Source organism: Flavobacterium ginsenosidimutans, assembly GCF_003254625.1.
Lineage (GTDB): Bacteria > Bacteroidota > Bacteroidia > Flavobacteriales > Flavobacteriaceae > Flavobacterium > Flavobacterium ginsenosidimutans.
Window position 1 is genome coordinate 1 of sequence record NZ_QJRJ01000081.1, and the last position, 230,686, is coordinate 230,686.

178 protein-coding genes, 1 tRNA gene and 3 pseudogenes (1 of these 182 cut by a window edge) are annotated in these 230,686 nt (G+C 34.0%); 90 read left to right on the forward strand and 92 right to left on the reverse strand.

What is annotated here, in order from left to right:
* The 5 genes and pseudogenes from DM444_RS18295 to DM444_RS18315 form a co-directional block, all read left to right on the forward strand.
* Window positions 1-585: pseudogene (locus DM444_RS18295) on the forward strand (hypothetical protein); the annotation flags it as partial.
* A gap of 89 nt (window positions 586-674) precedes the next feature.
* Entirely contained in the window at window positions 675-1,919 is a 1,245-nt protein-coding gene (locus DM444_RS18300) for a tail fiber domain-containing protein (RefSeq protein ID WP_111289287.1), read from the forward strand.
* A 325-nt stretch (window positions 1,920-2,244) separates the two neighbouring features.
* Entirely contained in the window at window positions 2,245-3,534 is a 1,290-nt protein-coding gene (locus DM444_RS18305) for a gliding motility-associated C-terminal domain-containing protein (RefSeq protein WP_111289289.1), read from the forward strand.
* 19 nt (window positions 3,535-3,553) lie between these two features.
* Window positions 3,554-4,471: a PorP/SprF family type IX secretion system membrane protein gene (locus DM444_RS18310; RefSeq protein ID WP_111289291.1), complete on the forward strand. Its 918-nt coding sequence runs from the start codon at window positions 3,554-3,556 to the stop codon at window positions 4,469-4,471.
* Window positions 4,472-4,494: 23 nt separating this feature from the next.
* A complete protein-coding gene (locus tag DM444_RS18315; RefSeq protein WP_111289293.1) occupies window positions 4,495-6,474 on the forward strand; it encodes an OmpA family protein in 1,980 nt (659 codons plus the stop codon).
* Window positions 6,475-6,619: 145 nt separating this feature from the next.
* Here the strand turns inward: DM444_RS18315 and DM444_RS18320 are convergent, their stop codons facing one another.
* Window positions 6,620-7,312, reverse strand: coding sequence for a peroxiredoxin family protein (locus tag DM444_RS18320; RefSeq protein ID WP_111289295.1), 693 nt, complete (start codon window positions 7,310-7,312; stop codon window positions 6,620-6,622).
* Window positions 7,313-7,455: 143 nt separating this feature from the next.
* Between DM444_RS18320 and DM444_RS18325 the strand changes: the two genes are divergently transcribed.
* Together DM444_RS18325 and DM444_RS18330 are read left to right on the forward strand one after the other, a co-directional pair.
* The gene (locus DM444_RS18325; protein ID WP_111289297.1) at window positions 7,456-8,811 is read left to right on the forward strand and encodes a sensor histidine kinase; all 1,356 of its coding nucleotides are present in this window, start codon (window positions 7,456-7,458) and stop codon (window positions 8,809-8,811) included.
* On the forward strand, window positions 8,808-9,509 hold the full coding sequence (locus DM444_RS18330) for a response regulator transcription factor (RefSeq protein WP_111289299.1): 702 nt from the start codon (window positions 8,808-8,810) through the stop codon (window positions 9,507-9,509). Before DM444_RS18325 ends, DM444_RS18330 begins: the two co-directional genes overlap by 4 nt.
* Before the next feature lie 768 nt (window positions 9,510-10,277).
* Here DM444_RS18330 and DM444_RS18335 read toward each other — a convergent pair.
* The 14 genes and pseudogenes from DM444_RS18335 to DM444_RS18400 all read right to left on the reverse strand — a co-directional run bounded on the left by DM444_RS18335 (window position 10,278) and on the right by DM444_RS18400 (window position 24,227).
* Complete coding sequence (locus DM444_RS18335; protein WP_111289301.1) at window positions 10,278-11,093, reverse strand: alpha/beta fold hydrolase; 816 nt, start codon at window positions 11,091-11,093, stop codon at window positions 10,278-10,280.
* 233 nt (window positions 11,094-11,326) lie between these two features.
* Window positions 11,327-13,693, reverse strand: coding sequence for an FdhF/YdeP family oxidoreductase (locus DM444_RS18340; RefSeq protein ID WP_111289303.1), 2,367 nt, complete (start codon window positions 13,691-13,693; stop codon window positions 11,327-11,329).
* A gap of 18 nt (window positions 13,694-13,711) precedes the next feature.
* Complete coding sequence (gene fdhD, locus DM444_RS18345) at window positions 13,712-14,584, reverse strand: formate dehydrogenase accessory sulfurtransferase FdhD (RefSeq protein WP_111289305.1); 873 nt, start codon at window positions 14,582-14,584, stop codon at window positions 13,712-13,714.
* A 115-nt stretch (window positions 14,585-14,699) separates the two neighbouring features.
* Entirely contained in the window at window positions 14,700-15,215 is a 516-nt protein-coding gene (locus DM444_RS18350; RefSeq protein ID WP_111289307.1) for a DsbA family protein, read from the reverse strand.
* 13 nt (window positions 15,216-15,228) lie between these two features.
* Window positions 15,229-15,681, reverse strand: coding sequence for a redoxin domain-containing protein (locus DM444_RS18355; RefSeq protein ID WP_111289309.1), 453 nt, complete (start codon window positions 15,679-15,681; stop codon window positions 15,229-15,231).
* Entirely contained in the window at window positions 15,665-16,384 is a 720-nt protein-coding gene (locus DM444_RS18360; RefSeq protein ID WP_162615000.1) for a YoaK family protein, read from the reverse strand. The genes DM444_RS18355 and DM444_RS18360 overlap by 17 nt, the downstream gene beginning before the upstream one ends.
* An 11-nt stretch (window positions 16,385-16,395) precedes the next feature.
* A pseudogene (locus DM444_RS18365) lies at window positions 16,396-17,437 on the reverse strand (cupin domain-containing protein).
* 244 nt (window positions 17,438-17,681) lie between these two features.
* Window positions 17,682-18,233 carry an antibiotic biosynthesis monooxygenase gene (locus tag DM444_RS18370; RefSeq protein WP_111289313.1) on the reverse strand — a complete coding sequence of 184 codons (552 nt, stop codon included), beginning with the start codon at window positions 18,231-18,233 and terminating at the stop codon, window positions 17,682-17,684.
* A 45-nt stretch (window positions 18,234-18,278) separates the two neighbouring features.
* On the reverse strand, window positions 18,279-19,247 hold the full coding sequence (locus DM444_RS18375; RefSeq protein WP_111289315.1) for an NAD(P)H-quinone oxidoreductase: 969 nt from the start codon (window positions 19,245-19,247) through the stop codon (window positions 18,279-18,281).
* Window positions 19,248-19,258: 11 nt separating this feature from the next.
* Complete coding sequence (locus DM444_RS18380; RefSeq protein ID WP_162615001.1) at window positions 19,259-19,690, reverse strand: lipocalin-like domain-containing protein; 432 nt, start codon at window positions 19,688-19,690, stop codon at window positions 19,259-19,261.
* Between the two features lie 50 nt (window positions 19,691-19,740).
* Window positions 19,741-20,298 (reverse strand): hypothetical protein, encoded by a 558-nt coding sequence (locus tag DM444_RS18385; RefSeq protein ID WP_111289319.1) that lies wholly within the window; start codon window positions 20,296-20,298, stop codon window positions 19,741-19,743.
* 421 nt (window positions 20,299-20,719) lie between these two features.
* Complete coding sequence (locus DM444_RS18390) at window positions 20,720-22,927, reverse strand: hybrid sensor histidine kinase/response regulator (protein ID WP_111289321.1); 2,208 nt, start codon at window positions 22,925-22,927, stop codon at window positions 20,720-20,722.
* Between the two features lie 84 nt (window positions 22,928-23,011).
* Entirely contained in the window at window positions 23,012-23,707 is a 696-nt protein-coding gene (locus tag DM444_RS18395; RefSeq protein WP_111289323.1) for a LytR/AlgR family response regulator transcription factor, read from the reverse strand.
* A 46-nt stretch (window positions 23,708-23,753) separates the two neighbouring features.
* Window positions 23,754-24,227, reverse strand: a complete 474-nt coding sequence (locus DM444_RS18400) for a Dps family protein (RefSeq protein ID WP_111289325.1) — start codon at window positions 24,225-24,227, stop codon at window positions 23,754-23,756.
* Window positions 24,228-24,520: 293 nt separating this feature from the next.
* Here DM444_RS18400 and rpiA point away from each other — a divergent pair, with 293 nt between their 5' ends.
* Window positions 24,521-25,192, forward strand: coding sequence for a ribose-5-phosphate isomerase RpiA (rpiA, locus tag DM444_RS18405; RefSeq protein ID WP_111289327.1), 672 nt, complete (start codon window positions 24,521-24,523; stop codon window positions 25,190-25,192).
* Between the two features lie 99 nt (window positions 25,193-25,291).
* Here rpiA and DM444_RS18410 read toward each other — a convergent pair whose 3' ends face one another.
* From DM444_RS18410 to DM444_RS18445, 8 genes are all read right to left on the reverse strand, one after another.
* Complete coding sequence (locus tag DM444_RS18410; protein WP_111289329.1) at window positions 25,292-26,293, reverse strand: NADP-dependent oxidoreductase; 1,002 nt, start codon at window positions 26,291-26,293, stop codon at window positions 25,292-25,294.
* A gap of 148 nt (window positions 26,294-26,441) precedes the next feature.
* Window positions 26,442-27,245, reverse strand: coding sequence for an enoyl-CoA hydratase/isomerase family protein (locus DM444_RS18415; RefSeq protein ID WP_111289331.1), 804 nt, complete (start codon window positions 27,243-27,245; stop codon window positions 26,442-26,444).
* A gap of 33 nt (window positions 27,246-27,278) precedes the next feature.
* Window positions 27,279-27,968 (reverse strand): alpha/beta fold hydrolase, encoded by a 690-nt coding sequence (locus DM444_RS18420; RefSeq protein ID WP_239455714.1) that lies wholly within the window; start codon window positions 27,966-27,968, stop codon window positions 27,279-27,281.
* Window positions 27,969-28,183: 215 nt separating this feature from the next.
* Complete coding sequence (locus DM444_RS18425) at window positions 28,184-29,083, reverse strand: AraC family transcriptional regulator (RefSeq protein WP_111289333.1); 900 nt, start codon at window positions 29,081-29,083, stop codon at window positions 28,184-28,186.
* A gap of 144 nt (window positions 29,084-29,227) precedes the next feature.
* Entirely contained in the window at window positions 29,228-30,115 is an 888-nt protein-coding gene (locus tag DM444_RS18430) for a helix-turn-helix domain-containing protein (protein ID WP_111289335.1), read from the reverse strand.
* 111 nt (window positions 30,116-30,226) lie between these two features.
* Window positions 30,227-31,066 (reverse strand): alpha/beta fold hydrolase, encoded by an 840-nt coding sequence (locus DM444_RS18435; protein ID WP_111289337.1) that lies wholly within the window; start codon window positions 31,064-31,066, stop codon window positions 30,227-30,229.
* A gap of 38 nt (window positions 31,067-31,104) precedes the next feature.
* Complete coding sequence (locus DM444_RS18440) at window positions 31,105-31,839, reverse strand: hypothetical protein (RefSeq protein WP_111289338.1); 735 nt, start codon at window positions 31,837-31,839, stop codon at window positions 31,105-31,107.
* 118 nt (window positions 31,840-31,957) lie between these two features.
* Entirely contained in the window at window positions 31,958-32,782 is an 825-nt protein-coding gene (locus DM444_RS18445) for an SDR family NAD(P)-dependent oxidoreductase (RefSeq protein WP_111289340.1), read from the reverse strand.
* A 238-nt stretch (window positions 32,783-33,020) separates the two neighbouring features.
* On the opposite strand from DM444_RS18445, the gene DM444_RS18450 reads away from it, so the two are divergent.
* Window positions 33,021-33,824, forward strand: a complete 804-nt coding sequence (locus tag DM444_RS18450; RefSeq protein ID WP_111289343.1) for an SDR family oxidoreductase — start codon at window positions 33,021-33,023, stop codon at window positions 33,822-33,824.
* Between the two features lie 38 nt (window positions 33,825-33,862).
* Entirely contained in the window at window positions 33,863-34,768 is a 906-nt protein-coding gene (locus DM444_RS18455; RefSeq protein WP_111289345.1) for a helix-turn-helix domain-containing protein, read from the forward strand.
* Between the two features lie 54 nt (window positions 34,769-34,822).
* On the opposite strand, the gene DM444_RS18460 is transcribed toward DM444_RS18455, so the two are convergent.
* Together DM444_RS18460 and DM444_RS18465 are read right to left on the reverse strand one after the other, a co-directional pair.
* Window positions 34,823-35,362 (reverse strand): carboxymuconolactone decarboxylase family protein, encoded by a 540-nt coding sequence (locus tag DM444_RS18460; RefSeq protein WP_111289347.1) that lies wholly within the window; start codon window positions 35,360-35,362, stop codon window positions 34,823-34,825.
* Window positions 35,363-35,409: 47 nt separating this feature from the next.
* Window positions 35,410-36,231: an SDR family NAD(P)-dependent oxidoreductase gene (locus DM444_RS18465; RefSeq protein WP_111289349.1), complete on the reverse strand. Its 822-nt coding sequence runs from the start codon at window positions 36,229-36,231 to the stop codon at window positions 35,410-35,412.
* Between the two features lie 177 nt (window positions 36,232-36,408).
* Here DM444_RS18465 and DM444_RS18470 point away from each other — a divergent pair, with 177 nt between their 5' ends.
* Window positions 36,409-37,311 carry a helix-turn-helix domain-containing protein gene (locus DM444_RS18470; protein ID WP_111289351.1) on the forward strand — a complete coding sequence of 301 codons (903 nt, stop codon included), beginning with the start codon at window positions 36,409-36,411 and terminating at the stop codon, window positions 37,309-37,311.
* Window positions 37,312-37,354: 43 nt separating this feature from the next.
* Here DM444_RS18470 and DM444_RS18475 read toward each other — a convergent pair whose 3' ends face one another.
* The 3 genes from DM444_RS18475 to DM444_RS18485 are packed head-to-tail and all read right to left on the reverse strand — an operon-like array spanning window position 37,355 to window position 40,932.
* Window positions 37,355-38,842 carry an L-dopachrome tautomerase-related protein gene (locus DM444_RS18475; protein ID WP_111289353.1) on the reverse strand — a complete coding sequence of 496 codons (1,488 nt, stop codon included), beginning with the start codon at window positions 38,840-38,842 and terminating at the stop codon, window positions 37,355-37,357.
* A 2-nt stretch (window positions 38,843-38,844) separates the two neighbouring features.
* The gene (locus tag DM444_RS18480; protein WP_111289355.1) at window positions 38,845-39,978 is read right to left on the reverse strand and encodes an L-dopachrome tautomerase-related protein; all 1,134 of its coding nucleotides are present in this window, start codon (window positions 39,976-39,978) and stop codon (window positions 38,845-38,847) included.
* Window positions 39,979-39,990: 12 nt separating this feature from the next.
* On the reverse strand, window positions 39,991-40,932 hold the full coding sequence (locus DM444_RS18485) for an NADP-dependent oxidoreductase (RefSeq protein ID WP_111289357.1): 942 nt from the start codon (window positions 40,930-40,932) through the stop codon (window positions 39,991-39,993).
* A gap of 115 nt (window positions 40,933-41,047) precedes the next feature.
* Between DM444_RS18485 and DM444_RS18490 the strand changes: the two genes are divergently transcribed.
* Complete coding sequence (locus tag DM444_RS18490; protein WP_111289359.1) at window positions 41,048-41,899, forward strand: helix-turn-helix domain-containing protein; 852 nt, start codon at window positions 41,048-41,050, stop codon at window positions 41,897-41,899.
* A 165-nt stretch (window positions 41,900-42,064) separates the two neighbouring features.
* Complete coding sequence (locus tag DM444_RS23670; protein WP_162615002.1) at window positions 42,065-42,214, forward strand: hypothetical protein; 150 nt, start codon at window positions 42,065-42,067, stop codon at window positions 42,212-42,214.
* 182 nt (window positions 42,215-42,396) lie between these two features.
* Here the strand turns inward: DM444_RS23670 and DM444_RS18495 are convergent.
* The 5 genes and pseudogenes from DM444_RS18495 to DM444_RS18515 form a co-directional block, all read right to left on the reverse strand.
* Window positions 42,397-42,477, reverse strand: a tRNA-Tyr gene (locus DM444_RS18495).
* A 437-nt stretch (window positions 42,478-42,914) separates the two neighbouring features.
* Window positions 42,915-43,301: pseudogene (locus DM444_RS23675) on the reverse strand (TlpA family protein disulfide reductase); the annotation flags it as partial.
* A gap of 18 nt (window positions 43,302-43,319) precedes the next feature.
* Window positions 43,320-44,081 (reverse strand): DUF4369 domain-containing protein, encoded by a 762-nt coding sequence (locus DM444_RS18505; RefSeq protein WP_111289363.1) that lies wholly within the window; start codon window positions 44,079-44,081, stop codon window positions 43,320-43,322.
* 262 nt (window positions 44,082-44,343) lie between these two features.
* A complete protein-coding gene (locus DM444_RS18510) occupies window positions 44,344-44,784 on the reverse strand; it encodes a KTSC domain-containing protein (protein WP_095931645.1) in 441 nt (146 codons plus the stop codon).
* Between the two features lie 237 nt (window positions 44,785-45,021).
* The gene (locus DM444_RS18515; RefSeq protein ID WP_111289365.1) at window positions 45,022-45,270 is read right to left on the reverse strand and encodes a hypothetical protein; all 249 of its coding nucleotides are present in this window, start codon (window positions 45,268-45,270) and stop codon (window positions 45,022-45,024) included.
* Between the two features lie 85 nt (window positions 45,271-45,355).
* Between DM444_RS18515 and DM444_RS18520 the strand changes: the two genes are divergently transcribed.
* The 9 genes from DM444_RS18520 to DM444_RS18555 all read left to right on the forward strand — a co-directional run bounded on the left by DM444_RS18520 (window position 45,356) and on the right by DM444_RS18555 (window position 53,651).
* Window positions 45,356-45,898: a hypothetical protein gene (locus DM444_RS18520; RefSeq protein WP_111289366.1), complete on the forward strand. Its 543-nt coding sequence runs from the start codon at window positions 45,356-45,358 to the stop codon at window positions 45,896-45,898.
* The gene (locus DM444_RS23790) at window positions 45,898-46,044 is read left to right on the forward strand and encodes a hypothetical protein (RefSeq protein ID WP_204251695.1); all 147 of its coding nucleotides are present in this window, start codon (window positions 45,898-45,900) and stop codon (window positions 46,042-46,044) included. The genes DM444_RS18520 and DM444_RS23790 overlap by 1 nt, the downstream gene beginning before the upstream one ends.
* Window positions 46,045-46,144: 100 nt before the next feature.
* Window positions 46,145-46,378 carry a hypothetical protein gene (locus DM444_RS18525; RefSeq protein ID WP_111289368.1) on the forward strand — a complete coding sequence of 78 codons (234 nt, stop codon included), beginning with the start codon at window positions 46,145-46,147 and terminating at the stop codon, window positions 46,376-46,378.
* On the forward strand, window positions 46,350-46,748 hold the full coding sequence (locus tag DM444_RS18530; RefSeq protein WP_239455716.1) for a YchJ family protein: 399 nt from the start codon (window positions 46,350-46,352) through the stop codon (window positions 46,746-46,748). The genes DM444_RS18525 and DM444_RS18530 overlap by 29 nt, the downstream gene beginning before the upstream one ends.
* A 106-nt stretch (window positions 46,749-46,854) precedes the next feature.
* Window positions 46,855-47,973, forward strand: coding sequence for a vWA domain-containing protein (locus tag DM444_RS18535; protein ID WP_111289372.1), 1,119 nt, complete (start codon window positions 46,855-46,857; stop codon window positions 47,971-47,973).
* Window positions 47,974-48,128: 155 nt separating this feature from the next.
* Window positions 48,129-49,592, forward strand: a complete 1,464-nt coding sequence (locus DM444_RS18540; protein WP_111289374.1) for a MoxR family ATPase — start codon at window positions 48,129-48,131, stop codon at window positions 49,590-49,592.
* 102 nt (window positions 49,593-49,694) lie between these two features.
* Complete coding sequence (locus DM444_RS18545) at window positions 49,695-50,549, forward strand: EamA family transporter (RefSeq protein WP_111289376.1); 855 nt, start codon at window positions 49,695-49,697, stop codon at window positions 50,547-50,549.
* A gap of 455 nt (window positions 50,550-51,004) precedes the next feature.
* Window positions 51,005-52,291 (forward strand): Glu/Leu/Phe/Val family dehydrogenase, encoded by a 1,287-nt coding sequence (locus DM444_RS18550; RefSeq protein WP_204251696.1) that lies wholly within the window; start codon window positions 51,005-51,007, stop codon window positions 52,289-52,291.
* A 136-nt stretch (window positions 52,292-52,427) separates the two neighbouring features.
* Window positions 52,428-53,651: a sterol desaturase family protein gene (locus tag DM444_RS18555; protein ID WP_111289380.1), complete on the forward strand. Its 1,224-nt coding sequence runs from the start codon at window positions 52,428-52,430 to the stop codon at window positions 53,649-53,651.
* A 126-nt stretch (window positions 53,652-53,777) separates the two neighbouring features.
* On the opposite strand, the gene DM444_RS18560 is transcribed toward DM444_RS18555, so the two are convergent.
* Entirely contained in the window at window positions 53,778-55,376 is a 1,599-nt protein-coding gene (locus tag DM444_RS18560) for a DUF6377 domain-containing protein (RefSeq protein WP_111289382.1), read from the reverse strand.
* Window positions 55,377-55,849: 473 nt separating this feature from the next.
* Between DM444_RS18560 and DM444_RS18565 the strand changes: the two genes are divergently transcribed.
* From DM444_RS18565 to DM444_RS18590, 6 genes are all read left to right on the forward strand, one after another.
* Window positions 55,850-56,371, forward strand: a complete 522-nt coding sequence (locus tag DM444_RS18565; RefSeq protein ID WP_111289384.1) for a DUF5004 domain-containing protein — start codon at window positions 55,850-55,852, stop codon at window positions 56,369-56,371.
* Between the two features lie 8 nt (window positions 56,372-56,379).
* Entirely contained in the window at window positions 56,380-57,462 is a 1,083-nt protein-coding gene (locus DM444_RS18570) for a hypothetical protein (RefSeq protein WP_111289386.1), read from the forward strand.
* A gap of 25 nt (window positions 57,463-57,487) precedes the next feature.
* Window positions 57,488-60,502 (forward strand): SusC/RagA family TonB-linked outer membrane protein, encoded by a 3,015-nt coding sequence (locus DM444_RS18575; RefSeq protein WP_239455718.1) that lies wholly within the window; start codon window positions 57,488-57,490, stop codon window positions 60,500-60,502.
* A 28-nt stretch (window positions 60,503-60,530) separates the two neighbouring features.
* Window positions 60,531-62,033, forward strand: coding sequence for a RagB/SusD family nutrient uptake outer membrane protein (locus tag DM444_RS18580; RefSeq protein ID WP_111289390.1), 1,503 nt, complete (start codon window positions 60,531-60,533; stop codon window positions 62,031-62,033).
* A gap of 291 nt (window positions 62,034-62,324) precedes the next feature.
* The gene (locus DM444_RS18585) at window positions 62,325-63,569 is read left to right on the forward strand and encodes a glycoside hydrolase family 71/99-like protein (RefSeq protein ID WP_111290118.1); all 1,245 of its coding nucleotides are present in this window, start codon (window positions 62,325-62,327) and stop codon (window positions 63,567-63,569) included.
* Window positions 63,570-63,594: 25 nt separating this feature from the next.
* Window positions 63,595-65,613, forward strand: coding sequence for a glycoside hydrolase family 97 protein (locus DM444_RS18590; RefSeq protein ID WP_111289392.1), 2,019 nt, complete (start codon window positions 63,595-63,597; stop codon window positions 65,611-65,613).
* 346 nt (window positions 65,614-65,959) lie between these two features.
* Here the strand turns inward: DM444_RS18590 and DM444_RS18595 are convergent, their stop codons facing one another.
* Window positions 65,960-66,871, reverse strand: coding sequence for a hypothetical protein (locus DM444_RS18595; RefSeq protein WP_111289394.1), 912 nt, complete (start codon window positions 66,869-66,871; stop codon window positions 65,960-65,962).
* A gap of 175 nt (window positions 66,872-67,046) precedes the next feature.
* Between DM444_RS18595 and DM444_RS18600 the strand changes: the two genes are divergently transcribed.
* The 3 genes from DM444_RS18600 to DM444_RS18610 all read left to right on the forward strand — a co-directional run bounded on the left by DM444_RS18600 (window position 67,047) and on the right by DM444_RS18610 (window position 70,449).
* Window positions 67,047-67,523, forward strand: coding sequence for a MarR family winged helix-turn-helix transcriptional regulator (locus DM444_RS18600; RefSeq protein WP_111289396.1), 477 nt, complete (start codon window positions 67,047-67,049; stop codon window positions 67,521-67,523).
* 59 nt (window positions 67,524-67,582) lie between these two features.
* On the forward strand, window positions 67,583-69,004 hold the full coding sequence (locus DM444_RS18605; RefSeq protein ID WP_111289398.1) for an MATE family efflux transporter: 1,422 nt from the start codon (window positions 67,583-67,585) through the stop codon (window positions 69,002-69,004).
* A 275-nt stretch (window positions 69,005-69,279) separates the two neighbouring features.
* A complete protein-coding gene (locus tag DM444_RS18610; protein ID WP_111289400.1) occupies window positions 69,280-70,449 on the forward strand; it encodes a hypothetical protein in 1,170 nt (389 codons plus the stop codon).
* Here the strand turns inward: DM444_RS18610 and DM444_RS18615 are convergent.
* Both DM444_RS18615 and DM444_RS18620 read right to left on the reverse strand, forming a co-directional pair.
* Window positions 70,446-70,880 carry a DUF6526 family protein gene (locus tag DM444_RS18615; RefSeq protein WP_111289402.1) on the reverse strand — a complete coding sequence of 145 codons (435 nt, stop codon included), beginning with the start codon at window positions 70,878-70,880 and terminating at the stop codon, window positions 70,446-70,448. The genes DM444_RS18610 and DM444_RS18615 overlap by 4 nt on opposite strands.
* Before the next feature lie 291 nt (window positions 70,881-71,171).
* On the reverse strand, window positions 71,172-71,666 hold the full coding sequence (locus DM444_RS18620) for a DNA-deoxyinosine glycosylase (RefSeq protein WP_111289404.1): 495 nt from the start codon (window positions 71,664-71,666) through the stop codon (window positions 71,172-71,174).
* Window positions 71,667-71,858: 192 nt separating this feature from the next.
* Between DM444_RS18620 and DM444_RS18625 the strand changes: the two genes are divergently transcribed.
* Complete coding sequence (locus DM444_RS18625) at window positions 71,859-72,884, forward strand: helix-turn-helix domain-containing protein (RefSeq protein ID WP_111289406.1); 1,026 nt, start codon at window positions 71,859-71,861, stop codon at window positions 72,882-72,884.
* A 165-nt stretch (window positions 72,885-73,049) separates the two neighbouring features.
* On the opposite strand, the gene DM444_RS18630 is transcribed toward DM444_RS18625, so the two are convergent.
* The 8 genes from DM444_RS18630 to DM444_RS18665 all read right to left on the reverse strand — a co-directional run bounded on the left by DM444_RS18630 (window position 73,050) and on the right by DM444_RS18665 (window position 83,767).
* Window positions 73,050-74,249, reverse strand: a complete 1,200-nt coding sequence (locus DM444_RS18630) for an NAD(P)/FAD-dependent oxidoreductase (RefSeq protein WP_111289408.1) — start codon at window positions 74,247-74,249, stop codon at window positions 73,050-73,052.
* 6 nt (window positions 74,250-74,255) lie between these two features.
* A complete protein-coding gene (locus DM444_RS18635) occupies window positions 74,256-74,756 on the reverse strand; it encodes a low affinity iron permease family protein (RefSeq protein WP_111289410.1) in 501 nt (166 codons plus the stop codon).
* Window positions 74,757-74,758: 2 nt separating this feature from the next.
* The gene (locus tag DM444_RS18640; protein WP_111289412.1) at window positions 74,759-77,581 is read right to left on the reverse strand and encodes an AsmA family protein; all 2,823 of its coding nucleotides are present in this window, start codon (window positions 77,579-77,581) and stop codon (window positions 74,759-74,761) included.
* A gap of 218 nt (window positions 77,582-77,799) precedes the next feature.
* Complete coding sequence (locus DM444_RS18645; RefSeq protein ID WP_111289414.1) at window positions 77,800-78,627, reverse strand: MlaD family protein; 828 nt, start codon at window positions 78,625-78,627, stop codon at window positions 77,800-77,802.
* Window positions 78,628-78,649: 22 nt separating this feature from the next.
* Window positions 78,650-79,426: an ABC transporter ATP-binding protein gene (locus DM444_RS18650; protein WP_394364529.1), complete on the reverse strand. Its 777-nt coding sequence runs from the start codon at window positions 79,424-79,426 to the stop codon at window positions 78,650-78,652.
* A gap of 4 nt (window positions 79,427-79,430) precedes the next feature.
* On the reverse strand, window positions 79,431-80,189 hold the full coding sequence (locus tag DM444_RS18655) for an MlaE family ABC transporter permease (RefSeq protein WP_111289418.1): 759 nt from the start codon (window positions 80,187-80,189) through the stop codon (window positions 79,431-79,433).
* 268 nt (window positions 80,190-80,457) lie between these two features.
* Entirely contained in the window at window positions 80,458-82,728 is a 2,271-nt protein-coding gene (locus DM444_RS18660; RefSeq protein WP_111289420.1) for a glycosyltransferase, read from the reverse strand.
* Complete coding sequence (locus tag DM444_RS18665) at window positions 82,709-83,767, reverse strand: glycoside hydrolase family 130 protein (protein WP_111289422.1); 1,059 nt, start codon at window positions 83,765-83,767, stop codon at window positions 82,709-82,711. Before DM444_RS18665 ends, DM444_RS18660 begins: the two co-directional genes overlap by 20 nt.
* Before the next feature lie 269 nt (window positions 83,768-84,036).
* Here DM444_RS18665 and DM444_RS18670 point away from each other — a divergent pair, with 269 nt between their 5' ends.
* Window positions 84,037-84,198: a DUF1328 family protein gene (locus tag DM444_RS18670; protein WP_111289424.1), complete on the forward strand. Its 162-nt coding sequence runs from the start codon at window positions 84,037-84,039 to the stop codon at window positions 84,196-84,198.
* 99 nt (window positions 84,199-84,297) lie between these two features.
* Here the strand turns inward: DM444_RS18670 and DM444_RS18675 are convergent, their stop codons facing one another.
* The 6 genes from DM444_RS18675 to DM444_RS18700 form a co-directional block, all read right to left on the reverse strand.
* On the reverse strand, window positions 84,298-84,765 hold the full coding sequence (locus tag DM444_RS18675) for a DUF1440 domain-containing protein (RefSeq protein WP_111289426.1): 468 nt from the start codon (window positions 84,763-84,765) through the stop codon (window positions 84,298-84,300).
* Between the two features lie 28 nt (window positions 84,766-84,793).
* The gene (locus tag DM444_RS18680) at window positions 84,794-85,300 is read right to left on the reverse strand and encodes a DinB family protein (RefSeq protein WP_111290120.1); all 507 of its coding nucleotides are present in this window, start codon (window positions 85,298-85,300) and stop codon (window positions 84,794-84,796) included.
* A gap of 179 nt (window positions 85,301-85,479) precedes the next feature.
* Window positions 85,480-85,689 carry a hypothetical protein gene (locus DM444_RS18685; RefSeq protein WP_111289428.1) on the reverse strand — a complete coding sequence of 70 codons (210 nt, stop codon included), beginning with the start codon at window positions 85,687-85,689 and terminating at the stop codon, window positions 85,480-85,482.
* 13 nt (window positions 85,690-85,702) lie between these two features.
* Window positions 85,703-86,083 (reverse strand): DoxX family protein, encoded by a 381-nt coding sequence (locus DM444_RS18690; RefSeq protein ID WP_111289430.1) that lies wholly within the window; start codon window positions 86,081-86,083, stop codon window positions 85,703-85,705.
* A 429-nt stretch (window positions 86,084-86,512) separates the two neighbouring features.
* A complete protein-coding gene (locus DM444_RS18695; RefSeq protein WP_111289432.1) occupies window positions 86,513-87,244 on the reverse strand; it encodes a GNAT family N-acetyltransferase in 732 nt (243 codons plus the stop codon).
* Between the two features lie 71 nt (window positions 87,245-87,315).
* Complete coding sequence (locus tag DM444_RS18700) at window positions 87,316-87,921, reverse strand: Crp/Fnr family transcriptional regulator (RefSeq protein ID WP_111289434.1); 606 nt, start codon at window positions 87,919-87,921, stop codon at window positions 87,316-87,318.
* 270 nt (window positions 87,922-88,191) lie between these two features.
* Between DM444_RS18700 and DM444_RS18710 the strand changes: the two genes are divergently transcribed.
* Window positions 88,192-90,450, forward strand: coding sequence for a hypothetical protein (locus DM444_RS18710; protein ID WP_111289438.1), 2,259 nt, complete (start codon window positions 88,192-88,194; stop codon window positions 90,448-90,450).
* Window positions 90,451-90,857: 407 nt separating this feature from the next.
* Here the strand turns inward: DM444_RS18710 and DM444_RS18715 are convergent, their stop codons facing one another.
* The 4 genes from DM444_RS18715 to DM444_RS18730 form a co-directional block, all read right to left on the reverse strand.
* Window positions 90,858-92,276, reverse strand: a complete 1,419-nt coding sequence (locus DM444_RS18715) for a TolC family protein (protein ID WP_111289440.1) — start codon at window positions 92,274-92,276, stop codon at window positions 90,858-90,860.
* A gap of 327 nt (window positions 92,277-92,603) precedes the next feature.
* Window positions 92,604-95,768, reverse strand: a complete 3,165-nt coding sequence (locus DM444_RS18720) for an efflux RND transporter permease subunit (RefSeq protein ID WP_111289442.1) — start codon at window positions 95,766-95,768, stop codon at window positions 92,604-92,606.
* Window positions 95,769-95,780: 12 nt separating this feature from the next.
* On the reverse strand, window positions 95,781-96,998 hold the full coding sequence (locus tag DM444_RS18725; protein ID WP_111289444.1) for an efflux RND transporter periplasmic adaptor subunit: 1,218 nt from the start codon (window positions 96,996-96,998) through the stop codon (window positions 95,781-95,783).
* Window positions 96,999-97,246: 248 nt separating this feature from the next.
* Window positions 97,247-97,840, reverse strand: a complete 594-nt coding sequence (locus DM444_RS18730; RefSeq protein WP_111289446.1) for a TetR/AcrR family transcriptional regulator — start codon at window positions 97,838-97,840, stop codon at window positions 97,247-97,249.
* Between the two features lie 1,323 nt (window positions 97,841-99,163).
* On the opposite strand from DM444_RS18730, the gene DM444_RS18735 reads away from it, so the two are divergent.
* On the forward strand, window positions 99,164-99,598 hold the full coding sequence (locus DM444_RS18735; RefSeq protein ID WP_111290122.1) for a cupin domain-containing protein: 435 nt from the start codon (window positions 99,164-99,166) through the stop codon (window positions 99,596-99,598).
* Between the two features lie 67 nt (window positions 99,599-99,665).
* Here the strand turns inward: DM444_RS18735 and DM444_RS18740 are convergent, their stop codons facing one another.
* Together DM444_RS18740 and DM444_RS18745 are read right to left on the reverse strand one after the other, a co-directional pair.
* Window positions 99,666-100,001, reverse strand: a complete 336-nt coding sequence (locus DM444_RS18740) for a hypothetical protein (protein WP_111289448.1) — start codon at window positions 99,999-100,001, stop codon at window positions 99,666-99,668.
* Between the two features lie 234 nt (window positions 100,002-100,235).
* Window positions 100,236-100,853, reverse strand: coding sequence for a hypothetical protein (locus DM444_RS18745; protein WP_111289450.1), 618 nt, complete (start codon window positions 100,851-100,853; stop codon window positions 100,236-100,238).
* 865 nt (window positions 100,854-101,718) lie between these two features.
* On the opposite strand from DM444_RS18745, the gene DM444_RS18750 reads away from it, so the two are divergent.
* Window positions 101,719-101,952 carry a hypothetical protein gene (locus DM444_RS18750; protein ID WP_111290124.1) on the forward strand — a complete coding sequence of 78 codons (234 nt, stop codon included), beginning with the start codon at window positions 101,719-101,721 and terminating at the stop codon, window positions 101,950-101,952.
* Window positions 101,953-102,036: 84 nt separating this feature from the next.
* On the opposite strand, the gene DM444_RS18755 is transcribed toward DM444_RS18750, so the two are convergent.
* The 5 genes from DM444_RS18755 to DM444_RS18775 all read right to left on the reverse strand — a co-directional run bounded on the left by DM444_RS18755 (window position 102,037) and on the right by DM444_RS18775 (window position 110,688).
* On the reverse strand, window positions 102,037-103,056 hold the full coding sequence (locus DM444_RS18755; RefSeq protein WP_111289452.1) for a DUF4365 domain-containing protein: 1,020 nt from the start codon (window positions 103,054-103,056) through the stop codon (window positions 102,037-102,039).
* A gap of 84 nt (window positions 103,057-103,140) precedes the next feature.
* A complete protein-coding gene (locus DM444_RS18760; protein WP_111289454.1) occupies window positions 103,141-104,394 on the reverse strand; it encodes a putative phage abortive infection protein in 1,254 nt (417 codons plus the stop codon).
* A gap of 298 nt (window positions 104,395-104,692) precedes the next feature.
* Window positions 104,693-105,778 (reverse strand): efflux RND transporter periplasmic adaptor subunit, encoded by a 1,086-nt coding sequence (locus DM444_RS18765; RefSeq protein ID WP_111289456.1) that lies wholly within the window; start codon window positions 105,776-105,778, stop codon window positions 104,693-104,695.
* A 221-nt stretch (window positions 105,779-105,999) separates the two neighbouring features.
* On the reverse strand, window positions 106,000-109,290 hold the full coding sequence (locus DM444_RS18770; RefSeq protein WP_111289458.1) for an efflux RND transporter permease subunit: 3,291 nt from the start codon (window positions 109,288-109,290) through the stop codon (window positions 106,000-106,002).
* Between the two features lie 12 nt (window positions 109,291-109,302).
* Window positions 109,303-110,688, reverse strand: coding sequence for a TolC family protein (locus DM444_RS18775; protein WP_111289460.1), 1,386 nt, complete (start codon window positions 110,686-110,688; stop codon window positions 109,303-109,305).
* Between the two features lie 174 nt (window positions 110,689-110,862).
* On the opposite strand from DM444_RS18775, the gene DM444_RS18780 reads away from it, so the two are divergent.
* The 4 genes from DM444_RS18780 to DM444_RS18795 all read left to right on the forward strand — a co-directional run bounded on the left by DM444_RS18780 (window position 110,863) and on the right by DM444_RS18795 (window position 113,703).
* Window positions 110,863-111,900, forward strand: coding sequence for a sensor histidine kinase (locus tag DM444_RS18780; protein WP_111289462.1), 1,038 nt, complete (start codon window positions 110,863-110,865; stop codon window positions 111,898-111,900).
* On the forward strand, window positions 111,897-112,601 hold the full coding sequence (locus DM444_RS18785; RefSeq protein WP_111289464.1) for a LytR/AlgR family response regulator transcription factor: 705 nt from the start codon (window positions 111,897-111,899) through the stop codon (window positions 112,599-112,601). The genes DM444_RS18780 and DM444_RS18785 overlap by 4 nt, the downstream gene beginning before the upstream one ends.
* Before the next feature lie 114 nt (window positions 112,602-112,715).
* The gene (locus DM444_RS18790) at window positions 112,716-113,189 is read left to right on the forward strand and encodes a hypothetical protein (protein ID WP_111289466.1); all 474 of its coding nucleotides are present in this window, start codon (window positions 112,716-112,718) and stop codon (window positions 113,187-113,189) included.
* 58 nt (window positions 113,190-113,247) lie between these two features.
* Entirely contained in the window at window positions 113,248-113,703 is a 456-nt protein-coding gene (locus tag DM444_RS18795; RefSeq protein WP_162615003.1) for a hypothetical protein, read from the forward strand.
* 141 nt (window positions 113,704-113,844) lie between these two features.
* Here the strand turns inward: DM444_RS18795 and DM444_RS18800 are convergent, their stop codons facing one another.
* The 7 genes from DM444_RS18800 to DM444_RS18830 all read right to left on the reverse strand — a co-directional run bounded on the left by DM444_RS18800 (window position 113,845) and on the right by DM444_RS18830 (window position 121,862).
* Window positions 113,845-114,609: an SDR family oxidoreductase gene (locus DM444_RS18800; protein ID WP_111289470.1), complete on the reverse strand. Its 765-nt coding sequence runs from the start codon at window positions 114,607-114,609 to the stop codon at window positions 113,845-113,847.
* Window positions 114,610-114,900: 291 nt separating this feature from the next.
* Window positions 114,901-115,623, reverse strand: coding sequence for an SDR family oxidoreductase (locus DM444_RS18805; protein WP_111289472.1), 723 nt, complete (start codon window positions 115,621-115,623; stop codon window positions 114,901-114,903).
* 274 nt (window positions 115,624-115,897) lie between these two features.
* Window positions 115,898-116,821: a helix-turn-helix domain-containing protein gene (locus DM444_RS18810; RefSeq protein WP_111289474.1), complete on the reverse strand. Its 924-nt coding sequence runs from the start codon at window positions 116,819-116,821 to the stop codon at window positions 115,898-115,900.
* Window positions 116,822-117,015: 194 nt separating this feature from the next.
* The gene (locus tag DM444_RS18815) at window positions 117,016-117,576 is read right to left on the reverse strand and encodes a 2'-5' RNA ligase family protein (RefSeq protein ID WP_111289476.1); all 561 of its coding nucleotides are present in this window, start codon (window positions 117,574-117,576) and stop codon (window positions 117,016-117,018) included.
* 14 nt (window positions 117,577-117,590) lie between these two features.
* On the reverse strand, window positions 117,591-119,852 hold the full coding sequence (locus DM444_RS18820) for a CocE/NonD family hydrolase (RefSeq protein WP_111289478.1): 2,262 nt from the start codon (window positions 119,850-119,852) through the stop codon (window positions 117,591-117,593).
* A 117-nt stretch (window positions 119,853-119,969) separates the two neighbouring features.
* A complete protein-coding gene (locus DM444_RS18825) occupies window positions 119,970-120,284 on the reverse strand; it encodes a hypothetical protein (protein WP_111289480.1) in 315 nt (104 codons plus the stop codon).
* Between the two features lie 546 nt (window positions 120,285-120,830).
* Entirely contained in the window at window positions 120,831-121,862 is a 1,032-nt protein-coding gene (locus DM444_RS18830; RefSeq protein WP_111289482.1) for a helix-turn-helix domain-containing protein, read from the reverse strand.
* Between the two features lie 188 nt (window positions 121,863-122,050).
* Here DM444_RS18830 and DM444_RS18835 point away from each other — a divergent pair, with 188 nt between their 5' ends.
* From DM444_RS18835 to DM444_RS18845, 3 genes are all read left to right on the forward strand, one after another.
* Complete coding sequence (locus tag DM444_RS18835; RefSeq protein ID WP_239455721.1) at window positions 122,051-124,363, forward strand: TonB-dependent receptor; 2,313 nt, start codon at window positions 122,051-122,053, stop codon at window positions 124,361-124,363.
* Window positions 124,364-124,387: 24 nt separating this feature from the next.
* Entirely contained in the window at window positions 124,388-125,620 is a 1,233-nt protein-coding gene (locus DM444_RS18840) for a DUF4374 domain-containing protein (RefSeq protein ID WP_111289486.1), read from the forward strand.
* 73 nt (window positions 125,621-125,693) lie between these two features.
* On the forward strand, window positions 125,694-127,106 hold the full coding sequence (locus tag DM444_RS18845) for a PepSY-associated TM helix domain-containing protein (protein ID WP_111289488.1): 1,413 nt from the start codon (window positions 125,694-125,696) through the stop codon (window positions 127,104-127,106).
* A gap of 81 nt (window positions 127,107-127,187) precedes the next feature.
* Here DM444_RS18845 and DM444_RS18850 read toward each other — a convergent pair whose 3' ends face one another.
* Window positions 127,188-128,126: an alpha/beta hydrolase gene (locus tag DM444_RS18850; RefSeq protein WP_111289490.1), complete on the reverse strand. Its 939-nt coding sequence runs from the start codon at window positions 128,124-128,126 to the stop codon at window positions 127,188-127,190.
* 407 nt (window positions 128,127-128,533) lie between these two features.
* Here DM444_RS18850 and DM444_RS18855 point away from each other — a divergent pair, with 407 nt between their 5' ends.
* The 8 genes from DM444_RS18855 (at window position 128,534) to DM444_RS18890 (ending at window position 138,574) form a co-directional block, all read left to right on the forward strand.
* Entirely contained in the window at window positions 128,534-130,000 is a 1,467-nt protein-coding gene (locus DM444_RS18855) for an MFS transporter (RefSeq protein ID WP_111289492.1), read from the forward strand.
* 98 nt (window positions 130,001-130,098) lie between these two features.
* Complete coding sequence (kduI, locus tag DM444_RS18860; protein ID WP_111289494.1) at window positions 130,099-130,938, forward strand: 5-dehydro-4-deoxy-D-glucuronate isomerase; 840 nt, start codon at window positions 130,099-130,101, stop codon at window positions 130,936-130,938.
* A gap of 1 nt (window position 130,939) precedes the next feature.
* A complete protein-coding gene (locus DM444_RS18865; RefSeq protein ID WP_111289496.1) occupies window positions 130,940-131,731 on the forward strand; it encodes a gluconate 5-dehydrogenase in 792 nt (263 codons plus the stop codon).
* A gap of 24 nt (window positions 131,732-131,755) precedes the next feature.
* The gene (gene uxaC / locus DM444_RS18870; RefSeq protein WP_111289498.1) at window positions 131,756-133,156 is read left to right on the forward strand and encodes a glucuronate isomerase; all 1,401 of its coding nucleotides are present in this window, start codon (window positions 131,756-131,758) and stop codon (window positions 133,154-133,156) included.
* A 171-nt stretch (window positions 133,157-133,327) separates the two neighbouring features.
* On the forward strand, window positions 133,328-134,350 hold the full coding sequence (locus DM444_RS18875) for a sugar kinase (protein ID WP_111289500.1): 1,023 nt from the start codon (window positions 133,328-133,330) through the stop codon (window positions 134,348-134,350).
* Window positions 134,351-134,362: 12 nt separating this feature from the next.
* Window positions 134,363-135,031 (forward strand): bifunctional 4-hydroxy-2-oxoglutarate aldolase/2-dehydro-3-deoxy-phosphogluconate aldolase, encoded by a 669-nt coding sequence (locus DM444_RS18880; protein WP_111289502.1) that lies wholly within the window; start codon window positions 134,363-134,365, stop codon window positions 135,029-135,031.
* 221 nt (window positions 135,032-135,252) lie between these two features.
* Window positions 135,253-136,701 (forward strand): tagaturonate reductase, encoded by a 1,449-nt coding sequence (locus tag DM444_RS18885; protein WP_111290126.1) that lies wholly within the window; start codon window positions 135,253-135,255, stop codon window positions 136,699-136,701.
* A 250-nt stretch (window positions 136,702-136,951) separates the two neighbouring features.
* Window positions 136,952-138,574 carry a UxaA family hydrolase gene (locus tag DM444_RS18890; RefSeq protein ID WP_111289504.1) on the forward strand — a complete coding sequence of 541 codons (1,623 nt, stop codon included), beginning with the start codon at window positions 136,952-136,954 and terminating at the stop codon, window positions 138,572-138,574.
* A gap of 307 nt (window positions 138,575-138,881) precedes the next feature.
* Here the strand turns inward: DM444_RS18890 and DM444_RS18895 are convergent, their stop codons facing one another.
* Window positions 138,882-139,910: a LacI family DNA-binding transcriptional regulator gene (locus DM444_RS18895; protein WP_111289506.1), complete on the reverse strand. Its 1,029-nt coding sequence runs from the start codon at window positions 139,908-139,910 to the stop codon at window positions 138,882-138,884.
* Between the two features lie 289 nt (window positions 139,911-140,199).
* Here DM444_RS18895 and DM444_RS18900 point away from each other — a divergent pair, with 289 nt between their 5' ends.
* From DM444_RS18900 to DM444_RS18950, 11 genes are all read left to right on the forward strand, one after another.
* Window positions 140,200-141,639, forward strand: a complete 1,440-nt coding sequence (locus DM444_RS18900; RefSeq protein ID WP_111289508.1) for a glycoside hydrolase family 28 protein — start codon at window positions 140,200-140,202, stop codon at window positions 141,637-141,639.
* Window positions 141,640-141,669: 30 nt separating this feature from the next.
* A complete protein-coding gene (locus DM444_RS18905; RefSeq protein ID WP_111289510.1) occupies window positions 141,670-144,798 on the forward strand; it encodes a SusC/RagA family TonB-linked outer membrane protein in 3,129 nt (1,042 codons plus the stop codon).
* A 13-nt stretch (window positions 144,799-144,811) separates the two neighbouring features.
* A complete protein-coding gene (locus DM444_RS18910; protein WP_111290128.1) occupies window positions 144,812-146,485 on the forward strand; it encodes a RagB/SusD family nutrient uptake outer membrane protein in 1,674 nt (557 codons plus the stop codon).
* Window positions 146,486-146,584: 99 nt separating this feature from the next.
* Window positions 146,585-147,520 carry an alpha/beta hydrolase gene (locus DM444_RS18915; RefSeq protein ID WP_111289512.1) on the forward strand — a complete coding sequence of 312 codons (936 nt, stop codon included), beginning with the start codon at window positions 146,585-146,587 and terminating at the stop codon, window positions 147,518-147,520.
* Between the two features lie 12 nt (window positions 147,521-147,532).
* Window positions 147,533-148,498 (forward strand): DUF4861 family protein, encoded by a 966-nt coding sequence (locus DM444_RS18920; protein WP_111289516.1) that lies wholly within the window; start codon window positions 147,533-147,535, stop codon window positions 148,496-148,498.
* Between the two features lie 12 nt (window positions 148,499-148,510).
* The gene (locus tag DM444_RS18925) at window positions 148,511-149,734 is read left to right on the forward strand and encodes a glycoside hydrolase family 88/105 protein (protein WP_111289519.1); all 1,224 of its coding nucleotides are present in this window, start codon (window positions 148,511-148,513) and stop codon (window positions 149,732-149,734) included.
* A gap of 21 nt (window positions 149,735-149,755) precedes the next feature.
* A complete protein-coding gene (locus DM444_RS18930; RefSeq protein ID WP_111289522.1) occupies window positions 149,756-150,982 on the forward strand; it encodes a glycoside hydrolase family 88/105 protein in 1,227 nt (408 codons plus the stop codon).
* A gap of 235 nt (window positions 150,983-151,217) precedes the next feature.
* On the forward strand, window positions 151,218-152,807 hold the full coding sequence (locus DM444_RS18935; RefSeq protein ID WP_111290130.1) for a glycoside hydrolase family 43 protein: 1,590 nt from the start codon (window positions 151,218-151,220) through the stop codon (window positions 152,805-152,807).
* Window positions 152,808-152,814: 7 nt separating this feature from the next.
* Entirely contained in the window at window positions 152,815-154,827 is a 2,013-nt protein-coding gene (pelA, locus tag DM444_RS18940; protein WP_111289525.1) for a pectate lyase, read from the forward strand.
* A 77-nt stretch (window positions 154,828-154,904) separates the two neighbouring features.
* A complete protein-coding gene (locus DM444_RS18945) occupies window positions 154,905-156,260 on the forward strand; it encodes a glycoside hydrolase family 28 protein (protein ID WP_111289528.1) in 1,356 nt (451 codons plus the stop codon).
* Window positions 156,261-156,477: 217 nt separating this feature from the next.
* Window positions 156,478-157,221 carry a rhamnogalacturonan acetylesterase gene (locus DM444_RS18950; RefSeq protein WP_111289531.1) on the forward strand — a complete coding sequence of 248 codons (744 nt, stop codon included), beginning with the start codon at window positions 156,478-156,480 and terminating at the stop codon, window positions 157,219-157,221.
* Window positions 157,222-157,483: 262 nt separating this feature from the next.
* Here DM444_RS18950 and DM444_RS18955 read toward each other — a convergent pair whose 3' ends face one another.
* The 4 genes from DM444_RS18955 to DM444_RS18970 all read right to left on the reverse strand — a co-directional run bounded on the left by DM444_RS18955 (window position 157,484) and on the right by DM444_RS18970 (window position 162,321).
* Window positions 157,484-158,497, reverse strand: a complete 1,014-nt coding sequence (locus DM444_RS18955) for a helix-turn-helix domain-containing protein (RefSeq protein ID WP_111289534.1) — start codon at window positions 158,495-158,497, stop codon at window positions 157,484-157,486.
* Window positions 158,498-158,530: 33 nt separating this feature from the next.
* A complete protein-coding gene (locus tag DM444_RS18960) occupies window positions 158,531-159,511 on the reverse strand; it encodes a helix-turn-helix domain-containing protein (protein ID WP_111289537.1) in 981 nt (326 codons plus the stop codon).
* A gap of 394 nt (window positions 159,512-159,905) precedes the next feature.
* Entirely contained in the window at window positions 159,906-161,222 is a 1,317-nt protein-coding gene (locus DM444_RS18965; protein WP_111289540.1) for a sigma-54-dependent transcriptional regulator, read from the reverse strand.
* 7 nt (window positions 161,223-161,229) lie between these two features.
* Window positions 161,230-162,321: a sensor histidine kinase gene (locus tag DM444_RS18970; protein WP_111289543.1), complete on the reverse strand. Its 1,092-nt coding sequence runs from the start codon at window positions 162,319-162,321 to the stop codon at window positions 161,230-161,232.
* Window positions 162,322-162,631: 310 nt separating this feature from the next.
* Between DM444_RS18970 and DM444_RS18975 the strand changes: the two genes are divergently transcribed.
* The 4 genes from DM444_RS18975 (at window position 162,632) to DM444_RS18990 (ending at window position 165,777) form a co-directional block, all read left to right on the forward strand.
* Complete coding sequence (locus tag DM444_RS18975) at window positions 162,632-163,174, forward strand: hypothetical protein (protein ID WP_111289546.1); 543 nt, start codon at window positions 162,632-162,634, stop codon at window positions 163,172-163,174.
* 100 nt (window positions 163,175-163,274) lie between these two features.
* Window positions 163,275-163,712 (forward strand): hypothetical protein, encoded by a 438-nt coding sequence (locus tag DM444_RS18980; protein WP_111289549.1) that lies wholly within the window; start codon window positions 163,275-163,277, stop codon window positions 163,710-163,712.
* Window positions 163,713-163,897: 185 nt separating this feature from the next.
* Window positions 163,898-165,181, forward strand: coding sequence for a DUF4861 domain-containing protein (locus DM444_RS18985; protein ID WP_111289552.1), 1,284 nt, complete (start codon window positions 163,898-163,900; stop codon window positions 165,179-165,181).
* A gap of 419 nt (window positions 165,182-165,600) precedes the next feature.
* Complete coding sequence (locus DM444_RS18990) at window positions 165,601-165,777, forward strand: histone H1 (RefSeq protein ID WP_008467640.1); 177 nt, start codon at window positions 165,601-165,603, stop codon at window positions 165,775-165,777.
* Window positions 165,778-165,859: 82 nt separating this feature from the next.
* Here DM444_RS18990 and DM444_RS18995 read toward each other — a convergent pair whose 3' ends face one another.
* From DM444_RS18995 to DM444_RS19005, 3 genes are all read right to left on the reverse strand, one after another.
* Window positions 165,860-166,723, reverse strand: a complete 864-nt coding sequence (locus DM444_RS18995) for a hypothetical protein (RefSeq protein ID WP_111289555.1) — start codon at window positions 166,721-166,723, stop codon at window positions 165,860-165,862.
* Between the two features lie 43 nt (window positions 166,724-166,766).
* Window positions 166,767-168,086, reverse strand: a complete 1,320-nt coding sequence (locus DM444_RS19000; protein ID WP_111289558.1) for a hypothetical protein — start codon at window positions 168,084-168,086, stop codon at window positions 166,767-166,769.
* 159 nt (window positions 168,087-168,245) lie between these two features.
* A complete protein-coding gene (locus tag DM444_RS19005; RefSeq protein WP_111290131.1) occupies window positions 168,246-169,286 on the reverse strand; it encodes a GntR family transcriptional regulator in 1,041 nt (346 codons plus the stop codon).
* A 387-nt stretch (window positions 169,287-169,673) separates the two neighbouring features.
* On the opposite strand from DM444_RS19005, the gene rhaT reads away from it, so the two are divergent.
* From rhaT to DM444_RS19090, 17 genes are all read left to right on the forward strand, one after another.
* The gene (rhaT, locus tag DM444_RS19010; RefSeq protein ID WP_111289561.1) at window positions 169,674-170,723 is read left to right on the forward strand and encodes an L-rhamnose/proton symporter RhaT; all 1,050 of its coding nucleotides are present in this window, start codon (window positions 169,674-169,676) and stop codon (window positions 170,721-170,723) included.
* Window positions 170,724-170,749: 26 nt separating this feature from the next.
* Entirely contained in the window at window positions 170,750-172,894 is a 2,145-nt protein-coding gene (locus DM444_RS19015; protein ID WP_111289564.1) for a bifunctional aldolase/short-chain dehydrogenase, read from the forward strand.
* A 540-nt stretch (window positions 172,895-173,434) separates the two neighbouring features.
* Window positions 173,435-174,709, forward strand: coding sequence for a TIM barrel protein (locus DM444_RS19020; protein ID WP_111289567.1), 1,275 nt, complete (start codon window positions 173,435-173,437; stop codon window positions 174,707-174,709).
* Window positions 174,710-174,786: 77 nt separating this feature from the next.
* The gene (locus DM444_RS19025; RefSeq protein ID WP_111289570.1) at window positions 174,787-176,148 is read left to right on the forward strand and encodes an FGGY-family carbohydrate kinase; all 1,362 of its coding nucleotides are present in this window, start codon (window positions 174,787-174,789) and stop codon (window positions 176,146-176,148) included.
* A gap of 96 nt (window positions 176,149-176,244) precedes the next feature.
* Entirely contained in the window at window positions 176,245-176,985 is a 741-nt protein-coding gene (locus DM444_RS19030) for a (Fe-S)-binding protein (RefSeq protein ID WP_111289572.1), read from the forward strand.
* A 155-nt stretch (window positions 176,986-177,140) separates the two neighbouring features.
* Entirely contained in the window at window positions 177,141-178,541 is a 1,401-nt protein-coding gene (locus DM444_RS19035; RefSeq protein WP_111289574.1) for a lactate utilization protein B, read from the forward strand.
* Entirely contained in the window at window positions 178,534-179,121 is a 588-nt protein-coding gene (locus DM444_RS19040) for a LutC/YkgG family protein (protein ID WP_111289576.1), read from the forward strand. Before DM444_RS19035 ends, DM444_RS19040 begins: the two co-directional genes overlap by 8 nt.
* Before the next feature lie 98 nt (window positions 179,122-179,219).
* The gene (locus DM444_RS19045; RefSeq protein WP_111289578.1) at window positions 179,220-179,618 is read left to right on the forward strand and encodes a hypothetical protein; all 399 of its coding nucleotides are present in this window, start codon (window positions 179,220-179,222) and stop codon (window positions 179,616-179,618) included.
* 235 nt (window positions 179,619-179,853) lie between these two features.
* Window positions 179,854-183,885, forward strand: coding sequence for a two-component regulator propeller domain-containing protein (locus tag DM444_RS19050; protein ID WP_111289580.1), 4,032 nt, complete (start codon window positions 179,854-179,856; stop codon window positions 183,883-183,885).
* A gap of 633 nt (window positions 183,886-184,518) precedes the next feature.
* A complete protein-coding gene (locus tag DM444_RS19055; RefSeq protein ID WP_111289582.1) occupies window positions 184,519-185,916 on the forward strand; it encodes a hypothetical protein in 1,398 nt (465 codons plus the stop codon).
* A 46-nt stretch (window positions 185,917-185,962) separates the two neighbouring features.
* The gene (locus DM444_RS19060) at window positions 185,963-188,974 is read left to right on the forward strand and encodes a SusC/RagA family TonB-linked outer membrane protein (RefSeq protein WP_111289584.1); all 3,012 of its coding nucleotides are present in this window, start codon (window positions 185,963-185,965) and stop codon (window positions 188,972-188,974) included.
* A 12-nt stretch (window positions 188,975-188,986) separates the two neighbouring features.
* Window positions 188,987-190,588, forward strand: a complete 1,602-nt coding sequence (locus DM444_RS19065; RefSeq protein WP_111289586.1) for a RagB/SusD family nutrient uptake outer membrane protein — start codon at window positions 188,987-188,989, stop codon at window positions 190,586-190,588.
* A gap of 1 nt (window position 190,589) precedes the next feature.
* A complete protein-coding gene (locus tag DM444_RS19070; protein ID WP_111289588.1) occupies window positions 190,590-192,227 on the forward strand; it encodes a glycoside hydrolase in 1,638 nt (545 codons plus the stop codon).
* 253 nt (window positions 192,228-192,480) lie between these two features.
* Window positions 192,481-194,064 carry a glycoside hydrolase gene (locus DM444_RS19075; RefSeq protein WP_111289590.1) on the forward strand — a complete coding sequence of 528 codons (1,584 nt, stop codon included), beginning with the start codon at window positions 192,481-192,483 and terminating at the stop codon, window positions 194,062-194,064.
* Window positions 194,065-194,199: 135 nt separating this feature from the next.
* Window positions 194,200-196,623: a sugar-binding domain-containing protein gene (locus tag DM444_RS19080; RefSeq protein WP_111289592.1), complete on the forward strand. Its 2,424-nt coding sequence runs from the start codon at window positions 194,200-194,202 to the stop codon at window positions 196,621-196,623.
* A 113-nt stretch (window positions 196,624-196,736) separates the two neighbouring features.
* On the forward strand, window positions 196,737-198,107 hold the full coding sequence (locus tag DM444_RS19085; protein WP_111289594.1) for a glycoside hydrolase family 27 protein: 1,371 nt from the start codon (window positions 196,737-196,739) through the stop codon (window positions 198,105-198,107).
* Window positions 198,108-200,045 (forward strand): family 43 glycosylhydrolase, encoded by a 1,938-nt coding sequence (locus DM444_RS19090; protein WP_111289596.1) that lies wholly within the window; start codon window positions 198,108-198,110, stop codon window positions 200,043-200,045. It begins immediately after the preceding gene.
* Window positions 200,046-200,125: 80 nt separating this feature from the next.
* Here the strand turns inward: DM444_RS19090 and DM444_RS19095 are convergent, their stop codons facing one another.
* Window positions 200,126-200,458, reverse strand: coding sequence for a YegP family protein (locus DM444_RS19095; protein WP_111289598.1), 333 nt, complete (start codon window positions 200,456-200,458; stop codon window positions 200,126-200,128).
* A 160-nt stretch (window positions 200,459-200,618) separates the two neighbouring features.
* A complete protein-coding gene (locus DM444_RS19100; RefSeq protein WP_111289600.1) occupies window positions 200,619-201,362 on the reverse strand; it encodes a DUF1349 domain-containing protein in 744 nt (247 codons plus the stop codon).
* Window positions 201,363-201,463: 101 nt separating this feature from the next.
* On the opposite strand from DM444_RS19100, the gene DM444_RS19105 reads away from it, so the two are divergent.
* From DM444_RS19105 to DM444_RS19120, 4 genes are all read left to right on the forward strand, one after another.
* Complete coding sequence (locus tag DM444_RS19105) at window positions 201,464-202,240, forward strand: response regulator transcription factor (RefSeq protein ID WP_111289602.1); 777 nt, start codon at window positions 201,464-201,466, stop codon at window positions 202,238-202,240.
* A gap of 60 nt (window positions 202,241-202,300) precedes the next feature.
* Window positions 202,301-202,771, forward strand: a complete 471-nt coding sequence (locus tag DM444_RS19110; RefSeq protein ID WP_111289604.1) for a copper resistance protein NlpE — start codon at window positions 202,301-202,303, stop codon at window positions 202,769-202,771.
* A 130-nt stretch (window positions 202,772-202,901) separates the two neighbouring features.
* On the forward strand, window positions 202,902-204,026 hold the full coding sequence (locus tag DM444_RS19115) for an XdhC family protein (protein WP_111289606.1): 1,125 nt from the start codon (window positions 202,902-202,904) through the stop codon (window positions 204,024-204,026).
* Window positions 204,001-204,618, forward strand: coding sequence for a nucleotidyltransferase family protein (locus DM444_RS19120; protein ID WP_239455722.1), 618 nt, complete (start codon window positions 204,001-204,003; stop codon window positions 204,616-204,618). Before DM444_RS19115 ends, DM444_RS19120 begins: the two co-directional genes overlap by 26 nt.
* Window positions 204,619-205,015: 397 nt before the next feature.
* Here the strand turns inward: DM444_RS19120 and DM444_RS19125 are convergent, their stop codons facing one another.
* Window positions 205,016-206,167 carry a cysteine desulfurase family protein gene (locus DM444_RS19125; RefSeq protein ID WP_111289610.1) on the reverse strand — a complete coding sequence of 384 codons (1,152 nt, stop codon included), beginning with the start codon at window positions 206,165-206,167 and terminating at the stop codon, window positions 205,016-205,018.
* 400 nt (window positions 206,168-206,567) lie between these two features.
* Between DM444_RS19125 and DM444_RS19130 the strand changes: the two genes are divergently transcribed.
* Genes DM444_RS19130 through DM444_RS19140 form a run of 3 tightly spaced genes read left to right on the forward strand, consistent with a single transcriptional unit; the run spans window position 206,568 to window position 210,395 of the window.
* Window positions 206,568-207,206, forward strand: coding sequence for a 2Fe-2S iron-sulfur cluster-binding protein (locus DM444_RS19130; RefSeq protein ID WP_111289612.1), 639 nt, complete (start codon window positions 206,568-206,570; stop codon window positions 207,204-207,206).
* Window positions 207,203-208,183 carry an FAD binding domain-containing protein gene (locus tag DM444_RS19135; protein WP_111289614.1) on the forward strand — a complete coding sequence of 327 codons (981 nt, stop codon included), beginning with the start codon at window positions 207,203-207,205 and terminating at the stop codon, window positions 208,181-208,183. The genes DM444_RS19130 and DM444_RS19135 overlap by 4 nt, the downstream gene beginning before the upstream one ends.
* Before the next feature lie 7 nt (window positions 208,184-208,190).
* Entirely contained in the window at window positions 208,191-210,395 is a 2,205-nt protein-coding gene (locus tag DM444_RS19140) for a xanthine dehydrogenase family protein molybdopterin-binding subunit (protein WP_111289616.1), read from the forward strand.
* A gap of 232 nt (window positions 210,396-210,627) precedes the next feature.
* On the opposite strand, the gene DM444_RS19145 is transcribed toward DM444_RS19140, so the two are convergent.
* The 11 genes from DM444_RS19145 to DM444_RS19195 form a co-directional block, all read right to left on the reverse strand.
* Window positions 210,628-211,191, reverse strand: coding sequence for a DUF2911 domain-containing protein (locus DM444_RS19145; RefSeq protein WP_111289618.1), 564 nt, complete (start codon window positions 211,189-211,191; stop codon window positions 210,628-210,630).
* A gap of 187 nt (window positions 211,192-211,378) precedes the next feature.
* Window positions 211,379-213,178 carry a glycoside hydrolase family 2 protein gene (locus tag DM444_RS19150; RefSeq protein ID WP_111289620.1) on the reverse strand — a complete coding sequence of 600 codons (1,800 nt, stop codon included), beginning with the start codon at window positions 213,176-213,178 and terminating at the stop codon, window positions 211,379-211,381.
* A 215-nt stretch (window positions 213,179-213,393) separates the two neighbouring features.
* Window positions 213,394-215,805 (reverse strand): glycoside hydrolase family 2 protein, encoded by a 2,412-nt coding sequence (locus tag DM444_RS19155; RefSeq protein ID WP_111289622.1) that lies wholly within the window; start codon window positions 215,803-215,805, stop codon window positions 213,394-213,396.
* A 75-nt stretch (window positions 215,806-215,880) separates the two neighbouring features.
* Entirely contained in the window at window positions 215,881-217,071 is a 1,191-nt protein-coding gene (locus DM444_RS19160; protein ID WP_111289624.1) for a glycoside hydrolase family 88 protein, read from the reverse strand.
* Window positions 217,072-217,333: 262 nt separating this feature from the next.
* The gene (locus DM444_RS19165) at window positions 217,334-218,854 is read right to left on the reverse strand and encodes a RagB/SusD family nutrient uptake outer membrane protein (protein ID WP_111289626.1); all 1,521 of its coding nucleotides are present in this window, start codon (window positions 218,852-218,854) and stop codon (window positions 217,334-217,336) included.
* A 12-nt stretch (window positions 218,855-218,866) separates the two neighbouring features.
* Window positions 218,867-221,869 (reverse strand): SusC/RagA family TonB-linked outer membrane protein, encoded by a 3,003-nt coding sequence (locus tag DM444_RS19170; RefSeq protein ID WP_111289628.1) that lies wholly within the window; start codon window positions 221,867-221,869, stop codon window positions 218,867-218,869.
* A 345-nt stretch (window positions 221,870-222,214) separates the two neighbouring features.
* Window positions 222,215-226,309 (reverse strand): two-component regulator propeller domain-containing protein, encoded by a 4,095-nt coding sequence (locus tag DM444_RS19175; protein ID WP_111289630.1) that lies wholly within the window; start codon window positions 226,307-226,309, stop codon window positions 222,215-222,217.
* A 180-nt stretch (window positions 226,310-226,489) separates the two neighbouring features.
* Window positions 226,490-228,118, reverse strand: a complete 1,629-nt coding sequence (locus DM444_RS19180) for a right-handed parallel beta-helix repeat-containing protein (RefSeq protein WP_111290133.1) — start codon at window positions 228,116-228,118, stop codon at window positions 226,490-226,492.
* Window positions 228,119-228,353: 235 nt separating this feature from the next.
* On the reverse strand, window positions 228,354-229,538 hold the full coding sequence (uxuA, locus tag DM444_RS19185) for a mannonate dehydratase (protein WP_111289632.1): 1,185 nt from the start codon (window positions 229,536-229,538) through the stop codon (window positions 228,354-228,356).
* Between the two features lie 22 nt (window positions 229,539-229,560).
* Window positions 229,561-230,373: an SDR family oxidoreductase gene (locus tag DM444_RS19190; protein ID WP_111290135.1), complete on the reverse strand. Its 813-nt coding sequence runs from the start codon at window positions 230,371-230,373 to the stop codon at window positions 229,561-229,563.
* A gap of 22 nt (window positions 230,374-230,395) precedes the next feature.
* Window positions 230,396-230,686, reverse strand: partial view of a beta/alpha barrel domain-containing protein gene (locus tag DM444_RS19195; RefSeq protein WP_111289634.1) — the end only. It continues 372 nt past the right edge of the window; only the last 291 of its 663 coding nucleotides appear in the window; its start codon lies beyond the right edge, outside the window — the gene reads right to left on this strand; its stop codon occupies window positions 230,396-230,398.

Consider the following 230,686-nt stretch of genomic DNA (forward strand, 5'->3'; position numbering starts at 1 on the left):
AAAACCACTAATAAGCTTACGTTTACAGACGAGGATAAACAGGATACGGTAATCGATTTGAAAGATTTAGTTAAAGGAGCAGAAACCCTAACTACGCTTGAAGATAAAGGTAATGGATTGTATACTTATACAAGCGAAAACGGTAGAACTACTGATATCAATGTGGTTAAAGATGTTATAGACAATTCAAAAACAATTTTTGTAGACGAGTCAGTAAAAAAAGAAATACAAAAACTGATTGAATCTGGAGAGACTTTGACATCATTATCTTATAATCCAACGACTAATAGATTAACGTATAAAGCAGAAAATGGACCAGACACAGTAATAGATTTAAGTACTGTAGCTCCTAAACAGGTTGTAAACGAAATAGTTCCTACAGATGGTCAAACTGTTTTTACTTTAGATTACACTCCATCTTCATTATCAGAGGTGGTAATGTATATCAATGGTGTGCGTATCAATAAAAATGCATTCTCAGTAGATGGTAATAAAGTAACTTATGATCCTACAAAAAATGGAAATAACATTTTAGGTTTAGACCAAGCTGACAATGACAATGTAATGTTCGATTATTCAAAATAATATTTTAAAATAGGGAAGGCTGTAAAAAGCAAACAGCCTTCCTAATTTATTATTATTTCATAAAAATATATTTTTAAAATAATTTGAGAATGAAAAAAATAATATACATGTTATTATTACTTCAAGGAGGAGTAATGATGGCACAAACAGAAACCGTTGTCACGGTAAATGGAAAAAAAGTACAAGTTGCACCAAATGCAGGAACTGCAGATAATGGTTTAACAGCAGATAATGGTAAAATTCAATTAGGAGGGAAATTAAATAAACCAACAACTTTGACCACGTCTTCTGTAAATACTTTAAAAATTGCAGGATTGCAAACAGGAACAGTTGCTGACTCATTATTGACGAAAGATGCGAATGGTGTACTAAGACAAATAGCCAATACAAGCTGGAGCACAAAAGGTAATGCCGGGACAGATGTTAGAAAACACTTTATAGGTACAACAGACGATGTAGATTTAATATTTCGAAGAAATTATTGGTTTAGTGGAAGAATTGGTACTGAAAATACTTCATTAGGTCAGGGTGCATTAGAAGAACTTACTGATGGTATTAATAATGTAGCAATGGGGGATTTTAGTTTAACATCTAACAAATCAGGTAGTAATAATACGGCTATTGGTTCTCAGGCTCTTACTGATAATCAAACTGGTGAAGAAAATACGGCAATAGGCTCAGGTGCATTATATCATAATATTGATGGTAAACAAAATACTGCAATTGGTGTTTCTGGTTTACATTATTTGATTAAAGGGGATAATAATATTGCTTTAGGTTATAATGCTGGTGTGAATTACGGTTATAATAGCGAATTGACACAAACATCTAATTCTATTTTTGTCGGAAACAATGTAAAAGCTAAGGCAAATAATAGTATTAATGAAATTGTAATTGGTTATAATGCTACTGGTAGAGGTTCAAATACTGTACAAATAGGAAACTCAAGTATTACAAGTATTGGCGGTGCCGTAAATTGGTCAATTGGTTCAGATTCTCGTTTGAAGAAAGATGTGGTGACCAGTACCTATGGTTTAAATTTCATAAATAAATTACGTCCTGTAATTTACAGAATGAAAACAGGAACTACAGATTTGCAATCAGGATTTATTGCCCAGGAAGTAGAAACTGCTGCTAAGAGTATTGGTTACGAATTTAACGGTATTGTAAAACCTCAAAGCGAAAACGATTTTTACAGCTTACGTTATTCAGAGTTTGTGGTGCCTTTAGTAAAAGCGGTTCAAGAGCAACAGCAAATGATAGAAAGCCAGAAAGCAGATATTGCAGAATTGAAAGCTCAGGTACAGGCGCTTTTGCAGGCAGCTAAAAAATAAAAATAAGCTGAGAGGTAAATCTGAAGTACAATTGTTTTCAGTTGCATAAATAAAAATCTAGAAAACAATATAATTACCTTGATTGTAAAAAATATGATCGAGGTTTTTTTAAACTTCAAATCAAGAGAGACAAAGCCTTTTGTATAATTGGCAAACATCTAATGAAAGCAACTTCATTCATTAGAACCAACTGTTTCATCCCACAAACAGATTAACCCTATTCTAATACAACAATAACTTTTTCGGGGCATACAGGTTTTGCACCTGAATTAATTTTGCATAGAAATTAAAATATAAAAAATACCGAATTAAATAAAGACAAGAAATGAATAATGATTACTTGGATATTATAGAAAAAAACTCAGTTTCTGAAAAAACTGCAGTTTGTTTAATTGGTTTTGCGGCAAGTTTGTTTGCTTGTCAAAATGCAAATGCACAAATGGTAAATGCTGGCGATGTAAAAATTGACCCAAATACCATAATGGCCGTTTACATGGATTATGAAAATACACCATCAGGAAATTTTATAAATGACGGTAAACTGTACATTTTTCAAAATTGGAAAAATGATGGTGTAGTTTCATATACAGAAAACCAAAATGGTTCTACCTACTTTAACGGAACAGAAGATCAATTTATTGAAGGAACTCAAGTTTCTAATTTAAAAAATGCATTTTTTGAAAATTCATCTTCTCCAGTACCTTTTCATTTATCAGGTAAGATAGCCGTAGGAGGTAACTCGGAATTTAAACAAGGAGTTGTTCTGGCTGGCGATTATGGAGGAAAAGTAATTTTCAGAGAAAAAGCAGGTCATACACTTACGAGCGACTTAAGTTTTGTGGATGGTCAGGTAGAAAAAGATGGTAACGCCGCTTTTGAATTCCCAGTTGGGGCTGGTAATTATTTTAGACCTTCTTATCATGCAGCAGGCACTAATAACGGAGATATTTACACTACACAGTATTTTAATAAAAACTCACACTACATTCATTCACATGACAGTAGAGATGTAAAAATTATCACAATCAATAATAATGAGTATTGGGAAGTAACACAAGATAGAGGCGCTGAAAAAATAATCTTGAGCTTAACAATGGATAGCCGTACAACACCTTCAGAATTTTTTAATCCTGGAGACGATTATCAGGTTGTTATAACACGATGGGACGCTGTTTCTGGCCAATGGATAAATGAAAAAGGAGAGGTAAGTGATCCTTTGCCTGGAAAGCCTTATGAAAAATTATTAACAGCACAGGTAAGCGGCTACGGGCTTTTTACAATGGCTTTGGTTAAGAAAACAGACGATGTAAAAGATCTTATTATTTATAATGCGGTTTCACCAAATGATGACGGTTTAAATGACAGCTTTGTTATTAAAGGAATTGATCAATTCCCAGATAACCAAGTCGAGATTTACAATAGATGGGGAGTTAAGGTTTATGACGCTAAGTCTTACAATGAAAGCGATAACATGTTCAGAGGATACTCAGACGGACGTGCAACAATTAAGAGAGGCGATAAACTTCCAACAGGAACATATTTCTACATAGTGAAATATAATACTGGTACAGAGGTAAAAGAGAGAACAGGTTATTTGTATATCAATAATCAATAATTAAAAGAAATTAGAACTAATGAAAAAGATTTCATATTTATTAATCTTGTTGTTCGTGGGAATTTTGGAAGTCTCCGCACAGCAGCAGTCACAGTATACACAGTATATGTACAATACTCTGACAATAAATCCAGGATACACGGGAACACGTGGTATACCAAGTATTTTTGGAATGTATAGAACGCAGTGGGTAGGATTGGATGGAGCACCAAAAACAGCAAACTTTTCTATAGAAGCGCCTATTACAGAGAATGGACAAGGTTTAGGATTATCTGTAGTAAATGATAAAATCGGACCATCACAAGAAACTACTTTGACAGCAAGTTATGCTTATCCAATTCAGCTTTCTGCAGATACATTTTTGTCTTTAGGTATTAGTGCATCAGGTAACTTTATGCAGATTGACTATAATAAGCTAAATGTTTTGAATCCAGAAGATCCATTCCTTTCAGGAAATCTTACTAAGACTTCTCCAAATTTTGGGGCAGGAGCCTATTTTCACTCTTCAAAATGGTATGCAGGTTTATCTGTGCCAATGATTTTGGAAACGAAGTTTTATGATGATGTAAAAACATCTGTAGCTTCTCAAAAAATGCACGTCTATGCAATGGGAGGCTATGTATTTGATCTAAACGATAATCTTAAGTTCAAGCCAGCTGCTATGATAAAAATGGTTAGCGGTGCGCCTTTAGCTGTTGATTTATCTGCAAACTTCCTGTTTAATGAAAAATTAACTTTAGGAGCAGCTTACAGATGGGATGCAGCTGTAAGTGCTATGGCTGGATTCCAGGTTACATCAGGAATGAATATTGGTTACGCTTATGACTATGATACACAGAAAATAGGGAATTATAATTCAGGATCTCATGAAATTTTCCTTCGTTTTGACTTATTCTCTGGAACCAAATACAGACTTGTTACTCCAAGATTCTTTTAATAACCATAAACTAGGATAAAAAAATGATATCTAAAAAGATAAGAACTGTACTAACTATTCTTTGTATTTGTTTATTACAAATAGGAGTTGTTAATGCGCAGGATAAAAAGATTGAAAAAGCAAATGAAACTTATAATAAGTTTGCTTTTATTGAGGCGGCTAAGTTGTATAAAAATCTGGTCGATAAAGGTAATACTTCTTTAGAAGTTTATACAAAATTGGGTAATAGCTATTATTTTAATGGTCAATACCCTGAAGCTGCAGAAGCTTATTCAAAGGTTTTTAATTCAGGGCAATCTGTAGATTCTGAGTTTTATTTCAGATATGCACAGGCTCTAAACAATACAAAAAAATACGATGAAGCTAGTGCTGTCATAAAAAAATATTATGCAGTAACGGGTAAAAAAGATCTTAGCGCAAATTGGAAAGAGCAAAAATTACTGTCTGACATTCAAAAAGAGTCAGGACGTTACAGTTTTAAACCAGTTAGCATCAATACACCAGTTTCAGATTTCGGAACTGCATTTGATGGAAAAGATAAAGTGATATTTGCTTCAGCAAGAGATACAGGAGTAATTATTAAACGTAAACACAGCTGGAATGAAAAATCATTCATGAAATTGTATTCGGCTAAACTTACTACAGATGGAGGATTGGAAGATGCTACATTAATTAAAGGAGATGTAAATACTAAATACCATCAGAGTAGTGCAGCAGTAACAAAAGATGGTAAGTATATGTATTTTACCAGAAATAACATTAAAGATGGTAAGTTAGGAGCCGACAAAAACGGGACTACTTTCTTGAAAATTTACGTTGCAGAAAATATTAAAGGAGAGTGGAAAAACATAAAAGAACTTCCTTATCCAATAAATAGTGATGGTTTTTCTTCAGCGCATCCAGCGATTAGCCCAGATGAATCACAGTTATATTTTGCATCGGATCGTAATAATAGTTTTGGTAACTCAGATTTGTATGTTGTAAGTTTGAAAAAAGGAGTTCTAGTAAACAATGACGTTACAAAATTAAGTGACGAAATAAATACACCAGGACGTGAAACTTATCCTTATGTTGATAACAATGGTATTTTGTACTTTGCTTCAGATGGTCACCCAGGACTTGGTGGTTTAGATGTATTTGCTGCAATGAAAGACAATGAAGGAAAATACCATGTGGTAAATGTTGGTGATGGAGTTAACACGGCTTCGGACGACTTTGCTTATGTGATCAATACAGAAAACAAAAAAGGTTATTTCTCTTCAAACAGAGATGGTAACGATGATATTTATAGTTTTACCGAAAATTCACCAGTAATTTTTGATTTTGACTACAGATCAATAGTATTTGGAACTATTACAGAAAATGGTAAACCAATTGCCAACTACAATGTTCAGTTATTCAATTCAAATAATGAAAATGTTGGCACTACAAAAACTGATGACGCAGGAAACTACAAAATTGCTGTAGATCCATATATAAATTATAGAGTGTTATACACTAAATTATCTTATGCAGATAAAACGGTAAACACAGAGTTATTGAAACCTTTGGAGAAGAAGGAAATCAGTTTTGAAATAGTGAGAGAGTTAGAAGTTGTTGTTGATGGTGAGAAAGTCAAAATTCAGGATGGAGATGATTTAACAGACAAATTAAAACTAAGTCCTATTTATTTTGATTTGAATGGTTATAAAATTAGACAATCTTCTAAGAAAGAATTAGATAAGGTAGTTGCTTTACTAAAAGACCGTCCAAATTTATCTTTAAAAGTGAATTCTTATACAGATAGTAGAGGTAGAGACGAGTTTAACATGAAGCTTTCTGAAAACAGAGCGAAAGCAACTGTTGAATACATCGTAAATTCTGGTATTGCACAAGAAAGAGTTAGTGGGGAAGGATTTGGTGAAACACATTTATTAAATCATTGTTCAAATGGTGTAACATGTTCAGAAAAAGAACATGAACAAAACAGACGTTCAGAGTTCATTATAAATTTTAGTAAATAGTTCTTTTTTTATTTAGCTGCTGTTCAATTGAAATAATTATTGTCAGCAGCTTTTTTTATAAAATTTGAAAGGCAAGATCAATTTTTTTGATTTTGCCTTTTTTGTTTTTCTCAAAACGACCTTAGCTTGTTTTGGTAAAAAAGGATCAATTCAAATCAATGATCGTTTTTAAATCATGATATATATTGTCACTTTTGTCCATAATGCCTTTAATAATAGCGTTTTTATCAATTACAAAACTTGTAGGGAAATAGAAAATATTATACTTAGTGCTTATTTCGCCCGCATTTGGCAATTGTGTGTAGTTAAAAGCACGTTTTTTCAGAAAAGCTTCAACATGTTGAGAAGTGTTATATGTAAGTCCAAGAAAAACAACATCTTTATTTTTGTATTCGTCTACTAATTTATTGAGTTCTGGAATTTCCTTAATACACGGAGCGCAAGACGTAAACCAGAAATTTAGCACTACAGTTCTACCGCGAAGTTCCTTTAGAGACCATGTTTTACCTTCAAGATCTTTGAGTTCAAATTCTGGAGCCGGATTATTAAGCATTTCTGCTAAAGCTTTTTTGCTTTTGCTTTCTTTGTCTGTATAATCTGAAGATTTTTTTACAAGATGCATTACGCCGTTTTTATCATCTTCTTCATTATGTCTAAATAGGACCTGACCTTTTCCCCAGGCATTTTCAAGACTGTCAAGATTTTTAAGAATCTTACCATCTGGTAAAAGAAATTGAATCGATTTTTTTGGAGTATCATCTCCAAATGAAGTCTGACCTTTCATATTTGCAAAAAATAAACAAACAGTCGTGCACATTAAAAGTTTTCCAGTATTCATGATTTCAAGTGTTTAAGTTATACAAGTCAAATGTAGTCGTAAACTTTTCCCTGTAGGTTAAAGCGCTCTTAACCAATGTTAACTAGTGTTAACTGAGTTATTCAAATGCCAAAATGAGATATATTTGTATATTATAATTTGCTATGAAAAATCAGTTTAAAATTATTCTAATCACTTCTATTACGGCTTGCAGTATTTTGCTTTTTCAATTTTTTTGGGTTTATAGGACTTATGAGGAAAGTCAGGAAAATTTTCAAGTCAAGGTAAAAAATGCATTACAGCGAAGTGTCGATTTATTCTTTCTCGAAAAGGTAAGAACCCCAACGAGTTTATCTAACAGCGATCCTTATTTGTCAATTATAAGTGAAGTTACAGATGAAAAGAAAGAAAATTTAAACTTAAAAAAAGATTTTCCAAAATCTGCTGGATCTCTTAAAATAGGAATGCAGCCTTTAAAAATAGATAGTGCAAACCTTGAAAGTGTTCGTCTATTTTTAGTAAAATTAATTGCTTCATCAAATAAGCAAAGTGTTGATTTGTTATTGGTTAATGAAAATTTTAGAAAAGAACTCGACAAAGAGAAAATTTTTATTGACTATAAATTGTCATTGAAAAAAAAGGCAGTTTTAGATTCTGAAGAAGTTGTAAGCATTCCATTAGGTACAAATGAAAAAAACTGGATAATTGAAGCCAGACTTTTTAAAACGGGAAAGTACCTGCTCTTAAAAAATAGTATTCCACTGGCAATTTCTATAATTCTTGTAATTCTAACGGGCGGAAGTCTTTGGTATTTGGGTTTAATAATCTACAGACAGAAACAGTTGGATTCTAAAAAGAATAATTTCATAAGCAATATTACGCACGAATTGAGAACACCAATTTCTATTCTTAAATCGACTAATGAAGCATTATTACAATTTGGCGAAGCTGCTAATCCAGAGAAGACAATTCGCTATTTAAAAATTAATGCAGATGTTTTAAATAAACTGGATTACAATATAGATCGTCTTTTGGACATAACGAGATACGAATTAGGAGTAAAATATGTAAATTTAAATCATGTAAATATTGTTGAATTAGTAAGAAGCATAGTAAATAAGTTTCAGGTAAATGATACTAATCAGATAACAATTAGTACTGAATTGGAAAATGAAACCATTCGTACCGATAAAGATATGATTGACGGAATATTGACTAATCTTATAGATAATGCTTTGAAATATAGTGCTAATTCTGCTGAAATTGTGGTGAAAGTTTTGAGCACATCAAAATACTGGCAATTAGAAATTCAGGATAGCGGTATTGGAATAAGCGAAGAAAATCTTCCTTTAATTTTTGATAAATTTTACAGAATTACATCTGGCAACTTGCACGATGTAAAAGGTTATGGAATAGGATTAAGTTATGTAAAAGAACTAGTTAGTTTACTTTCGGGTGAAATAATTGTAAAAAGTGATTTAGGATCGGGTACAACCTTTATTATTAAATTTCCGTTATGAGTGAGATAATTCATGTTTTGCTGGTAGAAGATGAAGAGGTGTTGTCAACTATTATAAAAGAAACTCTTGAATTGCGAGGGTTTAGTTTTACAATTGCCAAAAATGGAGTAGAAGGCTGGGAACTATTTCAGAGCAAGAAACCAGATATTTGTGTAGTCGATATTATGCTGCCTAGAAAAGATGGATATTCGCTTGTAGAAGATATTCGAATAGTAGATCAGCTGACTCCGATAATTTTTCTTACTGCAAAAAATGAAATCACAGATGTTTTGAAAGGACTAAAAATTGGTGCCGATGATTATATGAAAAAGCCTTTTAGCATGGAAGAGCTTATTCTGCGAATTCAAAAACTAGTAAGACGAAAGTATATCCATTCGGGTGAAGAAATTTCCACAACTTACGATAAAAACATAAAAGTTGGAAATTTTCAATTTAATCTTCATAGACTTGAATTAACAATTGATGGCAAATCGGTCAATCTTTCACAGCGTGAATCGGAATTATTGGATTTACTTATCCGAAATAAAAATCAGTTACTAGATCGCAATAAAGCTTTGTTACTGCTTTGGGGCGATAATAATCCTTTTACGGCCAGAAGTATGGACGTTTACATTACACGTCTCCGAAAATACTTAAGCGCCGATCCGACTGTAGAAATTCTTAGTATCAGAAATAAGGGATTTAAGTTGATTGATTAAATGTCTCGGGTCTAAACTTCTTAGAGCCTGATTTTGATGGGTTTTTATTTTTCTAAAATGTATTGTGGTACGATTCTACTACAAAATTTAGACAGACGCAACATCTGTAAAATTCATCTTAGTTATTATTGGCAAAAATGGAGGTAACTCCAGATTGAAAGTACCACGATTTTGCCACAGAAATTTTGTTCGGTTTGAAAAAAAACGAAAAGTATCATAAAAGAAAAAGCCTGCGAATCTTACGATTTGCAGGCTTTACCACGTTTTTTTGTGGGGAGAGCAGGATTCGAACCTTAAGCCCAGAACCCGCATATTTCCTGCGTTTCTTTTTTTTTAAACCGGTGTTGTCACGATGTTGCCCAGTGGGTAAAGTTTAATTGTGTAAACAATGTTTGAGAATGCAACCTGATTATAATGAGCATTATAATTCTGCTTATGCATTCAACAAAAGTACTTTTTTTTTGCTGATAAGATTCATAAAAAATCAGTGAGATTTTTTTTTATAACTGTTTTATCCCGAATTAGCAGACTATAAAACGGTTGACAGTATTTTCTATCAATCCACTTTTAAATTAAGGTTTGAAGTTGGATTTTAAACAAGCAGATAGCAACGCAAATATAAACTCAGCCATTAATATCAAATAATTTTGAGGACTATCTTAACTTTTTTTAGCGAAAACGAAGGTAATTTCAATATAGATTTATACAGCCAAAAGTCCCTTAAAAACTTTAAGGGACTTAATTTTATATTCTAAATAACTTTAGTAATTATTTTATAAAAGCTAAAATATCTTTATTTATAGTTTCTGCTTCTGTCGTAGGCATACCATGAGGAAATCCAGGATAAGAAATTAGTTTTCCATTTTTCAAAAGTGCAGCTGCTTTTGGAGCCTGATTGTAAGGAACGATCTGATCATCTTCTCCATGAAGTACCAAAACAGGAATATCTAAACTTTTAAGATCTTCTGTAAAATCAGATTCAGAGAAAGCTTTAATGCCTTCATAATGAGCCAGTACAGATCCCACCATTCCCTGACGCCACCAATTGTGTTTAATTCCTTCCTGAACTGTTTTTCCTTCACGGTTCCATCCATAAAATGGAATAGGGAAATCATAGAAGTATTGTGATCTGCAAGATCCAGTTCCTTCTCTAATTTCATCAAAAACTGATAATGGCACACCATCTGGATTGGCTTCATTTTGTATCATAATTGGCGTTACGGCACTAATGATAACTGCTTTTGCAACGCGGCCTTTTCCATATTTTGCTGCGTAGCGAATTACTTCCCCTCCGCCGGTTGAGTGGCCAATATGAATCGCATCTTTTAAGTCAAGTGCAGTGGTTAATTCTGCTACGTCTGCAGCATAGGTTTCCATATTGTTGCCTTCAGAACTTTGACCAGAACGACCGTGTCCGCGTCTGTCGTGAGCAATAACTCTATATCCTTGTTTTAAGAAAAACATCATTTGCGCATCCCAGTCGTCTGCTGATAAAGGCCATCCGTGGTGAAAAACGATAGGTTGTCCTGTTCCCCAATCTTTATAATAAATTTCTGTTCCGTCTTTTACTGTAATTGTGCTCATTTTTTTGGTTTTAAGATTAATAAAATTAAGAGTATCCTAATTTTGGTATTGTCGTTAAATTCTAAGTTTTTATCATTTTTTATTTGACTTAGATTTCTTTGACAAATTTATATAGCAAGAGTAGAGCAGTCGATTAACCTAGATTAAGTAATGAATTGTAACAGCGCTATTACTATTTTAATCTAGATAAATGCCTCAAAAGTCTTCGCTAACTTATTTTTATTTGAAAAGAATTACATGTGTTTTATCTTTTCGTAGATGGCAGGATCGTGTTTTTTTACTTTTATTTTTACGTATTTAGAAGCTGGCATATTGCTTTCTTTCACCACATTATTTACAGAAACCAAAACATTGGTTTCAGGAAAATAAGTGACCGTATTTCGCTCTGGAATTTGATAAGAGACGATAAGGAATAAAGGCGCAATTCTTTCAATGCCATCATTATAATTAAAGAGATCTACTATGTCTCCCGCTTTAAATCCTGCTTTATCAATATCATTTTGATTCATGAAAATAACACGGCGTTCATTTTTTATTCCCCTATAGCGGTCATCCATACCATAAATAGTAGTATTAAACTGGTCATGCGTACGAGTTGTGGCCATCATATATTCATCTGGTTCCAATTCATTATCCGGAATTTCTGTTAAAGTAAATGCCGCACGATCAGCTGATTCTTTAGCAGTAAATTGACCATGACGAGGAGCATTAGGCAGATAAAAACCGCCTTTTTCGCGAACTCTACTATTGTAATTTTCAAAACCTGGAATGCAATTTTCAATAGCTTCTCTCACATCATCATAACTGTCGTGGTATTGCTTCCAGTCGATAACTGATTTTTCTCCAAGAACCTCCATCGCCATTCGGCAGACAATTTGAGTTTCGTTTATCAACTGATCCGAGATAGGTTTAAGCACGCCTTTTGAAGACTGCACCACGCCCATAGAATTTTCTGTACTGATAATCTGCACTTCGCCGTTAACGATATCCATATCACTTCGGGAAAGCGTAGGAAGTATAAGGGATTCTTTCCCGTGTATCAAATGACCTCTGTTGAGTTTTGTCGATACACAGACCAGCAGTTTCAGTTTTCGAAATGCTTCTGCGGTATAAGTCGTATCTGGTGCCGCCGATAGAAAATTACCGCCCATGCAGAACATAAATTTTACTTTCTCGTCATGAATCGCTTTTATCGTTCCAACCACATCATAACCATGATTTCTCGGCGGATTAAATCCAAAGTAAGTTTGAAGACGATCTAATTGTTCATTTGTAGGTTTTTCATCAATAAGCATGGTTCTGTTTCCTTGAACATTACTGTGTCCGCGAACGGGACAGACTCCTGCGCCGGGTTTACCAATACTTCCTTTAATCAATAAAATATTAACAATCTCTCGGATCATATCGACACCATTTGGCTGCTGGGTAAGTCCCATTCCCCAGCAAACAATAATTCTTTTTTTGAAAGCCAGTATTTCTGCCGCTTCTATAATTAAATCTTTTGGAACTCCAGATAGAAAGGCAAGATGATCCAAGTCTAAATTTTCAAACTGTTTCTCAAAATTTTCAAAACCAGTTGTTTTGTCTTTAATAAATTCATGATCAAAAACTTCACCTGGGTTTTTCTTTTCCAATTCAATTAGCAAAAGCTCAATAGCTTTTAAAAGTGCCATATCACCATTTATTTTTATCGGAAGAAAAAGATCGGTAAGTTTTCCGCCTGATCCAATTATCCCTTTTATAGCCTGAGGATTATGGAATCCCATTAATCCAGCTTCGGGTAACGGATTAACCGCAATAATTTTTGCACCATTTTTTTTGCCTTTTTCTAGAGCACTCAGCATTCTTGGAGCATTCGTTCCTGGATTTTGTCCGATTATCACAATCACATCGGTATCATAAAAATCTTCTAAAGTAACCGTTCCTTTTCCAATTCCGATTGTAGTTTTCAAAGCCGTTCCAGAGGTTTCGTGGCACATATTGGAACAATCTGGCATATTGTTGGTTCCAAACTCTTTTGCAAATAGCTGATAAAGAAAGGAAGCTTCATTACTGGTTCTTCCCGAAGTATAAAAGGCCGCTTCATTTGGAGATTCAAGCGCATTTAAATGTGAGGCAATTTTTTTAAAAGCTTCATTCCAACTTATGGGCTCATAATGTGTACCGCCAATAGGTAAATACATCGGTTCGGTCAATCTTCCCATTTTTCCAATTTGGTAATCGTCTAATTTTGAAAGACTGTAAACAGAGTTTTCTTTAAAGAAAGCAGCATCAACTTTTTTGGTTGTAGCTTCTTCAGCTAAGGCTTTTGCTCCGTTTTCACAATATTCGCCCAAAGGAGATCGATCATCATCAGGATCTGGCCATGCGCAGCTGGAACAGTCAAAACCGCCCATTTGATTCATTTTAAACAAAGCTTTTCCACCTCTTATAATGGTTTTATCTTCTATAAGATCGCTTACCGCAGCCATCACCGCAGGAACGCCGGCAGCCCATTTTTCTACTTTTGTTAATTTAAGTTTCGAAAGCTGGTACGGATTTTCTGCTTCAGGTAATTTATGGGTTAAATCATCTGTATTTTGTTGTGGATCTTTCTTCATTGTATTATGGTTTAATGGCTATTGTGTGACGATTACGGTTTGTTCCGATGAGTTGTAGATATTCAATCGGTTTTCTTTTAGAAATCCTAAAAGTGTAATATTAAACTCTGCGGCAAGTTCGACGGCCAAACTGGATGGAGCGCCAATAGAAGCAATAATAGAAATTCCCGCCATTGCCGCTTTTTGGATTAGCTCAAAACTTGCTCTTCCGCTTAGAAGCAAAATATGTTCATTTAGTGGCAGTGATTGATTAGCAAGAGATCTTCCAATTAATTTGTCTAATGCATTATGTCTTCCAACATCTTCAGTTAAAAGAATCAAATCGCCTTGAATATTAAAAAGCCCTGACGCATGAAGACCGCCAGTGGATTCAAAATCGCTTTGAGCAATTCTTAATTTTTCGGGTAATTGATAAAAAACAGATGCATGAATCTGGATCTGCGGTCTCATCAAATTTCCAAATGGGCTTACCGTTTTTATAGATTGAATCGAACTTTTTCCGCATACGCCACAACTTGAAGTCGTATAGAAATTTCGATCTGTCTGCATCAAATTTGGAGTAAAACCTTCTTTAAGATCGACCTGAACAATGTTTTGTTTTTGTGATAAGCAATTCATTTTTATTGCAAAAGCATCTTGAATATCTTCAAAAGAAGTAATAATTCCTTCTGTAAACAGAAAACCAATCGCAAGATCAATATCATTGCCCGGAGTTCGCATGGTAACCGAAATATTCTTTTGAATTCTCTCTGAATTAGAACCGTAAGAAAGCCTGATTTCAAGAGGTTCTTCAACAGAAAGCGTATCTAAAAAAGAAGAGGTTCTGTTATTTTCTATTCTTTGGACACTTACGTGTTTGATGGAAACTAATTCCGTATAATTTATTTCCATGATATTGTAATTGAAGTTGTTACGTAAATTTAATTAAAAATTGGTTCAAAAAATATACTTTCATTCATTAATTGAGAGCATACTATTCGATTTTTATATTTAATTCTCAACCTATTTATTTCACGATTTCACTCATCAGTTGCAAGAGATCTTCTGCACCTGCGTTAAATTTTCTACCATTGACAAAAAAAGAAGGTGTGCCATTTACACCGCTTAAAATACCGCTTTCAAAATCGGAATCTACTTTTGTGGCAAGTTCAGATTTTTTAATATCGACATTGAACTGATGTGGGTCTAGCTCCAATTTCTCTACTAATTCTAATAAAAAAGGTTCGTTTAGAAGCCTTTGGTTTTCGTAGATAGCATCATGCATTTCCCAGAACTTTCCCTGCAATGCTGCGGCTTCTGCCACAATTGCTGCAGGACGGGCGTATTGATGCATTTCTGATAACGGAAAATTTCTAAAAATAAATTTTATCTGTTTGCCGTATTTCGTCATCATTTCTTTAAGAACTGGATAGGCAGCACCGCAATAGGGACATTGATAATCTCCGTATTCTACGATTACTATACTAGCATCTTTTTTTCCTTGTATATGATCAGTTTTACTGACCGCTGGTTTTAGTGACATAATTGATTGGTTTTTATAGTTTTTCTAAAGCTTCAAGAATTCCATCTGCTCCTGGGTTTATAGCCATTGGCGAGAGATAACTCCATTGTATAATTCCTTCTTTGTCAATTATAAAAAGGGCACGATTGCATTCGCCTTCTTTCTCATTGTATACGCCATATTTTTTTGAAGTGTCTCCTTTTGGTTCGAAATCAGCCAATAAAGGAAAATGCAGATTTCTTGATTGAGAAAAGGCCATGTGACACCATTTACTATCTACAGAAATACCGAAAATTGTAGCATCATATTTCTTGAAGTATTTCTGCATTTCGTTGTAAAGTGCCATTTGGTCGCTGCAAACTGGACTCCAGTCGGCAGGATAAAAAGCTAAAATCACGTTTTTTCCTTTAAATTCTGATAAAGTGATTTTTTGATCGGGTGTTGCAAATAAGGTAAAATCTGGCGCAACGTCATTTTTCTTCAGCATAAGATTTATTTTTAAGGTTAAAGTCCGTAATCGGCAGTAACAATGCACAAGCAAGTAGTAATGCAGCAGGCAAAATAAGCGTCCAATTTTTCAATAACGGAAGTATAATTGGTACGACAGATGCACCTAGCAAAAAGCCAATCCATAATAGTAAAAGTCGTATAGCATTGAGTTTATAAAACTTCCGACTGTTTTTATTTCGGGAAAGACTTAACATGGCTGTATTTCTAGCCAGACTATTCAATGTTCCCGTCACGAAATCGGTATTTATTTTTTGACTTCCAACAGATGTTACAATAGTGTTCATAACACCAGTTGAAAAAAGAATGATAGGTATCGACAATCCGTTGTTTATCGTATAATAATTGGATGCCATTGTATAGACAATCAATATTCCTGAAACGATATAAAATGGCAGGGTCTGAATTTTGGATTCTCTCCACAACGAAATGCAGGTTCCAGCATATATTCCGAAGACAAAACAGCCAATTACCGTTAAAGACGAAAGAAGTACGTTGAGTTTGCCACTGGATAATGCGATTCCCAATTGTGTGCTGTTTCCGCTTATAAAAGAGACATATACTTTCCATTTTAGGAAACCAGCAGCATCAAGAAAGCCTGCAATAAAGGCTAAAAATATGGCAAGTTTCTCCTGCGATCTAGTTTGTTCAGACGAATCTATGAACTGTGTTTGGACATCCACAATACTTATGATTACGGTTGAATAAACAGTTTGCTTTTAGGAAATTTTTCTATTTCGCCTTCTTCCAAACCAAAATTGGTTACCACCACATCTTTTGGATTTCCTGCAAGCCATTCGCTTAAATCAATAGATTGATAAGTACCACTGTTAAAACCAATTAAGATTTTGCAAACGGTATTTCCAGTGTTTTTAATATAATGTCCTGCACCCATTGGCACATAACCGACATCTCCAGCGTTGAATTGTTCGGTAACAACTGTGCTTTCTGCTAAAGAAAACAGACATTTCGGCTTGACCAGAAATATAATACTGCCATTCATCAGCATTGGGATGCCAATGCATTTCTCTTAAAGCGCCTGGCTGTAATTCTATAATAGATCCCGCCATTGTGGTACTGATAGGGAATTCTTTGCTTGTTACCAATCTTTGCAAACCGGCACCTGGAATTATTCTAGGTTGTTGAGAATGCAAAGGATAACGGTGTAAATTGGTTAATTCGATATCTGATTCTTCAGGTCGTGAAGCGGCAGTAAATGATAATTCGTCAGGAACAATCCCGGCTGCGAAATAGGCTTCTTTTTGAGGTAATGCGGCTACTTCTTTCAAAGTAATTCCCAAGTTTTGAGCAACAATTTCTGGTGGCATGCAGGATACAAAATCGGTAACGCTGAAAGTGTGATCTTCGGAAAAATTTCCATTATCAAAGATTAAAATAAAATGACACTCTTCTGTTCCTGTTGCTTGGATTGAATGCCCGTATCCTTTTGGAAAATACCAAACATCGCCTGGTTCAAAATTATCTGTGTAGCTTTTACCATTCGGATGAATAATCGTGGTGCGAACCGTTCCTGAAATAACATAAGCCCATTCTGCTGCATTTGCGTGCCAGTGTAATTCGCGCATACTTCCCGGCTGTAGTCGCATGGAAACTCCTGCGATGCCAATAGAAGCTGGAAAATCTTTTACGGAAGCTCCTCTTGTTGTACCGCCGTCATTAGTGCGTGGTTCTTTTTTTTCTAGTTCGTATTTGAAACTTAATAATTCGGTAGTCATAATAATAGCTTTTTGATGATTAATTGTATTGGTTTTTAATTCTATTGTAAAGCTATTGAAGATATATGCTGAGTATATTTTGAATTCGTTAAATGGGCAAAATGAGTCGTTGAATTTAGTAAGAGAAACTTTAGGAATAATTTGAAGCTTTCTGATTGTAGAGGATTTGTTTTTTTAGAGTTTAACCAAAAAAAATCACTGCAAACTACAGTGATTTTTGATTTTATAATGAGGGAAGTTTTAATTATTTATAAAGCCATTTTTTGATCAGTTTGGTATAATTGGGCATTACAACAAATACCATTAAAAAGACTATGATGCCCGAAATTATTAATCCATCAAAATAATGATTTGACGGTACTTTCAAAAATCTCAAAAAGGGGAGTGCCAATAAAGGAATTAAAAGAGACAATGGATAAATAGCAGACCATGTTACAAGAAATTGTTTCCAGCGAACAGGAACTTTGTTTCCTTCGTTTTCTGCATTAAAAAGAAAATCCAAACCTGATTTTATCTGGTAGTTGTCATTTTTTCTGAATAATGGATTTGCTTTTTTAATGAGCATTTTGCGGTCTTCCGATTCCATCCAGTATTTAAGGTTTTCAATAGTGTCAAATCGGATAATAACTGTGTAAACAAACGTCAAATGCGGAATTGGCCGTACGATCTGCAAATCGATAAAACCATTGGAGTGTTTGGTAATGGGAACAATTTCATCCAGCCATTTTTCATATTCCTGTTCTTTTCCATCCAAAATATGGTGCGTAATAACAACAGATGCGCCTTGATTTTCCATATTACTATTTATTTTTGGTTGAGGTTTAAGGTTTATTCGGACTAATTATCGAACTAAAATAATTTTGCCCGTATGAGTGCCATCTTCTAACAATCGATGTGCATCAGGAGCTTCGGTGAAAGGAAAGGTTTTAAAAATAATCGGTTTGAATTGTTTTGACTCGATTAATGGCCAAACGTTTTTCTGCACTTCTTTGGCTAGCTGTTTTTTAAAATCATAGTCTCGGCTTCTTAAGGTACTTCCAGTAATTGTTAAACGTTTTATCATTACTTTCCAAATGTCAAGATCTACATGGCTGCCGCTTACCGCATTAATATGAACTAATCTGCCTTCGGGTTTTAGGATATTTACATTTTTACTCAAGTAATTACCGCCAATCATATCTAAGATGACATCGACTCCTTCTTCCTGCAAAACGGTTTCGAAATCTTGGGTTTTGTAATTGATATAAGATGCAGCGCCAAGATCGAGACATTTTTGGCCTTTTTCATCAGATCCTACTGTTACAATTACGCGAATGCCTAGAGAATGAGCAATTTGAATTCCTGTAATGCCAATGCCACTGTTACCGCCGTGAATCAAAAGAGTTTCTTCAGGTTTTAAGTTTCCTCTCTGAAAAACATTTGACCACACTGTAAAAACTGTCTCAGGCAAACTTGCTGCTTCAGCAAAAGTCAGTCCAGCTGGAATTGGCAGACATTGACCTTCCCGAACGCTTACATATTCTGCATAACCACTGCCAGCGAGAATAGCACAGACTTGATCACCGATTTTTAAATCGGTAACATCTGGTCCGCATTCGACTACAATTCCAGAAACTTCCAAACCTGGAATTTCAGATGAAACTCCAGCTGGTGCAGGATAATTGCCTTCACGCTGGAAGATGTCAGAGCGGTTTAAACCTGCTGCTTTAACTTCTATTAACACTTTGTCTCCACTTACTTCTGGAGTTGGATATTCCTGCAGTTTCAGTACATCTGGAGCTCCAAATTGAGTTATAACTATTGCTTTCATGTAGTTTTTAATTAGTGGTTTTTATTGGTTTGTTCCATTCTTTTCCAAGTAAGTTTATGAATGACCCAACGTGAATTGCTTATAAATGGTTTCTCTGTTTCTAAATGAAGCAATCCATCTTTAAAAAGAACTTTTCTGTTTTGTGTCTCATTTCTCCAATTTTCAAAAAGTGAAACAGACATGGTATGGCTGACTATTTGTTTTTCATCATCAGTTTTGAAGGGACCAGAATAGGCAAGATAAGGAGGACTGTCTTTTGTATCAGAATGTTCAAAATCAGTATTCATTATTTGTGCCGACATATAGCCGTCGCTGTTATAAATAATAATGCCTTTTGGTTTGGTTCCCATCGGATTTGTAATTTTTCCGTCCCCTAAAGGTACTTCAATCAATTCAACTAATGTCCAAGAACCGATTAGTATTTCAAACAAATTATTTTTCATAATACTCAAAATAATAAGAGCGCACATTGGTGCGCTCGATTTCTATACTATTAAAAAGGCTGATTGTATTTGCCAGTTAATGCTTTGTTTTCTATGCTTTTAGCAAAGTTAGGAGTTTCTTCATGATTGTGTGCATCAGAAGCAGCTTGTCTTGAAGCAGCAGCGCCAGCTAGATCTACTCCATGTTCTTTTAAGTATTCAAACATTTCTGGTGTTGCAGTTGCATGAATCTCGTTGGTGTAAAGGCAAGTATTTTCATCAATTTTGGTTACTTTAAGTTCCCATAAAACCTGAACTTTAGTGCGTCCGTTTTTAGTAATAGAATCTGAGATAGACAACATACGGCAATAATCTGGACGATGAACCGTTGCCACATAATGCTGCACCATTAAAGCATCGCCAATTGTTTCTACATTAATAGACATGGGTTCGCCCTCGTATGTGCTGGTAATTCCTGCACCAATATGCTGAGTTGAGCAACGTTGGTATTCTGCATCCGGAAGGTTTAAAAGCCAGTCTGCAATATTTACTTTTTCAATAGGAGCATTAATAACTGCAGTTACTGCTGAATGTGATAATGCGTTTTCTTTGGTTTGGATGATTTCCATGATTTCTTGGTTTTAAATGTTTAACTGAAGTAAATTTACTGCCTTACATTTGTGTAGCATTCCACTATTCATCGAATGGGCAAAAACACTCGTTTAAATAGCGAAATCAATCGTTTGTTGTTATCATAGATCTGTATTTAATACGTTTCCCGAGGTTGAAACCACTGGCTATGTTTTAAAATTGGAACGAAAAATCATCTCAATATGGGTAAACATAGCCAGTGGTTTCAACCACTGGGACACAACGATAATTACGCCTGCAATCATTAATGTATGATTATTTAAATGGGCATTTTATACAGCTATATTTTAAAATGAAAAAAAACAAAAAAGACCGCCTTTTACAGACAGTCTTTCAATTGAATAATATATAGTAAGATGGTTTTTCTTGAATTTAAAACGAGCTGTTGTCTTATTTATTTTATAGTGATTCTAAAAATGTTTTAGCTTCTAAGAGCGAAAAGTTCAGAATCTTTTCGATATCATTTAAAATTTGCTGTAAAGTTGCATTTTGTTCTGTAGCCAATTCAAGAATATCAAGTTTTTCTTCTAAAAGAGGCAATAGTCCCATTATAGCAGCACTTGATTGTAAGTCATGTGCTCTAAGTTTCACCATTTTAAAATCTTGATTTTGATAAGCCGTCATAAGCTGTTCCAAATGTAGTGGCACATTGTCAATAAACTGTTTGGTGACAGTTTGTTCAAACGCTTTATTGCCAGCGCTTACAGATTGCATATACGAAAGATCAATATGTTGAAAAACAGGATTAGATTGTATAACGTTTGTTTCTTCGGAATTTGATTCTTTCAGTCCAAAAGCAGCAATCAGTTTAAAAAGTTCTTCCTCTTTTATAGGTTTTGAAATGTATTCGTTCATTCCTCGGCTCAAACATCTTTCTCTTTCGCCAGGCAGGGCATGTGCTGTCATGGCAATTATGGGAATATCCAGTTTTAAGATTTCTCTAATTTGCTGCACAGCAGTATATCCATCCATTTGAGGCATCTGTAAATCCATTAATACAAGATCACAATCTTTTTTGCTTAAATATTCTACTGCTTCCAAACCGTTAGAAGCCATTTCAAAATCAACATTCCATTGAGAAAGCAAATGTTTCATTAAACTTTGATTGATCGCGTTGTCATCTACAACTAAAACTCTCAAAGCGGTATTTGAGATATCTTTAAAGTGGTTAATATTGGCAATAGGTTTAGAATTGAGCTGTTCTTTAGCAATATCATACGGAATATAAAAGCTAAAGGTTGTTCCTTTTCCTTGTTCACTTTTTACTTCAATATCACCGTTTTGCAATAAAATCAGTTTTTTTACTATTGATAATCCTAGGCCAGTCCCACCGTAATTTCGAGTGGTAGAGTCTTCACCTTGATTGAATCTTTCAAAGACTTCATTTAGTTTTTCTTTATCAATTCCAATTCCCGTGTCCGTAATTTTAAAGCCTACAATGACCTTGTCTTCATGTTGTAGTTTGTTATAGACCTCAATGCTTACAGATCCCTGATGGGTAAATTTTATGGCATTTCCAATGAGGTTTACCAATATTTGAGTTAATCTCGTGGCATCACCAATTAAAGTATCAGGGATCGAAGTATCGACTTTACTGGAGATGGTTAATTTTTTTTCTTTTACACGTTCTGAAAAAAGTGTTTCAACTGAATCCAATAGTCCGTTAATGCTGAATATTCCTGGCGTAATACGCATCATTCCAGCCTCAATTTTAGATAAATCGAGTATATCATTAATAATGGTCATTAAATTTTCGCCCGAACGCTGAATAGAATTTACAAATTCTGCGGAAGTTTCATCCAAAGGCCTTTTTTGTAATAAATTGGTGAAACCTAAAATACCACTAAGCGGCGTTCTGATTTCATGACTCATATTAGCCAGAAAATTTTCTTTGGTCTGAGCGGCGATCGATGCTTTTTTTTCTGCAATATCCAATTCTTTAATCAGAAAATGTTGTCTTCTAAATTGGCGCATAATATGATACCCTATAACGGCACCACTCAAAACTAGTAAAACTAATAAGGAGATGTCGTAAAGTTTTGCTCTTTGACCCATTTCCACACTTAGATTTCGCAACTCTACCATGCGCAATTGACGCTTATGGTAAATCTTTGCTGTAATATCGGTAATCTCATTAGAAATTATTCTGGCTCTAGGATTAGCAATCGAGCTATCATCATCCATATTTCCTAAAGAATCAAAACGATGCAGGAGTTTTCCTTTTGTGACCATTTTATCCTGAGCCAAAACTCCGAGTCTTTGTATTAACTTTTCCTCTTCAGGATCGGCATTATCCACAGAAAGGGAATCGAGAAAATTTCTAATCTGCCTGATCTTTTGATCGATTCCTTCTAAATGTGTAGTGTCATTAGTAGCGATCGAAGCTCGAATTCTGCTTTCGACACCCAAAATATCGCGGTCAATTTCTCTTAAATGATTGCTGGAACGCAATTCGTTTAAAAGGGTATTATTATTTCGTATGAGTTCTTTAGTATTTTGAGCCGAATTAATTTGTACAGCAATCAATAATATACTGCATAAAATAAAACTGCTAATTATAAAATAACTAAAGCGTTTGTTACCCATTACGGTAGACGTATTTATCATATAAATAAGTGTAAATGAAATTGTATGATCTTAATTCAATAAGATAGCATTCTAGTTTACGCAGCAGAAAAAATAAAATGACATTTAGAAAACATTCATCCTAGTGTTAAGTGCTTTTCTGTAAGCATCTGCAACAGGAATAAATTTTTTGTTAATCATAATACCTCCGTCTTGTAAAGTGTCAATTTTACCAATAGAAACAATATAAGAACGATGTACTCTAATGAAATCATCTTTTGGCAGACGTTCTTCGGCAGTTTTCATTTTGCCGTGAATGGCAAACATTTTTTCTTTGGTGTAAAACTTTACATAATCTCCCATTGCTTCAGCATAAAAAATATCATCTAGTTTTAGTCGTCTGGTAATATTAGAATCTCTAACGAATAAAAATTCTTCTTTACCAAATTGTATATTCTCTTTTCTGCTTTCAATGATAGATTGTGCTTTACTCACTGCCTGTAAAAATCGAGCAGGAGTAACTGGTTTTAGAATATAATCTGCGATATTCAATTCAAATGCCTCCAGCGCATATTCTTTTTTAGAAGAAGTGAAAATGATGATGATATCTTTGCCTGAAAGGTTTTTAGTCAATTCAATTCCCGTCATCTCAGGCATTTCGATATCCAAAAAAATCAAATCTACCTGATTTTCCTGTAAATGATGATAGGCTTCAATAGCATTCGAATATTCATTTACAACAGTAAGATTCGGAATTTGTTTTGCCAAATGAGATAAAGTAGTTCTTGCAATATCATTGTCATCAACAATTAACGCTTTCATGGTATTTGGTTTTTGGTTTAGACAAATATACTTATTCCTTGTTATTTTATCTAAAGTAAGAGCGTATCATCCATGCCATTTCTTCATGAATTTCTATTAAACCAGTAATAAAATCGCTTGAACCATAATCTTTGTAATCATCGGCAAAAGGAGTAATGTTGCCACGAATAAATTCAATGATGCTTTCATGGTCTTGCAAAAGATCTTTCATAAATCCTAAACCATCGTTTGTTCTTTCACTGTATTCTGTAAGATGCGTCAATTCAAGATAGGACTTTAAGGTTGCTGGTGCATAGTGGCCAATTTTACGCATACGTTCTGCAACGCTGTCAATGATTTCATCCAACTGTTTGTATTGATTTTCGAAGAAAATGTGATTGGCATGAAAATTATCGCCTGTAACATTCCAGTGTGCATTTCTGGTTTTAGTATAAAGTACAAATTCGTCTGCGAGCAGTTTTGCTAATTCATTAGAAACAGCGTCAGTATTTTTTTCTGTAAGGCCAATGGTTGCTTTCATAATTTCAAGTTTTTAAGTTATAAGCAGTAATGCTTTGTTTTCTTATGTAAAGGTCTTTAGAAAACTTCTTTAAAAGGTATGATTTTAGGTAAACAGGCAAAATGAATCGTTGAAATGGAGAAGGTGTCCTTTTAAGTAGTTTTTAGCTTAAAAAACTACAGTGTTTTTTAATGACAAATAAAAAACATAAATTAATATTAGTGTATTGGATAAGAACAGCATTTATTAAAAAAATAAATTTGTAATAGAATTTACTACTACTTTTAATTGAAGATTCACAAATTTAATAAACCATGAATTTAGAACAAGAAAAAGAGCTAGCGGCAAAAGAAGCGGTTAAATTACTAAGAGATAATATGATTGTGGGATTAGGTACAGGTTCAAGCTCTGTTTATGCAATAAGAGAAATTGCAAAACTTGTCAGCAATGGCCTAAAAATAAAAGCGGTACCAACTTCTAATAAAACTAAAGAACTTGCTGAGGCTTTAAATATTCCTTTGATTGATATTAATTTGATAAATTCAATAGATATCACAATTGATGGAGCAGATGAATTTACCTCTGACTTAATTTTAATCAAAGGCGGTGGGGGTGCATTGCTTAGAGAAAAAATTGTAGCCTCATTAACAAAACAAGAAATTATAATTGCGGATTCATCAAAAGAAGTAAAACAAATAGGGAAATTCAAAGTCCCAATTGAAGTAATTCCATTTGCTTCAAATTATATTTTAAGTCAAATTAAAATATTAAATGGTATTGGAAAAATTAGAATGACAGGAGATAAATCATTTAAAACAGATCAGGACAACTATATTATAGATGCTGATTTTGGCCTCATTTCCAATCCTGTTTCTTTATCTAAAAAGTTAAATGATATTAATGGAATTGTTGGACATGGAATATTTATCGGTCTGACAAGTAAAGTTATAATGGGAAAAGGAGATTCAACCGTAATTTTTGATTAAAGCTGCATTAATTCAATTTAATAGTTTTTATGTGAGCTTCTTTTTTACAAAACCGCCTTAACGTTTCGTGGCAAAATTGAAGACAACTCCATAACACAATTATTTTACTTTTACCACAACCTTTCCTTTTGCATGTCCGCTTTCCAGATAATCAAAAGCATCATTGGTCAGCTCAAAAGGGAAAGTTTTATCTACAATTGGTTTAATTTCTTTTAATTCTAGTAAATTACCAATCAGTTCCAGTTGTTTACCGTTGGCCTTCATAAATAAAAATGAATAATTAATATTTAATTTTTTAGCTTTATTACGGATTTTCAGACTGGTTAACCAAAGGATAAAACTTATTATTGATGATGCACCGATTGATTTTGCAAACTCTGGAGTTGGAGGTCCCGAAATTGAAATAATACTGCCTCCTGGTTTTAAAATTGTCAATGATTTTTCAAGTGTCTTAATATCCTGACTGTTAAGTACCACGTCATAATCTTTAAGAATAGTTTCAAAGTTATCCTTTTTATAATCTATTATAATATCTGCTCCAAGTCTTTTCAGCATTTCAAAATTCTTTTCGCTGGCAGTTGTGGCTACAAATGCTCCAAAATATTTGGCCAGCTGAATCGCTATTGTGCCAACTCCTCCAGAACCGGCCTGAATGAAAACTTTTTGTCCCTTAGTTATATTTGCTCTTTCCACAAATGCCTGCCAGACTGTTAAGGAGACAAGTGGAATAGACGCAGCTTCTTCCATTGAAATAGTATTGGGCTTTAGAGCAGCATCATTTTCATCGACTGCTATATATTCTGCAAGAGTGCCAATCCTCATATCTGAGACCCGTGCAAATATTTCATCTCCTGCTTTAAAACGAGTTACTTTTGCTCCTGTTTTTATTACAATTCCAGCCAGATCGTGCCCCAGAATAAAAGGTGTTTTGTATGGCAAAATTAATTTAAACTCACCGCTTTTCAATTTAGAATCGAGCTGATTAAGTCCTGCGGCATATACTTCAACTAAAATATCATTTTCTTTTACAGAGGGCAAAGCTTCTTCAATTAGTTTCAGTTTCTCATTTTTTCCGTATTTATTTACTATAAAAGCTTTCATGAGGTACGTATTTATTATAATATAAATTTAAGTTTTTTTTGCTTCTAATTACTTTAAGCAGTTTATGCCTGTATAAATCAATTTGCACAAAACTGCAAAGCTTTGTACAAATTGGATTTAGTTATGAAAATTATGAAGGAGGCGGCTATTAAAGATGTTTTCCCAAGTTTAATTCAACATCACCAGAAGTCTGCAGGCCATTATCTAAAAGTCTTTTTATACGTTGTCTGCTTTCCGGTGATTCTAAAGATTGAAAGAAACGGGTCTGTGTTTCCATAATATGGTCATTTTTTGGCAGCACTGCTCTTTCATTCATTATCGATTTTATAGAAGCAATGGCAAACTTGTCAAATGAGGCAATTCTCTCGGCAAAATTCGTAACAAAAGCGTCCAGTTCAGCGTCTGGAACTGCACGGTTAACCCACCCGTAAAGAGCAGCAGTTTCAGCATCATAATCGTTTCCGCTTAAAATGATTTCTAAAGCTCTTGCTTTTCCGGTTAGAAGGTGTAAACGTTCTAGTCCTCCTCCGCCTGGAAATGAACCTATTCCGATTTCTGGCTGGCCGAAAAAAGCTTTTTCTTTACTGGCAAAACGAATATCAAAAGCCTGTACAAACTCGCTTCCCAGACCTCTTGCCCTTCCTCTTATCGATGCAATACTTACGAATGAGGCCTGCTCGAGACGTTTTGCAATGTCTGGCCATGAAATTGAAAGTCCTGTTTTCCCTGTACCTTTTGGAAAATCAGTAATATTTAGAAGTTCAACATGTGCCACAAAAAAGTCAGGGTTTGCACTTTCAAAAACAACAACTTTTAGATTTTCTTCTGCTTCCATTTCATCCATTAAAACAATCAGCTGTTTTGAAAAAGCAGCATCAAAAACGTTAACAGGTGGATTTTCTATCCTTACTTTCCAGTAAGATTCACTTATTTTTTGTGTTGTAAAAATCATGATTAAGAATTTTAATTATTAGTGTAGAATTTATTAACTGAGAAACAAACTGATGTAGCCCGCAATAAGAACAGGCTCCTGATGCTGAAGTCCGTGTCCGGCATCGTTGATAATAATGTGCTGCATTGAAGGTGCATGTCTCAAAAGAGGGAACCAGTTTTCTACAGCAAAACTAATATCATGATCAGCTGATATGACTAAAACCGGATTTTTCAGCGTTTTATATTGGCCGCGATAATCATGAATGTCTTTTTTCATCATTGCGGAACCTTCAAAATATTTTTGAAATTGCTCTGGAGTGGAAGGAATTTTAGTGCGGTCAAGTTTTACCGCTATCCGATCAAAAGAAGCTTTAGAGGCAGCCCTGCTTTTTTCAGATGAAGGCTCAAAAAAAGCAACCGTTTCGTCTTCAAGATCATTTACAGGTTTAAGCGCTCTTTCAAAGAAAGTTTTGTCAAAAGGAACTTCATTAATGCCGGGAGGATTTGTACCAATAAGAACTACTTTAGCTACTTTGTCTCTATTCATGAAAAGAGCAGTCTGCGCGACAAGTCCGCCGTAAGACCATCCTGCAGCATGAAATTTATTAATGCCTAAATTTTCCATTAATTTTACTCCAACAGCAGCTACTTCGGCGATGTCAGACGACAGTTCTCCTTCCGATTCTCCAATTCCAGGGTAATCAAATAATACAATAGTGTGTTTTTCTGCGAGTGTATCCAAAAATAGCGGATCCCATGTATCGAGTATTCCACGGAAACGATTATAAAATAATATAGGATCTCCCTTCCGAAATGGCGGAACGCCATTTTGAGGGAATTGATGATGCTGAACTGGGTTTGGGAATTTGAAAAATTCGAATTCATCGTAAAGGCTTTTAAATTTGCATACTCAAAATTATGTAAAGCCGTTACCTTCTTATTTCACAAAACACGAAATTACCTGTACTTTTCCCTGATTTCGCCCGGTGTGTAGGTTTTGTTTTTTTTAAAGAGTCTGGAGAAATAAGAAGCATTGTCAAATCCCAGCTGATAGGCAATATCGCTGACATTCATATCGGTTTGAAGCAATAATATTTCCGCCTGTTCGGTTACATATTCATGTATGAGGTTAATGGTAGTTTTCCCAGTTTCCAATCTTATCAGGTCGGTTAGATAATTGGGAGATAAATTCAATTCATCCGCAATGGAGGCTACTGTTGGGACACTTTTTACAGGCACTGATAAATCATTATAATACTGCTGTAAAAGTGTTTTTACTTTTGATGAAACAGAAGCAGAAGCAGTATTTGATCCATTTTCTTTAAACTGTCTTTCGTAGTAGAGCTCTGAATAAGTTAGGATTACATTCAGTAGTGAGAGGATTACATCTTCACTGGCATTGTTTGTATTATTTAGAAGTTCAAGATGGATTTTGGTAAACAGCCATGTTATAGTTTCTTCTTCCTCGGGAGTCATAAACAGAGCATCGCTGATTTCATAGCTGAAATATTTATACTGGCTGATCTTCTGTGCAATGGGATGCTTTTTAATCAGGTCAGGATGAAATACAAAAGCATACCCGTCCCAGAAAGTAAGTGATTCCCATGATACGACCTGGCCGGGGCTGCTGAAAAGCAGTAAGCCATTATCTGTTTTATATTTATTTGCGCCGTATTTGATATCACCGGTAAAGTTCTTTTTTAATGAAACCTTAAACATGTTAACCTGAATTTCTTTGCTTGACTGTGGGAAATTAGGAATAGCCTGCTTGCAAACCCTGCTGTCCATCAAGGGATGAAAAGGTTCTGAAAGATTTAAGTATTTATTATAGGCCGATAGGTTCTCAAAAACTTTCATGTATTCTTTATATTTAGTGGTACACAAATATATGGACATAGTAAGAAAAAAAAACTGGAATGCGTGTTTACTTTTTATGTAATTCGAGTGTCGTCGGTGTTTTCTGCATTGTCATTATTTATTTTCATTGGATGAAACTAATTATTAGTTCAAAGAATGCTTAAAATCGAGTGGACGTAATCCTGTCTGCTTTTTAAAAAGCCTGCTAAAGTAGGATGCATTTTCAAATCCCAATTGAAAAGCAATTTCGGCAACACCTTTATCTCCTGAACGGAGTAAATTTTTGGCTTCGCTTATCAAATAGATATGTATTAACTCAATAGCGGTTTTACCGGTTTCCTGTTTCAATAAATCGCTTAAATATCTTGGCGATAAAAGTAATTGTGAGGCTAATAAAGCAACACTTGGCAGACCATCTTCTTTCAATTTTCCATTGTTTAAGTGCTGCTTTAGAGCGGTAGTAAACTTAGAAACTATCCTGCCCGATAATTGTTTTCTGTCGATAAATTGTCTTTTATAGAAACGCTGTACATATTTTAAAATAGATGCTACATGACTTAATATGATTTCTCTAGTAAATTCATCAGGATTTGCCAGATATTCTATGTTTATCTTATTGTGCAGTTCCCAGATAATCAGCTCTTCAGCAGGAGACAGATGGATGGCTTCGTTAGTTTCATAATCAAAAAAAGCGTATTGCTGTATGATCGAATATAATTCGTTACGGTACAAATAATCTTCATGTATAAATAACATAAAACCTTGTTCCTCAAGTTTTAAATTTTTCATTTCAATAATCTGGCGTGGTTTGGTAAAAAACATAGATCCATTGTCGTGATCGTAAGGAGTTTTACCATACATAATTGTCCCGGATTTAATTTTTTTAAATGCAATCATATAAGAATCAGTGGTGTATTCCCGGTTGCCCAGCGGACAGCTTGACTGGCAGCCCACAATACTAAATAGAGGATTTTGAGGCGCGGGCCAGCCGTTATCTTTATGTAATTCGCTTAATGTTTTATAATGTTTCATCGTTAGAACATTGAAGAAATTGCATTTGCTGTGAATGCAGCAAATGCAATGTTATTATTCAGTCTATAATCAAAACTATCAATTGTTTAAAAATTGATGATTACAGACTATTTAATTATTCAAAAAATAATTTGCCTGGTTGACAAACATTTCAGGATACTGATAAAAAGAACCGTGTGCTGCATCTGGATAATAAGTCAGTACTGCATTTGGTAATTCTTTAAACAGGGTGTATGAACTGTCAGAATCCATCATTTCATCATTGCTTCCTTGTATAAGCAAAACCGGATGCGGTATTTTTTTCAGGTTAACTGAAGGTTTTTCGGTACCCCAGTGCGTAATAGCTTTCATTTGTGCCATTACTGCTTGTTCTGTGGCAGCTTTTGTTCTGTCTTCTGTTCTGGAATATAAACGTTGTAATGCTGCCTTTCCTTTGTTTCTGCTCTCTTGTGATGAAGTAAAGAAAATATACAGAAAGATTTCCATTGGTTCTTTCTCCTGTGCTTTGCCAATTAGCTGAGGGAAATTATGCAGTGCTTTTGTACCCTGCGGAGCTGCGCCTACAATAATTATTTTGTTAATTAAATCAGGATGCTGTTCTCCTAAATACTGCGCAATAAAACCCCCTAACGAAAATCCCAGTACATCAATCTTGGCTATTCCTAACGCCTTAATAAAATTTACTGCGTCATTGGTCATAGCAAGAACATTGTCAGGAGTTTCTCCAGAGGAGTTTCCAACACCGGCATTGTCAAAAATGATTATTTCTCTTTCTGCGGCCAATCCATCTAAAATAATAGGATCCCAGTTGTCTAATGTCCCAGTAAAGTGCTGAAATCCTACTAATGGAATTGCAGATGGTTTTCCGAATCTGCGGTAAGCAAAACTAACTCCGTTTGCCTCTATGTATTGTGTGGGTGCTGTTAGAGCATTTATTTCTAAAGTTTTCATGATTTTTTAATTTTGAGAATGAAAAAAAGTACTCATTATTATTCAAATGAGACATTTAGGATATCAATAGAAACCAATACAAGATCTGTTGAATAACTGTTATCTCCGTCATTCAGCACATAAATATTTCTTTTAGTCCCTGTTACAATGCCATCGAAATTTTTGTGGTTTTCTATGATCTGCACTGCAGATGAACCGCCTAAAACCTCAGGCCAGTAGTCGTGACGTTTTAATAAGCCGTCAGCATCAAAATAAAATATTTGTCTTTTACTGTGCGTGGCAAATCCGTCAGGGTAAATGACTTCTAGTCTTTGGAGGATTGCTCCTTTTTCGTTCCAATCTTCCAATTGATTGATTTCAGCTCCAGGCACTAAAAAATTGAATGGGGCAGTAGCGTAGTTCCAAGTGGCATAACTCGAAAAATAAACTAATTGTGCTTTGGTCCACGGTGTTTCTACAGTATGTCCTTTAAAGGATTCTTTCGGATTTTCTAATTCTTCAATTAATGCGCCTTTATCATCGAAAAGAGCCACTTTTCCAGCTTCAAAACTTGATGTATAACCAGACTGAAAAAGATTTTTCCATGAAGCTTTTTGTTCAGTTAATGATCCGGTAAATTCTACGTCAGCAAGCGCATTTTCATGTCCCTTTACTGCCCATACAGCACCGCCGATATTGGCATGCAGTTTTAAAGTCTGAAATTTACCTGCATTTTGTATGCCTCCGTGGGCATCAAGCGCTTTGTTTACTAATTGTTGTGTTGATGTGTTCATTTTTAGTTTTTAATGGTTGTTTTTTTATACATATTGACAAAAGTATGGTTTGGGCTGCCGGCAGGATAGTTCAAATCCACGAAAAAGCAGCACATAAACACGATTGCTGCCAGATGTCTTAATGTCCGTGAGCTGCAATGCTTACTTCTTTCCACTCGTCAATTTCCGCAAGACGTTTTGTGTACACTTCTTTAACAGTATGGTAGGCAATTTTCCCAAGCAGTAAACGCTGAGGCGGATTGGCACTATTTGCCACTTTTAATATCGCATCTACAGTAGCTTCTGGTTTCCCCCATGTTTCGGGATTTTCTCCAGATGATGCAAAGGCTTCTCTTACCGGATTATAATCTGCAATTTCAGCTGTTGTCTGTACGGCGGAGTTTCCAGCCCATTCTGTTGCAAAACCGTTTGGTTCGATTAAAGTAAATTTGATTCCCAGATGGGCAACTTCACTGGCAATAGTTTCGCTAAGCCCTTCTACCGCAAATTTAGAGGCATTGTATAAGCCTAATAAAGGCAGGGTAGTAATGCCTAAAAAACTTGAAACCTGTATGATATGTCCACTTTTTTGAGCTCTCATTACAGGAAGAACAGCTTGCGTTACCCATAATAATCCAAAGAAATTGGTTTCCATTTGTGCTCTCGCCTGTTCTTCGCTTGTTTCTTCCACTGTTCCAAAAAGGCCAAAACCTGCATTGTTAATTAAAATATCGATAGCGCCAAAATGCTCTTTAACTTTTGCTACGGCTTGAGTTACTTCGTTTTTTTTATTAACGTCTAATGAAATAGGGAGAATGTTACTGCCATATTTTTCGACCAGATCATCCAGTGCCGTAATGTTTCTTGCAGATGCTGCGACTTTATCGCCTGCTTTTAAAAAAGCTTCAGCCCATAGTTTTCCAAACCCTCTTGATGCTCCTGTGATAAAAATTATTCTTGCCATGATATCTAAATTTTAGTATTTCTTATTGTTTTAAATTGATAGTACAAAGATATTTCTGCACTCTCAGAAGCAGTAAGACATATCAGCGGAAGAATAGCACAGAAATACGAATGATGGTAAATTAAACAGTCTTAAATCTTTTAAAACAGAGAAATGTATATGTAATGCCAAGAAATGCATACATGCATCAGAGACTTTCGTTAGAACTTTGCCTTATAAATTTTAACTTATTTTAATTATGAAAAAGACAGTATTTATAACAGGAGCTTCTTCCGGATTTGGAAAAGCCAGTGCTTTATTGTTTAATAGCAAGGGATGGAATGTTATTGCTGCAATGCGCACGCCGCAAAAGGAATCAGAACTTTCTCAATTAGAGAATGTATTAGTGGTGAAATTAGATGTAACTGACAGTTTAAGTATTGACGAGGCAGTCAGAAAAGGAGTGGAGGTTTTCGGGAATATTGATGTCTTAGTCAATAGTGCCGGCTATGGGTTGATGGGAGTTTTTGAAGTTTCTGATCAGATACAGATAAAAAGACAATTTGATGTCAATGTCTTTGGTTTGATGGAAGTCACCAAGACGGTACTTCCATTTATGAGGAAAAATAAAAGCGGTTCAATTATCAATATTTCTTCTTTTGGTGGAGTAAATGCAGGAGCATTTTCCAGCTTATACAGCAGTTCAAAATTTGCAGTTGAGGGATTTTCGGAAGCCTTATCTCATGAATTGGCTTTTTTAAATATTGCTGTAAAAATAATTGAGCCTGGAAGTGTTCCTACGAACTTTAGAAATGGCATAGAAATGATTCAAAACACTATCGAGGATTATAATTCTGAATTGGCTTCCTTCATTCCAAAATTTATTAAAAGAACAGAACACCTATCTAAGGCCGCAGCAGAAGACGTCGCACAGACCATATGGACTGCAGCAACGGATGAAGCTGTAAAACTGCGTTATGTAACGGGTGACGATTCCCAGTATTATATTGATCTGAAAACTAAAAATGCAGAAGCTGAATATTTAAGATTGATGAGAAATTGAAATTAGCTTATATTTGAGTTATTAATGAGATAAAAGCAATGCTGGAAAAATTTGTAAATATAGATACGATCGCTGACCTTCATCATTATTACAACTACGGGAGTCCTAAGCATCCGCTCATCACAATAATTGATTTGAAGGCAGTAAAGACGAGAAACAGGGGAGTTGAAGATGCCTTTTACAGGCTCGGACTTTATACTGTTGTTTTTAAAAAGTTTAAAGGAGAGTTGAGATATGGCCGGTCAACTTATGATTTTCAGGACGGATCATTAATGTTTGCAGCACCAAATCAAGTTTTGAGTCCAAGTGAAAATACAATAATCGAAGAGGGGTGGTTTCTTGCCTTTCATCCGGATTTACTTTATGGATCTTTACTGGGGAAAAATATCGGTTCTTATTCTTTTTTCAGATATAATGTGAATGAAGCCCTGCATATTTCAGATGTGGAAAGAAAAACTTTAGAAGAAAGCATTCAAAAAATTGCAGTGGAATATTCCCAGAACATGGACAAGCATACGCAGGGTTTGATTGTCAGCAATCTTGAGCTTATGCTGCAATATTGTGACCGTTTTTATAATCGTCAGTTCTTAACCAGATCCAAAGTAAATAATGATTTCATACAGCAGTTTGAAGATCTGCTGCAAAATTATTTTGAAGCTGACGATCTGGCCGATAAGGGGCTTCCTGAAGTTAAATATTTTGCCGAACAGTTAAATTTGTCCGCCAATTATCTATCCGATCTGCTAAATAAATACACAGGCAAAACCACTATTGAGCATATTCATCTTCAATTGGTGGAAAAAGCTAAATCAATTTTATGGGGATCCAATAAAAGTGTCAGTGAGATTGCATATAGTTTAGGATTCGATCATCCCTCTCATTTTAGTAAAATATTTAAAATGAAAACCGGAAAGTCTCCAAAGAACTTTAGACTTGCGCAGTAAATCTGCTTTATAAAAAAAAGAGAAAGACCAGCTTAAAAAGCTGGTCTTTCTCTTTTAGATAGCTGCTGCTGCAGTGAAATCTACAGGAATCCTGGTATTGGCAAAAACATAATTAGTAAAGCTTCTTAAGGCAATCAGCGCTGTTAATTCTATCAGTGCTTTTTCATCATATCCAGCTTCAAAAAAGTTTTTCAAATCATCCTCTTTAGCAGTGCCTTTGTTATCGGCAATAGATTTTGCCAATTGAATGACAGCATTTAATTTTGAATCTGAGTATTCGCCTTTACGAATTTTAATTGTTTCTTCTTCACTGAATCCTTTCAATTTAGCAAGCATAGTGTGCGCAGCCAGACAGTAATCACAATTATTGACTTGTGACACAATAAGATTGATAGCTTCTCTTTCTTTTGCGGTATAGGAAGAATCCTGTGATAATGCACTTTCTGTATCCAGCATGGCTTTTAAAGCTGCGGATGAATAGCCAATTGTGGCATAAAGATTAGGGATTTTTCCCATTTTAGATTGTACAGCTTCGAGAATAGATTGTGAAGCTGCATTTAACTGTTCTTTTGCAGGAACTGAAATTGTTTTCATGATTGTATTTTTATTAGAGTATTCTTGTGCTGTTTAATTGTATTGAATTAACCATGTGCTTCTTCAGACACTTCTTTCCAGTCGTTCCAGGTTTTTAGTTTTTCGGCATAGACACGTTCTGTTTTTTTCAGTCCGACTTTTCCTAAAAATAAGCGCAGAGGAGGATTTTTACTGTCTATCAGTTTTAAGATGGCAGGAACTGTAGCTTCTGGTTTTCCATAATCTTCAGGCAATAAACCTTCTGCTGCTCCCAATGCTTCTTTTACTTTATCGTAAGCCGAAATCGATTCGCTGACAACAGCTGAACTTCCTCCAAAATCTGTCGCATATCCGTTTGGTTCTACCAGGGTAACATTGATTCCAAAGTCTTTCACTTCATCTGCTAATGCTTCAGTAAATCCTTCTACAGCAAATTTTGTAGCGTTGTAAATACCTAAAGTAGGCAGAGACCATACGCCTAAAACACTTGACAGCTGAATGATATGCCCATGTCCCTGTTCGCGGAAAATTGGCAGTGCAGCCTGTGTTACCCATAATGTACCATAAACATTTGCTTCAAAAACATCTTTAACTGCTTTCTCGCTAACTTCCTCCACAGCACCAAACACTCCGTAACCTGCATTGTTGATTACTACATCCAATGTTCCAAAATACTCTTTTGCAGATTGTACTGCTGTCGCTGCTGCTGCTTTATCTGTAATATCCAGTTTAATAGCCAGAAATTGAGATCCGTATTGTGCAGACAAATCCTTGTAGGCGTCGATTGTTCTTGATGTTGCTGCTACATTATCTCCTCTTTTTAATAATGCTTCGATCCATAATTTTCCAAATCCTCTTGAAGCTCCTGTTATAAAAATTGTTTTTTTCATGATTTTAAATTTTAATTAATTGTTTCATTTTGATAGGACAAAGTTAGATCTAAGCTGTTTAGGGAAATATCTCATTTCAGCGGAAGAATAGCACAGAAATACGATGAAGGTATTTTTGGATATAATTTTGTTAATTTGTGATAGTTATTAATCGCCGCAGTCATTAAAATTATAAGGATGGAAAAAATAAGCCATTATAAAAGTATTTCAGAACTTCATGAAAAGAGCGGCTTTGAAAAGCCACAGCATCCTTTGATTAGTATGATGACCTGTAAGGAACTTATGACGTACTCTGTAGGAGAGGATAGATTTACGGGAGATTTTTACATGATTGCACTGAAAAAAATAAAATCAGGACATGTTTTGTATGGCAAAACACAGTATGATCACAGCAGTGGCTCAATGGTGTTTATGAAACCCAGACAGACCATAGAAGTAAGCAATGTCCAGTTTGCCGAAAAAGGTTTTGTAATGTTCTTTCATGAGGAATATCTCATGGGGCATGCCCTTCACGAGCTGATAAAAAAATATGGATACTTTGAATATGAAATAAACGAAGCGCTGCACACTTCTCCGACAGAAGATAAAATACTATGGGAACTTTATTATAAAATAAGAAGTGAATATGACATGAGCCAGGATGAATTCAGCCGTGAAATTATTTTATCGCATCTGGATTCTATTTTAAAATATTCCGACCGTTTTTATAAAAGACAGTTTATTGACAGAAGCATCAATGTATCGGGAAATACCGTGAATAAATTTCAGAAGATATTGAGCAGTTATTTCGATAAAGGTCTGCATCAGTCAGTCGGGCTTCCGTCTGTTAATTATCTGGCAAACGAACTGCTTTTATCCACTCGTTATTTAAGTGATGTCCTGAAACAGGAAACAGGTAAAACAGCATTAGACCACATTCATATTTACCTGATAAAGGAGGCTAAAAACCTGCTGGTCGGTTCTGATAAAAATGTGGCGCAGATTGCCTATGAGCTTGGTTTTGAAAGCCCGTCTTATTTTACAAGATTATTTAAGAAACAGACAGGTTTTACTCCTTTAGGATATAGAGCAGTGTTATAAAAAAAGCTGACAGGAAACTGTCAGCTTTTTTTAAGAGTAAGGATTATCTGTTGGAAACACCCTTTGATAAAGGCAGAAACCTGAATATGTAAAATGGAGCTCGGGCTTCATTTTTTCCATTATTAAATGCAGCGCCCAAATGCACCTGTGCTGCAGAGACATACATAAATCCATCTGTCGAATTATAACTTACGCCGTCGGGCCAAAGCATTTTTTCATCAGAAGCCAGTGTATGAACGCTTCTGTCCGCGGCCAAAACTATGGAGACACTATGGCTTTCAACAGCTGTGAGGTACAGATTGCCAGCAATATCGATACTTAAACCTCCGTTATTTGGTTTTGCGGAATAGGTTTCAATTTTGGAATTCAGGTCAGTATCTGTATATTGTTCATTAATTAAATCCTGAATTTTGATCCTGTAAATCTTAGTTCCGTTCAACGGCGAATAATACAGCCACTCAAAATCTTTATCTGCTGTTATGCCGTCACAGCCAACTAATAAGTTATTTTTACCTGTGGTTAATATTTTGCCGTCAACTTTGATCGGAATATTTTCAGGAAGAGTAGTTCTGTGCCCTTCCAGAATTCTTTTGGTTATTCCGGTATTCATATCAACAGTTAACAGAGAAGCCGTGCTTCCATCACCGCCGTTTCCAATGCCTTCGTCTGCAATAATAAAAAAGCCGTGCTTGGTGTCAACTACAAAATCATTAGATTGCGTATGCTTTTTGCTGATGATTTGGGGAAGATAGTAAATGCGTTCCAATCGGTTGAAACGAGTATTCCATCCTACAATTTTGGGTGTTACTGCATTTCTCTGTCCCATATCCAGCATCCAGATAATACCATTTTCATCACTTCTGATACCTAACACATTACTTAAAAAATGATCGTCTGCCGCTCTGGGCGTATTCCACTCCAGATTAGGAAACGGCACGCTTTTTTTTGTTTTTGCGTCATATTTTTTTACGCGGATTTCCGGATTGAAAAATGGGTGTAGACTATAAATTAGATCTCCCTGAGGCGTAAATGCAATGTTTCCTGCAGCTTCATCTAAAGACGCAAATATTTCAGGGGTCAAAACTTCACCAGTCCATTTAACAGGTTCTTTTTGGTTGGAATCTTTATAATAATTATCAGAACCTGTAATCCAATCCATTCTTGACGGAGAAAAGAAATCAATGTCTATAGTATTGTCTTCCAGAGAAACAAAGCTATGAGGTACATTAGGAGGAATTATAATGCCTTCGCCCGCTTTAACTATAACTTCCCTGCCTTCAGTAAATACCTTTACGCTTCCTTGCGTTATCAGGGAATACTGCTCATTGCTGTGCTGATGCATTGGAACTACGGCTCCTTTTTTATAAGTGAAATAACCAATAGTTCCTTTTTCTCCCGAAATCATTCCCCGGGTCAAAAGCTCGTTAACCGATTTTGACGGCAGTTCCTTTAACGTAAAGTGCTGTATTTTTTGGGAATTGCTGTTTAATGCAAATGCCAAAAATAAAATGCTGAGAATATTTTTTACCATTTTTAATTGATTTTAATTTTTACAACTTTAAATGGTTTTTTAAACAGCTCTTTTTCCTGATGAAACCAGGGCGAGTTTTGTATTTGTGAAACCGATACATACAGATATCCATCTTCGGAAATACTGTAGCTGTCGGGCCATATCAGTTCATTGTCATTCTGCACTATTGTTTGCATTTTTAAGTCTGGCGTAATCTTTATGATGCTGTTTTTTTCCAGGTCGCCAAAATAGAGATTGCCTTTTTTATCGAATATCATGCCGTCGGTAGTTGTAAATTTTCCTAAATTCTCAACATTTTTGTTCAGGATTTCATCAGATGTATCAAATTGTTGAAGCAGTTCTGTTTTGATTCTGTATAATCTATCATCGGTCAGCGCTTTAAAATACAGCCATTTTTTATCTGGAGTTAAAGCAATTCCATCTGAATTCACTTTTAATGGTGTTCCGTCTCCTTTCAGCAGTTCTTTTCCTAAAGGAGAAAAATGATAATCAGGATCTGATTTTACTGCTGGCGAGTCTCCCAAAACAAATCTCGAACTTCCTGTCTTTGTATTTAAAATAATAATGCCGCCAGTATTGGAATTGGTGATGTAAGCAAAGCCATTAACAGTATCAACGCGGATATCATTAAGATAAACATTCTCGCCGGCGACATTTTCAGGAAAACGGTAAATGTGTTCTATCTGGTTGGTTTTCAGATTTATTTTGACAATTTTGTTGCTTTTATTATACACCTTACCAAGTCCGATGCCTGCAGCGTCAACAACCCATAAAAAACCTTTGTCATCTGTTACTACCGCCTGCACACACACAAACTTGTTTTGTCCGTCTTCTCCTTTCTTAAAACTGTTCCATTCTGCGTCAGGGTAGGGAGTAGGTCTGCCTTTTATAACTTCGACTACTGAATACTTATGTTTATCTAGCCAGTAGGGATAATTTACAAACAGCCTGCTGTTTTTTGCAACTGCAACACCCGTTAATTGATAAGTTGAATCAGCGAAGACTTGTTCTATTTTTACTTCTTTGGCAGCATCATCTGAAGAAACGGCATTTATCTGTTTTTTTGAAGAGGTATTGTTACAGCTTACCATAAATGCTGTAATTAGTACTATTCCTATTTCAATATAAGTTTTCATTTTATTTCTTTTTTATAACGTGATAATTATTTTTCCTTTTGTTCTGCCTGTTTCCTGCTGCAGATGTGCTTCTTTCATTTTATCAAAAGGAAATGTCTCACTTACAAATGGCTTGATGATTCCCTTTTCTAACAGATCTGCAATTGCTTTCATATCTTGGCCGTTTGACTGCACTAAAATGAAATAGCCTTCTATACCTTTCAATTTGGCTTTCTCAGTCACCTTTTCATTAAGACCTGTCGGTATGCTGATTAAGGTTCCCCCTTTTTTGGTCACTTCTATCGATTTGTCAATATTATCCCCTCCAATTGTATCAAGAATAAAATCGAAGCTGTCCTGATGAGAATTCCAGTCATAAGTATTGTAATCAATGTGTTTGTCGGCTCCAAGTCCAAGTACGAATTCTTTGTTTTTTAACGATGAGGTTCCAGTTACTGCTGCGCCCAGATATTTAGCAATCTGTATCGCGACATGCCCGACACCCCCAGAAGCGGCATGAACTAAGATGTTCTGTCCGGCTTGTACTTTTGCATGATGGACCAGTGCCTGATAAGCCGTCAAGGCAACTAGTGTAGCAGCTGCAGCTTCCTCAAAGCTTACGTTTGCAGGCTTTAATGCCAAGTGTGTTTCAGGTGCAGCTACATATTCTGCATATGCTTTGCCATGCCCGGGAAAATTAACCATTCCAAAAACGGCGTCCCCTTTTTTAAACTGGGTTACTTTACTGCCAGTTTTCTCCACAACTCCAGAAATGTCCCAGCCGATTATTAACGGACTTTCCTCTTTTAATCTGCCGTAAACTCCTTTTCCTGCCCGTGTCTTAACATCTACGGGATTAATGGAAATTGCTTTCACTTTGATTAAAACCTCATTTTCCAGAGGTTCAGGCTGTGGGATTTCTGTATAATGTAATTGATTGACATCACCAGGCTCATTTAAAATTATTGCTCTCATTTTTAATTAGTTTAAATTTACAAAGCAAAATTATACCAGTTAAATGTTTTAAAATGGTACAAATTATCCTTTTTATAGTACATTTGTACTATTATTAAAAGTAATACAGGTAAAAATGAGTAAAGAGCAATTGTACAAGCCTTATGAAATAGTATATACAACATTAGATGAATGTCCTAAGTTAGAACACCAGCATACTTTCTTTGAATTGATCTATATTTTGGATGGAAAAGGAATTCAGGTTATTAATGATAATCAGTTTCGATATCATCCTAATCATATGTTTTTAATTACACCTTCTGATATCCATCGTTTTGATATTGAAGAGAAAACCACATTTTTTTTCTTACGATTTACTGATATATATATTAAAAATGGCGGTCTGTCTGCTAAAAACATTGAACAGCTGGAGTTTATTTTACAAAATGCAAATCATCAGCCGGGATGTATCCTGAAAAATCAAATTGATAAAAGCCTAGTAAGGCCTATTGTTGAAGGCATTATTCGGGAAGAGCAGAATCAGGACGTTTATAACACAGATTTAATTACCCATCTGGTAAACACCTTAATTGTTATAGTTGCGCGAAATATTGCCAAATACCTGCCCGAAAATGTTAACGAGTATTCTGAGGAAAGAATATTGCAGATACTGCAGTTTATCCAGTCAAATATATTTAATCCGGAAGAATTGAGAGCTGAAAAGATCGGCGCCTATTTTGGACTTTCAACCCGTTATTTAGGCAAATATTTTAAGAAACATACAGAAGTAACACTTCAGGAATATATTGCACGCTATAAAACGCAGCTCATAGTGCATCGGTTAAAACACAGCGACCTTCGTATAAATGAAATTGCAGCTCTATTGGGGTTTACAGATGAAAGCCATTTAAATAAATTTTTTAAAAAGAATAAAGGCACAAGTCCTGTAGGGTTTAGAAAAGCTTTAAGAGCTGGATTAGTAAAATAGTCTCCCTTTTATACAATGCGTAATTAGTAAAGGTTAAGAGTTATTATACTAAATAAAATTGAAATCCTTCTTCAATTAGAAGCTAAATCGAAGAAAGTTTGATTATACTGCAGATAGACTTGTAGAAAATGTTTGACCCGTCTCGATTCTGACGCAAAAGTAGGAATGATGAAGAGACTGGTCTTCCAGCTGAATCAGCAATCTTTTTCAAGCTATACAAGTAACGATAAATTCAGAAAATATAAAGTGGTCATGAAGCATTTTACAAATGGTACTGAATTTAGCTGTATTGAGATTAAAACAGACAAAAAATAATGTAAGGGCATTGAAAGTGCCACGATTTTGCCATAGAGATTTTGGGAGGTTTTAAAAAATATGAAAAGCAGGATGAAATAAAAAAAGCCTGCGAATCATTAAATTTGCAGGCTTTACCACGTTTTTTTCGAGTTTTTGAAAAGATTGAAAAACTTTCTTTTCGGCTTCTTTTACCCTTTTTGTGGGGAGAGCAGGATTCGAACCTGCGAAGTTCACACAGCAGATTTACAGTCTGCCCTCGTTGGCCGCTTGAGTATCTCCCCGATCTCAGCTTGTTGCGCTTTGTTGTTCTAAGCGGTGGCAAAGATAGGAACTCTTTCTACATTTCCAAACAAAAAAATGACTTAATTTTAAGTTATTTTAAAGTTATTTTTTAATTCGTTGGAATTGAATAAAATAAAAAACCTTCAAAATAGATTTTTTTTAATTTATTTTTAAAAGTAAGATTATTTTTATGTAAACTCTATGTTTTTTGCTTTGAATTTATTCTTTAATAAAGTCGTTAGATATTGCATTTATTGACAAAATGAATAAATATTGACTAAAAAACATCTATTTACTATTGTTTTGAAATTGGCTTAATAATCTTTTCTAAAGTCGAGTTTTTAATTCTTTTTGATGCAATTCTATTTTTGAGTTTTTAGTAGGAAAAAAAAAATCTCCACGAGGGAGATTTTTTGATATTTATAAAAGTATAGAATTATTTGGCTAACAATTCTAAGATTTTTGCTTTTAATTCAGCGCCTCTTAAATCTTGCGCTACCACTTTTCCAGATGCATCAAGAATAAAAGTAGCAGGAATTGCTTCAACATTATATTGTTGTGCAATTGGCTCTTCCCAAAATTTTAAGTTTGAAACTTGAGTCCAAGTTAATCCATCTTTTGCAATAGCTTCTTTCCATTTTGCAGCATCTTTATCCAAAGATACTCCAATAATATTTAAACCTTTTGCATGTAACTCTTTATAAAGCGCTACAATATGTGGATTTTCTTGTCTGCAAGGTCCGCACCATGAAGCCCAGAAATCTACAATAGTTACTTTTCCTAAACTTTCTTTAAGAGAAACTACTTTCCCTTCTGGATTAGGAGCAGAAAAATCGGCTCTTCATTTTGCGCTACCTACCGCTGGAGCTGTTGCACCAACAGATGGCATTTTCGCTTGACCAAATCTAGTTTTGATTTCTTTTCCTGTAGCTGAATTTTTTAAAGACTCATCAAAAGAATTGAAGATTCCTTCTAATTTTTTAGTATCAGCTGCTGGGTCATTCAATAAATTTTGAACAATAATAGCTGAGATAAAAGATTTTGGGTGGCTTTCAGCATAAGTGAAATATTTCTTTTTGCTAGTTTCACCAACTTCTTTTTGGATTTCCATGTATTGCTTCATTAAGCTGTTGATCACTGCTGTATCTTGAGCTTGTTGAGCTTGTTTCATTTTATCGTTGTTCTTTTTCTGGAAATCGATTAAACTTTTTTGAGTTTTTGTCATTTCTTCAATGAAAGTTGAGTACTCATCATTGTTGTAAGTTCCAGAAATTTTAGATTTATGAATACTATCTTTGTCAATTGCAATTTTAATTTCTCCAGTTTCTAGGATAAATGGAATTGGACCATTAGCGCCTTGTAAAATTAAAGAGTGGAAAGCTGGTTCAGTTACTTTACCTTTTATTTCAAATTTTCCGTTTTCAACTTTTACTGTGTCAAGAGAAATTGGCATTCTTGTAGCAGGGTCAGCACCTTGTAAGATGATCGTTTTTCCATTTTCAATCCCTGTGGCAGTACCTGTAATAAGGTATTCTCCATCTTTAACTTTGCTGCAAGAAATAATAGCTGCAGAAGCTGTAAGTACAAAAAGTATTTTTTTCATTATAAAAAATTAATTAGTTAATTGATTTGTGCAACAAAAGTATCTAAAATTATATAACATACAGAATTTTGCTACCTAAAATTTTGTTATAGTTTTTTTTGGTTTAAAACCCATGAAATCAGCATGTTTGTTGGTCTGATTTGATTTAAAACTCTTAATTAAAACCTTATTTTAATTCTTTATAATTAATTTTTAAATTTTTAGGCATAAAAAAAGCACTCGTTTGATAGAGTGCTTTTTGGTAAAATATAGCGTTTGTAAACTATTCTTGATTTGTTTTCTTTCTCCAAGTAAAAGAGTTTAAAATATGTCTTTTAGCGAATCTTGCTGGAGAATCTGCATTTACCATTTTCACGTAAGTTGCTTTTGGAACACTGATGTATTCGTAAACACTTCCGTTAGAAAAATCAATAATTAAACGACCTTCAACAAATTTATAATCTGTGATAGAACAAGTTGAAATTGTTTCTGTGTACTCAGGTAAATTAAGTTTGATAGTATCAGGGTGAATACTTACTAAAAAGTGGTAAGCTTCGATAATTGTTTTACTTTTTTCTTCTGCTTCTTTTAAACCAGCTTCATTTCCCACAAATTTATCAGGATGAGATTCTTTCATCGCATTACGATAAATTGTCTTTAAATCTTTTAACTCTGCAGTTTTTTCTACGTTTAGTAACTTGCGGTATTCAACTATTTTTTTCATAAATAAAAGGTAACTACTTGTCTATTAGTTTGAAATCGTTCTGTTTTAGTTCAAATCGACAAATTTTTTGCAAAGGTACACTTTTTTTTAACTTTTCAGTTTTGATCGAAAAAATATTCTTTTTGAATTATGAATTATGAATTATGAATTATGAATTATGAATTATGAATTATGAATTATGAATTATGAATTATGAATTACTAGATTAAAACTCATAATTCATAACTCATAACTTTTCTAGTTTTCCCGCTTATGATTCGCTTTATCGAAGTTTCTTGATTTTTTAGGATATTTATCGTAGCTCATGTCACTTGGATTTTCAATAACTGATTTTATAGTAATCCAGTCACCCACATTAAATTTGGCTTGAACCATTTTATAGTCTAAAAGATATTCGCCACAGAAATAATTATTGTTTTCATCCTTTTCGATAATGCCAGTAAATACTCCTTTTTGCGGCATTTTTTGTTCTAAATCTTTAGACATGATTTTTTATTTTGAAATTAAAGTACAAAGGTAAGCAATTTAGGATTGGTTTATGGAGTTCGCCGTAATCTGAGTATATTTGCACATGCAGAAAAATTTTAAGCCACATCCTAATTCTTTTAAAAATACCTTTTGCGCTTTTAATGAAGTGTTGCCAGATTCTATTCAAGGATTGAAAAAGCAATTTGAAAGCAAAGCAGGTAGCACCTATTATTATACAGAAGAAGGAATGTACCGCGTTTCGAACCATTGGGGAAGATTAGCCAATAGTAAATGGCGTTTAATTGCCCGAAATCCAGAAATTGAATCTAAAACTAAAATAGGATTTGCAAAATGGGAGGAGTTTTATCCAGATAATGCTGAAGAAAAACTTTACTATATAAAAGCCGATTTCGAAAACAATCTTGCCAATTACGAGCATAAAAATAATCCAGAATACGATGGCAAAGCAGTTTTAAGGACAAGTTCTGAAACTACAAAGAGATTAAAACAGATTAGAAACCTTCAGCAGCTGACCAATTGGGCAAAGTATTTTGATTATGAAGATATTGATGATTTGAGAAAACAGATTATCAACGAATTGATTTTCACAGAAAAAACGTTAGAACAAATTAAAAGAGAGGTGTAATGGGAAGAAATAACGAAAGGAACATCAAAAAGCATAACGATAAATTGCATAAAGCTCAGGCAAAAACTAAACAAGCCGAAATTGCCCGAAAAGAAAAATTAAAAGAAATCGTTAAGAAATTCAACGAAAGTAAAAACGAAGAGTAAATAATAGTTTCAAATTTCAGGTTTCATGTTCCAAGTTATCTTTACGAACCTGAAACCTAAAACTTGAAACCTAAAACTTGAAACCTGAAACAAAAAAACAATGAATAGTAAATTCGAAACCCTAAAAGCAAACGTACAGGAAATTATTGATTTGATCGCTGCGAAAAACGACAGAGAAGCAAACAATAAATTATTGGAAGTAAGTGAAACATTAGACGAAATGATTGATTTTGCTGAAGAAGACGAAGAAGTGAGAGAAATCACCCGTTATCAAGTTTTGTTAAATCAGCTTCATGTAAAAATTAATGGAGAAGAACCAGTCGATGGAGAATAAAAAATGCTTCTGTGACACAGGATTGCTTTTTGAAAGTTGCTGCGGATTATATCTGATTAACAATCAAAAAGCACCTTCAGCATTAACTTTAATGCGATCACGATATTCGGCATATGCCTCTCATAATGCCGATTATTTAATGGAAACTACTTATGTTTCAGAAAGAAAACATTATTCGAAATCTGAAATTTTAAGATGGGCAGTTTCTAATGAATGGCAGAAATTAGAGATTTTGAGTTTTACTGAAAACACAGTAGAATTTAAAGCTTACTTTTTAGATTCTAATGATAAACCGCAAGTGCATTATGAATTTTCTACATTTAAATTCGAAAATGGCGCGTGGTATTATGTAGACGGAAAATTTGAATAATTATTATATCTAACACCGTTAGTTGAAGTTTTTGGTTAAATATTTTAACTAAAAATTAATAAACGATTCTTTTTTCATAATTCTAAAAAGATGTAATTTTAGAATTATGAAAAACGAATTTAAAAAAGGGTTTTATTTTAAGACTTACGAAGCTCCTTTTCAGTCTCCGTTTGACAAACTTTTTACGATTTTTAAAGAGTTGATCACCCATACTTCGGGTGATTTTGATGAAGCCATCAACTGGCTTCGGGAACTGGACAAAGAATATAAACTTACCGACGAAAATTATACTATTGACGATTTTATCGAAGACCTCAAGAAAAAAGGATACATCAGAGATGAAGTAAAAGGCGATGGAAGCTCTGGTTTTGGAATTACAGCAAAAACTGAACGTGCAATTAGACAGCAAGCTTTAGATCAGATTTTCGGAAATTTGAAACGTTCTGGAAGTGGAAGTCATAAAACAAAACATGCCGGAAATGGCGACGAACATACTGGCGAATTCCGTGAATTTAATTTTGGTGATAGTTTAGAAAGAATTTCTTTAACCGAAAGTCTTCGAAACGCTCAAATTAACAACGGAGTTGAAAGTTTCATGCTTACTGAAAACGATTTGGTTGTCGAAGAAGCACAATACAAAGCACAAATGAGTACCGTTCTGATGATTGATATTAGCCACAGTATGATTTTATACGGAGAAGATCGAATTACTCCAGCTAAAAAAGTGGCAATGGCTTTGGCGGAATTAATCACCACTAGATATCCTAAAGATACGCTCGATATTTTGGTTTTTGGAAATGATGCCTGGACAATTCCGATCAAAGATCTGCCTTATTTACAAGTTGGACCTTATCATACCAATACAGTTGCAGGTTTGCAATTGGCGATGGATATTTTGCGCAGAAAGCGTAATACCAACAAACAGATTTTCATGATTACCGACGGAAAGCCGAGCTGCGTTCGCGAACGTGATGGTTCTTATTATATGAATAGTAATGGTTTAGATGAATATATTGTTGATAAATGCTATACGCAAGCGCAACAGGCAAGAAAACTTCATATTCCAATAACCACTTTTATGATTGCCAGAGATCCTTATTTACAGCGTTTTGTGAATCAGTTTACAGAAGCCAATCAGGGAAAAGCATTTTATACCGGAATTAAAGGTTTGGGTGAAATGATTTTTGAGGATTATGAAGCTAATAGGAAGAAGAGGATTAAATAGATAGGTGCAAAGGTTCTGAGGAACAAAGGAACAAAGGTTTTCTCAACACAACGTAGCATATCGTAGAGACGCACTGCAGTGCGTCTAACACTAAGGAATGAAACAATGCTCATTTCTTTAAAACAAAACAATAATAAAATTTACATTTCAACACAATGGAAATAAATACTATAAAGACATTAGGTCAATTAAAAGCCACTGGATATAAAAGTACAAGCATAAAGGATGAATTGCGCAATAATCTTCGTGAGAAAATCAAATCGGGGAAGCCTGTTTTTGAAGGTGTTCACGGATTTGAAAATACGGTAATTCCAGAATTAGAACGCGCGATTTTATCACGTCACAACATTAACTTATTAGGACTTCGCGGACAAGCAAAAACGCGTTTGGCGCGTAAAATGGTTGAATTATTAGACGAATATATTCCGTTTGTGGAAGGCTCAGAAATTAATGATGATCCGTTAAATCCTATTTCTCGTTTTGCTAAAGATTTAATTGCGGAAAAAGGTGATGAAACTCCAATTTCTTGGTTGCATAGAAGCGAACGATTTTTCGAAAAACTGGCAACTCCAGACGTAACGGTTGCTGATTTAATTGGTGATGTTGATCCAATTAAAGCTGCAAATTTAAAATTGTCTTATGCAGATGACAGAGTAATTCACTTCGGAATGATTCCGAGAGCGAATCGCTGTATTTTCGTAATCAACGAATTACCCGATTTACAAGCCAGAATTCAAGTAGCATTATTTAATATTTTACAAGAAGGAGATATTCAAATTAGAGGATTCAAATTAAGAATGCCTTTAGATATGCAATTTGTTTTTACCGCAAATCCAGAAGATTATACTAATAGAGGAAGTATTGTAACACCTTTAAAAGATAGAATTGGTTCGCAGATTCTAACACATTATCCAGAAAGTATTGAGATTGCAAGAACGATTACAGAACAGGAATCTAAATTAGATCAAAACCAGACCGATGTTGTTTATGTTCCGAGTTTAGCGAGAGATATTTTAGAGCAAATTAGTTTTGAAGCTCGTGAAAGTGAATATATTGACAACAAAAGTGGTGTAAGTGCGAGAATGAGTATTACGGCATTCGAAAACTTAATTAGTACAGCAGAGCGCCGAGCTTTGATTTCTGGTGTTGATAAAACCACAATTCGTTTATCAGATTTTACAGGAATCATTCCAGCAATTACTGGAAAAGTCGAATTGGTTTACGAAGGAGAACAGGAGGGAGCAGATGTTGTGGCAGAAAGCTTAATTGGTTCGGCAATTAGAACATTATTTCCAGAATATTTTCCAAAAATCGAAAAATTAGAAAAGCCAGATGAGAAAACACCTTATTCTGATGTGGTGGAATGGTTTTTCGCGGAAAGCGGCTTCGAATTATTAGATGATGCTTCAGACAAAGAATACAAAAGTATTTTAGATGAAATAACACCATTAGATGATTTGCTAAAAAAATACCAGCCTCAAACGGTAAAAGAAGACGAATACTTTTTGAAAGAATTCGTTCTATGGGGATTGGTTGAATACAAAAAACTGAGTAAAGATCGTTTTGCAAAAGGAAATCAGTTTAGAGATATTTACGGAAGTTACATCAGTAAATTCTAAAAAAGAATAGAGATAAAATTTAATCTGGTCTAGCTGGTTTTTTAAAACCGGCTGGGCTTTTTTATTTTACAATAGTTACTTTTACAGTCCAAAAATAAATTTATGTTATTCCTTATATTAAGTATTCTTTGCAGTGTTATTGTGGGCGTTATATTCAAAATTTCTAGAAAATATAATGCTAATCCGTCACAGATTATTTCGTTCAATTACATCGCTGCAATAACGCTTTGTTATTTTACTTTTACGCCAGATTTAAATGCATTAGACAATAATGCACCATTAGAAATTTATACTTCTGTTGGAATTTTGCTTCCAATATTATTTCTGTTTCTAGCACTTTCGATAAAATATATGGGAATTGCAAAAACAGATGCCGCACAAAGATTATCATTATTTATTCCAATTTTGGCGGCTTGGCTGTTATTTAATGAAGGATTTAATACTTATAAAATCATTGGAGTTTTGATTGGTTTTGCGGCGCTTTTATTCATTTTAAAAAAGCCATCTGCTAATACCGAAAATAAATGGATTTATCCCGCAATAGTGCTATTTGGTTTTGGACTTGTTGATATTCTTTTCAAGAAAATTGCCTTATACACTGTAGTTCCTTATACAACTTCTTTGTTCTTTGTTTTTCTAATCGCTTTTGTTATTTCAATATTTATTGTCTTGTATAAAGTATTGGTGTCAAAAGAAAAGTTAGAAGCGAAAAACATTCCATTTGGAGTATTGGTTGGGATCTTCAACTTTGGGAACATTTTGTTTTATCTAAAAGCCCATAAAGCATTTGCAGAAAATCCATCAACTGTTTTTGCGGGAATGAATATGGGAGTTATTGTTTTAGGGACAATTGTTGGAGCCTATTTTTTCAAAGAAAAACTTTCTAAAATCAATATTTTAGGATTGTTTTTAGCTTTAATTGCCATTGTTTTTATCGTTTTATCGCAATTACAGTAATTTTTTTTAAACACTAATCCTTTAGTTTTCAATCGATTTAGTCATTGTTTTAAAATTAATTAAAATAAACTCGACTAATTCTATAGAATTTATAAATATATTTTTGTAGCTTTGTCTCAACAATGAAAAACTATAGCCGAAATATTATGACGTCTTTCCCATGCAGCTTTGCGATGTGCTGTATGATGAAACACGTTTTGAAATGGCGTTAATAGAGAAAGTACTTGTTAGTTATTTTTTTTTTAGCCTTTCATTGCACCATGAAAGGCTTTTTTTTGAATCGTTAAAAAATCTAGATATGAGAACCAATAGAAATATGAAAATTTTGATGCGACGCTGTTTAATAAAGATTCCGTGTTGTATCAGTTTTAAGAGATAAAAGCAAAGGACTTTTATCAAAAAAAAGATTTTCAATAGATATAAAAAAGATAACCCAAACCTAAAAACTATATATTATGAGTTCAGAAATTATAAAACATAATCCGTTTCAATCTATGATTGATCGCTTTAATATCGCTGCAGATATTTTAAAATTAGATGATTCTCTTCGTCAAAAACTACAGCGCCCTGAAAAACAAATCACAGTAAATTTTTCTATTACTTTAGACAATGGAAACGTTCAAAACTTTGAAGGATACCGCGTAATTCACAATACGGCTTTAGGACCTTCAAAAGGCGGAATTCGTTATGATACCGCTGTAAATTTGGACGAAGTAAAAGCACTTGCCGCCTGGATGACCTGGAAATCTGCTGTAACTGGAATTCCCTTTGGTGGAGCAAAAGGCGGCATTATTTGCGATCCGAGAAACCATTCTAAAACTGAATTAGAAAAAATTACAAGAGCATACACAAAAGCTTTGGCTGATATTTTTGGACCAGAAAAAGATGTTCCAGCTCCAGATATGGGAACAGGTCCAGATGAAATGGGCTGGTTAATGGATGAATTTTCATTATTACACGGAAGACCAATTCATGCTGTAGTAACAGGAAAACATCTTCACTCGGGCGGATCTTTAGGTAGAGTAGAAGCAACAGGAAGAGGAGTAAGTATTATCAGTCTTTTGGCACTTGAAAAATTAAAAATTAGACCTGCAAGAGCTACGGCAGCAATTCAAGGTTTTGGAAATGTTGGATTGCATTCTGCTTTGTTCTTATATGAAAAAGGAGTAAAAATTGTTGCTGTAAGTGATGTTTCAGAAGCATTTTACAATCCGAACGGAATTAATATTCCAGAGTTGATTTTGTATTATAATTTGAATAACAAGACGATAAAAGGGTATCCAAATTCGGTTGCAATTAAACATGAAGATTTATTGCTTTTGGAAGTTGATGTTTTGATTCCGGCTGCAAAAGAAGATGTTATTACGCAGAAAAATGCTGGTGATATTCAAGCCAGAATTATCGTTGAAGGCGCAAATGGTCCAGTAGCTTCAGATGCAGATCAAATTTTACATGATAAAAATATATTAGTTGTTCCTGATATTTTAGCCAATGCGGGCGGTGTTACCGTTTCTTATTTTGAATGGCTTCAGAATTCGCTTTTAGAATCTTGGAGAATTCACCAGATCAATAAACGTCTGGAAGATATTTTAGAAAAAGGTTTCGATACTGTTTTTAGAGTTGCAGTAAAACACAATGTAACGCCTCGTATTGCTGCTTATATTATTGCTTTGAAAAAAGTAGCCGAAACACAATCGGTTAAAGAAGTGGCGCTGGAAGCTCCTCAATATAAACAGAATTAAAATCAGGTTTATTTTCGTAAAAGATCATTTTCGTTGATTACGTTTTTTGTCTCTCCTCAAAAAACGTAATTAATGGAAGTGTCTTTTTTCGTTTGAACTATTGAACAAATTTTTAGAATCGAAAAGTATCATACAAATGAAAAATATCAATTTTCTAGCATTTGCAATGCCTGCCTTTTTTCTTTTTTTATTTTTAGAATATAAGCTTGCCCAACGCAGAAAAAGGCCTGAAATTTTTAATTATGAAAGTTCTGTTTCCAATATCTCCATCGGAATTGCAGAGCGTTTGATTAACTTATTTGTCGCAGCGAGTTTTTACCAATTGTATTATTTGATTTATGACGATTATAGAATATTTGGGATTCCAAGTAATGCTTTAGTTTGGTTTGCATTGATTCTTGCAACCGATTTTGTCTGGTATTGGTATCACCGATTAGGTCATGAAGTTAATTTTTTCTGGGCAGCGCATATTGTGCATCATCATAGTGAAGAATTTAATTTCACGGCTGCAGCTAGAATTACTACTTTTCAGGCGATTATTCGAACAGGGTTTTGGTGTGTTTTGCCTTTAATTGGTTTTCATCCAACGATGGTTATTACGATGTTGATTGTTCATGGCGCTTATTCTTTTTTTACGCATACACAGCTTATTGGTAAAATAAAATGGCTAGAATATGTATTTGTAACGCCTTCTGTTCATGGTGTTCATCATGCTTCTGACGAAAAATATCTGGACAAAAATTATGGCGATATGTTTACGTTTTGGGATCGTCTTTTTGGAACTTTCCAAACCGAAGAAGAAAAACCAAAATATGGTTTAACGCATCCGTTAAAAAGCTACAGTTTCTTATGGCAGCACTTTCATTATTATTTCGAAATCTACGAATTATGGAAACGCTCCATCGGATTCAAAGCGAGATGGAAAGCTGTTTTTGGAAGTCCAGCGCACATGGATCAAGATATTCGTCCGATTCTTGAAAAGCGTTTTCTTCAGGACAAAAGTAATCCGCATCAACGACTTCGTTTTAGAAATTATCTTTATATACAATTGGGAATCTGTACTTTGATTCTAACTGTCTTCACTTATTATTTCGATTACTTACAAACCTACGACAAGATATTTGTGCTTTCGTTGGTGATTCTAACTTTAATCAATTGTGGAGCTTTATTAGAACAACGAAAATGGATGTATTATCTGGAATATACTCGTATTGCTATGATTTCAACTTACTTTTTGTATGAAGAAGATTTATTGGGGTTTTTCTTTGTTCCAATTGCGATTATGATTTTTATGGAGCAATTGTTTTCATTGAGTAAAATTTATCAGAATACCATTTTGCAGTTGGAGGCGACTGAATAAAAGATAGATAGCCACGAATTCACTAATTTTTATTTAAAATGATACGTAAAATTTGTGCGCGATAATTACACGAATAGATATTAAAAAAATAATTCGTGAATTCGTGGCTAAAAAAAACTTAGAACGTTAGATTGTCTTAATCTCCATAATTTTCTGCTCAAAAGTATCTTTAAAATCAGATTTGCTTTTAATTCTGGTTTTGTACGTATAAATTGTAGCTACAGAAAGTTCAAGGAATTCCGCCATTTGATTACTGTCTTGGATTCCCAATCTGTACAATGCAAAAATGCGTAATTCGGTATTTAAAAGCTCACCTTTTTTCATAATGCATTTATGATCGTTTGGAAATAATTTATTGAAATCTGTTACAAAAGTTGGAAACAATTTCAAGAAGATTTCATCAAATTGATGGAATAGATTTTCTCGTTCTTCCTTTACGTTATAACGTTTCAAACTTGCAATAACTTCATCTGTTTTTTTGGTGATGATTTTATGCAACGTACTTTTCTGAATATGATCTATTTTATTAATGAAAGCCGAAGTTGCTTTAATAAAATAGGTGATATATTCTTCTTTAATTGCATTGGCTTCGCTCAAACTCACATTCATTTCTTGCAATTGCAAATACGAATCGGCCATGATTTTTCTGGCTTTATTTTTCTCCTTTAATTGTTTGAAAATGATGCCAAGAAAAACAAAAATGATAACGGTTAGAATCGTCAAAAGAATAATAATCTTTTCGAGTTTATCATTTTTATCTTTTACATTATTGAGCTGTGCTTTTTCTATAATAGGAAGAATCGACGAAATCTCAATTTTTCGATGTCTGGCATTATAAAAAGTTGCATCATCCATTGCAATATTGATGTATTCGTTGGCTTTATCCAAATAACCCATTTTAAAGAGTTCGTTGGCTAAATTTCGAAGCGCAACGGTTTCTTTTGTTGCATTTTTCACATCAGCAATTGCCGCAAGAGCTAGATATTGAATCGCTTTTTTGGTATAACCGCGTTCTGAATAAATATAACCAAGACTAGAAGTTGCAATTCCGTAATAATCAGGCGGAAGATTGTAATTGTTGATCCAATAACTAAAAGCAAATTCGGCACCGCGCCAGTCTTGTTGTTTTAAACGTTTTAAACTTTCTGCTGCCCAATATTCATTCGTATTGGTTCCAATTAATTCTAAAGCCTTTTTTAAAAAGTGATTTCCCTGCTGTACATAATGGATATTAAAACGCTGATCACGATTGTAATCGGCTAAATCATAGTAAGCGCGGGCTTTGATATTATAGTATTCAAATTTGTTTCTAAGATCCAGTTTTGTGTCATCAATAACATTTAAAGTGTCAATTGCTTCTTTAAAAAGTCCAGAAGACAATAAAACAAAACCTTCTTTAATTCGGCTTTTGGATAAGAATTTAGGATCTTTTAAAATCTTGGCTTTGATTTTAGATTGTTCCAAATAATAATAAGCAGAATCATATTTAAAAGATTTGTATTCGTCAAATAACGACATATAGCAATTGTACAACTCTTCATTGTTCTGGCTGAGTATAAACTTGGATACGTTTTTCTTTAAAGATTCAATTTTTCGATATTTCTGTTTCAGGTAAATATCTTTTTTCAAGAGAACCTGATCTAATTCTTCCAGATACGGATTTGTCTCTTTCGCAGTAAGAGAAAAACCTATGATGAAGAAAAGCAGCATCAATATTCTTCGCATGATTGGTTTTGGTTTAAGGTAAGGTTTTGATATAGTTAGTTAATTCGTTTTAAAATTAAGATAAGTTTGAGATTAATTAAAATCTAACCTTAGAGATTTTGTAAATAGTTTAATAACATCGCTTTAAAAGATGGTTTTTGAAGGGGAAATGAGCGGTAAATGTTAAAAACAGTCAATTTATTTGCAATTATACAATAAAAAGAGGTTATATATATGCATGCCGAAAAAAATATACCGAATTTTTTGCATATTGTCATTTTTACCATTAAAAAACTATCATTTTTGATCTAAACAACATCTTGATTTTTTAATTGTATAAATAAATATAAAATACTGATTGTTAGATATTTGTATTTTAAAAGTATTGAATTTAATCTTGATTTTTCTCTGATATTTTTTTTAGGATTTATTTAACGTCTAGTTTCGCTGTATCCTTTTGAAGGGGATAACAAACTAACGAAAACCAAAAATTTATGAAATGTAAAAGTCTTTATTGGCTAGCTTTTATGATGTGTTTTTTTGCTATTGGATGCGACAACACAGATGACGGAAGCTACGTGGAACCGATTACCCTTTATGAAAAAGTAAATGGAAATTGGGGATTAACAAATCTGAAAATGGTTGATGAAGTTGCGAAAGCAAATAAGATCGAACCAAACGAAGAAAACTTGAGTACTTATTTTAACTACGAAGATTTCAAAATTAAATTTAACGTAGATGAAAAGAACAAACCAACAAGTTATGAAGTAACTGGAGATGTTCCTCCGTTATTTGCTCCTAAAGGATATTGGGCGCTTAGCTCAGATTTTCAGCCAACCAATGGCGTTGCAACAAAAATCTATTTGTATAGCGATGCGCAAAAAACGCAAAAAACAGATGAATTGAGATTGACTTCAGTTCCAGGTAAAACCAAAGAAATGCAGATTCAATTAGTGCATTCTTCTGGCGGAGTAGATTTTGTGTCTTATGTATTTAAATTAAATGCTATTAATTAAAAAGTAATATGAAAAAGTTTATATATACAATTTTACTTGCCTTGTTGATGGCTCCTAATTTTATTCAGGCGCAAGAAGCTGCAGGAGCCGTTGGGCCAATGTCATCATATCCTGTTGTTTACAAGTATGACGAACAAGTTACATGGTATTTTGATATGTCGGCATCTACATTTGCCGAAACAGAAGATTTATACATCTGGATTTGGTCTCCATCTGAACCAGATGCAGGAAACTGGGAAAACTCTTCTGACTTTGCGAAATTAAAATATGAAGGAAATAAAATCTGGAGTTTTACTTTAACTCCAACAGTTTATTTTTCTAAAACTCCAGATGAAATCGCTGCAAGTGCAGGATTCTGGTTTCGCTTAAAAAATAAAAATGGATCTAAACAAAGTGATGTGGCAAATATGCCTTATACTGATTTTTCATCTTTTTATACTTCAGATGAATTATTTAGACCATATCCTACAAAACCTTTAATTGATAAGCCTATAAGTATTTTGTTTAATGCAAATCTTAACCCCGCATTTGCTGGTACTCCAAGTGTACATATGCATGCTGGTTTAAATGACTGGGCTATTCAGCAAATGTATGAAGCTGCAAAACCAGAAATTGCCGAAAAAACAAAATTGAAAGACTTAGGGAATGGTTTTTATAGAATGGATTTTATTCCTAAGGAATACTTCAATGCCCCAGATGACTTTGTTATGGAAAAGATAAATTTTCTGATGGTAGCAGAGAATTGGACAGCAAATTCTGGTGATCAGGTTATTTACGCAGGAGAATTTATTCCGCCACCGCCGCCAAGTTTTGCTTTCTTTCCGGCGCAAATCAGTCAAAGAGATTTTCTTGGAATGTCTAGAAAAAACAACGAAGCAGGTGTAAACAAATTAATCTACACAATTACAGCGGGTACAAAAACAATTTCTGGTGAGTTTACTGGAGGAACTGCAGAAATTAAAGGTTTTGTCAACTTAGTTTCAGAACTTAAAGATTCTCCAGTTTTAAGCGAAATTCATGTTTTGGTTAAAGATAACAAAGACAAAACGATTTCGGATACAACGATTCCGCTTAAGACTTTAGACAAATAACTCACCAAATTAAACACCAATTCTAATGAATAGTAAAAATACAAAAAGCGTCCTGCATCAAATGTGGACTGCTAAATCGGCGGTATTGATGATATTTATGCTTTTTCTTTCTGCTAGTTTATTCGCGCAGACGAAAAAGATATCAGGAACCGTTTATGACAATACAGGTAATGTATTGCCGGGAGCTTCTATCATTGAAGTAGGAACTAAAAACGGAACTACAACAGATTTTGATGGTAAATTCAGTCTGCAGGTAGCCGTAGGAAGTGCAATTGAAGTTTCGTTTATCGGATCAACAACACAGAAAGTTCAGATTACTGCAAATACTTCTAATTATGACGTTCGTCTGCAAAATGATGGTTATGCATTGGCAGAAGTGCAAGTCGTTTCTGTAGGTTACGGAAAAGTGAAAAAATCAGATTTAACTGGAGCAATTTCTACAGTTGGAGCAGATGATTTAGTAAAAGGAACCATTTCGTCAACAGAACAAGTTTTACAAGGAAAAGTAGCGGGATTGAATATTATTCGTCCTTCTGGAGATCCAGCTGCGGGTTCTACAATTCGTCTTCGTGGAGGAACTTCATTAACAGCTAGTAACAGTCCGTTAATTGTTGTTGATGGAATTGCGGGTGTTGATATCAACGTGGTTCAGCCATCAGATATTAAATCGGTTGACGTTCTTAAAGATGCTTCTGCTACAGCAATTTATGGTTCTCGTGGAGCAAACGGGGTAATCATGATTACAACAAAATCTGGAACAAAAGGAGTTTCTGTTGTTTACAACGGACAAACAAGCGTTGGTTATGTGAATGATAATTTAGATCTTCTTTCAGCAAATCAATGGAGAGGTTATGTACGTCAGAACGGACTTGCAGATGCTGTAGATTATGGCGCAAATACAAATTGGCAAAAAGCAATTGAGCAGACAGCAATTTCGCAATCGCATACTTTAAGCATTAATTCTGGTAAAGCAGACAGCGGATTCAGAACTTCACTTTCTTATTTAAACAATGAAGGAGTTATCAAAAGATCTGGTTTAGAAAGATTAAGCGGAAACGTTAGTGCTTACCAATATCTTGGAGATAATAAAGACGTAAAATTTGATACGGGATTATTTGCTAACATTGACAAATGGCATCCAATTGATTATAGAATTTTTGAAAGAGCTTACAACTTAAATCCAACAATTCCGGTTTACGATTCAGAAGGAAATTTCACTTCAGTAGCAGGAAATATTTACCAAAATCCAGTTGAGATTTTAACAAACAGAACTTTCGATAATGAAAGACACAGACTTTTAGGTTATTTTAAAACAGATGTAAAATTCCTAAATGACTTTACTGCAACAGCAAATATTTCGTTAGAACATAATGCTGTAAAAGCAGGAACATACAAACCGTCTTATGCTGTTATGGAAGGGCAAACAGAAGGAGGTTTTGCACAAAGAACTTATGGAGAATATACAAATGCTCAAGGTGAACTTTATGTGAATTACAGTAAAACAATCGACAAGCATAACATTAGTGCTTTAGCTGGATATTCTTATCTTGAAAATATCTACCAAGGTTTTGGAGCACAAAGAGGTGGTTTCGTAACAGATGCTTTTGGTTATAATAATTTAGGAGCAGGTTACAACTATCGTTTAGGTGACGTTTACTCATACAAAGGGAAATCAAATTTAGTTTCTTTTTATGCTCGTGCTAACTACAGCTACGATGGTAAATATTTATTGACTGCGACTGTAAGACGTGACGGATCAAGCCGTTTTGGAGAAAACAATAAATGGGGAACTTTCCCATCTGCTTCTGCGGCTTGGAGAGTTTCTAATGAAGAATTTATGAGTTCTACAAAAGGTTGGTTAGACAACTTAAAAGTTAGAGTTGGTTACGGAGTTACAGGAAATCAAGACGGAATTGGTGAGTATAAATCGCTTTCTATCTTAGGAGTTGGAAATGACAGCTACTATGATCCTATTACTAAAACTTGGAGTTTGGCTTATTCTCCAAAACAAAACCCAAATCCTGATTTGAAATGGGAATCTACAGAGCAAATTAACGTTGGTTTCGATTTTGGTCTTTTCAACAGAATTACAGGATCTTTTGAATATTATTCTAAAAAAACAAAAGATTTATTATACACTTATGAAGTGCCTCAGCCTCCATATTTAGTGGGAACAATGTTGGCTAACGTTGGTGAAATGTCAAATAAAGGAGTTGAATTGACTTTGAATGCAGATATTATTAAAGGAGACAAATTCAACTGGAATGCTAATTTGACACTTGGACATAACGTTCAGAAAATTGAAAAACTTTCGAATCCAACTTATAAAACAGATGTGATCTACAGCGGATCTTTACACGGTTTAGCAGGTATGTCTGGACAATATTCTCAAATTATTGCTGAAGGATATCCTGTTGGAACTTTCTGGGGATTCAAAAATGCTGGTTTAGATGCTGATGGAAAAATCCAATATTATAATGCAGCAAATGAAGTGGTAGCAGAAAGTGCTTTGGTTGACGCAGATAAAAGAGATTTAGGAAATATTCAGCCTGATTTGACTTTAGGTATTGGAATGAATTTTACTTACGGAAATTTTGATCTTGGAGTTTCAGGATACGGAATGTTTGGACAAAAAGCTTTAAATGCTACAAACATGATGTTAAACGATCCAAACAGATTACCAGCTTTTAATGTGCCAGATTCTTTCTTAAGCAGTGGTATTACTTCTGCTCCTAAGTATTCTGATTACTGGATCGAAGATGCTTCTTTCTTCAGACTTCAAACATTATCTATTGGTTACACTTTGCCATTGAAATACAAAAAATCTAAAGTTAGAATGTTTGTAATGGGAGAAAACTTATTTGTAATTACAGGTTACAAAGGTGTAGATCCTGAGATTGGTTTAAATGCTCAAGACGGAATTAATCAAACTGGAGTAATGGATCAAACTGGATTGGCTGCTCCTGGAATTGATAGATACAACAATTATCCTCGACCAACTACAATTTCTGTTGGACTAAATTTTACGCTGAATAACTAAGCGAATTGATAACCATAAAATATTAAAAATGAAAATCAAAATAACAGCAGCGATACTTTTAAGCATGCTTTTTACGGTATCATGTACTGATTTGGACGAACAGTTGTATGATCAGGTAGAAGATGGAAATTTCGGAAATACAACTAAAGAAATTGATGCGCTGGTAGGTGGAGGTTATTCTTCATTAAGAGGATTCTCCGATGCAATTTCAAATAACTTTCCAACTTGTGAGTATGTTTTCTTTTTGAATGAAGTAGTTTCAGATGAAGCAACAATTCCAACAAGAGGAACAAACTGGTATGACGGCGGGCAATATCAAGATGCTCAAAAACACACTTGGAAAGCAGATAATAGAATGATTCTTTCAGCTTGGCGTTACAATTATACTGGAATAGCTAAGATCAACGCAATCATTTATCAAATCAACAAATCGTCTTTGACTGAAAAAGCAAAAGAACCAATTTTTGCAGAATTAAAAGCGCTTAGAGCATATTACTATTACAATCTTTTAGATTTATTTGGAAATGTGCCAATCGTAACCAATTTTGAAGACACAGATCTTCCAACAAATTCTACAAGAAAACAAGTTTATGATTTTGTTGAAAAAGAACTAACAGACGCTATTCCATATTTAAATCCAAATGTGGTGTATTCTAAATTAACTAGAAATGTTGCGTACGCGATTCTAGCAAGATTATATCTTAATTCAGAAGCATTTATTGGCGTAGCGCGTTGGCAGGATTGTATTGATACGTGTCAAAAAATTACGGGATACAGTTTAACTCCAGATTTCTTTGCCAATTTCGTAACAGAAAATCAAGGTTCTAGCGAAATCATTTTTGCAATTCCTTACGATTCAAAAGCAGGAACAGTTGGAAATTACATGAACTCAATGTCCTGCCACTACAATCAAAAATTAGCAATTTCTCCAGTAGGAAACTATCCATGGAGTGCTAACGGAATGTGTGCACAGCCAGGAGTATATTCATCTTTTGCAGATACAGACAAAAGAAAAAAATGTATGCTTGAAGGTGATCAGATCAATCTTGCAACGGGTTCTGTAATTATGATGGATAATGGAGAACCGTTAACTTATACAGAGAACCTGACAAGTTTAGAAGATGCAAAAGAGAATGAAGGTGTACGTTTAGCAAAATATGAAATGAAAGCTGGAGAACAATGGGAACGCGATCATGATTTCGTTTTAATTCGTTATTCAGAAATCTTAATGATGCAAGCAGAATGTTTCGTTCGTTTAGGTTCGCCAGATTTAGCAAAACCGTTTTTACAACAAGTAACTGCGCGCGCTGGAGAAGAAATGCCAACAACAATTGATCTTGCATTTATTGATCAAGAGTTACTGAAAGAATTCACATTCGAAGGAAGAAGAAGAACAGATAACATTCGTTTTGGAACATTCTTCGAGCCATGGTGGTCAAAAGGTACAACGGAAAAATACAGAGCAATTTTTCCAATCCCAAGTACAGTTTTAACTACAAATAAAAACCTGAAACAAAATCCTGGGTATTAGGTTAATTAATGTCAGTCTTCCATGTTGGTTAGTCGTGGAAGGCTGACATGTTTTTAATTTTTTAGTAACAGATTCTAAAGATTAGAAACTGAATTAGAGGATTAAAAAAAGATTTTGTTTCACGCAGATTCTGCAGATTAAAGCAGATTTGGTTTTAAATGTAAAAAAAAATAATCTGCGCATATCTGCTTAAATCTTTTTAAATCTGCGTGAAATAAATTAATCACAATAAAATCCTTTTTAATCTTTTAATCTGTGGCAAAATATAAAAATAACAAACAGTACATCAATATGAAGAGATATATCACATCGTTGGTTTTTGGTTTGATGAGCATTGTGATGGTTGCTGGTTGCAGCAGCGATGACAAAGGTTCGGATAAACCGGTAGAACCAGAAAAAACAGAACCTGTTGCGATTGAGAAAACCAACAGCACCAAAATTTATATGCATTACATGCCGTGGTTTGAAACTAACGAAAGCAGTGCAGATAAAAAATGGGGATATCACTGGACAATGGCAAACAAAAATCCGAATAACGTAGGAACAAACGGCCGAAGAGAAATAGCATCTTATTATTATCCGCTGATTGGACCTTATCATTCAGGCGATAAAAATGTGATCGAAAATCATTTATTGTTGATGAAATATTCAGGAATTGATGGAATTCTAATCGATTGGTACGGAACTTACGATGTAAACGATTATAGAATGGTCAAAGAAAATACAGATCAGTTAATTGAAATGCTGGACAAAGTAGGTTTAGAATATGCTATTGTTTATGAAGATCGATTTTTAACGAATGTTGTTAATGCAGGAAAAGCAATTTCGGTAACCGGCGCAGCAAAAACAGATTTGGCTTATGTAGAAAAGAATTATTTTTCTGATGCTAATTACATCAAAATTAATGGCAAACCGCTGTTAATGAATTTTGGACCAATCGTTTTGCAGACTTCCGCAGAATGGACAAATGTGTTTAATACTTTAACCACAAAACCAACTTTCCTGACACTTTGGGATCATTCTTCGATGGCAGGAGAAAATGCTTCTGGCGAATATGCTTGGGTATACAAAGACAATAGCTATCTGACTAATTTCTATACTAATACAAAACCAAAATTGGGCGTAGCTATGGGAAGCGCTTACCCTGGTTTTAAAGATTTTTATGCCGAAGGCGGAGGAGGTGCAGCTATTGGATGGACAATCGAACACAATAATGGAGCGACATTGGATGAAACTCTTGCTTTGGCTAAAAATGCAAATGTAAATTACTTGCAACTGATTACGTGGAATGATTTCGGAGAAGGAACGATGATTGAACCAACAGTTGAATTTGGTTATTCTTTTGTCGAAAAAATAAAAACTTTCGCTGGAGTAAAAAATACTGAAAGTGTATTTCCAGATATCAGCAAATTGTATGATTTACGCTTACAGAAAAAAGGAAATGTCGAGGCCCAGAAAAAACTCGATCAGGCGTTTAATTATTTTGTTTCAATGCAGCCTGCAAAAGCAAAACAAATACTGAGCGAAATTAAATAGAGCTGTAATTAATACAATTTAAATAATGAAAAACAGAAAATATAGATACTGTCTAATCGCTTTTGCATCGATGCTGATGATGGCTTGCAGTACTAAAACAACATATAAAATCAGTTCTCCAGAAAAAATCTCTGAATTAACTTTTGAATTAACACCTTCAGGACAGCCTCAATACAGTTTTTCTTCTAATGGAAAATCGGTTATAGAACCTTCTCTTATGGGATTTGAATTTCAAGGTTTAGCTAAAATGACAGATGGATTTGAAGTCGTTTCGACCGAAGAAAAATCGGCAGATGAAACTTGGGAACAGCCTTGGGGCGAATTCAAAAAAGTAAGAGATCATCATAACGAACTGATTGTTCACTTAAAAGAAGCAAAAGGAGAGGAGCGTTTGGTTGATATTATTTTTAGAGTTTTTGATGATGGAGTAGGATTTCGTTATGAATTCCCGAAACAGCCTCATTTAGGAAAAGTCAAAATTTCTAATGAAATAACGCAATTTACTTTTAAAGACAATAACGAAGTTTGGTGGATTCCAGTACATCGTGAAAATAGTTATTACGAAAGTGAATATCGCAAAACATTAATGAGTAAAACCGACACAATTAATACGCCTGCGACTTTTGAAACTAAGGACAAATTGCACGTAGCGATTCACGAAGCCAACTTAACAGATTTTGCTTCAATGACGCTTTTGAAAACGACAGACAAACAATATAAAAGTGATTTAGTGCCTTGGGCTGATGGTGTAAAAGTATATGCTGAGACGCCTTTTAAAACACCTTGGAGAACTATTGTGGTTGGGAAGAATCCTGGACAAGTAGCAACTTCGACCATTATGCTGAATCTTAATGAGCCTTCAAAAATTGAAGATTTATCTTGGATCACGCCTTCAAAATATATCGGAATTTGGTGGGGAATGCATTTAGAAAAATACACTTGGGGACAAGGACCAAAACATGGCGCGACAACCAAAAACACAAAAGAATATATTGATTTTGCTGCAAAAAATGGTTTTGACGGAGTTTTGGTAGAAGGATGGAACGAAGGCTGGGATGGCGACTGGACTGCTGATGGTTCTGCATTTAGTTTTGTAAAAGCATATCCAGATTTTAATTTAGAAGAAATCACCAAATATGCAGCGATGAAAAATGTTCGTTTAATAGGACATCATGAAACGGCTGGAGCTACTAAAAACTATGAAAACCAATTGGAAGATGCTTTTAAACTGTACCAAAAAATGGGAGTAAACTCAGTAAAAACGGGTTACGTAAACAAATATTTGGATAAAAAAGAATGGCATGATAGCCAATACGGTGCACGTCATTACAGAAAAGTAATCGAAACGGCGGCTAAATATCACATTATGATTGACAACCACGAACCAATGAAAGGAACTGGTTTACAGCGTACTTATCCAAATTTTATGTCGCAAGAAGGCGGACGCGGACAAGAGTACAATGCATGGTCTGTAGATGGAGGAAATACGCCAGAGCATTTAACAACTTTGCCTTTTACAAGAATGCTTTCTGGACCGTTTGATTACACGCCTGGGAATTTCAATTTTGATTACAAAACACCTTCTGGTGCAAAAGTGCAGACAACTTTAGCAAATCAGTTAGCATTGTATGTGATTATTTTCAGTCCGTTGCAAATGGCTTCAGATTTACCTGAAAATTACGAAGGAAAACCAGAATTTCAATTCGTAAAAGATGTTCCTTGCACTTGGTCTGACACTAAAGTTTTAGATTCTAAAATTGGAGAATACACTACAATTGCCCGTAAAGATTGGGAGGAGAAAAATTGGTATTTAGGTTCGATCACAAATAGAAATGCAAGAGACTTAAAAGTAGCGCTTTCATTTTTAGATAAGAACAAAGAATACGAAGCAGAAATTTATGCAGATGGAGAAGGAGCAAATTATAAAACAAATCCATATCCGGTTACAATCTCTAAACAAAAAGTAAACAGCAAAACTGTTTTAAATATCAAATTGGCAGCTGGCGGAGGAACAGCAGTAAAATTCTCTCCAATCGAAAAATAAATTAGTTAAGTTTTATTTTGAGTTAAGTTAAGTAAGTTTAAGTTTGGTAATAAACCCGATAACTGAGGAGTTGTCGGGTTTATTTATTTTGTTTCAGGTTTCATGTTTCGGGTTTCAAGTTTGAGTAACTTTGAGTATAATTTTACCGCAAAGAGCGCAAAGTTTTTTCGCAAAGTTCACAAAGGTTTTTTAAGGTTGATTTTGTGAAAATGTAAAGTTCGCAAAGCTTCGTATAAAATTTTAATCTCGAAAAGACGCAAAGAATATAAAAAACTTAGCGCTCTTTGCGGTAAAAGAAAACTTAGAATCTCAGCACCTTAGAATCTTAGCGTCTGAGAGAGAACCTTTATTTAGTAACTTTAACATGTTTGCCGAAAGTGTAAACTGCAGTTATTGTTGGTCCATTATATCCCCATTTCAAGAAACCGTTTAATCGGTCTTGGACAGTATCTATTCTAAAATTCAATCCAGTATAACCTGCAGTAAGACTAAAGTTTTGAACAACATTATATAAAACCGACAAATTGTAGCTTATGATTCGGCCATCGGTTTCATCAATTTTTACTGCGAGATAATTTACGTTGGCATACAAACCCCAGCGTTTTCCAAGAACAAATTCTCCCCATATTCCAATATCTGGCAGTGGAGCAGTAAAGTTAAAATTATCATGATATTCTACACTTTGTGTATTAGCATCTAATTTTAAACCTAAATCTGCAAAAAGGACATGCGCTCCAATTAATAGACCAGCTTGATATTTAGGTTTAGATAGAATAGCGTAGCCATAAGCAATTCTGGCAATTTGTACATTAAAAGTACCTCGAACACTTCCATTCACTGGATAAGTATGATCTCCGAAATTAATATCTCTTTGCAGCGTTTTTGTTGCAGTTCTGTCTAGCACAAAATATTCAAAACCTAATCGGGATCTTTTGGATATGCGCCAATCAAATGTTCCTAAAAATGATGCAGTTGATTTAGAAAACCCTAAATCACTTTCAAGATCAATTTCAGTTCCTACATTTCCGTTATTTCCTTCAACTTGAACAACAGTATTATTTACAGGAAAAAAACCGCCGGCAGTAACTTTAAAGCGTCTATTGTGCCAGGGCAGGTCATCTACAGTACTATCTTGAAAATCATCTTTTTCAGTTTTAAAAGTTGTTAAGTCTTCCTCTTTACTGGTTTCAGCAACAGTTTGAGCGTTTAACGGAATCCAAAGGAGCATCATTACCAAAAAAATAAATAATTGTTTCATCAGAGTAGTTTTTAAGTTTTTATTAGGTAATATTTAACAATTAAAGTTAGTAAAAATAATCGTTCATTTTTGTTTTTATATCTGAATTATTTTAAGGAATTAATTGGTTATCAGTAAAATAAGGAATTATTACAAAAAATAGTTGACATGTCACTCTTTTTTGTAATTTTGTCGCATGGAAATTAAACATACCGATAAAGAGAATTTTTCAAATTTTTGGAAAGAAGAAATATCAGATAGTTTCTTCTTTCAGATTCATCGTATTAAACGAGCAATTTTCAGGCGTACAAATGCGTTAATGAATGAATCAGGAATCACATTACAGCTAGAACAGTTGCCATTGTTGATGATCCTGCATCATAAAAGTCTTTCGCAAAGAGAATTGTCAGACAAAACAATGAGGGATAAATCGTCTATTTTAAGAAGTATAACAGCACTCGAAAAAAAGAATCTTGTTGAGGTTGTAAAAGACAAAATGGATAAACGAAAAAACATTGTAAGTCTTACAAATGAAGGAATTACTTTGGCTAAAAGCATTAGATCTCTGATGAAAAGAGCCGAAGAAGAAGTGATGTCTGTGTTTACTCCAAAAGAAAGAGTAGAAGCTTTGAATGCAGTAAGATCGTATGCAGACAAACTAGAAACCCTATAATTTTTTTAATCTTTAAAAGTTGACATGTCAACTGATTTTTAAATACTTATTTTGAATAAATGAAAAAAAATGAATTGTTAGAAGGACCAATCCTTTCTTCATTATTAAAATTAGCAATCCCGATTATGATTGCTAATTTATTACAAGCCGCATATCAGTTGGTAGATGCTTTTTGGGTAGGACGTTTAGGCGGAGATGCTGTTGCAGCCGTTTCGATAAGCACACCCGTAATATTTTTAACCATTGCATTGGGAACTGGATTAGCTATTGCTGGTTCTATTTTAATTGCACAATATTTTGGCGCAGGAAACCAAAAAATGGTCAACCACGTGGCTGCACAGACATTATCGATGGTTATTATCGTTTCGGTAGTCTTGTCGATTATTGGATATATTTTGAGTCCGTATTTTTTATATCTGCTAAAAGTAACGCCTACAGTTTATGTTGATGCATTAGGATTTATGCGAGTGGCATTTATTGGTTTAGTTTTTAGTTTCGGATTTATGATTTTCCAATCAATAATGCGTGGAGTTGGACGTGTTACACTGCCCGTTTATATTGTTTTAGGAACTGTTATTTTGAACTTTGCCCTGGATCCGCTGTTTATTTATGGATGGAATTTTATTCCAGCTATGGGCGTAAAAGGCGCGGCTTTGGCGACTTTATTCACACAGCTTCTCGCGATTATAATTGGATTTGCGATTTTGTTTAGAGGAAAACACGGAATTCATCTCCGTATTGCAGATTTTAAACCTGATTATAAACACATTAAGAGAGCTTTTGAAATTGGATTTCCTTCTTCGATTGAGCAGTCAATGCGCGCATTAGGAATGATGGCAATTACGTTTTTGATTGTTCGTTTCGGAACGCTAACAGTTGCTTCTTACGGAGCTGGTTCTAATTTGATTCAGCTGATTTTAATTCCAGCTTTGGGTTTATCAATGGCAATTGCAACCCTTGTGGGGCAAAATATCGGTGCTGGAAATATTGACCGTGCAGCCGAAATCTCAAAACTTGGAGCCTATCTTGGTTTCGGATTATTGACAGGTCTCGGTATCATAGCTTTTATTTTTGCGCCCTATTTAATTGCATTTTTTGTTCCAAGAGATCAAGCGGTTATTAAAGGAGGAACAGAATTGCTGAGAATTACTTGTCTTTCTTGGGGGTTTTTAGGTTTACAGCTTTGTCTAACTGGCGTTTTCCGAGCTGTCGGAAACACAAAACTTCCTATGATTCTGACTTTGGTTTCACAATGGGTAATTCAGTTTCCGTTGGCTTACATTTTATCTCATAATACTTCTTTAGGTAAAATTGGAATCTGGTGGGCTTTCCCGATTGCTTCTGTTGCAACGGCTTTAATCACTTTGATTCTTTATGTAAAAGGAGATTGGAAAAAAGAAAAGCTTACAGGTAAAACCAACAAATTGATTGATAAGGTTGAAAGTGAAATCTTGAAAGAGGGATTTGATATTTCTAAGTAAAAGTTCTAAGGGACAAAGGTTTCTTTAATGTTACAAAATTAATTTCTATATCTGTAGAGATGCACTGCAGTGCATCTTACGAAAGATTGTCAGATTACATATATTCCACATTTAGACGCACTGCAGTGCGTCTCTACGGAAATTCTTTCGATTAAAGACGTGATTTTTCGCGTCTTTTTTTATTTGTAATATTTTTTTGCTAAAATAAAATTTCAGTATATTAGAAACCTCGAAAAAAAACTTAGAATCTCAGCACATTAGAAACTTTTAAAGCCATGACTAAAAATCTAAAGCGTTATTTCATTAAATCTGTAATCGTATTAGCCCTAATTCACCTAGTTTATTTTTTATATGGTTATTTTACCTTTAAAGGGCTAAAAAATATTAATATCTACACTGAATTTTATCGATTTAAATTTTACGATGATGTTTCGATTTCGCACTTTTTTGTGAGTGGTTTATTTTTACTTTTCTTTTTAATTTTTCTAGTTCGAAATCATTCCAGAGAAAATTATAAAGGCGGAAATGCATTTAAGATTGGAGTTTGTTTATTTCTGATTTCATTTTTGACTTTTTCATTTTTTATAAGTTATAGTTTTGGAATGAATGCAAAACTGAAAACAGAATTATCTGAAAATGATTTTAATAATGACAAAAAATTACTCAATGTATTAAATCCGTTTTTGTATGGATATACCTCTTATAGTTCTGAAAAATTGTTTAATTACGAGAATATTTTATATCCAAAACCGTATCCGGTGACTAAAGAAGAAGATACGATTTCGGCTGGAGAATACCCAATAATTGAGAATAGCTATTATAGTATTGACACAATTAAAACATTAGCCGACACTTTTGATAAAACGATAGATAGAGCCGATAGCATTCTAAATATTTTGAGTTTTAATAAAGAGGAATTATACAAAAGAATTATTTCTAAAAAGGTTATAAATGATAGTATAGAAATTATTTTTAAAAGTGTTCCAGTGCATCCAGAACATGACGAAGATATTTGTATCTTTTTGGAAAACAAATCTTTATTTAGCCCCGTTCAAGGAGATTCAATTGATAAACAAAGATATCAAGCGGCAGTAGATCGCTATAAATTGCTTTATAATTCTAAGAAAGATTCACTGACGTTTACATTTCAAAAATTGGATACGCTTTTTAGAAAATACAATATAGAAACGAATCTGATTCCGAAGCAACTGACTCAAGATGTTTATCATTATAGAGATAATCGCGATGAACCGCTGAACGGAATTCGTAATAATTTTGATAGAAAAGCGCTTGGCGAAAAATTTACAACTTTAGATAAATTATTTTACGAACCAAATTACCTTCATCCCAATATTATTGGAATCTATTTTATTGTAATTGTTTCCGTTTGGATCGTATTGTTTGTGTTTTATCTTCTTTTCAATAAAAAGAAAAATAGAAACTAAACCCTATGATAATCGGCTTTCCAGTGTACAATTGCTTTTTTGATGGCGTTTCCAGTTAAATTGTTCTTTAAAACATCTTTTATAAGCGGAATTAATTCGTGGTCTGGTGCAAAACGTAAAGCAAATATTTGATCGTCAGTTAATTTGTATTCAAATTCTTCAAATCTTTGTCCAGTTAAACTGAAATAGCGATAACGCATTTCTAATCGCACAATTCTGTTTTGAAGTGTAAGAGCATAATGCTGGCGCAACATATACGCTATGACGAATAGAAATACAAATGCAACACTGATAAATCCCCAAATTAAATGATCTTCTGTTTTAATACTCAAATAAATGCTGGCGATTAAAAACAGAATTAAAATAGGATAATATATAAAATGGTGCGGTGTGTAAAACCTTATATGATTGTAATATGTTTGAATTTTCATGCTTTTTTGTTTAGATGGTAGCCTATAAAAACAAAGCTACTCTATATTTCTATAGAGTAGCTTTTTCCCAAAAATAAACTAACATAACCAATGTTCTCTTTATAGACTAAACCTTTTACAGTTTGCTTTGTCGATTTTAATAAGAAGAAAGCCTTTCCATTTCGTTCATCAATCTACAATATGGCTTATTTTTCTTTGATGTAAAATTACTTTAAGAGTGGTTGCGATTTGTTATATTTTAATCGGAAAAAGTTACATGATTCCAATATTTGCATTTTAATTATATAAAATTCAAGCTATTGTAATAAGCTCTTTAATGACATTCCATTCGCTCAATTTCTCTTGAAAAGTCTTGCCAGCATTGGCGGGACTTGTTGACGGAAGAGTAAAAGTCTTGTATTCTTTAGTTAAATGAACATACTTTTTAAAAAATGCCGCCGATTTCTGTCCGTTAAAAAGAATGCTTTCAATTTTGGGATGTTTTTCTAAAAAATCTTCAAAATCGTTTGCAATTTCATTTTTAATAGCGCTATCTAGACTTCCCACACGTTCGCAAAATTGTAAGACATCCCAAACAGCAATATCATTTTTTATTAATAAAGTTTTTCTGATTTCATAATCATTAGAAAATTGTTCACCTAAAATCTGGAACATAAATTTCCAAAAGTTATTCTGATTATGACCGTAATATTGATTGAGTTCTAAAGATTTTGTTCCAGGCATCGTGCCTAAAATCAGAATTTTAGAATTTGGAGAACTTATAGGAGCAAAGGAGAAACTTTTCATTTTTATTTAATTCGATTTTTTTCTTTTAGTTAAAATAATCATTAATAAGGAATTATAAAACAAAACGAGAAAATTATATAACATTTTTGGTCTGTCTTTGGGCGAACTTTGACTTTCAGTTTTTTAAGAAAAGCTTTATGGCTTTCATCTAAAAAACGGTTTAGCAAATTATAGAATTAAAATCCAGTCACCATGAAAATAGTTACTATAAATACAGAAAAAACTCAAAATATATTTGATGAACTTCATACTAATTTTGGCGGAAAAGTGACTTTTGACTTAGACGAATATACACTAGAAGTACAAAATAGTTTTGCGGAAGGTTCAATTATGGGGGCTTCTTTTAATGATAATATTTCGTATGTTCAGTTTGATATGACATTTTCAACTGATGTTAGATTGGATATTCTAAATGTAAAATCTTCGCCTATTTATTTTGCTTATTGTTCGAAAGGCAATCTTTCGCATAGCTTCGGATTAAATGGCGAAGAGCGAAAATTAAAAACCTTTCAAACTGCAATTGTAACTTCTAAACAGAATCAGGATAATGTTTTGTTTTTTGAAAAAGGAAAAAAAACGAAGCTTACTTTAATAATAGTTGGAACCGAAATTGATGCAAAAAATCAAAATCATTCTTTAAATCAACAAGTAAAAGATACTTTTTTCGAAAATAATTTAGTTCAAGATTTCTTTTACATTGGTTCATATAATTTGCAGATTGCAGAAAAAATTGAGCAGCTTAATTCGATTACACAAACAGGCATTGTCCGTAATTTATTGAAAGAAGGAATTTTGAGAATTATTCTTGCAATGGAAATTCAGCAACATTCTGACGATTTACACGCTTTCGCAAATGAATCAAACGGATTGACTTTAAGAGAAATGGAAGAAATAAAAGAGCTTTCTGAATTTATAAAATCAAGTCCAGAAGAAGCTTTTTCAATAAAAGCATTAAGTAAAAAATCTGGTCTTTCTCCAAATAAACTTCAGGAAGGTTTTAAAATGATTCATAATCGCACAGTCAACGATTACATTACACACATGCGAGTTTTAAAAGCCGAAATCTTAATTAGAACTTCTGATTTAAATATTTCAGAAATAGTGTATTGCATTGGTTTTACCAGCAGAAGTTATTTCTCTAAAATATTCAAACAAAAATTCAACTGCAGCCCAAAAGAATATAAGTTTAATTTGAGTTCTTTGGCTATTACAGCGTGATAAAGTTTCTGAGATACTAAGATTCTAAGGTTCTAAGTTTTGTCGTTAGCTATAAAGCATGATATATAAAGTAAAATCCTCAGGTTTTGAAGAATTCAAAACCTGAGGATTTTGTTATTTACTTAAAGTAAAAACTTAGTATCTCAGAAACTTAGCAACCTTTCTCTAACGTCCAAATCGATAATAATCTAAATCCGTATTCTTTTTATTATTAAGTGAATCCAAGATCGAATTCATTCCGATTACACTAAAAGTGATTCCGTTTCCTCCAAAGCCAAGAATATAATGCTCATTTTTCCTCGGATTTGGTTTTCCGAAGTAGGGAAGTCCGTCTTTCGTTTCACCAAAAGTACCCGCCCAAGAATAATCGATCTTAAAATCTAAATCGGGAAATCTCTTGAAAAACTGTTTTAAAAGATATTGTTCTTTTTTAGGAAGCAATTTATCACGTTTATTGGTGTCTTTAAAATCTTCATCACCGCCACCCATTATGATACGGTTATCTTCAGTTGTTCTAAAATAATGATAAGGCGATGCTGTGTCCCAAAAAATAGCATTTTTGAAATTTTCTGGAAGATCAGTCTGACTTTCAGAAGCAATAACGTAAGTACTTTTTAAATCGACTACTTTTTCTTTTATTGTTTCTGTACTTTCATAACCCGTACAATGTATAATATGATCGGCTGTTATGACGCGTTTTGAATCTGTTGTAGCAATAATGTTGCCTTTTTGATGCTGTATTGAAGCTATATTGGTTCGATCAAAAATCTGCATTCCTTTTTCATGACAATGAAATAAAAGATCAGTTGCAAATTTAAACGGATCCATAACAGCAGCAGTTTTAGATTCGATTCCGGCAATTGCATTTAAACCCATTTTTTGAAGTTCAAATCGGCTGAGCCAGCTAATTTCAAAACCATGCTGTTTTCGGGTTTTAAATTCATTTTTTAAATACGGAACATCCTTCTTCAAAGTAGTAAAAAGGATGCTTTTTTTGAATTCAAAACCACAATCGCTGCCAACAGTGTCAATGATATTTCGAAGATCAAAAATGGCTTTTTTACCATTTTGGTAGCTATCAATAGCACAGCGCGCGCCACGGAGTTTAATTAACTGATGTAAAGGAACATCAATTTCATATTGCAGTAAAGCAGTGCTTCCAGAAGTACTTCCGCCACAAACGTCGCGACGGTCTACAAGAACAATTTTTTTTCCTTCATTCAATAATTTATAAGCGATTAATGCGCCTGTAATACCACCGCCAATAATTAGAATGTCAGTGTTAATATCGGAATCTAATGAAGGGTAACTTTGTTTTATGGCATTTTTTAATGGCCAATAGGTTTCGGTTGAACTTAGTTTCATTTTTGGTTATTTTTTAGAGCTGTTTTTGGGAGTTCGTTTTGTTTTATTTGGTTTTACATTTTTTTGTTTTTTACGATTATGAAGTTCATGTGCTTCGGCGATAGAATGTGAAGTTCTGATGCTTTGGTCTTTTTTGGCCAGTTCACTTAATCGGTGATAATATTTCTGAATGATAATCATTTCTTCTTCGGTCATGCTTTCAATATCAACAAGACTATTGCTCGATAAATCATTTGACGCTACGAGTTCATTTAATTTTAACTGAATGGCAAGCGAATCTTTATTTTGTGCTTTTTGAATTAAAAAAACCATCAAAAAAGTAATAATCGTAGTTCCTGTATTAATGACCAATTGCCAGGTTTCAGAATAATCGAAAATAGGACCAGAAACCGCCCAAGCAACAACAATAATAAATGCGCTGATAAAAGCAGTTGTGCTTCCGGCAGCTTTTGAAACTTTTGAAGCAAACTTTTCGAATGCACTGCTTTGCTGAGATTTAGAATTCATTACTATTTGTTTTTTGTTTTGCTTACTTTTTCTTCTCGAATTACTTTATTGTTCTTCTTGTCATAAACAGCAGGATCTATTTCCTGGCCTGTTTTGCTGAATATTTTAATTTTTGGAGCTTCATGCGTGCCTGTAATTACAATCGGGAAACCTATAATTCCGAAAAGCGGAAGACCTAAACGCATTCTAAGATCCAATAGTCCATCAAAGCTTGTAGTTCCTTTAATTGTGGGTTTAAAACCTGCCACACTAAAGGTAAATGGCTCAACATTAATAAGGTTTTTATCTATAGTCGATTTGATTTCAATTCCCTTTATATCAGGATTATTCAAACCGTTTTGTCCTGTTTTAGAACTAATTCCGTCAAAAAGTTTCAGTCCTTTAATTTTTACATCACGTAAATTTATCGTTCCGCCGCCTTGAAGAGATTCGTAAATTGGCCCCATATTTCCATTCAAATCTCCTTTGACTTTATAGTCGACAGATACGATTCCGTATGCTTTTTCAGCAGCAGTAACCATGTCATGAAACATCGGAATCTCTTTATAAGCTCTTTGAACATCAAAATCTTTTGCTGTAAAATGAGCATCAAAGTGTGCAGATGTTGGCGATTCGTCTCTATAAGAGGCATTTATACCTAAAATGCAGTCGATGATATTAAAGGTAATGTTTTCTAAGTAAAATCCTTCTTTTTTTATACCAGTTTTTCCAGTTAATTTATTAAGGACCAATCCGTTGTATTCTATTTTGTCTGCATTGGCGTTTAGACTGACATTCAGGTTTTTAGGAATGATCACTACACCGCTCATTTTTGGGTGATCTTCCTTGGCATAATCAACGGCAAGCGTACGGTCTTTATTTTCTCCTTTTTCGAGCGCCATAAATTCATCAACATTGATCAGTTTTGATTTTAAATTGAAGTTTCCGCTCAAAGTTCCGTTAGATTCTAAGAAATAATTAATTGTATTTAAAAGATAACCATTTATGTCAAAATCAGATTTTCCATAAGAAGCGTTGAATTTTTCAAACCACATTTTCTCATTTTGAAAACGGAAATTTCCTTGTTTAATAAAGAATGCCTTCGGAAACAATTCTGAAGTCGCTTTTATATTTTTAAGCAATAATGTGCCTTTGTTATCCAGTTTATCATATTGACCAGTTGTAGCGTAACTTTGTTTTCCTTTTAGCGAAAGATCGGCTTTGGCATAACCCGTCAAATCAAGACCTTTTTCTGAGAAAACCTGATAGATTCTGCCTACATTAAGCTCGCCTTTAATTTTTGCATTATAAGCCAAATCACTAAAATCAGATAAAGTGGCGTTGACATAAACTGGATTTCCTTCAAAGACAAAAGAAGCTGGAGCAACGGCAACAATCAAATCCTGATAAGTTCCTGCTTTATTAAGCATATTGGCTATAAAAGTGATATTGGTAATTGGATTTGGATAATATTTTGTTTTAAGCCAACCATTTCGCAGAGAAATTCCGCCAATAGTTTTTGGAAACAGTTTTTTCGAAGTGCTAAAAAGTCCTTTTGCCTGAATATTGGTTTTTAAAATTCCTTTTAAATCAATATTTTCCAATCCCAAAGCAGCATCAACAACAGCAAGATCTAACGCGCCTTTTACACTTGCATTAAGGTTCATTTCGCTTAAACCTTTACTGTGCAAATAAGCATTGAAATAGTCTTTTTCGCCAACTTTAAATTTTAATGTTCTAAGATTTACCAAAAGCTGTTCTATATCTAAAGACGGAAGAATAGCATTCAAATCCATTTTAAAATCGGTTAAAGGAACTGGTGCGTTTTTATAATTTACCGAACCTTTGTTAATTTTTAAATTGAAAGCCAAGTTTGGTTTTTGCTTTTTTTGAACATTATAATCTCCTTTAAAACTAAGCAATAAATCGCTTCTTCCAGAAATCTCGGTTTTTTCCAGCCATGTTAAATATTCTGGTGGCATTACTGACAATAAGTCTTTTACAGTTGTATTTTCTGAAGCAGCTTTAATGTTGATTTTATATCCATCTCTTAAAATAGAAAATAAACCAGTAAATTTTAAAGGCAATTTATTGATATGAAGTTCATTTTTTTGCAAAATAAAAGTAAGGGCGTGCGTATTGATTCGAGTAATTAAATCTGCACTAACTTTTTTTCGTCTCAAATAACCAGTTCGGTCATAATAGAAATCGAGATTATCAATTTTAGCATCGGTAGCAAGGTCAAAAATGTCTTCGCTTAGATTTCCTTTTCCGATGTAATTAAAACCTTTTGCATCAACTAAAATTTTTGCAGAACGATCGTTATATTTTACATGACAATTTTGTAAATCAATACGTTCCAATCGAATTGCTGTTCCTTCTTCTGGAGCATTTGGATCTTTTTTTTCATCTTTTCGATCTTCTGGAGCCACATAAATATTATAATTCGCCTGACCTTGTTCATTAACCATAATATTGATTAAAGCATCAGAAACGTAAAGTTTATTGATTTTAACTTCGTTATCAAAAAGCAGTTTTTTTATATCGATTCCAAAAGCAACTTGATCCGCTTTTAGTAAAGTGTCGTTGTTGAAAGGCTTAGAACCCGTTAAAGACAATTCATCTAGCGAAACAGTCAACGAAGGAAAATGTGTAAAAAAAGAAAGTTTAGATTTTGTAAAATCAAGCTTTGTATCTAAACGTTCGTTCGCAATCTTCTTTACTTCCGAAGCAATTTTTCCAGGAAAAAGTAAAGGAATAATAAACAGCAAAAACAAAATTACCGCAATTGTAATTCCAGTAATTTTCAAGACTTTTAAGGCGGTATGTTTGAATGTAGAAGGCATATACTTTTAATTGTGAATGGTAAATTATTAATTGTGATATATTTTGCTGATTTTTGATTTCTTTTCAAAATAATTGTCACAATGTTTGTCCTCCTGAGCGTAGTCGAAGGATCGCATGCTTAATCTATTAAGTGTGTTTTACTTTGTGTGTCCTTCGACTACGCTCAGGAAGACATAAAATGAGAATTGGAATTTAAAATTTGAGATTTATTATCTTTTTATTTTTTCTTATCGGCTTCGGCTTTTTTAGCTTCTTCCTGTTTTTGTTTTTCTTCTTTCTCTTTCTGTTCTTTTTCCTCTTTTTCTTTAGCGGCTTTTTCTTGTTGTTCTTGTTTCTCTTTTTTAGCTTCTTCTTGTTTTTCTTTTTTCTCTTCTGCCTTTTTCTCTTTTTTCTTGAAGTAACCTCTAAAAAGGAAATTGCTTTTTGCGGCTTCCATGTTTTCGCTAAAACCTTTTGTACCGCTTTCTAGATTAGAAAGTGTGTTTGAAACGCTGTTGGCCATTTTATCATCTCTTACCAATCTTGCTAAAGCGCCGTTTCCGTTGTTCATGCTATGGCTGAAAATGGCAATTTCATCTGAAATTATACCAATATTATCCACGCTTTTCTTCACACTTTTCATAATATCGTGCATTTCAATTCCGTCAACAGAAGCAATCTGACCGTTGTCTTCAATTTCTTTTTGAGATTTGGCACCTGGAGAAATCGTTAAAACTTTGTCGCCCATTAAACCGTCAGAACCAATACTTGCAGTGGCATCGGTTTTAATGAATTTTCGAACATCTTCTTTCATTACCAAAATGACGTTTACTGTCGAATCATTTTTTAACTGAATTTGTTCTACTGTTCCAACATTAATTCCAGAGAAACGCACATTATTTCCAACTTCTAAACCACTTACAGTTTTAAACTGAGAACTAATGTGAAAGGTTGAACCAAAAAGATTTTGCTGTTTTCCAATGAAATACACAGCCATTATAAAAAGCAGTAAACCAATTGTTACAAACATTCCTAATTTCCAAGTAGATCCTGATTCCTTTTCCATGATTTCTATTATTTATTTTGCTTTATTCAAAAAATGAGCGAACCCATTCGTCTTCGTCTTTTTCTAGTTCTTCGTATGTTCCTTCAGCGTGAATTACACCGTCTTTTAAAACCACAATTCGATCAGAAGTTAATTTGGCGCAAGCCATATCGTGTGTGATAATAATCGACGACGTTTTTTGTTTGTGTTTAATGTCTAAAATCAATTCGCTGATTTCTCGTGATGTTATCGTATCCAAACCGGTTGTGGGTTCATCATATAAAATGATTTCTGGTTTTAAGATTAAAGTTCGTGCTAAGCCAATTCTTTTTTTCATTCCGCCCGAAAGTTCAGAAGGCATTTTGTCAATTGCATCGGCTAAACCAACATTTTCTAGTGCTTCGATTACTTCATTTTCAACTTCATCACTGCTTAAATCACGTTTGTGTTTGGTCAAGGTAAAAGCCAAATTTTCGCGAACCGACATTGAATCGTACAAAGCGCCACTTTGAAACAAAAAACCTATTCGAACTCGAATGGCGTTAAGTTCTGTTTTAGAAATATTAAGAACGTTTTCATCAAAGACTTTGATTTCGCCTTTGTCTGGTTCAATCAATCCTACGATACATTTTATGGTTACTGATTTTCCAGAGCCAGATCGTCCTAAAACCACTAAATCTTCGCCTTTATTCAAAGTGAGATTTACGCCTTTTAAAACGGCATTATCTTTTCCAAAAGTTTTATGCAGATCTTTAATTTCAATAATTGGAGTTAGATCTTTTTCTTTTGTTTTAGGTTCTTTATGTAGTTTTTCCTTCATCATTTTAAAAGAATAAATCGGTTATTTGAACAGCAACCATATCAATTATAAAAATGCTTAACGAAGCCGTTACAACAGCAGAGTTAGCAGCTTGTCCCACACTTTCTGTTCCGTTAGAAGCATTAAAACCTTTGTAACAGCCAATCATTCCAATAAAAAATCCAAAAAAGAAAGTTTTTAGCGTTGCAGGAAGCAGATCTAAATATTCTAAGGATTGAACGATTTGGGTTAAAAACCTGTAAAAATTGACATCTCCATGAATGTTGATGCCTACATATCCGCCAATAATTCCGATTGCATCTGCAAAAAAGACTAAAATAGGCACCATCAAAGTGCAGGCTAAAACACGCGTTACCACCAAATAGTTATACGGATTTACAGCTGAAACTTCCATAGCATCAATTTGTTCAGTCACTTTCATAGAACCTAATTCGGCACCAATTCCTGACGAAATTTTTCCAGCGCAAATCAAAGCTGTAATAACAGGTGCAATTTCTCTGATTAGCGAAAGCGCAACCATTCCTGGAAGCCAAGATTCGGCTCCAAATTTCACCAACGTTGGACGCGACTGAAGCGTAAGCACCAATCCCATAATAAAACCTGTAATTGCAACTAATGGCAGAGATTTATATCCAATAATATAGCATTGTTTTAGAAACTCTCTGGTTTCATAAGGCGGAATAAAAACCTCTTTAAAAAACCGTTTAGCAAATATTGTGGTTTCTCCAATTTCGGCGAATGTATTTTTTATGTCGAGAATCAAAATGTTTTGTTTTAATGTGAATCCTATAAAATGAAAAACTGAATGGTGAAAAGACACTTTCAGTTTCTATATGAAGGTACTTTTTTTTAAGAATTAAAATCTTACAGAACTTTTAAGGAAGTTTATATAATTTTCATCGAATGATGCACAATAAAAAGGAAGAAACAACGTTTTAGGAAATGTTTGAAAACAAAAAATCCCTTTCGATAAGAAAGGGATTTTCCGGGTTTAAAAAAGTGAAGTATTTGGTTAGCTTCATTTTATAAAATTACGAATTAATTGCTAATCCTGTACGGGATTTCATTAAAGGTATAACTCGTGATTGTGAAATTGCTAATTTTTCCATTAATAATCTGGCAGTTAAGAAACATACGGTTGATTCTGCACCTTGATTTAAGTTGACATTATGTTTTTCAAGTCCGTCGTAACCGCCACCGCTTACGGGATTATACATGATCTGATTTAAATGATTTTTGCCTAAAAACCAGTTGAAAGCCGCTTTCATTTTCTTTTTATAATCTGGAGTTTTAAAAGCATTATAAAATGCATTTAATGTCTGAATCGTATAAGTAACGTCAATAGGCTGTTCCCCATATTCACTTGGTTCTGAACCTTTATGATGCCAGCTTTGATTTGAAATGGCTTTAAAGTTTCCGTCGATAAATGTTTTAGAAATCAAGAAATCTAGAGAGTCCAATGCTACTTTTTTATACACCGGCTTATTGGTAATTAAATAAGCATAAAGCATAGATTCTGGAAGAATTCCGTTTCCATAAGTCAGATAATTTTCAAACCATTGCCAGTCTTCTGTAGCTGTATCTTCGTAATTTGCCAAAAGTTTAGCATTTAATTTATTGATGATCGCAGCAACATATAAATTAGGAATTGTAGAATGGTACAAATACAAACCTTTTGTAGCAAAACCAATTGATCGTGGCGATTGGATATTTTCGGCCCATTTTAATGAATTCAATAAACATCTTGTCGCTTTTTTGGTAATCGCCTCTGGAAGAAGATCTGACATTGAAACGACAGTTCCTAAAGCCCAGATTGCTCTTGCATTAGAATCTTCTAAATTCACTTCGGCATTTTGCTCAATATGTTCGCGGTTTTCCTGATCGACATAATTGATAAAATCTCCTTTTGGTTTTTGGCAACGTTGAATAAAATCTAAATAAATTAAAATATAAGCCAAATCGTCTTTGTCCTGAGTCAGTTTGTAATGCATGCAAAAAGCAATTAAAGCTCTTGCATTATCATCTAAAGTATATCCTGAATCTAAATCTGGGATCGAAATTTTACTGAATTGGATAATTCCTAATTCGGTAGTTAATTTTTTAATATGTTTTAACTGAATAGCAGGATAGCTATATTTAATTTCTGATGGATTTTTCATTAAGTTTTTATAAGTATTCATTTGAGTAATCGCGGCATTTTCCCATGAAGAAGCACGCATTTTGGTGAAACAACCAATTCCCATTTCGTGTCTTAAGTTTTCATCTTCGATCAATTTAATTGCGGCTTCTGCAAATTGATCAGCATTTCCAATATCACATAAAATTCCAGAATCTGGAGTTAAAACTTCTTTGGTATGCGGAATTTTAGATGCGACAATCGGACAAGAACAACTCATTGCATAAGCAAAAGTGCCACTCACGGCCTGATTTGGATCTTTGGAAGTAAACATATAAATGTCTGTCGCTTTCAAATATTCTAAAAGTTCATCAGTGTCTAAATATTTATTTATGAAACGAACATTATCCTGAAGATTCAATTCTTTTACCAAACCTTCCAATTTATCTCGATAAGTATCAACGCCGTCTTTAATTAAATTTGGATGTGTTTTTCCTATAATTAAATACAAGGTATTTGGTGCTTTTTCGATAATTTTTGGCAATGCCTGTAAGCCTGTTTCTATATTTTTTCCTTCGCCTAAAAGCCCGAAAGTTGAAAGTACTAATCTGTCTTGAATATTTAATTTTTCTTTTGCCTGTTCTGGTGCTTCGTATACCACAATATGAGTTCCATGAGGCACGCAAGTAATTATTTCTTCATTGATGTCGTAGTCTTTAATTAAAATTTCTTTTGATTTATAAGTCATTACAAAAACCGAATTGCTGTAGCTCAATAATAGCTTTACGAATGTTCTCAATTCGTCATTCGGATTCGGAATTACGCTGTGAAAAGTAAACGTCACAGGGATTTTAATAGCATTTAAAAAATCTAAAAGATGGTCTCCATAATTTCCTGAAAACAAACCAAATTCATGCTGAATATGAATCAATTTCACAGTTTTATCTGCATTAATTTCCTCGGCGACTTTAGCGTATTCTTCTCGATTTTTTGTGTTTAAGGTAAATGCTTGTGTCGGTTGGTCTTTGGGTTTGTCAACAAGTTCACATATTTCGCATTTGATAGATTTACCGTAAACATCTGTGATCCCTTTAATGGTATCTTGAGTATAGGTTGCTATGCCGCATTGCGTAGGCGGAAAAGTAGATAAAAAAACTATTTTTGATTTATTTGATATTGTTTTCATGAGAATTCATTTTTAGCTCGGTTAATAACTCGTTCAGGTTCAGAGATGCCACCGCAATCTTATCATCGGCAGCGCCATAATAAATATATAGTTGGTCGTCAAAAATGGCTGTTCCAGTGGGGAAAACCACATAATTGACATATCCATGTCTTTCATAATATTCAGAAGGAGTAATAATAGGTTTTGGTAGTCGGGCTATAACTTTTGAAGGATCTTCTAAATCCAATAAAGCAGCTGCAGCATGATAAACCAAACCTTTCTCTCTTCTTTCAGCAGCATGATAAATTAAAAGCCAGCCATCTGCTGTTTCTATTGGCGGGGCTCCTGGACCAATATGACTTGTTTCGTGATCATATTTAGGTTCCATTACAATATGATCGGGAAGATTTTTTAAGTAATCTTTCCAAAAATCTTCTGTGAGTTCAGATTTTTTTTCAAACGAAAAAATCTGAATAGATGGAAATAATCGATGCAGTGCAACAAATTTTCCATTGAACTTTTTCGGGAATAGAACTACGTTTTTATCCCAAACAAATAGGTTTTCTTTAATGGTTTCCGTTAACGGATAATTTCTTTCTGTATTAAAAGCTAAAATCTTAGCAATGCTCGGATTCTGTAAATGCTTTCTAATTAAGTTTGTAAATTCGTGAAGAATAAACTTCGGTGTAATAATTCCTTTCTTCTTAAAAACTTTCAAATCTTTAGAAACAGCGAGAGCTCCACAAGCGTTAATTCCGTCGTAAGTAACATAAGTCATGTAAAAACTGTCGTCTATTTTAGTAATTCTAGGATCTTCGACACCATGAATTTCATAAATATATTCAGGAACAAAAATGGGTTGTGTATTTCTTTCCACTAAAGTCGTTGGGCCTTCAAAGCGGCAATAACCAATAGTAGAGAAATTCCCTTTTTTTGCAGCTCTGTAAAACATGTGTATGTTGTTTCCGTCTTGATAAATTGCAGGATTTAAAACTCCTAATTCTTCAAAATTTCGATCTGTTTTTTCTAAAATGACTCCATGCTTTTTAGCTGCTTCCATTACTGTAAAAAATTTTATCTAAAATTACTTTAGTATAAAAGTGACCATTAATGCAATCCATTAAAAAATTAACTCAAATGCATAAACATGGTAATTCTGTAAGGCTTGTAGATAATCGTGAAAGTGGCGTGTAATCTGGCGTTGTTTTAGTTTATAGCGATAACAATAAAGCGTATAGAGTTAACAAGATTTGTAAGAATAAAAGAACTTTGAAATAAACAAGAGAGGCTTATAAAATAGTCGTATTAAGAACTTAAAAATCAAATATTATGTTACGTTGGACAGTTATATTTATAATTCTTGCTATTATAGCCGGAATTTTTGGTTTTGGCGGTATTGCTGCCGGAGCCGCAAGCATTGCAAAAGTTTTATTCTTTATCTTTTTAGTCTTATTTATTATATCATTAATTACAGGAAGAACGAAAGTTTAGTCTTTTTTTTAAGGTTCAGAGGTTCAAAGTTGCAAAGGTTCAGAGGTTTTATTTCGAATACTCTGAACCTTTGCAACTTTGTCCCTTTGTAACTTTATCTCAATACCATTTTGCGTAATACTTTCTAGTTATAAATGCAATCGGAATTCCGACACAGCAAATCACAATCAGAATAGAAAGCAAAAGCGGAAAATCTAATTTCTTTTCTGGTAAAACTGGAAACACTATAGGGAGAACGATAAGATTCATTACAGCCCAAATAAAGAATCCGTAAGAGATGCCAGATAGGAATGTGTTTATTTTAAAGAACGGGATATAAGGAAAAATTTTAAAGTAAAACCAAGCAAAAATAAAAGCAATTAAGAAATGAAAACCCAAACCTGCAAAAGTCATTTCTGGTCCGCCTGTGTAGGCTTCTTTTTTAAAAATACCGCTTGCAATAGATTGTAGAATCTTTTCGGCTGTTGTTTTATGAAGTATCACTGCATAAATCAAAATAGCGGCAGTAATGTCTAATGTTCCTGCAACTAAACCAGATGAAACAATGGTTTTAACTTTTGATCTCATAAAAATAGTTTAGAGTTAAATTCATTCCTTATTTTTTAATATGTTCGTAAATCGATTTTAACTGGTGTGTATGTCTCTGCGTGTGTACAATGGCAAAATGGAGCCATTCATAAATTGTGAAATGTTCAAATCCAGGTACTTTAGCATCCAGACAAGTAAGCGTTAAATCGTAAGTTTCTGCTGCTTCAAATAAATCATTTTGTATTTTTTTGATAGAAGCCAGCAGTGTACTTTTTTCATACTCAATTTCAGCAGGTTTTATATTTTCAGGCGATTGATATTTGGTATTAAAATCTAAAAAGATACCATCAAGAGCTTTTACATTTTCGTCAGGTTTTCTGGTTGTTTTTTCTGTTTTTCCAGCAAACAGCATTGTTAATCCTGAACAGGCGAGAATAATATGCTGTGCGGTTTGTCCAGCAGTCCAGCTTCCTTCAAACGGCACAATATTGATTTCTTCTTTTGAAAAAGAAGAAAGAAGATCATTCAATTTGGTGTAGGTCTCAAGTATGGTATTTTGAATAGCACTTTTCATTTTCATTAATTTTAGAAATTAGATACTCGACAGTATATATTTACCGATTGGTTTAAAACTACGGTATATAAACTGGTAAACTAAATTTATAGAATTAGGCGAATGAATGATGGTATTTCAAATATACAATAAAAAATATTAAAATACTATGAATCAGATATTTGAGAAGTGTTAATTTTTTAAGGAAGAGCTTCGCACAAGTAGCCGTGCGAATTTAAAATGTCGATAATTTTTGTATTCGAGATTGCAGTTGCATGAATACGGAGAATTTTGTCGCAATCTTCTAAATCGAAGTTGATCAAGCTATTGGGATAATGCTCAAGAAGTTTCTCAATGATGATGTTACATTGCGATTCTTCTTGAACATTTGTTTTAAAAACTTCAATCATAAAGTTTTGGTTTTTAGAGCGCTATGTTTTTATAACGCTGTATTCTATGATATGTTACATACGATATAATTAATATCGCTAAAACGATTAAAGGGAAGAAACCTTGAAAACCGATTCCGTCAACTGCGAAATGGCTTATTGAGGCAAAGATAAAATCAAAAGCAAATCCTGCATAAGCCCATTCTTTGATTCGTCCAGGAACTTGCGGAATAATTAATGCTAAAACTCCAAGAATTTTAAAAACGACTAACGCATTGCCGAAATATTCCGGATAGCCCAAGTGTCTGATTCCTTCTTTTGCCATTTCAGACTGAGAAGTTAAAGCCGGCATAACGCCTTCGAATAAAAAAATAAGAATTGTAGTAGTCCAGAAAATGATTTTCGTTGTTTTCATTGAATATTTATTTAAAAGGTTATTAGTTAAAGTATTACAAATCTAATAATGTTTTCCTTTTAAAGAAATACATATTTACGACTATTTTAGGGGCATTTTGGACATTGTTAGTTGTTAGTTGTTAGTTGTTAGTTGTTAGTTGTTAGTTGTTAGTTGTTAGTTGTTAGTTGTTAGTGTTGAACTTACCTTACTATTTGTCATCCTGACGAAGGAAGGATCACACTAGTAGCTCGACAAAGTTTTGTCTTCCTGAGCGAAGTCGAAGGATCGCACAGATAATCTACAAAGATTGGCGATTTTGATTGCGGGGCTTCGACTTCGCTCAGCCTGACATAAGATGCGAAAAAAATGCAATTAAAAAAACCTTTGTCAAAGTTTAAAACTTTGGCAAAGGTGTATCGTGATAGTTTGGAATTTGGAATTTAAAATTTACGTAAGTTGATAATTCGTAATCGTAAACAAATCCTCAAAACCTAATCTGGTATAAATACCTTTTCCTAAAGCCGAAGCTTGCAATTGTGCATATTCGCAATCAGCGTCAATACCTTCGTTGATGGCAAATTTCATGATTTCTTCGGCGAAACCTCTTTTGCGCATTTCTGGAATAACGCCGACACCGTGAATTCCCATGATATCTCCTGTTTGAAAAAGAGTCAACGTTCCAATCGCCTTTCCTTCAAAATGAACCAAGTAGAATTTCACATTCTCATAATTATGAACTAATGTTTCTTTGCTAATTACATAACTAAAAGACAGCGGATAAATATCAGACCAAGTTTTGGCATCTTCTTCATTTAAAACTCTTCTAAAAGTAAGATTGTTTTGAAGCGGAAATTTCTCTCCCAGTTTTAAAGTCATTGCTACAAGCTGAATTCGGATATTAAACCCATTCTTTTCGAAAATTTCTTTAGAATTACTTCCAAAAATATCCCAATATGGAATAACCAAACCTGGATTTTTCTCCATGATTTCTTGAATTTGCGGAAAGTTTTCTTCGGTAATATCTTCTCGAAACCATAATCTATTGGGCCAGCCTGAATTTTTAATTTGAGAAAATTCAAAAGGATCGTTTTTATGATAAGAAAGGAGAGGAGTTGCAACAGTTTTCCAAAGAGTGGTAAGATTGTCAATATTGTCTTTGATGAGGTCTATTTTGGTCATTGTAGTAACGAATTTGAATTATAAAGCAAAGATAAATCTGGTCTTTTAGAAAAACCTTTACATATGTTGATTTACAAATCTTTTTCCAGACTTTTTCTTATTCGGCTTAACTGTGTTGGCGTAATGCCCAAATGCGAAGCGATATGTAATAACGGCACGCGATCGGCAATAGTTGGATGTTTTTCCAAAAGACTGACATATCTTTCGGTTGCGTTCTGCATGACCAAAGCGACTTCTCTTTGTTCTTTATCAATAATCCAGTTTTTCTCTAGATGAGCAATATAGAAGCTTTTGAGATCATCGTTTTGGTAGATCAGCTCCATATATTTTTTATAGTTGATGTTGATTACAATGGAATCCTCTAAAGCTTCAATTGTAAAATTAGAAGGAGTTTGGAGCATCAGCGAAACTTTAGAACCTGCAAAATAATTCTCAAGAAAAAGGTTTTTGTTATAGAAATTCCCCTGCTGATCTGTTATAAAAGCCCTTAAAACACCTTTCGCAACGAAATGAAGATTTTTAGCAATTTCTCCGTTTCCTAATAGTGTTTCTCCTTTTTTAAGAGTTTGGAAATAGGTAGTGCTTTCAATCAATTCCCATGATTTTTCAGAAAGAGGGTAATAGCTTTCGATGGTTTGTTTTAATTGATTAAGGTATTTCTGTTGGTCAGATGTCATTTTATTTTTGCTTTTGCGAAAGACTAAAATTAGATAAGTTTTTTGGTAGATGCAAACTCAGTTATGGTTCTCGAAAATCTTAAGCCTAACTGAAATTCTTTACTGCATTGAAATCGCAAATTATCTTTTTAAAAATATAGAGACAATATATTTTGAAAGAAATTACACCTTATTTTGTTATAAAGAAAACTTTTTCGGGCAAACTACGACAAACCATAGTTTCATTTTTGTAAACATTTTATCACATAATCAATATAAAATAAATAAACAATGAAAATGAAAAAAATTGTCTGTATGCTTTTATTGATCCAAAGCGGATTTTTGATGGCACAAACAGCACAAACAGAAGAAACATTTGTTACTGTTAATGGTAAGAGGGTAAAAATTAATCCCAATTCAGTTAACAAAGCAGATAACGGATTAACAGCTGATAGTAGTAAGGTTCAATTAGGTGGAGCCTTATTAAAGCCTACTAAAATTACAACAACACAAAATAATACATTGACTATAGATGGTTTACAAGTTGGAGCATCTACTGACAATATTTTAGTGGCTGATACAAATGGAGTTTTAAAATGGGTTGTTAGGGATTCTATTGGAGATAATTTAGGAAACCATATTGCAACACAACCTTTAAACATACAATATTGGCCAATTAATGATGACGGAAAGGATGACTGGGGTTTGGCCTTTTCTAAAAATCCTGAAACGAATAAAAAAGTAGTTGCGATCGATGGAGCAGGTTTACGTGTTGATTTTTTAGATGATATAGAGATTAAAACACTAGAAAATGCTAATACATTAAAATTTGTTGCACTTGAACCTGGTTTGAATGAATTTAAAGTAATTGATTTGAAACAGGTAATGCAAAAATCTCAAGAATATTATATTGTTCCTGAAGTTGAACTTTCTGATACTAGTTCTACAGAACTCTTGCAATATCCACCAATACCAGGTCAATTAATTTATAATTCCAAATTGGATCGTGAAAAAGGAATCGATACAGGATTGTATTATTGGGGAGGCGATATGGATAATAGCGATACACCCACTTGGAATCCAGTAGGGAAAGATAACCTTGGTAATCATAAAGCAACTCAGAGTTTAGATATGGGGTCTCATCCTATTAATTCTGGAGGTGGTGACTGGGGATTAGAATTTACGAAAGGTGTAAATGATTTTGATCCGCTTACTACGGAAGATCGTTTAACCTTTAATCGTGCCCGCTTTGGAGAGTCATTTGTTATAATTGATCATTTGCCTTCTCTAAAACCAAATGATCCGACATTAATTAATCCAAATTTTCTTGATTTTGTTACACAAGATATTAGTGGAGCGCCATTAAGAAGTACAAAATTAGGCGAAATAATGGATGTTGCTCAAAATCAATATTTCATGCCTAAAGTTAGTCTTGCTAGTAATGATGTAGAACATGCAAAAGCTAATTTACTTCTAGAACCTCAAGATGGTCAGTTTGTATACAATACAAATCCTGATATGGAAAAAGGAAAAGGTGAAGGAATTTATTACAATAAAAGAGGCTATTGGGTTCCTGTTGTTTCAGAAGGTGCCGATAATTTAGGAAACCATACTGCAACACAAAATTTGAATATTGGAACTTTTAATATTAGTGGTGATGGTGGTGACTGGGGCTTCAGAGTCCTTAAGGGGTCAAGTGTTTTAGATCATGAAAATAAAGATTATTTATCTCAAGATCGCGCCACTTTTGAAAACGCATATGTCATAATGGAGCAATTACCAGAGTTAAAACCAAACGATACTACAGAAAGAGTACCTAATGGCTTTGATTTTGTTACACAAAATTCAAGTGGGGATATTTTACGAAGAACATCATTAAACGAGGTTATGGATGCTGCTCAAAATAAATATTTCATGCCTAAAATTAGTCTTGCTAATGATATTTCATCTGATGCTGAAGCAGATTTGCTTATATCAGCTAAAGATGGGCAGTTTGTATTTAATACGAATCCTGATATGGAAAATGGAAATGGGAAAGGAGTATATTATATGAATGATGGTAAATGGGTTTCAATGACAAAAGGACATTTAGTTAAGAGTGAAACTTTTGAAATTGGTCAAATGCCTGAATATGGTTATCCATTAAATACAGAAACAACAATAGCAGCTTCTACCCAGTCTATAGATGTAAAATATAAGTCTAGAATAGTTTTATCAGGAGTAGTAACGATAGGAGTAAAACATAATACTATGGGATCAGGGCATATCAAAATAAAACAAAATGGAACTTTGATACCAGATTTAATCAATAGTTTTAAATATTCAGTATTTAATCCTGCTGTAGATCTAAAAGCTGATATTGATAAAGATGCTAGTTTGACAACATCTACACATTTTGAAGTAATTATTGATGATGTTGAACCAGGAACTCATGAGTTTTCTATTGATATATATCCTAATTGGTCGGCACCAATTACGCCAGGAGAGTATGATCCTAAACATTATGTTCCAAATGATAGTTATATGACATATAAAGTATATAATCAATAGGTAAAACTTTACTAGAAAATAATAACCTTAAAAAAGAGATTGCTCCAAAAGCAATCTCTTTTTTGTTTACACAGAATAATTTTTATTGTAGAGTTTGGCGATTCTTCGTTCCAAAAAATGACAAGATTATGTTGAATTTATGATCGCTCTGCATGACATAAAATGAGAATAAAAACTCTCGAAGTCCCAATAGCTATCGGCATGGAATTAAGCAGATAAAAATACTTTTAATCTGTGTAATCTGTGGCATAAAAAAAATCTGCTCAATCTCCGATAAACTTAAAAAAAACTTTGCGCCCTAGCGCCTTCGCGGCAAATTTAAAAACTAAAAAAACGCCATGAAACCCAAAGGTCTCACAGCGTTTTCATCTCAAAAAATAAATAATTAACGGGTAATGTAACAGGTATTATTTCCAGCCTCCGCCTAGAGCGCGGTACAAATCTGTATTAGCTGTAAGTTGTTGTCTTTTAATATCAGCAAGTTCTAGTTCGCTTTGCAATAAATTAGCCTGAGCGGTTAAAACTTCCAGATATTCTGCCATACCGTTTTTAAATAAAAGGTTTGCATTTTTAATTGCTTGCTGCAATGTTTTTACCTTTTCTTTCAAAAAAGTTTCCTGCTGCTGTAATTTCTCTACTTTAACCAAAGCATCAGAAACTTCGCTTACAGCAACCAAAACCGATTGTCTAAAACTTAAAACAGCTTTTTCTCTTTCCGCAACAGCGATATTATATTGCGTTCTCACTCTTTTATTATTCAAAAGAGGTTGTGTTAATCCTCCCGCAACAGTTCCGAATAATGAAGCCGGAATGTTGAACCAATTGCTGGCTTCAAAAGAGTTTACACCGCCTTGAGCTGTAATTCTGAGAGCTGGGTATAAATCGGCTTTTGTGATGCCTACATTTGCGTTGGCAACTTTTAGAGCTAATTCGGCACTTTTCACATCAGGTCTTCTGCTTACTAAAGCAGATGGAATTCCAATTGCTGTATTTTGTTTTACTTCAAGTGCGCTTAATTTAACTGATCTTTCTTTAGAATTTGGAAAAGAACCCGTTAAAACACTCAAAGCATTTTCCTGAATCGCAATGTTTTGTTCCAATAATGGAATCAATTGCGCTGAGTTTAATTTCTGTGCTTCCGATTGTTGAATTGCTAAAGTAGTTACCTGACCAGCATCGTATTTTAATTTGATAATATTCGTTGTACTATCATTTAAACGAAGGTTTTGTCTGGCAATATCCAATTGCGCATCTAGCATCAAAAGATTGTAATATCCTCTAGAAACATTAGCGACAATATTCGTCTGCAATGCTTTTTTTACTTCTTCAGATTGAAGATATCCTGCGTAAGCCCCTTTCTTTTGGTTTCTGATCTTTCCCCAAATATCAGCCTCCCAAGAAAGAGAAGCTCCAGCAGAATAGTCGTCAATATGTTTAGCACCAATTGCCTGATTTAAGTTCAATCCCGTAAAACTATTGTCTGACGGATTGCTTGTGCTTGCGTTTACAAATAAATTAACTTGAGGCACATTTCCCCATTTTGACTGAGTAAAACGGTATTGTGCAATTTCGATGTTCTTTTCGGCAATCTGAAGGTCGTTGTTTCTCGCAACGGCGCTGTCAATTAATTTTATAATATCTTTTTCTGTAAAGAAGTTTTTCCACTCCACATCAGCAATACTGGTTGTATCACTCGAAACCGATGCATTCCTGAAATTCTCAGGAAATGCATCTTTTGGAGTTTCAATATCCTTCGAGACTTTACAGGATATTAAAGTCGTGATCAGAATGGCGAAGGTCACGATTTTGGTTATATGATTTTTCATTGTTTTTTTATTAAAATTCCTTTAACCCTATTAGGTGTAATTTTTTGAAACACATAGAAACATAGTTCTTTGTAGATTTAAAAAGGCGTTTCACTTGCTTAAATACACATAGTTCTATGTGTGGAAACTAGTTTTTTCTAATCTCTTTTTTCGACACAATCCCGAGGCTTCGGGACTATGTTTCTATGTGTTTAATTTTTTCTCAACAGATTATATCTCTGTACAAGTATCTTTTCTGGTTTCCAGATCTCTTGAGATTCTGTACGATATATATCCGATGCCAAATATGATGGCGACAAGAATGGTTGTTATATAGTTTTCCATTTATTATTTTTCTTCGTTATGAATTACAGCGATTGGTTTTCCGCTCACTTTTTCTTGTAAATGCTGGAAGATGATGAATAAAACAGGAATGATAAACAAACCTAGAATTACTCCTGAAAGCATCCCTCCAGCTGCCCCAATACTGATGGAGTGGTTACCTTGTGCAGATGGACCTTTGGCACTCATCATTGGCACTAAACCTACCACAAAAGCAAGAGACGTCATGATAATTGGTCGCAAACGTAATTTTGCTGCCATAATTGAAGCTGCTACTAAACCTTGTCCTGATCTTCTTCGCTGCGCCGCAAATTCCACAATCAAGATGGCATTTTTGGCGAGTAATCCAATCAGCATGACAAGAGCAACTTGTACGTAAATATTGTTTTCAATTCCAGTTAAACCAATAGCAACGAATACCCCAAAAATACCTGCAGGAATTGATAAAATAACTGCTAGAGGAAGGATATAACTCTCATACTGTGCAGCAAGTAGGAAATAAATGAATATCAAACACAGTAAGAAAATTGTAGCCGACTGCCCTCCTGAAGAAATCTCTTCACGCGTTTGGCCCGAGAATTCAAACCCGTAACCTGCAGGTAATTGTTGTGCTGCTACTTCTTCAATTGCTTTAATAGCATCTCCAGAACTAAATCCAGGTTTCGGAATCGCATTAATAGAAATTGAGTTAAATAAATTGTATCTAGAAGCGGTTTCTGAACCATAAATACGAGTTAGTTTTACTAATGTATTGATTGGCACCATTTCGCCTGTTTTGTTTTTCACAAAAACTCTGTCAATTGCTGTTGGATCTGCTCTGTCTTCGATATCGGCCTGAACAACCACACGGTAATATTTACCAAATCGGTTAAAGTCAGATGCCTGTGCGCTACCAAAGTAAGCCTGCATGGTTTGTAAAATGTCTTTTACATTAACACCCAATTGATTTGCTTTTTCGTCGTTAACTTCCAATTGCAATTGCGGATAATCTGCTTTGAAAGAAGTAAAGGCAACTGCAATTTCTGGACGTTTCATTAATTCGCCGATAAAGTTTTGAGAAATACCACTGAATTTATCCAGTTTTCCTCCTGTTTTATCCTGAAGAACTAAATCTAAAGCCTCAACGTTACTAAATCCAGGAACAGTTGGGAAACTGAATACGAAGAAACTTCCGCCAGAAATAGCGCCCAGTTTACCACGAACCTGATTCATGATTTCGTCAATGTTTTTTACTTCTCCACGCTCTTCGTTTGGTTTAAGCAATACGAATACAACCGCAGAAGATGGACTTGTAGAGTTGGTCAATAAGTTGAAACCTGAAATCGCTGTAACGAATCTTGAAGCGTCTAATGCTTTTAAAGTATTCTCAGCTTCAGTCATTACTTTTTGAGTTCCGTCTAATGATGTTCCAGATGGCGTATTTACTGCAATTGCAATAAATCCTTGATCTTCTGTTGGAATAAACCCTTGAGGGGTTGTTTTTACCATTACCACTGTTGCCAATGTAATTAAAGCCAATCCGCCTAAACTCAACCATTTTCTTCTGATTAAGAACTTAAGTCCGCCTGTGTAACGGTTTGTCAACGATTCGAAACTGCTGTTGAAAGCGCTAAAGAATTTCTCTTTAAATCCTTTTTTCACATAAGGCGCGTCGTGATCGTGAGCTCCGTGATTATCTTTTAAGAATAATGCGGCAAGCGCAGGGCTCAATGTTAAAGCATTTACAGCCGAAATTACAATTGCAATTGCCATTGTAAAGGCAAACTGACGATAGAAAACTCCTGTTGAGCCTTCCATAAAACCAACCGGCAGGAATACAGCAGCCATTACCAGCGTAATCGAGATAATAGCACCCGTTATTTCGTGCATTGCTTCATGGGTTGCGATTTTTGGAGACAAACGTTTATGCTCCATTTTCGCATGCACCGCTTCGACTACCACAATGGCATCATCGACCACAATACCAATCGCCAGAATTAATGCGAAAAGCGTTAAAAGGTTGATCGAAAATCCGAATAACTGCATGAAGAAGAACGTTCCTAAAATTGCTACAGGTACAGCAATGGCCGGGATTAATGTTGATCTAAAATCTTGCAAGAAGATAAATACCACAATAAATACTAGAATAAAAGCTTCTAATAATGTATGCTCAACTTGTTCAATAGATTGGTCAAGAGATACTTTTGTACTATAGAAAATATTGTGTTTGATACCTTTAGGAAAATCTTTAGAAGCTTTTTCCATCATTTTGTTAATGGCAATCTGAATATCATTTGAGTTAGATCCAGCTAACTGAATAACCCCAATTACAATTCCTTTTTTACCATTTAAACGAGTTAAACTGTTGTAAGAGTAAGCACCAAGTTCAACTCTCGCTACATCTTTTAAGCGAAGTACTGAGCCATCTGCATTAGAACGTATAGCAATATTTTCATAATCTTCTGGTTTCGTTAATTTCCCTTTGTATTTAATAACGTATTCAAAAACTTCTTTGCTTCGCTCTCCAAATTTCCCTGGAGCCGCTTCCAAACTTTTGTCTTGAATAGCGCCCATAACTTCGCTTGGCGTTACTTTATAAGTTGACATTTGTGTTGGATTCAACCAAACACGCATAGAGTAATCTTTTACACCACCAAAAATACTAGCAGAACCTACACCTGGAATACGTTTTAACTCCGGAATAATATTAATCTGTGCATAATTGGCAACAAAAGTCTGATCGTATTTTGATTCATCTTCGGTGTACATACCAATTGCCATGATGAAACTGTTTTGTTGTTTCGCCGTAACAATACCTTGCTGCACAACCTCGGCAGGCAATTGACTTGTCGCTTGTGCAACTCTGTTTTGTACGTTTACGGCAGCTTGGTCGGCATCAGTTCCTAGCTTAAAGAAAACGGTGATTGCCAAAGTACCGTCGTTACTCGCTGTAGAACTCATGTAGGTCATGTTTTCTACACCATTTATAGATTCTTCGATAGAAGGTGCCACAGAACGTAAAACCGTTTCTGCGTTAGCTCCAGGATATACCGCCGTTACCAAAACCGATGGAGGCGCAATATCAGGAAACTGTTGTAAAGGCAGTTTAGTTAAACCCAATACTCCCAGAATCACCAATAAAATGGAAATTACGGTTGCCAGTACAGGTCTTTGTATAAATATTTTGAACATTATTTCTTCTGATTATTTTTTATTAGTTACTTCGGCAACTTTAGTTGATTTTTCAGGCTGAATCGCTTGCCCGTCCTGAAGTTTGTCAATACCGCTTAACACGATTTGGTCGCCAGTTTTTACACCTTCTTTAATTAAATAATTGGTACCGCTTTTACCCACAACGGTAATAGGCATTTTAGTTACTTTGTTGTCTTTGCCTACAGTGAAAACAAATACTTTGTCCTGCATTTCAACTGTAGCCGACTGTGGAACTAAAATTGCATCGTCGTGCTGTAATCCTAAACGGATTCTTCCTGTGTTTCCAGAACGTAAGGTTCCGTTTGCATTTGGGAAAGTGGCTCTAATTGTGATGGCACCTGTAGTTTTATCAAACTGACCGTCAACCATATCGATTTTTCCTGTTTTTGGATAAGCACTGTTATCAGCCAAAATCAAAGTAACTGGAGGAAGTTTTTTGATTTTATCTCCTAATGAACTTCCTGCATATTGCTCTTTAAAGTGGATGAAATCTGTTTCACCTAAAGAAAAATAAGCATATACTTCATGAACATCAGATAAAGTTGTTAACGCTTCAACATCAGAAGCAGAAACTAAACTTCCTTGTTTTTTAGGCAGTCTTCCAATGTAACCGCTAACTGGAGCCGTAACATTTGTATATCCTAAATTAATTTTTGCAGAACCAACCATTGCCTTTGCTTGTTCGATATTCGCAGCAGCAATTTTTTGAGAAGCTTTAGCTGTTTTCAATTGGTAATCAGAAACTACTTTGTTTTGTACTAACGGAGTCAATTTATCAACTTCTAAATTCGCGTTGATCAAAGCCGCTTCTGCAGCGTGAAGACTTGCTAAAGCATTGTTTAACTGCTCACGATATGGACGTTCATTTATTTTGAATAAAGTTTGTCCTTTGCTTACATAAGCACCTTCGTCAACAAAAATTCGGTCAAGGTTTCCGCTTACTTGTGGGCGAATTTCAACGTCAACAGTTCCTTGTATAGAAGCTGGATATTCAGCATCAGTAGTTGTATTTGCACTTGTTATAGCCAACACAGGTAAAACCGGCGGCGGTGGAGCAGTAGGCGCCTGATTTTTGTCGCCACAGCTGCTTAATACTAAAGCCAGAATAAAACTGGTTATAATTACATTTTTCATTTTCATATTGGTTTTAATTGGTTGAACATTCTCTCGGATTAAATTTTTTGGTATTCTGGAATTCTCGGGATTCATATTTAATTAAATTAAATTATCTAACGTTGTTAAGTAAAAGTGCACAAACTTTCATACTTTTTATCTTTTTCAATGTGTTCTAAAATCACTATTAAAATATTTAACGGTGTTAAGTAAAAGTCTAAAAAAAAGGCTTTTATTACCTCGATTAAATTTTCTAACAGCGTTAAGTGAATGTTATAAAAAAAAGGATTTTATATTATCCAATTAAATTATTTTACACTGTTAAGTAAAAATTGAAAAAAATATTATTGTATAGATTTGATGATACCGCCAATGGCATCTTTCAAAATTTGAGCATTTATTGTTTCTAAAATATCACTTTTGTTAATGATGTTGATGGCGATTAAACCATGAATAACAGAAAAGAAAGTGAAATACTTTTGTTTAATGATATCTTGACTCGGATTGCTTTCTTTCATTACTTCAGCAATAACCTGAGTGAATAATTTGTAAGGTCCCTCTTGAGCCGAACATCGCTGTGCGCAACACGTCATTTGAACACCAAACATCAGCTGATACATTTCAGTATTAGTAAAAGCGAAGTCCCAGTAAGTCATCCACATGGCTTCCAATTGATCTTCGGGTTTTTCAAACTTATCTATTGCAACTTGCAATTCTTTAGTCAGTTTAATAAAACCTTTGCCAGTCAGTTCTTCTAAAATTGCTTCTTTATTTGAGAAATATTCATAAATAATAGGAGCAGTATATTCGATTCTGTCGGCAATTTTACGCATACTCAAACCATTCCAGCCTTCTTCTTTTACGATATCATAAGCAGCGCCAAGGATATTGTTCCTTGTCTCTTCTTTTTGTCTTAAAATTCGATCTTTGCTAGCCATTATATTCGAGTATTAAATCGTTTAACACTGTTAGGCAAATGTATGACGGTTTTTCTAATAATGAAATATTTTTATCATAATATTTTCTTATCGTGTCATAGATTAATGCAAAAAGCTTTAAGAACCCTTTATTTTATTGAGATTTCTTTTGGTGTGATTTTATTAAGGAGCACAACTTTTTCGTTTTTTAAGACCACTTGTCCTGCTCTTCACTATATCTTTTATGCCGAACCCCGGCATAAAAGGATGCCGTTTCGATCAGGGCTAGGTGAGAGCGTGTATTTTTTCATTAGAACTTTGTCAAAGTTTCAAACTTTGACAAAGTTGACAAGAACGATTCTCTTACCGCAAAATTCCGAAAGAATGAAATATTTATAGATTGTTGGTTACGCGGTTTACAAAAAAGCTCCAGCGGAGCGACATATTAATTATTGCAAATCCAAAAAATATTTCGCTCCGCTGGGGCTCTTGCAAAACGGAATTGATTTTTCTATAAATATTCCGTCCCTCTGGGACTTGCTATAGAATACAATTTTAACGTTCGGTTTGTCATCCTGAGGAACGAAGGATCACACTCGAATATCGACAAAGATTGGAATTTCACAAATAAATAAAGCTCAAAATTCTCATCCCGCAAAATTCCGGAGGAATGAAATATTTATAGATTGTTGGATACACGGTTTGCAAAGAGCTCCAGCGGAGCGACATATTAATTATTGTAAATCCAAAAAATATTTCGCCCCGCTGGGGCTCTTGCAAAACGGAATTGATTTTTCTATAAATATTCCGTCCCGCTGGGACTTGCTGTAGAATGCAATTTTAGCATTCAGTTTGTCATCCTTAGGAACGAAAGATCATACGAGCAAATCGACAAAGATTAGAATTTCACAAATAAATAAAGCGTAAAATTCCGGAGGAATGAAATATTTATAGGTTTATGGATACGCGGTTTACAAAAGAGCTCCAGCGGAGCGACATATTAATTATTGCAAATCCAAAAAATATTTCGCTCCGCTGGGGCTCTTCTAAATTGGAATTAATTGTTTATAAATATTTCGTCCCGCTGGGACTTTTGCAGAATACAATTTTGGCGTTCAGTTTGTCATCCTGAGGAACGAAGGATCACACTCGTAAGTCGACAAAGATTAGATTCCACGCGTAGTTTGTCATCCCGACGAAAGGAGGGATCTCCATAAGTAGCTCCGCAAAGATTGTCAATTATGATTGCGGAATTCCTAGTGTGATCCTTCGTTCCTCAGGATGACAAAAACTCGAATACAGCCATCTGTATTCAATTTTTTTCGTAACATTACAATAAAAAAAATGAAACCTCTAACTATCCTAAAGACCACAATCGCTGTTTTATTTTTCCAGCAAACCTTTTCTCAGGAAACAAAAAAAGAAACCGTAACACCACAATACACAATCGAAAACTGTGTCAATCATTTTGATATAAACAAAGCCACCAAAACCAAAGTAGGTTATCAATATTGGTTTGCAGACAAAGATTTTACTCAAGAAAACACTTTAAAAATGAGCATTGTCGAACCTGGAAAATCAACACACGCGCCGCATCACCATCCTGAAGAAGAATTTTTCTACATCTTAGAAGGAACAGCCGAATTCTTCCTTAACGGAAAAACTGTTACAGCTGGTCCAAATACAAGTTTCTATTGTCCGCCAAATGCCGAACACGGAATTAGTAATGCAGGAAAAACAGATTTGAAATATTTAGTTATTAAAAAGGATTTGAGATAGTTTGGTTTCTTGTATTTTGAATTTTTTGGTTGTGTTTAACGGAATTTAATTAGCATTTAAGATACCATTAATCTGCATGCATTTCAAAATAATTGGAAGCCATTTCTACAATTGCCTCTTTTGTTGTAAAACTATATTGAACTCCATGATTGAGTGTATAGGAATCTCCAAGTTCAGGATAATGCTGTTTTCCATCGATTTGAAAGGGATCTAGAACCGACAGCCAAAGATTGCGATGCCGATCTTTGAAATAAAACTGATCTCTATCTGAAACGACTAAGATCGTCCCATTGTTATCGTCAAGAATTGAAGTGTAGTTACTGCTTTCATAATCGCCCAAAATAGTAATATTGGTATTGTATTTTTGGGACATTATTTTTGCAATTTTCTTTTTTAACGGCATAAGAAGTGGTATTTAATTGGTCTGGAAGACAGTAAATTTAAAACCGCAGGATTTATGAATATTACCCCTAAAAGTTTTTTTTATATTAAAATAAGGTTTTTTTGCTCGATAATTTGAGTGAAGCTTTGAATACTTATTTTCGACTAGAAGCATACATAAGTTTCAATAAAATAAAAAACCTCGATCTTATGAATCAAGGTTTTGTTTTAAAATCTTTGTTTTTCAATGCGTTATCTATAATTCTAATGTAATCAAATAAAGAATGAAAGCAAGTAGTATTGATCCAATTCCAACTATCAGTATTGGATCGACTATATCAAAAAGTTTTGGTTTTTTAGGAAGAGAATATACAATGGCTGTCAAAATAGTGATCGAAAACAAAATCAGAAAAATCCTTTTTCCTCCTCCAGTGTCTACTTCATTTCTGCATCTAAGATCGAGGTATTCTTTATCATTTTTTATGAGCGAATGAATTTCACAGGAATTTTGCGTGTTGAAATCATTCAAATCATTTTTTAAAATAGCAATTGAGATAGTATCTCCAGTTTTTATTTCATTTATAACTTCTTCATCATTAACACAACTATAGTCATAACCAGTAATCTCAAAAGTACTTTGATTATTAATGCAATTAAATTCTATCCATTTTCTGCTTCTTTTTCCTTTTCTTTCTTTGAATTTAGGAGCGTTCGAAATGATCAGGTTTTCATAAACTTCAAGGTCTGATTTTTCTATGGCATAACTTCCGCTAATGACTTTGATAAAAAAATAAGTTCCGAAAATGAGACACAATACAGATACAACTAAATAACCTTTTTGTTTTTCTTCCCAATCACTAATGCTGTTAATCATATTAAAGTTTGTGATATTTTGTATTCAAAAATAGGAATATTTTTGTAGAGATTTTGGGTTTAGAATTGTTGGTGTTTTTGTTGTGCTTTGTTGTCAGTCTGAGCGAAGTCGAAGACCGCATTAGTAGCTCTACAAAGATTGGCGATTATAGGAGCGGGGCTTCGACTTCGCTCAGCCTGACAAATGTTTACGTGCAGCTTGTCATCCTGAGGAACGAAGGATCACACGCGCATATCGACAAAGATTGTCGATTTAGATTGCGGGGCTTCGACTTCGCTCAGCCTGACAAATGTTTACGAGTAGTTTGTCATCCTGAGGGACGAAGGATCACACACGCATATCGACAAAGATTGTCGATTTAGATTGCGGGGCTTCGACTTCGCTCAGCCTGACAAATGTTTACGAGTAGTTTGTCATCCTGAGGGACGAAGGATCACACACGCATATCGACAAAGATTGACGATTTAGATTGCGGGGCTTCGACTTCGCTCAGCCTGACAAATGTGTACGTGTAGTTTGTCATCCTGAGGGACGAAGGATCACACATGTATTTCGACAAAGATTATCAACTCACTTTGCGGAGTTTCTCGCGAAGATTTGCTTCGCCTATTCGCTATCGCTCGGGTCTCCTTACGTCGAAATGACAAAAATGCGATAAATCCCTGCTGAAATATAGATTTCTTATATTTGATAAAAGCAATATATTAATTGAAAGAAAAATCCTTCTTTTAAAATAATTTTCTCTACATTTGAAGTTCTTAAATCTTCACATTTAAAATAAAGTAAAAATTTGCCTTTTATGGTTTGACAAGTAATTCTAGCTACAGTGTCTTACCAAACAGGCTTTAATTCACTAAATGGAAGAATGAAAACAAACACCCTTTCCAAAGAAGCCGAAACAAGGCTGATTGATTTTTTTAACCATATTATAGATCCCGAAGATATGGCTAAAATCTTAAGACAAGTAAATTGCATTTTAGCTCTCGGCGTAATGCGACAACACGAAACCCTCCAAATTGGACTAACCAATTTTGAAGACAATTATTATTGGCTCAATGAATTGGCGGAGATTTTGAATCCTTATTTGAGTGCGGAGTAGAGATTTTTTAAATGGAAAAACCTCGACTTTTTTAAGATCGAGGTTTTATTTTAATGTATCATTTATCTGTCGTGCCAATAAGAACTAAATTATTTTTGCAAATATATTTTTTGTCATTTCTACTGCATCTCCCAATTCATTAATTATTAAATCTAACACTTCAATATATTGTTTTTTTGCTTCTTTCAAAGTCGAATGATTATTTGGCATACTACTAACTGTATCTCTTAGATTAATAAAAGTGTTTAATGCATAATCAATTTGATTTGGCACTTGCTCAATGAAATTTACATCATCTACAAAATCTTCTAATCTAAAGTTCAGGAACTGCATGCCTATTATAAGCTTTTCAAATCCACTGATTCCAATAGAATATAATTGAGAAAATAATTCAATCTCTGTCTCAGATCTTCGGGCAGTTAAATTCATTGATTTTCCTAAAGCTTTATAGGTATTTATTAATTCTGCGTTTAAATCTGGCGATTTCTTTTCAATAAAATGGTTTAATTTTTCTGTTAAGCGATTTGTTTCTGTTGTTTGTGAATTTAGAAAAGCACTTATATTATTTATACATATTGTAGCATCAGTAATAGACTTTATGTCTTCATTGATTTCATCAATATCATTCGAATCTACTCTGCCTCTGAAGACATCGAACTTCTTCTCATTTTTAAGAGATAAAATTTGAACAAGTCTGCTTTCTGATTTTTCATTAAGTTTTTGTTTTAATGGAATCTCAATTTTCCATCTTTTTTTACTTTTCTTTAAGTTTTCGGTCGTTATTGCTTGCCAATAGGTTTCATCTTCATTTGGTAAATGAGCAACAAGGATTATGGGGATGTTTAGATTTAACCAGTAATTATAATGGACATTGCTAACATAATAGGTCAAACCTTTTTCAGTTTTATAAAAATTGCCCAAACCACTCTTAATTTGAATCGCAATAAATTTCCCCGTGGGTTCTCCATTTTGAACTTGCTCTATTATTCCATCTATTCCCACATCAGCAATAGATTGTTCTCTAAAAATCCAACCAAGATTTTTAGTTATAATTCTTTCTGTTGCATTAACACCTATTCTTTCTGTAGGATCAAATCTTTTCATGTTTTTAAATCTTGAATTTAATGCTTTTTTATAAAAAAAATGATTTTATTGTTTATCAAAAACTTTTCTCTGGTTCCTTAATCACTATTTTCTTGTACTAATTATATAGACTTGTTCAAAAAGGGAATCTCTATCTTTTTTATTTTCTTCATAATTAAAATTAGTGTCTGAAAATATAATTTTTAAATTCAATCCTTCAATCAAAAAGGTTGGAGGTAAATTATGAATTATTCTGAAATCAGTCAAAAATTTATTTTCATTATTTTCCCATTCAGACCCTGTTCCTGAATACCAGTTATAAAATATGTGTAATTGCTCGTAATTGGAAAGTATTGATCTAAGTACTCTTAAATAATTTCTTTTCTCATGATAACTTAGAAAATCATTATTAGCCACATATTTAACTAGAGAGTACAGTTGTCTAATTATCAGTGATAATTTCGTTTCCATACCCTTAAAGGGAATATGATTGAATTTTATTCCGTACTTTTCAATAAAGATTAAGTATGAATAATGATAATTTTCAAATAGTAGGTCTTGAAATAATGTATCATATTCTTTAATGTCTAATTTTTCCAAAAGGGTTGATACTTCTAAATCTTCTTCATTAGTTAAAGTCTTATTTTGCTCTTTGTCTTTAATGATATATCTATATATACTATCTAAAATATCATCCAGTTCTAGAAAATCTTTTTTACGTATATTATATTTATCGCTAAGAAATAGAATGTTTTTTTCTTCAAAGAAAAATTTTCTGCCCATATAAAAAATTTTATAGGCAATTTTGAATTTAATTTCAATTGGTTTGTCTGTCAATATATTAGATACTATAAAATAGATAAATTTTATTTCCTTATCTAATTCGTAGAAAACTTTACGGCCTGTTAGTGTACTACCATTTTTTAAGGGTAAGTATATATTATTAATTTCTTCTTTTGCTAAATTTAGTCTTTCATAAAATTGTGACTCAAATTGTTGAATTGTGAATTGTTCTTGTACCTGTTGATTGGCTATAAATTGCGCATAAAAAGCAAGTGATGCTGCAATTATCCCAATAAAGGCAATTATTGGGTTCAGAATACCACCAATTAAATCGCCATATGGACCAATTTTTCCGTAGTCTACAGTTGTTAGATTAGGATTGACCAATAAATCATTAGTAAAATTTAAAATTATTGCTAATAGAAATGCAGATATTGCTAATAAACATAAGGAAATAATAACTGTTGAGCTTTTTTTATTTTTAGCGTTTTTTCCAAATTTATGTAATAAGAAATAGCCTGAAAAGAAAAATGCAATAGCTGCAATGACTGAAGATAAAAAAGAAAAAAAAATCATGTTTTGGTTTTAATAAATTTTAGGATTTATTCGATTGGAAATTTAAGTACTATCTATCGAATAATTTTACGGAAAACCGTAAGATTATAAATTAAGATTTTATTTAGATGAGTTCTTTTCAGATTATTCTTTAATTAGAAAAGTTAGAAATACAATTAGGTTTTGGTAAACGTAGTAACAAAAAAAGGACAGTCCCTCCAATTAAAGAAGAACTGCCCTTTTAGGCAAATTTTTAAATTTGCATTCCTAAGAATGCGTACAGTTTTTGGTAATCACTAAATTGAAGACTAAACGCAGGTTATTCGTTTATGGTATCGCCTTCCTTAGTTTCTTCGCTGGCAATTTTTACCAGTTTATCGTTTGGAGTCAAATCGCCGAAAATTTCAATTTTATCTTCGATTTCTCTTCCTTTTTTAATGTCAACTCTTGTCGCTTTGTGGTTTACTACTTTTACCACATAAATTCCTTCTGCAGAACTTACTACTGCCGATTTTGGCACTACAAATGTGCTGTCTTTCGCGTTAAGCGGTAATAAAACTTCGGCAACCATTCCTGGCAATAAATTTCCTTTGGTGTTGTGAACGTCCATTTCAACTCTTTCAGAACGTAATTTTAAATCTAAAGCGCCAGACATTCTGGTAATTTTAGCTGTAAAAGTATCTGGTAACGATTTTACATTAAAACTCATTTCGTCGCCTGGGTGTAAATATCCTGTGTACAATTCTGGAACAGAAACCGCCAAACGTAATTTGCTTTGTTCCTGAATCGTCAATAAAGGCAAATCTGAACCTTTTCCTGCTGGGCCAACAAATGTTCCTAAATTCACATTTCTAGCTGCTACAACACCATCAAAAGGAGCACGAATTTCCAGATAACCTCTCATAATCGAGATTTCTTTGTGTGCTGCAATTGCTGCTTGGTATTGTGCATAATCAGAATTCTTTTTACCGCTTGCCATTTCTAAATCGTTTTTAGAAATCGTTCCTTCCACTTTGCTTGTTTCGTACAAACGGTTGTAAGTGCTTTTGCTGGTTGCGTAAATCGCTTCCATAGATTTCAATCTCGATTCGGCTGCTACTACTTGCGAGCTTATTTCTGGCGCTTCTAAAACAATTAAAAGCTGTCCTTTTTTTACTTTCGTACCAATATCAACTTTTAAAGTTTTTACGAAACTGCTCACTTTTGCGTACAAATCAACTTGTTGGAAACCGGTTAATTCAGCTGGTAAACGCAATTCGGTTGTTAGTTTTTCTTTCGATAAAAGGAAAGTTTCAATTTTAGGTTCTATTTCTGCTTTCGCAGTTTCTTCTTTTTTCTTTTCACAGCTTAGTACAACTAAAGCTGTAAATAGTATCGCTGTAGATTTTATAATGTTGCTTTTCATTTTTTGGTTTTATATAATGAATATATTTTTAATTCTTTGGGAGTAATTATTTTAACACATAGACACATAGCTTTTCTTTGTGCATAAAAGGCGTTTCACTTTTTTAAATACATCTCGAAGCTTCGGGACTATGTGTGAAAACTAGTTTTTTCTTTTACCTTTTTTTATTAAAACTAAAATCTATGTTTCTATGTGTTTAAAAAAAAATTACACTCAACGAGTTATGACTTTCCAACTTTCGACTTACTTATTGATGAGATATAATGGATACTTTCTTCGTCTTCAGGATCTAAAGAAACAGATTGTGTCGATGTTTTTTCTTGTGCCCACGCAAATATCTGCGGAAGGATTAATAATACGGCAAAAGTAGAAAATAATAATCCGCCAATAACCGCTCTTCCTAACGGAGAAACCTGATCGCCTCCTTCGCCGTGTCCAATTGCCATTGGTAACATTCCCGCAATCATCGCAACAGATGTCATGATAATCGGACGAAGACGCAACGCAGCAGCTTCACGCGCAGATTCTAAGGCATTTCCGTTTATTTTTCGAAGCTGTTCAGCATTCGTGACCAAAAGTACGGCGTTTGCAATAGAAACCCCAACCGACATGATGATTCCCATATACGATTGTAAATTTAATGTAGAACCAGTAATAGTAAGCATTAATAAAGCGCCTAAAACTACCGCAGGAACCGTTGTTAAAATTACCAGCGAAACTTTGAACGATTGGAAATTAGCAGCCAACATTAAGAAGATTACAAAAATGGCAACCAATAATCCTGTTTGTAAACTGCTTAATGTTTCGGTCAATACAGTACTTAGTCCAATTGGCGTAATAAACAAACCACGAGGCAATTCGCCTAAAGAACTAATTGTTTTGTCAACATCTTTTGTAGCCGTACCTAAATCGGTTTGGTAGATGTTTGCTGTAACGGTAATGTATGGCATGGCTCCTAAATTGTCATTTTCACCGCTTACAAAGCCCGGTGTAATTTTGGCAACATCACTTAAAACAGGACGAAGCGAATTTTTCAATACTGGAATTTCTCCAATATCAGTTTTGCTTTTCATTTTATTTAATGGCACTTGAACCTGAACAGAATATGATAATCCTGCTTTTTCATCGACCCAGTTATTTTTTTCTGTATAACGAGAAGATGAAGTTGAAGCCACAAGCGAACGCGAGATATCGTTCATATCAACTCCTAATTCAGCAGCACGGGTTCGGTCAATATCAATATTCATTGCTGGATAATGAATTGGCTGACCAATTTGAACGTCTCTGAAATATGAAATCGCTTTTAGTTTGTCTACAATTTGAGTAGCGTATAATTCATTTTTCTTTTTGTCTTTTCCGGCAACTCGAATCTCGATTGGAGTAGGAGAACCTTGACTTAAAACTTTATCTGTCAATTCGATTGGCTCAAAAGAAAGTTTAGTATCAGGAAGCACTTTTTTAAGTCTTGCTCTAAACTCGTCTTTAAAGTCATCCATGTCTGCCTCATAGTCTTTCAAACTCACTTGGAAAACCGCTTCGTGAGAACCCGCCATGAAAAGATAAATCGGGTTGATCGAGAATAGAGAAGGGTGCTGACCGACATAAACAGAAGAAATTCCGATATGATCTTTGCCCACCATTTTTTCCAGTTCTTTTAAAACAATTCTGGCTTGTTCTTCGGTTCTTTCCAAACGCGTTCCATCAACAGCACGCATTCTCAGCTGAAACTGGCTTGAATTGGTTCTTGGGAAAACGTCTTTTCCAATTAAACTAATAAATACTACAGCGAGAATAATAGATCCTGTTAAATAAACAATTGTCGTAACTTTTTTATGAACAAACAAACGATCTAAAGTTCGCATGAAACGATTTCTGAACTTTTCGAAACCGCTTACTTTTCCGTCGTCGTTGAAATCTTCTCTTTCAACCAAATCTTTTTTCTGACCAATTAAATTTTGTTCAGATTCTGGTGTTAAACCACAGTCATTAAATTCAGCTTCGTCATCAGTAATTTCTGGTCCGTGCGCATGTTTTTCATGTCCTTTCATCATCCAGTTGGCCATTACAGGTACAAATGTCTGCGAAAGCAAGAATGAAATTACCATTGAGAATCCAATTGCTAAAGCTAAAGGAAGAAACAATGCTCCCGGAATACCAACCATTGTAAATGCTGGCGCAAATACAGCTAGAATACAAAGAAGAATCAATAATTTAGGTAAAGCAATTTCCTGACAGGCATCCCAAATAGCGAGTGCCTTGGGTTTTCCCATATCGAGATGCTGGTGAATATTTTCGATCGTTACCGTACTTTCATCCACCAAAATACCAATTGCCAAAGCTAATCCTGATAAGGACATTAAGTTGATGGTTTGTCCGAATAATTTTAGGAATAAAACTCCAGAAATAATCGAAATCGGAATCGTCATAATTACAATTAAAGCCGCACGACGGTCACCTAAGAATAATAAAACCATTAATCCTGTTAGAACCGCCCCGATAATTCCTTCAGTAATCAAACTTTTAACCGAGTTGATTACATAAACCGATTGGTCAAATTCATACGTAATGTTTACATCTTCAGGAAGAGTACTTTGAATTTTTGGAAGTTCTTTTTTCAATTTCTGAACCACATCCCATGTTGAAGCGTCTCCCGCTTTTGCAATACTAATATAAACCGAACGTTTTCCGTTTACCAAAGCATAACCTGCCGTAATATCGGCACCGTCTTTTACATTGGCAACATCGCCTAGTTTTAAGTTTTGAACACCGCCTTTGAATAACGGAATCTGCTCAAAATCTTTAATTTCTTTAATCGTATTATTGGTTGGCGTAATATAGTTTTTGTCGCCCATACGTACGTTACCAGATGGAGCCGTTTGGTTGTTTAAACGAATCGCTTCCACGATTTGATCTGGCGTCATATTATGAGAACGCAATAAATCTGGATCTACGTTTACCTCAATAGTTCTTGGACTTCCTCCAAATGGAGCAGGCGATAATAAACCAGGAATTGCAGTAAACGAAGCACGAACATAAACGTTGGCTAAATCCTGTAATTCGTTGTTTGAACGTATTTTACTGCTCAAAACCAATTGTCCAATTGGAAGCGAAGAAGCATCAAAACGAATGATAAATGGAGGCTGAGTTCCAGGAGGAAAAGCCGCCTGGATTCTGTTAGAAAGTGCACTTAACTCGGCAGCAGCCTGAGCCATGTTCGTACCTTCATAATAGGTTAATTTCATAATCATTAACCCTTGAATATTTTTGGTTTCTACGGATTTGATACCGTTCGAGAAAGGTAAAACGTTTACGTAGTTTTTGGCAAAATAAGCTTCCATTTGGTCTGGCGTATAACCTCCAAACGGATGCGCAATATAGATAACCGGCAAATTCATTTTTGGTAAAATATCTACCTTAATGTCTTTGATGGCACCAATTCCGAAGAAAAATAGACCCGCAACCAATACTAAAATGGAAATGGGTTTGCGGAGTGCAAAACGTATTAAATTCATTAGGATTTATAATTAAAATTCATTTATAAATAAGTCAAAATTTCCTGTTGCAGCGACTTTCAGTAAAAACGACTGCCATACATTGTTGTTAACAATATCACGGTCGATTTCTGCACGGTTTAAGACATACATTGTTTGTGTTAAATCGGTCAAATCGGTTAAACCGTTTTTGTATAAAGTCGATTTCTGAATGTAAGCTCTTTTTGCCGCGTCAACTTGAATTGGTGCTTCGGCATAGTTTTCCAAAGTAATTTTGATCTTATCTTCTGCAAAGTTCAATTGCGATTTCAATTCTCTGTCTGCCTGATTATATTCTTCCTGCAATCCTTGAGAAACAAATTTCTGTGCGCTGACTTGCTTACTTGATCTAAACGGTGTGGTTAAATTCCAAGAAATTCCAACTCCAACCAAATAATTTGCACGATCTGGATTTACACCGTCCCAATAATTTCTGGTAAAAGCAGTCTGGTCTGTTGTATAAGATGAGTCAAATCCCGAAGCTCTGGTTTGTAAAACTCCAAAAGCACTCATGGTCGGATAATAAAATCTCTTATACAATTTAACCTGCTGGTTGCTGTAATCGATTTTCGTTTTATAGAATTGTAATAAAGGATGAAGACTATCTGTAGAAGCTTCTTTTGTTACTAATTCCTTCGGAATCTGAGTTACAAATAAAGTATCTGTAACGAAATCCTGAGGCGCAACGCCCATTAAATCGACTAATTTGTTGTTTTGTTCTTTAACGAAGTTTCTAGCAAGGTTTAAAGCAATTTTAGCTTTAGAAACCTCGGCTGTAGCCAAAGTAGAATCGACTCCGGCCAATAATCCGTTTTTAACTCTCGCTGCAGCAGTCTTTTTGAAAACTTCTGCACGATCTAAATTCTTTTGCTGTGAAATCACTAATCTCTGGCTCGCCAATAGATTGAGATAAGCAGCCGAAATTTTGATTTCCTGCTGAAATTTTTCCTGCTGTAAATCTTTTTCTTTAGCCTGAACATCAATTTTAGATAAATTGATTTTTTCCTGTGTTTTTCCGAAAGTGAAAAAATCCCAGTTCATGTTGACTAAATAAAGTGCGCCAAAAGCTGAGTTCCAGTTTTGTTCTGGTAACGGAAGTCCTGATGAAGCAACTCCTAAACCTCCAAAACCATAAAGCGGTCCGTTTTGTCCGTTTACAGTTCCGTAATCCTGCTGTGCCGATAAGTTAAGGTTTGGCAGGTAATCACGTCGAGATTGTTTTAGAGTCTCTTTTGATGCATTGGCGTAATTGTTTTTTGCTCGGATAGAACCGTAGTTTTCAAGACCTATCTTTAATGCTTCTTTTAAAGACAGGGTTTGAGCATAACCGATTGAGGCAAAAATCAATAAAAATAAAATGGTAATTTTTTTGAAATACATAAACTCAAGGTGTGAAATAGAATGTTTTTGATGCAACAAATTTATTTCTCTTACACTGATAAAAGTCAGGTTAAGTGATGTACTGCACTGGTAAATGACGAATTGAATTTGTCATTTAATGGAAAAAATAATTAAAATTTTATTCGAACTTTGTAAACTATTTTAAAATTAAGAATGAACAAAAGAATTGATAACATACTGGATAACAAATGGTGGCAAGAAGTTGCTGTTATCCTTTTCTCCTTTACTATTTATACCTTAAAAAACGATTGGATGTTAATTAGTTCATTCACTTCTATCTTAATGGGTATATTTTTCTACTGCATTTTGTATATGCATGCGCAGTTTAACCGATTCTTTTTACTTCCAATATTATTCAAAGCCAATAAACCTTTCACTTATATTATCCTAACTCTTTTTGGTGTTTTTGTCTTTTCTGTCGTGTTGTATGAAATCACAATGATGGATATGTTTAATAAATGCCATTTGTATCAAAATTCACATCAAAGAAGTTATGCGTATCAATTGGCAAGTGTTTTAGGAACTCTGGTCTGCATTTTGAGTCCAATTATTGTATTTAAGTTTTATCGAATTCATAGAAAACAAACCGATGCGGCGTTGTTGTTCAATCAAATGCAGTTAAATTCATTGAAAGGACAATTAAATCCGCATTTTTTGTTCAATACATTTAATACGCTTTACGGAATCAGTCTTGAATTTCCTGATAGAACGCCAGATTTAATTATGAAAGTTTCGCAATTAATGCGTTATCAGTTAGAAAGTAATGGTAAACAATGTGTTTCTTTAGAAGACGAATTGGAGTTTATAAACAGTTACGTTCAGCTTGAAAAAGAGCGTGTAGGTTACCGTTGCGATATTAATTTTGAAAGTACTGTAGATAAAGATTACACGTATAAAATTTCGCCAATGCTTTTAATTGCATTTATAGAAAATGCTTTTAAACACGGAACTTGCGCGATTGAAAATTGCTTTGTAAAAATTAATATTAAAGTCGAAAACGGATTATTGCATCTTCATGTTGCCAATTCAATTCCGAAGAAAACCGATGTAATTTCGACGAAAATCGGTTTAAAAAACACGATTGAACGTTTGAAATTAATTTATGGAAAAGACTATAAATTAGACATTCAAGACGATAAACAGACTTATATTGTTGATTTAGAAATACAACTTAAAAAGTTTGTAGGATGAGAGAAACAAAGAAATGTATAATCGTAGATGACGAACCTGCAGCGCATTACGTTTTAGCGAATTACATCAAACAAAATCCGCAATTGGAATTGGTTTTTCAAGGTTATAATGGAATTGAAGCGATGAATTATCTACGTGAAAACCCAGTCGATTTGATGTTTTTGGATATTAATATGCCGGAAATTTCTGGAATGGAATTGCTTAAAATTCTTCCAACTCATCCAAAAACGATTTTGACAACGGCTTATTCAGAATTTGCTTTAGAAAGTTACGATTATGGCGTTATTGATTATCTCTTGAAGCCGATTTATTTTCCGAGATTTCTAAAAGCAATCGATCGTTTTTTTGCTACAGAAAGTGTCAAACAAAAAGCAGAAGAAACAGTCAATTCTGTGAGTGTAAAAGTCGATGGTTATTTTATAGAAATAGAATTGGATCAGCTTTTGTTTGCGCAGAGTTACGGAAATTACGTAAAACTGCATACTATTAAAAGAACGTATTTAGCTTCGATAACAACCACAGAATTAGAGAAATGTCTTCCAGAAAAGAATTTTATGCGAATTCATAAATCGTACATCGTAGCGTTGGACAAAATTGATACAACAGAAAAAGATTTTGTTGTTATAAAAAGCGAAAGAATTCCAATTGGAATTACATATAAAAGAGAACTTACAGATCGATTAAAAAAACTCGAATTGTAAACTCTAAATTGATTAAAAAAAGTTCTTAAAAATATTGAAGGCTTCATTTGTTCTTCATTAAAAAGTAGTAAATTTAATACGTTGTTTAGAGTTTAATTTTAAAAAAATAAAACCATGAGAAACGTGTTTTTGATTCTTACTTTTTTATGCAGTAGTTTTATAATTGCGCAAGAAGGAACAAATATGAAAAAAGTAGTTACACCGCCAGAAAAGGTAAAATTTGCTTTTGAAAAACAATATCCTGGAAAAGTGCCCGTTTGGTCTGAAGAATATGTGGGAGATGATGAAGACGAAATTCGTTTTGAAGCGAAATATAATGTCACTAACACAACTAAAGCGGTTGCAATTTATGACAATTTAGGAAACATGAAAGCCTATGAATTACAGATTCCTTTTAGTCAGTTACCGCCGAAATCTCAAACTTATTTGAAAAAGAATTATGCGCCGAAATCAATTCGAGAAATTGCAATGGTTGTCGACGATAAAAATAAAACGACTTATGAAGTTGGAGTGACGAAAGACACCAAATTTTACGATGTTGTTTTTGATAAAGATGGAGATTTTAATGTTAGTATTGAAAAAAATTAATCAAAATTGTAGGAAAATACTTTTTTATTTAGATTTACATTTTAATTTAAATCTAAACATGAAAAAAATTATTCTATTTGCGGTTTTTATTTACAGTAATTTTCTAATTGGTCAAGGCGCAAGTATTGTACCTCCAGAAAATGTTGTAAAAGCTTTTGAAAATCAATATCCTAAGAAAAAAGCAACTTGGGATATAGAATATATAGGAAAAGGTGATGATGTTATTTTTGAAGCAAAATTTAGCGCAGCACCCAAAACAATTGGACTTGCAAGATATGATCAAAATGCAAATTTTAAATCTTATAAAGTTCAGATTCTATTAGCAAAATTGCCCAAAAAAGCACAAAGCTATTTAAAAGCAAATTATTCTGTTAAGTCTTTTAAGCAGTTTTTTTCTGTTGTAGATGATTTAAAAGAGAAAACCTTTGAAGCAGGAGTTACAAAAGATGGAAAATATTATAATGTAATTTTTGACCAAGAAGGAGAGTTTTATAAACGAACCCAAATAAGGTAAAACAGCTTACTAATTCAGATATTATTTGAAACGACAAACCCGATAAGTTTTTAAAGCTTATCGGGTTTTGTTTTTTATGAGTTGTGAGTTATGATTGAGATAATTACCAACAACCATTAACCATTAACAATCAACCATTAATTAAAGCATCATTCCGCCAGAAGCTTCAATTCTTTGAGCATTTATCCAGCGTGCATCTTCGGTACATAAAAATGCTACTACGCCGCCAATATCATCAGGAAGACCAACTCTTCCTAAAGCTGTAACAGAAGCAATTTGTTGATTCATTTGTTCATTATCACGAACAACACCTCCGCCAAAATCTGTTTCGATCGCACCTGGAGCAACAACATTTACTCGGATTTTTCTAGCGCCTAATTCTTTTGCCTGATATTTAGTTAAAGTTTCAATTGCACCTTTCATAGAAGCGTATGCTGCATAACCTGGGAAAGAGAATCTTGCCAAACCAGTAGAAATATTTACAATTCCGCCGCCGTCATTCATTACATTTAATGCTTTTTGAGTTAAGAAAAACGGACCTTTAAATTGAATATTAGTTAATTGATCAAATTCAGCTTCAGTTGTTCCGATGAAAGAATTGTGAATTCCGATTCCTGCATTATTTACTAAGAAGTCGAATTTATCGGTATTAAAAACGCTTTTTAGAACTGACTTTACTTCTTCAAAAAAAGCACCAAATGTTCCAGATTCTGCAACGTTTAATTGCAATGAAGCGGCTTTTTGACCTAAACTTTCAATCTCTGAAACTACAGCGTCGGCTTCATCTTTTTTACTGTTGTATGTGATAATTACATCAAGTCCTTTTTTTGCAATTGCAATTGCCATATTTTTTCCTAAACCTCTGCTACCGCCTGTAACTAGAGCTATTTTTGTATTTACTGCCATTTTTATAATTGTTAATTGTGAATGGTTAATTGTGAATTAATTACTTGCTTTTTTTGTTGTCAGTCTGAGCGAAGTCGAAGACCCTTTACGGCACCAATGTCCTTCGACTACGCTCAGGAGGACAAATCGTTGAGTTTATTTTTTAAACACATAGAAACATAGATTTTATTTCTCTTTTAAAAGATTACTTAAAGAAACTAGTTTCTAACACATAGCTATGTGTATTTATAGAAAGTGAAATGCCAAATGTTTTATCTTTTCAATTAACAATTCACCATTTATAATTTACCATTAATTATGCATTGCATTAAAATGATTTCTCAATTCTTCTGCGCTTGCGTTTAATCTTGTTTCGCTTGTGCCGAAAGTCAGTTCTTGTCTGCCTTCTTTTAGTTGTTCGAAAATAGATTCGATAAAACTGCTTACGCTTGGATGTGCGTCGTGAAGACCAATTCCGCCTAAATCGGTATTTAATGCTGGCGGAATAATTTCGATTACTTCAATGTTTTTTTCCTTTAATAAATGACGAAGTGAAAGCGTAAACGAACGGAAAAATGCTTTTGTAGCCGAATAAACTGGAACTTTTGCAAATGGCGAAAACGCCAATCCAGAAGTTGTATTCATTACTGTTTTTAGAGATGGTAACTGAATAAATAATGAAGTTAAATGTAAAGGAGCTTCAATATTTGTAGTAAGCTCATTTTTCATGTTTTCATAAAAAGCGGCATCAGTTATGCTCATCCAATTTTGAATTCCAGCATTGTTTACTAAAACATTTAAGTCTGGATGATTTGCTGTAATCCATTCGTAAAGTGCAATGCGTTCTTCTTCTAAAGATAAATCGCATACTTTAGTAATAATACTTGGAAACTTAGCTTTTACTTCCTCTAAAAGAGAAGCTCTTCTTCCGCAAATAATTACAGTATTATTTTCTTGAATGAATCGTTCGGCAAGTCCAAGTCCGATACCGCTTGCACCGCCAGTTATTAAGATTTTGTTGTTTGATAAATTCATTTTTTCGATCTTTTAATTTGATGAGACAAAGGTAGGAGCGAAGTAGACTTGGGGAGTTGTAAATATCAAACCGATGTTTGCGAAATTCAAATCAATTGTAAAATTCAAATAATAAAATTCCAAATTCCAAAACTCATTTCTTGTCTTCCTGAGCGAAGTCGAAGGACACACACAGTATGGCGAACTGAATGGATCAAGCATGCGATCCTTCTCCCGAAGCCTCGGGATCGCTCAGGAAGACAAGCTTTGTAAAATAATCTAAAATCTAAAATATCTAACTCCTAAAAGCAATCGGCGTAAAGGAAGTTTGTTTTTTAAAGAAATTAGAAAAATGCGCTAATTCTTCAAAACCAAGAGAATAAGCTATTTCAGAAATATTCCAATCGGTTTGTTTTAAAAGTATTTTGGCTTCGTTTGTTAGTCGGTTGCTGATTAATTCGGTTGTGGTTTTTCCGGTGTTTTCCTTTAAAACCTTATTTAAATGATTCACATGAACGGATAAACGTGCAGCGAAATCTTTTGCCGTTCTTAATTCCAATCTTTGATTTGGCGATTCAATAGGGAATTGTCTTTCTAGTAATTCAGCAAATAAAGAAGAAACTCTTGCTGCCGAATTGTGCTTAGAATACAATGCTGTAATAGGCTGTAATTTTTGCCCGAAGTGGATTAATTCAGCCACATAATTTCGAATTAAATCATATTTATAAATATAATCAGAATTAATTTCTTTTTGTATCTTTTTGAAAATCAAAGCTACTTCTTCCACTTCTTCATCTGATAACTGAAAAATTGGATAACCATCTGAAGCAAAAATAGGAAGTTCATCCAGATCGATTCCGCTTTTGCTTTTAGATAAAAATTCGCTGGTAAAAACACAAAACTGTCCGCCTTGATTAGTATCTTGCGGTAAATAATTGTACGGAATTTTTGGTGTTGCAAATAACAATCCCTGTTTTTCGATTTCGATTACTTTATCGGCATATTCAGCTTTATTGTGACCTCTAATTAAACTTATTTTGTAATACGCTCTGCGGTCATAAGGCATTCCAGGCTTTCCTTTCATGCGTTCCAAAAGTTCTTTAATATCAAAAACATTAAAATGCCCAATTTCTTTCTGAATGTCGTTTGGCAATAATGAATTGGGATCAACTGTTGAGCCTTCGGTAATATCTTGGTAAAATGAATCTAAGGATTTCATATAAGTGAATTGCGAAATTCAAATATACGACTTTTTTTGCACGCAGATTTAAACAGATAATAGCATATTTTGTTTTCACTTTTTGTCATCCTGAGGAACGAAGGATCACACTTGAGATTCGCCAAAGATTGACTACTTTATGGAGTTTCTTGTGTGATCCTTCGTTCCTCAGGATGACAAGATTGTGTAAAAAACTAAAACAAACTTCCTTGAACAAACTCAGGTTCTGGATTGCTTCCAAAAGGAAAAGTATCCATTACAAAAAACTGTTTTACTTTGGGATCAAATTCCCTTAAAACAATTTCATTACATTCAAATTGAAGATCAATTGCTGTAAAAAGTTCAGATGCTATTTTAAGATTTTCGGGAGTTAATCTTCTTCCGATTGACATATGCGGTTCGTCACTTTTTTTGAGTTTTAAAGACTTTAGAGTTTCATGAATCTTTTTCATGATAGGCACTAAATTATTTTTAGAATCTTCATTTACACCAATAAAGAAAGCACCAGCATTCGGAAAAGAATCAAAGTGATTTAAAGACACTTGGAAAGGCGTAAAAGTATCCGAAATTTTAGAAAGTTTTTGTTTGATTAAATCGAACTCAGATTCATCGATTGTAAATTCACAAATTGTAATATGTGCTTCAGAATTGCAGCTGTTGTACCAATTGATTTTGCTTTTTAAAAAGTCTTTCAATTTTTTAACAGGCTCAACTAATGCTTTAGAATAAAATACAACCGAATATGTTTTCTCCATTTGATAAAACTATTTTACAATTTTAAAATCGGAATTGTAATGGTGCTGTCAGAATACCATTTTATTTGTAAAGGCTCTTTAGCATCAGCAATAGTTTCATCGCTAACATTTTTACCAGAACCGTAATTAACTTCCCAGTTTGGATTTTTGTTAACGCCTAATACGATTACAATTGAGCTTCCTTTTTCTAATTCTTTTGAAATTATAAAGGTTTGTTCAATGTCAATTGTTTCTATTTTATTAGGAGTCAATAATTGTCTTTTGGTTCTGTCTTTTGCAAAACTAGCTCTTTGTAAATTGTTGGTTAAAGCAAAATATTGATCTTTTGCTGTTTTTTCGTAAAGCTGTATTTCGACATCAATGTCTTTTTTGTTGGTGCTTATTTTTAACGATGTTTTTAATGAACCGCTTATTATAGTTGAATTTTCAAGTGGGTCGCTTTCAAAAACTAATAGATGTTTTTCTGGTTTAAAAATCGAATCTATAACTTTAGGAAAACCATTTACGTAGTCATCATTATAGATATTAATTTCAGATCGATCTGTTAAATCAACAGTTTGGTTAATAGCAATGGCCTTTTTTGGAGCTGTTTTTTGTAATGAATATTTAGAATTGTTATTGCTTAGATAAAAGGTTAAGTTTTCATTGTGCATTTTGTCTAAAGAAGAAACACTTTTCCATTCATTTTTACCCATAATTTCAAAGTTTACTTTGTCCTTCAAAATTTCAGGACGTTTTGCACCTTTCAAGATATGATCAAACCATTCAAAAATAATGGCATTAATTGGAATATTTGCCGCCTCATCGATGGTATAACCGCCTAATTCTTTTCGCGGAGTTCCTTGTGAACCGCCATGATCATACGGCCCGATTATGAGATAATAATTGTCGCTTTTATTATATTTTTGATACTGATTGTAATAGTACATCGCTCCAAGCTGATCGTCATCGTAATAACCTGTTGTGCTTAGAATTGGGATATTAATATTAGCAAAAGCTTCTTTTTGAGGCGTCATATTTTGCCAGTAGCTGTCATAAGCTGGATGTTCCAACCATCTTTGAAATAAAGGAGAAGGATTGCCTTCAATTTTGTCTAAGGAACCGAAGCTTGCTCCAGTTTTATAATATTGAGTGAAAACTTCATCCCATTTTTTGCTGTTTAAAAAGCTATTGAGATCTGTTAGTTTTGTATTGGTAACCAGATGAATCCATTTTAAAGCATAACTCATAAAAATGCCGTTTTGCATAGGAAAATCAATTCCAGCTCCTACCGAAACCAAAGGCACAATTGTCTTTAAGGCAGGATGTACTTTTTTTACAGCGCTCCATTGGCTAAAGCCTAAATAACTGCCACCGTATAATCCAATTTTACCGTTGCACCACGGTTGTTTGCTAACCCAATCCAAAATATGATACGCATCGTCGCCATCGTGTTCGTAAGGTTCTATTGGATCATTGCTTAAACGTTTGCCTCGTGTATTGGCAACAAAACCAACATAGCCCATATTCGCAATTTCTTTGCAGTCGCTTACTTCATTTCCTGCATAGATATTATATTTCATTACAACGGGCTGTGGTTCGGATACATTTTTAAGTCTGACCATAGTGGCAGAAATTGTACTTCCGTTTGGCAATGTAATAATAATATCACGATCTATTATGTAAGTTTCAGCTTCTATTTTTGCAATTATTTTATGAGCGAGAGAAAGTGTTTTGCTTAAAATAAAATAGCGTGAATATTGTCGGCATAATTGCGCAGCATTTTCTACACTAATGCTGTCATTATCACGAACCGCTTTTAACTGTGTTTCAAAATCGTTTTTAATGTCGGATAGTTTTAATTCATAATATCCTTCAGCCCAGCTTTTTCCATCTGTATTGAAAGTATTGTATAATTTGTAAAACTCAGCTGTGAAGACTTTTTCAAAATCAGATTTTGTTTTAGGCTCTTTTAAAGCTGTTTTTCCATAAGTTTTGTAAACAAATCCTAAAGGTCTGTTGGCAATACTGTCTCCTAAAATTTCTTGCGAATAGGTTACAAAAGTCTCATGCATTCCTTTAAAATCTCCTGCAACAGATTGTATTCTAGAATAATAGTCTAAGTAGGAAGCCCTGCTTGGATTTTTATAAAGCGGCAGTACCTTTTTGGCAAGAAGCGGCATGTTTTTGCTGAGAGTCAGACTGTCTTTGTAATTGTTTTTTTCAAAATAGATTTTTTGTGAAGTTCCTATTTGAAAGGAAAAACAAATTAATAAAAGAATGATGCTTTTTTTCATCTTAAGAAACTTACTTTTTGAGGTATTGGTTTAAATTTGTGTTCTCAAAAGTAGCATAAATTTCTTATAATTGACAAGCGGATTTTCATTATGTTTAAAAGAAGAAAAATATGGCAGCTAAATTTTTCCTTTTAGATGTAATCTATGCAGAATTTCAGATTTTAACAAACCGCTTCCTCCTCCAAAATGTTCAATGACTTCAACATCTGGCTGATGTTTTAAACAGAAAGATGTAAATTCTTTTTCGACATGATCTTCGATCGCAGAACTCAAAAGTACGATGTCAATTTTGTTATTTTGAAAATATTCTTGAGCTTCTTTTTCGTTATTAAAAGCAACTCCGTTCCAGTTTTCATCTGCATTGACAAGACGAAGTAAAATTGCCAATATTGCTTCGTTTTTTCCAAGTAATAAGAATTGTAAAGTTTTCATTTTTTTAAGGTTCTAAGATACTAATGCACTAAGTTTCTGAGCTTTTAATTATCTGATTGATAAATTCTCTCTTTATCTAATCAACATTGGTTACAAATGTAGGCAGGATTTAGAAAATCAAGACTTAATCTAGAACAAGAAATGTAGTTTTTTCGCTTCTTTTGAGGAAAATTTTTTAAAAAATGAGAATTTTCTTTTGCGAAAGTTTTGTTAAATAAAAAAATGAAATATTCTGCTGTACAATTAATTAGCTCTTTTGTGATGAGTTTGATTCCATTATTTTTTATTTAATGAGGAAAACCGTAATGTATTCTCTTTTAAGCTTTATACTTTTGAACTGTAGAAATCTTGAAACTAGTGGCATTTTTACCTTTTTAAATGTCATGTAATGTTTCTAGAGCTGTTTTTGGAGAAACATTTTTACAACGAATTTGGCATATTCATTTGATCGTGGGTACTTGTATAAGAGTTTGCATTATACATTAATGTCTAATTTTTTTTGGGTTTTAAGATTAGGTCGACGGACATAATTTTAAAACCCTTTTTTTATATAAAAAATGAAAGACCAAAGAGCCAGAATTGAATTACATCGGTATTGATTTTAAACTTTTGAGGTGAGAATCCATAGTAGCTTTTAAATGCTGCCGAAAAATGGGAAACATCTTTATAACCACATTTATAAGCAGCTTCAGTTACTGTTGCTTTTTTATTTTGAAACAATTCTTTGGCATGCTCCATTCTCAGTTTGATGATATAACTTTTAACGGTTGTACCAAAACAAGTTTTAAATCCCTTTTTTAGTTTGAATTCGTTTAGCGAAATAAGTCTGGAAAGTTCAGGTAGAGTAGGTGTGTTTCGATAATCGTTGTCTATTATTTTTTTTGCTTCTAATAATTTGTTGTAATGTTCTTCGTCAATCTTATCTATTGCTAAAGGCTTAATAATTAAGCTTTCAAGTTGATGAATTAAAAGTTCTTTTATTTTACTTTCAATATAAATTCTTTTTAAAACACCTTGTCTTGTACAGCTTTTTATTTCGTGTGTTACCCACTGAATGGCAGGTGTAAAAGGAAGATATTTTGTAGTTAAATAACTAGATTGTTTTTGAAGTATTTTTTTAGAAAACTTTTCATGAAGCTGCCAGTCTTCATTGATAATATTATAATAAAACTCTTTAGAAAGTATGATCGAAAGATAATTTGTCGGAGTAGAGGCAGGAATTTTAAAGGAAGCTTTGAAATCACTAGTATAGAAAATGTTATGAGTGTTTTCTCTAGAATATTTTTCGCTTTCTAATTGATCAATTTGGGTTTCTACGTTACTGCTATAGATAAAATTCATTACTACAGATTCTTCGTTGATTTCAAAGTTAACAGTTTTAGGACTTGAGAAATACATTTCAGTATCCAAAAGAACTAATCCTTCGGTTATCCAATGGCGACTTATAATTTTCTCTGAATCTCCATTTTGGATATTTATGTTTTCCTCGGTTAAAATGCTTTTGGGGTAATATTTGTCTCCAATTTGAATTTTAATTATAGGTGTTTCTGGCGTTAAAAGAGTGGCTTTGATTTTCAAAATTTAATCCGTTTTTACAAAATAATAATCCGTTTTTCCCTATCTTTTTTTAAGACGTTGATGGTACTTTTGTAGCAAAGTTATTTATAATTAGTCTAATTAAAGATATGTCAACTCGAAAAATTTTATTTGCCTGTTTGTTTTTTTTATTTACGTTTGTATCATTTTCCCAGCAAAATCAAGGCTTTATGGTGTCTGGAAAAGTTGTTGAAAATTCTGGAGAGACAATTCCGTTTGCAACGGTTATTATTGAAAAAACGGATTTAAGTGTGATTTCCGATGAAAATGGGAATTATATTTTCAAAAATGTAGCACCAGGAAAATATGCTCTAAAAATTTCCGCAATCGGGTTTGCAGTTCAGAAAAAACAGATCGAAGTTTCGGCAAGTAATTTAGATGTTTCGATTAAAATGGAAAGTGAATTGCAAGAGTTAGAAAGTGTAACTGTACTTGGAAGATCTCAAACAGAAAAAGTAAATAAACAAGCTTACAGTGTAACTGCAATAGATGCTAGAAAGCTTCACAATTCAACTTTAGATTTATCTCATGCATTAGATCGCGTTTCGGGTGTGCGTAACCGTGAAGCGGGTGGAGTAGGTTCTAGATCGGAGCTTTCGATTAATGGATTTTCAGGAAATCAGATTAAAGTTTTTATTGACGGAGTTCCGATGGATAATTTTGGATCTTCTTTTCAGATGAATAATATTCCGATCAATTTAGCTGATCGTGTAGAAGTTTATAAAGGTGTTGTGCCAATTTGGTTGGGTGGAGACGCTTTAGGCGGAGCCATTAATATTGTAACAAATAGTAAACCTAGAACTTTTATTGACGCTTCTTATTCGTTCGGATCATTTAATACACATCGTTCAAGTATTAATGCTGGATATACTGCAAAAAGCGGTTTTACAACAGAAATTAATGCTTTTCAAAACTATTCAGATAATAATTATTGGGTAAATGTTGATGTCGCAGATTTAAATACTGGAGCTTATTTTCCGAACCAGAGAGTGAGACGTTTTCACGATAAATACCGTAATGAAACCGTGATTTTCAACATTGGAATAACTGGAAAAAAATACGCGGATAAATTAATGATCGGATTTACCGGTGGTGAAAACAAAGCAGATATTCAAACCGGAGCCAGAATGGTAAGCGTTTTTGGTCAGATTTATAGAAAAGGAAGTATTGTAATGCCAACTTTGAAATATCAGGTTAGAGATTTATTTACAAAAGGGCTGAATGTAAATGTTACAGGAAATTACAATTTTGGTTACGAACAGAATATAGATACTGTTTTTAGAAGATACAATTGGTTTGGCGATTATAAAGAATATGATGGCGATGGAGGAGAAAGAAGCCGAACACTCCGCAAGTTTTACAATAATAATGGTGTGGCAACGGCCAATGCTACTTATACACTTAATGACAGACATTCGTTTATGGTCAATAATACGTTTAATACGTTTGATCGTAAGGAAAGTGACGAATTAGTTCCAGAATCTTTGGTGTATAAACAGCCTAAGAAAACGCAAAAAAACGTTTTGGGATTAGGTTATAAATTAGATTACAATCAAAAATGGAGTACTTCTTTATTTTTAAAAGATTACTCATTAAAAACTACTTATTCAAGAAGTTATAATCCGTCTGGAAATACAGGAGATATTGCTTATCAAAAATATGTAGATCACACTTCTACAACAGGATATGGCGCTGCTACGAGTTATTATTTAAGACATAATCTTCAGATTAAAGCTTCTTATGAAAAGACTTATAGACTTCCAACTCCAGAGGAAATCTTTGGTAATGTCAATGACAATTTAGAAGGAAACCTTTCTTTAAAACCTGAAACAAGTAACAACTACAATTTAGGAGCAAGCTATCAGACAAGTTTTAATGAAAAAAACGCCTTGTCATTTGATGTGAATCTTTTGCATAGAAATGCCACTGACTTTATTCGTGCGACATTAAACAATAATCAAACCATGACCACAAATGTCAACCAAGGAAAAGTGACGAATTATGGTATTGATGGCGAAATTAGATATTCATACAGCAATCGTTTTACAGCTGGTTTGAATACGACTTATCAAAATATTCGAAACATGACCGAATATGAGCCAGATCAAAATTATGTATCTCCATTTTATAAAGACAGAATTCCAAATATGCCTTATTTGTTTGGAAATGCAGATGCTACAATGTTCTTTAATAATGTTTGGAAAAAAGGTAACAATTTGTCTGTAGGCTATAATCTGCTATATGTTCACACGTATTATTTGTCATGGCCAAGCATGGGAAGCAAGGACAGTAAACTAGAAATTCCGCAACAATTCAGCCACGATTTAAATGCGGTTTATACAATGGCAAACGGAAAATACAATATCGCTTTAGAATGTAAAAATCTTTTAGATAATAAGCTTTACGACAATTTTTCATTGCAAAAACCAAGCAGAGCTTTTTACATCAAGTTTAGATATTATTTCAGTAAATCAAACAATTAATTTTTAATACAAATACATAATACAATGAAAAAAAGTACCACATTAGCTTTATTATCAGCTGTTTTAGCTTTTACAGCTTTTTCTTGCAGCAGTGATTCTGATAAATCAGGAGGAGAAACTGGCGGAGGAACCGATACTGGGAAAACGAAATATATTATTACTGCAACAACTGGAGCTGCAGGAATTGCAGATTATTTATTGACTGCAGACGATGTTTCAACTGGAACAATTACAACTACAGGAAACGGATTGGAGCAAGACGGAACGTATCGTTACTATATTACAGCACAAAATAATTTCTTCAGTTTGCTTTACGGACAAGGAAATCCAGGAGCTGTAACAACTTATAATTTAAATTCAGAAGGAAAATTAGTTAAGAAATCTGATTTTCAAGCGGAAACTGTACATGTGTTCGCGGCTGTAAATACGGATATTTTGACAGTTAAAGTTCCAAGAAGCGGTGCTTCAATTGCTTCAATGTATAAAATTGATGCTGTAAACTCACTTATTACGGGTGAAGCTCAACAAGATACTAAAGTATTAGCTGGGAATGGAGAAAGAGCTTTCTTTACTTGGGCAACTCAAGTGGGAGAAAAAGTGTATATGCCTTATATGAGTATTAAAGGAGACGGAGTAGATAACTTTGGAACTGCAAATCCAGATAGTACTTGGGTTGCGGTTTATAACTACCCAGAATTGAAATTAGAAAAAGTAATCAAAGATAACAGAACAAGTTATTTAGGAGCTTATTTCACAAACGGATTATTTCAGGATGAAAATGGAGATGCTTACGGTTTCTCAGGTGCAATCGCTACGAGCAATTCTGTAATGACTTCTACAAAACCTTCAGCTGTTGTTAAAATCAAAAAAGGAACTACAGAGTTTGATCAATCGTACTTCTTTAACGTTCAAGAAAAATCTGGCGGATATAAAATTTCTTCTACAACTTATATTTCAAAAGGTAAATTCTTACTGTTAATGTACGGAAATGTTGGAAAAAATAGCGGAACTGTAAAAATGGCAATTGCTGATGTTTACAACCAAACATTTACTTGGGTAACAAATGCTCCAGAAACATTAACTTCTGTAACAAGCCGTTACAACATTACTTCAGAAGATGGAAGTTCTGCAATTGTGGGTATCAATACTCCTGACGGAAACTGGATTTACTCAATCAACGGTACAACTGCTGTTGCAACAAAAGGTATGAAAGTTGAAGGCGGACAAATTACTGCAATTCAAAAATTGAAATACTAATATTTTTTTACTGTAAGTCCTTATTTTATGAGGGCTTACAGTTTTTTCATTTATCCTATTTATCTATCCAATTATGTTTTCTTCTTCAAAACCGAATAATAAGAAAAAAAGTAAAAAGTCGCTTTTTAAGCGTATTATGGCCTGGCTGCATTTGTGGCTCGGTTTGGCATCTGGAATCATTGTAGTAATTGTCAGTCTAACAGGCTGTATTTATGTTTTTGAAAATGAAATTAAAGATTTTATTGAAGACTGGCGTTTTGTAAAACCTCAGAAAGAAGCATTTTTGCTGCCTTCGCAATTAGTCTCAATTGCTGATAAAAAAATGAAAGACAAAAAAGCTACAAGTGTCACTTTTGGCGCAAAAGATGAAGCTGCAATTGTTGGTTATTTTGTGGAGAAAAAAGAAGAAGGCGAAAAAGGAGAACGAGGAGAGAAAAGAGGAGAAAGAAAAAAAGACTTTGCTAAAAACGGAAACGGAAAAGGAAAATTTGCTGAAAAAGGCAAAGGAAAAGGAAAGGGAGAAAAACCTAAAGGAGGCCGAAGATCTGGAACTTTTATCAGTGTTTACATGAATCCGTATACAGGAGAAATATTAAATGTAAAATCTGTTTCTAGAAGTGATTCGCCAGATTTTTTCAGATGGATATTAAACGGACATCGCGCCTTATGGCTTCCTTATGATATTGGAAGACCAATCGTTGGAGTCGCAGTTTTGATTTTTGTAGTGTTATTAATTTCGGGTATCGTTTTATGGTGGCCAACAAAATGGATTAAATCTATTATTGATAAAAGTTTTAAAATTAAATGGGATGCCAGCTTTAAACGTGTCAATTATGATATGCATAATGTGCTTGGCTTTTACAGCTGTATATTCCTGTTTTTTATTTCCGTAACGGGCTTAGTATGGAGTTTTGGATGGTGGAGTAAATCATTGTATTGGGTCACATCTGGAGGAAAACCGTTGACTGAAAACCGTGAATCTCCAAAATCTGACACAACTAATGTGAAGGAATTCAATATCACAACAGCAGATAAAGTTTTATTGAATTTAAGAAAAGAAAATCCGCAGGCATCTGGAATTTTAATTAGTATTCCCGCAAAACCTGCAGACCCAATTGGAGCTTTTGTTTACAAGCAAAAGAATACCTATTACAATATGGATCGTTATAGTTATGATCAGCAGAGTTTGAAAGAAATCTCGATTAAAACGCCTTTTTCGGGAAAGTATATTGAGGCCAATATTCCAGATAAAATCCGACGTATGAATTATGACATTCATGTTGGAAGCGTTCTTGGATTAACAGGGAAATTTATTGCATTTTTTGCCAGTTTAATTTCGGCGAGCTTACCCATTACAGGTTTTATTGTTTGGTGGGGAAAACAGAAATTTGGTAAAAAGAAACCTGCTGCACAACCAAAAACAGCAAGCAAAGCAATTCCTGTCCCTAAATTGAAAAATACAGCAGAACAAGAAGTTACTGCTTAAAGATATTGAAAAGGTTTTTTCATTCCTTTTTTTTTTTTTGATCAAAAGGCAAAACTTGTAAAAGTTTTGCCTTTTTTTATTTTAGTTATAACCGTTTGCTTTTAGCCATTCTTCGCAGTCTCTGGTCCAGAATTTATTAGTGTCGCTAATGCCTAAACCAAATCCGTGACCACCTTTTTCGTAGATGTGTAATTCCGCTGAAACGCCATTTTTCTTTAATGCTAAATAATAGTTGATGCTATTTTCTGGAATAACTACAGTATCATCTGTAGCATGAATTAAGAAAGTTGGAGGCGTTTGTGCGGTAACTTTCTTTTCGTTTGAAAATGAATCTATTAACTCTTTTGAAGGATTGTTTCCAAGCAAATTGATTTGAGAACCTTTATGTGTGATTTCGTTTTCCATTGAAATTACTGGATAAATCAGCAACGAAAAGTCTGGACGAGCACTTACTTTAAAAGCAGATTCATAAACTTTGTCATCGTAATGCGTTGAAGCTGTAGATGCTAAATGTCCTCCAGCTGAAAATCCTAAAATTCCAATTTTATTAGGATCAATATTCCATTTTGCTGCATTTTGTCTTACATAGCGAATGGCTTCCTGAGCATCTTGTAACGGACCAACATTTTTATTTTTCATCGTTAAATCAGTTGGCATGCGGTATTTCAATACAAAAGCTGTAATTCCTAAGCTATTGAACCATTCAGCTACTTTTGTTCCTTCTTTGTCAAATGCCAAATGTGTGTAACCGCCTCCTGGACAAATCACAACAGCAGTTTGATTTCTTTTTGTTTCTTTCGGAATAAAAATGCTTAAAGTAGGTACAGAGACCTGACTTGTACTTTGCATTTTTCCATCTTTCAGTTCTGGTTTTTCTTTATAATCAGGAGCTTTTATTTCATCAGGAATTTTATTCCACAACGGAATTACCTGATTTTGCGCGTTAACGGTAAATATTCCCGAAAATAGAAAAAAACTAAATGTAATTTTTCTTAAAGATTGTGTTTTTGTATTTTTCAATTTAATTATAATTATTTGGTTTACAATTAGTTGTTTTGTTTAGGTTCTAAAAATGAGAGAACTAAAAAGGTTTAATAAAAATAGGTAAAAATAAGCGTTAAAAGTATCAAGTTTAGGACAATTTTACCCCATAAAAAGGATAATTTTAGCCTATTGGCTTTTAACAAATATATTGTTTAATGTGTAATTTTGTATTATTTTTTTTGCTTAATATGTTTATTTAGTCACTTTAAATAATTTTATATATAATTTATTTGGATTATACAGATTAAAAACTATATTTGTGCAATCGATTACATTATTTCTTTCATAGAATGTTAATTTGTTGATTTTAATATTTTTAGAAAGATGTAAATAGAACTATCTCACAATTACCAAAAATTACAAAACTATAATCTCAACTTACTATGAATCAAACCGAAACCGTTGCAGTAAATCAGAGTGTTAAAACTACCGGTAAATACCGTTGGAGTATTTGCGCCTTATTATTTTTTGCAACTACGATCAATTATCTGGACAGACAAGTGCTTTCTTTAACTTGGAGCGATTTTATTGCACCAGAATTTCACTGGACAAACAATGACTACGGAAATATCACTGCATTGTTTTCTATTTTTTATGCAGTTTCCTTACTGTTTGCTGGAAGATTTGTGGATTGGTTGGATACTAAAAAAGGATTTCTTTGGGCAATCGGAATTTGGTCTGTAGGAGCTTGCCTTCATGCATTTTGTGGAATTGCTACTTCAGGAATTATTACAGGAGAATGGTTTGTAGGGTTTCATGGTTCAAAAGAAATAATCAGTACAATAAGTGATACAGCTTTGGTAATCAATGTGAGTGTGGCGCTATTTATTTTTGCTCGTTTCGTTTTAGCAGTTGGAGAAGCAGGAAACTTCCCCGCAGCAATTAAAACTACAGCAGAATATTTTCCTAAAAAAGACAGAGCTTTTGCAACAAGTATCTTTAATGCAGGAGCAACAGTTGGAGCTTTAGCTGCACCAATTACAATTCCGTTTATTGCAAAATCTTTCGGTTGGGAAATGTCTTTCATTATTATTGGTGCTTTAGGATTTGTTTGGATGGGATTTTGGATGTTTATGTACGATAAACCAGAAAAACATTCAAGAGTAAGTGCAGAAGAATTAGCTTATATTCAGCAAGATGATATTGAAGATAGTAAAATAGGTTTTAAGCCTGAAGCTAAAGGAAAAGTGTCTTTGGCAGATTGTTTTAAATACAAACAAACGTGGGCGTTTGCGTTTGGTAAATTCATGACAGATGGTGTTTGGTGGTTCTTTTTATTTTGGACTCCAGCGTATTTAAGTTCTGTTTACGGAATGGATTCTACAGAAGCTGCATTCCCATTATTTGTACTTTATTTAATTACATTATTGTCAATTATTGGTGGATGGCTTCCAACGTTTTTCGTAGAGAAAAAAGGAATGAATCCGTATGAAGGAAGAATGAGAGCGATGCTAATTTTTGCATTTTTCCCATTATTAGCTTTAATCGCACAACCATTAGGTTACATTAGTTACTGGGTTCCAGTAATTATTATCGGAATTGCAGGAGCAGCGCACCAATCTTGGTCAGCAAATATTTTTACAACAGTTGGAGACATGTTTCCTAAAAAAGCAATTGCAACCATTACAGGAATTGGCGGTTTAGCAGGTGGAGTTGGTTCAACTTTAATTAATAAAGGATCGGGAGTTTTGTTTGATTATGCTAAAGAAACAGAAATGGTTTTTATGGGATTTAAAGGAATTGAAGCGGGTTATTTTATTATCTTTTCAATTTGTGCAATTTGTTACTTAACTGGTTGGATTGTAATGAAATCACTAGTTCCTAAATATGCTCCAATCACTGATCTATAAAGAAAAATTAGCATAATTGAAATAATTTTTCGATTTCAATTATGCTATTTAAATATAAAAATATAATTTTGTGCAATCGATTACATTAATTTAAAATTATGACAAAATATAGTTCAAGATACGCGTCAAGTCCAGAAGCAGTAAAAAAATATGATACACAGCAATTGAGAGAAGAGTTCTTAATTGATGACTTAATGCAGGAAGATGAAGTTGTATTGGTTTATTCGCATTACGACAGATACATTGCAGGTTCTGCAGTTCCTGTAAAAGGCGATTTAGCTTTAGAAACTATTGACCCTCTTAAAGCTCCTTATTTTTTAGAAAGAAGAGAATTAGGAATCATCAATGTTGGAGGAAGCGGTTCGGTTGTGGTAGAAGGAACAACTTATGAGTTAGGTTTTAAAGATGCTTTGTATATCGGAGCTGGAAATAAAGAGGTGGTTTTTAAAAGTTACGACAAAAACAATCCTGCTAAATTCTATTTGAATTCTGCACCAGCGCACACCAATTATCCAACTAAAAAAGTAAGTTTAGCTGAAGCGAATAAATTACAATTGGGAACTATGGAAACGGCAAATCACCGTACCGTAAACCAAATGATTATAGGAAGTGTGGTGACCACTTGCCAATTGCAAATGGGAATGACAGAATTGAAACCAGGAAGTGTTTGGAATACAATGCCGGCACACGTTCACGATCGTAGAATGGAGGTTTATTTTTATTTGGATATTCCAGAAAATCAGGCAGTTTGCCACTTTATGGGGCAGCCGCAGGAAACAAGACATATTTGGATGAACAATCATCAGGCAGTAATTTCTCCGCCTTGGTCTATTCACTCAGGTTCTGGAACTAGCAATTACACTTTTATCTGGGGAATGGCAGGTGAGAACTTAGATTACGGAGATATGGATGTTTGTAAAATCACTGATTTGAGATAAGATGACAAATTTATTTGATATAAAAGGAAAAGTTGCCTTGATCACAGGAAGTACGCACGGACTAGGGATGGCAATGGCAAAAGGATTAGGTCAGGCTGGCGCTACAATTGTGGTTAACGGAAATTCTTCTCAAGAAAAAATTGACAATGCTGTAGCAGAATTAAAAAGTGAAGGCATCAATGCGGTTGGTTACAAATTTAATGTAACAGAAGAACAGGAAGTAAAAACTGCTGTTGCGAAAATCGAAAGTGAAGTTGGACCAATCGATATCTTGATCAATAATGCTGGAATTATTAAAAGAATTCCGCTTTTGGATATGGAAGTTTCAGATTTCAGAGAAGTAGTTGATATTGATTTAGTAAGTCCGTTTATCGTTTCTAAGCATGTTGCAAAAGGAATGATCGAAAGAAGACAAGGAAAAATCATCAACATTTGTTCTATGATGAGTGAGTTGGGTAGAAATACCGTTTCTGCTTACGCTGCTGCAAAAGGAGGCTTAAAAATGCTGACTAAAAACATGGCAACAGAATGGGCAAAATACAATGTTCAGATTAACGGAATCGGTCCTGGCTATTTTGCTACAGAACAGACAAAACCAATTAGAGTTGATGGGCATCCGTTTAACGATTTCATCATCAGCAGAACTCCTGCAGCAAAATGGGGAGATCCAAGTGATTTAGCTGGAGCAGCGATATTTTTATCATCAAAAGCAAGTGATTTCGTAAACGGTCACATTTTGTATGTTGACGGCGGAATCCTTGCAACAATCGGAAAACCTTCAAACGAAGAATAATTTTCAAATTATATTTTAAAAGACATGAGCCAGAAATTCATACACGATAATTTTTTATTAGAAAATAAATATGCTGAAGAGTTGTACCATAATTACTCTAAAAATCAGCCCATTATTGACTATCATAATCACTTAAATCCGCAGTTTATTGCCGAAGATAAAATCTTTGATAATATTACACAAGTTTGGATTAATGGTGACCACTACAAATGGCGTGCAATGCGTACATTAGGAATCAACGAGCAGTTTGTAACTGGAAATGGTTCAGATAAAGATAAATTCTTAAACTGGGGAAAAACAGTTCCGTACACAATGCGTAATCCGTTGTACCACTGGACACATTTAGAATTGGCTCGTTATTTTGATATTTATGATTTATTGAATGAGAAATCTGCAGAGAAAATCTATATCGAAACTTCTGAGAAAATAAATTCTCAGGCGTACAGCACGCAGAATCTTCTTAAAAAAGTAAATGCTGAATTAGTTTGTACGACAGAAGACCCAATTGATTCGTTAGAATTTCACCAGAAATTCGCGAACAATTCGACTGGAATCAAGATGAGTACTGCTTTCAGACCTGATAAAGCCATCTTAATTGCTAATGATGGTTATAATGCATATCTGGACACATTAGGGGATGTGTCCGGACTTGCAATTAACACTTATGCTGATTTACTTTCGGCATTAAGAAAAAGAATTGAATTCTTTAATGCAAACGGCTGTAAATTGAGTGATCACGGTTTAGATCAGATTTACTTTGAAAACTTTACAGAAAGTGAGATCAATGCTATTTTCAAAAAGAAAAGAGAAAACGGAGAATTGTCTCCTGAAGAAGCATTAAAATTCCAAAGTGCTGTTTTGATTTTCTTATGCGAAACATATCATGAATTTGGATGGGTACAACAGTTTCACTTAGGCGCGTTGCGTAACAACAATGCACGCATGCACAGAATCTTAGGCCCAGATACAGGATGGGATTCTATTGGAGATTATCCACAGGCACAAAAACTGTCAAGCTTTTTAAATGCTTTAGATAGTAAAGATAAATTGACTAAAACTATTATTTACAACTTAAATCCTGCTGATAACGAAGTTATGGCAACAATGATTGGAAACTTCAACGATGGAAGTGTTCGCGGAAAAGTACAATTTGGTTCTGGATGGTGGTTTTTAGATCAAAAAGACGGAATGACAAAACAATTGAACGCGCTTTCAAACATGGGCTTAATCAGCTGTTTTGTTGGAATGCTTACAGATTCAAGAAGTTTCTTATCGTTCCCAAGACACGAATATTTCAGACGTATTCTATGTAATCTTTTGGGAGACGAAATCAAACGTGGAGAACTTCCAAACGATATGGAATGGATCGGAAAATTAGTTGCCGACATTTCATACAACAACGCAAAAGAGTATTTCAAATTCTAATTTTTTTAACCATTAAGGCATTAAGAAAATTAAGTTTTGGGTTTAAATAGTTACTTAATAATAAAAAGATAATTAAGCGAGTAGGCTTAATAAACTTAACCTTTAATCGCAAAGAGAACATAAAGTAAAGCTTAATTTTCTTAATGCCTTAATGGTAAAATATAAAGATATATGAGTAGAGTAGTTGCATTTGGAGAAATCATGCTGCGTTTATCGACAGAGAGACATTTACGTTTTTCGCAATCTACAGCATTTGGTGCTACGTATGGTGGCGGCGAATTCAATGTTTGCGTTTCGCTAGCGAATTATGGTTTAAACGCTGAATTTGTAACCAGATTACCTGAAAACGAAATTGGTTTTTCGGCATTAAAAGAAATGCGAAAAATGAATGTCGAATCTAAAAACATTGTTTACGGAGGAGAACGTTTAGGAATTTATTTCTTAGAAACTGGAGCAGGAACTCGCGGAAGCAATGTAGTTTACGATCGTGCGCACAGTGCCATGTCAACAATCCAAAAAGGTATGGTTGATTGGGAAAAAGTGCTAGCTGGAGCTGAATGGTTTCACTGGAGCGGAATTACACCAGCAATTTCAGAAAGTGCAGCTGAGGCTTGTTTAGAAGCTATTAAAGTCGCTCATAAATTAGGAATTAAAATTTCATGCGATTTAAATTATAGATCAAAACTTTGGCAATATGGAAAAACGCCAAGCGAGGTAATGCCAGAAATGCTGAAATACAGTAATGTGATTTTGGGAGATATCGATACAGCGTATTTCATGCTTGGAATTCCAAAAGTAAATCCGAATTATCAGGATGAAAAATCGCTTCCAGCAGTTTACGATAAATTGTTTGAATTGATTCCGAATCTGAAAATTGCAGCAACTACGCTTCGTTATTCTGTTAGCGCTTCTCACCAGAGAATTGGCGGAATTTTATACGACGGAAAAGCAATTTACAGTGCAGCCGTTAAAGAAGTTACTCCAGTCGTTGATCGTGTAGGAAGCGGTGATGCTTTCATGGGGGGATTAATTTATGGTTTATTAGAATATCAAAATAACAATCAAAGAGCATTAGATTTTGCAGTTGCGGCGTGTTGTCTAAAACATACTATTGCTGGAGATTACAACTTGGTTACTTTAAAAGAAGTGGAAAATATGATTGATGGTGATGGTTCTGCATTAGTATCAAGATAATTTTAAATAAAAATGGCAAAATATTCAAGAATTGAAGTAGCTCAGACAATGAAAGATAATGGTATGGTTCCGTTGTTTTTTCATTCTGATATTGAGCTAAGTAAAAAAGTTTTAAAAGCGTGCTACGACGGCGGTTCCAGATTAATGGAATTTACAAGTAGAGGTGATTTTGCGCATGAAGTTTTTGGAGCTTTAAACAAATACGCTTTAGCAGAACTTCCAGGAATGATTCTAGGAGTTGGTTCTGTGACAGATGCGGCTTCGGCTTCATTGTACATGAGTTTAGGAGCAAATTTTATTGTAACACCAGTTTTTAGAGAAGATATAGCTATAGCTTGTAATCGTAGAAAAGTACTTTGGTCTCCAGGCTGCGGTACTTTGACAGAAATTGCAAGAGCAGAAGAATTAGGTTGTGAAATTGTAAAATTATTTCCAGCTGATATTTACGGACCAGAATTCATAAAAGCGATAAAAGGCCCGTGTCCTTGGACGAATATAATGCCTACAGGAGGCGTTTATCCAACGGTTGAAAGTTTGAGTTCATGGCTAAATGCAGGCGCAACTTGTGTTGGTTTAGGTTCACAATTGATTTCAAAAGACATATTAGAAAACAAAGATTTCGACGGACTAACTGCAAAAGTGAAACAGGTTCTTGATATTATAAAAAACATTCGAAAATAAATAAGGAGTAATCATGCCAACCCCTTATTTTAATAAGTTTTTTTTAGATTTTTAGAGATTGTAATAGAACATTACGCTTGAAAAATTTAGCTCGCCATTCCTCACAGCAAGCTCAATTTTACTCAATCGGGTGTGATGTTTCTTTTACAATTTTAAAGGCAGAAATGAAGAAATAGGGTTTGTAAATGGTTATTTATAACACAACTAACTTAGAATTCAAAATGGAAAAAATAAACAGATCAAACGCGGGACTTACAGAGAAACTTCCGATTAAAATCGTACAATTTGGAGAAGGAAACTTCTTAAGAGCTTTTGTTGAATATGCTATCCAAAAATTAAATCAAGAAGCTGATTTTAATGCTGGTATTGCAGTGGTTCAGCCAATCGATAAAGGTTTGGTAAACATGATCAATGCGCAAGACGGATTGTATACTTTGTTTATGAAAGGAGTTAAAAAAGGTGAAGAAATTCAAGAAAAAGAATTGATCACTAATATTGTTAAAGCGATTGATCCTTATGCTTCTTTTCAAGATTATTTGGCTTTAGCTAAAGAAGAAGAATTGGCTTTTATTATTTCAAACACAACTGAAGCCGGAATTGAATACATCGCTTCAGATTTGCCTACAATGCAGCCACCAGTTTCTTTCCCAGCGAAATTGACTGTTCTTTTACATGAAAGATTCAAACACTTTAAAGGTGCTTCAGATAAAGCTTTAACGATTATTCCTTGCGAATTAATCAATTATAATTCAGATACTTTAAAAGAAATTATTTTGAAGTATTGTGTAGATTGGAAATTGGAACAAGAATTTGTTTCTTGGTTATTGAACGATTGTTCTTTCCATAATACTTTGGTTGACAGAATTGTTCCAGGTTATCCAAAAGATCAAATCGAAGAATACAATGCACAGCTTTCGTATAAAGATGATTTGATTGTTAGTGCAGAAACTTTCTTCTTATGGGTTATTGAAGGTGACGATGAATTAAAAGCAAAACTTCCATTTCATAAAACAGATTTAGATGTAAAAATCATTTCTGATATGCAACCGTACAGAACTCGTAAAGTTAGAATCCTTAACGGAGCACATACAGCAATGGTACCATTTTCTTTGCTTTACGGAAACGAAACTGTAAAAGAAACGGTTGATAATCAGTTTACAGGAGATTTTATCAATAAAGCATTATTTGATGAAATCAATGAAACTTTAAACATGGATAAAGCAGAATTGGCTAGTTTCTCTGAAGAGATTTTAGACCGTTTTAGAAATCCATTCGTAAAGCACTTATTGTCTTCGATCGCTTTAAATTCAATTTCGAAATTTAAAGTTCGTGTATTACCAAGTTTAACTGGTTATGTTGATGTTCACGGAAAACTTCCTGTCCATTTAACTTTCGCTTTTGCGGCGTTAATTCGTTTCTACAAAGGAACTTGGAACGGACAAGATTTACCAGTGAATGACAGCGAAGATATTACAACATTCTTCAATGGACTTTGGAAGTCTGATGATTACGAGAAAATCGCTCGTTTAACATTACAAAATAAAGGTTTCTGGGATGAGGATTTAACGGAAATTCCAGGTTTAACTAGAGCAATTACAATTGCTTTAGAAGAAATAGATTCAAACGGAATTGAAGCTGGCTTTGCTAAGTTTCAAGAAAGAATAAAATAAATCCATTTTGTGGATTGGGCTAAGAAATAGTTTGTTTCAATGAATAAAAATCTAATTTGATCTGCTAAAATCGTTTAAAATCTGCGTGAAATTATTTTTGCGCATTGATTTTCACGCAGATTTATACAGATCAAAGCAGATTTACACAGATTTAAATCTAAGCTCATGAGTAAAATTTAGAAGAAAGTAATTTTGCTCAAAGGGTTGAAAATAAGAGAAAAACAAAAAGAACAAAGAACAAAGGTTAATTATGGCAACGCAGAAAAAATTAATAAAAGTTCACCCAACCGACAATGTTGCGGTTGCTTTGGTGGATCTTACTGCAGGCGAAGTGATTGATTTTGAAGGACAATCAATTACCGTAGAGTCTGATGTAAAAATGAAACATAAGATTGCAATGGTTCCTTTTAATGTAGGGGACAGAATCATTATGTATGGTGTTTTAGTAGGAAAGGCAAGCGCTAAAATTGAAAAAGGCGGTTTACTTTCTACAGCAAACGTAAAACACGAAAGTGATAAAGTTACAGGTAAAACTGAAACTATTGGCTGGAATGCTCCAAATGTTGACAAATGGAAAGACAGAACGTGGCAGGGCTATCATAGAGAAGATGGACAGGTTGGAACAGAAAATGTATGGTTATTTTTTCCATTAGTTTTTTGTGAAAACAGAAACATCGAAATCTTAAAAGATATTTTTGAGAAGGAGTTGATGAAGCCGAAAGAGAACGATTATCAGTTATTGTTGCGTTCTTTAGTGAAGTCAGAAACGGGTGGAGCAGGAAATCAAGAAGCTTCAAACGATGCTAATTTATTCAATAATATTGAAGTAAAATTCATTACACACCAAGGTGGTTGCGGTGGAATTCGTCAGGATTCTCACAGTTTAGCGAAGCTTTTGGCGGGTTATGTAAACAATCCAAACGTAGCTGGAGCAACTGTTTTGAGTTTAGGATGCCAGAATCTTCAGATTTCGATTTTTAAAGAAGCTTTAGATGCTATTAATCCAAACAGTAAAAAGCCTGTTTTAATCTACGATCAGCAATCTATCGGAACAATTGAAACGATGTTGAGCAGTGTTGTAAAAGATACTTTTGAAGCCATAAAAAAAGCAAACGAAATTAAGAGACAACCCGCTCCATTATCTAAACTAAGAATTGGTTTAGAGTGCGGTGGATCTGACGGATTCTCTGGAATTTCTGCAAACCCAACATTGGGAGTTTTATCTGATCATTTAGTTGCTTTGGGAGGAACTACAATTCTTTCTGAATTTCCTGAATTATGTGGAGTAGAACAGGAATTAGTAAATCGTTGTGTAGATGATAAGGACGGAAAACGTTTCTTAGACTTAATGCAATGGTACGAAAAAACAGTTGTTGATGCAGGTTCAGGATTTGATATGAATCCTTCTCCAGGTAACATTAAAGACGGTTTAATTACAGATGCTATGAAATCGGCTGGTGCTGCTAAAAAAGGTGGAACATCGCCAATTACAGGAGTTTTTGATTATGGAGAATATATTAACGAACCAGGCTTTACATTGTTATGTACGCCAGGAAACGACGTAGAATGTACAACTGCAATGGTAGGTTCTGGTGCAAATATGGTATTGTTTACAACAGGTTTAGGAACTCCAACAGGAAACCCGATTGCGCCAGTTGTAAAGATTTCATCAAATACACAGTTAGCAAACAAAATGTCTGATATTATCGATATCGATACTGGAGGAATTATCACTGGAGAAAAATCAATTGATGAAATGGCTGACGAAATGCTTGAGTTTATTATTGATGTTGCCAGCGGTAACATTAAAACAAAAGCTGCTATTTTAAATCAGAACGATTTTATTCCTTGGAAAAGAGGAGTTTCGCTTTAGTTTTTAGGTACAAAGGTACAGAGATACAAAGTGACAAAGGTTTATATGTAGAGACGCACAATAGTGCGTCTCTTTTTTTTTTTTTGAGAAAGCTTCGGAGAAGCGAAATATTTATAGATAACAATTTGTCATCGAGAATAAAGCTCCAGCGGAGCGACATAAATCTAGATTGCTGAAAAATATGTCGCTCCGCTGGAGCTTTGTGTTGTAACCGCTTATCTTTTTCTATAAATATTTCGCTCCTCTGGAGCTTACAAAAAAAGCTATCCTTTTGAGATAGCCTTTTATATAACTTTATGGTGGAAAATTAAAAATTAGTTCTTGTAGAAGATTTACGAATATGTAATTCTGGTGCAAGAACGACCTTTTTTTCGATTTTAATAGTGTCAGTTTTGGCAACCTGTTCTAAGAAAACACGAGCAGACATTTTTCCCATTTCTAATGGAGACTGATCTACCGATGTGATTGATAACTCCATAAATTTAGTAAAAGGCTCGTTACTAAAACCTGCTACACAAAATTCATTTGGAATACTTATATTTCTAAATTGAAGTTCCTGAATAGCACCTAAAGCAGCAAAATCACTAGCAGAAAAAATAGCATCTGGAGGTGTTTCTAAGTTCAATAAAATATCTACAGCTTCTTTACCAGCTTCTACGCTACTTTTTGTGTGGATAACATATTCTTCTTTAAAAGTTAATCCGCTGTCTAATAACGCTTGTTTATAACCTAAAAACCTGTTTTTAAAAATATCTAAAGATTGATTTCCGGAGAAATGTGCAATGTTTCTGCAACCTTCATCAATTAAATGTTTGGTAGCTAAATAGCCTCCTTTAAAATCATTAATCGTTACAGAACTTACACCGTCAATATGTTTACTTCTATCGAAAAATATCAGGGGTACATTTTTTTCTAATACATTTCTAAAAGCGCTGTCGTTTTCGTTTGAAATACCAGTAACAGACATTATAATTCCGTCAACTTGCGCATCAACTAAAGTATGAAGATTTTCATTTTCTCTTTTGATGCTTTCATGAGTTTGGCAAATAATAACCTGATAGCCATGAGGATAAAGTTCTTCCTCAATTCCTCTAATGACTGAGGCGAAAAAGTTGCTGTCAATACGCGGAACAATAACTCCGATATTATTACTGCGACCACTCTTTAGTGCTAACGCCAGTTTATTCTGCTTATAATTCATCTCTGCGGCAGTCCTAATAACAAGTTCGCGCGTAGCCTCTTTTATTTTAGGATTATTGTTTAACGCTCTGGAAACTGTTGCAGCTGTGATGTTTAATTTTTCAGCAATATCGTAAATAGTTACTTTTTCACTCATTCAAAAAAAAGTTTTTCAGATTATTTTTAGACAAAAGTACATTTTTTTTCATTATGTAATAAAAATTGTTATCGATTACCATAACTAAAAACTAAAACGTTTTAGATTCTACAATGATAATAAATTATCTAATTTTTTGCATTAAATGTAATTATAATTTCTAATAAAAATTAAATATATAATTTTTTTCTAAATTAATTTGGTCTCTTAGAACAATTTTTCTACTTTCGTGTAATCGATTACATGATTTTTCAATGTTTTCGGTATTAAACATGGAAATACTGTGCAAATGATTACAAATAAGACCATAACATTTAAAAAGATTCTTTTTTTAGCCTTTCTTGGCTTGTTAATAATATCGTGCGCAAAACATACTTCTTCAGTTTCTTCTGATAATCCGTGGAAAAAAATGGATTTGGTTGTAAAAAGTATTCCGCAAACTCATTTTTCAAATAAGATTTATAATATAAATGATTTTGGAGCTGTTGCTGACGGTAAAACATTAAACACTTTGGCTTTTCAAAAAGCAATAAAAGAATGTGCAGCAAATGGCGGCGGACAAGTTTTAGTTCCAAACGGAAAGTATTTGACAGGAGCAATTCATTTAGAAAGCAATGTCAATCTGCATTTAGAAGATAATGCTGAGATTCTTTTTAGTTTAAATCCGAACGATTATCCAATTGTTCATACTTCTTGGGAAGGAACAGAATTGATGAATTATTCACCATTAATTTATGCGAAGAATAAAACCAATATTGCCATTACAGGAAAAGGAACATTAAACGGTCAGGCCGACAATACAAATTGGTGGATTTGGTCTGGAGGAAAAAACTACGGCTGGAAAAAAGGAATTCCGTCTCAAAACGATCCAACGAATCGTGAAGTTCTGGTTGATATGGCAGAAAAAGGAATTCCAGTTTCTGAAAGAGTTTTTGGGGAAGGACGTTATTTAAGACCAAATTTTATTGAATTTTTCGAATGCAATACTGCTTTAATAAAAGATATCAAAATAATCAATTCTCCTTTTTGGATTTTACATCCAATAAAAACCAATAATATGATTATTGATGGCGTAACAGTCAACAGTCATGGCCCGAATAATGATGGTTGTGATCCTGAATATTCTCAAAATATTTTAATTAAAAACTGCACTTTCAATACTGGTGATGATTGTATTGCAATTAAAGCAGGACGTGATGCAGATGGGAGAAGAGTTGCAATTCCGAGTAAAAATATCATTGTACAAAACTGTAAAATGATTGATGGTCATGGGGGAGTTGTAATTGGAAGTGAAATTTCAGCTGGAGTGAATAATGTTTTCGTCGAAAATTGCGTAATGGATAGTCCAAATTTGGATCGCGCCATTCGTATCAAAACCAATTCAAAAAGAGGAGGAGTCATTGAAGATATTTATGTTCGAAATCTTGAAGTTGGAACAGTAAAAGAATGTGTTTTAAAACTGAATATGTTCTACAATGTCTATGGTTCTCAGATAGGCAACTTTATTCCAGTAATCAGAAATGTAAGCTTAGAGAATGTAACTGTAAAAAACGGTGGGAAATACAGCGTTTGGGCAGAAGGATACAAAGAGTCTCCAGTAGAAAATATTACACTAAAAAATGTAAAAATCCAGAAGGTAGATTCTGTCTATTTATTAAAAAACGTAAAAAACATAAATTTTATAAATACCTATATCAATGAGAAAAAAGTAGAATCTATTAACAACTAAACACTATCAATTAACCAAACTTTAAACCACATGAGTATTAAACAATTATCTAAGAAAAAAGAGAAGTACTTTGTATTTTTCTTTTTCCTGAATTTTTTGCTGTGCAGTTCTATATATGCACAGTCAACAACAATTGAAGGGAAGATTACCGACGCTACAGGAATGTCGCTGCCAGGGGTAAATGTTAATGAAAAGGGAACTAAAAATGGAACTTCGACAGATTTTGAAGGAAGTTTTAAAATTAATGTATCAAACAGTAAAGCGACCTTAATAATTAGCTATTTAGGATTTCAGACACAAGAAGTAAGTGTTGCTGGAAAAACGAAAATTAATGTAAGTTTAGCTGAACAATCAAACGCATTAACAGAAGTTGTTGTCGTTGGATATGGTTCTGTAAAAAAGACAGACCTAACAGGATCTGTTAGTACAATTAGTGCCGCAACTATCACAGAAAGAAATACAATCAATCCGTTAGAAGCTATTCAAGGGAGCACGCCAGGAGTTCAGATTTCGTCTTCATCAGGACGTGCAGGAGATGGATTTAAAGTAGTAATTAGAGGAAACAATTCCTTAATTGCAGACTCAAATAACCCAAGTGTGGTTGGTTCTTCGCCTTTATACGTTGTAGACGGTGTGCCAATGGATGGAATCGATTTCTTAAATCCACAGGATATTGCCAGAATGGACGTTTTAAAAGATGCTTCTTCTGCTGCAATTTACGGTTCTAGAGGATCAAACGGGGTTATCATTGTTACAACAAAAAGCGGAACTAGCGCAAAAGCAGGAATCAGTGTAACTTTTGACACTTCTTACGGAAATAAAGTAGCAACGAGATTACCAAAAATGATGACTGGAGAAGAGTGGTGGAAATTCCATCAAGTTGCTTATATGAGTGCAACGCCTCTTACGCAAACTCCTGCACAATTAGCCACTTTAGCTGGAAATCAGAGTCCTTTATTGGTTTCTCGTGCAAACAGCGGTTACAATTTTGACTGGTATGATGCAGTACTTCAATCAGGAATGACAGAGAATAATTATTTAAATATTTCTGGACGTTCAGATTCTGGTTTAAGCTATAACTTAGGATTCGGAATCCAAAGCGATCGCGGACTTATAGAAAATGATGCAACAGATAAATATTCTTTTAAATTAGGATTGAATCATAAAATAAACGATAAATTTTCTACAGGAGTAAATGTTACAATTGCAAGATTAGATAACCAACTAGGAAGTGATTTGGCAATGCAGGATGCTTTTAGATTAAGTCCACTTATGTCTCCATGGGCAATTGATGCGCAAGGAAATGAGAAAGTTGGAACTTTATTTTTCTTGCCAGGAAAATTGACTTATCCTGATGGCTCTTGGGCTATTAACAAAACTTCGACAGTGAATCCGTTAATGGAGATTGCTAATTCTTCTCAAACAGAAAAAACATGGCAAACTGTAGGAAATGCGTATTTCCAATATCAGCCACTAAAATGGCTTTCGTTTAAAACAACTTTTGCTGCAGGAATTATGGATACTCAAAATTCAAAATCTTACACAGCACAAACAAATGCAGGGGTAACCTTAAACGGGAAAAACTCAGCAACTTTAGAAAACGTAAACAACTTCAATTATACTTGGGATAATCAAATCGATTTGAAACATACTTTCAATGAAGTTCACGATGTAAGTGTTTTATTATTGCAAAGTTTGTATTCAAACACAGACGAAAACTCTTATATGTATTCTAATAACCAGCCTTTTGATGTAGGGACAGATAATATGGGTTCTGGTGCGCAAACGAGTTATGTAATAAAATCGGCTTTTGCGAAAAATACCTTAAACTCGTATGCAGTACGTTTAAACTATGCGTTTAAAGACAAATATTTGGTTACCGCTTCTTCAAGATGGGATGGTTCGTCTGTTTTATCTGAAGGCAACAAATGGGAAAGTTTTCCATCATTGGCTTTAGGATGGAAACTTAGTAAAGAGTCGTTTTTAGCAAATAGCTCAGTAGTTTCAGATTTAAAATTGCGTGCTAGTATTGGTTATACAGGAAATGATAACGTAGCTCCTTATACATCTCAGGCACTTTTAAACCAACAGACATTCTATGCCGCAGGTTCAAATGTTGTTCCAGGTTGGCAGTCAGAGAATTTGGCAAATCCAAATTTGACTTGGGAAAAAACAAGAGAGTATAACTTAGGTCTTGATTTTGGATTCTTAAAAAATAGAATTACGGGTACAGTAGACGTATATGATAGATTATCAGACAATTTGATTTACAAACAGCAATTGCCATCAGAATCAGGATGGAAAAATACATTTGCAAATGTTGGATCTGTTAGTAATAAAGGTATAGAAGCTTTATTAACTACAAAAAACATTAAAACTCAGAAAGTAACTTGGGAAACGACTTTTACTTTTACTAAAAACGTAAATAAATTAGAGTCAATTTACAATCAGGATAAAGTAAGTGATATTGGAAACAAATTAATACTTGGTGAGCCATTAAACCCAAATTACAATTATGTTTATGATGGAGTTTGGCAAGAAAGCGAAGCCGCTCAAGCAGCATCTTACGGAATGGCTCCTGGTCAAGCAAGACCAAAAGATTTAAACGGAGATGGTAAATTTAATCAAGATGATAGAACGGTAATTGGAAATCCAAATCCAGAATGGCAAGGAAGTTTGTATTCTAAATTAGTTGTAGGACAATTTGATTTTAATTTTTCTGTCTTAACAAGTCAAGGGCAAACTGTTTTAAGTACTTTCCACCAAAACTTTGCCGATGTAAGTGACCGTGGGCGCCAAAAAATAGCAATGGATTATTTCATTCCAACAAATGGTACAGGAATCGAGGCTAATGCAAATAATACAAACCCAAGACCAGGACCAGTAGCAACAGGTGCAGGTGCATATTGGACTTCTTTATTTGGGTATTACAGAGATGTTTCTTATGTGAAAATCAAAAATATATCTTTAGGTTATACTTTAGATTCTGAATTATTGAAAAAACTAAAAATTTCTAATTTCAGAATTTATGTAAACGTTCTAGATCCATTTGTGTTTACAGATTTTGATGGTTACGATCCAGAATGGGCAGCTTCTCCATTTGGAGTAAACCGTCCAGCGGCAGTAACTACACAATTGGGATTAAGTGTTAAATTTTAATAAAGATATTCAAATGAAAAAAATATTAGTAATGATAGGAATAATTGCTGCAGCTGTAAGTTCTTGCAGTGATTATATTGAAGAAGATAGCCGCTCTTTTGTACCAGCAGACGCAACATACAAAACGGCATCAGGATTCCAGTTATTGGTAAATACGAACTATGCTTGGCTGAAAGGAATTTATGGTGGAAACCCATGGCTTTTTGAAGCTGGAACCGATATGTATGCAGAAGGAAGAACTCCAGAGCCAGCAGGATTAAGCCAATACGCGCTTTTAATTCCTTCTTCAGACAATGTTGCAGATTTGTACAATTCTTGTTACCAGCAGATCCAGGCAGTAAATAAGACTGTTTATTATTCTACAATTACAGAACAAACACCAAATTTAAATACACTTTTAGGTGAAGCTCGTTATTTAAGAGCAAATGCATATTTCTTATTAGTGCAGACTTATGGTGGTGTGCCGATCGTTTTGGATAATATTACCACTCCAGTTTTATTTTTTACAAGAAATACTGCCGAAGAAGTATATACACAAATTATTGCCGATTTAGATTTCGCTTTAGCTAATGTTGGAACTTCGGCTTATGCTACTACTGGAAAAGTAAACAAAAGAGCAGTAAACGATTTGTTGGCAAAAGTGTATTTAACAAGAGGATATGAAACTTTCGGAAAAGCAGATGATTTCTCTAAAGCAGCAGCTTATGCAGATGCAGCAATTGGTGGCCAGACTTTAGCAATTGCATTCGATCAGTTATTTAAACCTGGAAATGATTTAAATGCAGAAACGATTTTTTCTGTGCAATACGATAAAGCTTCTACAAGTACAGATCCAACAAAATTGGGTAACAATCAGTTTTACTATTTCAGTTCTTATTTAGGAGGAGCAGAAACAGGAGCTCCATTAAGAAGTTACAATTTATGTCCGACAGATTATGCTTTAGGTTTATATGAAAAAGGTGATGCAAGATGGAATGCTACTTTCATGACCGAAATTTTAGAGGGACCTGAAACAACAAACGGAGTTACAAAAACTATTTTATACTATCCGTACTACAGAAGCTCAAATCCATCTTCTCTAAAAATAAGACATTTTTACGAGCCAAAATGGTTTACTGAAGCAGACAAAACGGCTTATATGACAACTAATGCTTCTAGATTAGCCTCGACATTTGTATACCATCCTTGGGGAGAATATTCTGCAGCGCATACGCTAATTAAAAACTTAGACTGTTACACTATTCCGGTTAAGAAATTTGATGATCCAGATCCAACTACACCATCAAGTACTGGACCAGTAAGTACAAGAGATATTATTGTTTCTAGACTTGGAGAAACTTACCTAGTTGCGGCAGAAGCCTATTTAAAAGCAGGAAATCCAGGAACAGGATTAGATCGTTTAAATGAAGTAAGAAGAAGAGCAGGTGTTGCCAATGCAACTTTAGCTCAATTTAATATCGATTATATCTTAGACGAAAGAGGACGCGAACTATTAGGAGAATACAAACGCTGGTTCGACTTAAAACGTACAGGAACTTTAGTGGCAAGAGCTTCAGCTCATAATTATAAGATAAAAGAAGCAAATTTTGTTGGTGTAGATGGTAAACTTAAAATTTTAAGACCAATTCCGCAATCAGCTTTAGATTTGAATCAGAATAAAGATTTTCCTCAAAATCCTGGTTATTAGTAATTTGTTAGTTTTTTGAGAACTATGTTTTTTGAAGTAGTTAAAAAGGAGTTTGACTATAGGTCGAACTCCTTTCTTAACTGAAAAGTCAGAAATGAAATGAGAAGTAAATTAATTTTAATAGTGTTTTTGAATGTTATTGCGGTTCACAGCCAGCAATATAAGGTTGATACATCGTATACAATCAAAAGTACTTTTACGAAATTAATTAAGAAATATCCGTTCATCACAATTCCAGAAATTAAGCCAAACCCAGAAGTTAAAGAAAGCTTCGATTTGGTTTACAATCAAGAACAAGATAGAATTTTGCATTTTGATGCTTTCATTAACAGCAAAAAGAAAAAAAATCCAGCTGTAATATTGATTCACGGCGGAGGTTGGAGATCAGGAAACAAAAGCCAGATGCAGTTTATTGGAAAAGAAATTGCGGCAAAAGGCTATTCGTGTTTTTCGATTGAATATAGATTGTCGTTGGAAGCAAAATATCCGACAGGAGTTGTAGATGTAAAAAATGCTATAAAATTCATTAAAGACAATGCCACAAAATTTAATGTTGATCCTAATAAAATAGCAGTTTTAGGCTGTTCTTCTGGGGGACAAATGGCATCGTTAATAGGAACGACAAATAATAATTCTCTTTTCGAAGATCCTTCTTTTAAAAGTAAATCTTCATCAAAAGTAAATGCGATTATTGATGTAGACGGAGTTTTAGCATTCAAACATCCAGAATCATCAGAAGGAGATATGGCAGCATTTTGGCTTGGTGGAAAATCAGATGAAATTCCTGAGAACTGGAAAAATGCTTCGGCGCTAAGTCATACCGATAAAAATACGCCGCCAGTTTTATATATCTGCAGCAGTATTCCGAGATTTCATGCAGGAAGAGACGATATGATCAAGATTTTGAATGAGAATAAAATTTACAATGAAGTGCAGACTTTTCCAGATTCGCCACATTCATTTTGGTTTTACGAACCTTGGTTTGAACAGACAATCTCGTACAGCGTACGATTTTTAGATAAAATTTTTAAATAATTTAGAATACAAATGAAAGCAAAAATCACCACAGCAATTTTATTTTTCGCGGGTTTAACTGCCGTAAATGCGCAGAAGTATGATATTAAAACCAATAAAACTTATGCCGAAATATCTGCAAAAACAGACGGAAAATGGGAAGGAAGAAAGTATAAAGGCGGAACGGTTTTTAAAAATGTGGACCGATTAAAACTGGCTCCAGAACATACAGATCACTCTTTTGATATTCGTTATGAAGGGCCAGGATGGGAAAATAACAGAATTGGCTATCGTTTGTATTTAGATTGGAGAAATGCTATTGATATCTTCGGAAAAAAGACATCAGAAAATATTCTGCCAATAGTTGGACAAGATGGTTTCGATTCGTATCACAATATGAGCGATTGGGGCGCAGATATTCTAAAAGCAGGAAAAGGAATCGGAATTGGTTCTATCGATCGTTATTTAAATAATGAAAAATTACACTTCCGTGAAGTAGATTCAACTATTGCCACAGTTGCTAATAAATCGAATGAATCTGTGGTAAAAGTGAATTATTATGGATGGAAAACTGCTTCAGATAAAATTGATTTTATTTCAGAATTGACTATTAAGCCAGATCAGCTTTATACAAAACATACAATTAAAGCTTCGCAAGCAATACAAGGAATTTGTACTGGAATTGTAAAGACAAAAACGGCTGAATTGCTTAAAAAAGAAAGTAAAAATAAAAAATGGGCTTATTTGGCAACTTACGGAGAACAATCTTTGGTTCCTGATAAGTTAGGTATGGCAATTTTTTATGAAATTAGTAGTATCGAAAATATAGCAGATACGGATTTAGATTATCTTTTAGTTTTTAAGCCAACCACAAAAGCAGTTACTTTTTATCTTTTAGGAGCTTGGGAACAAGAAGTTAACGGAATTAAAACAAAAGAAGAATTTGCTAAATATTTAGATAAACAATTAGAAGTGCTAAATAAAAAAGGTAAAATGTAAAACGTAATCTTTATGCGTAAATCTCTTTCTGCGAAGTTCAATTTTTTAAAAGCGACATTGATTTTACTGTTGTTTTTTGGAAGTAAAATCAATGCTCAAAATCAAGCTGATTCTGAAAATACTGTTATTTCATACGATTTAAAATGGTCGGAGCGTACAGCGCTTTCCATTTTAAATGAATATCCAAATGCTTGGCAACTGGACGGAAATGACAGACCAAAATGGGATTATAAAATGGGTTTTGTATTGTCTGGTTTTGAAAAATTATATCAAAAAACAAACGATAAAAAATACCAGAAATATATCAAAGATTATGTTGATGGAATGATTGACAGCACTGGAAATATTAAAAAATACGATATTAAAGAATACAATATCGATTATTTAAATCCAGGAAAATTGCTCTTTAATCTGTATGATGAAACGAAAGATTCGCGCTATTTACAGATCATTGGAAAGCTGAGAAATCAATTAGAAAGTCAGCCGAGAACACCAAGCGGAGGTTTTTGGCACAAACAAATCTACCCAAACCAAATGTGGATTGATGGTTTGTATATGGCAGAACCTTTCTATACGCAATTTACGGTTAAGTACGAAAAAGGAAAAAGCTTAGATGATATTGCTAAACAATTTGAAATAGTTCAGAATCATTTTGTAGATAAAAAAACAGGTTTGGTTTACCAAGCTTGGGATGAAAGTAAAGAGATTGCTTGGGCAGATAAACAAACGGGAACTTCGCCAACAATTTGGGGACGCGGTATAGGATGGTATATGGTTGCTTTGGTTGAAACTTTAGATTATTTTCCAAAATCTCATCCTAAGTATAAAGTTTTGGTAAGCTATTTAGAGCAGATTTCAAAGAGTGTAAATCAATACAAAAGCGAATCTGGATTATGGTATCAAGTAGCAGATAAGCCTGAATTGTATGCAAATTACGTTGAACCATCGGCTTCTGGAATGATTATTTATGCTTTTGCAAAAGGAGCCAATAAAGGGTATTTGTCTTCAAGCTATAAAACAACAGCTAAAAAATCATTTGAAAGTTTTGTAAAAGAGTTTGTGAAAGTTGATAAAAAAGGAGAAATCAATATTTTGAATGTTTCATCTAATGTTGGTTTAGGAGGAAAACCTTTCCGAGACGGCACAAACAATTATTATCTGTCTTCCAAAACAAAAGAGAATGGCGCAATAGGTCTTGGAGCATTTTTATTGGCTGCAATTGAATTAGAAAAATAGTAGAATTTAATATATTTTGAAATGAAAAATAATAGAAAGCATAGTTATTTTATGTCGGTTTTGATGATTTGCGTTATGACCATTACAAGTTGTAAAGTAACTTCTCAAGAGCCTGCAAAAAATGATATCGTAATCGGGAAAAATCTGAAATGGTCTGATAAAATGGCTTTGACATTGATGAAACGCCATCCAGAATCGTATATGCTTGACGATGCTAAAAAGCCAAAGTGGGATTATGTTCATGCTTTAGTTTTGCATTCAATAGAAGAATTGTACAAGAAAAATCCAGATCCGAGATACAAAGCTTACGTGAAAGGATATGTAGATCAATTAGTTCAAGCTGATGGAAGTATTAATACGTACGAATTCGATAAATTCAATATCGATTTGGTGCTGCCAGGACGTTTACTTTTTGATGTTTATGCATATTCAAAAGAAGATAAGTATTTAAAAGCGATGCAATTGATTCGTAAACAGCTTTCAGAACAGCCAAGAACTCAAAGCGGTGGATTTTGGCACAAACAAATTTATCCAAACCAAATGTGGCTAGATGGCTTGTATATGGGAGAGCCATTCTACGCCGAATACACTGCTAAATTTGAAAACGGGAAAAGCTTCGACGACATCGCAAAACAGTTCGAATTGATTCAGCTTAAAGCTACCGATCCAAAAACGGGATTATTATATCACGGTTGGGACGAAAGCAAACAAATGCCTTGGGCAAATAAAGAAACAGGAAATTCACCAAACTTCTGGTCAAGATCTTTGGGTTGGTATGTTATGGCTTTAGTAGATGTTTTAGATTATATGCCAAAAGATCATCCAAAGAGAAAAGAGTTGATTCAATATTTAAACAATGCTTCAGAAGCGATACTTAAATTTCAAGATAAATCATCAGGTTTGTGGTATCAGGTTACCGATAAAGGCGGTGAAAAAGGAAATTATTTAGAAGCTTCTGGATCTGCTATGTTTTCTTATGCTTTTGCAAAAGGTGCAAACAAAGGATATTTACCGTCTAAATTTAAAAAAGCGGCCAATAAAGCTTTTGACGGATTATCTACAATTTTAATCAAAAAAGTAGATGAAGATGGTGGAATCACTTTAACAAACTGCTGTCAAGTTGCTGGTTTAGGAGGAAATCCTTATCGTGACGGATCTTATGAATATTATGTAAACGAAAGAAAAAAAGACAACGATCCTAAAGCAACTGGGCCTTTTATTTTGGCAGCGATTGAGCTAAACAGATAATTGATTAATTGTGAATTGTTAATTATTAATTGTACAGTTTGATTAAATATATATCTGATAGGTTTTTAAAACCTGTCTGGTCTAAAACCAATTTAGTTTTTGCGTTGAGTTTGTCATTTCGACGAAGGAGAAATCTTCGCAAGTAACTCCATAAAGCGAATACAATCTTTGTGGAGCTTCTCGTGGAGATTTCTCCTTCGTCGAAATGACAAAAACGTTTAGTAAAGAAATAAAAATGAAAAACATAAAAATCATCATATTCCTCTTCTGTATAGTTTCTTTTCAGAAGAATAACGCACAAGTTTGGGTATCTGATAATGGAGACGGAACATTTACAAATCCGATTCTTCATGCTGATTATTCAGATCCAGATGTTGTTCGCGTAGGCGATGATTATTATATGACGGCTTCTTCTTTTAACTGTATTCCAGGTTTGCCGATTTTGCATTCTAAAGATTTGGTAAACTGGAAAATTATTGGATATGCTTTAGCAAAACAGCCTCCATTTGAAACTTACGATAGAGTACAGCACGGAAATGGAGTTTGGGCGCCAAGCATTAATTATCATAATAATGAATTTTACATTTATTACCCAGATCCTGATTTTGGAATTTATATGATTAAATCAAAAAAAGCCGAAGGACCTTGGTCTGCGCCGATTTTGGTAAAAGAAGGAAAAGGATTGATAGATCCGAGTCCGCTTTGGGATACGGATGGAAAAGCGTATTTAGTTCATGCTTTTGCAGGAAGTCGTGCTCAGATTAAAAGTTTGCTGGTAGTTTGTACAATGAATCCTGAAGGAATCGTTGTAAATCATGATGAAGTAATGGTAATTGACGGACATGAAAGTGAAGGCACAATTGAAGGTCCAAAGTTTTATAAACGAAATGGTTATTACTACATTTTTGCTCCCGCAGGTGGCGTTCCAACGGGGTGGCAGACTGTTTTAAGATCGAAAAATGTTTTCGGGCCTTATGAAAAGAAAAAGGTTTTAGAGCAAGGTTCAACAAACATAAATGGTCCGCATCAAGGTGCTTGGGTCACTACGCAAACGGGAGAAGATTGGTTTTTTCATTTTCAAGATAAAGGCGCTTATGGAAGAATTGTACATTTACAGCCAATGAAATGGGTAAATGATTGGCCTGTGATGGGACAAGATTTTGATAATAATGGAATTGGAGAACCCGTTACAACTTTCAAAAAGCCAAATGTTGGTAAAAAATATCCAATAGAAACTCCAGCAGAATCAGATGAATTTAATTCAGCAAAATTAGGTTTACAATGGCAATGGCAAGCCAATAAACAAATCAATTGGGGATTTCCAACAAGTTTAGGATACTTAAATTTATTTTGTGCCACAACAACTCAAAATATCTTTAATGCGCCAAATTTATTACTTCAAAAATTTCCTGCCGAAGAATTTACAGCAACAACAAAACTGACTTTTAATTCCAGAATAAAAGGCGAATCTACTGGTTTGATTGTTATGGGATTAGATTATAGTTATTTGTCTTTTAAAAATGATAATGGAAAACTGTATTTAAGCCAGAAAACAGGAACTTTTGACAAAACGGTTTCAGAAAAAGAAACAAAACCTATTTTAATAGAAAACAGCACTATTTACCTACGAGTACAAATTAAAAAAGGCGGAATTTGCAGTTTCTTCTATAGTTTAGACGATAAAAATTATGTAGCCATTGGAAGCAATTTTACAGCTAAAGAAGGAAAATGGATTGGTGCCAAAGTAGGACTTTTTGCTTTGGGTGAAGAAGTGAAAAATGATTCTGGAAATGTGGAAGTAGATTGGTTTAGAGTAACGAAATAATACGGAAATGATGCAGTTAAAAAAACAAATAATACTTTTTTTCTGTCTTTGCAGTTTTGCTGTAAAAGCTCAAAACACATACAAAAGATGGTCAGAAATTATTCGTAAGAATGATGCTTCTTGGTTTGCTTCGGCGGAAGCCAAAAAAATAGGAGAGAATGTTTTACTTTATCAAAGAGACATTGGCGGATGGCCAAAAAACATTCAAATGCAGGATGAACTGACAGAGAAGCAAAAGAAAGATTTAATTGCGCTTAAAAAAACGGCTGTAGAAACAACAACAGACAACGGAGCAACTTGTCAAGAAATGCTTTTTATGTCTAAAATGTATGCCCAAGTAAAAGACGAACGTTACGCTGCATCTTTCCTAAAAGGATTGAATTATCTTCTTGAAGCACAATATGCAAATGGCGGATGGCCACAATTTTATCCATTGAAAAAAGGTTATTATACGCATATTACCTATAATGACGATTCGATGGTAAATATTATGAATGTGATAAAAGCCGTTGCCGATCAAACGGATTATTACAGCATAAAACCTTCCAGCGAAATTGTAGAAAAATGCAAAAAAGCTTTTGATAAAGGAGTTGACTGTATCTTAAAAACGCAATACAAACAAAATGGAGTTTTAACCGCATGGTGCGCGCAGCATGACGAAGTTACTTTGGCACCAGCAAATGCAAGAGCTTTTGAATTGGCTTCTTTAAGCGGATATGAATCGACAAAAATTGTTTTGCTTTTAATGTCAATTGATAAACCATCACCAGAAATTGTTACTTCAGTAAAAAGTGCTGTAGCATGGTTTGAGAAAACAAAAATCACCAATTTAGAGGAGAAAAGAGTCTTGAATGATGCTGGAAAAATTGTAGATAAAAAGATGATTCCTGCAACTAATGCAACATCAATTTGGGCAAGATTTATGGATTTGGAAACCAATGAACCATTTTTTTGCGACCGTGATGGAATTAGAAAAAAATCTTTGGATCAAATTGGTTCAGAAAGAAGAAATGGTTATTCGTGGTATTCTGAAGCTCCGCAAGAAGTTTTAAAAAAGTTTCCAGATTGGGCAGTTAAAAACGGAACAAAAGTAGGTTCAGTAGAAAAGAAAAACGTGACATACATTACGGTTGCGCAAGATGGTTCTGGAGATTTTACTAAAATTCAAGATGCTATTTATGCAACTCCTGCGTTTCCGTATGAGAAGGTAACGATATTTGTAAAAAACGGGATTTACAATGAAAAAGTGAGAATTCCAGAATGGAATACCAATGTGGTTTTATTAGGCGAAAGCAAAGAAAACACCATCATTACTTTTGATGATAATTTCTCGAAAATTGGTTTAGGAAGAAACAGCACTTTTTATACATACACACTTTTGGTTGAAGGTGATGATTTTACAGCTTCAAATTTAACCATCAAAAATACTTCGGGCGAACGCGGACAAGCGATTGCATTATCAGTTGTTGCTAATCGAGCTAAGATTTCAAACTGCAATCTTTTAGGAAATCAAGATACGTTGTATTTGTCTGGAAAAGAAGCAAAGCAATATTTTAAAGATTGTTATATCGAAGGAACTACAGATTTTATTTTTGGAAGTGCAACTGCTTTATTCGAAAATTGTACGATTCACAGTATCAAAAGCTCTTATATTACTGCAGCTTCAACTCCAGAGGGAACTCCATTCGGATTTGTTTTTGTAGATTGTAAACTAACTGCGAATCCAGACGCGAAAGACGTTTATTTAGGCCGTCCGTGGCGTATTTATGCTAAAACTGTTTTCATTAATTGTGAAATGGGAAAACAGATTAAATCAGAAGGCTGGGAAAATTGGTCAAAACCAGAAGCAGAAAAAAAAGCTTTTTATGCCGAATATAATTGCAAAGGAGAAGGTTTTCAGCCATCAAAAAGAGTAAAATGGGCGCGCCAATTAAGTAAAAAGGAAGCAAGTCAATATTCGATAGAAAATATTCTAAAAGATAAAAATGGCAGTTGGTATTCTCTTGCTAAACAAAATTAGTCTCAGTCTCAGTCACAGTTTTCAGTGTAAACTAAGACTGAAAACTGCGACTGAATACTAAAAAAAAAACGCATTACATGAATTTCAAATATCTATTCATAATATTCTTTTCGTGGGTTTCATTTGCACAGAATAACGATTTCCCTTCAAGTAAAGTAGATTCGATTGTGCAACGAATTCAACTTCCTGTAATTCCTTCTTATCAAATAAATATTTTGAAATTGGGAGCAAAGGGAGATTCGATTACAGACAATAAAAAGGCTTTTGATAAAGCAATGGCTTTGTGCGAAAAAAATAACGGAGGAACTATTATTGTTCCAAAAGGTATTTATAAAATTAACGGGCCAATTCATTTTGTAAGCAATGTCAATCTTAAAATAGAAAAAGAAGCAAAGATTAAATTCAGTGATAATCCGAAAGATTATTTGCCATTGGTTTTAACAAGTTGGGAAGGAACAATGCTGTATAATTATAGTCCACTTATTTACGCTAATAATTGCACCAATATTACCATTTCTGGCGAAGGAACGATTGATGGAGAAGGAGGTAAGATTTGGAAAAGTTTTAAAGCGAGAGAAAGTTTAGGTAAAAATTTGAGCCGAGAAATGAACCACAATAACGTTCCATTAAACGAAAGAAAATTTGGAGAAGGTTATTTTTTAAGACCTCAGATGATTCAGTTTCTAAATTGCAAAAACGTTTTGGTTGAAAATGTTCGAATAGAAAATTCACCATTTTGGTGTCTTCATCTTTTAAAATCAGAAAGTGTAACCGTTAGAGGAATAAGTTACAAATCATTAAACCATAACAATGACGGAATTGATCCTGAATATGCAAAAGATGTTTTAATTGAAAATGTAACTTTTGATAATGGAGACGACAATGTTGCCATAAAAGCAGGAAGAGATCACGAAGGTAGAGCCAATACAGCAACACCAAGTCAGAACATTGTTATCAGAAATTGTAATTTTAAAGGACTTCATGGAGTTGTAATTGGCAGCGAAATGTCAGCAGGAGTTCAGAATGTTTTTGTTGAAAATTGTAAAACAGCTGGATATTTAAAAAGAGGGATTTATTTAAAAACCAATGCAGATAGAGGAGGATTTATTAAAAATATATTTGTTAGAAATATTCAATTAGACGAAGTGGAAGATTGCTTGTACATTACGGCCAATTATCATGGAGAAGGAAAAGGGTATCAATCGGATATATCAAATGTATATTTTTCGAATATTACCTGTAATAAAGCATCAGAATCAGGTATTGTAATTCAGGGATTTCCAGACAAAAAAATCCGAAATATTACTTTGAAAAATATCGAGATTAAATGGGCTAAAAATGCTTTGTCAAATGAAAATGCCGAAAACGTTCTAATGACAGATGTTTTTATCGGGCAAAGAGCGAGTGTGCCTACAGCAGTTTCTAAGGATTAGACTTTGTGCGTCTTAACCGCAAAGAGCGCTAAGATTTACGCAAAGTTCGCAAAGGTTTTCTGTAGAGACGCACTGCAGTGCGTCTAATTCATGATGTACTCATTTTTGTCCTCTTGAGCGAAGTCGAAAGACATTTGTTGTGAGTAAGGTCTTCGACTCCGCTCAGACTGACACTATAATAAATATAAAATTTTAACAAGTCTAAACAAAAAACGTAATGAAGAAATATTTTTTCTTAATACTCTTAATCACTTCAGTTTGTTTCGCACAAAAAACAACTTTGTATTGTATTGGAGACTCAACAATGGCAAACAAAAAAGATCCCGAAAAGAATCCAGAACATGGATGGGCACAAGTTTTACAGCCATTTTTTACAGATAATATAATAGTCGTAAACAAAGCTGTAAATGGAAGAAGCACCAGAAGTTTTATAAACGAAAAACGTTGGGATTCAATTTATAACCAACTAAAAAAGGGAGATTACGTTTTTATCGAATTTGGCCACAATGATGCGAAAATTGAAGATCCAAGCCGATATACAAATCCGCATACTGCCTACAGATACAATCTAATTCGATTTGTAAACGAAAGCAGAGCAAAAGGAGCAATTCCTGTTTTATTGACTTCAATTTCAAGACGTAATTTCAACGAGAAAGGAGTGTTAGTACCAACACACGGTGATTATCCATTAGAAACGCGTTTGGTTGCACAAGAATACAATGTACCATTTATTGATTTGGAATATTACACAGAGTTACTAGAGCAATCCTACGGACCTGATAAATCTAAAGAATTGCATTTGCATTTTAAGGCAGGAGAAAATCCGTATTATGATCAAGATAAAGCAGATGATACACATTTATCTCTAAAAGGGGCAACAGAAATAGCTCAAATAGCTATTAAGCAATTAAAAGAATTGAAAGATCCATCTTTAGACAAACTAAAAAAAGCAATCAAATAAAATTTAAAAATTAAAATGTCTTATATTGTAATATTAAAAACTTTTACGGCTAAGTTTAATTTTTATTTTGTTGGAATTTTGCAAGTGTAAATACCAATTTTGATAGTTAAATTGTTTTTGGAATTCTAGATATTTTGGTCTCAATAATTTAAAGTGAAGAAAGTCATTTCTTCACTTTTTTGTTTTATAAGTGAATCATTAAAAAAATATGTAATTAATGAAATAACTTTAAACTAAAAAATAGAAAACAAAAAAGTGACAATTAAGTCACTTTTTTGTTTTTACGATGATGCTTTTTTACGAAATCATCTGTTGGTTTTCGTTTGAGCTGTTCGTAGTATTTAGTGCAAAAATAGCTGAGTTTAGTATAATTAAGTTCGTACATTACTGCTGTTAGAGTACTGTATTCACCGCTTTTTAAAAGTTTTTGCGCTAAATTTATTTTCTCTTCTATAAATAGGTTTTTAGGTGTATTGTTAAAATGTTTTTTAAATAAACTTTTATATTTAGATGCCGACATACCGGCCATTCCAGCTAAAAAAGTCAAAGAAGGAAATGGGCCATACAAATTGTTCATTAAATAATCTTTTGTTTTTTCAATTGCTTCACTTTCCAGATCTGTAATCTCTGTACTAGTGTCTTTTGTTTCATAAAACTTATTAAAAAAATTACCAAGGACTTTCAACGAAATTCCTTTTAAGAAAGAATCAAAAGACAAATCTTCTACAGGTTTTGTTTTTAAAGATTGAATTAATAAAATACTATTACTATCAATATTACCGTAATGATAAAAAGCTTTCTTTCCTGGAGTATCTGATGAAAATGAACTTTCTGGCAGAGAGATTTTTTTGATAAAATCATGCAACAGTTTTTTATCTATCAATATACGTAATGCAATAGTTCTTTCATTAACAGCGGGCTTAAAAGAGCTTTCTATTTGATTGTCAAGAATTGCCAAATCTAATTGATTAAACGCTCCTATTTGGTAATCAATATTGTTAATTTTAATGAGATTAATATGCTCGCTTAAATCAAAATGAAAAATATACAATTCATTATCTGATCTAAGACGAGTAATTTTCAATGGTTCTTTTGCAGTTAAATCGGCATAAACGACGGAAACTCCATCCATGACCTGAGAAAAATAAAAAAAACCTTTCCCTATTTCTTTTGGTATAAAAATAATTTTGTTATCAATCAATTTTGTATTTAATTGTTCGACTACATCCAATTGCCATTCTGGTGTTAGACTGTAATAATGTGTAACTTTTCTCATAGGCTAATTTGTTTCTGATCGTTAGTGCAATTTTCACAATTGTTTATTAAATGCTTTAGGAGATAATCCGAAATATTCTTTAAATTTTGAAGCGAAATAAGAATTGTTGGTAAAATGAAGTTGATCGGAGACTTGAGAAATGGTAAGCTGTTTTTTTTCTAGAAGTTCTTTTGCGAAAAGCAATTTATTTTCCATAAAGAAAACATTTGCAGTATCTCCAGTTATTTTTTTAAATAAACTTTTAAATTTAGATTCAGACATATTAGCCATTTTCGCCATATATTGAATGCTAGGAAAGTGGTCATCTAAATGATTAATTAAATACATTTGAACGTTTATAATATTACCCAAATCAGAATTGTTTACTGTTTGCATTATAAGCCTTTTTGTAGCAATCTTTTTTAGATAATTTGAAATTAAAAGATGAACAGTTCCTCTAAGATTTAAATCAAAAATGGCTCCTCCAACTTCTAATTTTCTTAAATCATCTAACAAATGAAAACTTTCGCTACTCATTCGGTCAAAACGAACAATTGTATTTTCTTTTGAATCAACCAGACTGTCTATATTTTGAATGACAATATTGTTTTTTTTAGCATACGCCTTAATCATACTTTTTTTGATAAAAATGCAAAGAGCAAAAGTTTTGCTTCCTTTTACAACATCATATTTTGATTCTAGAGAACCGTCTATAACCGCTAAGTTATACTGCCATCGCCCAACATTGTACATGAAATGTCCGCTGCTAACAGATGCTTCTCCTTCTGTTAGATTGTAGTAAAAGCCGACAAAATCTTGATTTAAATTTTTTTGTATTAATTGGAAATTTCTACGATACTCTACATCTATGTAATAGGCTATTATTCCATCGCCACAATCTAGAAAGTATCTAATACCAGTTTGAGAATCCTCTGGCAGAATAATAAAATTCCCTTCAATTTTTCCTCCAATTTGAGCAGCATAATGCTCTACCCAACTTAGATCTGCACCATAATAATGTTCTATTATTTTCATGGAAATGTGGATTTTGTACCTAAAGTTAAGTTATTTTAACGAAACTTTTGATTTTTTTTACTTGTAAGTATTTGATATTTAAGTTTAAAAGGGGCTTTTTGTGAATTTGCTAAACTATTTTTCTTAAAAAGAATTATAAAATTTAGGGATATAGAAGTGATCTCTCTTTCTAAAAAAATGAGAAATACTAAACGTAATTTGACAATCTGTCGATTTCATGAAGAATATGTTTTTAATTAATTTGATTTATTTTAATACTTTTTTGTCTTTTAAGGGCAAATAATGTGCCTCGAAATATATACATATTGGAAATCAGTAGATTAAAAACAGAATGTCTTTTTTTGTATAAAATTAGGTAGGTAGTTTATGATCGCATGGGGAAAAAATACTCGATTTAAGCTATTTTTTGATTTATGGTTTTACGATCGATTTGCAAGATTTGGGCTGCCTTTGTTTTATTATGATTGACAAATGCCAAAACTTTTAAGATTTGCTCTTTTTCGTATTCTTTTAAGGATTTCAGAATTTCAGGTGAAGTAGGAATGTGATACTTCAAGTTTTCAGGAACTTGATTTAATGTAATGAGATCATCGCTCATAATAATCATTCTCTGGATAATGTTTTCAAGTTCTCTTATATTGCCTGGCCAATCATATCGCAACAAAACTTCTGTTACTTTTTCATTTATCTTTATTCCGGGTTTATTATATTCGTTAGAATATTTATCAATAAAAGTTTTTATTAATAAGGGAATATCTTCCTTTCGCTCTCTTAATGGTGTAGTTTTTATATTGGCAACATTTAAACGGTAGTACAAATCTTCTCTAAAGAGACCTTTTGCTATCATTTCTTTCAAATTGCTATTGGTTGCAGAGATAATTCTAACATCAATTTTTTCAGGTTTTGTAGCGCCAACTCTTAGAATTTCTTTTTCTTGAATGACTCTTAAAAGTTTAATTTGTAGTGATAAAGGAGTATTGCCGATCTCATCTAAAAAAATGGTGCCACCTGAAGCTGCCTGAAATAAACCAGTTTTGGTTTCAATAGCTCCTGTAAATGAACCTTTAATATGACCAAACAATTCAGATTCAGCCAAATTTTCGGGAATTCCACCACAATTTACAGCAATAAAAGGTTTATGAGCTGTTTTACTTGTAAAATGAATAGCTCTGGCAATCAGTTCTTTTCCTGTTCCGCTTTCGCCTTCTATGAGAATAGTTGCTTTAGTGTCTTTTACACGTTCGATTATTTCAACAACATTTTTAGAATGGACAGATTTACCTATAATATTGCTATATAAATCCTCATTTTTTGAATGAAAATCATTAGCAAGAAGGTTATTCTTTACCAGCGAACTTCTAATTGCTTTATACAGCTCGTCGCTTGTAAATGGTTTTGTTAAATAATCTAATGCACCAGATTTGATTGCGCAAACAACACTTGGAATAGACGGGACACCAGATATCACTAGTTTTGGTATAGCAGGATAATGTTCGTCAGTATATTTTAATAATTCCATGCCATTAATTTCTGGCATATTAAGATCACTTATTAATAAATCGATAGTTGTATTTTTTAAAACTTCGATCGCTTCGTTTACAGAAGAAGCTTTATAAGTGCGATAATTAAAAGTTTTTAATTGTCTCTGAATGAGATCTAACATATCGTTGTTATCATCGACAACCAATATATTTTCTTTTTTAGAATTCATTTTGCTTTTAAGTTAATGGGATTCTGATTATGAAGATGGTTCCGTTTGGAAAATTGTCCTGTAAAATAATCTCTCCATTATGGTTTTTGATTATTCCATGAACTACACTTAAACCTAATCCACAGCCATAATTGACTGGTTTGGTTGAAAAAAAAGGTTCAAATATTTTTTCTTTAATAGTATCTGGAACTCCAGTTCCTTGATCTTCAATTTTTAGGTATAAATTGTTTTCATCATGATCCACAATAATTTTGATGATGCTTTTTTCTGGCGATGCATAAACTGCATTTATGAGTAGATTAAATAGAACTTGCGTAATTTGAACAGAATCTACTTTTGCAATAACATTTTCATCTTTAAAAATTAATTCAGTTTTGATGCCTTTTTTTTGAAAATTCGATTTTAGAAATGATAAAGCAAAAACTATAATTGGTTTTATTTCTTGTGATTCTAATTTTTGAGGCATTTCGCAAGAAAAGAACATTAGTTTTTTGACAATTTCCCTCGAATAGATAACCGAATTAATAACGATTGAAATGTCTGCATCAATATCAGAATCAATATTTTGCTCTTTTATCAGTTCTGCAAAACCCAAAATATTACCTAAAGGTGTGTTTAGTTCATGAGCAATTCCAGCCGTCATTTCCCCAAGGAGAGTAAGGCGTTCCATTCGCTCAATAGTTTTGCGTAATAAAGCCTTTCGTTCTAATGTTTGATATTTTTCAATATAATTTCCAACCTCAATTGCAATGGTATCAAGAAGTTTTTGTTCATCATCGTCGAAGTCATTTTGTGTATATTTTTTAGCTGGATAATGTACTTTAATATGTCCGCAGTCCACTTTATTTACCTGTATAAAACTAGATTGGGAAATACTTTCTTCCATTTGTTCTGAAGTAGATAAATGATAATCTGTAACATGAATTTCGACAATAGTATCTGCACTATATCTCCACGCATTTTTTATGCTCATGATAATATCATGCAGGGTTTGGATGTTGATCGAATTTGATTTTGAAATAATCTTTGAAATTTCGTAAAGACAAGTAAGTTCTTTGATTTTTTCTCTTAAATTTTCTTCAGTTGATAGTAAATACATTGTAGGAAAATATTTTCTTTATTTTGAATTCGATTCAAAAGTAAGTAAATATTTTCGTACTTAAAATAAAACACATTGTTTAGTTAACTATTTGAAAACAAAATAAATAACATTTGTTTTTACGTCTTATTTTATTGTTTTTTTGACTTTTTAAGGTAGAGTAAAAGAAAAGTTTTGTGTACAAAATCGCTTCTGTTTTTATTTATAAGGAGAAAAAAAAGTCTTATTCTAATATTTTAAAAACTTTATTGCCCTAATTAAAAATATGGTGAAACTACTTTTGTTGTAAAATATATCTGAACGTATAAAAATGAATACCACTAACTTTTTATTAGAGTTTGAATTGAATATTTCTGAGATCAGAAAATTAAACAAAATGTATTTCGAGCATTTGTTTCGAGACCGATTCATATTTATTTCACTTTTCTTTTTGCTGGTTCTCATCTTTTTTGATTTTGCTTATATTAATGAAGACCAAGATATTTCTGCTTGGTTGATAAGAAGCTTAGCTTTAATTGTTTTTTTCGTTGTAATTGAATATTCTTTTATAAATACAATTTCGAAAATTGGTTTTCAGCTGACTAAGAAATTTCTAAAATCTGATAGATTTCATAACAGATATAAAATTAGATTCACGAGCTTAGAAATTTATGTAAAATCTCCATTGGGAGAACTTATTCATAAATGGACATCGATTGAAAAAGCAATTTTGACTAAAAATTTTTTATTTCTGTATGTTAGAGGTAGAAACAATTATATTATCTCAATTTCTAATAAAGATTATGATTTTAGAAAAATGGAAGAACTATTGGCTTTTGTTGAAAAGAATGTAACTCACATTATAAAAGTTTAAAATGAATAAAAATGGCTTATCATATTAATTTTCTGACTTATAGGGGTAATTGTTTTTTCGCAGCCTAGTTAGTTTTGCAATATGTTTTTAATAGATCAAAATGCAAAAGAAACAGGTTTTAGTGTACGATAACAATGGAGTCTTTTTAAAAATGTTTAAAAGAAGATTTAAAGAAGAGTTTGATTTCTTTGAAGAATCTTTATTATTTGAAAACGAAAAAAAAGAGTTTGATCATATAGTTTATGCAATACATGATAGGAAAGAATTGCTTAACTTTTTATCACAGGAAAAAAACGAACCAAATGTTTTGGTTTGCTTATTTAATGTTCAATTCTTTAGAAGTGTCTCATTTTTGGAAGTAGCAAATAATTTTATTCTAATTGATGAATCTAAAACTAGAAATGAAATTCTGAAAGAACTGAATGCTTTTTTTAGAAAGAAATTGGATCACAAAACAGAAAACAAACCTTTTATAGCATCTAAAATTTCTAAGACAAAACTTCAGGAATACTATAAGGCAATGTATTTTTTAATGTAATTTATTTTATTTTTTTATATTTTTTCACGCACAGATTCTATAAAATTTGTGCATTTGTTTGCAGGATAGGGTTTTTCTCTATCCTGCTTTTTTTTATAATAGTGTAGGAATTCTAAAACAAAGTTTTTATTTTTAAGTGTTGTTATAAAAATTAAAACTCTTAAATTGTTCTAAAAAAATATAGAATGAAAAAAGCAGTATTATTTTATCTTCCAATTACTTTAATAACAGCCTTTTTAACTAGTTGTGGAGTTTCTCAAAAGGTTTCAGAAAAAACAATTGTTTTAAAAAATAGCAGTTCTTTAGCGCTATCACAAAAGGCAATTTCTATAAAAAAAGACGCTCTTGGTAATGAAAAAGGAGCTTTCCCGATTTTGCTTTTTAAAACAGATACAATTCCAGCACAGGTAAACGATCTTAATGGAGATGGAAAATGGGATGAACTTTTTTTTACTGCTGATTTTTTGCCAAATGAAGAAAAAACGGTACAATTAAAATGGTCTAATACAGATCCGAAATTTACAGTAAAAACTAGTGTTCGTTTTGGAAAAAGGGAAGGGAAGAATCTTCCGGTTCATCCAGATACACAAGAAGTTTTAATGGCAGATCAGGTTCATAAAAAATTAGGCTATCAAAAATATCAGACAGATGGGCCAACTTGGGAAAATGATAAAGTAGGTTTTAGACATTATTTGGATGGAAGAAACTCAAAAGATGTTTTCGGTAAAAAACTTCCAGGCATAACACCAGAAAATGTTGGAATAAATGATAAAGGCGCGGTTGAAGACAATTACCATGTAATGTACGATTGGGGCCGAGATATTTTTCCTGTTGGAAATTCAGTTGGATTAGGAGGTTATGCTTTATGGATTGATAATAAAATTAACCGACTTGGAATTTTAGGAAACGATACCATTAATAATGTTGAAAAAACAACTTTTAAAATTGTAAGCGAAGGTCCTGTAAATTCTGTTTTAAGCTATCATTACGAAAACTGGAAAGCGGCCAATAATTTATATCAAGTTCAGGAAACTACTTCTATCTGGCCGGGAATGTACGGTTATAAAAATACAGTTTCTATTAAAGGGATTAAAGGAAAGGAAACTTTCTTAGCGGCAATTTCTAACTTAAATAATAAAAACCCGCTTCAGGTAATTGAGTCTGGAGATTGGATTTGCCTTATTCAGCATGACTATTTAACTTACGAACGTCAATGGATTTTAGGGACGGCAATTTTAGTTCCTGCAGCGATTTACCAAGGTTATATTGAAGCTCCGAAAACAGGACAGTTAACTGATTCTTATTTGGCTAAATTAACCGTTCAAGATAATAAAGAAATCAGCTATTATGCAATTGCAGCTTGGGAATTGAGTGCAGACAAGGGCTTCAATGATTCAGCATTTTTCACCAATTATGTGACGAATTTGGCAAAACAGCTTTCTGTTAAAATAAAAGTTGAAATTAGATAACTGGACGTTATAAACTAAAAGACTGAGAGAGGTAAAACTGAAATAAAATTAGCCTTCTAAATCCTCCATATCGAGATTAAAATTGAAGTATTCTAAACAGTCTGGTGAGGATTTTTCTCCCTTTTGGGGTAATTTTTCTCTGGAGAAATTAACAAATAGAAGTACTTTCAGACAATATGTGAAAGAAAATTTTATTGCTTGTAACACTTTCTACAAAGCCTTAAAATAGGAATGATTTAAAAGTTGTTATAATAAGTATTTGATTGTTAATGCATTGTGTTTTGTGATGTTTTAGAAAAACAAGAAGTCAATTTATTGTAAAGAAAATGAATGAAAAACTGCATTAAATTTAACAGCAAAATTGTTGTAACTATCACACAAACTTTTATTTTTGTGGCTTAATTTAACAATATATAAGCATGAAAGATTTATTAGTAAAAATCAACGCCGAAATTGAAACATTCAAAGCTGAAGCAGAATCTTTAACTGAGAAAGGAATTAAAGCTGCTGGACCAAGAGCACGTAAATCGACTTTGGAAATTGAAAAACTTTTAAAAGAGTTTAGAAAAGTTTCTATCGAAGAATCAAAAAAATAATACAACTAAAACCTCGTCAATCGACGAGGTTTTTTTATAAATAAAAGTAGTCACGAAATTCTTTAAAGGATTGATTATTTGACTAGTCTTTAATGCTGTAAAGTATTTGTTGAAAATCAGCTTTAAATGTATTCTTTCGTTCTATTGGCACCCACGAAATGAAAGTGTAGAAAGTGGTTTTTGTTTCGGCAACACCAATGAAGTAGTAAAACTTTTGTTTTCTTTCTTTATCGTAATAGGAAACATCTGTTTCCATAAAATTTATCAACCCTTTTGTAAAATAAACTGGCTTTGAAGCTTCTTTTTCTTGTTGCTCAAAAAAATCATCTACCAGATTTTTACAAAAGTCATTTATAGAAGAGTAAGTCTCACCAGATAATGCCAAATTTTCTTTGGTTTCATATATTACACTTCCAAAGACGTTATTTTCAATACTTGTATATTCTATTGCCGAATATGAATTTATTCCGCTGGTTTTACTCATATAAAATGGCAGGCTTATATGAAATAAATGTCCACCTATATATTCTTTAAATTTTGACTCGACCTTGACTGAAGGATCGTTAACAACAGTTACATAAGTTTCAGGTGATTTTAGAATTTGACCTTTATAGAGAACAAATAACTGAGGCAGTTTTTGCTTTCCTAGCGTAATTGCTTTAAACGAATAAGAAAATGCAGTTTGATAAGAAGTTACGGTTTTATCTTTAGTAGTTGCACTATATGTGTTTGCAGGACCACCAATTTTATCAAATTGATTTAAATCTAATTTCTGAATTGAATCGCGCTTATATTTAAATTCAACGGGAATCTCGTATCTGACATAAATATTTTCATTAAGTTGACATGTTGATCTGTCAAATTTTATCTTTATTTCTTGCGCTGATAGATTATTAGTGCAGAAGGTTATAAAAAAGAAGAATAGAAGTAATTTTTGATATTTCATTTTTAGTATTGGTTTTAAAGGAATTTAATTTACAAAAGCGTTTTTACTTTCGTCTTAGCTCAGTAGAAATTAATTCTTTTGTGTTTAAATCATATGTTTTAGTAGCATCACTGCTATAAAACTTAATTTGTAATCTCTTTTTCTCCATAAAATCAAATTGGTACGAGCAATTATTGCCTTTGTCTTTGAAGTTAATAATTTCCTTGCCATCCGGATTGTATATGGAATACAAATTATAATTTCCTTCGTTTTTAATTGCAAAATAGTGAAAACTGAGTAAGTTATTATTCTTGAAAAAGTTTATAAGCTCTGGGCTTGGCTGTGTAGTAGGACTTAAATCTTTCATGGAAATTTTGGAAAATTCTGCTGGCAGGATAATTTTTCCACTTAGATCTATAATGCCTTTTATATCTCCTTGTTTTTGTGGTGAAAAAACAAAAAGTTTATCTAGAATAATTTCTTTGCCAAAATAAATATTAGCGCCATACATTACACTGTTTTTAACCGGTTCAAGAAAAGGGTATGCAAATGGAGAAGCAGTTCCATCAAAACCAATAATCTGTATTCCTTTTTCAGTTTCAGAAAAATAATATTTTTTATCGCCACTTATAACATTTTTAGCAGGATTAGGTTTTACGTTTAATGTACTGTCAATAACGGTATCATAATATTCATTTGGTTTTTGGTTTTCTGATTTGTCTATCTGAGTCCATATTTCATTTTTGTCTTTTACATATAAATATTTTTGAAATCCTCGAGTATGGTTTTTGAACAGAATTTTTGTATCAGAATTAAGATCAAAACACCCAAACTGCTTATTATCCTTAATATAAATCATATTTTTGCCAAGATGCGTTATTGAAGAATAAGTGCAAAGTTCAACGGCATTATTTTTATTTGCGTCTAAGCGAAATAATTTATCATCGCAATTTATCATATTGATTTCGCCTGGCATTTTTTCCTTACCCCAAAGCTGTTTTTTAGTAATAAGGTAAAGTTGTTTATTGTGGTAAAAAAGCGATTTTACATCTTCGCCTTCATCAAAAGTATATAACAATTTGCCATTTACATTAAAAAGGAAACTTTTCACATAAATTAAAGCAGTATCCGCCCTATAAGATCCAAAGTAAAAAATATCTTTTGATTTTGGAGGATAACTGTCACTTGTCAAATATCGATCTATCCAACCATATTTTGCAGGAATCAGAATTTGCTGGGTTTTGGTAACCATTACACCAGATGTAGAACCGTCTGAAAATTGAGTATAAGGAGTGTCAGGATAAGGCCAATATATTAATTTTGCTTTGCAGGAATTGAGTAAAATACAAAATAGAACCAACAAAATGTAGCGTATGTTTTTCATAGTTTTCCTTTTATTATAAGGATACAATAAATTGCAAAAAGGTTGGATTATGTTTTGTTTATTTCAAAAAAAATCAAAACCTCCAAGATATATGCTATTTTGGAGGTTTTGATTGTATTCAGAAAACTCAGGATATCAGTGTCTTAGAGTCTCAGAATCTTAAATAGAATTTCTATCAATAAAATTAAAAGGCACTTTTACCTGACCTTTTTCTTTATTCAAAATCATTCGGGCAGCGGTTTCTCCCATGATATTAAAATCAGTTGACATTACTGTAATTCCTAATAATTCTTTTAAAGGTGTATCGTTGTATGAGATTACGCCAATTTCTTTTCCTAAAACAAATTCCTCATCGCGAATTTGCTTCATCAGATTTACAAGGTCAGATTCTTCGATTGTGATAAACAAATCACCTTTTTTCAAAATCATATCATCATAAACTTCACTCAGAATCTCAAAATTGATTTCATGTTCTACGCAGAATTTTCTAAATCCGTGTAAAATTCTTCTTGGATAGGGATAAACAGCTTTGTCTGGATAAACCAATATTAAGCGTTTGTATTTCATGATTTTAGATAAACCTTCTTTCAAGGCATTGTAAATATCATTTTCAAAATCCTGATAGATTTTAATCACTTCATCACCAGCACCCAATTTGATATTATCTAAAATCACTAATTTCTCTTGCGGAATGTTTTTTATTGCAGCAACAACTTCATCAGTAAAACTTAAGTGTTTCAGTTCGTCTGTTTTGAAATGTGTTGTAATCACATAATAATCATAAGCACCCTCAAATTTGTCTAAAATATTCAAAAACAGAGTTTCATCGCAATGATAAATTTGAAGATCAACGAGTGCATTAGCTCCCAAAGTATTAATAAATGAACTGTAAGTTTTCATTTTATACGAGCTCAGCTTATTGGTCAAAAACAAAATATTGACTTTAGATTCAAGCTTAGTTCTTGTAATATAATAGCCTTTTCCTCTAATCGAAGAAATGATTTTTCGTTCCTTTAAAATATTGTACGCCTTTTCTACAGTATCGCGAGACATATAAAATTCTTCGCTGAAACTATTTATAGAAGGAATTTTTTGATTGATTTTTAAATTTCCGTTGGCGATGTTCTGAAGAATAGAGTCCACAATTTGTTTGTATTTAGGAACTCTCGAATCTTCGTCTATTTTAATAAGTTTAATCATGTTCATTTGAGGAAATCTGCTTCGTGTTTCAACGAAACTCACTTTTAAATCTAACTTTTATTAAAAAAATCTCTTTAATCAAATAATCTTACGAGCAAAATTATTTTACTTATCAAAAAAGAGAATTTGCTAAGGCTTGTAATCTTTTTTTTATAATTTCTAAATTTTAACCCGAATGCGGATTCAATAATTACGAAATCGATTGCTAAAGTAGCCATTTTAAATTTATTTACCCAAAAAATGCTGGCTGTTATTTCTAATAATCTCTAGTTTTAACAAAAAATACCAAAACCATAAAGGATAGTACAGGACAGTTTTCTTTTTTACATTCTCTTATTTTACAAAACCAAATCACTAACAAACCTAACCTAAACCAAAAACAATAATATGGAGTCATTATTAGGAATCATTTTTCATTCTATCGGAGGATTTTCTTCAGGTAGTTTTTATATGCCTTTTAAAAAAGTAAAAGACTGGGCTTGGGAAAGCTATTGGCTTGTGGGAGGATTTTTCTCTTGGTTAATTGTTCCTCCAGTTGCAGCTTATCTAACGATTCCAAATTTTACAGAAATTATTGCTACTGCTTCTCCATCTATTAAAACCTTCACTTTTACAATGGGATTAATCTGGGGAATTGGCGGTTTAACTTATGGTTTAGGCGTTCGTTATTTAGGAATGTCTTTAGGAAATTCAATTACATTAGGATTCTGCTCTGCTTTTGGAGCTTTAGTTCCTTCAATTTACTATGATATTGTTCCTACAGAAGGGAAGATTTCATTCTCTCACATGCTTACTAATACTGGAGGCCAGATCGTTTTATTGGGCGTGGTTGTATATCTAATCGGAATTGCCATTTCTGGAAAAGCAGGAATGCTGAAAGAAAAGGATTTTGCAACAGGTCACGAAGATAAGGATAAAGACTTCAATTTAGTAAAAGGTCTCATTGTAGCCGTGATTTCAGGAATTTTAAGTTCATTTTTTAATTACGGAATCGAAGCTGGAAAATCAATGGCAGAACAAGCTGTTGTAAATGGGGCTAATCCGTTATTTCAAAACAATGTGACTTATGTAGTTCTGCTTTGGGGCGGACTTACAACCAATTTTATCTGGTGTCTTTACTTGAATTTTAAAAATAAATCAATTAAAAACTATACTGATAAATCTACTCCAATAACTAAAAATGTTTTGTTTTCTGCTCTTGCTGGAACCATGTGGTTTTTACAGTTTTTCTTCTACGGAATGGGAGAAAGTAAACTTGGAAATGGTGCCAGTTCATGGATTTTACATATGGCAACGATCATTTTAACAGCAAACTTTTGGGGATTTTATTTGAAAGAATGGAAAGGAGTTTCTAAAAAAACATTAAGAACTTTTTTCTGGGGTATCGGGCTTATTATGCTTGCAATCGTTTTGGTAGGAATTGGTAACTCATTATAAATAAAAGAAATAATTTAAAATACTATATGTCGAATACAAACACAATTAATGATATGAATTTTAAGCATGTAAGCTACCTTTGGGATGAAGCCAAGGCAGCAGCATTAGCAGGTGATGAAGTAGCGCTTTTTATTTATCGTTCTAACTTGTTAGGAGCTGATTTAAGATTGACCAACTACGGAGGTGGAAACACTTCTGTAAAAATTACAGACAAAGATCCTCTTACGGGAGAATCTTCTGAAGTAATGTGGATTAAAGGTTCTGGCGGTGACATTGGAACGTTGACAAAATCAGGTTGTGCAGCTTTGTATTTGGACAGACTTCGTAACCTTGAAAATGTTTACAGAGGTATTGAGTTTGAAGATGAAATGGTAGAATTATTCAACCACTGTATTTTCGATTTAGCTTCAAAAGCACCTTCTATCGATACGCCTTTACATGGTTTTCTTCCATTCAAACATATTGATCACTTACATCCAGATGCGGCAATTGCTATCGCTGCAGCGAAAGATGGAAAGAAAATTACAGAAGAATTATTCAACGGAGAAATTGGCTGGGTAGGCTGGCAGCGTCCAGGATTTGATCTTGGTCTTCAGTTGAGAGCTTGTCTAGAAGAAGCAGCAAAAAACGGTAAAAAACTACGCGGAATCATGTTAGGTTCTCATGGTTTATTTACTTGGGGAGATACTGCATTCGAAAGTTATATCAATACGCTGGAAGTAATCGAGAAATGTGCTTCTTACTTAGAAGATAATTACGGAAAAAAACGTCCAGTTTTTGGAGGTAAAAAAATCGACAGTCTTACAGAAGCAGACCGTAAATTAAAAGCAGCAAAAGTAGCTCCAATCTTAAGAGGTTTCTGTTCGTCAGAGCGACAGATGATTGGTCATTATACAGACGATGCAAGAGTTTTAGAATTCATTAATTCTAATGATCTTTCGAAATTAGCTCCATTAGGAACTTCTTGTCCAGATCACTTTTTGAGGACTAAAATCAGTCCATTGGTTTTAGAATTAGATCCAAACGAAGATTTATCTGATGTTGCAGCGGTAAAAGCAAAATTAACTCCTGCTTTTGAAGCATACCGTGCTATGTACAAAGACTATTACAATGCATGTAAAAAATCAAACTCGCCAGCAATGCGTGACCCAAATCCAGTTGTTATTTTATATCCAGGAGTTGGTATGTTTACTTTTGCTAAAGATAAAACAATGGCGCGTTTGGCATCTGAATATTATATCAATGCAGTAAACGTGATGAAAGGAGCTGAAGCAGTTTCTGAATATACTTCTTTACCGCACCAAGAAGCTTTTGATATTGAATATTGGTTATTGGAAGAAGCAAAATTACAGCGTATGCCAAAACCAAAAGCATTATCTGGAAGAGTAGCTTTAATTACAGGTTCTGCGGGTGGAATTGGTAAAGCTATCGCTAAAAAATTCGCTCAAGAAGGTGCTTGTGTCGTAATTAATGATATTAATGAAGAGCGTTTGCAAGGTGCATCTGCTGAGTTTATTAAAGCTTTTGGTAAAGATGCCGTTTCTAGCACTTTGTTGAATGTTACTGATGAAGCAAGCACAGAAAAAGCATTAGACGAAGCTTGTTTAGCTTTTGGAGGTGTTGACATTGTGGTAAATAATGCTGGAATCAGTATTTCTAAATCTATCGCAGAACACACTTTAGAAGAGTGGGATAGATTATATGATATCTTGGTAAAAGGACAATTTATTGTTTCTAAAGCAGGAATCGAAGTAATGCGCAAACAAGGTTTTGGAGGAGATATTGTAAATATCGTTTCTAAAAACGCTGTTGTTGCTGGTCCAAATAATCCAGGTTATGGTTCGGCAAAAGCGGCACAAGCGCACTTAACACGTTTAATGGCTGCTGAACTTGGAGCTGATAAAATTCGTGTCAATACAGTAAATCCTGATGCTGTAATTTCAGACTCCAATATTTGGTCTGGCGGATGGGCAGAAGGTCGTGCAAAAGCATACGGAATTACAGTTGAAGAACTTCCGGCTTACTATGCAAAACGTACGTTATTAAACGAAATCATATTGCCAGATGATATTGCTAACGCTTGTTATGCTTTTGTTGGAGGTTTACTTGATAAATCTACAGGAAACGCATTAAACGTAGACGGTGGCGTTGCCATGGGCTTTTATAGATAAAGATTGTTTAGGTTTTTTATATAAGTTTGTTTAAGCAAAAGTGGTTTTTTGTGGTCTAGCGTTCGAATTCTTTCGAACGTTAGATTTTTTTAGCATATAACAATTCGCTTTAACAAAGAAAACTTAACAAAAAAGTGAAGTACAACCAGAGTTTAACAGCTATAGAAATTATAAGTTCAAAAAATATTTAAAACACATAAGATTAAGATATAGAACGCAGATAACTCGGATTCGCTATCGCGAAAACGCTGAAAAAGAAGGATTTTTTTGTTTCACGCAGATTTAGACAGATTTAAGCAGATCTAACAGATTTTAATTTTTAGATGATTAAAAAAAGATTTGCGTTATCTGCTAAAATCCTTTTTAAATCTGCGTGAAACCAGAAAATAAAATCTGCGTCAATCAGCGTTTTCGCGATAGCGAATCCGTAAAATCAGCGTCAAAAATTTCGGTATTAAAACGGCAGAACTATGTGTTAAAATAAATATACTAGACATATAAAATTTATATATTGTAAACTCTATTAAAATATCAATAACTATGTTAATCGGATCAAACCACATCGAATCTCATAACGAGGATTTATTAAAAAAACACCAAAATAAATTAGTTTTTACAGCATCAGAAATTAATGATACAGAAGCGATTATTCAAAAATTAATCGACTTTCAAATTGCCATTCCATCTTGGGCTTTAGGAACAGGAGGAACAAGATTTGGACGTTTCGCTGGAGGAGGAGAACCTCGTTCTTTAGAAGAAAAAATCGAAGATGTTGGTTTGCTTCACAAATTAAACAATGCTTCGGGAGCTATTTCACTTCATATTCCGTGGGATATTCCAACTGATTATAAAGCAATCAAAACACTTGCAAATCAGCACGGATTAAAATTCGATGCTATGAATTCGAATACTTTTCAAGATCAAGCAAGCTCTGAGCACACTTACAAATACGGTTCTTTACAAAATGTAAACAAAGCGGTTCGCAAACAAGCAATTGCTCATAATATTGAAGTTATTAAACACGGAATCGAATTAGGATCTGAGTCATTAACAATTTGGTTGGCAGATGGTTCTAACTTCCCAGGACAATTAAACTTTAGAAAAGCTTATCAAAATACATTAGAAAGTTTAGAAGAAATCTACGATGCATTACCTTCAAACTGGAAATTATTTTTAGAATACAAATGTGCTGAGCCTAACTTTTATTCTACGACAGTAGCTGATTGGGGGCAGTCTTATTCGTATGTTAAAAAGTTAGGCGACAAAGCGCAGACTTTAGTCGATTTAGGCCACCACCTTCCAAATGCTAATATTGAGCAGATTGTTTCTTTATTATTGATGGAAAACAAATTAGGCGGATTCCACTTTAACGACTCAAAATACGGTGATGACGATTTAACTGCAGGCGCATTAAAACCATATCAATTGTTCTTGATTTTTAATGAATTAGTTGAAGGAATGGATGCCAGAGGAATGAATCACGCCAAAGATTTAGGTTGGATGATCGACGCTTCTCACAACATCAAAGATCCATTAGAAGATTTATTGCAATCTGTTGAAGCGATTATGATTGCTTATGCTCAGGCACTTTCTGTAGATAGAAAAGCATTGGAACAAGCACAAGAAGAAAATGACGTGGTAAAAGCACAGGAAATTCTTCAAAATGCTTTCCGTACAGATGTTCGCGCATTAGTTGCCGAAGCTCGTCTTCGTTCTGGAGCGGCTTTAAACCCTGTAGCATTATACCGTTCGATTCAAGTAAGACAAAATCTTATCGAAGAAAGAGGTTTAAAAACAATGGCAACTGGATTATAATTATAAATTATTAATTGTTAATTATAAATTGTGAACTATAATTAACATTTGATAATTAACAATTTACAATTAAAAAAATGAATGTAGTTGCGATTTTTGATATTGGTAAAACAAACAAAAAGGTTTTTTTATTTAACGAAAATTATAAAATTGTCTGGGAGAAATCGGTTAATCTGGAGGAAACCGCAGACGAAGATGGATTTCCCTGCGAAGATATCGAAGTACTTAAAAATTGGGTTTTAGATCGATTATCTGAAATAAAAGAGCTTAAGGATTATGTTTTAAAAGCCATCAATTTCAGCACTTACGGAGCAAGTTTTGTTTATATAGACGAGAACGGAAAAGTTTTAACTCCTCTGTATAATTATTTAAAAGATTATCCAGAGGAATTAAAATCTCATTTCTATGAAAAATACAAAGGAGAAAAAAAGTTTGCTGTAAAAACAGCTTCTCCTGTTTTGGGCAGTTTAAATTCGGGAATGCAGATTTACCGACTGAAAGAACAAAAGCCTGAAATATTCGAAAATGTAAAATACTGTCTACACTTGCCACAGTTTTTAAGTTTTCTTTTGACGAATGAAGCATACGCTGATATTACCAGTATTGGATGCCATACCAATTTGTGGAATTTCAAAAAAATGAAATACCATAAATGGTTGAAAGAAGAGGGTATTTCAGGAAAAATACCACCAATTCATTTTGGAAAAGATGTCATTATGACTCGTGATGATCTGGCCATAGGAGTTGGTCTTCACGATAGTTCATCGGCCATTATTCCGTATACAATCAATTTTACAGAACCTTTTGTATTGTTGTCTACAGGAACTTGGAGTATTTCTTTAAATCCATTCAATAATAAGCCTTTAACTTTTGACGAATCGCAAAACGATTGTCTGTGTTATATGCAGTACACAGAGAAACCCGTAAAAGCGGCACGATTATTTGCAGGAAACGAGCACGAAGTGCAAACCAAACGTTTGGCGCAGCACTTTAATGTTCCAGTTGATACCTACAAAGAAGTTTATTTTGACAAGAAGATTGTAGCCAATTTGCGAGCGCTTAATTATCAAATTTTTTATCCTAAGAAATATAATTTTGATATACTGAAAGAATGCCCTTTTCAAAAAAGAGATCTTTCACATTATAAAAATTACGAAACAGCCTATCACCAATTAATGCTGGATTTGGTAGAACAGCAAGTTTTTTCTACCAATTTGGTAATTCATAATAGTCCTGTAAAAAAGATTTTTGTGGATGGAGGTTTCAGTAAAAATTCAATTTATATGAATTTATTAGCAGAAGCTTTTCCAGATATTGAAGTCTATGCCGCTTCGATGGCGCAGGCGAGTGCTTTGGGTGCAGCATTGGCGATTCATGATAATTGGAATCCAAAACCAATTCAGAACGATTTAATTGACTTGAAATTCTATAAACATTAGGTAAAAACGATCTGTATGTTGTAAATTTGCTGAGAAACGTATTTTTTACATTTTTACAGTACACGCCAAAATGAACAACACACTAAATACTACAACATGAAAATTGGACTTTTTATACCTTGTTATGTCGACCAATTTTATCCAAAAGTAGGAATCGCAACCTACGAATTACTACAAAAGTTAGGTTGTGACGTCGAATTTCCGATGGGGCAAACCTGCTGCGGACAGCCAATGGCAAATAGCGGTTACGCACATTTAACAAAAGGATGTGACGCCAATTTTATTGCCAATTTTTCTGGATTTGATTATATCGTCTGTCCTTCGGGAAGTTGTGTTTTGCATGTAAAAGACCATTTGCATGACGAAAAACAAGAAGAGAAGGCAACAGCAATTCGAAATACGGTTTACGAACTTACTGAGTTTATAACCGACGTTTTAAAAATTGACCACATAGACGGTAAATTTCCGTTTAAAGTAGGAATGCACGTAAGCTGTCACGGTCAGCGCGGTTTAAAGCTTTCGCAAATGTCTGAATTAAACGCACCATTTTTCTCGAAACCTGAACAACTACTACACAATATAGAAGGTCTTGATTTGGTTGCTTTAACTAGAAAAGACGAATGCTGTGGTTTCGGAGGAACGTTCTGCGTTACCGAAGAAGCAGTTTCTGTAAAAATGGGACAAGATCGTATTAAAGATCACGAAAGTCATGATGTGGATTATATTACTGGTGGAGATATGTCTTGCTTAATGCATTTGGATGGAATTCTAAAAAGGCAAAAAAGCAGAATCAAAACCATTCACATTGCTGAAATATTAAATTCACTCGAAAACTAAAAATAAATGTTGAGTATAAAATTTAACCGCAAAGTGCGCAAAGTTTTACGCAATGTTCGCAAAGCTAATTTTTATCCTTGCGCACTTTGCGCTTTTTCCTTTGCGCACTTTGCGGTTAAATAAACATTTCAAAATTGACTTTTAAATAATAGAAAATGTCATCAGAAAAAATAATACAGCACAGCGAAGCCGCAACAAAGTTCAATAAAGATGTAGAGCGTGTCAATTGGCACGATGAAACGTTATGGTTTGTGCGTGCTAAAAGAGATAAATCAGCGCACCAAATAGCAGATTGGGAACTGTTGCGCGAAACAGCTTCTCAAATCAAACTTAATGTGCTTTCTAATATTCATGATTATTTAGTTGAATTTGAGGCAAATGCTCAACGAAACGGAATAATTGTACATTGGGCAGCCGATGCCAAAGAACACAACGAAATTGTACATTCTATAATGGCTAAACATGATGTAAAGCAAATGGTGAAATCCAAATCGATGCTTACAGAAGAATGCCATTTAAATGATTATTTAGCCGAAAAAGGAATTGAAGTAATCGATTCTGATTTAGGTGAATATATTGTACAGCTTCGAAAAGAACCACCGAGTCATATTGTACTTCCGGCCATTCACTTAAAGAAAGAAGATGTAAGTGAAACTTTCCACGAACATTTGGGTACCGAAAAAGGAAATTTCAATCCGCAGTATTTAACAGAATCTGCTCGCCATAGTTTGAGAAATACCTTCTTGACTAGAAAAGTGGCTTTAACAGGAGTCAATTTTGCTGTTGCAGAAACAGGAGAATTTGTAGTTTGCACGAATGAAGGAAATGCCGATATGGGCGCGCACTTAGCAGACGTTCACATCGCTTGTATGGGATTCGAGAAATTGATTCCGAAAAGAGAACATTTAGGCGTTTTCTTGAGATTATTGGCAAGAAGTGCAACAGGACAGCCAATTACTACTTTTTCAAGTCATTTTAAGAAGCCAAGAGACGGTAAAGAAATGCATATCGTAATTGTGGATAACGGAAGAAGTACACAATTAGGAAGAGAAGATTTTAGAAACTCATTAAAATGTATTCGTTGTGGAGCGTGTATGAACACTTGTCCAGTTTACAGACGAAGCGGCGGTCATAGTTATCACAATGCGGTTGCAGGACCAATTGGTTCTATTTTGGCACCAAACTTAGACATGAGCAAAAATGCCGATCTGCCTTTTGCAAGTACACTTTGCGGTTCTTGTACCAACGTTTGTCCCGTAAAAATTGATATTCACGATCAATTGTACAAATGGCGTCAGGTTTTGGTAAAAGAAGGGCATACACCAACTGCCAAAACGGTTGCAATGAAAACGATGGCGACGGTATTGGCGAATCCAACAGTTTTTAATATTGCTGGAAAATCGGGAAGATTTGTAATGAAGAACGTTCCAGGAATGGTCAATAATAAAATGAATAAATGGTACGATCAGCGCGAAATGCCAGATGTTCCAGAAGAATCTTTTAGAGAATGGTACAAGAAAAATTCGAAAGAATCTAAAAATAAAAAGAATGAGTAGTAAAGGCGAAATTTTAAAAAGAATAAAACTGAATCAGCCTAATGAGGTTGCAGAACTGCCTGATCTAAATCTTTTAGGTTCTGAACAATTTGATGTATTAGAAACCTACAAAACAGTTTTAAAAGGAATTGGAGGAGATCCTGTAGAAGTTGCTGATTATAATGAAATTATCAATTACATTAAATCTAATTACAATCTGGAGAAACGATTAATTACAACGCTTCCAGAACTTTCTGAGATTGCTTCTTTAGATTGGAAAACAGTTGATCCGCATTCGCTTCAAGATGTTGAATTAACGGTTGTAAAAGCACATTTTGGCGTAGCAGAAAACAGTGGACTTTGGGTAACGGATGATATTTTAGGACAGCGTGTTGCGCCTTTCATTGCACAATATTTAGCTATCATCGTTCATAAAAAAGATCTTGTGCCAACAATGCAGCAAGCGTATCAAAGAATTGGAAACATGGAATACGGTTTCGGAACTTTCATCGCTGGTCCGTCAAAAACGGCTGATATCGAGCAGTCATTAGTTCTTGGAGCTCACGGCGCGCGCGGATTGATCGTGTTTTTATTGGATTAATAAACTAAGTCGTAAGACTCTTTTTAGTTTCTATTAAAAACCGACTATTTGTAAGAAAAATTATTATTTTTTTTTCCTTTGAACAGCTATAATTTGTTATGCTTATTTTAAAAACATTAAATTCTAATTTCAAAATTTCGACCATTGACCTTGAACTGTTTTATACTGAATCTAAAGGTGCAAAAATTGCTATTGAAGTAATAAAAAATGGTAATGAAGAATATTCTCGTGTAGAAATTGATTTTTTTATTGTGGCGGAAGTAAAATGCGTAACATTAAATTTTTTTGAGTCAAATTACAGTAATTATTTAATCAAATACTTTGGAGATAATGAAAAACCTTTTGATTCAGGATTTTACGAAGTGATGGATTCAGCTTATTTAAAAGAGAATATTGAGAAGTATGACCCAAAAATGAGATTTGATTTAAAGCATTATATTGTTACAGGAAACGATAGTTATGTTGAAATAATTGCATCTAAATATTCTGTATATTGAATAAATTATTTTCAAGTTTAAAAAAATATTTTAAAGACTTTTTTCAGTTTGTTATTTATGAAAATATTCCCATAGAATTTAATGTCAGTAGGGAATGCTTTATTAAAAAAATAAGCGTAAAGATAAAATCTCAATTAGAATGCAGAAAGTTTGTGACTTCTGCATTCTTTTTTATAAAATTTCCCTAAAATTAGCTTATAATTGTACTTATTACCAGAATATAAAAAAGTACATTTTGAAGCATTTTGTTCTAAATCTTCTACTGCTAATAGGGTTTTCTTCCTTAGGATATTCGCAGGATTATCCCGTCAAATTTCTCGACATATCAGACGGTTTGTCTAATAATTCCATTATAACAATTTATCAAGATAAAGAAGGTTATATGTGGTTTGGAACCTACGATGGTTTAAACCGATATGACGGATATAATTTTAAGGTTTTTAGAAACAGAATCAACGATAAAAAATCACTTTTATTCAATACAATCTACAATATTGAAGGCGATTCTAGAAACAATATCTGGGTAGGAGGAACCAGCGGAATCTGCATTTACAATAAAACAAAAGCGTCATTCCATACCGTTCAATATACATTGTGGGATGATAAACCAAAAGTTCTTCAAGATATTATACATCAGATGCGCTCAGTATCAGATAATTTGGTTTTGGTCGCTTCACAGAAATTAGGATTATTAGCTTTTGAAAACGGTTCTTTCACAGGAAAACATATTCCGCTAAATGCATTAGGAAACAGAATTACGATTTCTAATTATGATGCAATTGCAATTCAAGAAAATAAAGAGAAATCTGGATGCTGGATATACGTTCGCAATGTTGGAGTTTGTGTTTATAATTACAAGGCGAAAGATTTGAAAATTGTTTTTCCGCTTTCGATTGGGGTAAAAGCCATGAAACTTTCTTCTGATGGAAATCTTCTTTTAGGAACAGATGAAGGTCTATTTTTAATGAATACCAAAACAGGTTCTATTTCCGAAAATTATTTCACCAATAAATGCAGTGTTACTGATGTTTTGGTAGATAAAAAAGGTAAAACCTGGGTCACGACAGACGGCTGCGGAATTTTCTATATCAATCCAAACAGTAAAAATCTTCTTGCTTATAATGAACAATTAGCAAAAAGTAATTCGGTTTGGAGTTTATACGAAGATAAATCGGGAAATAAGTGGTTTGGTTCACTTCGCGGTGGAATCAGTATGCTGAGTGATACACCAAAATATTTCAAAAGTGTTCGCTATAATGCTAAAGATCCAGCAGATAACTTTATTTTATCTTTTTGCGAAGACGAAAAGAAGAATCTTTGGATTGGTACAGATGGAGCAGGTCTAAAGTATTGGGATAGAAAAAACAATACGTACACAAATTATGGAAACTCGTTTTCAAGCAGTTTTATAACGGGAATAGTTCGTGATAATAATAACGACATCTGGATTTCTACTTGGGCAGGAGGTATCAATAAAATAAGCAAGAGTAATAATAGTCTAAAACATTATTCTTGTTATAATCCACATACGAAACAAACGGAAAAAAATATCTGGTTTGTATTTAAAGATTCAAAAGCAAATATTTGGGCAAGTGCTACAAATGAGGGAACGCTTTATCTTTTGGACCGAAATAAAGACACTTTTGAACTTTTTGATAAAAGAATCGATAACCTGCAATGCATGGCTGAAACTTCAGATGGAAAGTTGTGGGCAGGAAATTATACTTCTCTTTTATCTATCGAAAAAAATACTAGAAAAATCACTAAAAAAGCAATCGGAAACCCTATTCGATGTATTTACGAAGACAAAGACAAAAATCTTTGGGTTGGAACGCAAGAAGGTGGTTTGCTTTTATTTGACCGAAAAACAAATACTTTTAAAAGATTAACAATCGATGATGGATTGCCTTCAAACACTATTTTAAGGTTATTAGAGGATAAAGATGGAAATTTATGGATGAGCACTTATAACGGAATCTGCCGTTATGATAAAAAGAGCAAGACATTCCGTAATTTTTCTGTAAACGATGGACTTCAGAGCAATCAATTTAGTTTTAATGCTGGAATCAAACTTTCGTCTGGAGAATTTCTTTTTGGAGGTATAAACGGTTTCAACATCTTTTATCCGCAGGCTATAAAAGGCTTTAATCAAAAAAATAATGTGTTGTTAACAGATTTCTATGTTAACAATCAGCTGATTGAAGAAAGTAAAGCAGAAGTTGATATTGATTCAGATAAAACGAAAGAAGTTAGTTTGGAATACGATCAAACGACTTTATCATTAGAATTTGTTGCTTTAGATTACAATAATGCAGATAAAATAAATTACGCTTATTTTCTAGAAGGCTGGGATCAGCAATGGAATTATGTGGGTCAAGCCCGAAAAGCAAATTATTCAAGATTGCCAGAAGGGAATTACACTTTTAAAGTCAAAACTACCAATTTTAAAGGTGGATGGAATAAAGAAGTCAGTTTGGTTTCTATACAAGTTTTGCCGCCGTGGTATAGAACTTGGTGGGCATATACGCTGTATTTAGCGGCAATTGGCGGACTTTTATTTTTATATCTTGATTACAATAAAAACAAAGAAAAATTAAAGTATAAAGTAAAAATCGCCGAGCTTGAAAGTAAAAAAGAAAAAGAGATTGCCGAAAAGCAGTCGTCTATGTTTACTTATATTTCGCATGAATTTAGAACGCCGCTTTCGCTGATTATTAATCCGTTGAAAAAAGCAGTTCAGAAAGAAATTGTAGAAAACGGTTCTTCAGGAAGCGACTTAGCAATTGCACATCGAAATGCCAGAAGACTTTTGAGTTTGGTAGATCAATTGCTTTTATTGCGAAAAGCAGAAAATGATGCAGATTCTCTTCGCTTATCACCAATCAATGTAAATAATCTTTCGAATGAAGTATATCAATGCTTTGTAAATCAAGCGAAAGATAAAAGTATTCGTTATAATTTTACAATTCCTGATCACGAAATTACCATTATTGGCGATTATGAAAAGATCGAAATTTCGCTATTCAATTTAATGTCAAATGCTTTCAAGTACACGCCAATTGGAGGCGAGATTAATTTGATTGTGACAGAAAGTGATGAAGAAGTTTTTCTTGAAATATCGGATAACGGAGACGGAATAGATAAAAAAGACATTGATCTTATTTTTGAAAAATTCAAACAGATCAATTCGAAAGTTTCAGTTGGAACTGGTTTCGGTATCGGGCTTTATATCGTTAAATATTTCGTTGACAAACACAAAGGTTCTGTAACCTGCAGCAGTGAAGCAGGAAAAGGAAGCACTTTTAAATTGACGTTTTTAAAAGGAAACAGTCATTTTGAAGATATTGAAATCACAAATGAAAAACCACAGCGAAGCCAATTATTTGACGAATTGATTCCAGATGAAATTGAAGAACCAATTTCAACAGCAACAACTTCAATTGCAGACAGTGATTTCAAAAAGACTATGTTGACCGATAAACGCACTGTTTTAATAGTTGACGATAATGCAGAGATTCGCGCATATCTTATCAAATTGTTTGCTGATAATTATATTGTATACAGCGCTGAAAATGGAGAAGAAGGTTTAAAACTGACTAAAAAACACATGCCTGATCTTGTCATTAGCGATATTACAATGGAAGAAATGGATGGTTTGGAATTGTGCCGAAAAATTAAAGAAGACAGTGCTTTATCGCATATTCCTGTTATTTTATTGACGGCATCTAAAAATCCTGAAACGCATTTGCAAGGGATTAATGAAGGCGCAGACGATTATATCACAAAACCATTTGATGACGATATTCTTACTGCAAGAGTCGAATCGCTATTGCGAAACCGTCATAATTTGCGGACTTATTTCTTAGACAGTATTACATTAAAAGAAAATACTCAAAAAGTTCCCGTTGAATATCAAGAGATACTGAAAAAATGTATCGAGATTGTTGAAGCAAATATTCATAAAAAAGACTTTACGATTCGAACTTTTGCCCTTGAAATGGGAATGAGCCATAGAACACTTTATACCAAAATCAAAATTATTTCGGGACAAACCTTAAATGCTTTTATTCGTTCCTTGCGAATAAGAAGAGCGGCGATGTTAATGCTTACAGAAGATATGAATATCACTCAAGCAGCTACCGAAGTCGGTTTTGAAGATCCGAAATATTTCAGACAGCAATTCGTAAAACTTTTTGGAATGACTCCTTCAGAATACATTAAAAAGTATAAAACGTCATTCAATTCTGACTTGAATATCATTAAATAATCAATAGCTTCAGTTTTAACGCTGCATAATTTGCTTCTTTTTTTGCTGAAGAAGTGAAATCTTTTATTCAACTTAAACGTTTTAGCTGAAAAACTGCTGTTTTTTCAATAATTATATATTTTGTAAAAAATCAGCCATAATTTTTAATAGTCTATAAAATTTACTCCAAAATAATAGTTAATTGCGATTTTGACCTCCTTTTTTTTCCATTTTACCCCTCCTTAAAAGTGTTATTTAAACATTTCTTTGCAGTAATAGCAATCGATAATTAGGTTATTGCTGTTAGTCATAAGTGTTAATTTCAAGATAGTTTGTTATCTGTTTAAAGAGCTGAGCACTCTTTAAATTTTAGATCAGTAGTGGTTGGTTTACATTACTTATCAGCCCGCAGTTTAAAAAAGATAAACTGCGGGTTAATTAAAAAAAAACACTTATACAATTTGAATGGAAATAAAAAAAAGAAATATCTAACAATTAACCAAACTCAATATAATATGAAAATGACCACATAATGATGTAATGCTGTTTTCCTTGCCTCAGAAAAAAATAGCACAACCTCGAATAACCTACGAGAATAAAACAAACTTTCGCTTTAGAAAGAAAACTAACTAACCTAACCTTAAAATTAAAGAAATGAAAAAAAATGTATTTTTATTTTTTCTTGCCCTTTTTGGCTTTCTTGTAACCGGATGCCAAAATAACGATTCAGGATATCCAAGTTCTGATAACCCTACGGTGGTAGTTTCTACAAAAGAGATATATGGAGCTCCGAGTAGAAAATTTGAAATTAAAGCTGCGCTTGCAGATGACTTAGGATTAAAAAGTGTAGAAATTCAGATTCCAGAATTATCATTGGATAAAGTAATTACTTTCGCAACAAATCCGCTTTTAAAATCTTATGATTTAAGTTACTTTTTCGAAGTTCCTTCGGATAGAGGAACATCAGAAGCTTTCAAAATTAAATTATTAATTACAGACGTTTCAGGAAATGTTGTAACTGAGGAAATTAATTTACGCCTTGATGGAGAATTTGCAGCTCCAACAATAACTATGATCACGCCAAAAGAAGGAGCAGTTATTTTATTGTCAACAAGCAATGAAATGCCAGTAAATTTTGTGGTAAATGACGATTCAGGAATTGATTACATCAATGTAAAATGTGAAGATTTAGGTATTGATGAAACGATTCAGTTAGAAGGTTCTCCACAATCTTATACATTCAATAAGACTTATACATTGCCAGTTACTGCAGCCAATTATGTTTTAACAATTACGGCTAAAGATAAATTTGCAATTCCAAATACAGGATCATTAGATGTTAACATTGTTGCAACAAACGAATATCCTGCAATTTATTTATGCGATCAGCCAAAAGGCATTAATCTTACAACAGATGCAGTTGGAGTTCCAATGTATTTCCATGAGAAAAACGGACAAGATTTCGAATTTAAATATTATGCAGATACAGACAATAAAGAAGTTTATTTCTTAGGTCAAGAATCAGATTTTGCGCCACATTGTTTTGGTCTAAATACATCTGGAGAATTGGTTGATGATGTTGCTTCGACTCCAATTATTCTGCCAACAAAAGGATATTACATCATAAAAGTAAATCCAAACACGCTTAAATATACAGCAGAGAAATACACACCAACAAGCAAAGTTTGGGCTGATGTCGCAAATGGTTTATGGCATGATGATGAAGCATTGAGAAAACCTTTCGTGAGTGTTTGTGGTGGCGGAATCGACGGTGCTAACTGGGATACATGGAATGCATGGGTAGTTACAAAACTTCATTTGGCGAATAACGCAAGTAATCCTTACCAATTAGTTGGCGAATACACATTAACAGGAACAATGGAAGCAACATTTACAGGTCAGTGGTGGAGTCCATCATGGAGACTTATCAAAAACGGTATCGCAACTATGTCACCAGGAGAAAATGGTAATGCTAAATATCCTGCAGCTGCTGGAGTTTACAAAGTAGTTTTAGATACAGAATTAGAAAGAGTATTTATCACAAAAAAATAGTTGGTTATAACCCTGTTGTAACATTTAACAAATAAAACAGCTTAATATGAAATTTAAATATATAGGATTTTTTATTGCCCTTATGTGTACTGCTGTATCCTTTGGACAAATAAAAATAAAAGGTACTGTTAAGGATAAAGCCAATGTGCCGATTCCAGGAGTAAATGTGATCGTGAAAGGAACTTCAACATCGGGAGCAACTGATTTTGATGGGAATTACACCATCAGTGTTCCAAATAAAAATGCACAGATCGAATTTTCATTTGTAGGTTTTACTTCGCAGGTTGTGCCAGTTGGAGATAAAACAGAGATTAGTGTAGTAATGCAAGAATCAAGTCAAGCATTAGACGAGATTGTAGTTGTGGGTTATGCTGCTGTAAAAAAGAGCGACGTAACGAGTTCTATTTCTTCTGTAAAAGGAAAAGAATTACAGACTATGACTGTTGGTAACGTGACAGAATCATTACAAGGTAAAGTTTCTGGGGTTCAGGTTGTAGGAGCTGGAGGTCCAGGAGCACAGCCAAGAGTTTTGATCCGTGGTATTTCTACGATCAATTTAAGTACAGATCCGCTTTATGTAGTAGACGGAATTCCGATGGGAACAAGCATTAACTTTTTGAGCAATAATGAGATCGAGTCTATGGAGGTTCTTAAAGATGCGTCTGCAAGTGCAATTTATGGTTCTCGTGCTTCAAATGGAGTTATCTTAATTACAACTAAAAAAGGTAAAGTTGGAAAAACAAGATTCAATTTTGATTTGAGTTCTGGTATGCAGATCATGAATAATCCATATAATATGGCTGATGCCGAAGGTTATGCAACGATTATGAATACGGCATATAACAATTCAGGATATTCAGATTATTTGCCAAATCCTTCTCAATACAAAGGAAAAACAACAGATTGGTGGAGAGCAGGAATTAGAACTGGTACGCCTGTAACAAATGCTTCTCTTGGAGTAACAGGAGGTTCAGATAAACATACTTATGCAGTTAGTTTAAACTATTACGATTCTGAATCTATGTACGGCATAGGTGGATGGGAGAGAGTAACAATGAGAATTGCAAATGATTTTAAATTCTCTGATAAATTCTCAGCAGGAATTACTTTAAACCCACGTTACGAAACTTATGGTTCGCCAAGCAACTGGGCAGATTTTGATAAAATTGATCCAATTACGCCAATCTACAAACCAGCAGATCAATTAACTGGTTTAGAAAATGAGTACAGTATTTATGCAAGATCTCCATCGTATGTTTGGAATCCAGTTGCTGCTGTAAAACGTTATGATGATTATACAGATCAGTACAATTTAAATACAAACGGTTATTTACAATATACACCAATTAAAGGTTTGGTAATTCGTTCACAAGCTTCGATTGAAGTAGGTGATATCGTAAGAGATAAATTCAGTCCTGATTTTGTAATTGATGCCGCACACGAAAAAGCAGAAATCAACAGTGTTGAAAAATGGAATACTACTGATGTTAATTGGACTTGGCAAAATACAGCTACATACAATAGAACATTCGCAGAAAAACATAATGCGTCTTTGATGATTGGTAATACCATGGAAGAATACAACCAAAGCACACTTTGGGGATATGGCGAGGGAGTTCCAAACAACTCTGATTCGATGAGAGAATTAAATGCTGCTACTAAGAATCGTAACAGTAGCGGTACCAAAACATCAAGCTCTTTAATGTCTTATATTTCTCGTTTTTCTTATAACTATGATGAAAAATATTATTTCACAGGTACTTTCAGACGAGACGGTTCTTCTAAATTCATGGAAAACAACAAATGGGCAAACTTCCCTTCAGCTTCTGTTTCATGGAGAGTTTTGAATGAAGGTTTCATGGAATCTACAAAAGATCTTCTTAGTGATCTTAGATTTAGAGCTGGTTGGGGTAGAGTGGGTAACCAAAATTTACCAAGTGCGGTTTATCAGTCAAATATCGGGCAAGGATTTTATATCATAAATGGAGAAGTAGTTGATACATCATATCCGTCAACAATGGCGAATAAAGATATCAAATGGGAAACTGTTGAAGATTTAAGTTTTGGACTTGATTTCGGATTATGGAAAAACAAACTTTCAGGATCTTTAGAATACTACGAAAAGAAAACAAAGGATATGTTGTTCTTAAAACAGTTCCCAACTTACAGCGGATTCCCAGGATATTCTACAATGTGGACTAACGTAGGTTCAATGAAATCTAATGGTATCGATTTATTGATTTCATATAAAGATAAAAGAGGAGATTTCTCTTGGGGTGCAGATGTGACTTTTACAACTGTAAATGTAAAAATGTTGTCTTTATCTGCTGATGGCGAAAAGTTATACGGTTCAAGCAATAGAACATTAACAGTTGAAGGTGACGAACCTGGATATTTCTACGGATATGTTGCTGATGGATTATTCCAGAATCAAACAGAATTGAATTCTCACACAGATGAGCATGGTACAAAATTACAGCCTTATGCACAAGTTGGAGATATTCGTTTTAAAGATGTTAATGGCGATGGAAAATTAGATGATAAAGACAGAACAAAAATTGGAAGTCCGTGGGCAGATTATAATGTTGGTTTAAATTTAAATTTTGCTTACAAAGGATTTGATTTAGTAGCTAATTTCTATTCAAGTATTGGAAATGACCTTATCAATCAGAATATTTCAGATTTATACAATGGTGCAAGCTTAACAAACAAAGTAAGCGGATTAGATCAAATGGCTTGGCATGGAGAAGGAACTTCAAACTACATTCCTCGTTTGTCTAAAGATGATAACAACGAAAACTTTACAAAGTTCTCTTCTTTTTATGTTGAAGACGGTTCTTACGTTCGTATGAAAAATTTACAAGTAGGATATTCATTCTACAACAAATTCGGACTAGATAAATTAAGACTTTCTTTATCAGGACAAAACCTTTGGACATGGACAAACTATACAGGAGTTGATCCTGAAGTAGGTGGTGGAGTTTTAGGATCAGGATTTGGAGGATGGAACTATCCAGTACAGCCAACAATTTTGATGGGTCTTAATGTAGCATTTTAATAAAAAACGATCATGAAAAAAATAATAGTATCAATAATAACTTTTTCTCTATTAGCAGTTTCTTGCAGCGATTTTATTGAAAAAGAAGAAAGAGGAACACAAACTTTAGAGAACTATTTTCAGACTGTACAAGAGTGTGAAAATTATACAAACGAATTAACTCATAGGTTATTGCTTCCAAATGACTGGTGGACATTGATTGCTCCAAGAGTTACTAACGAAATGTCAACAGATGATGCTTGGATGGGAAATACAGGGCAAGACAGTGGTGCTCACAGACCATGTTCGCAATATCTGATTACTCCAGATAACATGGGAGATATGAATAGTATTTATACTGCTCATTATTATACCATTCAATCGGCTAATATTGGTTTGGAGAAAATGGCATTATCGCCAATTACAGATGCTCAGAAAGACCAATATATGGGAGAATCATTATTCGTTCGTGCGTATTGCTACTACGAATTGGTGAATCTTTTTGGAGGAGTTCCAGTTTACACAAAATCATTAGGAACTGGAGATTTAACTTTAGAAAGAAATACTGCTGAAGAAGTTTATGCTCAAGTTGAAAGTGATCTTAAAGAAGCGGCTGCAAAATTAGAAAATGCTCCAGTAGCCAAAGACGGAAGAATCAACAAATGGGCAGCTTATGCTTTATTAGCGAGAGTATCTCTGTTTCAAGAAAAATGGGCTGAAGCTAAATTATATTCTAATAAAGTTATTACAGAAGGACCTTTTGCTCTTGAATCAGATTTCTTAAAAATCTGGGATGTAAACAATCATAACGGAATCGAATCTATTCTTGAAGCGCAATCATCATCTGTACAAGATAAATCTTTAGGATCTGCTCTTCCAACTTTATCAGGAGCAAGAGGAGAAGACAAAAAGAACTTTCCAAGTAATGATGCTGGAGACGTTCTTGACGGTTGGGGATGGTGTATGCCAACAAGCGATTTAGAAAACGCATATCTTTCTGAAAATGATGAAATTCGCAGAAGAAGCACGATTACAAAATGGGGAGAAGCAGCTTACGGAGATGAGGTTTTAAACCCAACACACAAATTCAGTTTAAATGACAATAAATCTGGACGTATCTGCCGTAAATATTATATTCCAATTGCAACTCGTCGTTCTTTAGATAAAAAAGATGGTCACTTACCACTAAACATTCCGTTGATTCGTTTGGCTGAAATGTATTTGACAAGAGCAGAAGCAAATTATCATTTAGGAGGAGATGCTTTATCAGATATCAATGTTATTAGAGCTCGTGTAAAATTAGATCCAAAAACAGGAATTTCAGGACCAACTTTATTGAGACAAATCTATAAAGAGCGTCGTTTAGAATTGGCTTTTGAAGGACTTCGTTTATATGATATTCGTCGTGAAAAAGACCCAACAACAGGAAGACCAGTAATCGAATCATTAATGGGACCAAACGGAACTTTTGTTCAGTATAACCTAAATTCTACAGATCCTTACGAAACAACCAATTTGAGAGAACCACAAGACAAAGGAATCAACTTTGATGCATCTAAACATTTATTATGGCCAATTCCGCAATTAGAAATTGACTTAAGTAATGGTTTAATCAAACAAAACCCAAATTATTAAGATGAGAATCTTTAATGCAACAAAAGTAAGTCTGCTGTGTGCAGGCTTGCTTTTAGCTAACACTTTATTGGTAGGTTGTGATTCTGAACCAAATAATTCAAATTCAGAAGATACTACAATTGCTAGTTTAAATGTAAATTTAGATATGAATCTTCAGACTATGGAAAGTTTTGGAGCTTCAGATGCTTGGCAATGTAATTTTATTGGAAAAAACTGGCCTACAGATAAAAGAAATAAAATTGCTGATTTGCTTTTCAGCCAAGGTTTAGATGCTGATGGAAACCCAAAAGGAATTGGATTATCATTATGGCGATTTAATCTTGGAGCTGGTAGTGCAGAACAAGGCGACGCAAGCGATATTACTGATGAATGGAGAAGATCAGAATGTTTTACTACAGACGGAGTTTCGTATGATATGACAAAACAAGCTGGTCAGGTTTGGTTTATGAAAGCTGCAAGAGAACGTGGTGTAGATAAACTTTTAGCATTTGCAAACAGCGCTCCAGTTTATTTAACTCAAAACGGAAAAGCGTATGCTTCAATTAAAGAATTTTACAATTTAAAAGATGGTAAAATGTCTGATTTAGCCGATTTCTGGACAACTTCATTAGATAAACTTAAAACAGAACACGGTTTAACAATAGATTATGTGAGTCCGTTTAATGAACCGCAATACGAGTGGGACGGTACAGGACAAGAAGGTTCTCCAGCAACCAATGCGAATATTTACAGTTTTGTAAATGTTCTTTCTCCAAAATTACAATCAAAAGGATTGGATGCTAAAATTGTAGTAGGCGAAGCAGGAGCTTATGAACCATTATATAAAACGGTTTCAGGAAAGGAAAGCAGATCTAACCAAATTGATTATTTCTTTGCATCTAATTCTACTAAAAATATTGGTGGCTTAAGTAATGTCAAAAAAACAATTTCTGGACATAGCTATTGGCAAGCTTGGCCGTTGAGCGAAATGATTTCATCAAGACAATCAGCAGCATCAAAAATTCAATCAGTTGGAAATGTTAGTCTTTGGTCATCAGAATATTGCGTATTAGAAAGTCCAGGGACTGATGAACTTCCAGGCGGAGCTGGTTCAGGAAGAGATTTAGGAATGTCACTAGCACTTTGGACAGCAAGAATCATCAGCACAGATATTGCAATTGGAGGCGTAACGTCTTGGCAATGGTGGACAGCAATTAGCCGCGGTGATTATAAAGACGGTTTAATTCACGTTGATGATGGAGCAAGCAATGGAGCAGGAAACGCTGATTATTGTAAAAATGACGGTTACATCAGAGATTCTAAGACGCTTTGGGCTTTAGGTAACTTTTCGTTCTTCGTAAAACCAGGAATGGTGAGAGTTCAAATTCCAAGTGTTGATAATTCAACCGCTTTAAATGATGTTATGGTTACGGCTTACAAAGACGCAACAAATAAAAAGTTGGTAATCGTTGCAGTAAACATGAGTAAATCAGCTAAAACATACAAATTGAATCTTTCAGGAGGAACGGTTAGCGATAATAAACTGACTCCTTATACCACTTCTGAAACTTTAAGTTTGAAAAAAGGAACAGCGGTAGACGCTTCGAATTTGGAAATTCCAGCAAGGTCAGTTGTGACTTATGTTGGAACATATAAATAAGTTGCTAAGGGTCTAAGATGCTAAGATTCTAAGTTTAGAAAGATAAGAAGTATTGTGTGCAAACTTTGTCAAAGTTTTAAACTTTGACAAAGTTATTAACCACAAACTTGTCATCCCGACGGAGGAGGGATCTCCACAAGTAGCTCGACAAAGTAATGGGGGACTTGGTTGATTTATTTACGAAGATTTCTCTTTCGGCGAAATGACAAAAGACGATAACAAAAATTACGTCAACACGAAAAATAATAATTAAATGAGAAAAATATATATCTCGCTTTTATTGGTAACAACTTCACTGACATTTGCACAGCGAACGGTTAGTATCAGCACAGATAATGTAGTACAAACCATGGACGGTTTTGGTGGCTCTGATGCCTGGAGAACACAGTTTGTGGGTAAAAATTGGCCTGAACAGAAAAAAAATGCCATTGCAGATTTGCTTTTTAGTAAAGAAATCGATGCACAAGGAAATCCAAAAGGAATCGGACTTTCGATTTGGCGATTTAATCTTGGCGCAGGAAGTACAGAGCAAGGAGAAAACAGCAAAGTTTCGGACGAATGGAGAAGAAGCGAATGTTTTTTGAATGCTGACGGGACTTATGATTTCTCAAAACAAGAAGGACAAAGATGGTTTTTGCAGGCGGCTAAAAAACGTGGAGTAGAAAAGTTTCTTATTTTTACTAATAGTCCACCAGTTTATATGACTAACAACGGATTATCTTTTGCCTCTCAAAAGAATAAACTGAATCTAAAAGATGGTGCGATTCCAAAATTTGCCGATTTCTTAGTTCAAAGTATTCAAGGACTGGAACAAAAAGAGGGAATAAAATTCGATTATGTTAGTCCGATAAACGAACCGCAATGGGAATGGATGCCAAAACATGGAGACACCAATAGTCAGGAAGGAACGCCAGCAACCAATCAGGAAATATATGATTTGACCAAATCACTTTCAGAAAAATTGAAAGCAAAAAAAATAAACACCGAGATTGTAATTGCTGAAGCTGCTCAAATCGATTATTTGTATGAAAATGTAAATGCCGAAAACCGTGACAATCAAATTGATTATTTCTTTGGAAATACTAAAACGAATGTGACTAAATTTTCAAATGTAAAAAATGTAATTCTTGGACACAGTTATTTTACAACATGGCCAGTTGAAAGACAGGTTTTAAGTAGAAAATTAATTGCTAAAGAAGTCAAACAAAAAACAGGATTAAAATACTGGCAATCGGAATACTGTATTTTAGAAAACCCAGGAGAAGCAGAAATCCCTGGAGGTTCTGGCGGAGGAAGAGATTTAGGAATGCAGACTGCTTTGTTTGTAGCGCGTTTAATTCATAATGATATTGCAGTTGCCAATGCAGCTTCATGGCAATGGTGGACCTCAATAACAAGAGTAGATTACAAAGACGGCTTGATCTATCTGGATGACGGAAAAAGTAACGGAGGAACTGCACCAGATTATGTGAGAAATGATGGAGAATTTCACGATTCAAAACTGCTTTGGGCTTTCGGAAATTATTCGCTTTTTGTTCGTCCAGGAATGTTGAGAGTTGATATTCCAAACCAAAATGAATTGGACAAAGCTAACGACGTAATGCTTACGGCTTACAAAGATGCTCAAAACAAAAAACTGATTGTAGTAGCAGTCAACTGCGGAAAATCAGCGCAGCAATACAAATTTGATTTATCAAAAGGAACTTTGAAGAACAATGAGTTCACACCTTACGTAACTTCTGACACATCAAACCTAAAAAGAGCCGAAGTTCAAAAAAATGGTAATCTAGAAATCCCAGCAAAGTCTGTAGTGACGTTTGTTGGAGAGCTACAATAAAAATGAAATTAGTTTCAAGTTTCAGGTTTCACGTTCGAAGTAAACTTGAAACCTGAAACCTGAAACAAAAAAATAATTAAATAAACAAAAGAAGCTTAGATTCTCAGAATCTTAGCATCTTAGAACCTTAAAAAAATGTTTACAAAAAAGATCTTACTACCCGTATTTCTCTTTTCGTGTTTATCGGCTTTTAGCCAGATATCATTTGGAGATTCAAAAAAAATAAATGACAACTGGAAATTCAATCTTCAGGAAACTCCAGAAGCAAAAAATAATGCTTTTGACGACAGTAAATGGCAACAGGTAAATGTACCGCACGATTGGAGCGTAAAAGGGCAATTGAGTCCTACGCTGGCGAGCTGTACAGGATATCTTCCAGGGGGAATTGGCTGGTATAGAAAATCAATCAATATTCCGCAAAGCAAAGCTGGTGAAAAAGTGTATTTATATTTTGAAGGAGTTTACAATAGAAGCGAAGTTTTCATCAACGGGCAATCATTAGGAAAACGTCCAAACGGATATATTTCTTTTGCTTATGATGCGACGCCGTACGTAAAATTTGGAGGAGAAAACACGATTTCAGTTCGTGTAGATCACAGTCAAAGCGCCGATTCAAGATGGTACACTGGATCTGGAATTTACAGAAATGTTTGGTTGGTTTATGCAAATCCGGTTCATATTGCACAATGGGGAGTTTATGCTTATCCAGAAGTAAACAAAGGAAACGGAACTTTGAATGTTGAGGTTGCTGTTGAAAATGGTTCAAAAGGAAAAGCAAGTCTGACAATTGTAAATGAGCTTTTCTCAAAAGACGGAAAATCTGTAGCGAAATCATCTTCAAAGGTTGAGGTTGCGGCAAATCAGAACGGAAAAATTTCGGCAAAAATCAACGTTAAAAACCCTAAATTATGGGATTTAGATAATCCGAATTTATATGAGTTAAAAACTACTGTTTTACAAGACGGAAAAGAAATTGATAAAACGGTAACTCAAACTGGTTTCAGAAGTTTTACATTTGATCCAAACAATGGTTTTGCATTAAACGGAAAATGGATGAAAATGAAAGGTGTTTGTTTACATCACGACGCTGGAGTTTTAGGATCTGCAGTTCCAAGAGAAGTTTGGAAAACAAGATTAAAAACATTGAAAGAAATTGGTGTAAATGCCATTCGTACAAGTCATAATCCACAAGCACCTGATTTTTATGAACTTTGCGACGAACTAGGATTATTGGTTTTAAACGAAGCTTATGACGAATGGGAATTCCCAAAACGTAAATGGTTAGAAGGCTGGAATTACGGAACACCAGGATTTGAAGGTTCATTTGATATTTTTGCTAATTGGGCAGAAAAAGACTTAGAAGATTTTGTTCGCCGTGACAGAAACCATCTTTCAGTTTTCGGATGGAGTATTGGTAACGAAGTAGATTATCCAAACGATCCATATTCTCACCCAGTTTTAGACAAAGGAAAAGACGGTTTCGGGCAAGCAGCTTATGGTGGTTATAAGCCAGATGCGCCAGATGCCATGAGACTTGGAGCAATTGCAAAACGTTTGGTTGCGGCGGTTAAAAAATACGACAAATCAAGACCGACAACAGCTGGTTTAGCAGGAGTTGCAATGTCTAACGAAACAGAATATCCAGGAGCTTTAGATATTACAGGTTACAATTATACCGAAAGCAAATACCAGTCAGATCACGAAAAGTATCCAAAAAGAGTGATTTATGGAAGTGAAAATGTTCATGATATGGAACCTTGGTTAGCTGTAAAAAACAACAAACATATTTTCGGTCAGTTCCTTTGGACAGGAATCGATTATTTGGGAGAATCAGGAAGATGGCCTTCAAGAGGATTTTATTCAGGTTTAGTTGATTTTGCTGGAGTTATCAAACCGAGAGGATATTTCCGTCAATCATTATGGTCAGATAAACCAATGGCTTATTTAGGAACTTATCCGTTGACAAACGAAAAAGATATTTCGAAAGACGCTTGGGCAATTTGGAATTACGAAAACGGACAAAAAATTCGTGTGGTTTGTTATACAAATGCTGCTAAAGCCCGTTTAGAATTGAACGGAAAAGTTGTTGGTGAAACCAAATTATACGACGAAAAAACGGGAATTATCTATTGGGATATTCCGTTTGCTTCAGGAAAATTAGAAGCAGTTGGTTTAGACAAAAATGATAAAGAAGTAAGCCGTTACGCTATTAACTCAACACAACAGCCAGTTGAATTAACAATTGCTGATAAAGATATCACAATCAGCAAAGACAAAGGAGTGGCGAAAATAATGGTTCAGATTAAAGATCAAAACGGACTTCCTGTAATGCTTTCAGACAACGAAGTAACTTGTACGATCAATGGCTCTGCAACATTATTAGGATTGGAAGCGGGAAATAATAGCGACATGACAGACTATACAGATAATATTCAGCGAGTATTCCACGGACATATTGCAGCATATATTCAGGCAAATGGAGATTCTACAGCGCCAATAAAAGTGAAATTTACAAGTCAGTGGTTAAAACCTGTTGAGGTTACTATTAATGTGAAATAAAGTATCAATTCAAAAACCTAACAAGTTTTTAGTAACCTGTTAGGTTTTCTGTATGTTGGTAACGATAAAATTTCATTATATTTAAAGTGTAAAAACCACACATAAAAAACACAATGAAAATTACAAACTTACTTACAGTGGCTATAGGAACTTTTTTTCTATCTGTCGCGACTAACGCTCAAAACAAAACGTTTCAAAAAGGAGAATTCAAACAATGGGCTCAAACTCCGCCAATGGGTTGGAATAGCTGGGATTGTTATGGTCCAACAGTTGAGGAACACGAGGTAAAAGCCAACGCCGATTACATGGCAAAAGAGCTGAAGAAATTTGGCTGGGAATACATCGTTGTTGATATCAGATGGTTTGTTGAAAACGACAAAGCAGGAGGTTATAACCAAACAGATCCGCGTTACGTAATCGATCAGTACGGAAGATATTTGCCAGCTGTTAACCGTTTTCCTTCAGCAAAAGATGGGCAGGGATTCAAGCCTTTAGCCGATTATATTCATAAAAAAGGACTAAAATTCGGAATCCATATTATGCGCGGAATTCCTAAAAAAGCAGTTGAAGATAAATTGCCAATTAAAGGAGCAAATGGAATTACTGCAGATCAAGTTTATTCAACAGCATTGCAATGTGAATGGCTGAGAGACAATTACACAGTTTTGGCAGACAAACCAGGTGCGCAAGAATATTACGATTCTATTTTCGAATTATACGCACAATGGGGAGTAGATTTTATTAAAATTGATGATTTATCAAGACCGTATCATGAAGGCGAAATCAACTTAATCAGAAAGGCAATAGACAAATGTGGACGTAAAATTGTTTTAAGTACATCGCCTGGAGAAACACCAATCGAAGCCGCGCCTCACGTAACAACACATGCTAATATGTGGCGTATGGTTGATGATGTTTGGGATACATGGCCTCATATTACACATTTAATGGATGTTGCTCAAAAATGGTATCCTCACATTGCACCGGGAACATGGCCAGATTGCGATATGATTCCGCTAGGGCGTATTTCAATTAGAGGAGAAAGAGGTGAAGACCGTATGACGCGTTTAACAAAAGACGAACAATATACTTTGATTACATTTTTTAATATCTTTAAGTCACCATTATTTTTTGGAGGAGATTTACCAAGTAATGACGCTTTTACATTGTCACTATTGACGAATAAAGAAGTCGTAAAAATGCATAATCAAAGTACTGATGTAAAACAGCTTTTCCAAAAAGATGGAAAAATAGCTGTAACTTCAAAAAATCCAAAAGATGGCAGTGTTTATCTAGCGTTGTTTAATATTTCAGACAAGGATTCGCAAAAGGTTTCAGTTAATCTTTCTGATTTAGGAATTTCAGGTTCAGCAGAAGTTTTGAATATGTGGACAGGCGAGAAATCAAAAGCAACTTCAAAAGAAATAGGATTAGAATTAAAACCTCACAGTTCTGTTTTGTATCAATTAAAAAGTAAAAAATAAATGAAAAGAATATTTTTTTGTCTGATATCATTAATAAGCCTTTCGACTTCTATACAAGCCCAAAATACAGCAAAAGGAGTTCCGCCCGTTATTGCCGAAAAGGATTTAACAGCTTATTTATTCGTTTATTTCATTGGAAATAAAGTCGAAGAAGAAGCGGTTAATTACGCCGTAAGTAATGATGGATATCACTATTATGCGCTTAATAATAACAAACCAATTTTAGATAGTAAAGCAATCAGTTCAACTGGAGGAGTTCGCGATCCGCATATCTTACGCGGAGACGATGGCAAAACATTTTATATGGTTTTGACCGATATGACTTCTTCAAAAGGCTGGGACAGCAACCGTGCGATGGTTTTATTGAAAAGTACTGATTTAGTAAATTGGAAAAGCAGCATTGTTAATATCCAAAATACATTTCCAGGGAATGAAAACCTAAAACGTGTTTGGGCGCCGCAAACTATTTACGATGCAAAGGCCGGAAAATACATGATTTACTTTAGTATGCAGCATGCTGGAGGTCCAGATAAAATTTATTACGCTTACGCGAATAAAGATTTTACTGCCTTAGAAAGTGAGCCAAAATTATTGTTTGTTCCAAAGTCAGGAAACGCTTGTATTGATGGTGATATCATTGAAAAAGATGGAGAATATCACCTTTTTTATAAAACAGAAACCAATACGCCAGGAATCAAAGTGGCAGTTACAAAAGATTTGACTTCTGGAAAATGGATTGAAAATGATAATTATCTACAGCAGACAAAAGATGGAGTAGAAGGTTCGAGTGTTTTCAAACTGAACAATTCAGACGAATACATTTTAATGTACGATGTTTATACTAAAGGAAGATATCAATTCACAAAAACGAAAGACCTAGAAAATTTCAGCGTAATTGATAATGATATTTCAATGGATTTTAATCCGCGTCACGGAACTATTTTGCCTATAACTCGTTCTGAATTAAAGCGAATTACAGACAAATGGGGAACGCCAGCAAAACTTTCAAAAGTAAACCACAATCCAGTTTTAGAAGGTTATTATGCAGATCCAGAAATTTTGTATTCAAACAAAACAAAAAAATATTACATCTACCCAACAAGTGATGGATTTGACGGCTGGTCGGGTTATTATTTCAAAACTTTTTCTTCAGATAATTTAGTTGATTGGAAAGATGAAGGAGTTATTATCGATCTTAAAAAAGACGTAACTTGGGCAAACAGAAACGCTTGGGCGCCTTGTATTGTAGAGAAAAAGATAAAAGGAAAGTATAAATATTTCTATTATTTCACTGCAGCACAAAAAGTTGGAGTTGCAGTTTCAGATAATCCAACAGGACTATTTAAAGACAGCGGAAAAGCAATTGTAGCCACAAGACCAGAAGGAATACATGACGGTCAGGAAATTGATCCAGATGTTTTTACAGATCCAAAAACGGGTAAAAGTTATTTATATTGGGGAAATATGTATATGGGTGTTGCTGAATTAAATCCTGATATGGTTTCTTTAAAACCTGGAACGCAGAAAGTTATTACTGTAAATAATTCCTTCCGCGAGGGAACTTATGTAATCTATAGAAACGGAAAATATTATTTCTTTTGGAGCGAAGACGATACGAGAAGTCCGAAATACAAAGTGAGATACGGAATTTCAGATTCTCCAACTGGACCGCTTGAAATTCCAGAAAACAATATTGTAATTCAAGGAAAACCAGAAGAAGGAATTTATGCAACAGGACACAATTCAGTTTTACAAATTCCAAACAAAGACGAATGGTATATTACGTATCATAGATTCTCTTATCCAACAGGAATTAAAATGGGAGACGCAGGAGGTTTTCATCGCGAAGTTTGCATCGATAAATTAGAATTTAATGCAGATGAAACCATCAAACAAGTTGTTCCAACTCATGCTGGAATTCAGGCTTTGAAGAAGTAATTTCAAAATTTAATTTTCAATAAAAAAAGCTGTTTCTAAATTAATAGAAACAGCTTTTTTTATAATTATAAATATGTTTTTTAAGCCGTCTGATCGTCAATAGTAGCTTCAGGAGCATTTTTCTTTACAGATTCAATTCCGTTTTCTCTAGCAGATACACTTTCGTACATTTCACTCGAACCAATAATCTGACCATTTCCAGCTTTTAAATTGAAATATGGTTTTCCGTTTTTAGCTTCTTTTCTGTCATAACGATTATCGTCACCCGCGTTGGTTTTTACAGATTCAATACCATTATTACATGCTGCTTTTGTAGTGTAACCTTCGCTTGTTAAAATGGTCTGACCATTACCAGCTTTTAAATTGAATTGAAACTCTCCGTTGGCTCTAGTAGTAATTACAAATTTTCCCATTTAGTTTATTTTTAAAGTTAGGTAATATAAAATTTTGCTATTGATAAAAATACAAAACTTGGTAATATAAATCATACATCAATTTAAAAAAATGATTACCTAAACAATAAAAAAAATATACTTTAAGTAAATTCGAAACCGTCAGATCTTAAAGAAAAAGTTATATTCCTAAACGAAAATCAGAAACACTTTTTTCTTCCAGATTAATTTCTTCAAAAATACTTTGCGTTCCTTTATCAATTGGGCATTGTGTACTAATTCCCATCCAGATTTCTTTTGGATAATTGTTTTTATACAAACGAACCATTTGCCAAGTCTTTTTGTCTAATGAATAATAACTTGCAACTGTCTTAGTGTCAGAAGAAATTTTCATGTAAACAGAAGGTTCTTTCACCACATCATGATTATTATCATCAGAAGTTCCCATTGTACGAACCGTTACAATTCTGTGATTTCCTCTTTCGTCTTGCTCAAAACAGAATTTCTGGTAAAAACTATCATTCACATAAATGTATAAAACACCTGCGTTGTATAATCCTTTTTCTGTAAACTCAGGCGTAACTTTCGCGGTAAGCGTAAAAGGTTTCGTATTATCTACTTTTGATAAAAGCATTGGCGCTGTCGTACTCGACAATTTTCCATTTGGATCAGAAAAATAATCTGTTTTTTCACCTGTTTTAAAAACAAGTTTTCCATTGGTTTCCTGCGTAATAAGTTTTTCAGCGTCGTTTATTCCTTTAGTAAAATGAATGTTCGAAAGTTTAACATCAATTGGCGAACCTTTTGCGACTGAATCTATTTTTGTTTCTTCTTTCATTGTTTTAGCAGTTTCATTTTTGTTATTGCAGCTTGATAAAACAGAAAGGCTCAGGATAACAATAGCGTTGTAAAAAATTGTTTTCATAAATTATTTTTTTGGGATAGAAAGTGATATTTTTAATGTTCCAAAAATAAAATTGCTCGAAGAAAAGGGCAATACGTAAAATTAACCAATTACACTTTCCAATGCCACAGAATTCTTCAATCGAAAGCCAATTAATGTCCACATTTTTAGAACAAAAGTTTGACATTGGAGAATCAAATGATATTGAAATGTACAAACAGTTCGTTATCAATTATGTCAAAATTGAGCAATGTGTAGCCGTTTTATCCGATTATCAATCCGACAAAAGTTATATTTATGCAGGAAGTTTTGGCTCAATTTTCGGACTTCCAGATGAAAATTCCGTTATTGATTCCGCTTTTGAAGAATGTATTTTTACTAAAATCAATTCAAATGATTTGATCGAACGTCATGTTTTAGAACTTAATTTTTATGAGTTTTTAAAAGGAATTCCAAAAGAAGAATACAGTAATTACAGTACTTTGAGCCGTCTTAGAATGAAAGATTCTAGTGATAGAAATACTTACATAAACCATCGGACTATTTATCTAAATACATTTAATAACGGAAGCATTTCTCTTGCATTATGTTTATACCTGCCTTCAACAGATTTACAGCCTCGAACAGGAATTGACGGAAAAATTTTTAATATTCAAACAGGTGAAGTAATCGAATCAGAAAAATATAAAAACAATACAGAAAATATACTTTCAAAAAGAGAAATTGAAGTTTTGACCAGTGTTGCAAGAGGAAATAAAAGCGAACAAATTGCTGCAGAAATGTATATTTCGGTTTACACAGTAAGACGCCACAGGCAAAACATTATTGAAAAATTAAAAGTAACCAATACCGCCGAAGCTGTTCAGACCGCTATTATTATGGGAGTTATATCGCTGTAGATTTAAAAGTTAAATTCGTACATTAAGTAAGAATATTCCTTATATTTGCAAAAAAATATCATGAGAAAAATAATTATTCTTGCTTTTACATTAGCTCTTATTGTATCCTGTAATTCTAAAAATGGTAAAGATGAAAATAATGTTGTTTTGACAGATACAATTGCTAGTAATGAAAAAAACGAACCAGCTGATAGTATTTCTGTTTACGAAGGAACGCTACCGTGTGCAGATTGCGAAGGAATAGAAACGATTCTAAAAATTAATATCGTAGATAATAAATTTGAATTATCTAGCACATACAAAGGAAAACAGCCTGAAAAAAACTTTAAGGGAAGAGGTAATATCAATACCGAAAGAGGTTTAGAAAAAGATCCTGATGGAACAATCTATATTTTAAACTGGGACAAACCAGAAAAAGATCAGGTTTATTACGGTTATTACAGTAAAAATCCTGAAAAACTATATCTGCTAGACAGAAACAAAAAAATGATAAAGTCTAAGCTGAATTATTTTTTAGAATTAAATGAATAAAACAGATCATTTTTGAAAGAGAATATTACAAACTTAAATGGCCTTCGAGCGCTTAAGTTTGTAATATTTTTTTACTTTTAGGTAATAAAAAATGTCATCAATATTAAGTTTCTATTGATGAAGAATATCTATGAAAGAAATCAACGAAATTCTTAAAGCCTATTCGCAAGCAGAATCCGAAGGAAAAAAAACAGCTTTAGCAACAGTCGTTAAAGTTGAAGGTTCGTCATATCGACAGCCTGGCGCGCGTATGCTGGTTACAGAAGATGGAGAATTGACGGGGGCAATAAGCGGTGGCTGTTTGGAAGGCGACGCGTTACGAAAAGCACTTCTATCAATCCATCAAAAGCAAAATAAATTAGTTACTTACAATACGAATAACGAAGATGATGCAGAAGTGGGTTTACAGCTCGGATGCAACGGAATCGTTCATATTCTTTTTGAATATATTGATGAAGAGGTTTCAAATAACCCAATTCAGCTTTTGCAGCAATTGGAATTAGAAAGAAAAGAAGCAGTAATAGTAACCGTTTTTTCTTTAAAAAGAAATGCTTTTCAGATTGGAACAACTTTATTTTTTAGAAAAGACAGTCCTGTTTTAAACCATAATAACGAAGCTTTAAGTTTAATTTCTGATGTAAAAGAAGTGCTGAAAACTAAAACTTCTGTAGTGAAAAAACTTCAGGAAGAAAACGACAACGAAGCTTTAATAGAATACATAAAACCTTCTATTTCGCTAGTAATTGCTGGCGCAGGAAACGATATTCAGCCTTTAGTAAAAATGGCTTCAATTTTAGGCTGGAAAATTACTATTGGAGAAGGCCGAGCAACTCATGCAACTAAAAAACGTTTTCCTAAAGCCAATGAAGTTTTGGTTGTAAAACCCGAACAATTTTTAGAGAATATTGTTATTGACGATCAGACCTATTTTGCTTTGATGACGCACAATTACAAATACGATTTAGCAGTTTTAAAAGCGCTGCTAAAAACCGATTTTCATTATGTTGGAATTCTAGGTCCGAAGTCAAAATTCAACCGAATGCTGGACGATCTTTTGATTGAAGGAATAAGAGTAAGCGAAGAGCAGATGAAAAGAATTCATACTCCAATTGGGCTCGATATTGGCGCAGAAACATCAGAAGAAATCGCTTTGTCGATTGTTTCGGAAATTAAAGCCGTTGCATCTGAACGTATAGGAACGTCGCTGAAATATAAAAAAGGGAAAATACATGATGAAATTCATTATGGAGAATAGATTTCAAAATAAAACAGGTATTATTATTTTGGCTGCGGGTAATTCTTCCAGATTAGGCAGACCAAAACAATTGCTGGAATATAAAGAATCTACTTTGCTGAAAAATACCGTTTCAGAAGCTTTGAAGGTCGAAAATTCGTTTGCAATAGTTGTGACAGGTTCAAACCATGATGTAATCGAAAAAGAGCTTAATTTGCCCGAAATCACATTTTCTTTTAATTCGGAATGGGAAAACGGAATGTCTTCTTCAATCGTAAACGGTATTAGCGAATTATTAAATCAAAATCCTGATTGTGAACAATGTATTTTAGCAGTTTGTGATCAACCTTTTGTTAATCATTCTATTTTTGAAAATTTAATTATTGAAACCAACAAAACGAAAAAAGGAATTGCAGCTTCTGCATACTCAGAAACTTTAGGAACGCCAGTTTTATTTCATAAAAAATACTTTCAAGAACTTCTGGAATTAAAAGGACAAGAAGGCGCCAAAAAGCTCATTAAAAAATATGCTGAAGATGTTGTCTCAGTTCCTTTCGAAAAAGGGAATATAGATATTGATACAGAGGAAGATTATTTTAAGTTAATTTCTTGAGGAAAGGGACAAAGGTTCAAAGTTACAGAGTGACAAAGTTTTTTTTACACAGATTTTCTAGAGCCAGTTTGTCATCCTGAAGAAAGGGACAAAGGGACAAAGTTGCAGAGTGACAAAGTTTTTTTTTACACAGATTTTCTAGATCCAGTTTGTCATCCTGACGAAGGAAGGATCACACTAGAAACTCCATAAAGTAAATCCTCAATCTTTGTCGGCTCCCGCGTGTGATCCTTCCTTCGTCAGGATGACAAAAATAACCTTCGCGTCTCTGCGCCTTTTCGAGATTACAAAAAATAAAAAACTTAGAGTCTTAGTGCCTTAGTGGCAAACTAACAAGAAGCAATTCATAAAAACTTTGCGTCTCTGCGAGATTAAAAGTATAAAAAAAGAAAAAAACTTAGTGTCTTAGCGCCTTCGTGGCAAACTGCTTAGCGAGACTCAAAACACGCTCAACAGCAATATCAATTTCTTCAGAAGTAGTAAATCTTCCCAAACTAAAACGAACCGAACTCAAAGCTTCTTCATCAGATAATCCCATTGCTTTTAAAACATGCGAAGGCTCAGAAGTCACCGCCGAACAAGAAGCGCCATTAGAAACCGAAACATTTCCTAAAGCCAAAATTAGCTGTTCTGAATTTACATTTGGAAAACAAATATTTGCAGTATTGTAAATTCGGTTTTCTGTATTTCCATTTACAAAAGAACCTTCAAATTGTAATAAACCTTTTTCAAGTTTGTCTCGTAATAGAGAAACTCTATTTTGATCTTTTTCTAATTCATTTACAGCAATTTCCGATGCTTTTCCTAAACCGATAATTCCGGGAACATTTAGCGTTCCGCTTCGTAATTTTCTTTGTTGCCCTCCTCCAAGAATTTGAGGAGACAATTTTATTTTGGCTTTCGCAGAAACATACAAAGCGCCAATTCCTTTCGGACCATAAAATTTATGTGCAGATAAAGTCAAAAGATCAATTCCGAGTTTTTTTACATCGACAGGAATTTTACCAACAGCCTGTGTGGCATCGCACATAAAAAGTACATTTTTGGCTTTCAATATTTTAGAAATTGCACTGATATTTTGTATGATGCCAGTTTCATTATTAGAAAACATTCCTATGAAAACCAGTGTTTTATCTGTAATTATTTCTTCTAAAAGTTGAAGACTTATAAGTCCGTCAGAATCAGTTGGAAGATAAGTCACTTCAAAACCAATACTTTCCATAAAACGACAAGTTTCCAGAACCGCTTTATGTTCGGTTTGAATGGTAACGATATGTTTTCGGTCTTGATCGACAAGACCTTTTATCGCCAGATTTATTGCTTCAGTCGCACCCGAAGTAAATACAATTTCATCAGCATCAGCATTTATTAAATCAGATGTTTGCCATGCAGCGTTTTCAATAGCTTCTTTTACCGTTAATCCCGCTAAATGTGTTCCTGTTGAATTCGCATACAAATCAGTAAAATACGGAAGCATCGCATTCACAACACGCTCATCAACACGGGTCGTGGCATTATTATCAAGATAAATGATTTCTTGTTGTGGCATAATTTGGGCTTAGTTCAGTAAAAATACAATTTCAGAATTAATCTACGTGAAAAAATTAACCGCAAAGGCGCAAAGGGTTTTCGCAAAGAACGCAAAATTTTAATGTGTATAATTTTTTGTTTCTCGCAGATTTTGCAGATCTAAACAGATTTTTTATTTATTTCTATCATAAAGAATCTGTGTAAATCTTTTCATCGTATTTAAAATCTGCATTATCTGCCAAATCTGCGAAAGAAAAATAACTTGGCGAACTTTGCGAAAACCCTTTGCGGTTAAAAAAACAAAATTGTAATTATTCTAAATAAGAGTAATGTTTGAATTTTATAATTTTTTCTTACATAAGATCGCTAAATTTGTTAGAATGACAAAAGCGAATTTGCTAATTTAACAAATAGACTGAATGGCTTCTAAAAAAACAAATCAGGATAAAGTAACACCGGAAGATGCTAGTTCCCGTCGTGACTTTATAAAGAAATCAGGACTTTTTACCGCCCTTGCCCTGACGCCGCCCTCGTTGGTTATGGCTACAGAAAAGAAATGGGATGAAAAAATAGCGGAGTATTTAGAAACAGTACCGCTTTCTATTGAAGTAAATGGCACAAAACACAATCTGAATATTGAACCAAGAACTACGTTATTGGATTTACTTCGCGAACAGTTACAGCTTACTGGAACCAAAAAAGGATGTGACCACGGACAATGCGGTGCGTGTACCGTTCACGTAAATGGAACTAGAATTTTGTCGTGTCTGTCTTTGGCAACGATGCAGCAAAACTCACAAGTCACAACAATTGAAGGACTTTCAAAAGGTAAAAAACTACATCCAATGCAGGAAGCTTTTATCAAACACGACGGTTTTCAGTGTGGCTATTGTACGCCAGGACAAATCATGTCGGGAATTGCTTGTATCAAAGAAGGTCATGCTAATAGCAGAGAAGAAATCAGTGAATATATGAGTGGTAACATCTGTAGATGCGGTGCTTATCATAATATCGTTGACGCCATAACGGAAGTGAAGGAAGGAGGGAAGGAAATATGAAAAACTTTCAGATAATTAAAGCCTTGTCGTCGTCTTCGGCAATTACAGGAAAAGCAAAAGATGATTCTTCTATGTTTATTGCGGGAGGAACCAATCTGGTGGATTTAATGAAGAAGAATATTGTCGCTCCAGATAAATTGGTTGACATTAACGGATTAGACTTAAAGAAAATAGAGTTCTTAAAAGGAAAAGTTTCGATTGGTGCATTAGCAAAAAATAGTCAGGTTGCCGAAGATGCTTCTATTAAAGAAAAATATCCTTTGTTGGCGTTAGCATTAGCTGCTGGAGCTTCTCAGCAAATTCGTCACATGGCGACAGTTGGAGGTAATATGCTGCAGAAAACGAGATGCTCTTATTATTACAATACCGATATGCCTTGCAACAAACGAGTACCAAAAAGCGGATGCGGTGCGATTGGCGGTTCTAACCGAATGGCAGCTGTTTTTGGAACTTCGGATAGTTGTATTGCCGTTCACCCAAGTGATATGTGTGTGGCTTTGGCGGCGCTCGATGCAACAGTTTTGGTAGATGGTCCAAAAGGAAAACGAGAAATTAAGTTTACTGATTTTCATAAACTTCCTGGAAATACACCAGAAAAAGACAATACACTTGACAGCAGAGAATTGATTACTGCTGTTGAAATTCCAGATAATAATTTTATTAAAAATGTGCATTATCTTAAAGTTCGTGACAGGACGAGTTATGCTTTTGCATTGGTGTCTGTTGCTGTGGCTTTAGATATAAAAAATAATACCATAAATGATGTCAGATTGGCGATGGGAGGTGTGGCACATAAACCATGGAGATTGACTGAAACAGAAAAATTCCTGAAAGGAAAAACAGTTTCTGAAGATCTATTTAAACAAGCAGGCCATTTGTCTATGAAAGGAGCAAAAGGATTCGGGGATAATAATTTTAAAATAACGCTTGGAGAGAATGCAGTAGCAGAAGCACTTACAATAGCAGCATCAAAATAATTAAATTATGAGCAAGACAAGTAATATTAATAGAGTTGACGGATTTGCTAAAGTAACGGGTTCAGCAACTTATTCGGCAGAATATAAAACAGCAGGCGTTGTTTATGCTTGTTTGGTAGGAAGTACGATTGCGAAAGGAAGAATTAAAACCATTGATACTAAAAAAGCGGAATGGGCGCCAGGAGTTTTGGCTGTAATTACGCATTTAAATGTGGATAAACCTGCTGGCTACGAAAAAGCAAAAGACAAGCATAATTTTGGTCAGCCCTTGCAGATTTTCAAGGATGATTCAGTTTTGTATTACGATCAGCCCATTGCTTTGGTGATTGCCGATACTTTTGAGCGTATGCGATATGCGGCGAGTTTAATTAAAGCCGATTATTTTAAAGAAGAACATTCGACAGAACTTAAAAAAGCAGCTGAAAAAGAAAAGAAAGTCGAAACCGATAAAGGAAATGATTACCATCGCGGAGAACATGATGGTTATAAAAATGCTGAGGTTATTTTGGAAACCGAATATACGATTCCAACCGAGGTGCATAACCCGATGGAATTGGCAAATATCATAGCCAAATGGGACGGAAATAAACCCATTTTATATACCAAAAGTCAAGGTGTCGAGGGAACGCGTAGAAGTGTTGCCGGAGTTTTTGGAGTGCCTGTTGAAGATGTTGAGGTTCATGCGGAGTATCTTGGCGGCGCTTTCGGAATGGGATTGCATACTTGGCCGTATGAAATAGCGGCTTTAATTGGAGCCAAAAAATTAAATCGTCCAGTTAAATTAGTACTGCATCGCGAACAGATGTTTACCAATGTTGGTTTCAGACCTTACACGATTCAGAAAATGGGGCTTGGGGCAACTAAAGATGGAAAACTGACTGGATTAACGCATGAAGCGGTTGCAATGACTTCAGGCTATGAGGATTTTATGGAGGGTACCGTAAACATGTCCCGATTTATTTATGATTGTGCCAATGTTTCGACACGTTACAGAATTGTGCCTTTGGATACTTGCACACCGATCTGGATGCGTGGACCGGGCGAGGCGACAGGTTCTTTTGCCTTAGAAAGTGCGATGGATGAAATGGCTTATAAATTAAACTTAGATCCGATTGAATTTCGCAAGCTGAATTATGCCGAAAAAGATCAGGAACAAAATAAACCGTGGAGTAGTAAATTTCTTTTAGAATGTTACGAAGGCGGAATGGAACGCATTGGCTGGAAAAACCGTAAAAATGAACCCGGTTCTGTTAAAGAAGGAAACTGGCTAGTGGGTTACGGAATGGGAACTGGAACTTTCGGCTGTTATAGAAGCCCAACTTCTGTAAAAGCAAAATTCTTAGCCAATGGAGATTTAGTACTGCAATGCAGTGTAAACGATATGGGGCCAGGAACGGCTACTATGATGACTGCTATTGGAGCTGAAGTAATTGGTCTCCCATCAGAAAATGTGATTATCGAAATGGGAAAAAGCGGTTTGCCAAAAGGTCCAACGCAAGGTGGTTCGGCAACGACTTCATCTGTTGGTTCTGCGGTTCACGACGCTTGCAATTTGTTGCTGAATAAAATAATTGAATTGGGAAGTAAAAATCCTGTATTAAAAGGAATCGCTCTCACAGATTTAACTTTTGAAAATGGTGCAGTTTCTTCTAAAAAAGACAAATCTAAATCGGTTACATTAGCGGCGCTCTTAAGCAGTAATAAATTAGAAGATTTTGAAGTAGAAAATCTTTCTAAAGCTGCAGAAGAAGCTAAGAAATATTCCATTTATTCGTTTTCGGTTCATTTTGTAAAAGTATTAGTGAATCCGAATTTGGGTAAAATAAGATTGGCTCATGTTGTGTCTTGTGCCGATATTGGAACCGTAATCAGCCAGAAAACTTCTGCGGGGCAAATGTTCGGTGGAGCAGTAGGGGGAATCGGAATGGGATTGATGGAAGCGCTTGAAATTGATCATCGTTTTGGCCGTCCAATCAACAATAATTTCGCTGATTATCATGTTCCTGTAAATGCGGATATAGAAAAACAAGAAGTTTTCTTCGTCAATAAAAAAGACCCAATTAGTAACCCAATGGGAACAAAAGGTCTGGGAGAAACCGCTTTAGTCGGAATGGCGCCAGCAATTGCAAATGCCGTTTTCAATGCAACCGGAAAACGTGTTAGAGATTTACCAATCACGTTGGATAAAATTATAGAAATCGCTAAGGTTTAGAAAAAAAAGAGGCATTGAAAAATGCCTTTTTTTGTTTTACGTTCCAATTTTAAACATAGCTCGTGGTTTCAACCACGGAAAACGTATTTTAATATACGTAATGTTATATGCTTAGCGTCCCCGTGGTTGAAACCACGGGCTATGTTTGCATAGGATTGTGTTTGCAAATGCAATTATATAAACAAAAAAGAGGCATATTAGATGCCTCTTTTTATATCTTAAAAACGATTAATTACTTAATCGTAATTGGTAATTCAACGGTTGTTTTATCCCATCCAATAACAAGATTTGCAACATTACCTTGAGTCGTAAAAGCAATAGATAAAGCTTCGATAGTTTCACTTACAGATTTTACAGGAACAGAAACTCTTACAACGTCTTTACTTTCATCGTAAGCATAACCTCCCCATAAATCCAATTCTTTATTGATAATGATCGTCCATTTATCTTTTTCTGGAATAGCAAATAAACTGTAATATCCTGCAGCAACTTTTTTACCGCCAATAGTTACATCTTTGTAGAATTTAATCTCTGTGTTTTCATTAGCACCAACTCTCCAAATTTCACCAAACTTTACAACATCTCCAAAAATAGTTCTTCCTTTTGCAGAAGGTCTTGCGTAAAGCACTTTGATAACTGGATTTGGATTATCTGTTTTTTTGAATTTAACAGCTTTGTTCGGGAAATAAGAAATATCAACCGGACTTGCATCAAGTGGAGCAAATTTCACCACTTCTTGTGCCTGAACTGTAAAGGCAGCAAACAAAGTAACTGCCAGTAAATAAATTTTTTTCATAGGATTACAATTTTTAGAATAACTACAAAGTAAGTTAATAATAAAGAAAAATCATATAATTTGCAGCCTGTTTTTTGTTAATGAATTGGTAACAGTTTTGACAAAATAATTTTATTTCCGTTCCTATTTTCCGTAGAGACGCACTGCAGGACGTCTCTACAAATTAACATTATGTAAAAATAATTTTTTAATATTCCTTTTTCTTTTTAGCATACCAATCCTGCATAATATAAAACGCTTTTTTCTTTTCACCGTCATTCGAAATTAATCCTTTACGATTGTAACCATCCTGAATACCTGGAAGCAATCTTTTCGGAGATCTGAAATCAACCAAAATCCACGGACTTGTTCCGCTCAAGTGAGGAATCTTTTCAATCATTTTTAGATTCTGAATGTATAAATATTCCTGGTATTCTTCTGTCCAGCGTTCGTTTTTTTCTCCGTGAAATCCAGCTTTAGCATCACCTCCAAATTCAGAAACAAAAACAGGTTTGTTGTATGGCGTAGTCCAAAATGTCTTTTCAGCATTTTCTAAATTACCGCCATACCAGCCTAAATATTGATTGAAAGCAATAATGTCAAGCGATTTACCAATTTCATCGTCAATTTTTCCGTCATGCGTTAATAAAGCAGCACTGATTAATCTTGTATTATCCAATGATTTTGTATGATTTACCAAATTCGTGATAAAAGTATTTCGAGAGTCAGAAACTGGAGTTTCATTTGCCATAGACCAGATAACAATACTCGCTCTGTTTTTATCTCTTGTAATAGCAGCGGTTAACTGATCTTGTGCATTTTGATAGGTATTTTTGTTAGTAAATTCAACCGTCCAATAAACCGGAATTTCTTCCCAAACCATTAATCCCATTTTATCCGCTTCTCTAACCATATTCTCGTTATGCGGATAATGCGCCAAACGAACATAATTACAGCCCAATTCTTTTGCCCAGTTTAATAAACGTAAAGCATCTTCCTGAGAATTTGCACGTCCGCCTTTGGCATTTTCTTCGTGAATCGAAATTCCGCGCAAAAAGACTGGTTTTCCGTTCAGCAGGATTTTATCACCTTGCGTTTCAATTGTTCTGAAACCAATTTTGTCGTTTAATTTTTTTCCGTTAAAGTCCACAGTAACATCATATAATTTCGGATTTTCTGGCGACCAGTAAGAGATTTTTTTTGCTGGGATTTCAAAGTTTAAAATTCCGTTACTGTCAGCTTTTCCTTTGTAGTTGATTTTTAATTCAGGAATAGCAATCGAAATCTGATTTTTTGATGCATCTAAATTGTTGATTTTGACAAAACCTGAAATAACATTCGCATTGCCTTTTTTCAGCTGAATGTTGTAATCTTCCACAAATGAAGATTCCTCTTCAATTAAAGTCACATCGCGAGTGATTCCGCCGTAATTCCACCAATCGGTGTTTACGGTTGGAACATCTTCTTTATGACGGGTATTATCCACTTTGATGACCAAATAATTTCCAGTTGGTTTTACAATCGAAGTTACTTCATAATTAAACGGCGTGAAACCACCTTCATGAGTTCCTAGTTTTTTTCCGTTTAAATAAACATCAGCTTTATAGTTGATAGCTCCCAAATATAAAAACAGACGTTTGTTGGCTGCTAAATTGTAATCGAAAGATTTTTTAAACCATACATTTCCTTCATAATATTTCAGTTCCGTAATCTGCGAATTCCAATCGCCTGGAATAGTAATTGTTGGCGATTTATCAAAATCATATTCTACTAATTCCTGTTTGTTTTGAGCATGATAATTCGTGAAAAATGCGCCTTTTGCTGGTTTTTCCTGTTTATCGTATTGGTCAAGATGAAAGCTGTAAAAACCTGTTTGATATGGATCAATTATGTAATTCCAGACTCCGTTTAAAGAAGTGGTATTTCGGTTTGGAACGTTTGAAATTAAACCTTGTGATTGTCCAATTGCGAACGAGGTTAGGAGTAGGAATGTTAGAATTTTTTTCATTGTAAATTTGTTTATTATGTGTTTTGTCACGAAGACACTAAGGCACGAAGTTTTCTCTTTTTTGTCATCCTGACGAAGGAAGGATCACACTCGTAACTCTACAAAGATTGGCGCCAAAGATTGCGGAGCTTCTAGTGTGATCCTTCCTTCGTCAGGATGACAAACTAGACTAAAAAAACTTAGCGTCTTAGTCCCTTAGCAACTTAGAACCTTTTTTATTCAACGGGAATCTTCAAATATTCTCCTTTAAAACTTTGGTTCAAAGCCGTCATTTCAATCGGTTTTCCAGAACCATCAGGGATAACTTCGATAGAAGCTTTTCCATTTGCCATTCTAATAGATTCACTTCCCGTTGGTGTTCCTTGGTTTTTTAATGTTTTTCCTCCTTTTAAACATTGAAAATAAACACTCGCTTCATAATCCAAACAGCGTAAATTATTGTTGTCAATTGCAATTGCCGTAACCAGATAATTGCCATTTTTTAGTTTTTCTGATGATAATTGCAAAGAAGAAGCCGTATCATTTTTATTGAAACGATAATTGACTTTAATAGTATCAGAAACCGTTTTTCCATCTTTATTTTTGCCAATGGCAATTAGAACGTTTTCTCCTTTTTTAAAATTGACTTCCCAAGTTAAACCATTTGCAGGATAAAGAGAAAGATTTCGCTGTTTTTCTCCCAATGATTTTCCGTCATGGTATAAAGTCACTTTATCACAATTACTAAAAACACTGATTGTTCTCGGTGTATTTTCTGACCCTTGTCGCTCTGTCCAAGTATGCGATTCGATGTAAGTGAAAGGTTCTTTTGCCCAATAGCTTTTAAATACATAATACGCATCTTTCGGAATTCCGTTTCGATCCGTAAGACCTTTTTGGTTCATGTACGGAATATCATCTTCTGGACGTAACGGCGTTGCAAAATCCTTAAATGCCCATTGAATATTTCCCACAAACGTTGGGTCATTCTCGGATATATGCAAATGCCAGTCAAACAAATCAACTATATAGTTTTCGCTCCAATCGCCAATTTGCGCAATATTGGCAACTTTGGTCTGCACAATAGCTTCTTCCCAACCTTCAGCTTTAATCACATTTTCGCCAGTAATTGGGTTTTCGCTATGACGGCCAACATGACTGTCTCCACCATATTCAGCATGAATAAAATGCTTGTATTCTTTTTTGTAAACATCAATTGCTTTCTGGTAGCTTTTATAACTGCCCGAATACCAGCCAGACCAGATAGAAGGGGAGAACACATCTACAATATGTGATCCTTCATAATATTTTCTAATAGCCGTTTTTCTTGTGGGATCGAGTTTATGAGCGATATCATTCAATTCATTTAAAAATACATTGGTTTTATCTGCGTTATCTCCGTCAGGAAAATCAGGAAGCCAGTTAATTTCATTTCCTAAAGACCAGATAACAATACTTGGATAATTGTAATTTTGATTGATGATTTCCGACAACATATTTTTGGTGTTAGTTTTCCAAACATCATTTCCAATTCCGCCACGGCACCAAGGCAATTCATCCCAAACCAATAAACCTAATTCGTCGCAAGCTTTATAAACTTCTGGATCTTGCGGATAATGGGCTAAACGTACAAAATTGGCGCCCATTTCTTTAATCGATTTCATATCTGCCCAATGCTGTTCGTTGCTCATCGCAGCTCCAACTCCAGCTTGTTCTTCATGACGGTGTGTACCACGAATTAATAAGCGTTTTCCGTTAAGGTAAAACGGACCATGATCTTTAAATTCAAACCATCTAAAGCCTACTTTTTCAGAAACGCTATCTTTAATTATATTTTTTTCTGATAAAACAGCAGAAAGTCGGTATAAATTTGGTTTTTCGGTATCCCAAAGTTCTGGATTTTTGATGTTTTCGAAAGTAATTGTCGAAGTTTTATCGGTAACCAAAACGGTTTTGCTCGCTACTTTTTTCCCTTTCGGATTTTTAAGTGTTATAGTTAAAGATAAATCCTTTGAATTATCTGGATTTACAAAAGAAGAAACAATCTTCACCGAAGCTTTTTTGGCAGAAACCTCAGGAGTTGTGATTTTGATATTTTCAATATGATTTTTGTATTTCGAAACGAGCCAGACATCGCGCGTAATTCCACCATAAATAAAGAAATCACTTTTTTGAGACGGAATAATTTCAATATCATAACTATTATCAACGCGAACAAAAATATCGTTATTTCCTTCTTTAATTAAATTCGTAATATCAATTGAGAAACCAATATAACCGCCAATATGCAATCCAGCTTCTTTTCCGTTTACATAAACTTTAGTTGTTACGTTTGATCCTTCAAAGTATAAAGAATAAACCTTGTTTTTGTCGATTTTCGGAATATTTAATTTTTTTTGATACCAGCTTGCATCGCGTCTATAACCTGGATATAGATCGGTTGCATCTTCTGCGTTCCAAGTATGCGGTAAGTTTAAAGAAGTCCAGTTAGAAGCTCTTTGTGCTTCGCTGAGGTTTGTAGTATGATTTTCCAGATAAAGCCAATTGTCATTAATATTCATCTTTGTCTGAGCAAAACCGCTCAGACAAATTTGAAACAAAACAAAAAGCGCAAAAATTGAAAATGTATTGTTATGTCGTTTCTTCATAGGTTATTAGGCTTTTTTTAGGCTCAAAGGTTCAAAGGTGCAGAGATACAAAGGCAGAAAACCTTTGTTGCTTTGTTACTTTGTTCCTTTGCCACTTTTTCTTAAAAGGGCTTCCAGAAAATAATAATCGGCGTAGATTATTGGTTCATCAATTTCGTCATGTTTTGGCCAGTTTCCGGTGCTGTGATCAAATAGGAAAGGTGCTTTAATTTTGGTGTCTAAAATATATTTATCTGTTTGTACCGAAGTCATTAGTTTATCGGCGAAAGCCAAATAATTTTTATTTTTGGTATAAGTATACAATTCGTATAATCCTGAAGCCATAACCATTGCTGCAGAAACATCTCGTGCTGCATTTGGAATACTCGGATCTTTAAAATCCCAATACGGAATTCCGTCTTCTGGCAGGTTTTTATTTGTCATAAAATAAAGTGCTGTTCCTTCGGCTTGGTTTAAATAAGCGGGATCTTTTGTGTATCGATACGACATTGTAAATCCGTAAACTGCCCAAGCCTGACCGCGCGCCCAAACCGAATCGTCATTGTAACCTTGGAGAGTAGTTTTCTTTCTAACTTCACCTGTATTCGGATTATAATCTATGACATGATAACAGGAATTATCTTCTCTAAACTGGTTTTTTAAAGTTGTGTTGGCATGCTGAATGGCAACATTGCGGTACTTTGGATTTCCTGATATTTTAGAAGCTTCAAAGAGAAGTTCCAAATTCATCATATTATCAATGATTACAGGATAATCCCAAATTTCCTTGTTGAAATCCCAAGAACGAATCGAACCCACTTTTGGATTAAACCTTGTACATAAAGTTTCTGCGCCTTTAACAATTACCGCTTCGTATTCTTTCTTGTTTTCCACTTTTAGAGCTTCTCCAAAACTGCAAAACACTTTAAAACCTACATCATGCGAATTACTATTGACACTTTCTTTTTTGCTAAAAGGAGTCCATTTTTGAGCTTGTTCTTTGTATTTTGAATCGCCTGTTAATCGATACAATTGCCAAAGATTTCCAGCAAAAAAACCGCTTGTCCAATCTCTCGATGGCACTTTGCGAATCTCAAGAGTTTTAATATTCATACTTCTTGGCATCGACATCGAATCGGCGGGATAATCTAATAGCATTTTGTAACGCGTTTCCAATTTTTCTGTCGCAGCTAAGGTATTTTTGGTTTGAGAATTAATTCTTGATTTGCACGCTGTTACCAGCGATGCAAACCCAAGAATTAAAGAAATGAAATTGACATTCTTCATAGTAAATATTTTGTAATCGTGATTTTTAGACGCGGATTGTACGGATTCGCTATCGCGAAGACGCTGATTTGAACGGATTTTTTTATTTCACGCAGATTTAAAAAGATTTTGGCAGATAAAGCAGATTTAAAAAAAATCAATTTTAATCAGCTTAAATCTTTTTAAATCTGCGTGAAACCTAATTATACACGACGTGATTAAAAAATCCGTTTCAATCGGCGTTTTCGCAATAGCAAACCAGTTTCATCCGCGTCCCATACTATTAATAACCAGGATTATTTGGCTTTAAATTCGGATTAATAGCCAACTCCGTTCCAGGCAATGGCCATAAATAATCTCTGTTCGGATCAAAATTAGCATGTGGTTCTAAACCATTTGCGCCAAATACTTCTGGACCAATTTTTAATCTTTTAATGTCGTACCATCTTATGTATTCAAAAGCCAATTCTAATCTTCTTTCATCAACAACCATTTTTCTAAAGTCTGTTTGAGAAAGTCCTGGCGTTACATTTGCAGGAAAAGAAACCAATTTACCGGCTTTATTTCTTGCTCTTGCACGAACACGGTTTATGTAACCATCAGCTTCTGTAGTCCCAGGATTAATTTCGTTTAAAGCTTCAGCAGCTGTCAATAAAACTTCTGCAAAACGCATTGTAATGTAATTGTGCTGCGAAGTTCTTCCGTTTGCACCTGCTTTTCCTGGAAAACGGAAATATTTAGCAATATGCGGGCGAGGCGCTTTTTCGTTATCACTTGAAGGATAAATTTCTAATGCTCCGCCTGGTCCAGTTTTCTTTCTGATGATGGTATCAAAACTTACAGCTCTTCTATAATCTCTCTGATCCCAAGTATTGAATACTTTTAAAGAAGGAACTGCAACCGAAAATCCTTGTCCGTAGCTATAACTATCATCTTTTAAAGATCCAGTAAAAAACGCTGTATAATCCTGACCGTAATTTCCTGATGTTAAGTTATTAAAATCAATTGTAAAAAGAGGTTCTTTTAATGAAGCTGCTTTTGTAGCGTTAAATAAATCCTGAAAATCTGCATCTAAACCTAAACCAAATTTGGCTTCATTTGTAATGACATATTTGGCTTCGTCATACGCTTTTTGGAAATTTCCTAAAGTTAGATAAACTGAAGCTAAATATCCTGCAGCAGTACCTTTTCCAGGAACAGCTTTTACTTTTGGTTTATCATCTAGCCATTTTTTAGCAAATTCTAAATCGGCAATGATTTTTGGGTAAACATCTGCTTCTTTTGTTTTACTTAAAGAATTTACTTGTGATACATCATTCACAACAAAATCCACATACGGAATATCACCAAAAAGGCGAACCAAATGATAATAAGCAAATGCTCTTGCAAAATAAGCTTGAGCTACAATAGCATTGACTTTTGCAGGATCTCCAGGCGTTTTTTTAGCGCCTTCAATTGCCTGATTTGCGGCTGTGATAATTACATACGATTGAGGCCAAAAGTTTGCGACAAGCGCATTGGTGTCATTCATTGACATATCGTTTACATCAATGCGAGCTGCTTGCGTTGTTCTGTCTCCAATATCGGCCATGTCATCACGAAGCATAAGGGCAATTGTAAATTCTCTTCCCCAATAATTGTTGTGGCCAATGTTAGCAAACGCGCCATTTACAGCAGCCTGCAAATCGTCTGTATTGTTGAAAAAGTTCGCTGGACGAATAATTCCTACTGGTTTTTCTTCTAGATCAGAACAGCTGAAAAAAGCGAGTGTTCCGAAGCAAAGAAGAGCTATATATTTTTTCATAATTGTCTTAGATTAAAATTTTAAATTGAATCCTGCTGTAAACGTTCTCACGTTTGGATATCCTCCATAATCCAATCCTAAATTGGTATTACTTCTTGAGTTCGTGTCGTTTAAGTAGTTCGTTTCAGGATCTGTACCCGGATAATCTGTGATAGTCCAAAGGTTTTGCGCACTGATGTAAAAACGAACTTTGCTTAATCCCATTTTTGAAACAATTTTTTCATCTAAACTGTATCCGATAGAAATGTTTTTTAGACGGATATAACTTCCGTCATAAACAAATCTTGAAGTGATTCTTTTAGTTCTTGCCGTATTTGCAGGAACATTTGTATCAGTATTGGTTGGTGTCCAAGCATCTAAAACCTCAGTTGTGGCATTGTTGTTTCCAGAAGCCAATTCCATCAAAGTATAGTTTAAGATTTGACCTCCTTCTGATCCTTGAAAGAAGATATTCAAGTCCAAATTTTTATAAGTGAAATCATTGTTGAATCCGAAGATGAAATCTGGATTCGGATTTCCGATAATCGTTTTATCTTGAGAATCCAGTTTTCCGTCGCCATTGTAATCTCTGAATTTTTCACCTCCAGGTGCAGTTTCAAAGTTTCCAGGCAAAACCGTTTCACCTTGCTGAATTACACCATCATAAATAAATCCGAAGAAAGAACCAACAGGTTGTCCAACTCTTAAAATCTGCGATTCAGTTGCTAAGAAATGCCCAGGAGCAGAGTTGATCAAAAGATCTTTGTTATCAGCTAATTTTAAAACTTTGTTTTTGTTCGAAGAAATATTAAAGTTTGTTGACCAAGTAAAATCGGCACCAATAAAGTTTCTGGTATTAATACCCAATTCCCATCCTTTATTTTCCAATTCACCTACGTTTTGAAGCTGAGATGCAATTCCAGAAATTCCTGGAAGCGGTCTGTTGAATAATAAATCTTTAGTAATCGTTTTGTAATAATCTGCCGTAATGCTGATTCTGTTATCAAACAAACCTAAATCAATTCCGTAATCTTGTTGGTATGAAGTTTCCCATTTTAAGTTCGGATTGTCTAATGAAGTTAATTGCACCGCATTTGTAATCACGTCGCCGCTTACATAATAGATTTCAGAAAATCGAGAAAGAGTAGAATAAGCTCCAATTGAAGGGTTTCCTGTTGCTCCGTAACTAGCTCTTAATTTTAAGTTTGAAACCGTTTTGTTATCCTTTAAGAAATTTTCTTTACTAATATTCCATCCAATTGCTCCTGAAGGGAAAGTTCCGTATTTGTAGTTTTGACTAAAGCTTGAAGAACCATCTCGTCTAGCTGTAAACGTTAGTAAATATTTATCAGCATAATCGAAATTCAACCTTCCGAAAGCAGAAATCAATTCCGTTTCAGACAATCCAGAATCAGGTTTTAAGAAAACAGTTCCAGCACCTAAATTTCTGTATGAATTGGTATTTGTCAAGAAACCTCTTGAAGCGGCATACGAATTTTCGTTTTTGTTTTTTTGATATGAATATCCTCCCAAAACAGTCAGCATTCCTTTGTCGATAATTTCACGTTTGAAAGTCAAATAATTCTCTGTCAAGAAAGAAGAAAATCTCGTGTTGTTTACAGAAGCTTCTCCTTTGATATTTTTTCCTGCAATTAAAGTTGAAGGTATAAATCTTCCTGTTTGTGAATTATTATCGGTTAAACCTAAAGTGGTTTTAAAATCAAGATCTTTAGTAATTTGATATTGAGCGAAGAAATTGTTTCGGTTTACGATAGAAATAGTTTCTAAAATATTTTCCATCGCTGTTGCATATGGATTGTCGATATCATCTCCAATTGGAGCAGTTGTAGTATAAGTTCCGTCTGCATTATAAATTCCTTTGTCTGGCATAAATCGATATGCAGAAGCAATTACACCTGCGGCACCAGTTCCTCCAGCGCTTGTCTGGCTCACGATTCCTTCTTTGTTTTGTTTGCTTGTGAAAGTATTCAAACCAACTTTTAACTTTGGAGATAAATCTGCTTCAAGATTGGCTACAATAGTGTATTTGTCAATTCCTGAGTTAATTACAACTCCATTTTGATTGAAATACGTTCCAGAAACATAATATTTCACATTTTCAGATCCGCCAGAAAAAGACAGTTGTGTATTCGAAATCATTCCTTCACGATAAATTACATCTTGCCAGTCTGTGTTTGCTGGACCTTGTGTGTGCGTAGTAAAACTTTTTCTGTAAGCAGCAAACTGATCGCCGTTCAATAAATGCAATTTGTTATTTACAGATTGTACAGAAGTCGAATTACTAAACTCAATTACGGGTTTTCCAGGCTTTCCTTTTTTGGTCGTTACCATGATAACTCCGTTTGAACCTCTAGATCCATAAATTGCAGTTGCTGAGGCATCTTTTAAAACCTCGATAGAAGCAATATCTTGTGGCGCCGGCATAGAAACGCCTGCAAATCCGTCAACAACAATCAAAGCGTCGCCACTCGCGTTAATAGAAGTTCCTCCACGAACCCTGATTTTTACAGGAGCTCCAGGTTCACCACCATTATTTGTCATTACCGAAACACCCGCTGCACGACCTTGTAAAGCTTGTTCAGCATTTAAAAGAGGAAAAGCAGTCAATTCTTTTGCCGTTACAGAAGATACAGAACCTGTTATGTCGCTTTTTTTACGAGTTCCGTAACCTACAACTATAACTTCGTCCAGCGCTTTTGTATCTGGTTTTAAACTTACATTGATAACCGTTTTATTTCCGACAGGAACTTCAACCGTTTGAAATCCAACGAAATTGAAAACTAAAACAGCATTTTTCTCTCCTACAATTACAGTATAATTTCCGTCCATATCGGCAGCAGCGCCAACAGAGGAATTTTTGATATAAACATTTGCGCCAGGAAGTCCGAGTAAATCGTCACTGGAAGTTATTTTTCCAGTCACTTTTCGTTCTTGTGCGTGCATCACGATATTTGCCAGTAAAAAAGATACCAGCAAACACCATTTAAACGATTTGTTTTTGTGGTTTGTAAACATTCATTTTTTGGTTTTAAGGTTAATAAGTTAGATAAAGTAGAAAAGCAACAAACTCATTCCGATTATGATAATGACAAACAAAATTTGGAGTAAAAGGAAGCTTGTTTTTTTGATTTTCATATCGCAAATGTAGAAGCCAAAAAAGAAATAGAAATACAAAAAAGGGTATCTAAAAATACAGATACCCTTTTTGAAGCCTTTAAAAATGCGGATTATTTAAGTAAGAGGCGAAATGTGAGTTGTAAAAAGTAAAAAGTAAAAAGTAAAAAGTAAAAAGTAAAAAGTAAAAAGATTAGTTACCTCTAACAATTCACATTTGACATCTCACATTTAGCATCTCACATTTCACAATTTAATCGTCGAAGATTTATAAAATTTGTCGGCATATTGAGATGGAGTTTCGCCGTACTTTTTCTGAAAGCATTTGCTAAAGTATTTCGGATTGTTGAAACCGACTTTATAACTGATTTCAGAAACGTTTAATTTGTTTTGTTCTAATAATTGAGCCGCACGTTTTAATCTTATTTCATGAATAAATTCATTTGGCGTGCAATTCGTCCAAGCTTTTATTTTTAAAAATAACATCGTTCGGCTTACGCCTAATTCTGAACAGAAAAACGGAATATCGAATTGTTCGTTTGAAATGTTTTCTTCTACAATCTTGAATGCTTTTTTCAGTAATTCTTCGTCTAGAGAAGAAACCGTAATTTCTGACGGAATAAAACTGTCTTCGCTCGAAAATTTGATTCTCAAACGTTCCGTCGTGTTCAAAAGGTTTTTAACGCGAAGCCTGAATTCCATTAAATTGAATGGTTTACTAATGTAATCATCGGCACCGCTTTCTAATCCTTCAAATTTGTAAACCAATGAAGATCTTGAAGTCAGCAGAATAACTGGAATATGGCTAGTCTTGATGTTTTCTTTGATTCGTGAACACAATTCAGTTCCTACCATTTCTGGCATAATCACATCGCTGATAATCAGATTTGGAACAAATTTTAAAGCTTTTTCTAAAGCAATTTTACCATTTTCGGCTTCGATAATATTGTAGTCTTTTTTGAGTAGGTTTTTCATGAACTTTCTCAAAACTTTATGATCTTCAACAAGTAAAATAGTCTGTTTTTCTTCGTTGACAATTAAATCTTCGAGATCATCATTTTCTACAATTTCTGAAGTTTCTAATTGGGCTGTATATTGCGCAATATCGTCACTGATTTTAAAATCAGGAATAATTTCGCTGTCCAAAAGATGTTCGCGCCCAAGCGGTAAAGTCACTTTAAAAATAACTCCGCCAGAAGGTTTATTGGTAACATCAATTTTTCCTTTATGAAGTTCAACAATGTTCTTAACGATCGAAAGCCCGATTCCTGTTCCTTTATTGTAGTTTTTCTGAACCTGATTGTGTGTCGGAACTTCAAAAAACAGATCGAAAATTTTATCGATATGTTCCTCGGCAATTCCTACACCCGAATCTTCAACGGCGATAAACAGATTCTGCTGGTCTTGATTGATTTTGACTTTTATAGAACCGCCTTTTGGAGTATATCTAAAAGCATTTGAAATCAGATTATAAAATACACGTTCGAGTTTATAGCGATCAAAATAGACTGGAATTTCTTCGTTTTCAGTTTCAAACGTATAATCGTAATCGCCGTCTTTGGCATATTCAATAAATGAAAGAAAGATTTCTTTGGTGAATTTGACAATATTTCCGTTTGCAGATTCTAACGTAACTTGATGATTTTCTAGTTTTCTGAAATCCATTAAACGGTTAATCAAACTCAACAGATGATTGGCGCTTCCTTCAATTACTAGAAGCTTTTTGTACATTTCGTTAGTTCCGTTGTAATCGGCTAAAATTTGCTGTAAGGGGCCTAAAATCAAAGTTAAAGGCGTTCTAAATTCATGCGAAATATTGGTAAAGAAATCCAGTTTTAATTTATTGTTTTCTTCAATTCGCTGTGTTTCTAGATATTCCAGTTCCAATTTTTGTTTCAGTCTGGCTTTCGATTTCATAATCCAAATCAAGCCGTACAGACCCAAACCAATTACGATTCCGTATAATAAAAATGCCCAAATGCTGCGCCACGGAGCAGGATTTACAATAACGGTTAAAGTTGTTGGAGTTTGATTCCAAACGCCGTCGTTGTTAGCGCCACGAACTTCAAAAGTATAAGTTCCTGGATTCTGAATCGCAAAATTAGCTTCACTGTTTTTAGTCGTTGTCCAGTTATTCTCCAAACCAACCAAACGATAACTGTATTGATTGTTTTTAGATCGAATATAATTTGGAATCGCAAAACTAATCGAGAAATTCGCCTTGTCATAATCCAAAGTGATCGTTTGGGTAAAACCAATGCTTTGTTCTAAAATTCCATCTTTATCATGCGCATTTACCGTTTCGTTTTTAATTTTTAAATCGGTAATTAAAACCTGAGGAGCATAATTATTTAGGGAAATTTTTGAGGCATCAAAAAATGTTGCACCCGACGGACTTCCAAAATAAAACTGATTTGAGCTTAATTTTAAAGCCGAATTATCATTGAATTCATTACTCGCCAAACCATCTTTCTGATCGTAAATTACAACCGATTTTTTAATTGTATTGTACTTTATAATTCCTTGATTGGTGCTGATCCAAAGGTTTTTGTCGTCATCTTCTAAAATCGAATGAATAGAAGTAATAACCGTATTTCCAATTCTAAGATTGATTCTAGTGAATTTTTTTCCATCAAAAACATGAAGACCTTTGGCTTTTGTTCCCACCCAAATTTTGTTTTGAGAATCTTCAAACAAAGTCAAAATATCATCGCCCGACAAAGCCAAATGATCATAAAAGAAATGCTCTATTTGGTATTTCTTCGGATTAAAATTTCGAAGTGAAATACGATTTAAACCATTTTGTGTTCCAAGCCAGATGTAATTTTGTTTGTCGATCAAAATACTGCGAACCATATTATTTGTTAGAAAAACTGGTTTAGAAGTGTCATTTCCAATAATTTGGAAGGTTTTGTCTAATGTGTTATAACGAATTAAGCCTTTGCCAAAAGTTCCAATCCATAAAATTTTGTTTTCAGCTTTAAGAGAATAAACACCGCTTTCTTTTAATAATTCGGATAAATCAGATGCAATTCGGCTATCTTCCATTCTTTTAGAAATGGTATTGTAAGCCGATAATCCTTTAGAAAAAGTTCCAATCCATAAAATATGATCGTCAGAAAGGCACATCGCTTTGATATCATTTTTATTTGCCTGTCCAGTTTTACTGTTGATGTAGCTTACAGATTCGCTATTTCTATTATAAATCGTAATTCCGCCGCCTTCGGTTCCAAAATAAATGTTCTGGTTTTTATCTGCAATTATCGAACTTACGACATCAAAACTCATTGGAATCTTTTTCGAATTCTGATTGTAATTGGAGAAATTGACGTTCGAAACATCCCAAAGATTTACGCCTTTGTAATAACAGCCAATCCAAATTGAACCTTTTTTATCCATAAAAACCGACTTTACTTTGTCGATTCCGTTTGCATTATTGCTATTGTTGATTTTTTGGAGACTTTTGTCTTGTCCTAAAATATAAATCCCATCGTAAGTACCGATCCATAAATCACCTTGATTATCAATTACTAAAGAACGAATATCAGTATTAATCTCATGATATTTTTCAGATGGTAAAAATGAAACAAAAGCCTTTTCTTTTTGATCGAATTTTAAAAGCCCTTTGTTTTTTGTCCCAACCCACAAACTACCGTCTTTGTCTTCAATAACTGATTGTACGTTTAATAAATCGGTTGCATTTAAAGGATAATTTTTAAAAGATAATTTACCATTTTTTCGACTTATTAATTGGCATAAACCTTTTGTAGTTCCAATCCAGATTTGGCCTTCTTTAGTTTTTAAAATACTCAGAATATTATTACTTGGGAGAGTAGATGCATCATCATCGGAATGAAAAATAGAAGTAAATAATCCTGTTTTTATATTGAAAATCGTTAATCCTTTTGAAGTTCCAAACCACATTTCGCCACCAATTTCGCGAATGCTCCAAACGGCATTATTGCTTATCGTATGATTGGCTTTGGTATGAAGATATCTTGTAAAACGGTTCGAAACTGGATCATAACAGTTTAATCCGTTATAAGTTCCGACCCAGATTTTTCCTGAATCGTCTTCTTCAATAGCTAGAATATCATTGTTGCTGATGGAATATTTATCGGCAGCATCGTTCCTGAAAATAGTAAATCGGCTTCCATCATATTTATTGAGTCCATCGCGGGTTCCAAACCACATCTGTCCAAATTTATCTTGATGAATGGCAATAACAGAACTCTGTGAAAGTCCGTCTGTCGTAGAGAAATTTTTAAGACGATATTTATTTTGGGAAAACAGGTTTCCTGAAATAAAAAGCAAAACCAGAAAGACTATTTTGTATTTCATAGCACTTGTATTATGGTGAAGTTTTTTGCCACAGATTCCACAGATTAAAAGGATTTTTTTATTCACGAAATCACGATTTTTTTTGAATTTAATTTTTTAATAATTCGTGAATTCGTGGCTAATCTTAACACAAAGAAATTAATCCTTTTAATCTGTGGAATCTGTGGCAAATATTTTAACCTATTTTAATCGTTTTTGCAATTGATAGTCATATAATGACGGAATTTTTTCAATTGGTGTGTTCGAAAATTCAATGTATGGATCAATGTCATATTTGATTTCAAATTTTGCATTTCCGTGCACACCAATTATTCTAGCTAAAGCACCATCTTTCATTCCGTACAATAAAATTGGTTTTGAGGCATCAGGATTTTCCACCTGAACATTCAGATTCCAAAACGTGCTGAAAGGACCGTGAGAAGGTTTCCAATAATCGGCTCCTCCGCCGCCAAATAAGGCGTAACTATTATTTTTGTCTGTTTTTATGTGAACAGTAATATTATCAAATAAATTTTGATGATTGGCTCCCGAGTGCTGATCTAGAAGTGGGTCAGTAAATATCTCGCAGTTTTGATACACATTTTTAGTCGCAAAAGTGTTGAAGCTTAAAGGGTGAACGGCAGAATTATAGATTTTGAGATTCTTAACCAAAACATTATGCACGCCGCCTAAAGTTACGGTGTAATGCGATAAATGCGGTCCATCGGTTGTAATATCTTGAATGGTAACATTAGCAACTTCTTCGGCAAGAATTCCGCTGTCGGCATTGGTGATTTTCACGTCTTTTACCCAACTGTTGAAAAGACGAGTTAAGAAAATACCGTTATTACCAGGTTCTACGTGATGCGCCACTCTCGGAATATCAGGAAACGTAAAACGAAGATGTTCAATTCCAACTTCATTTAAATGTTTCCATGCGACTAATTGCGCCTGATAACTTGGTTTAATCGAAATGGTTAAAGGTGTTTTTAAAGTGATTTTAGAACCAGAGATTTTAGTAATTTCAACCTGTTGCCTCACAATGGGAAGTTTTGGAAATTTCCAATGATGCGAACCTGGTTTTACTTTAGCTCCCTGATATAAGTCTTTGATGATTTCGCCGTTTTGGCCGTCTTTGTTAAAAAGCTGCAATTCTACAACATCGCCAACTTTTAAACCTTTTACATCAGAAACCGTAATAATATGTTCGCCCATTTTCCCCGAACTGACTTTCGCCAACGGATTAGATTCTGGTTCGTATTTATCCAAATAGGACTTTACACGTTCGCCTGGAACTTGCGTCCAGATAAATCCTCCGGACCATGCATATTGCGAAAAAGGAATATCAATATTATTTTCTGGTTCACGTTGTCTTTTATCAAAAGTGGTTAAGTATTCGCGAAGTTCAGCCAAAACATCAGAATCTTTAAGGTACATCATCGGTCTTGGACAATAGATTTCAGTTCCGTTTTCGTTAGAACCAGCGCCGCGAAGTACAAAATTGCTTCGTTCGATGTAGAGAATTTCACTTAGAATAATTCGCCCCGCAGGCAATTGCAGAATGACATTTCCTTCAATAGCATTGGCAGCTTTAAAAGCTTTTAAAAGAGCTTTTGAATCGTCTAAATTGTCATTGGCTTTTACGCCAAAATCAATTGCATTAATAACTTTTCCATTAGTTTCAGGAATCTGGCTTTCGCCGAAGTGATAGCCCGCGTAACTAAAATCTGGAAGATAATTGGTTTTTGAAGTAATAATTTTAGGTAATTCCTGCGCCACTGTAATATTTACAACGAGGCTGCAAAAGACAATTATGGCTGGACGAATCATGGTTTGAGTGGTTTTGTGGTTAGTTAGTTTTTTTGATTTTGCCGCGAAGGCACAAAGGCGCAAAGGTTTTTCTTTTTTTTCACGCAGATTTTAAAAAATTTAAGCAGATATGCGCAGATATTTATCATAATAAAATCTGCTATAATCTGCCAAATCTGCGTGAAAAATCTTTTTAATCCTTTTAATCTGTGGCTTAAAAAAATCTTCACGTCTTCACGCCTTCGCGGCAAACAAATTATAAAGATCGTTTGATCCCTAATTCAAGACCTCGCAATTCTGCTAAGCCTCTTAAACGGCCAATTGCAGAATAACCCGGATTTGTTTTTTTCTTTAAATCATCCAGCATTTGGTGTCCGTGATCTGGACGCATTGGCAATTGACTGTTATTTCGTTTTTCAACTTCCAAAATTGCTTTTACCACTTCGTACATATCAACGTCGCCTTCTAGATGATTTGCTTCATAGAAACTGCCTTCTTCGTCGCGCTGTGTGCTTCTTAAGTGAATAAAATTCATTTTATCGCCATGACGTCTTACAATTCCAGGTAAATCATTATCGGCTCGAACACCGTAAGAACCTGTACACATGGTAAATCCGTTTGATGGAGAAGGAGCAGCGTTCATTAATTCGATCAAATCTTCTTCTGTACTTACAACTCTTGGTAAACCTAAAATTGGGTAAGGCGGATCGTCTGGATGAATCGCCATTAAAACACCTTTACTTTCAGCAACCGGAATAATTTCTTTTAAAAAGTGGAAAAGATTATTCTTTAAAGTCTGTCTGTCAATATGATTATAAGCACTTAAAGTAACCAAGAAATCTTCAACAGAGTAAGCTTCTTCAGCACCTGGAAGTCCAGCCAGAATATTTTGCTGTAATTTCACTTTATCTTCTGAAGTCATTGCTTCAAAATAGCTTTTTGCTTTTTGTTTTTGTTCTTCAGAATATTCGTTTTCTGCGCCAGGTCTTTTTAAAATATGCAATTCAAAAGCAGCAAAAGCATTAATATCAAAACGTAAAGCTTTTGAACCGTCCTCAACTGTAAATGATAAATCTGTTCTCGACCAATCTAAAACAGGCATAAAGTTGTAACAAACACATTTAATACCGCATAAAGCCAGATTGCGAATGCTTTCTTTGTAATTCTCAATGTACTGCAAATAATTCCCAGTTTGTTTTTTAATGTCTTCGTGAACCGGAATACTTTCTACAACTGACCAAGTTAAACCTGAAGCGCCTTTTTTAGGATCGCCGTTTTCGTGCTCAATTTCAACTTTTCGTTTTATGATTTCATCAATACTCCAAACTTCTCCGTTTGGAATATGGTGTAAAGCTGTTACAATTCCGGTTGCTCCGGTTTGTTTGATATCTTGTAAAGAAACAGGGTCATTTGGTCCGAACCATCTTAATGTTTGTTCCATTTTGTGTAATTATTTTAATGTTTTAGATACTTGTAGCAGCGAAACCACCGTCTACTTTTAATGTTATTCCTGTAACGAATTTCGACATGTCGCTGCATAAAAACAAAAGCGCACCGTCAATATCTTCTGGAGTTCCGAATCTTCCCATTGGTGTGTGGTCGATGATTTTTTCGCCTCTTGGAGTTAGTTTTCCTTCTGGAGTCAATAATAAAGCACGGTTTTGTTCTCCGATGAAGAATCCTGGAGAAATAGCATTTACGCGAATTCCTTCGCCATATTTAGAAGCCAGTTCCACCGCCATCCATTGTGTGAAATTGTCAATTGCCGCTTTTGAAGCTGAATAACCTACAACTCTCGTTAAAGGTCTTTGTGACGAAGCGGATGAAATGTTGATGATATTTCCCGATTTCTGCTTTGCAAAAAGTTCAGAAAAAACCTGAGAAGGAAGCATAGTTCCAATAATATTCAAATCGATTACCTTTTGCAAATCATCGCTTTTCATATCGTAAATCGCTTGATCAGGTTGAATCGTTGCGCCCGGCATATTTCCGCCTGCTGCATTAATTAGAATATCAAGACGGCTGTATTTTTCAACAATAAAATCTTTCGCTTTTTCTAATTCTTCTTTGTTTAAAACATTTGCTTGAACAGCGAATCCTTGTCCACCGTTTGCTTCAATTGCTTTTACTGTATTTTCGGCTTTTTCCAATGATTGCGAAACGATTCCGACAATAACACCTTGTTGTGCCAAAGTATTTGCAAATTGGCTTCCTAAAACACCTGCGCCACCTGTAATCAGGGCAATTTTTCCTTTTAGATTGAATATTGAATCCATTATTTTTTTTAATTTTAAATTTTTAACCTCTAATAGCTTCAATCAAATCCAAAACCCTTTTGGTTTCTTTTTCGATTGTATCGTAAGCGCCATATTCCATTACTTCTTTGCTAATTAATTTGCTTCCCATTCCCACAGCAGAAACACCAGCGTTAAACCAAGTTTGAATACTTTCTCGTGTTGTATCAACGCCGCCTGTTGGCATAAAAATTAGGTTTGGAAAAACATCTTTAATTCCGCTCATAAAATCTGGTCCTAAAATATTTCCAGGGAAAAGTTTAATGAATTTTACTCCAGCATTTTCAGCCGCAAT

Excerpts from the sequence above, each read along its gene's own strand:
- DM444_RS18300 (WP_111289287.1), top strand. The coding sequence starts at position 675 with ATGAAAAAAATAATATACATGTTATTATTACTTCAAGGAGGAGTAATG.
- DM444_RS18305 (WP_111289289.1), top strand. The coding sequence starts at position 2,245 with ATGAATAATGATTACTTGGATATTATAGAAAAAAACTCAGTTTCTGAA.
- DM444_RS18310 (WP_111289291.1), top strand. The coding sequence starts at position 3,554 with ATGAAAAAGATTTCATATTTATTAATCTTGTTGTTCGTGGGAATTTTG.
- DM444_RS18315 (WP_111289293.1), top strand. The coding sequence starts at position 4,495 with ATGATATCTAAAAAGATAAGAACTGTACTAACTATTCTTTGTATTTGT.
- DM444_RS18320 (WP_111289295.1), bottom strand. The coding sequence starts at position 7,312 with ATGAATACTGGAAAACTTTTAATGTGCACGACTGTTTGTTTATTTTTT.
- DM444_RS18325 (WP_111289297.1), top strand. The coding sequence starts at position 7,456 with ATGAAAAATCAGTTTAAAATTATTCTAATCACTTCTATTACGGCTTGC.
- DM444_RS18330 (WP_111289299.1), top strand. The coding sequence starts at position 8,808 with ATGAGTGAGATAATTCATGTTTTGCTGGTAGAAGATGAAGAGGTGTTG.
- DM444_RS18335 (WP_111289301.1), bottom strand. The coding sequence starts at position 11,093 with ATGAGCACAATTACAGTAAAAGACGGAACAGAAATTTATTATAAAGAT.
- DM444_RS18340 (WP_111289303.1), bottom strand. The coding sequence starts at position 13,693 with ATGAAGAAAGATCCACAACAAAATACAGATGATTTAACCCATAAATTA.
- fdhD (WP_111289305.1), bottom strand. The coding sequence starts at position 14,584 with ATGGAAATAAATTATACGGAATTAGTTTCCATCAAACACGTAAGTGTC.
- DM444_RS18350 (WP_111289307.1), bottom strand. The coding sequence starts at position 15,215 with ATGTCACTAAAACCAGCGGTCAGTAAAACTGATCATATACAAGGAAAA.
- DM444_RS18355 (WP_111289309.1), bottom strand. The coding sequence starts at position 15,681 with ATGCTGAAGAAAAATGACGTTGCGCCAGATTTTACCTTATTTGCAACA.
- DM444_RS18370 (WP_111289313.1), bottom strand. The coding sequence starts at position 18,233 with ATGGAAAATCAAGGCGCATCTGTTGTTATTACGCACCATATTTTGGAT.
- DM444_RS18375 (WP_111289315.1), bottom strand. The coding sequence starts at position 19,247 with ATGAAAGCAATAGTTATAACTCAATTTGGAGCTCCAGATGTACTGAAA.
- DM444_RS18380 (WP_162615001.1), bottom strand. The coding sequence starts at position 19,690 with ATGAAAAATAATTTGTTTGAAATACTAATCGGTTCTTGGACATTAGTT.
- DM444_RS18385 (WP_111289319.1), bottom strand. The coding sequence starts at position 20,298 with ATGGAAATCATCCAAACCAAAGAAAACGCATTATCACATTCAGCAGTA.
- DM444_RS18390 (WP_111289321.1), bottom strand. The coding sequence starts at position 22,927 with ATGATAAATACGTCTACCGTAATGGGTAACAAACGCTTTAGTTATTTT.
- DM444_RS18395 (WP_111289323.1), bottom strand. The coding sequence starts at position 23,707 with ATGAAAGCGTTAATTGTTGATGACAATGATATTGCAAGAACTACTTTA.
- DM444_RS18400 (WP_111289325.1), bottom strand. The coding sequence starts at position 24,227 with ATGAAAGCAACCATTGGCCTTACAGAAAAAAATACTGACGCTGTTTCT.
- rpiA (WP_111289327.1), top strand. The coding sequence starts at position 24,521 with ATGAATTTAGAACAAGAAAAAGAGCTAGCGGCAAAAGAAGCGGTTAAA.
- DM444_RS18410 (WP_111289329.1), bottom strand. The coding sequence starts at position 26,293 with ATGAAAGCTTTTATAGTAAATAAATACGGAAAAAATGAGAAACTGAAA.
- DM444_RS18415 (WP_111289331.1), bottom strand. The coding sequence starts at position 27,245 with ATGATTTTTACAACACAAAAAATAAGTGAATCTTACTGGAAAGTAAGG.
- DM444_RS18425 (WP_111289333.1), bottom strand. The coding sequence starts at position 29,083 with ATGAAAGTTTTTGAGAACCTATCGGCCTATAATAAATACTTAAATCTT.
- DM444_RS18430 (WP_111289335.1), bottom strand. The coding sequence starts at position 30,115 with ATGAAACATTATAAAACATTAAGCGAATTACATAAAGATAACGGCTGG.
- DM444_RS18435 (WP_111289337.1), bottom strand. The coding sequence starts at position 31,066 with ATGAAAACTTTAGAAATAAATGCTCTAACAGCACCCACACAATACATA.
- DM444_RS18440 (WP_111289338.1), bottom strand. The coding sequence starts at position 31,839 with ATGAACACATCAACACAACAATTAGTAAACAAAGCGCTTGATGCCCAC.
- DM444_RS18445 (WP_111289340.1), bottom strand. The coding sequence starts at position 32,782 with ATGGCAAGAATAATTTTTATCACAGGAGCATCAAGAGGGTTTGGAAAA.
- DM444_RS18450 (WP_111289343.1), top strand. The coding sequence starts at position 33,021 with ATGAAAAAGACAGTATTTATAACAGGAGCTTCTTCCGGATTTGGAAAA.
- DM444_RS18455 (WP_111289345.1), top strand. The coding sequence starts at position 33,863 with ATGCTGGAAAAATTTGTAAATATAGATACGATCGCTGACCTTCATCAT.
- DM444_RS18460 (WP_111289347.1), bottom strand. The coding sequence starts at position 35,362 with ATGAAAACAATTTCAGTTCCTGCAAAAGAACAGTTAAATGCAGCTTCA.
- DM444_RS18465 (WP_111289349.1), bottom strand. The coding sequence starts at position 36,231 with ATGAAAAAAACAATTTTTATAACAGGAGCTTCAAGAGGATTTGGAAAA.
- DM444_RS18470 (WP_111289351.1), top strand. The coding sequence starts at position 36,409 with ATGGAAAAAATAAGCCATTATAAAAGTATTTCAGAACTTCATGAAAAG.
- DM444_RS18475 (WP_111289353.1), bottom strand. The coding sequence starts at position 38,842 with ATGGTAAAAAATATTCTCAGCATTTTATTTTTGGCATTTGCATTAAAC.
- DM444_RS18480 (WP_111289355.1), bottom strand. The coding sequence starts at position 39,978 with ATGAAAACTTATATTGAAATAGGAATAGTACTAATTACAGCATTTATG.
- DM444_RS18485 (WP_111289357.1), bottom strand. The coding sequence starts at position 40,932 with ATGAGAGCAATAATTTTAAATGAGCCTGGTGATGTCAATCAATTACAT.
- DM444_RS18490 (WP_111289359.1), top strand. The coding sequence starts at position 41,048 with ATGAGTAAAGAGCAATTGTACAAGCCTTATGAAATAGTATATACAACA.
- DM444_RS23670 (WP_162615002.1), top strand. The coding sequence starts at position 42,065 with ATGATGAAGAGACTGGTCTTCCAGCTGAATCAGCAATCTTTTTCAAGC.
- DM444_RS18505 (WP_111289363.1), bottom strand. The coding sequence starts at position 44,081 with ATGAAAAAAATACTTTTTGTACTTACAGCTTCTGCAGCTATTATTTCT.
- DM444_RS18510 (WP_095931645.1), bottom strand. The coding sequence starts at position 44,784 with ATGAAAAAAATAGTTGAATACCGCAAGTTACTAAACGTAGAAAAAACT.
- DM444_RS18515 (WP_111289365.1), bottom strand. The coding sequence starts at position 45,270 with ATGTCTAAAGATTTAGAACAAAAAATGCCGCAAAAAGGAGTATTTACT.
- DM444_RS18520 (WP_111289366.1), top strand. The coding sequence starts at position 45,356 with ATGCAGAAAAATTTTAAGCCACATCCTAATTCTTTTAAAAATACCTTT.
- DM444_RS23790 (WP_204251695.1), top strand. The coding sequence starts at position 45,898 with ATGGGAAGAAATAACGAAAGGAACATCAAAAAGCATAACGATAAATTG.
- DM444_RS18525 (WP_111289368.1), top strand. The coding sequence starts at position 46,145 with ATGAATAGTAAATTCGAAACCCTAAAAGCAAACGTACAGGAAATTATT.
- DM444_RS18530 (WP_239455716.1), top strand. The coding sequence starts at position 46,350 with ATGGAGAAGAACCAGTCGATGGAGAATAAAAAATGCTTCTGTGACACA.
- DM444_RS18535 (WP_111289372.1), top strand. The coding sequence starts at position 46,855 with ATGAAAAACGAATTTAAAAAAGGGTTTTATTTTAAGACTTACGAAGCT.
- DM444_RS18540 (WP_111289374.1), top strand. The coding sequence starts at position 48,129 with ATGGAAATAAATACTATAAAGACATTAGGTCAATTAAAAGCCACTGGA.
- DM444_RS18545 (WP_111289376.1), top strand. The coding sequence starts at position 49,695 with ATGTTATTCCTTATATTAAGTATTCTTTGCAGTGTTATTGTGGGCGTT.
- DM444_RS18550 (WP_204251696.1), top strand. The coding sequence starts at position 51,005 with ATGAGTTCAGAAATTATAAAACATAATCCGTTTCAATCTATGATTGAT.
- DM444_RS18555 (WP_111289380.1), top strand. The coding sequence starts at position 52,428 with ATGAAAAATATCAATTTTCTAGCATTTGCAATGCCTGCCTTTTTTCTT.
- DM444_RS18560 (WP_111289382.1), bottom strand. The coding sequence starts at position 55,376 with ATGCGAAGAATATTGATGCTGCTTTTCTTCATCATAGGTTTTTCTCTT.
- DM444_RS18565 (WP_111289384.1), top strand. The coding sequence starts at position 55,850 with ATGAAATGTAAAAGTCTTTATTGGCTAGCTTTTATGATGTGTTTTTTT.
- DM444_RS18570 (WP_111289386.1), top strand. The coding sequence starts at position 56,380 with ATGAAAAAGTTTATATATACAATTTTACTTGCCTTGTTGATGGCTCCT.
- DM444_RS18575 (WP_239455718.1), top strand. The coding sequence starts at position 57,488 with ATGAATAGTAAAAATACAAAAAGCGTCCTGCATCAAATGTGGACTGCT.
- DM444_RS18580 (WP_111289390.1), top strand. The coding sequence starts at position 60,531 with ATGAAAATCAAAATAACAGCAGCGATACTTTTAAGCATGCTTTTTACG.
- DM444_RS18585 (WP_111290118.1), top strand. The coding sequence starts at position 62,325 with ATGAAGAGATATATCACATCGTTGGTTTTTGGTTTGATGAGCATTGTG.
- DM444_RS18590 (WP_111289392.1), top strand. The coding sequence starts at position 63,595 with ATGAAAAACAGAAAATATAGATACTGTCTAATCGCTTTTGCATCGATG.
- DM444_RS18595 (WP_111289394.1), bottom strand. The coding sequence starts at position 66,871 with ATGAAACAATTATTTATTTTTTTGGTAATGATGCTCCTTTGGATTCCG.
- DM444_RS18600 (WP_111289396.1), top strand. The coding sequence starts at position 67,047 with ATGGAAATTAAACATACCGATAAAGAGAATTTTTCAAATTTTTGGAAA.
- DM444_RS18605 (WP_111289398.1), top strand. The coding sequence starts at position 67,583 with ATGAAAAAAAATGAATTGTTAGAAGGACCAATCCTTTCTTCATTATTA.
- DM444_RS18610 (WP_111289400.1), top strand. The coding sequence starts at position 69,280 with ATGACTAAAAATCTAAAGCGTTATTTCATTAAATCTGTAATCGTATTA.
- DM444_RS18615 (WP_111289402.1), bottom strand. The coding sequence starts at position 70,880 with ATGAAAATTCAAACATATTACAATCATATAAGGTTTTACACACCGCAC.
- DM444_RS18620 (WP_111289404.1), bottom strand. The coding sequence starts at position 71,666 with ATGAAAAGTTTCTCCTTTGCTCCTATAAGTTCTCCAAATTCTAAAATT.
- DM444_RS18625 (WP_111289406.1), top strand. The coding sequence starts at position 71,859 with ATGAAAATAGTTACTATAAATACAGAAAAAACTCAAAATATATTTGAT.
- DM444_RS18630 (WP_111289408.1), bottom strand. The coding sequence starts at position 74,249 with ATGAAACTAAGTTCAACCGAAACCTATTGGCCATTAAAAAATGCCATA.
- DM444_RS18635 (WP_111289410.1), bottom strand. The coding sequence starts at position 74,756 with ATGAATTCTAAATCTCAGCAAAGCAGTGCATTCGAAAAGTTTGCTTCA.
- DM444_RS18640 (WP_111289412.1), bottom strand. The coding sequence starts at position 77,581 with ATGCCTTCTACATTCAAACATACCGCCTTAAAAGTCTTGAAAATTACT.
- DM444_RS18645 (WP_111289414.1), bottom strand. The coding sequence starts at position 78,627 with ATGGAAAAGGAATCAGGATCTACTTGGAAATTAGGAATGTTTGTAACA.
- DM444_RS18650 (WP_394364529.1), bottom strand. The coding sequence starts at position 79,426 with ATGAAGGAAAAACTACATAAAGAACCTAAAACAAAAGAAAAAGATCTA.
- DM444_RS18660 (WP_111289420.1), bottom strand. The coding sequence starts at position 82,728 with ATGAAAACAATATCAAATAAATCAAAAATAGTTTTTTTATCTACTTTT.
- DM444_RS18665 (WP_111289422.1), bottom strand. The coding sequence starts at position 83,767 with ATGGAAGCAGCTAAAAAGCATGGAGTCATTTTAGAAAAAACAGATCGA.
- DM444_RS18670 (WP_111289424.1), top strand. The coding sequence starts at position 84,037 with ATGTTACGTTGGACAGTTATATTTATAATTCTTGCTATTATAGCCGGA.
- DM444_RS18675 (WP_111289426.1), bottom strand. The coding sequence starts at position 84,765 with ATGAGATCAAAAGTTAAAACCATTGTTTCATCTGGTTTAGTTGCAGGA.
- DM444_RS18680 (WP_111290120.1), bottom strand. The coding sequence starts at position 85,300 with ATGAAAAGTGCTATTCAAAATACCATACTTGAGACCTACACCAAATTG.
- DM444_RS18685 (WP_111289428.1), bottom strand. The coding sequence starts at position 85,689 with ATGATTGAAGTTTTTAAAACAAATGTTCAAGAAGAATCGCAATGTAAC.
- DM444_RS18690 (WP_111289430.1), bottom strand. The coding sequence starts at position 86,083 with ATGAAAACAACGAAAATCATTTTCTGGACTACTACAATTCTTATTTTT.
- DM444_RS18695 (WP_111289432.1), bottom strand. The coding sequence starts at position 87,244 with ATGACCAAAATAGACCTCATCAAAGACAATATTGACAATCTTACCACT.
- DM444_RS18700 (WP_111289434.1), bottom strand. The coding sequence starts at position 87,921 with ATGACATCTGACCAACAGAAATACCTTAATCAATTAAAACAAACCATC.
- DM444_RS18710 (WP_111289438.1), top strand. The coding sequence starts at position 88,192 with ATGAAAATGAAAAAAATTGTCTGTATGCTTTTATTGATCCAAAGCGGA.
- DM444_RS18715 (WP_111289440.1), bottom strand. The coding sequence starts at position 92,276 with ATGAAAAATCATATAACCAAAATCGTGACCTTCGCCATTCTGATCACG.
- DM444_RS18720 (WP_111289442.1), bottom strand. The coding sequence starts at position 95,768 with ATGTTCAAAATATTTATACAAAGACCTGTACTGGCAACCGTAATTTCC.
- DM444_RS18725 (WP_111289444.1), bottom strand. The coding sequence starts at position 96,998 with ATGAATCCCGAGAATTCCAGAATACCAAAAAATTTAATCCGAGAGAAT.
- DM444_RS18730 (WP_111289446.1), bottom strand. The coding sequence starts at position 97,840 with ATGGCTAGCAAAGATCGAATTTTAAGACAAAAAGAAGAGACAAGGAAC.
- DM444_RS18735 (WP_111290122.1), top strand. The coding sequence starts at position 99,164 with ATGAAACCTCTAACTATCCTAAAGACCACAATCGCTGTTTTATTTTTC.
- DM444_RS18740 (WP_111289448.1), bottom strand. The coding sequence starts at position 100,001 with ATGCCGTTAAAAAAGAAAATTGCAAAAATAATGTCCCAAAAATACAAT.
- DM444_RS18745 (WP_111289450.1), bottom strand. The coding sequence starts at position 100,853 with ATGATTAACAGCATTAGTGATTGGGAAGAAAAACAAAAAGGTTATTTA.
- DM444_RS18750 (WP_111290124.1), top strand. The coding sequence starts at position 101,719 with ATGAAAACAAACACCCTTTCCAAAGAAGCCGAAACAAGGCTGATTGAT.
- DM444_RS18755 (WP_111289452.1), bottom strand. The coding sequence starts at position 103,056 with ATGAAAAGATTTGATCCTACAGAAAGAATAGGTGTTAATGCAACAGAA.
- DM444_RS18760 (WP_111289454.1), bottom strand. The coding sequence starts at position 104,394 with ATGATTTTTTTTTCTTTTTTATCTTCAGTCATTGCAGCTATTGCATTT.
- DM444_RS18765 (WP_111289456.1), bottom strand. The coding sequence starts at position 105,778 with ATGAAAAGCAACATTATAAAATCTACAGCGATACTATTTACAGCTTTA.
- DM444_RS18770 (WP_111289458.1), bottom strand. The coding sequence starts at position 109,290 with ATGAATTTAATACGTTTTGCACTCCGCAAACCCATTTCCATTTTAGTA.
- DM444_RS18775 (WP_111289460.1), bottom strand. The coding sequence starts at position 110,688 with ATGTATTTCAAAAAAATTACCATTTTATTTTTATTGATTTTTGCCTCA.
- DM444_RS18780 (WP_111289462.1), top strand. The coding sequence starts at position 110,863 with ATGAACAAAAGAATTGATAACATACTGGATAACAAATGGTGGCAAGAA.
- DM444_RS18785 (WP_111289464.1), top strand. The coding sequence starts at position 111,897 with ATGAGAGAAACAAAGAAATGTATAATCGTAGATGACGAACCTGCAGCG.
- DM444_RS18790 (WP_111289466.1), top strand. The coding sequence starts at position 112,716 with ATGAGAAACGTGTTTTTGATTCTTACTTTTTTATGCAGTAGTTTTATA.
- DM444_RS18795 (WP_162615003.1), top strand. The coding sequence starts at position 113,248 with ATGAAAAAAATTATTCTATTTGCGGTTTTTATTTACAGTAATTTTCTA.
- DM444_RS18800 (WP_111289470.1), bottom strand. The coding sequence starts at position 114,609 with ATGGCAGTAAATACAAAAATAGCTCTAGTTACAGGCGGTAGCAGAGGT.
- DM444_RS18805 (WP_111289472.1), bottom strand. The coding sequence starts at position 115,623 with ATGAATTTATCAAACAACAAAATCTTAATAACTGGCGGTGCAAGCGGT.
- DM444_RS18810 (WP_111289474.1), bottom strand. The coding sequence starts at position 116,821 with ATGAAATCCTTAGATTCATTTTACCAAGATATTACCGAAGGCTCAACA.
- DM444_RS18815 (WP_111289476.1), bottom strand. The coding sequence starts at position 117,576 with ATGGAGAAAACATATTCGGTTGTATTTTATTCTAAAGCATTAGTTGAG.
- DM444_RS18820 (WP_111289478.1), bottom strand. The coding sequence starts at position 119,852 with ATGAAAAAAAGCATCATTCTTTTATTAATTTGTTTTTCCTTTCAAATA.
- DM444_RS18825 (WP_111289480.1), bottom strand. The coding sequence starts at position 120,284 with ATGAAAACTTTACAATTCTTATTACTTGGAAAAAACGAAGCAATATTG.
- DM444_RS18835 (WP_239455721.1), top strand. The coding sequence starts at position 122,051 with ATGGTGTCTGGAAAAGTTGTTGAAAATTCTGGAGAGACAATTCCGTTT.
- DM444_RS18840 (WP_111289486.1), top strand. The coding sequence starts at position 124,388 with ATGAAAAAAAGTACCACATTAGCTTTATTATCAGCTGTTTTAGCTTTT.
- DM444_RS18845 (WP_111289488.1), top strand. The coding sequence starts at position 125,694 with ATGTTTTCTTCTTCAAAACCGAATAATAAGAAAAAAAGTAAAAAGTCG.
- DM444_RS18855 (WP_111289492.1), top strand. The coding sequence starts at position 128,534 with ATGAATCAAACCGAAACCGTTGCAGTAAATCAGAGTGTTAAAACTACC.
- kduI (WP_111289494.1), top strand. The coding sequence starts at position 130,099 with ATGACAAAATATAGTTCAAGATACGCGTCAAGTCCAGAAGCAGTAAAA.
- DM444_RS18865 (WP_111289496.1), top strand. The coding sequence starts at position 130,940 with ATGACAAATTTATTTGATATAAAAGGAAAAGTTGCCTTGATCACAGGA.
- uxaC (WP_111289498.1), top strand. The coding sequence starts at position 131,756 with ATGAGCCAGAAATTCATACACGATAATTTTTTATTAGAAAATAAATAT.
- DM444_RS18875 (WP_111289500.1), top strand. The coding sequence starts at position 133,328 with ATGAGTAGAGTAGTTGCATTTGGAGAAATCATGCTGCGTTTATCGACA.
- DM444_RS18880 (WP_111289502.1), top strand. The coding sequence starts at position 134,363 with ATGGCAAAATATTCAAGAATTGAAGTAGCTCAGACAATGAAAGATAAT.
- DM444_RS18885 (WP_111290126.1), top strand. The coding sequence starts at position 135,253 with ATGGAAAAAATAAACAGATCAAACGCGGGACTTACAGAGAAACTTCCG.
- DM444_RS18890 (WP_111289504.1), top strand. The coding sequence starts at position 136,952 with ATGGCAACGCAGAAAAAATTAATAAAAGTTCACCCAACCGACAATGTT.
- DM444_RS18895 (WP_111289506.1), bottom strand. The coding sequence starts at position 139,910 with ATGAGTGAAAAAGTAACTATTTACGATATTGCTGAAAAATTAAACATC.
- DM444_RS18900 (WP_111289508.1), top strand. The coding sequence starts at position 140,200 with ATGATTACAAATAAGACCATAACATTTAAAAAGATTCTTTTTTTAGCC.
- DM444_RS18905 (WP_111289510.1), top strand. The coding sequence starts at position 141,670 with ATGAGTATTAAACAATTATCTAAGAAAAAAGAGAAGTACTTTGTATTT.
- DM444_RS18910 (WP_111290128.1), top strand. The coding sequence starts at position 144,812 with ATGAAAAAAATATTAGTAATGATAGGAATAATTGCTGCAGCTGTAAGT.
- DM444_RS18915 (WP_111289512.1), top strand. The coding sequence starts at position 146,585 with ATGAGAAGTAAATTAATTTTAATAGTGTTTTTGAATGTTATTGCGGTT.
- DM444_RS18920 (WP_111289516.1), top strand. The coding sequence starts at position 147,533 with ATGAAAGCAAAAATCACCACAGCAATTTTATTTTTCGCGGGTTTAACT.
- DM444_RS18925 (WP_111289519.1), top strand. The coding sequence starts at position 148,511 with ATGCGTAAATCTCTTTCTGCGAAGTTCAATTTTTTAAAAGCGACATTG.
- DM444_RS18930 (WP_111289522.1), top strand. The coding sequence starts at position 149,756 with ATGAAAAATAATAGAAAGCATAGTTATTTTATGTCGGTTTTGATGATT.
- DM444_RS18935 (WP_111290130.1), top strand. The coding sequence starts at position 151,218 with ATGAAAAACATAAAAATCATCATATTCCTCTTCTGTATAGTTTCTTTT.
- pelA (WP_111289525.1), top strand. The coding sequence starts at position 152,815 with ATGATGCAGTTAAAAAAACAAATAATACTTTTTTTCTGTCTTTGCAGT.
- DM444_RS18945 (WP_111289528.1), top strand. The coding sequence starts at position 154,905 with ATGAATTTCAAATATCTATTCATAATATTCTTTTCGTGGGTTTCATTT.
- DM444_RS18950 (WP_111289531.1), top strand. The coding sequence starts at position 156,478 with ATGAAGAAATATTTTTTCTTAATACTCTTAATCACTTCAGTTTGTTTC.
- DM444_RS18955 (WP_111289534.1), bottom strand. The coding sequence starts at position 158,497 with ATGAGAAAAGTTACACATTATTACAGTCTAACACCAGAATGGCAATTG.
- DM444_RS18960 (WP_111289537.1), bottom strand. The coding sequence starts at position 159,511 with ATGAAAATAATAGAACATTATTATGGTGCAGATCTAAGTTGGGTAGAG.
- DM444_RS18965 (WP_111289540.1), bottom strand. The coding sequence starts at position 161,222 with ATGAATTCTAAAAAAGAAAATATATTGGTTGTCGATGATAACAACGAT.
- DM444_RS18970 (WP_111289543.1), bottom strand. The coding sequence starts at position 162,321 with ATGTATTTACTATCAACTGAAGAAAATTTAAGAGAAAAAATCAAAGAA.
- DM444_RS18975 (WP_111289546.1), top strand. The coding sequence starts at position 162,632 with ATGAATACCACTAACTTTTTATTAGAGTTTGAATTGAATATTTCTGAG.
- DM444_RS18980 (WP_111289549.1), top strand. The coding sequence starts at position 163,275 with ATGCAAAAGAAACAGGTTTTAGTGTACGATAACAATGGAGTCTTTTTA.
- DM444_RS18985 (WP_111289552.1), top strand. The coding sequence starts at position 163,898 with ATGAAAAAAGCAGTATTATTTTATCTTCCAATTACTTTAATAACAGCC.
- DM444_RS18990 (WP_008467640.1), top strand. The coding sequence starts at position 165,601 with ATGAAAGATTTATTAGTAAAAATCAACGCCGAAATTGAAACATTCAAA.
- DM444_RS18995 (WP_111289555.1), bottom strand. The coding sequence starts at position 166,723 with ATGAAATATCAAAAATTACTTCTATTCTTCTTTTTTATAACCTTCTGC.
- DM444_RS19000 (WP_111289558.1), bottom strand. The coding sequence starts at position 168,086 with ATGAAAAACATACGCTACATTTTGTTGGTTCTATTTTGTATTTTACTC.
- DM444_RS19005 (WP_111290131.1), bottom strand. The coding sequence starts at position 169,286 with ATGATTAAACTTATTAAAATAGACGAAGATTCGAGAGTTCCTAAATAC.
- rhaT (WP_111289561.1), top strand. The coding sequence starts at position 169,674 with ATGGAGTCATTATTAGGAATCATTTTTCATTCTATCGGAGGATTTTCT.
- DM444_RS19015 (WP_111289564.1), top strand. The coding sequence starts at position 170,750 with ATGTCGAATACAAACACAATTAATGATATGAATTTTAAGCATGTAAGC.
- DM444_RS19020 (WP_111289567.1), top strand. The coding sequence starts at position 173,435 with ATGTTAATCGGATCAAACCACATCGAATCTCATAACGAGGATTTATTA.
- DM444_RS19025 (WP_111289570.1), top strand. The coding sequence starts at position 174,787 with ATGAATGTAGTTGCGATTTTTGATATTGGTAAAACAAACAAAAAGGTT.
- DM444_RS19030 (WP_111289572.1), top strand. The coding sequence starts at position 176,245 with ATGAAAATTGGACTTTTTATACCTTGTTATGTCGACCAATTTTATCCA.
- DM444_RS19035 (WP_111289574.1), top strand. The coding sequence starts at position 177,141 with ATGTCATCAGAAAAAATAATACAGCACAGCGAAGCCGCAACAAAGTTC.
- DM444_RS19040 (WP_111289576.1), top strand. The coding sequence starts at position 178,534 with ATGAGTAGTAAAGGCGAAATTTTAAAAAGAATAAAACTGAATCAGCCT.
- DM444_RS19045 (WP_111289578.1), top strand. The coding sequence starts at position 179,220 with ATGCTTATTTTAAAAACATTAAATTCTAATTTCAAAATTTCGACCATT.
- DM444_RS19055 (WP_111289582.1), top strand. The coding sequence starts at position 184,519 with ATGAAAAAAAATGTATTTTTATTTTTTCTTGCCCTTTTTGGCTTTCTT.
- DM444_RS19060 (WP_111289584.1), top strand. The coding sequence starts at position 185,963 with ATGAAATTTAAATATATAGGATTTTTTATTGCCCTTATGTGTACTGCT.
- DM444_RS19065 (WP_111289586.1), top strand. The coding sequence starts at position 188,987 with ATGAAAAAAATAATAGTATCAATAATAACTTTTTCTCTATTAGCAGTT.
- DM444_RS19070 (WP_111289588.1), top strand. The coding sequence starts at position 190,590 with ATGAGAATCTTTAATGCAACAAAAGTAAGTCTGCTGTGTGCAGGCTTG.
- DM444_RS19075 (WP_111289590.1), top strand. The coding sequence starts at position 192,481 with ATGAGAAAAATATATATCTCGCTTTTATTGGTAACAACTTCACTGACA.
- DM444_RS19080 (WP_111289592.1), top strand. The coding sequence starts at position 194,200 with ATGTTTACAAAAAAGATCTTACTACCCGTATTTCTCTTTTCGTGTTTA.
- DM444_RS19085 (WP_111289594.1), top strand. The coding sequence starts at position 196,737 with ATGAAAATTACAAACTTACTTACAGTGGCTATAGGAACTTTTTTTCTA.
- DM444_RS19090 (WP_111289596.1), top strand. The coding sequence starts at position 198,108 with ATGAAAAGAATATTTTTTTGTCTGATATCATTAATAAGCCTTTCGACT.
- DM444_RS19095 (WP_111289598.1), bottom strand. The coding sequence starts at position 200,458 with ATGGGAAAATTTGTAATTACTACTAGAGCCAACGGAGAGTTTCAATTC.
- DM444_RS19100 (WP_111289600.1), bottom strand. The coding sequence starts at position 201,362 with ATGAAAACAATTTTTTACAACGCTATTGTTATCCTGAGCCTTTCTGTT.
- DM444_RS19105 (WP_111289602.1), top strand. The coding sequence starts at position 201,464 with ATGCCACAGAATTCTTCAATCGAAAGCCAATTAATGTCCACATTTTTA.
- DM444_RS19110 (WP_111289604.1), top strand. The coding sequence starts at position 202,301 with ATGAGAAAAATAATTATTCTTGCTTTTACATTAGCTCTTATTGTATCC.
- DM444_RS19115 (WP_111289606.1), top strand. The coding sequence starts at position 202,902 with ATGAAAGAAATCAACGAAATTCTTAAAGCCTATTCGCAAGCAGAATCC.
- DM444_RS19120 (WP_239455722.1), top strand. The coding sequence starts at position 204,001 with ATGATGAAATTCATTATGGAGAATAGATTTCAAAATAAAACAGGTATT.
- DM444_RS19125 (WP_111289610.1), bottom strand. The coding sequence starts at position 206,167 with ATGCCACAACAAGAAATCATTTATCTTGATAATAATGCCACGACCCGT.
- DM444_RS19130 (WP_111289612.1), top strand. The coding sequence starts at position 206,568 with ATGGCTTCTAAAAAAACAAATCAGGATAAAGTAACACCGGAAGATGCT.
- DM444_RS19135 (WP_111289614.1), top strand. The coding sequence starts at position 207,203 with ATGAAAAACTTTCAGATAATTAAAGCCTTGTCGTCGTCTTCGGCAATT.
- DM444_RS19140 (WP_111289616.1), top strand. The coding sequence starts at position 208,191 with ATGAGCAAGACAAGTAATATTAATAGAGTTGACGGATTTGCTAAAGTA.
- DM444_RS19145 (WP_111289618.1), bottom strand. The coding sequence starts at position 211,191 with ATGAAAAAAATTTATTTACTGGCAGTTACTTTGTTTGCTGCCTTTACA.
- DM444_RS19150 (WP_111289620.1), bottom strand. The coding sequence starts at position 213,178 with ATGAAAAAAATTCTAACATTCCTACTCCTAACCTCGTTCGCAATTGGA.
- DM444_RS19155 (WP_111289622.1), bottom strand. The coding sequence starts at position 215,805 with ATGAAGAAACGACATAACAATACATTTTCAATTTTTGCGCTTTTTGTT.
- DM444_RS19160 (WP_111289624.1), bottom strand. The coding sequence starts at position 217,071 with ATGAAGAATGTCAATTTCATTTCTTTAATTCTTGGGTTTGCATCGCTG.
- DM444_RS19165 (WP_111289626.1), bottom strand. The coding sequence starts at position 218,854 with ATGAAAAAATATATAGCTCTTCTTTGCTTCGGAACACTCGCTTTTTTC.
- DM444_RS19170 (WP_111289628.1), bottom strand. The coding sequence starts at position 221,869 with ATGTTTACAAACCACAAAAACAAATCGTTTAAATGGTGTTTGCTGGTA.
- DM444_RS19175 (WP_111289630.1), bottom strand. The coding sequence starts at position 226,309 with ATGAAATACAAAATAGTCTTTCTGGTTTTGCTTTTTATTTCAGGAAAC.
- DM444_RS19180 (WP_111290133.1), bottom strand. The coding sequence starts at position 228,118 with ATGATTCGTCCAGCCATAATTGTCTTTTGCAGCCTCGTTGTAAATATT.
- uxuA (WP_111289632.1), bottom strand. The coding sequence starts at position 229,538 with ATGGAACAAACATTAAGATGGTTCGGACCAAATGACCCTGTTTCTTTA.
- DM444_RS19190 (WP_111290135.1), bottom strand. The coding sequence starts at position 230,373 with ATGGATTCAATATTCAATCTAAAAGGAAAAATTGCCCTGATTACAGGT.